The organism is Mesorhizobium captivum, from assembly GCF_033977165.1.
Classification (GTDB): domain Bacteria; phylum Pseudomonadota; class Alphaproteobacteria; order Rhizobiales; family Rhizobiaceae; genus Mesorhizobium; species Mesorhizobium captivum.
The window spans coordinates 1-186,171 of record NZ_JAVIJB010000007.1; the positions used below are offsets into that span (position 1 = coordinate 1).

Consider the following 186,171-nt stretch of genomic DNA (forward strand, 5'->3'; position numbering starts at 1 on the left):
CGAGTTCGCAAATGCAACTTGACACCTCAGATAGTCGCTCATTGCCCTGCCGGGCATTTCTCCCCGTTAACGTGGAGAAAGAAGCTGGCCGCGATGCCGGCTCTCTTCTTTGAAACGTTGGTGATTGGCGAAATCCTTGGCGCCAGCGCCCTTCTCCCGCTCTACGGGGAGAAGATGGCGGCAGCCAGATGAGGGCAGCGCCGGCGTTCGACAGGCAAGGAGCAAGATGAACTTCAAGCCCAGCGACGATTGCCTGGGCCCTCCCCCGGCTCTCACTGGGCGCCGAAACCCAGAACGTCGCGCATGTCGTATTCGCCAGGCGGCTGTCCGGCGACCCACAGTGCCGCGGCGATGGCGCCGCGGGCGAACATCGAGCGGTCGCCGGCCGCGTGCGAAAGCGTGAGCCTCTCGCCTTCGCTGAGGAAGCTCACGCTATGCTCGCCGACAACGCTGCCGCCACGCAGCACTGCGAAACCGATCTCGCCGGCAGGGCGCGGGCCGGTGAGGCCATCGCGGGCGCGTCTGGCGACATCGTCCAGGCTGACGGCCCGCCCGCGCGCCGCTGCCTCGCCCAGCATCAGCGCCGTGCCAGACGGCGCATCGACCTTGAGGCGGTGATGCGCTTCCAGAATCTCGATGTCGCAGTCGTCGGCACTGAGCGCCCGCGCTGCCTGCTCGACCAGCCCGGTCAACATGTTGAGCCCCAGCGAATAGCTGCCGGAGCGTACGACGGCGATTTTCTCGGCGGCCTTGGCGATCGTCTCCAGTTCCGCGGCATCGAAGCCGGTCGAGCCGATGACCAACGCCGGGCCGCCGCGCGCCGCGCACGCTCTTGCCAGCTCCGCCGAAGCCGCCGGCGTGGTGAAATCGATGACCACATCGGCAAGCGCCAGCGCCTCGTCGCGCTCGTCCAGCCCCTCGCCCGTGCTGCCCGGCCGGTGGAAGCGGGCGACGAGTTCCAGCCGCGGATCGGCGGGGATGGTCTCGGCCATCTGCCGGCCCATACGGCCGAGCGCGCCGGCGATGGCTATCTTGAGCGGCCGTGGCATGGTTGTCCCCGTTGAAAGGCGAATCGGAACAAGCGTCTAGCACGCCGCTTTGCCAAATTGATTCAGCCGGCGCCGTTCGTCTTCAGCATCATGCCGGCGATCTCCTTGACCAGCTTTGCGGCGACGAGCGCCGTCACGTTGGAGAGGTCCTGGCGCGGATTGTATTCGACGACATCGGCAGCGACTATTCGTTGATCGATCGACTGGATCAGGCCGATCACCTGGCGGGTGGTGAAGCCGCCCGGTTCACGATGGGAGATACCCGGAGCGAAGGCCGGATCGAGCGCGTCGAGATCCATCGAGATATAGACGGGCGTCTCGAGGTTGAGCCGCAGCCCTTCGTTGAAATGCCGCATCTCCACTGCCTCGACGCCGAAGCGCGCGAACTGCTCGCGGTGGTGATCGTTGACGGTGCGCAAGCCGATCTGGATCAGCCGGTCGGCGAGCTGCTCCTCCATGATGCGAGCGAAGGGCGAGGTGTGCGAGCGCGGATTGTCGCCGTAGGAATGATAGATGTCCGGATGCGCGTCGACGTGGACGATCGTCAGGTTCGGATGGCGCTTGCGCACAGCGCGCAATACCGGCCAGGAAATGGCATGGTCGCCGCCGAGCGAGATCAGCGGGTGACCTGCATCCAGCGCGCGGCCGACCTCGCTCTCGATCCGCTGCCACGGATCGCCGGGTTGCGTGAAATCGATGTCGCCGTAATCGACGAAGCGGTCGGTCAGATCGAAACCGGTTTCCGACCATGAGGTGTAGGCGTCGCTGGCGAGTTCGCGCCGGATCAGCGGCGGCGCCTCGGCCGGCCCGCGCAGATAGGACGAGTTCTCGTCATGCGGAATGCCCAGAAGCGAGACCTTGGCCATGACATTCTTCCTCGTTACGGAGACAAGGTGCCTCTATAGACGGCGGAGCTGGCGGGTGCGACCGAAGGCGCTTGGACCAGATCGCAAAACACGCCGTTTAGATCCGCGCGCGAATGTGAAGCGCTACACTCATCATGGCTCGCGCGATGTGCTAATTTGGCTCCGCTGTCCGGCCGCGACGCACCGCCCGGACCGGGTCCGCGGGGGGGAAGCTCATGTTACGGCCAGTGCATGTCCTGGTTCTTTCCTGCCTCGCGCTCGCACCACTCGCCGGCGGGGCATTCGCCGCCCAGGCATCTTCCGACAAATCCGACGATGCGGCAAAGAAGGCCGCGCTCGCTGAGGCGATCAGCACCTGCGACCGGGGTGCCTCCGTGCCGCTCGACCCCGAAGCCAAGGCGCCGCCGGTCCAGTATGGCGAGCTCTTCCCGCTGGATATGAACCTCAGCAAGCTCAAAGACCTGGCCGACAAATGCCAGGCGGCGATGCTCGGCGCGCCGCGGGAAAAGCGGCTAACGCTGCAATGGCTGAGGGTCGAAGTGGCGCTCGACCAGCCGGGACTGACCTGGCTCATCCCGCAGATCAAGCCGCTGGCCGACGGCGGTAGCCCTGAAGCGAATTTCCTCCTCTACGAGTTCTACTCGGTGCATCGGCGCGACAGCGCGGATGCCGGTGCGCCGTCGGTAACCCGCGAAATGGCGCTCGACGCCCTGCAGAAAGCTGGCGCCGCCGGTCATCTGACAGCCCTGATGACGCTGCTTCGTCAGTATAACGAGGGGCCGCTGCTGCGCCGCGACGCGCGCAAGCTGGTCGAGGCCGCGCAGCACATCATCGACGCACCGGTCCAGGGCCAGTCGCCCGGCGAATGGGACAGCCAGGTCCGTAAGGACATGCCGCTGCTGATCGCGCAGACGACGCTGGAGAAGGATGGCTTCACCGGCGACGAGCAGCAAAAGGCCTTTCATGCTGTCGAGGCTGATTCCCAGGCCGGGACCAATGACTTGGTACGATCCGCGCTCGCCTACATCACGGCGCTGCGGCTGGGCCGGGGGACGCCGCAGGATGCAGCAAAGGCCAGGCAGCTGCTGGAAGCGCGCGCCGGTCACGACGATTACGCCATCCCGATGCTGGCCGACATGCTGGCCAAGGGCGAAGGCGGCCCGGCGGATGGCAAGCGCGCCATCGCCATGCTGCGCGTCGCAACCAAGAATGTGGCCGAGGCCGGGCTGATGCTCGCCGGCCTGCTGCTGGACGGCAAGTTCGTCGGCCGCCAGCCGCGGGCGGCGGTCCAACTGTTCAACGCCTCATGGGACCTCGATGCCTGCATCAGGCTTGCGGGCTCGCTCCTCGACTATGACGGCGTGCAGGTCGACTATCCCGATCTGCTGGTCGAGCGCCTGAGCGACGGCGCCGATGCCGGCGAGCCCGGCGCGGCGCTGGCTCTGGCGCGGCTCGAGCTTTCGGACAATCAGCAGTTCAAGAACGAGAACCGGGCGCGCGCCATGCTGAAGCCACTGGCGGACGCCGGCGACCGCGACGCGCTCTGGCTCTATGCCTCGACGCAATACGCCAATCTCGATTCGACCAGCTATCGACCCTCGCGCCGCGACGGCGGCCTGAGTGACGATGATCTGAAAACGCTGATCGATGAGGGCGAAGGCAAGAAGGAACCGCAGGCCTATCTGCTTCATGCCAAACTGCTGCGGCGGGGCTTGGTCTATCCGCAGGACGACGTCAGGGCGACCGCGATGCTGATCAACGCCGCCAATCTCGGCAGCGTCGAAGCCATGGTGCTGCTCGGCGACGCCTATGACAACGGTCTCGGCATCGACAAGAACCCGCGCGAGCGGCTGCACGCGTGGCGCGAGGCGGCCCGGCTCGGTTCGCTCAAGGCAAGGGGCAAGCTTGCCGATGCCTTCACCTTCGACAGTTTCGACCGGCTGATGACGCTGCGCGAAGGCATCACCAACCGCATTGCCCTCTACAATGACGGCATCGGCAGGATGGGCGCCGGGGTGTTCGGCGGCGATGCCGGCATCGAACTAAGCGGCCTCTTTTCCGGGCCGGCCTCCAGCGCCGGAACGGCCGCGGTCGCCGCCGCGGTGATGGACGCGTTTCGCGAAGCGCCAGCCGGCCTCGACGAGGAAAACCTGGTCAGCGTCGGCAAAGCCCTGCCCGACGAAATCCGCATCGCGATCGAGACGACGCTTAAGAGCGAAGGTTTTTACGCGGGCGAGCCGAAGGGTTATTTTGGTCCGGACGCGCGCAAGGCACTGGCCGCGTGGGTCGATGCGAAAGGCCCGCTCACCGATGCTCCGAGCCCGCAAACGGCAGTCGGGACACAGCAGGCGGCACCGGCTTCAGACATGCTCGCGGGCGAAATCCTCGACCGCGTCCGCGACAAGGTCTTCACCCAGGCGCAGGCCGCCAAGACCGACAAGCAGAAGCAGGCCGCCATCAAGCAGCTCGACATGCTCGCCCGCTATGGCGACCTCCCCTCGCGCTGGGCGCTGGTGCGCAACTATCACCAAGCAAGGGTCGTGCGCGCGGTCGTCACGCCCGACGAAGTCACACGCTATGCGCTGGATATTCTGGTGTCGAAGCCCGACGGCGTCGACAAGGCGGAGTTCGAGTTCATCTTCGACCTGACGCAGATCGCGCAGGACCGGAAATCGCGCGCGGTCGGCAACGCCACCCTTCAGGCGATCCGCGACGATCCGCGCCTGCAGGACCCGCTGACGCTCGGCGCCATCATGGGCCAGTTCGCCTTCGCGCCGGAGGCCTGCGACTCCGTGCTCACTGCTGCCCGCAAAGCCGGCGTCGACGGCGTCGGTGAAGATGGATGCGACGAGCAAACACGCACCGCCCTCATCGCCTTCGCCAAGGACAAGGGTGCAACCGGCATCGATGCTACGGCCCGCAAGGCTGCCGCGGAAGAGATCAAGACGCTGGACGCACAGACGGCGAAGTAGTCAAGCAGCTTACGCAATTCCGGACGGAAAACCGCTGCGCACTTTTCCTGGAATTGCTTTAAAGCGCCCTGAGCCACACCTTGTTATCGTGGAAGGCAGCACCCCCATACGGCGCCGGCGTGTCGGCGCCGGTCAGCACGTTGATGCCCTCGCCGCGCTCATGCGCGCTGTTCGGCCAGATGCCTTCGGCCACCACGACGCCGCGCTTCACCCCGTCGAAGAGTTTTGCATGCAGCACGAGGTCGCCGCGCCGGTTGCCGACCTCGACGCGACCGCCATCCTCGATGCCGAGCGCTGCCGCGTCCTCGGGATGCAAGAGCAGTTCCGGCCTGCCTTCCTTGGCCTTCGACACCGGCGTCTCGGCAAAGGTCGAGTTCAGAAAATTGCGCGCCGGCGAAGTGGTCAGGCGGAACGGATGCTCCTCGTCCGCCACCTCGATCAGGTCGACATGGTCGGGGAACTCAGGCAGTCGCTCGACCGGCCCGAACAGGCCCATGCTCTTCGGCGGCCGGTTGGGCGCCGATTGTCCCGTCCAGTTGGCCCGGAAGTGGAACTTTTTGTCGGCATGGCCGAAGCCGCTGATGAAATGCGCGTCGTCGAAATCGGGCTGCAGGTCGACCCATTTCTGTTCCTTCAGGCTGTCGAAGCTGCCGATCCCGCGCTTGCCGAGGATGATGTCGATATGCTCCCGCTCGGTCAGGCCGAAGCCCGGCCGGTCCCCGACGCCCAGCCGCTTGCCCAACTCCTCATTGACGTAGTGGTTGGTGCGCGGCCCTTCGGGCGGCTCGATCAGCTTGGGACCGAGTGTGATATGCTGGTTGCCGCCGCCCTTGTAGATGTCGTCATGCTCCAGAAACATCGTTGCCGGCAGCACGACGTCGGCGAGCTTCGCCGTATCGGTCATGAACTGCTCGTGCACGCAGGTGAACAGGTCCTCGCGCAAGAAACCCTGCTTCACCAGGCGCTGCTCCGGCGCGACATTCGCCGGATTGGTGTTCTGGATCAGCATCGCCGTCACCGGCGGGCCGCCATAGAGCGCGTCCGCGGCTCCGGTCAGCACCGGGCCGATGCGCGAATGGTCGAGATAGCGGATGTTCGGGTCGCGCATCGCGGTGCCTTCCAGCACATCCTGGTTCAGCTTGAAGATACCGGAGTTGGAGTGGAAGGCGCCGCCGCCCTCGTATTGCCAGGCGCCGGTGACGGCGGCGATGCAGGAGGCGGCATGCATGTTGGCCGAGCCGTTGCGCTGGCGGGCGAAGCCGTAGCCAAGGCGAAAGTAAGTCTTCTTCGTCGTGCCGACGAGATGCGCGAAGGCTTCGATCTCGGTGACTGTCAGCCCCGTGATGGCCGCCGCCCATTCGGGCGTGCGCGTTTTCAGATGCTCTTCCAGTCCGCGCGGATCATCCGTGTATTTTTCGAGATAGGCGCGGTCGGCCATGCCGTCGCGGAACAGTACATGCATGACCGCGCAGGCGAGCGCGCCATCCGTGCCGGGCTTGAGCACCAGGCCGAGATCGGCCTGCTTCATGGTGGCGTTGTCATAGATGTCGACGACGACGATCTTGGCGCCGCGTTCCTTGCGCGCCCTTGTGGCGTGGCTCATGACATTGACCTGCGTGACCACGGCATTCGTGCCCCAGATCACCACGCAGTCGGACTTTGCCATCTCACGCGGATCGGGACCGCGGAGCGCACCCGCTCCCATCATCCAGCCGGTCCAGGCAAGATTGGTGCAGATCGAGCCGAAGAAGCCCGAATATTTCTTGGCATGCCGCAGCCGCTCGATGCCATCACGCTGCACCAGCCCCATCGTGCCCGCATAGAAATATGGCCAGACCGTTTCCGAGCCGTATTTCGCTTCGGCCACGATGAATTTTTCGGCGACGAGATCGAGCGCCGCTTCCCAGCTGGATTCCTTCCAGGCGCCCTCGCCCTTGCCGCCTGAGCGCACCAGCGGCTTCAGCAGGCGGTCCGGATGGTGCACCCGGTCGGCATAGCGGGCAACCTTGGCGCAGACAACGCCGGCCGTGTAGCTGTTGGTCTTGGCGCCATGGATGCGGCCGATGCGGTTTTGGTCGATGAGCTCGACCTCGAGCGCGCAGGTGGACGGGCAATCATGCGGACAGGCCGAATGGCCGATCCTGAGCTTGGCGTGCTGGTTCATGCGGGGGTATGTAGCGGGTTTTGAGGGCGGCGTGTAGGGCCAGATGGGGCTTCCCCTTCTCCCCTTGTGGGAGAAGGTGGCCGAGCGAAGCTCGGTCGGATGAGGGGTGTTGGAAGGATCGCTACGACAAAGAAATGGGCGCTTGAAGCATCCTGTTTTTCAGCGCCTCACTCCGTCCAACACCCCTCATCCGTCTCGGCGCTGCGCGCCGATCCACCTTCTCCCACAAGGGGCGAAGGGGAAGCCGCCCTACTCCGCGATCCCTTCCTCATACTCAGCCGACATCGTCAGCCATTTGTCCTCGTTCACGGCAAGCGTCTGCGCCAGCTGCGAGCGCTCCTTGGCCAGCCGCGTCGCGGTCGAAGGGTCCTTCTCGTAGATCGCCGGGTTGGCGAGCTCGTCCTCGATCAGGTCCATGCGCTTGCGGATGCGGTCCATAAGCGCCTCGGTGGCGCGGATTTCCTTGGCAAGCGGCTCGAACGCCGAGCGCCGAGCGGCCGCTTCGCGGCGGCGGTCGGCCTTGGAGGCCTTGTCAGCTTCCTTCTGCTCCCGGCGGTTGGAGGAAACGCCGGTGACCAGCGTCTTATAGTCCTCAAGGTCGCCGTCAAAGGGATTGACCGCGCCGTCCTTGACCAGCCACAGCCGGTCGGCCGTCGCTTCTAGCAAATGCCGGTCGTGCGAGATCAGGATCACCGCGCCGGAGAAATCGTTGAGCGCATGGATCAGCGATTCACGGCTGTCGATGTCGAGGTGGTTGGTCGGCTCGTCGAGGATGAAGAGGTTCGGCCCTTCGAAGGCCGAAAGACCCATCAAAAGACGCGCCTTCTCGCCGCCGGACAGATCCTTCGCCGCGGTGTTCATCTTCTCGGTCGACAGCCCGAACTGGGCGACGCGAGCGCGCACCTTGGCTTCCGGCGCATCGGGCATCAGCCGGCGCACATGCTCGTAGGCGCTTTCCTCGGGACGCAAATCGTCGAGCTGGTGCTGGGCGAAGATCGCCACCTTCAGGCCCGGCGCAATCGTCATGGTGCCGGTTTCCCCTTTCAGGCGGCCGGCGAGCAGCTTGGCGAAGGTCGACTTGCCGTTGCCGTTGGCGCCGAGCAGCGCGATGCGGTCGTCGGCATCGATGCGCAGCGTCATCTTCTTCAAGACCGGGTTGCCCTCAGTGTAGCCGACATTGACGGCGTTCAGCGCCACGATCGGCGAAGCCACCGTCTTGACTGGCTCCGGGAAGGAGAACGGCCTCACCGTATCGTTCACCACCGCCGCGATCGGCTTCAGCTTCTCCAGCGCCTTTAGGCGCGACTGCGCCTGCCTGGCCTTCGAAGCCTTGGCGCGGAAGCGCTCGACGAAGGACTCCATGTGCTTGCGCTGCGCTTCCTGCTTGACGCGGCTCTTTTCCTGCAATTCGCGCTGCTCGGTGAGCTGGCGCTCGAACTGGTCGTAGCCGCCGCGCCAAAAGGTCAGCTTCTTCTGGTCGAGATGGACGATCGAGTTGACGGCGCGATTGAGCAGGTCGCGGTCGTGCGAGATCAAGAGCACCGTGTGCGGGTACTTGGAGACATAGTTCTCCAGCCACAGCGTGCCTTCGAGGTCGAGATAGTTGGTCGGCTCGTCGAGCAGCAGAAGATCTGGCTCGGAGAAAAGCACTGCCGCAAGAGCCACGCGCATGCGCCAGCCGCCGGAGAAAGACGAGGCGGGCCGCTTCTGCGCGGCGTCGTCGAAGCCGAGGCCGGCGAGGATGGTGGCTGCGCGGGATTCGGCCGAATGCGCGTCGATGTCGGCGAGCCGCGTATGGATTTCGGCGATGCGATGCGGATCGGTGGCGGTCTTCTCCTCCTCCAGCAGCGCCGCACGCTCGACATCGGCCTTGAGCACGATGTCGATCAGCGGCTCCTCGGTGCCCGGCGCTTCCTGCGCCACCTGGCCGATACGGGTGTTTTTCGGCAGGCTGATCGAGCCGGTCTCGGAGGGGAAATCGCCGGTGATCGCCTTGAACAGCGTCGTCTTGCCGGTGCCATTGCGGCCGACGAGACCGGCCTTGGTGCCGGCCGGCAAGGTCAGCGAGGCATGGTCGAGAAGCAAGCGCCCCGCCATGCGCAGCGAGAGGTCGTTGATGATAAGCATGGGCGGGCTTTTGCACGGGACGCCGGCGCTTCGCAAGAGCCAGGGCCGGGATCAGGGCTCGCTGTGTCCGGCCGCCGGTCATTCAACCAAGGCCGATCACGGAACCAGTTGCCGGCCGGAGCGTTTTGAGGCCCGTGATCCGTTATTTCGCCCTCGCCTTCATCTTCTTCCAGGTCGCCACAACAGCAGCGCTGGCGACGCAGGTGGTTCTGTTTGAGCACGAGACGGCTGCAGTGCTCTCCCCCGTCGAACCCGTGAACGGGGCGCAGGCACAGCCGATCTCCCCCCAAGTGGGGGAGATGGCCGGCAGGCCAGAGGGGGGCCCGCCGGAACACCTGCTGATCCAGATTGATTCCGGAAAATAGTCTCAAGCGTCGCCTATGAATGATTGAGAGGCTGGCGGAACAGCGCCCCCTTGTGCCCTGCCCGTCCTCCGCAGCAGCTGCGCTGCAGCTACAGAGGATGGACCGGACATCTCCTTTACTTGTTTACTTGGGGAGATTGCGGGCTCCTCTGCTTTCGCTGATCACCGCCGGTCACACTTTGCTTGCCATGTCACCGATTTGACGTTGATCGCTGCTATCGGCTCAACCTATGCTGGCGCGAGCGGCGGGCTTTGCGGACATCATGAGGTGATCCAATGAAGCGACTGTTCTGCGCCGCCGGTCTCGCCCTGCTTGTCACCACGCCCGCGGCCCTTGCGGCAGCGCCAGACTGCGCGGCGGCGAAGACGCAGGCCGACCTTGCCACCTGCACCGCCAAGGACGCGGCGTCGGCCGACGCGGCGCTCAACGCGGTCTACAAGGTGCTGTCGGAGCGCCTCGCTCCCACCGATCAGCAACGCCTGCGTGACGCGCAGCGCGCCTGGATCCCGTTCCGCGACAAAGAATGCGCCTTCCGCACCCAGCCCTATGCCGATGGCTCGGTGTATTCGAGCCTGGTCGAAACTTGTAAGACGGATTTGACCAAGGCGCGGCTGGCGCAGTTGCAGCACCAACTGCAATGCCCGGAAGGCGACCTCTCCTGTGTGCCGCAAACCGCCGCCGTCAAACCGGCGACGGCCGCCCCTGCAAGCCAGAACGACAGGCGGCCATGCGTGCAATCGGCCGGCAAGGCGAAGTCGGACCAATATGTCTCGCAATGCATCCAGGTGTCGCCGGCGACCAATCCGCCCTGCAACGGTGAGAACGCGTGCAGCATGATGATCGACGAGATCAAAAGAGGCTGCGCCATGATCGGCAACAACGACCCGCCGGCCTTCTGTTCCGCCTACAAGGACTGAGCGGCACGGCGGGCCTGGCCATTCGGCCCGGCTCGCCCGCCGTCAATCGGGGGCTATGACCATCTCCTGCGGAGATCGTGCCAGCCGGCCAAGACAACCGCAAGTTTCACTTTGCCTTATATTAGTGCAACCGGTATCGATACCACCAAAAAAGTGCTGAAATCTTTTTGGTCAGACGTGATGCTTATCGAAAATTTGATTTCAGTTTTGCCTCGATCCTGCGAACTTACCAATGCGTCGTGAGTCGCGCATAGGCGCCAACAACAAAAAACAATAAAACAATAACTTGATTGTGTCAGGAGCTCACGATGGGCGAGGCAGCCAACGATCTGCGCATGTTGAGATATGTCGCGGAGATCACGCGTAAGTTGGCGAAGATGCTTTCACGCACGCGCTACCAGATGCTTGTCTATTTTCTGGAGATGACCGCGATCGAGGCCGACAACCTTGCAACGGCGCAGGATCCCGAAGCCAAGGCTGTCGGGGCGTCAAGGCCACCCAAATCCTGCGATTGAACGCGCGCGATGACGCGATCGACGGCGCCAAGGCATCTCAGCCGTCGTGCCTCGACGATCAGGCGATCGTCATGCTCGACGATGGCGCGCTCGAAATCGTCGAGCGCGTCGAGCGCAGCGCGCAGATCGACGGCCGGCATGCTTGCCGAGAACAAGGCGCGGCGCGCCTTGACCCCCTCGCCGGCATCGACGGAAGACTGCTTGGCCACTCTGCTACGCAGGGCGTCGAGCATGGCCAAGCGGTCGGCCGGCGGCGTGGCGTCGTCCGTTGCAGGCAACATGGCCGCCGGCCTCAGGCCTTGGTTTTGCGTTTGCCCTTGGCGGCATCCGCGGCCGGCTTGCGGCCCAGGCCGGAAGACTTGGCGAGCGCCGAACGGGTGGCCGAATAGCTGGGCGCCACCATCGGATAGTCTGCCGGCAGACCCCATTTGGCGCGGTACTCGTCCGGCGTCAGCCCATGGTCGGTCGACAGGTGCCGCTTCAGCGACTTGAACTTCTTTCCGTCCTCTAGGCAGACGATGTGATCGGGGAACACCGAGCGCTTCGGATTGACGGCCGGCGTCAGCGGCGCGCTCTCCTTGACGGCCGCGGCGCCGGCGAGCTTGCGCACCGATGCGCTGACGCTGGCGATCAGATCAGGCAGGCCGGAAGCCGGAAGCGGATTGTTGCCTACATAGGCCGAAACAATGTCGGCGGTCAGCTCGATTGCAGTCTTGTCGTCGATATTGGACAATTTTTTCACCCTCTGCTGGCTCTCAAAATGACCAGCCGTTTTTAAGACTTTGGTCTAGGTATCGTATTGGACCTGTCCCCCAACGGACCGTCCAGAGTCAGTAAACGCACGAGACTCAATACCGAAGGTATGTTTTCACTGTAGGGTCGCTACCGCGCAAGTTAGGAATTCTAATACCTATAACAAACACTTTACAGCATCGAAGCCGGCACGGACGCGTAATAACGCTTCAGCACTTCAATTTTTGCGAGCAACTCCTGCAAAAATCGAGGCTCGGGGCCGAACGCTGGTACTGGCGAGCAATGCTGGCGCCGGATGACCGATTGTGACCGATCATGCCCGATTCGTTACCGCGAGTCGCTTATTTCACGGCAGCGCCGCGCCGCAATTCCACGGGTCCGCTGTCGGCCAGGATCTCCAGCACGCGTTTCCAGCGCGCGCAGCGGCCGAAATCCCTCTGCTCGATGGCCTTCTCGGCCTTCATGGCGGCATAGAGCGGCGCCTCGGCGCCGAATTCCCGCACCAGCCAGTGCGCCTCCTGTCTGGCGCGGCGTTCTTCATCGTCAAGCATGATTCCTGGCATGATGTTCAGGCCTCCGGACGTTCGATGCCGACAGCGATGCAACTGCCGATGACGAGGACGGCGCCGGCGACGGCCGTCATCGACAGGCTTTCGCCCGACAGCGCCAGCAAAAGCGTGGAAGCGATCGGCGTGAGATACGCAACGACCGCGAGCCGCCCACCCTGGTCGAGGCTCAGCGCGCGCGACCAGAAATAATAGCCGAGCCCCATCGGCCCGGCGCCGAGATAAAGGCCGAACAGCAAGTACATGCCGCCCAGGCCGGCGACGCCGTCATGCAGGCACCAGGCGAAGGTTAGCGTGACGCCGATCAGCGCCGAGGGCAGCAAAAGCCGATCCGGCGGCACGACAAGGCGGCCAATGGCGAGCGAATAGAAGGTCATGCAAAGTGCTGAGCCGAAGGCGGCGCAATAACCGACGAGGCTGCCTTCGAGCCAGGCGTGCGCGCGCCCGCCGGAGATGACCAGCGCCACGCCGGCGAAGCCGAGCGCGGCGGTGAGCCCAAGCAGCAGCGGACGCTTCGGGCGGCCGAACAGGATAATCGCGGCGGCGACCATCAGCGGCCAGGTATACGCGACGAGATTGGCCTCGATGACCGGCATCGAAGCAAAGGCGGTGTATTGCAGCACCATGGTGCCGACCAGGCCGATGAAGCCGACGGCGTAGGCCAGAGTCGACCTCCCCTTCTCCCCTTGTGGGAGAAGGTGGATCGGCGCGCAGCGCCGAGACGGATGCGGGGTGTTGGAAGAAACTCCAGCGTCGGCGATCCTTCCAGCACCCCTCATCCGACCTCGCTTCGCGAGGCCGCGTTCTCCCATAAGGGGAGAAGGAGAGGCGCCCGCCAGCCTGATCAGCGCAAAGACCAGCGCGGCGCCGCAGAACTGCAGGAACTGCACATGCGATACCGGGCGGTTGGCAAGCAGCGTCTTGCCGACCAGGGCATTGGTCGCCCACAGCGCCACCGCGCCGAAGGCAAACGCCAGCCCCGCCGTCGAAGCGGCGCCGGACCGGCATGGCTCGCTTTCGGCCATGACCGGAGCCAGGCTCGGCGACGCCGAAGGCAGCCGAGTTGGGTCATCGTTCACTACCACGACTCTCTTGCTCCGCCCGAGACGGGCTCTGCGGCCGGCTTCGGCACGGGATGCTCTTCGGCATGGCGGCGATAGGCGGGCAGCTGGTTCGTCCAGACATCGTCAGCGAGCTCGTTCACCCAGGCGCGATCGTGGTCGTTGTCGGCGGCGAGGTAGAACATCCGGTTGTCGTCGACATAGGGCTTCGTCGCCGAACGCTGGTTGAGCACCAGGGTGACGCGCGAGCCGAGCTGGATGGGCGCGGTGCGATGGAGCACGCCGAGGAACTGGCCGAGCGTGGCGTAGTTCATCTTGTGATCGATGCGCATGACCTTGTTGCGCGGCAGGTCGCGGCCGGATTCGAGCAGGGCGCGGCCGGTCTCGGAATCGTCGCAATAGATTTCAAGATGGCCGCCGATCAGAGGGTCGCTGATCGAGAGCGGAATGAGCTCCGTCACCGGGACGCCGTCGCAGTGCCATTCGACTGCGCCGTCCTTGGGGTTCATGAAGGTGACGGTCGAGCCGACGATCGACAGCGGATAGGGTTCGAGCTTGGTGCCCATCATATCGGACAGCCGTTCCAGGCGAAGCTTGTCGTTGAGCAGTTCCTTGATCTCCGGAATGTAGCGGTCGGCGCCGGTGATGAAGGTGAGGTCGAGATGCTTGTGCACGGCATGGCTGGCCTTGAGCTTGAGCGCCGCCTCCTCGATCGCGGCGAGCAGCGCGGGGTCGTAGCCATGCAGATACTGGGCGACGCCGAAGCTCGACACTTTCCACGCCGTATCATGGCCGATGATGGCTTCACGGCTCATCGCATAGCGCAGTTCGGGGATTGTATGGGCGTTCATTCTACTTCTCCAAGGTGGGGGCAACACTTGGTAAACAGTCGATTAAGCCACCCGCCCCTGTAAATTTAGGAATGCTGGTGCTACTTTAAGCCCAGCTAAAGGTCGAAACCCCGTGCGTCTGCTCAGTCAGGTCAACCTAAACTCGCTGAAAATCGTCGAGAGCGCCGCCAGGCACAAGAACTTCACGCGCGCCGGCGAGGAGCAGTTCATCACCGCTTCCGCCGTCAGCCAGCGGGTGAAGAGCCTTGAGGACCAGCTGCGATTCAAGATCTTCCAGCGCGGCGGCAATGCGGTGTCGCTGACGCCGGAGGGAGAGACCTATGTGGCGCGCGTGCGCGAGGCGCTGGAGCGGATCGTGGCGGCCAGCATGGAGGCCACCGGCCAGTCGCAGGCGCATGTGCTCAGGATCTGCGTTTTGCCGACCTTCGCGGCGCGCTGGCTGTTTCCGCGCCTCTCCACTTTCCAGCGGCAATATCCCGACATCGAGATGCGGGTCTCGACCTCCTACGCGACGCATGAATTCTCGACCTCCGAGTACGACCTCGAGATCCGCTACGGCGACGGCAATTTTCCGGGCCTCAATTCCCAGTTGCTGTTCAAGGAGGATTTGACGCCGGTGTGCAGCCGCAAGCTGTTCCACGAGGTGCTTGGCGACAAGCCGCTGTCCAAGGTGACGCCCGAGGATCTGCGGCATTTCACCCTGCTTCACTCCGACACCTGCACCCAGAACTGGCAGTCCTGGCTGGGTTTTGCCGGCGCAAGCTTCGTGCTCGGCGAGACCAAAAGCATCTATTTCGATTCCTGCATGATGTCCTACGAGGCGGCCAATGCCGGCATGGGCTTTGCCGTCGCCAACCGAGCCTATATGGCGAGCGACATCCGCGCCGAGCGGCTGGTGGCGCCTTTTGCGGTGCATCATCCCAACACCGCCGGCTGGTATTTCGTCAGTCCAATCAAGGCGCTCGGCGCGCGCAAGGTGGAGTTGTTCAAGCAGTGGATCACGGCCGAGGCCGCGTTGACGCAGCGTCAGCTAGACCTCGAGATCGCCGACATGCCGGTGAAGCGGTTGGCGATGGCCTGAGGGCCACCTGACGACACAACGCTTTCCGAGATTTCTCGGTTCGATCCTCGAAAGATGCAAAAAGATTTTCGACAGTTACGGCTACCTCTAGCCGGCTAGCGCGATCACGCCATGACGCGGCGCAGAGACTCAGCTATCTTTGACCGTGCGGCGGGCCTGATTTCCCGCTTGGCCGGCGCTAACCACCTTCCTCCCAAGCAGCGCCGGCCTTCTTCTGTGGCGGCGCCGCTTCATTTCCCGACTAACATCGCCGGTGATTATTGCTTCGGCGGCGTACCCGGCTGATCGCCACCGGTGGTCGATTTCGGCACCGGGTTCTTGTCGAGTTGCGGGTTTTGGTCGACGGGCGCCTTGGTCGGCGGCACGCTGTTGTCGCAGGCAGCGAGCGCGAGCCCTGCCGCAAGGGCCAGCAGCACAGGAAGCTTCTTCATGACGACCTCCTCTCGTTCGCCCCTTTCTCTGAGGCAAACGAGGCCGCCGCGGTTTGGTTGCGTGGGCCGGCGGGAACCAACCGGCCTGAGTCCGGTTGAACTTTCAATCGAACTGCGTGAGGAACTGGTCATGATCCGTCTGCTGCTTGTCGGCCTGTTCGCCTATGCGACCTACCGCGTCACGATGAGGATCATCGAGGAAGTGCCCGGCGACGTCGCCCCGCTGGACATGCCGGGCGATGAACGGCGTGCGCTGCGGCGCCAGTCGGCGGCGATGGGGGTCGAGCCGAAAAGGTAGTCTGCCCCTCCTCGAGGGGAGATCCCCGTTGCGAACAAAGCGGAAACGATGCTTGATGGGCGATGAACATCGCCGCTCGTGATTCGTCCTTCGAAGCTCCCGACTATCTTGCCCGGCTGAACGACGAGCAGCGGCTGGCGGTGGTGCATGGCGACGGCAAGGTCGCCGCACCGCTGCTGGTGATCGCCGGCGCCGGCTCAGGCAAGACCAACACGCTGGCGCATCGCGTCGCCCATCTCATCGTCAAGGGCGCCGATCCGCGCCGTATCCTTCTGATGACGTTTTCGCGCCGTGCCGCAGCCGAAATGGCAAAGCGCGTCGAGCGCATCGCCGGCGAGGTGCTGGGGCGCGACGCCGCGATCACCACTGATGCGCTCGCCTGGGCCGGCACTTTCCACGGCATCGGCGCCAGGCTGCTGCGCGACTATGCCGAGCAGATCGGCCTCGACCCGGCCTTCACCATCCATGACCGCGAGGATTCCGCCGACCTGATGAACCTCGCGCGCCACGAGCTCGGCTTTTCCAAGACAGAAAGCCGCTTTCCGACCAAGGGCACGTGTCTTCAAATCTACTCCCGCGCGGTCAATGCGCAGACGCCGCTCGGCGAAGTGCTGGGCTCGGCCTTCCCCTGGTGCGCGGCATGGGCGGAGCAGCTCAAAGAGCTGTTCGCGGCTTACGTCGAGGCCAAGCAGGCACAGAACGTGCTCGATTACGACGACCTGCTGCTCTACTGGGCGCAGATGGCGGCGGAGCCGGAGATCGCCGCTCACCTTGGCTCGCGCTTCGACCATGTGCTGGTCGACGAATACCAGGATACCAACCGGCTGCAGGCCTCGATCCTTCTGGCATTGAAGCCGGACGGCGCGGGGCTCACCGTGGTGGGCGACGACGCGCAGTCGATCTATTCCTTCCGCGCGGCGGAAGTGCGCAACATCCTCGATTTCCCAAAGCAGTTCGCGCAAGGCGCCGAGATCGTCATGCTGGAGCGCAATTACCGGTCGACCGAGACGATCCTTGCCGCCGCCAACAAGGTGATCGGCGAGGCGAGCGAGCGCTTCACCAAGAACCTGTGGACCGAGCGCAGATCCTCGCACAAGCCGCAACTGGTGAGCGTGCGCGACGAAGCCGAGCAGGCCAACTATGTCTGCCAGGCGATCCTGGCCGAGCGCGAGGCCGGCACGGCGCTGAAGGCGCAAGCCGTGCTCTTCCGCGCCTCGCATCACAGCGGCCCGCTGGAGGTGGAGCTGACGCGCCGCAACATCCCTTTCGTGAAATTCGGCGGCCTGAAGTTCCTCGACGCCGCCCATGTCAAGGACATGCTGGCTATGCTGCGCTTTGCCGAGAACCCGCGCGACCGCGTCGCCGGTTTTCGCGTGCTGCAGCTCATGCCCGGCATCGGCCCTTCGGCCGCCGCGCAGATCGTCGAGGCGATGGCGACGTCGCTGGATGAGACGCTGGGCCTTGCCCGCTTCCGGCCGCCGCAGCGCGCGGCTGAAGACTGGCCGGTCTTCCTCGACATCTACAGCGGGCTGCGCGCCGGCCCGAAATGGCCGGCCGACCTGGAGCGGGTCAGGCTCTGGTACGAGCCGCATATGGAGCGCGTCCATGAAGACGCAGCCACACGCCGGGCCGACCTTTTGCAGCTCGAACAGATCGCGTCGGGCTATCCCTCGCGCGAGCGTTTCCTGACCGAGCTGACGCTCGATCCGCCCGACGCCACCAGCGACCAGGCCGGGCCGCCGCATCGCGACGAGGATTACCTCATCCTGTCGACCATCCATTCGGCCAAGGGCCAGGAATGGAAGAACGTCTTCGTGCTCAATACCGTCGACGGCTGCATCCCGGCCGATCTCGGCGTCGGCACCAAGGAGGACATCGAGGAGGAGCGCCGGCTGCTCTATGTGGCGATGACGCGGGCCAAGGACAGCCTGCATCTCGTGGTGCCGCAGCGCTTTTATCCGCACAACCAGCCGGCGCGCGGTGATCGCCACGTCTATGCCTCGCGCACCCGCTTCATCCCGGCCTCGATGCTTTCGGCCTTCGAGCAGTCGTCCTGGGCAAGTGCGACGATCAAGGACGACCCGCGCCAAAGGCCGGGCGTGAAGATCGATCTCGGCGCGCGCATGCGCGGCATGTGGAAATAGCGCGCGCCCGGAAAACATCACTGGACGGCCTCCGCACCAACTCGCGAAGCCACCGCGACCGGCGGCCCGCGGCCGTCGCCATGGAACTTTTCACCCGATAACGGATTTCCGTTAGTAAAATCTAATGCAAGGAGGCAGTTATGAAGAATCTCATTCTCGCCGCCATCCTGGGCCTGGCTAGCTTGGCGCCAATGACGGGTCCGACACAGGCTGCACGCCTGACCATCACCACCGATGACGGCATGGGCAGGTATAATGACGGCTACTATTGGCGCCGTCATCATATGCGCGACGACAACTGGCGCTACAGAGGCCGATATGAGATGCGCGACTGGCGCAGCCATCGCCACAATCGCGACTGCATGGTCAGGGTGCATAAGCGCTGGCATCATCATCGCTTGGTCGTGAAGAGGGTCTGGAGTTGCGGCCTCCACAGAGGCTGGTGAGGGCAAGCTCGGAGCGCAGTCGCCAAGCGTGACGCGGGCCTCGAAACGCCCATGAGAAGAGGTGGAAAATGCGCTTGATCCCATCGGCGATGAGTTGGCGGCAACGGCTCGGCGAGCTGGCCGGCCAGCTCTTCGTCAATATTGTCGCGGCATTGATCGCAGGGGTCGCGATCCTTCTGCTGGTGCTGTCGGCGCACTACCAGATCCCGCAACCTCCGACGGAAGTGACAATCACAGCCGGCTCCGGCCCATAACGTCTGTCCTCCTGGAGGCAGGCGGAAAAGATCTCCAACGACGGAACCTCCCGCAGCAAGGCGCGTTGTGTGGCGTCCTACCCCAAGACCGAGGGTGGCAGCCGCTGTCCTCTGCTCCAATTCGAGAGGTCGAAATGCACGACAGGATGTTCTTCACCCCGGTCGCGGTCAGTGTCGGCGCCGGCCACAAGCGCATGATCGCCTCGCTGTCCGGCATGCACGAATTCCTGACCGAATTCCCGCCGTCGCGCCGGCGGCTGAGCTACGGCGCCGCGGCGAAGGCTTGCGAAGCCGCGCGGGCCGGAGACATCTCCGCCGAATCGGCGCGCGACGCGCTGATCACCTTCGCGGTGACCGCCGGCATCCTGTGGCCGGCGGACCAGCCGATCGTCTCGGTGAAACCAGCCGCGCGCGGCCATAGCGGCTTCGCAGGCTGAAATCAGCCGGCCGGCACGGCCGACAGAGGCCCTGACAAAACCCGCCTGGGACGACTCTCGGGCGGGTTTTGTCGTTCAACCTGACTTACCGACTGCATGCCGCTGCCTCGGCCGGAACTTTTCCGGCGCTGCGTGAAACATCGCATGGAACAGGCCGCTACGTGAAACATCGCACAGAACAGCCCGTTGCGTGAAACATCGCACAGAACATTCGCGCTCCCCATGCAGGTTTGCGGACATGCTGCGGGGGGTGAATGTTTCTCGATCGCGACCAGTTCAAGCCAGCGGCGGAAATGAGGCTCGCCCGGGACAAAACGTCGATCCGCGTCGCGATCACGGACCAGAAGGCGTGCGAGTTCAGCGAGGCCGTCTATGCCTGGATCACCGCCGACGGCAAGCCGGTCAGGATCGGCACCTGCGGCTCATCGGGGGCAAGCGCCTGCTCTCCTATCCAGGTTACATCAACCGGAGCCTGGCCGGACGCGACGGCACAACGCCGAAATGGGAAGCGTTGAAGTGGCTGGGCCTGCTGACCGCGCATGGCATGCTGACGGCAGTCGTGCATCAGCCTGAGCCGACATTGACGGCAACCGGCTTGATCTGGCCGTATATCGAGGTCGAGCGCCAGCTGATCCGCCGGTACAGGCCGCTTCTCAACCGCAACCACCGGTGATGCCGGCCAGGTCTCTGCCGCGAGGAGCCGATCAATGGAACGTGCCGGCGACGTCGTCCGACAGCACGCCACGCGGGTTTTCGAAGCTCACCTGGTCGCGTCCGTTCGACTTCGCCTTGTAGAGATGCCTGTCGGCGACCTTGAACATGTCGTGATAGGTGGTGGGCCCGCTGAAGGCGATGCCGCCGATGCTGACCGAGAGCGGGCATGACTGCCCGCCGGGCGCGAACTCGGCCTCGCGGATGCGCAGCCTGATCGTCTCCGCGACCAGGAAGGAGCGCGTCGCGTCGGCGCCCGGGAGAAAGACCGCGAATTCCTCGCCGCCGATGCGTCCGACGATGTCGGCGCCGTGGAGCTGGCCCTGGATCGTGCTGGCGATCAGCTTCAGCGCCTGGTCGCCGCAATCGTGGCCAAGACGGTCGTTGATCGACTTGAAATGATCGGCGTCGACGATCAGCAGCGCGCCGGCATCGGCGACTACATGGCTGCGGGCCTGCTCGAGATAGGCCTCGACCAGCATCGAGAAGGCGCCGCGGTTGAAGACCGCCGTCAGGCTGTCGGTCGCGGCAACAATGCTGAGCTCCTTCTGGGCGATCGCCAGCTGGCGCATCTTCCACATCAGGAAGAACAGGAAGGAGCCGCCAAGCACAAGCGGCAGGAACAGGTCGGTGAGCTTGGCCCAAAGCAGGGCATCGGGCGACAGCGAGGGAAAGTTGAAGGAATCGACAAAGAAGGCAGCCGCAATGAAGAAAGCCGTGCCGGCGACGGTGACCAGCGCGACCCTGCCCCAACTGGTGGCAGACAAATCGATGCGCATGTCATTGCTCCCACTGCAACTCACTCATTGTGCAGCGCGAGCACAAACGAAGTCCTAATACATTAGCTTCAATGCAGGCTTGGTTAACCAGCAGCCAAGCACCGGAGGCGTGGCGGTCGAGAAAGCCCGCCGGCGGCTTTCTCGACTCCGAACCTTCTGGCTCTGTTCAGGTGCTTCCTTAAATTGCTTTATTGGCCGGCGCCGAGGCCATCCACTCTACCAAACAAGGCATCGGGACCGGTGGTGGCGCCCATGGAGCCGCCAACCGAAGCGCCCGTGCCGGCGTTGAAGTCGCCAGAGCCGCCCACGGTGGCACCGCCGACGCCGCCCGTCGCACCGAACGAAGTGCCGGTGCCCGTGGTGCCGCCAATCGAGGTCCCTGCGCCGGTGTTCAAGCCGCTGGAGCTACCCAAACCGACGCCGCCGATATCGATGCCAAAGCCGATGTCTAGACCGGTTGAACCGCCGATCGAGGTTCCCGCGCCGGTGTTCAAACCGCCTGAGCTACCCACGCCGACACCACCGATATTGCCCAAGGCCGGTGCCGAGACCGGTCGAACCGCCAAGACCGGTGCTGATGCCGCCGCCCGTGGATGCGCCGACACCAATTCCAGCAGCATTCGCCGGTACGGCGAGAATGGCGATGCCGCCGACCAATGTGCCGGCGATTTTCTCTGCGATACCATTCATGGCATTCTCCTTCGTTGCCATACTTTTCCGCACCGCATCGCCGGAGCACTGTGTCCGTGCGCAAGCCTGTGCGAGGGGAACGAGGGAATACGAATGGAACCGGTCAGGGTTCCCTATTTTCCAGGGAAAAATTCGTTGTTCTAAAATGCAATACGACTTTTCCTTAATGTTTGAGTTTGATTAACAGTAGCTGAGGCGAGGCGCGACCAGCATCGCCGCGGCGCAACCTCAGGCGTAGGCGCGGCCTTCCTCGGCGCGCTGGAACAGCATCAGGTCGAGCGGCACGGAAGGCCGGCCTAGCACGGTGAGGCACATATGCGCCTGGCCGCGGTGATGGGTCTGATGATTGAAGAAATGGCTGAGCGCCGGCGCCAGCCGCTGCGAGACGGTGCGCATGTCGGAAAGCGTCATGTATGAGAAACGGCCGGCGAGCGCCTTCTCGCTCATGCCGCCGACCCAGTCCATGATCCGCTTGTCCTCCGCCTCGCGCGCGGTGTGCAAAGGTTGCAACGCCTTGTAAAGAATGGCGTCAAGGGACGACGGTGCGTGTCCCTCGCCAGTGAAACGCTTCATCCAGATACGGTCGGCGGTCAGGATATGGTTGAGCGTTCCCATCATAGAGCCGAAGAAGGCGCCGGTATCGCGGTTGAATTCCTCGTCGCTGAGATCGGCAGCGGCATCGTAGATGCGCGCATTGGCCCATTGATTGTAGGCCGCAAACATCATGAAATGCTGTTTCATTCTTCCATCCGGTTCGCAACGAATCCCGGCTCTTCGTAACCCGCAGGAACGACAATGACCATTCTGTTCTATGACCTCGTCGGCCACGACGCCCAGCGCCCGTTCAGTCCGCATTGCTGGAAGACCAAGATGGCGCTGGCCCACAAGGGGCTCGACGCCACCAAGGTGCCGACGCGCTTCCTGGAAGTGCCCGAGGTGGAAGGCGGCGTGTCGAAGACTGTGCCGGTGATCCGCGACGGCGACCGCGTGGTGGTGGATTCCTTCGCCATCGCGCTCTATCTCGACGAGGCCTATCCCGAGCGGCCGACACTGTTTTCCGGCGAAGGCGGCAAGGCGACGGCGCGCTTCATCGAGCGCTGGTCCCAGCTCACCATCCACCCTTACATCGCCACGGTGGCGCTCACCGATCTCAACGCCATGCAGGATGAGACGAACGCTGCCTATTTCCGCGAAAACCGCGAACAGCGCTACGGCAAGCGGCTGGAAGAGGTGGTGGCCAGCCGCGACGGAGGGCTCGCCGGCTTCCGCGCCTCACTGGAGCCGCTGCGCTCGATGTTCAGCTACCAGCCCTTCATCGGGGGAGTCTCGCCGCTGTTTGCCGATTACATCGTGTTCGGCGCGCTGCAATGGGCTCGCGTCGCCTCGCCCTACCGGCTGCTCGACGACAGCGACAGCGTGTCCCAGTGGTTCGAGCGCTGCCTCGACCTGCATGGCGGGATCGGCCGGCAGGTTGCGGCGGCGGCGTGACGGAAGTCTTTGCTTTTGATGCATGTCGTTCTCCCAAAACCGCTACGCACTTTTGGGCGCCATACAGAAGTCTTTGCTTTTGATGCATGTCGTTCTCCCAAAACCGCTACGCACTTTTGGGCGACATGCATCAGGAGGCCGCGAGCGGCAGGATCGTCATGCTGCGTTATGAGATGCAGGCCGAGATCTGGGTCTATCCCGGCAAGGGCGGCTGGCATTTCGTGACGCTGCCGCCCGAGTTCGCGGCGCGGATCAAGGCGGCGATGGCGGGGTTGGCGCGGCCCTGGGGCTCGCTCGGCGTGACGGCCGTCATCGGCAAGACAAGATGGAGCACATCGCTCTTTCCCGACAAGGCGTCCGGCAGCCTGCTTCTACCGGTCAAAGCCTCGGTGCGGCAGCGTGAAGGGCTGAAAGCTGGCGACATAGCGGCATTGACCATAGAGGTCGAGCTTTAGCATCTATCTTGGCGCATCCTTGTTTGGCGTATCGTTGTCGACAAGCCTGACGCAGATCGGATCGCCCTGCTCCATCTGCGTGCACTGCCATTCCGGGCCGAAACCGAAATTCTCGCTCCGCTTAAGGCCGCGAAAAAGCAGCAGCAGAATGACGACGATACCAACAAGGACGACCACGAACAGAACGCCGGTGATGTCACCTGGTCTGAGATGAGGCCAATTCATTGCATGCCTCCGGGTCCCTGGCGGGATCGCTTTTGGCTTGCGCGTGCAAGCGCTGCATTGTCGCGCAACGAGCAGGCTTTGGCCAGAGCAGGCGAGGCAAGCCGCCTCCCCTTGGCAAGCCGCCAAGCGGCTTGTATAGAGCCCGCCACTCCAATTTCCATTCCCAGAACAAGGACGACCCAATGGCGATCGAACGCACCTTCTCTATGATCAAGCCCGACGCGACCAAGCGCAATCTGACCGGCGCCATCACCAAGATGCTGGAGGACGCGGGCCTGCGCGTCGTGGCGTCGCGCCGCGTGTGGATGAGCCGCCGCGAGGCCGAAGGCTTCTACGCCGTCCACAAGGATCGCCCGTTCTTCGGCGAGCTCGTCGAGTTCATGTCGTCGGGCCCGACAATCGTGCAGGTGCTGGAGGGCGAAAACGCCATTGCCAAGAACCGCGATGTGATGGGCGCCACCAACCCGGCCAACGCCGCCGAGGGCACCATCCGCAAGGTGCATGCGCTGTCGATCGGCGAGAATTCGGTGCACGGTTCGGACGCGCCGGAAACAGCCGCGCAGGAGATCCGCTACTGGTTCTCCGATACCGAGATCGTCGGCTGAGCCGGAAGTTTCGGCTTTGTAATGAAGGCGGCCCAGGGCGGCCTTTTTTGTCGCAATGGGCTGGGCGGGCAGGCAAAGGCGCCCTACGTGAAGCTGATCGGCGACAGATGACAAGGGCGTCGCCGGCTGTGAGCGACCATCGCGCTTCCGCCCGTGAGTAGGAGGGAAGCATGACCAGTCACCATGTTTCCAAAAGCGGCGTCGCGTATCCGGACGATCTCGTCTTGTTGAAGCGTATCTATGACCAGGTCTGCGAAGAGCGGGGCATTATCCCCGGCACCCCGGAGGCATCGGAGCTGGCGGTCCAGGCCATGAGGCTGTTTTCGGCCGGTATTTTCGACGAAGACACGATTGGTCGCCGTCTTCGCCATGGCTGATGGAATGGTCAGTCGGGTTCAATCCCCGTCGCCGTAGCGGATAACCTCGACCTTCTCCCTGGTGATCAGGCAGCTGTTGGTCAGCGCCTTGATCTGAGGGATCAGCGCATCGATCTTCTCCGGCGCATCGACGATCTCGACGACGATGGGCAGGTCCTGCGACAGCCGCAGGATCTTGGCGGTATGGAGCACGCTCGAACGGCCGAAGCCGAGCGGCCCCCTGAGCACGGTCGCGCCCGCCATGCCGGTTTCACGTGCCTTGATGACGATCGCCTCGTGCAGCGGCGTGCCGTCGGCCGCCCTGTCGTCCTCACCAAAGAAGATCCTGAGCAGTACGCATTGGCTGGGAAGTTCCATGTTCTCCTCCCTGATCACCTGGTGATCGGCAAGCGGTTGAACCTGGCCGCCACGAGATAGCCGAGCCAGGCCGAAGCAAGCGACAGCACCACCACACTGACAAGATAGGTCGTGGCGAGGCCGAGGTCGCCCTCGAAAAGCAGGATGAAGGTGTCGAGGCTCATGGCCGAAAAGGTGGTGAGGCCGCCGCAGAAGCCGCCGGTGACGAACTGGCGGCCGGCCGGGCCGACCATCAGGCGTCCGTCCGGCCGGGTCAGCGTGGCGAAGAACATGATGACCCAGGAGCCGACGACATTGACGAAGGCGGTTGCGTAAAGCGCGCTCAAGCCCAGCAGCGAGACGATGACATAGCCGGACAGGAAGCGCGCCAGCGAACCGATGGCCGCGCCGCAGCCGACTGCCAGATAAAGCCGCAGGGCCGTCTGTCTGTCGTTTCCGGACATGACGCCCTACCCTGCCATCCGCACGACAGCCCAAAAGCCGAGCGTGACGGCAAGCACGCAGAGCGCCGCCGAGGCGACGGTGTTGAAGACGGCGAGCCGCCGCTCGCCGTCGAGCGCCAGGTTCAGCGTCTGCAGGCAGAAGGACGAAACCGTGGTGTAGCCGCCGAACAGGCCGACCACGATCAGGTCACGCACGAGTTCGGCGGAAAAGAAGCCGCCGACCGCCCGCGCCGCGCCGGCGAACGCGCCGATAGCCAGCGCGCCAGTGACATTGATCACGAGCGTGCCCCAGGGAAAAGTCTCGCCGACGCTGCGGCCGACAAGGCCCGACAGGAAGAAGCGGGAAATGCCGCCGAGGAAACCGCCGATCAGGACCAAGGCGCAGGCCGCAAGGGTCATCGCTTCATGCCTTTCCAAATGCGACCCCGTCGCGGGAATCGCGTCACCAAGGAGGCATGATGCGAGCAGAAAAAACAAATCCTGCCGCGCGAATGCACGCCTGGCAGGAGTCATCAGCCCAAAGGGCGGTTTCGGGGGAACCCCATCCCCATTTTGGCATCGGCAAATTAGGTTCTTCCAAAATTCCGGTCAATCGGCTGGAGGGAATTGGCGGGCGGATCGAAACGGCAATGCCATGAATTCGCAACGGAGTTACCAAGGACTCGCCTCGCCACACGCTCACGAGAAGGCTCGCAGTTTGATTCCGGCCATCGCTTCATCGCCTTGTTTGCTTGTGATTTTTCGCATCTGCAAGCTTGTGCTAATATGGAAGGGCGTTAGCCCATCCATCACGAAGGTCAGTTCGAATGGCTGCCAACCGGGGAATCGCGTCCGCGATCGAGGATTGCTACGACGCCGTCTTCGAATTCGGGCGGTGGCCGCGGGCCTTGCAAAACCTGGCCGATTCCCTGGGCGTGACGAGTTGCGCTATCCGCACTCACGATAACACGCATCCGTTCCGCAGCGATCAACGCAAGCGAACCAGACCAACGCCGGACTCACTGGAACACGCTGAATTCACGGAGCTCTGGGTCGAGAACGCCCGAGACGCGCCCGACCCGCATCCGGAAAGGGAGCCGCGGCTGCCGAAACCGGCGCCCTACTTCACCGTCGAAGACGAAATCTCCACGCCGGAGGAAAGAAGGCTCCTGCCCTATTATCAGGAGATAGCCCGTCCGGGGCATCGCGAGTTGTGGGCCGCCGTAGTTTTCCCGGTCAAGCGACGCAAATGGGTGCTGTCGATGTACCGCGATGCCAAAAAGGGGTGTCCTTTTGACATGTCCGAGGCCGATCAGTTCCTGCGCGTGGCGCCGGACCTGGCCCGCATCATCAGTCTGGCCGAGAAGATCTGGCATGTTTCGCTCGACCCGGCACTGGCCGTGCTCGACCAGTTTAATTGCGCTGCGACGCTGCTCGACTGCCGCGGCCGCGTGACGCGCTCCAACGGCCATGCAGATGCCCTGTTCGGGTCCGGCCTGATGATCCGCCACAGCTGCATCCATGCAGCCGACCGGGAGAGCGATTCCCGCCTGCAGCGCATGATTGGCGCGGCCGTTTCGAGCGCGCGTGACGAAGCGTTCCAGACCGAGCCGGCTGTCGTCACCCGTAACGGATCGTTCTGGCTGCTGGCCGAGGTCGTGCCGATGACGTCATTCGTGCGCGATCTGTTCAACGGGGGCGACTTTCTGCTCTGCTTCACTGATCTTGTCAGCGAATGGGCGCCGCCGGCATCGTTGCTCCGGCATGCTTTCCAACTGACCGCGGCTGAAGCGCGACTGGCTTCCAGCCTCGCCACTGGCGACGGGATCGCGGCGGCGAGCGAGCGATTGGCGGTCGGCCGCGAAACCGCCCGAACCCAGCTCAGGGCCATCCTCGTCAAAACGGGAACGCATCGCCAGGCCGAGCTCGCGGCGCTGCTGTCGCGCTTGCGAGTGCCTTCAAGACCCTGACTGATGCCCCTCACCCGTTCGGGTGAAGCGCGCTTTCGTCTACCAGCGCAGATTTCCTTTTTGGATTGCCGAAACCGCAAGACGCCGCGCCACGTCGGATGGCAGCAATGCTTGGCTGGAAGAATAGACGCGCCCCGCCCGAGAGATCGGGGCCGGCAGGACCATCATGTCTCTTGGCACTGGCGCTCCTCGCCAGCAGCCCCTGCTCGCCAATAGCAGCCGGCGGGCTCCGAAAACCGGGCGTCGACCTCGAACTGGTCCTCGCCGTCGACGTCTCTTCCTCGATGAGTCTCGCCGAGCAGCGGGTTCAACGCGACGGTTATGTCAGCGCATTCCGCCACCCCGACATCGCAAAGGCGATTGGATCGGGCGCGAACGGTGCGATCGCGGTTTCTTACCTTGAATGGGCTGGGCCGAGGCATCAGACCGTCCTCATGCCGTGGACAATCGTCGGCAGTCCGGAGGAAGCCAAGCGCTTCGCCGACACCCTCGCCACGAAGCCGATTGTCGCGGAGGCCGGCACGTCGATTTCCGGCGGGCTCCTGGCGGCGGCCGGCCTTTTGGCGCACAGCCAAGCGGCGGCTGAGCGCCGAGTGATCGACATATCGGGCGATGGCCCGAACAATGCCGGTCCGCCGGTCGGGCCGATGCGGGATATGCTGACAGGCCTGGGTATCACCATCAACGGTCTGCCGGTATCGCTGCCGTATGGCGGCGCCAACGGCTTTCAATCCTTTGGCGGGCAGTATCTCTCGCTCTACTACGAGCATTGCGTGATAGGCGGGCCGGACGCATTCGTGATCGGAATCAACGATCTCGCCATGTTCGAAGTCGCGATCCGCCGAAAGCTGCTTCTCGAGATCGCCGGCCAGCCCGCGCGGCCCAGGCTCGCTTCCTATGCTAGACCGGGGACCCTGACGTTCGACTGCTCGACGCCCGGAACCGCTCCCCGCTAATGCATGTCGCCCAAAAGTGCGCAGCGGTTTTTGGGGGAACGACATGCATCAAAACAAAGACTTAAAGCGCGTCGCCTGAATCCGTTTCCACACGCGTTAGCGCTGCAGTTTCAGTGGATGAGCGGTGTGTCCCACAGCTCGCCCAGCAGTCTCCTCAGCGCATGAAAGCGAAACCCGCCGCCCCTCGCGGCGGGCCGATGTTACTTCGCTTGGCGCTCTTTCACATTCGCATGATCGTTCGCCGCGTCGGTGTCCGTGGCCGGCGTCTTGGTCTCCTCGCCGGTGAACGGACTGCCCTGCCCGGGCGCGAGGTCGCCGCTATGGCCCGCCTTGTTGGTCTGGTAGGGCTGGCTGTCGAGGCTGAGGCCATGCTCGGTGGCATTGAACAGATGATCGTCCGCCCTGGCAAAGCCGGCGAAGGCAATCAGCGATACACCGGCGGCGGCAAGGATGAGCGCGTGTGTTTTCATATCTGGTCTCCTTTGAGTGGCCAGATCGAGCCGCGCATTCGGTCTGGCGGCTTCAGTGAAGGGACATCGTCCCTTTTGCCTGCCCGCCTTATGGGAAAGTCAACGCCTCTGCGGTGCGGATTATTCCCGGTGCCGACGCGAGATGCTGCGTCGCGATCCTTCGCGCAGGCGCCTCAAGCGTCCGTCGCGACCTCAGCTCGCGGCGTTGAAGCGCAGGATCACGCGGTCGTCCTTGTCGGCGATGAGGAGCTTGCCGGCGTCGACATGGTATGACGCCGCCTTGCCGAGCGCGTCGAACAGCGCCTTCTCCTGCGCCATCACATCCGGCGCGCAGGCCATCTTGGTCGAGCCGATGTCGCCGATGGCGATCTTGTCGCCATCGACCTTGGCGGTAGCAAAGTAGCTGTTGCAAGGTCCCTTGCCGCCCGCCTTGCCGGCTTCGCTGACGCGGAACGTCGCCTGCGGTTCGGCGATGACACCGATGCCGTCGATATACTCTATGAGCCAGCTTTGGCCGTAGAGCGCCGCGGTATCTGGTTCGGTGGCGGGCGCGGCCATCTTCAGCACGAGGATTTGCGGCTTGCCATCCAGCGGATCGACCTGATGGCGCGTGTCGGTGATGAACAGCAGCCGGCCGTCGACGGTGATGCGGGCCTGCAGCGCATAGGTCCTGCCGGGCAGAACCGCCTTGGGATCGAAGCCGATCTCGAACTTGATCGGCACCTGGCCGGCCGGCACGATCTTGTGCTGGCCGATGATCGTCGCCGGCGCGTCGGCCAGCGAGACGTCGGCGAGCTCGACCGAAAGCACGGCATTGGGCGGCAGCGCAATGCGCTCGCGATAGGTCACTTCGCCGGCAATCGTCTTTTCGGCGGCACTGGTGAGCTCCGGCACGGCAAGCACGCCGACCACCAGCGGCACCAGGCCGAAGATGAAGAATTCCGCTATCCTGTCCAGCATGACCCTGCTCCGCCAAGCAAATCAAACCGATTTGCAAGCTCGGGAAGGATTGCGGTCAATCAATGACCACGACCGGAATTTACCGGTCTGATGCCTTCCAGCGGTCGGCTGCCTCGTCGTCGGCCTCCTTGGCCTCGACCCAGCCGCCCTCGGAGCCGTCGGCGCGATGCTCCTTCTTCCAGAAGGGGGCGCGCGACTTCAGGTAGTCCATCAGGAAATTCGCCGCCTCGAAGGCCGCCTGCCGGTGCGCGGAGGCGGCCGCAACCAGCACGATGTTCTCGCCGGGCGCGATCTTGCCATGGCGGTGGATGACGGCGAGTCCCTGCAATGGCCAGCGCTCGGTCGCCTCGGCGGCGATGCGGCCGATCTCAGCCTCGGCCATGCCGGGATAATGCTCGAGTTCGAGGGCCGCGAGCGCGCCCTCCTCGTCGCGGCAGAGGCCGGAGAAGGTGACTACGGCGCCGATGTCGGCGCGGCCCTTCGTCAGGGCGGCGATCTCGGCGGCGACGTCGAAATCCTCGCGCTGGACGCGGATGGCCGGCACGACGGCGTCCGCCATCTCAGCCCCCGGTCATCGGCGGAAACAGCGCGATCTCCCTCGCGCCCGCGATTTTTTCGCGATGGCCAACATGTTCCTGGTTGATGGCGACGCGGATGACGTCCGGATATTGCAGCGCGTTTTCGTATTCCGCGCCGCGCGACTTCAGCCAGCGCAAAAGGTCGGCGACCGTCTCGATGCCGGCCGGCAGCTCGACATCCTCTTCCGGCTTGCCGATCCGCTCGCGCACCCAGGCGAAATAAATGAGTTTCGTCGACATCCGCCTGCCCTCACTCGTCCATGATATGCTTCAGGCCGGCGCGGAAATAATCGTAGCCGGTGTAGAGGGTGACGAGCGCCGCGATCCACAGCAGCACCAGGCCGATCTGGGTGGTCAGCGGGAAGATCTTGTCGCCGGCCGGACCGACGAGCAGGAAGGCGATGGCGACCATCTGGATGGTGGTCTTCCATTTGGCGAGCTGCGTCACCGGCACTGACACTTTCAGCGCGGCCAGATATTCGCGCAGGCCCGAGACCAGGATCTCGCGGCACAGGATGATGATCGCCGCCCAGAGCGACCAGCCGGCGATGCCTGCGTGGCGGTCGGTATCGGCGGCAAGCAAAAGCAGGCAGGTCGCGACCAGGAGCTTGTCGGCGATCGGGTCCAGCATCTTGCCGATGTTGGAGGTCTGCTGCCAGGCGCGCGCGAAATAGCCGTCGAAATAGTCGGTGATGGAGGCGAGCAGGAAAATGACCAGCGCCGACCAGCGGGCGAAGTCGGACGACTTAAGATGGCCTTCGAGGAAAAAGCACAGCACCACCAGCGGCACCGCGACGATGCGGGCGTAGGTGAGGATGTTCGGCAGGTTGAAAGCGCGCTGGGCCATGTCTGATCGGGAACTCTTCTCCGCCTGCGTACTCAAATCAGAAGCCAATGTGGGGGGTCAACAGGCGAGATTCGATTGGTCGCCTGAAAATAGGCGCAAGAATGGTCAGCTGTCATGAAAATGGTTGTAGACCAGCTTCGCCACATGCTCGGAAATGCCGTCGACCTTGACCAGGTCCTCGACCGCGGCGCGGCTGACCGCCTTGGCGGTGCCGAAATGGTGGAGTAGCGCTCGCTTGCGGCCGGGGCCGATGCCGGCGATCTCATCGAGCGGACTCTTGACCATCTCCTTCTTGCGGCGGGCGCGATGTGAGCCGATGGCGAAGCGGTGCACCTCGTCGCGCAGGCGCTGGACGAAATAGAGCACAGGGTCGCGCACCGGTAGCATGAAGGAGTCCCTGCCCTTGACGAAGAAGCGCTCGCGCCCGGCGTCGCGGTCGGGACCCTTGGCGATGCCGATGGCGACGACACGGTCCTCGATGCCGAGATCGGACAGGATCTTGCGCACCGCCGTCATCTGGCCCTGGCCGCCGTCGATGAGGATGACATCCGGCCAAGCCGGGAAGCTGCCATTGCCTTCGACAAGGTCCTCGCTCGCATCGTCCTCGGCCTCCGCGACCGCCGCGCCTGACGATTTGGTGTCGCCGTGCTCCCTGAGCAACCGTGAGAAGCGCCGCTCCATCACCTCGCGCATCATGCCGAAATCGTCGCCCGGAGTGATCTCGGTCGAGCGGATATTGAACTTGCGGTACTGGTTCTTCACGAAACCTTCCGGCCCGGCGACGACCATGGCGCCGACCGCGTTGGTGCCCATGATGTGCGAGTTGTCGTAGACCTCGATGCGCACCGGCGGCTTTTCCAGGCCGAAGGTCTCGGCAAAGCCGGTGAGCAGCCGCGCCTGCGTCGAGGTTTCCGCCAGCCTGCGGCCGAGCGCCTCGCGGGCGTTCTGCAGTGCGTGGTCGGTCAGATCTTTCTTCTCGCCGCGCTGCGGCACCGAGATCGCTACCCTGCGGCCGGCGCGGGTGGAGAGCGCCTCGGCGAGCAGCTCCTGCTCCTGCACGGCTTGAGAGAGAAGCAGCGTCCGTGCCGGCAGCTTGTCATCGTAGAACTGCGCCAGGAACGAGCCCAGCACCTCGGCCGGCTCCAGCGCCGGATCGGCCTTGGGGAAATAGGCGCGGTTGCCCCAGTTCTGGCCGGTGCGGAAGAAGAAGACCTGGATGCAGGTCTGGCCGCCTTCCTGGTGGATGGCGAAAACGTCCGCCTCCTCGACCGTCTGCGGGTTGATGCCCTGATGCGCCTGCACATGCGAAAGCGCCGCGAGACGATCGCGGTAGATGGCGGCGCGCTCGAAATCGAGCTCTTCCGAGGCCTGCTGCATGGCGGCCGAAATCTCGGTCTTCACCTTCTGGCTGCGGCCCGAGAGAAAATCCTTCGCCTCGGCGACCAGCTCGGCATAGCCCTGGTGCGAGATCTCGCCGGTGCAAGGACCGGAGCAGCGCTTGATCTGGTAGAGCAGGCAGGGCCGAGTGCGGTTCTCGTAGAAGGAGTCCGTGCAGCTCCGCAGCAGGAAGGCGCGCTGCAGCGAATTGATGGTGCGGCCGACCGCGCCGGCGGAAGCGAAGGGACCGAAATAGTCGCCCTTGCGCGAGCGCGCGCCGCGATGCTTGTAGATGCCGGGCGAGACATGGTCGCCGGTAAGCAGGATGTAAGGGAACGACTTGTCGTCCCGCATCAAGACGTTGAAGCGGGGCCTGAGCCGCTTAATGAGGTTCGCCTCGAGCAGCAGCGCCTCGATCTCGGTGCGGGTGACGACGAATTCCATCGTCGCTGTCTCGCGCACCATGCGGCCGATGCGCGCGGTGTGGAAGCGCCCTTGCGCATAGTTGGTGACGCGCTTCTTCAGGCTGCGCGCCTTGCCGACATAGAGCACGTCGCCGGCAGCGTTCATCATACGGTAGACGCCCGGCTGATTTGGCAGCCGCTTAACGACGGTCTGGATCACCTCGGCGCCGACCATGCCGTCGGCGTCGCCGGCATGCGGCGTCCAGTCGATCGCGGTGAAGGCGACATCGGGACCGCTGGGAGCGGCTTCCGGCTCGACGATCTCCTCCGCCGCCTCGTCCTCGATGTCTATATCGGGGTCGACATCGGGCGGCAGATCGTCGGCGGCGCCGTTTCTTTTGGCTGTGGGACTCATTCCACCATGCCTGTCACATCGGGCGTCTGCCATGCAAGATGCTGGCCGCCGTCGAGCGCGATCATCTGGCCGGTCACCGAGCGCGCTTCCCAGAGATAGCGGATGGTGGCGCCGAATTCCGGCAATTGCGGTCCGCGCTTCAGGATCAGGCCTTCGACCTGCTTGCCGAAATCATCGTCGTCCTGGCGCTTGTTCTTCAGCGTCGGGCCGGGGCCGATGGCGTTGACGCGGATGCGGGGCCCCAGCGCCTGCGCCAGCATCTGGGTCTGCGTCCACAGCGCCGACTTCGACAGCGCATAGGAGAAATAGCGCGGCGTCGGCCGCCAGACACGCTGATCGATGATGTTGACGATCAGTCCGTCGGCGCCTTCCGGCAAGGCACGGGCAAAATTCTGCGCCAGCAGAGCCGGCGTCTTCACATGGATGGCGAAGTGGCGGTCCCAGGCCTGCCAGTCGAAATCCTCGACCCGGTCGTCAACGAACAAAGAGGCATTGTTGACGAGCAGCGTGACCGGGCCAAGGGCGGCCTCGGAACGGCCGACGAGATCCCCGACCGCGTCCATGTCGGTGAGGTCGGCGGCAACCACGGCGGCGCGGCCGCCCTTCTCTCTGATGCGGCTGGCCAGTGTCTCGGCCTCGGCTCCGGAACGGTTGGCGTGGATGGCGACGGCAAAGCCGTGCGCGGCCAGATCCTCGACGATCGCCTTGCCGATCCTTCTCGCTCCACCCGTCACCACCGCCACGCCAGCGGCTTCATTCATGTTGTCAATCCTCAATCGGCTTTCAAGATTCCGGGAAGCCGGCACAATATGACGGGCCAAGCGTTAAATGCCATTTCCACCTGGGGCGGGAATGTGGCGAAGCGGCCCGTGCGCACGCTTGCCGGTCCGGATTCGGGGCTTCTCACAGTGTAATATATGTCGCTGGACCCCTTGAACCAAGCGGTGTGCAGCGCAACATGATTAGCCTGCTGACATTCGCTGTTGCGGAGATGCAACGTCACCTTTCAGCCTTATTCGCGCCAGGGAATGACCCAAGTTCAGGTTCGCTTCAGCCGTATTTCAGCACGACATTTGGAACCGTTGAGCGCCAGGCCCGTTTATCCCCCCGGACGGGCCGGGGCATTCATGAACATAAAAAGCCTAGTGTCTTGTGGCTTAAGGAGTAAACAACAATGCAAGCCAATCTCAAGTTTGCGCGGCCGCTGGCGGTTGCGCTCGGGCTCTTCGCCCTCGGCGGTACCGCCTATGCCGCGGACGTCGTTTCGGAAGAGCCGCCGGCCCCCGCCCCGGTTGCCGAACTTCCCGTAGCCTCCTGGGCCGGCCCCTATGCCGGTATCAGCCTCGGCTACGGCTTCAGCGGCCATGCCGACGCCCGCGACGCCGGCGTCAACGTGAAGACGAAGGGCTTTATCGGCGGAGTCTTCGGCGGCTATCAGTGGCAGCAGGAGAACTTCGTCTACGGCGCTGAAGCCGATATCGGCTACAATGGCGTCAAGGGCGACAGCGCCGGCATCGAGGCCAAAGGCGGCCTCGAAGGCTCGCTGCGCGCTCGTCTCGGTTATTCCGTGACCCCCGAGATCCTGCTCTATGGCACCGGCGGTCTCGCCGCCAAGAACCAGAAGATCACGGATAGCGTCACCGCTACCGACGAAAGCAAGGCGATGCTCGGCTGGACGGCCGGTGTCGGCACCGACATCAAGATTACGGACAATGTGTTCGGCCGTGTCGAGTACCGCTACACCGACTACGGCGACAAGGATTTTGGCGCCCTCGGCAACGTCAAGTCGAAGGACAACCGCGTCACCTTCGGCGTCGGTATGAAGTTCTAAGTCGTCCAAGCCACGACACGGAAAAGCCGGGCCTCGCGCCCGGCTTTTTTTTGTGCCTTCGCGCCAACGCGGCAACTGCCACCGACTAGCCAGAACCTCTCCGCAGAGGCTAGTCCGCCGGATTCTGCTGGAAACCCTCATGGACCGGGATCGACTGCAACCGGTTGAGCCATTTCGCCCGCGAGCATATGAAGACTTGCGCGTGCGGCTGGTATTCGTCCGGGTCGGTCAGCGTGGCAGCATGGACATGGACCTCGTGGGGCCATTTGTCGGAGCGGAAGTAGAGCCTCGTGCCGCAGGATGAGCAGAACCCGCGAAACGCGTTCGGGCTGCTTTCATAGTGTCTGATGTCACCGGTCCATCTCAGTTGCTCCGGCCTCATGCCCAGGAAGGCCGTGAAGGGAGCGGATGTCGCCCGCTGACAGTCGGCACAGTTACAGACCAGGTTGCGGGTGACATCGCCCGAATAGGTCCAGGTCACGGCCCCGCACATGCAATGTCCATCGAGTACCATTGCTTCCCCCCTGGCCGTGCGTTCCTCAAGCCAGTTCAACAAATACTGACATATCACGGTCCAGAAAGTGGTGAGCCAGCGGCTTACGCGCGCTTCTTTGCGACCTTGGCGGATTTGACCTTCGGCGGCAAAGTCTCGACGAAAGCCAGCGCGCGGTCGAGCCAGCCCCGGAGATCGGCATCCGTCGCGGTGCCCTCCGGCGCGACATGGACATAGCCTTCCATCGAGCGCCCGCCCATTTCCATCGGCCGCGCGTGCGGACGGGCGGCGGCCTCGCCATGCGCCTCCTTGCCGACGCGCACCAGCAAGCCTCGCTTCGAGGTGCCGATCAGCATGTTGCCGTTGATCATGAAGCAGGTGCCGCCGAACATTTTTTGTTCCGTGAAGGCGCGCGAGCCAAGCGCCGCGCGCAGGCGCTCGACCATGGAGTCGACGGCGCTGGTTTTGGTGACTGACTTCGCCATGCTCACAGCCTCCGCGACTGCGGGAGACAGGCAAGCACGGAAGCGGGTGGCGGTTCAAGCCCGCCTCCCCTTCTCGCCTTGTGGGAGAAGGTGGCCGAGCGAAGCTCGGACGGATGAGGGGTGCTCCAGCTTGACACATACCTTCGTCAGCATTCCGCCGCGATGTCAGGTTCGCCGATGCCTCACTCCGGCCAACACCCCTCATCCGTCTCGGCGCTAGCGCGCCGATCCACCTTCTCCCACAAGGGGAGAAGGAAGAGGCGCCTTCACCCCGGCACGCATCCCTTCAGCTCCGGAAACTTCTCGTCGAAGCGGGCGGCCCAACGGGTCAGCCGGCCGCGGCCCTTCTCCCACTGCCCGCCGAAGCGCAGTGCGAGATAGCCGAGGGCGGCGCGCAACGCCATCTGGCCGGCGGTGATCTTCTTCGGCAGTTTCGGCGGATTGGCGTTGAGAAGGTCGAGCGCGGTGGTGATCTTCGCCCACTGACGGTCGAGCCAGGGCTGATAGACCATGGTGTCAGGGCGCGTGCGCCTTTCATAGACCATCGACAGCGCGCAGTCGCAGATGCCGTCGGCCAGCGCCTCCAGCACTTCGGCCTCGAGCCGCTTGTCCGGATTGCGCGGGAAGAGCGCATTCTTCGACAGCCGGTTGAGATGCTGGGTGATGGCACGGCTGTCGTGGATCGAGCGGCCGTCCTCCAGCACCAGCACCGGGATCTTGCCCAGCGGATTGGCCGATATCAGCTCAGACGGCTTGTCCTCGGTCTTGACCGGCACGAGGTCGACGGCGATGCCGGCATAGGCGGCCGCCATGCGGACCTTCGAGCTGTAGGGTGACGTAGAGGCGTAGAGCAGCTTCGGCATGAACGGTTTCCCAGTTGTGTGCGCGCACTGTTGACCGAATGCCCTAGCCACGGCAAAGGCCAGCACCGCCAAACCTTGCCGCCAGCCCGACAGAAGCTTGGCCAAGCAGGCACGTCCCGCTGCCGCTACCTCAGGGATCGCTCCATGATGATGGTTCGTTCGTCGCCATGGAAGCTGTCGCGGACCGCTCGAAAACCGAGCTTGGAATAAAACGGTTCGGCGGTGACCGAGGAAGGCACCGTCAGGACTTTCACGCCGTCGGCCCACGCTGCTTCCTCAACCTCCGCCATCAGCCGCCTGCCGATGCCACGGCTTTGAAATGCAGGATCGACGAACACGGAGCGGACCGTCGCTCCGTCCAGACTCGCGGTTCCTACGACCTGGTTGCCGACGATGGCGACGACGACCTGACGTTTCCTGAAGAACTGCAGCATCGCCGACGGGCTGAAGCTTTGTTCCACACGGGCAATGATGTCCGGCGCGTAATCCCTGGCGTTGGTTTCCCGCAGAGCGGCCACGATCACCCGGCTCACCGCGTCCGCCTCGTCGTCGCTAGCCCGACGAACTGCAAGCTCCAGAGCCATGAGCAATCGCCTCTTCCTTTGGTTGTCGCGGATTCGACGTGGCGCAGCGAAAACAGGAACCTCGCCCGGCAATCGGAACGATCGTGTCGATCTGCTCTTGCCGCCGCAACAAAAAAGCTCCCGGAAGTTTGCCGGATGGCAAAATTCCAGGAGCTTCAGGAGCGTGCGCCCCAACCTCGCCCGCCATCACGCCGAACTGGCGAGAGGGGCACCTCAATGGCACCCGCCCTCACCTGTCGGTTCGCGCGCGAAGCTACGCGATTACTTCTTGGCAGGCGCCTTCTTTGCCGGCGCTTTCTTCACAGCTGCCGTCGACTTGGCGGCGGCGGCTTTCATCGGAGCCTTGGCGGCGGGCTTTGCCGCTGCCTTCGCGGCAGGCTTGGCGGCAGGCTTGGCGGCCGGCTTCTTGGCCGGAGCCTTGGCTACTGCCTTGGCGGCGGGCTTCGTCGCGACCTTGGCGGCCGGCTTCTTGGCGGCGGGTTTTGCCGCGGCCTTGGCCGGAGCCTTGGCGGCTGCCTTGGGTGCTGCTGCCTTCTTCACTGCAGGTTTCGTGGCAGCCTTAGCTGCCGGCTTCTTTGCCGGCGCTTTCGCCGCCGGCGCCTTGGTTGTCGTCTTTGCCATGCGATGCCCCTTGCGTTTTGCCGATGGTCGTGAGTGACCCGGCGTGCTCATGCATATCTGACTCGCGGCTATCTAGCCAGCGAAGCAACACAATGATTTTCAGTTATTGAATTTTGGTTACGCAAGGCGCGCTGACAAGGGTAATGACGCAAAAAACGACAGCGAATCTTTGTCTGTCGAAGTGAAACTGCATCCACGAGCATTCCCGACGCTCTCTATCGCCCGATCATCCAGACATGTTCGCGCTGGGCAGAGAGTTGAATGTGAGCGCACTGCTCATAATGTAGAAGAAGTTGTGCGAGGACGGTTTCATCTTGTCCAGCACAAAGATCTACAGGTCAGGTTGCAACAGAACCGAGCCAGAGCCGTGACAAATTTTGTCGGCTCGAAAATGAGCTTATTGCTCGCATTCTTGTAACCGTCGCATCAAGCATCGAGCGGCCCTGGCTCGCAGTGGAGGCGACGCGAAGGCTCCACCTGATGCAGATGGACGGCATAGGTGTCCCAAGGCGGCGTGACCGCGATAGCGGCAAGCATCCGGCCGATCTCACCGCGGTGATAGCTGCCGTGCAGGACGACATGGGTCAGCATCTCCTGCCTGGTCATGCAACCCTTGTCGCCGTCGGTGAAAGTAAAGGCGACCGGTTCCGCAAGCTGTTGCTCCGAAACGGTTTCGAGATAGTCGAGATACCAGCGGTCGCTTTCCGCCATGGCGGCGCGCAGCTCAGCCGGCTCCGGCGTCTCCTCGGTGTTGTCGCTCGCATAGCCGTGCGCAACGCCCGTGAGGTGCGCGGCAAATATCCGCGACACGACATGGATGTGGTTCATCAGCCTCAACGCGGCGCGGTGTTCCACCCCATTGCGGCGCGGGTCGAGACGACCGGCGAGTTTTTCCAAGAGCTCGTCATTGGCCCAGGTCTGGTAGGCGAGCAGGCTGCGCAGCAGCGTCGCGGCACTCATCTTTGGGCTCCGTTTGCAGTCGAGATAAATGTGAGTATCTTGCTTATATTCTCGGGAGACCCGGTCCGGATGTCTACTCGCATCGCAAAGCCAGCTCCACGCATGCGCAAGGAGCCGCGCCAGGCGCGCTCGGTCGCCACCGTCGAGGCGATCATTGAAGCAGGTGCTCGCGTTCTGAGCGAGATCGGCTGGGCGGGCTTCAGCACCAACAAGGTGGCCGAGGCCGCGGGCGTGAGCATCGGCTCGCTCTATCAGTATTTCCCCGACAAGCTCGCTCTGATCGATGCGATCCGGCGCCGCCACTTCGACCATGTGCTGTCGGTCATCCGCGAAGCCGCGGCCGAGAAGAAGCCGCTCAGGCAGTTCGCGCGCGAGCTGGTGCGCGGCATGATCGCCGCGCACAGCATCCACCCGACGCTGCATCAGGTGCTGCTCGACGAGGCGCCGGGCGACCGCGGCTCGCGCGCCGCGCACGCCTCGTTCCAGGCCCGCTACCTCGAGCATTATGCGGCGGCCGTCGCGCAATATCGCCGGCGCCTGAAGGACACCGAGACCGTGGCGCGGGTGCTCTCCTCCGCCGTCGAGGGCGTGATCCACAATGCGGCGCGCCGCAACATGCTCGATGCGCCGGAACTGCACAAGCAACTCGGCGAGCTGATCTGTGCCTATCTTTCCGGCCAGGGCGCGCGGACTTGATGATGGCACGATCCCGCAGCCGACGCCGTCACGACTGATAGCCGAGGCAGATCGCGCCGAGCGCAACGACGGCGCAGGCTCCGATACGTCGGGGTGTCAACGCTTCGCCGAGGAAGAACCGGCCGATGAAGGCAGCGAAGACGACGCTGGTCTCGCGCAGCGCGGCGATCGGCCCCGCCGGTCCCAGCGCGAAGGCAGCGAGCACCGCGCCATAGGCCAGGAGCGCCAACAGCCCGCCGCCCAATGCCTTCCAGGCTTCGGGTGCGCGAAGGTCGACATCGAGCCTGCCGCGCAGAGCAAGAAAGGTCGCTGATAGCAAGACGCTATAGATCAGCAGCACCCAGGCGGTATAGGCGACGCTGTTGCCGGCGGCTCGCACGCCGATGGCATCGACGGTCGCGTAAGCCGCGATGATCGCGCCGGTGGCGAGCGCGTAGAGGATCGACGTCGCTGAGGCCCTGCCGCGCCCGAGCGACAGGCCCATGATGCCGCAGGCGACTAGCGCGACGCCGACGAGCTCCGGCGTGGTCAGTTGCTGACCGGCGAGCAGGAAGCCGCCAAGCGCGACCAGCAGCGGTACGCTGCCGCGCACGATCGGATAGACCTGCCCCAGTTCGCCATAGCGGTAGGCGGCGACCAGGAATACGCTGTAGCCAACCTGAAGGCTGGCCGAGAGCACGACATAAGGCCAGGCGGCTGCCGCCGGCAGCGAATGGAAAAGCGCCAATGGAACGGCCGCGGCAGCGCTCGAAAAGCTCATGACGGTAATCGTCCATAGCCGATCGGCTCCGGTCCGCAGAAAGGCGTTCCAGCTGGCATGCAGGATGGCCGCGAACAGCGCGAGCCCGACGACGGTCGCGTTCATTTCGGCACCCGCGCGCCGGCGAGGATGGCGGAAGCCGCCCTGCGGGCGTTGGCGATGGCGGTGGCCGCCTCTCCCATCTGGGCCATCAGCGTCGCGCCCTCGATCAGCATCAGCAACGCCGCCGCGGCTTCCTCGGCCCGCTCCGGCGGCAGCTCCTTTCCAGGATAAAGCGCCAAGACGACGATGTACCGCCATTTCCCAGCGAAGGACCAGTTGATCGTCGCGGTGCTGGAGCATCGCGCGGCGCGTTTCGAACGCCAGCTCGACCGGCTGGCGGCGACGGTGGACACGGCGGCGGCGAAGATCGCGACGATCCTGGACTGGCACGAACGCTGGTTTCGCGATGCGGATTTCCACGGCTGCCTGTTCGCGCACGCGCTCGCCGAGTTCGGCGATCCCGACCATCCGGTGTTCAAGGCCGCCGTCCGTCAGAAGAACGGCTTGCGGGCGCGCATGCGATGCCAGCCTCGGCGATGATGCGGTCGACGCCGGTGGCATGGAAGCCGTCACGCTTGAACAGCGAATAGGCGGTATCGACGACATGCTGGCGTTTGCGCGACAATGATGAGGACGTCATGCCATCACCGTGATGAGACAGGTCTGTCTCTTTTAGGAGGCTTTCCTATTTGTCAATTCAGGGGCTCGCTGCATCCGCGTCGGAGCCTGAGGTGCCGAGGCTGACCCAGGTGCCCTTCGCATCAGCGGCGGATCGGCCTTAATTTTTCGCGGCGCCGTCGATTCCACCGGGCCTCGCTCGTCGTAGGATCGAAGCAACCCAACCGAAAGGAAGATACCCATGCGCTTCATGATGCTGATGATCCCCGGCGGCTATGCAACCGCGGCTCCTGACGTAATGCCCAGCGCCAAGGCGGTGGAGGAGATGATGAAATACAATGAGGCGCTGAAGCGAGCCGGCGTGCTGCTCGCGCTCGACGGGCTACATCCGCCGTCCGCGGGCGCGCGGGTCAGCTTCAAGGGCGGCAAGCCGGCCGTCACCGACGGCCCCTTCGCGGAGGTCAAGGAAGTGCTCGGCGGCTACTGGATGATCGACGTGCGCTCGCGCGAGGAGGCCATCGAATGGGCGCGCCGCTGCCCCGCCGGGGAAAATGACGTCATCGAGATCCGCCGCGTCCAGGAAATGAGCGATTTCCCCGAGGACGTCCAGAAGGCGGCCGAAGGCTTCAGCGGGCTGAAGGGTTGACCGCAACCGTCGAAGCAGTCTGGCGGATCGAGCAGCCGAAGCTCGCCGCCAGGCTCACTCGCTATCTGCGCGATGTCGGGCTGGCCGAGGAGGTGGTGCAGGATGCCTTCCTGCAGGCGCTGGAGCGCTGGCCGCGGGACGGCATCCCGCGCAACCCGGCCGCCTGGCTGACGCGGGTCGCCACCAACCGGGCGCTCGACCGGCTGCGCCGCACCGTGATGCTCGACGGCAAGCACCGCGAGCTCGCGATCGACCTCTCCGAGTTGGAGCGCGAGGTGCCCGACATCGAGGCGGCGCTCGACGAGGACATCGACGACGACCTGTTGCGGCTGATCTTCACCGCCTGCCATCCGCTGCTGCCGGCCGAGCAGCGCGCGGCGCTTGCCCTGCGAATGTTGGGCGGGCTGTCGACGCCGGAGATCGCCCGCGCCTTCCTAGTGCCCGAAACCACCGTCGCCCAGCGCATCGTGCGCGCCAAGCGGGCGCTGCGCGATGCCGGCATTGCGTTCGAGACACCGCGCGGAGAAGAACGGCGCGAGCGTCTCGCCGCCGTGTTGGAAGTGGTCTACCTGATCTTCAACGAAGGCTATGTGGCCTCGGCGGGCTTGGACTGGCTGCGCGCCGATCTCTGCAGCGAGGCGTTACGCCTCGGCCGCTCGCTGGCGGCGCTGATGCCGGAAGAGCCGGAGGCGCTCGGGTTGGTCGCCTTGATGGAGTTCAACGCCTCGCGCTTTGCCGCCCGCACCGACAGAGCGGGCAATCCGATCCTTTTGCTCGACCAGGACCGCAGCCGCTGGAACTGGTCGCTGATCCGGCGCGGTCTCGACGGCCTCAATCGCGCGATGGCGCTCACGCCGACACCCGGCCCTTATCTGCTGCAGGCGATGATCGCCGCCTGCCATGGCCGAGCGGTTAGCATGGCCGACACCGACTGGATCGCGATCGCCGCCTATTACCAGGCCCTTGCGCTGGCGGCGCCCTCGCCCATCGTCGAAGTCAACCGCGCGGTGGCGGTCGGCATGGCGTTCGGTCCGGCCCAGGGCCTCGCCGTCGCCGACGCGCTGCAAGACGAGCCGCGGCTCAGGGACTCGCATCTGTTGCCGACGGTGCGCGGCGATCTCTTGGAAAAGCTCGGACGAACAGAGGAAGCCATGGCCGAATTCCACCGCGCCGCCGAACTGACAGGCAATGAGAGGGAGCGCGCCCTGCTGCTTGCGCGGGCCGCTGGCGGAGACGTTTGAGAGCAAGAACGAAGGATAGGTCGGCGGGACAGCGCCCCCCTCTGCCCTGCCGGGCATCTCCCCCACAAGGGGGGAGATCAGATGTCACGCGGGCTTTCGCCAATCTCGAACGTCGGAAGGAAGGCGGGTCCGGCGAAGCTGCTAATCTCCCCTCGTGGGGAGATGCCGGCAGGCCAGAGGGGGGCGCCGTAGAGCGCCTACTTCAACTGTCTGCCGGCCAGAAAAATATTACCGCAGAACGCGGCAGCGGCCGTTATAGACCATCCAGCGGTCGAAGCCCGAGACGCAGAACTCCACATTGTCACCGATCGAGGCAAAGCCCTGGCCTTCCTCGATCAGGTACCAGATGGTGCGGTCGCGGCCATCGGACAGGCTGACGGTGGCGCCGCAATAGCGGCGGCCGATCGGCCATTCGTCGCTCGCCGGCAAGTAGCGGTGCTGGTGGATGTTGTGAAAATCGGTGATCGCGACATCGGGAAGGTGCGGAACGTGATGCACCTGGTAGGTGAAGCGGTCGGTGATCTTGCTCAGCACCCAGCTTTCGCCGCAGACGCTGCCGTCATCCTCGGTATAGACGGAAAGGTCGGCGGCGTGCGCCGCCTGGCTGAAACCAAGGGGCGTAAAAAGGGAAATCAGCGCGGCAAGGGCGGAATGAGCGAAGCGGGTCATGACAGCCTCTCAAGGTCGGTTGCGCGCACTGTGCGGATTCGCTTGGCGGCGGTCAAGCGGTTGTGAAGGCAATGGTTTCTCAAAAGCTCGTTCCGGATGCCGCCCGGTGTCAGACCGTTCCAGACACCAGCAATCCGCCGATGACGGCCAGGTTGATAAGGAAGGCATTGCGCAGCACCTGCCGCTCCTGCTCCTCGGAGGCCCAGAAGCGCAGCAGCATGACGTTGGTCGCCAGCGTGAACACGATGAGCGCGCCGGCGGCGAAAGGCACCGCGATGCCCAGCGCGAGCATCAGGCCGGCGACGATCTCGAGCGCCGAGCCGGCGGCCAGCATGAGGGTGGGAGCCGGAAATTTCCGGCTCGCCAGATAGTCGCGCATCGCTTTGAATTTCAGGAAGTGCTCGATGCCGGCGAAGACGAACACGCCGCCGATGAGAAGCGCGCCTATCGCCTGGATGGTATCGATGGGCATGTCGCTCTCCTGCGAGCTTTTTGCTCAATCCTTGGGGATGAAAGCGGGGTTGTAGACGACTTCCCAAAGATGATCGTCCGGGTCCTGGAAATAGCCGGCATAGCCGCCCCAGAAGGTTTTCTGCGCCGGCTTGACCACGCGCGCGCCGGCCTTGACAGCCTCGGTCATCGCCGCATCGACCTCGGCTTCGCTCGCCACATTGTGGCCGATGGTGAGTTCGGTCGGGCTGCGGCCGCTTTGCGGCACCGTGGCGTCGTGGGCGATGCTCGATCGCTCGAAGATGGCGAACTTCAAGCCGCCGGCAAGCTCGAAAAAGGCGACGGCGCCGTGCTCGAACTCGCGGCCGATGATGCCTTCGGTCGGCAGGCCCAGGCCGTCGCGGTAGAATTTGAGCGATGCTTCGAGATCGTCGACGCCAAGCGTGAGGACGGTGATGCGAGCTTTCATTTCTCTCACTCCTTTCTATATTCGTGACCACGTCCGGGGAACGAATGCGGTCTGACGGAAGCGCCTGAAGCGCCGTGAAGTTGCACTCGTTTTGCCACGGATGAAGCGGCCGGCATTGAAGATTTCGGCCAAAATGGCCGACGCGTCGATCCGCCGCCGGAGCAGATCGGAGAAAGCATGGAAGCGGTACTGGCCCAGTCCACCGGCTTCTTTCGGGAACGGCCCGCCGCCGCGGGCCTGGCCAGCGCCTTTTCCGCCGTCTGGGTCCATCGCATGGCTGAGCAGGACGTCCCGCCGATCGTCATCACGCCGGACGCGACCATCGACCTGCAATGGATCGACGGCCGGTTCCGCATCGCCGGACCGGACAAGGAGCCGCAGATCGAGAGGCCGCCGGCCGGGTCGGTGATCGTCGGCTTCCGCTTCCGACCGGGAGCTTCCGCCGGCTGGCTCGGGGTGCCGGCCGGCGAGATCGTCGGCGGGCGGCTCGACCTCGGCGAGATATGGGGCACGCGGGTCCGAGAGCTGTTGGACCGCGTCAGGGCCGCGCCCGACCTAGCCGCCATGGTGCGGCAACTGGAAAATGTCGTCGGCGCGCATACAGAAGGGCGCGATGCGTTCGATCCGCTGATGGGCAGAGCCTTCGACGTCATCGATGAGGGCTTGCCGCCGGAAACGCCGCTGGTTCCGTTCCTGCAGCGCCATCTGCATTTGAGCGAACGGACGCTGCGACGCCGCTTCAAGGACGCCTTCGGCTATGGCCCGAAGACGCTCGACCGCATCCTGCGCTTTCACCGCTACCGGCGCCTGCGCGAGAAGACTGGCGACGCCTCGACCGCGGTCCTGGCGATCGAGGCCGGCTATGCCGACCAGGCGCATCTGATACGCGAGAGCCGGCGGCTGACCGGCATCACACCGAGGGCGCTGGCATAGCTTTAATCTTCGCGCGGCCGCGGTTTATTCGCCGGCCAGCCAATCGACCGTCCAACGCGAGGGCTGCTCGACGGCAAGTACCCTATGCAAGGCCGGCAACAACACCCGCAATTCGCCTTCCAGCGTGAAGGGCGGGTTGACCACCACCAGGCCGCTGCCGTCGAGGCTGGGCTCGCTCGAGGCCGGCCGGATCTCGAAGCCGATATCGAGCAGTTTCGGAATGCCCGTCTCCTGCAGCGCCGCGCGGAAGGCGGCGACCGCCTTGCGGTCCTTGATCGGGTACCAGAGCGCGTAGATGCCGCCCGGCCAGCGGCGATGCGCCCGCCGCAGGTTCTCGACCAGACGCGAAAACTCGCCCTCCTCCTCGAAGGGCGGGTCGACGAGGACCAGGCCGCGCTTCTCCTTCGGCGGCAGATGCGAGCCAAGCGCCAGCCAGCCATCGAGCTCGATCACCCTCGTCTGGAAATCGCCGGCAAAGACGGCTTTGAGCCGCGCAGCGTCCTCTTGGTGCAATTCGATCGCCGTCAGCCGGTCCTGCTTGCGCAGGAGGCGCCTGACGACCAGCGGCGAGCCGGGATAGCGGCGGAGGCCGCCGTCGGGATTTTCGGCGCGCACCGCTTGCAGATAGGGCTGAAGGAGCGTCGCCGCTTGAGGCTCGAGCGTGGCCTCGAACAGCCGGCCGACGCCGCCCTGCCACTCTCCGGTCTTACCGGCCTCCACCGAGGCCAGGTCGTAGCGGCCGATGCCGGCGTGGGTGTCGATGACGCGGAAGGCCTTGTCCTTCTGCTTGAGATATTCGACCAGGCGGCAGAGCACGGTGTGCTTGACGACGTCGGCGAAATTGCCGGCGTGATAGGCGTGGCGATAATTCATGCCGCCCTCACCTCTGCGAACCGCCGCGACCCCAGCGCGGCGGTGGCGGCTGCAAGTTGGGATTCTGCGGCGGCTTGCCACCACGCCCGAAGACCAGAGAGAGCACCAGCCCGACCAGGCCGACGCCCATCAGCGCATAGCCGGCCGGCCGCGCCCGTTCGTCGATCGAGCCGGTTCCTGCGCGCAAGATCAGATCGACGACGCGCATGTCGATGCCGTCGGCATCGCCGGGACCGATGGTGAAGACGTAAGGTCCCGACGTGATGGTTTCGATCACACCAGCCTCGTCGCGAAAGATCTTGTCGGGCAGTTGCGGGCTCACCTGGCGCGGATTGTCGGTGTGGTTGAAGGAGAGCGTCGAAGCGAGCGCGGTGCGGCCGCCGCTTGCCGCGGTCAGCGTCAACACCGTGCGCTGCTGCGAAGCTACGCGTTCAGCCCGCGCGGTGAGGTCGACCAGCACCCGGACCGGTGCGTCGCTGGCCGCGAGCCGCACCGTCGCCGGCCGGAAGCGGCCGCCTTCATAGACGCGATAAGTGCCGATCGCGTGGCCGGAGAAATTGCTCATCGCCCAAGGATAGAAGACGCCGATGGCAGCGCCGGCGATGAGAATAAGTACCGAGAGGAAGCGCATCGAAAGTCCTGGTTATTTCTTCGTCCGACCGCGATCGCCGCTACCTTGCGCGGTTTCGCTTCCGGCGGCTTCGTGGACCCGCTCCATCTCGTCCAGAAACATCTCCAGGCCAAGCTCAAAAGTCTTGTCGAAGCCGGCTGCGCCAAAATAGGCGCCGGCGGCCACGACGCTGGGATAGTCGCGCGCCAGATCCTCGTCGTTGACGGTGGTGACCGCCGAAGGCCCCTTGGCGTAGCCGGCGGTCTCATCGAGGATCGCGCCCATCAGATAGTAGCCGGCGGCGCGGAACAGGCGGGCGCTGAGCTCCGGTCCGAAACCGCCATCCTCGAACAGGCCGATGATCGCATTCAGCTTGGCAAGGCAGGGCGGCGAGTTCATCCGGTAGACCACGATGAACGGCGCGAATGCCGGATGCTCGGTCGCCACACGCCGGAACTCCTGCATGCCGATGCGAGCCCGCTCGCGCCAGGGCAGGTTGCGGTCGGGGATCACGAGCCCGCTCATCTGGCGGTCGACCAGCGCCTCGTAGAGATGAGCCTGCGAGGGGAAGTGATGGTAGATGCTCATCGCCTCGCAGCCGAGCCTGGCGGCGAGCTTGCGCATCGAAAAGCCGGATAGCCCTTCCCCTTCGATCACCTCGAAGGCGGCGTCCTCAATCATCTCGCGGGACAGCTTTCCGCGGGTTCGTATTTTTTTGCTTGGTGAGTCCATGGCGCCGCTTGACAACTTACGCTGTAAGGTTCATTTTCCACTTCACCTTACACCGTAAGGCCAACAAAAACCAGAGGAGAACATCGTGGTAGTCTTTCGCATCGTCTCAAATGTGCATTCCTGCCTGCGTTCCGCATCTCTGCTCGCCGCCATCGCGCTCACCGCGACCTTGAGCGCGGCCCCCGCCAGCGCCGACGACTACGACGCCGCCATCAAGGACATCCAATCGACCATAGGCGGCGTGCCCGGCTTCCTGAAACAGTTCCCGAAAGCCGGTCTGCCCGGCGCGTGGGCCGAGGTCAAGGCCATCGAACTCAGCGATAAGACTGCGCTGTCGCCTAAGGTGAAGTCGCTGATCTCGCTCGCTGTCGCGGCGCAAATCCCCTGCAGCTACTGCATCTGGTCGGACACCGAGAATGCAAAACGCGCCGGCGCCACCGACGAAGAGATCCAGGAGGCCGTCGCCATGGCCGCCTTGACCCGCCACTGGAGCACCATCTTCAACGGCATGCAGGTCGATCTCGCCCAGTTCAAGAAGGAGATGGGCGGAGAGTGAACTCCGCCACGGCATATGCTTGAAACCGAACGCATGGCCTGCAGCTTCGCAGGCCTTGCGTTTATCGCGAGCGCGACGATCTTCAGCCATTCCTCCTGACAACCGGCGGATGTGAATGGCCCACCCGCGCCCCTTCGGCACTCCCGCCGAGCAATTAAAATCCAACCACCCGTCAAACAGCTATCGCTAAATTAACCAAGTTTGCCATAATGTGCACAGGGTGGGTTGCTAGCCAGCGATTCGGATACAAGGGGCCCGATACGCCTAAGAGGATTTTTGATACTCATGGCTCACGAGAAACAAACCGCGCATTCAACTGGCAAATTTTTTTTCGTTTCAAGCAAAATTTTTTATAGTTCCTTGATTTTCGGCACGGTTCTAGCGGTTTCCGGCTGCCAATATTTCAATCTCGGACAACCGACCGCATTCGGCGCGTCGCAGAGCGGCAGCGCTGCCTTGGTCAACTTGAAACCAAATCGAGTTGCGCAGACAAGAACAGTTCCTGCCCCGATTACCAGCGTGAGCGTCAATCCCTATTTCGGAAACGCCGCGCATATCTGCAGCCCAAGCGGCTTCGGACAGCAGTCCCATTGCTTCCTCAGAGGTCCTGGACCGCTTTCGGTGCAGAACATCTGACATTCGGTCCAGTCATCCGAATAAAACCGAACGCGCGGGGCGCCTGCCCTTAATCTCCTTTTCACGCTATGCTTGGAGATGCCGGCGGCACCCGCAAGAGTCCCTGCCGCTGACGCTGGCAGGCCGGTTCGGCGAGTCGTTTCATTACCCGGCCCCCGCCAACACGATCACAGTACTTTTGGACCGGCGGCAGTTCCGGTCCCCAGCCGTATGATTAACCAATCGCTAACAAGCAAGGTTAACCAAACGCTAATTTAGTTGACTACGCCGTCCACAGGTATATTTTTATATGCGTTGGGTGTGCAATTTGGGCGAGCAGTCCGCGGTGGTGGCAACCATATTCGTGGATCGCGACTTAGGGGCGAAGGGACGCTGAGCGGCAGCAAATAAGCCGCACGGCAAGAGCTCCGCGAACTCAGACAAACACTTCGGTCGAGGCGGTTCCGCGCATGCGGAACGCCGCCATGATTTCACCTGGTCGGGCAACGCTGTTGTCCTGGCCGGAGCGATAGTGTGCGTGCGTGAGGGAAGCCATGAGTAGGGTTGCCAAGGTCTTGAAGCTGGACGGCGGGCCAGGTCGCAGGGGGTTCGATCGTGGTCGCGCTCTGGTCGCCGGCGGAGCGGGTTTCCTGGGCTCGCATTTGTGCGAAAGGCTGCTCGCCGACGGCTATGAAGTCATCGCGCTGGACAATTTTCATACCGGCAAAAGATACAATCTTGCAGGCATAGCGCGCGACGCCTCCTTCACCTGCGTCAAGCACGACATCGTCGACGAACTGCCGGCGGACTTCACGGTCAACGAGATCTACAACCTCGCCTGCCCCGCCTCTCCGCCTCACTACCAGGCCGATCCGATCCACACCTTCAAGACGAGTGTGTTCGGCTCCATCAATCTTTTGGAACTCGCCAGGCGCCATAACGCCAAGATCTTCCAAGCCTCGACCTCGGAAGTCTATGGCGATCCGCTGGTGCATCCGCAGCCGGAAGGGTACTTCGGCAACGTCAACACGCACGGCCCGCGCTCGTGCTACGATGAAGGCAAGCGCTCGGCCGAGACGCTGTTCTTCGATTACTCGAGGACATACGGCATCGATGTCCGCGTCGCGCGCATCTTCAATACCTATGGCCCGCGCATGCAGCCCGACGACGGCCGCGTGGTGTCGAACTTCATCGTCCAGGCGCTGCGCGGCGACGACATCACCGTCTATGGCAGCGGCACACAGACGCGCTCCTTCTGCTTCGTCAACGACCTGATCGAAGGCTTCGTGCGCCTGATGAACGCCCCGGTGGCGCCGCCGCACCCGGTCAATCTCGGCAACCCCGTCGAGTTTACCATCATGGAATTGGCCGAGTTGGTCATCGACTATACGAATTCACGCTCGCACATCGTGCACAGGCCGCTGCCGGTCGACGACCCCAGACAGCGCAAGCCCGATATCTCCTTTGCCCGGCAACACCTCGGCTGGGAACCGAAGGTTGCGCTGAGCGAAGGGCTCGCTCATACCACGGCCTATTTCGACGCGTTGCTGGGCTGCCGCCGGTTCGTCCCGCAAGCCGTCCAGGCGTCCTCTGTCAGGGAGGCAACGGCATGACGACCCGCCGCCCCGTTCTGGTGACGGGTGGCGCCGGCTTCATCGGCAGCCATACTTGCAAGCTGCTCGCGGCGGCGGGCTACCTGCCCGTGGTCTACGACAATTTAGGCCGCGGCAACCGGAAGGCCGTCGCCTGGGGTCCGCTGGTCGTCGGCGACATCCGCGACAGCGAAGCGCTGCAGCGGGCGATCGGCACTTACAAGCCGCTGGCGATCGTCCACTTCGCCGCCCTTGCCTATGTCGGCGAGTCGGTCAGCGAGCCGGCGGAGTATTACGCGACCAATGTCGGCGGCACGATCGCGGTGCTGGACGCGGCGCGGGCAAACGGCATCGACAAGGTGATTTTTTCCTCGAGCTGCGCGACCTACGGCGTGCCGGAGGCGCTGCCGGTCAACGAGACTTCGCCGCAGAAGCCGATCAGCCCCTATGGTCGCAGCAAGCTGATGGGCGAAGAGATCATCAGGGACTATGCCGCAGCCTATGGGATGAAATACGCGATCCTCCGCTACTTCAACGCCTGCGGCGCCGACCCCGAGGGCGAGCTCGGCGAGTGGCATACGCCCGAAACCCATCTCATTCCCCGTGTGCTGATGGCGGCGTCCGGCATGATCACGGCGATCGAGGTCTTCGGCGACGATTACGAGACGGCGGACGGCACCTGCGTGCGCGACTACATCCATGTCAGCGATCTCGCCCGCGCGCATCTCAAGGCATTGATGCATCTCGAGGCCGGCGGCGACAGCCTGTCCGTCAATCTCGGCACCGGCAAAGGCATCTCGATCAAAGAAATCCTCGAGGCGGTCGGGCGCATCACGTCGCGCCCGGTGCCGGTTGCTTACAAGCCGCGCCGGCCCGGCGACCCGGCCGGGCTTTTCGCCGATCCCAGCCTGGCGCGCGAGCGACTGGGCTTCATGGCGGAGAATTCCGACATCGACACCATCGTCAGGACGGCCGCGCCCTTCTTCGGGCTTGTCCCGGCCTCGATGCCGAAAGCTTTTGGTGCAACCTCCACCGTTTCACGCGTAAAGCGCGCGTCGAGCGGCGCGGAGACAACGAAAAAACGCCAGCCCGCAAGGCTGGCAGTCGTCCCTGTGAGTACTGTGTCGGGGCGCGGGCTCGCTGAGCTTGGTTGAGGGCTTGTCTCAGCGAGCCTCTTCTATTCGGGCGGAAGGCTGTTGGAGCGGTTCAGCTTTCAATGGAATGGCTGACCCGCTCCAGCTCTCTTTCTTTAGGCACTTCCGAACGCAGAAACGCCACACGGCTTCCGTCCGGAAGTACCCAAGTCCGTCCTGCCTAGCTCTTGCTGTCGACCAGCTTGCGGGTCTCGTCGAACTGTGCGCCCTTGGTGTTGCCGGCTTCGAATTTCTTATGCTCGTCGGCGGGATCGTCCTTGGCGTGCTTGAAATCGTACCACTCGCCGTCCGGGTCCTTGCGCTGCTCGATGTTGCCGCTCTCGATGCGGTGGCTGTAGCAGGTGCGTTGCGGCTTGGTGGTGTAGGTCTTGGACCTCCAGGCAAGCTCCATGCACATCTTGCCGGTGTCGGTCACCAGCCACCGACCCTCTGCCACGGCGGGCTTGTCCTGTCCGGCCGTCCAGGCCTGCAGGCGCCTGTCCAGCCCGAAATAGGCAGCACCATTCTTCCAGTTCCAGGTGCGGTCGGAATAGAGAAGCTGCAACTCGAACGCCGTCGGCGCGGCTTCGGGCTTGGCGGCGGCCTCGACAGCCGCGCTGTTCTTCGCCGCGGCGGCATCGGCAGCGCCTGCGAACGCAAGCTGGCCGCAGGCCATGAGGAGCGGCACGAGCCAGCGGCGCGCCGCACGCCGGCGGACACTCATGCCGGGTTTAGATGGAAAAGCAGTCTGGTCTGTCGTGTCGATGAGCAAGCGCATGTCGATAGCCCCCACCTCGACCCTGTCACGGTCGGGTCGAGGAACCATGGTTTGGAAGATTTTCTTCGGGGCTTTTCGCGTTCCGTCGCAAGCCCGAGCCCGTCGGCCCGGCGCGGCGCGATCAGCGCCCTTGAAACCATTAACAGCCGCGTGAGGCGCCATGTCAACCGAGTCCAAGTCTAAGCATCGCTACAAGCTGTTATTTAACCACGGCTATTACAATCTTGTGATACTCTGACAGTGTTTGGTAATTGCGCTGCGCCAGAGTAGCTTGGGTGGGAAGGGGCGGCTCCAGATGACAGGCGACACGGAAACGGCCGACGTCCAAGGCTTGGCCTTGCCTCGCCGGCGGGCCGCGGCTCTCATCCGTATCGACTTCAATACCTTGATTTTGCTGGCTATCCTGCTGGTGGCGGCAATCGCCCGGTTTCACAACATCACCCAGCCGCTTGTCGACTCTTTCAGCTGGCGCGAGACCAGCACAGCCATGATGGCCGATAATTTCCAGCAGCGCAGCTGGAACATCTTCTTTCCCGAAGTGAGCTGGACCGGCCCCGGGCCGAGTTATCAGGGGCGGGAATTCCAGATCGTCAGCTATCTCACCGCCCTGCTCTATCAGCTTTTCGGCTGGCACGACTGGTTCGGCCGGATGATCGCGGCGGCGTTCGGCATGGTGACGGTGTTTTCCCTGCACCGGTTGACCGCGCTCTGCTGGGACGAGGCGCATGCCCACGCGGCGGCGCTCGCCTATGCGCTGATGCCCGGCCCGGCTATGATCGACAGCTCGTTCCTGCCCGACCCCTCGATGCTGGCGCTGGTGACGCTTGGCGTCTGGCTGTTCGCGAAATACTGGGTCGGCGGCAAGGCATGGCTATTGCCGCTGGCCACCCTCTCTTTCACGCTGGGCGCGCTCGCGAAGCCGCCCGGGCTCGCCGCCGGCGCGGTCATCTTCTACCTGATGGTCTGCTGGATCGTTGCCGGGAAAACAAGGCATGCGGCCAGGGTGTTCGCGGCTGGGCTGCTGAGCCTCGCCATCATCGCCGCTTATTTCAGCTGGGCGATCTATCTCGGCCGCTCCTACCCGCCCTATCATGTGGCGGGCAGCGGCTATATCTGGGATTCCGGCTTCTCAACATTCTTCAAGAACAGTTTCTATCTGAAGTCCGTCTGGAACACCTCGATCTGGTGGTTCTACGGCTATCCGTTCATGGCGCTGATCGCCGTCGGATTCTGGATGCCGCCGAAGCCTGCCGAGACCAGCGAGCGAGCTCTTTCGGCCATTCCCTATGTATGGCTCGCGGCGGCAGCGGTCGTCTATATCGCCGCGGCGCGCGAGATCACCAGCAATCCATGGAATTACCACATCTTCAATATACCGTTGGCGATGTTCTGCGGGCGCGGCGCGCTGGTGCTGGCGACGCTCGGCACCGGAACGGCGCTCACCCCCGCCGTCATGCTGCGCTCGGCCTTCATCGCGGCGCTGGCCCTGGCGCTTTCGACCGTTCCTCTGCTCAAGACGATGAAGGCGCCGATCGCCGTGAACGGCAAGCTGCTCGGTGAGGAATTGGCGCGCTTCGTCCAGCCCGGCGAGCTTGTCGTCGCCATCGCGCCGGAGGCCGGCGACCCCGTCGCGATCTATTACAGCCGGGTCCGCGGCTGGGTATTCCCGCCCGGCGGCGGCGATGTCGAATGGTCGAAATTCGCCGAGGACGATGCCATCGCGATCGCCCAGCTCGAGGGGCTGCGCACCCAGGGCGCGGACTATTTCGGCACCGCCAAGAACGCCGCCGACAAACGGGACCGTCTGTTCGTCGAACATCATGACGGGGTGGTCGACTACCTCGACAAGACCGCAACCAAGCTTGTGGATTCGGACAAGCTGCTGGTCTATAGGATCACCCGCCCGTGAGGGAGCCGCGCCTGTTGTGGCCGGGCCGTGGCCTTTCGGCGGCAGTCGGCGGACGGCCGCGTACCGATGAACGTTGCGTCCGCAGCCGCTGACGCGGCAACGGAAGCCGGCGGAGACCTGGTTGAAAAAAGCATTCTCGATAATCGTCACCCTGGCGCTGCTGGCATGGCTTGCCGGCGACTCGCGCTGGAAGATGGTGGGCGACGCCTTCGCCAGCGTCACGCCGGGCGCCTTCGCGGCGGTGACGCTTTCGCTATTCGTCACCTATGTGCTGCGCGCGCTGCGCGTCTGCGACGAATTCCGCGACGAGGTGAACGGCCGCTTTGGCGCCTGCCTGCGCGTCATCCTGATCCACAACGCCATGATCAACGTGGTGCCATTCCGCGGCGGCGAGACCGCCTTCCCGCTGCTTCTGCGCCAGGTGTTCGGCATCTCGATCGTGCGCGCCAGCGCTTCGCTTCTGTGGTTCAGGCTGCAGGATGCCTTCGTCGTCGGCGTGCTTGCCTGCCTGGTGTGGCCGGGCCTTCATCCGGCGCTCAGGCCCGCGGGTATCGCGGCATTGATTGCGGTTGCCTGGTATCTGCCGCGCTGGGCGCGCGAGCCGCATGACTGGGCCGGACGCGGCAAGATCGTTTCGAAACTCGGCAAGCTGCGCGACATCTTCACCGAGGCGACCGGGCGCTCCCGCTACGGCTGGTGGTGGACGGTCGCCAACTGGACGCTGAAGCTTGCCGTGCAGGGATGGCTGCTCGCCATGCTGCTCGGCACCACCTTCCAGACCGCCTTTCCCGGCGCTGTCGGAGCCGAGGCCGCCGCCATCCTGCCGGTGCAGGGCGTCGCCGGTTTCGGCACCTATGAGGCGGGCGCCGCGGCGGCGCTGCTCTATTCCGACATCGCCATGAAGGACGGCCTGCAGGCGGCGCTGGCGCTGCATCTCTTCATCCTCTGCTCGGCCGTCGCCACCGGTGCGATCGCCTGGCTGTTTCCCTCGAAATCGACGCTGCCGGAGACCCCGGCCGCGGGGCCCGCAAGGAAATGACCGCCATGGACCTGCTTCCTATCCCCCAAACGGGACTGCCCGCCGGCGCCGTCATGCCCGAGCACAAGCTGTCCATCGTCATTCCCATGTACAATGAGGCCGACAATGTCGAGCCGCTGGTCGTGCGCATCCACCAGGCGATGGAGAACTACAGCCAGCCCTGGGAAGTCGTGCTGGTGGACGACGGCAGCACCGACGCCACGCCGAACGAAATCCGCAGGCTCGCGGCCGAGTATGGTCCGCATGTGCATGGCGTGGAACTGGTGCGCAACTTCAAGCAGACCGCGGCCATGCAGGCCGGCCTCGACGCCGCCCGCGGCGACGTCATCGCGACGCTCGACGGCGACCTGCAGAACGACCCGTTCGACATTCCGCGCATGGTCTATCGCCTGCTGACCGAGGATCTCGACCTCGTCGCCGGCTGGCGCAAGAACCGCCAGGAAGGTTTCTGGATGCGCAGGCTGCCGTCGCGCATCGCCAATTCGCTGATCGCGCGCGTCACCGGCGTCAAGCTGAAGGACTATGGCTGCAGCCTGAAGGTTTTCCGTGGCAGCGTCATCCGCAGCGTCCGGCTCTACGGCGAAATGCACCGCTTTATCCCGGCCTGGCTGGCGACGGTGACGACGCCGCGTCGCATCGCCCAGGAAGTGGTGACGCACCACGCTCGCATCCACGGCCAATCCAAATACGGCATCTCGCGCACCTTCCGCGTGGTGCTCGACCTCGTCTTCATGTTCTTCTTTATGCGCTATCGCACCAGGCCCGGCCATTTCTTCGGCGGCATCGGCATCGTGCTCGGCGTGCTGGGCTCCCTGGTCCTGACCTATCTGTTTGGCCTGAAGGTGTTTTTCGGACAGGACATCGGAACGCGCCCGATGCTATTTACCGGCTTCTTCCTGGTCATCGCCGGCCTGCAGATGGTGACGTCGGGCGTGCTCGCCGAAATGCTGTCGCGCGTCTATCTCGAAGCAAATGTCTCCCTCGCCTATGTGGCACGGCCGCAGCCCGCGCATGGCGAAGGCGATGGCTGGCACTCACCGAGCCCGCCGGCAAGCAACAAGACCAGGTCACGCCGGAAATGATCCAGGCCGCCCTGTTCTCGCCCGAGGTCCCTGCATGACCATCCTGGTGACAGGAGCCGCCGGCTTCATCGGCAGCCATGTCTGCCAGCGCCTGCTCGCGCGCGGCGACGCCGTTGTCGGCGTCGACAGCATGAACGCCTATTACGACCCGGCGCTGAAGGCGGCGCGGCTCGCCAGGCTTTCCGGCAACAAAGGATTTTCGTTCCATCAGCTCGACATCGCCGAGCCCAGCGTGCTGGCAGCGAAGCTGAAGGGCCAAAAGGTAAGCGGCATCGCTCATCTCGGCGCCCAGGCGGGCGTGCGCTACTCGCTCGAAAATCCGCGCGCTTACATCCACGCCAACATCGCCGGTCATCTGGAGGTGCTGGAGCTGTGCCGCGCGTCGCCCGAGATCAAGCATCTCGTCTATGCCTCCTCGAGCTCGGTCTATGGCGGCAATACCAAGGTGCCGTTCGCGGAAACCGACCGCGTCGACAATCCGGTGTCGATCTACGCGGCGACCAAGAAAGCCGACGAGCTGATCAGCTCGACCTATTCGCATCTCTACGGCCTGCCGCAGACCGGCCTGCGCTTCTTCACGGTCTACGGTCCCTGGGGACGCCCGGATATGGCGGCCTGGATCTTCACCGAGGCGATGCTGGCCGGCAAGCCGATCCGCGTCTTCAATCATGGCGAGATGTGGCGCGACTTCACCTATGTCGACGACATCGTCGACGGCGTGCTCGCCGTGCTCGACCGGCCGCCGCCAGCCGACGGTCCAAGGCATCTGATCTACAATATCGGCAACAGCCAGCCGGTGCATCTCGGCCGTTTCATCGAGACGCTGGAAAGGCTGCTCGGCATCAAGGCGATCCGCGACAACCTGCCCATGCAGCCCGGCGAGGTCGAGAAGACCTATGCCGACACCAGCGCGCTGGAGCGCGACTTCGGCTTCAAGCCGAAAGTGTCGATCGAGGAAGGGCTGGCGAAATTCGTCGACTGGTACCGGCAGGAATGGCGGCCGGAGGGCAAGAGGTAGCGCGCGGTCGGCGCCAATCCTCTCGCCCCCGGCTCTCGCCCCCCGGCGACGGTTCAGCCAGCGCGGCGGGCCGAACGCTGATGTTTGTTCAGCGCGCGGCAGGCCGAGCGCAGATGTTGGTTCAACGTGCCCGGCAAGCCGAGCGCTGGCCAAAGCCGCTCGGACCGCAAATCCAGGGCGAATGGCCGAGCAGCGGGCCAGCACTGCCCAGGCTGTAGGAAACCCTGGTCGGCGCCGACGTGCGGATGCGCTGCGGCCGCACGAAGGCGGCATAGGCTTCTTCCCTCACGCGCGTCACGCTGGTCATCTGCGTCAGATGCTTGCGATGGACCCGATAGAGTTGCTTCTTATTGACGTAATGGACCTTGTTGGCGAGCGCCTTCACCGCGGGCTCGTTGCCGCCGATCGAGCTGGTCTTGGCCGTATCCATGGTCTGACAACCAGACACCATCGATACCAATGCAATAGCGGCAAAGGCGTGGGCATATTTTCTGCCGACCGCCGCCGCGCGTTCCATGAATTTCTTCATTGCCGTCCCCTGCCGTGAAATATAATTCACCATGGCGCGAAGATATATTTCGCTCTGCTTTCTTTCGCACCCAGCGTGAGCGGCCTTTCGCAGCTCACATCATGGCTTAATATTAGAGGAGACTTATTAAGATTCGTACAAACGACATGATGAGCGCCATCTCTCGACGCTCGATCGACTCTTACTAAAATTTGAACTTTTGGCAGAGGGCTGATAGCCGGGCAGCAAGCGGAACTTCAGGTCAGACCGGCTGTGTTCGAAGGCCACTTTCGACCTCAGCGCGGCGCGTCCCAGCCGGGGTCGAAGTAGAAATTGCGTGCGCCGATGTCGCCCATGCCGGCACCGGAAACCACATAGGCGATCCTGACGATGCGGAAGCCGCCGGCACCCTGCTGAAGGCCATAGATGCCTTCCAGTCCGCGATCGTAGAAGCCGGCGACCGGTACGCCGAGCGCGAGCAGCGCCAGGCAGGCGTGCAAGGCGAATTTGCCGGCATTGGCGCGCAGCGAGATCCTGTTTTCGGCAATGTGCTTGGCAATGATCACCACAACCAGCAGGCCGTAGAGGAAAGCATTGAAGGCGGCGAACCAATAGAAGCCGGTGGCATCGAAGGGATGCCTGACGGTGAGCACAGGCAGGGCAGCGCCGATCGCCAAGCCAACGTAGGGCACGAATACCCGCGCGGGCAAAAGGTGCTTCGGGCCGCTGCCTTTCGGCGTGACACGGAAATCGACGAAGGATTTCGTCATATAATCGCGGACCGCCGACAGCGTCCCCCACAGCACCCAGGGCCAACGCGCGAAGAACAGGAACAGCGTGCCTTCCCAACTCAACGTCTTCGCGGTCAGGGGTCGCGACAGGCCGAACGCCTTCAGCATCATCACCAGCCCGACCAGCGCTAACGAGTTGGGCAGGTAATAGAAGACGAAATCGGCATACATGACGTTGGCGAAGTTGCGCCCTGTGTAGAGCGCATAGATCGGCATGACGTACATCATCAGCGCGAAGAGCGCGAACAGCGGGTACCAGAGCTGGCAGAACAGGAACTGGAACTTCAGCCGCGACGTCAGCTTGTGGAAGTATTGCGGCGTGTATTCGAGAAGGATCGTCACCAGGCTGCGCGACCACTGGAATTCCTGCGTGACGAGATCGGCGAAGGTCCGCGGACCGTCGCCATGGGCAATCGCGTCGATGGCGTGAACGCCGCGCCAGCCGGCGGCATTGACCAGCATCGAGGTGGAATGATCTTCGGCTAGTTCCGGACCAAGCCCGCCGGCCTCACGCAGGGCCTTCGTCCTGACCGCGTAGTGCGAGCCGATGCAGAGCGGCGCGCCGCCGCCGGTGTGGCCGGACTGCAAGGGGCCGTGGAACATGCCTTCCGGGAACAAGCGGCCGCGCGCCGCCCAGCTTTCGCCGGCATTGTTGTCGCAGATGCTGGGCGCCGAGACGTAGCCGACGGCCGGATCGGCGAAGGGATAAAGGATTTCCCTCAGATAGGTCGGCGTCGGCACGTGGTCCGCATCCATCTGGGCGACGAAGTCGTAGCGCTCATAGCCATAGTGATCGTAGAAGAAGGCGAGATTGCCTTCCTTGCAGCGCGTCCTGCGCGGCCAGGTCTTGCGGTGATAGTCCTCGCGGCCGCGCCGTGTCGAAATCATTACGCCATGCGCATCGCACCAGCGGACCGTCTCCTCCGACGGATCCTCGTCGGCCAGCCAGGTGTCGTGCGGATAGTCCTGCGCCAGCATCGCCTCCAGCGTGCGCTGGACGACGGCGAACGGCTCGGATGGCGCCTTGGTGACCACCATGGCGGCGCGCGAGCGCTTCGGGATGGCATGCAGCTTCGAGGATTTTCGCGAGGCGTGGACGTTGAGCAGGAAGTACATCGGCATCAGCGTCAGCCAGGCCAGTACGACGGTGGCGAAGGCATATGGCCCGATATGCTCGACGTGTTCCGGCCGCAACCACCAGGACCAGAAGAAGATGAGCGTGACAAACCAGAAGGCGAGGCCGAGCCGAAGGATCAACTGCTGCCGGGGCGACAGAACCGGCACGAGATAAGGGCCCTTGGGGCCAACGCCGACACGAGCCCTGCCGCGCCGGCTCGCACGCCCCTCTTTGCCGCCGACAACGCCGGCATCCAACGAAACACTCATTCTACCCGCCGCCACTTACGCTCCCGCCCTTGCGGCCGGAAGCGTTCACATCCCATGGTAGAATCAGCGCCTGCTAATGCTGAGAGTCAACAGAATTAAGCTTGCCTTAACCAAGCTTCTTCAGAACTGGTTAACCTCATGCCTTGGCCGGACAGCTCTTTGCGGCCGTGGCGCGCCCGTCGGAGGGATTTCCGACGAGCGCGAAGTCCGGCGAACGGGGCCCCGTTGCAACCGCCGCGTTAACCATGTCCGCCCAGGTAGGGTTAAGTAACGGTTAATTGCTCTTGACTCTGGGCAAGCATAGGCTCTTATATCAGTAAGGGTTAATATCGTAATGTTGACGCGAATTTGTGAGTATCGCGGCGACAGTCTCCCGGGGATTCCAAGGTATAGGCACCCGAGGGATTACTCTGATGGACGGCCTCGCGCCAAAGCTGTGCCCGTCCCAGTCGCTCAGAACACCCGCAGTTCACGTCGGCAGACCGATTGTCTGGGTTTGCGTGCCGATCCTCATCGGCACGCTGTGGCGAGCTTCAACATCCTTCGTTGAGGCTATAGGAGGTTGGGCATGAAATACTCCACAGCAACGGCAGTTGTGTCGGCGTTCATCGTCGGCGGCTGCCTTGTCCTGCCGGCGTCGGCGGGATCGCCTGCGGGAACGGATCCGGTGCAGACGAATTCGGCCGCGTCGGCATTCGGCTCCTATGATCCCTATGGCGACTTCAGCAACGACAAATCGGCCACCATCGAGGAGCTCTTTCTGCCTTGGGAAGACGTCGATCTCTCGACGCTGCCGCTGGCTGACGCCTACGCTCTGCAGCGCGGCCGCTCGCTGCTGATCACCATCGAGCCATGGACCTGGTCGAAGGATTGGCGCATCACGCCGCCGGAGCTGCGCAACGGCATCTTGAGCGGCAGATACGACGCCAACATGCAGGCGATCTGCAACCTGGCTGGACAGATGAAAAGCCCGGTGACGATCCGCTGGGCGCAGGAAATGGAAGACACCAACGGCCGCTTCACCTGGGCCAACTGGGCGCCGAAGGACTGGATCGCCGCCTACAAGCGCGAGGTCGATGTCTGCCGCAAGGCGGCGCCCGCGGCCAAATACATGTGGTCTCCCAAGGGAATGGACGGCCTCGAGAAATACTACCCGGGTGACGACTATGTCGACGTCATCGGCCTGTCGGTGTTCGGCCTGCAGAAGAGGGACAATGACGAAACCGGCCGCGACCGCACCTTCGCCGAGACGCTGAAGCCCGGCTACGACCGTGTCGCGAAATTCAACAAGCCGGTGGTCGTGGCCGAGCTCGGCTATGTCGGAAAGCAGGACTATGTGACGAAGTGGGCGGAAGAAACCCGCAAGTCCTATGCGGAGTTTCCGGCCCTGACCTCGGTCGTCTACTTCAACCAGAAGGAAACGTGGCCGTGGCTGAACGGCTACGGGCTGCCCGACTGGCGGGTGACCCAGCACGTCCTGCCGTAAGACCGCGGAGATCAGCCCGTCCCGGCATCCGGGACGGGCTCCAGCTTCAAGTTCAAAATGACAAGCTCCAAAGCCCGGCTTTGGAGACGGGTGTAGGCGTGGCGTAAATCAGTGGGTGGAGCAAAGTGGTGAAACGGGTATTGGGGAAATTTGTCGGAGCAGTGCTTGGCTGCTCCATTTTTGTTGTCGGCCTGCAGGCCCCTGCGATGGCCAAGACCGTGAACAAGGTCGACGACCAGGCGTCAACAGCGGCGGTCCTCTCCGACGAGGGCGTCTACCAGCTTTATCAAAACCATTCGTGGCTGTGGGGCAAGAACGGCACCGCCTTCTTCGCGGTGAAGCAGCGGCAGTTCGACGCCTGGACCTCGGACAAGGGCAAGCCCGGCTACGGCGACGGCATGTGGTTCATCCCTGGCGGCGGCAAGGTCTGCTACCGGGTGACATGGCGTGGCGGGTGGGGGTCGAAGAAATCCATGACCTGCTTCGAGCATCGTCAGGCCGGCAAGGTGATCTATCAACGCAAGCTGCCCGATGGCGACTGGTATGCGTTCAAGGACAGGCATGGCAAATCTAAGCTGCGCTATGGCGACTATGCCAGCGGCAAGATGAAGCGCATCAAGGCGAAGCTGTAGTCCAGCGGAGCACCCGCAAACGGGCAGCGTTCAGGCCGCGGCGCGCCAAGCGCCGGGCGACAGGCCCTTGATCGTCTTGAACACCCGGGTGAGATGGCTCTGGTCGGCGAAGCCGGTCGCAACAGCGATCTCGGCCAGCGGCATTTCGGTCTTCATCAGCGCCGAGGCGGCGCGGATGCGACGGTCGCGCAGATATTGGCCCGGCGTCATGCCGGCGGCGCGATGGAAGTCGCGGATGACCTGGAAGCGGGTGACCCTGGCCGCCGCCGCCAGATGCGCAAGGTCGAAGCCGGACGAAAGATCGGCGGCGATCAGCTCGCCGTAGAGGCGGAAGTGCCTTGCTGTCTCGCCGGCTTCCGAAGCACGGTCGCGGACCTTGCCATCGCCGAAGCGCTTGGCGAGTTTGCTGAGCACCACCAACATCGCCGCTTCCTGATCGAGCTTTCCGGCGAGGCGATGAGCACGCACGAAGGATCGCGCCAGTTCCGGCGCCTGCACGATGCCCTCGCTGAACATCGGCAGCCCGCGCAGCTCCAGATCCTCGGCGATCTCGGCCATCAAGGCGGCGTCCGGATAGCAGGTGCGATAGGCCCAGCCGTCGGGTGCACCCTTCTCGCCGTCATGCGGCTCTTCGGGATTGACGATGATGATCGAACCCGCCGGGGCCAGATGCTGGCGGCGGCCAATGCGCAGCTTCTCGACGCCGGCCACGACGACGCCGAAGACCCAGGTCGGGTGCGTGTGCAGCGCATAAGCGTGGTCGCGATAGCGGGCGGCGAGCATTTCGAGGCCACCGAGGCCCTCATGCCGCGTCAGCTTCGCTGCTTCGCGTTCTCTTTGCTCGCTGGCGTCACTCATCAGGACAAGCCTTCTTCAAACCGCCCTGCCCGTCAATCCCGTTCAAGACGCGAGCCAGGAACATCGGCAACATCGCCGCAAACGAAGCGGAGATAAGACGATGCGGGAAAACGACAGGATAGCGGCGATCGTGCCCGAAGTGATCGGCTGGCGGCAGGCGATCCACGCCAATCCGGAGCTCGGCTTTGCCGAGCATGAGACGGCGGCTTTCGTCGCGGCGAAGCTGAAGGAATTCGGCCTGACTGTCCACACCGACGTCAGCGCCACGGCGGTGATTGCAACGCTGATCAAGGGCACGAGCGGCAAAGCGATCGCTTTGCGCGCCGAGCTCGACGCACTGCCGATCAAGGAAGTGGCCGATGTTGCCTATGCCTCGCGCAAGGATGGCGTGATGCATGCCTGCGGCCATGACGGTCACACCGCGATGCTGCTTGGCGCTGCAAAACTGCTCGCCGAAAGCGAGAGCTTCGACGGGCGAGTGGTGTTCGTCTTCCAGCCAGCCGAGGAAGTGCTGGGCGGCGGCAAAAAGATGATCGAGGACGGATTGCTGAAGCGCTTTCCGGTCGAGCAGGTGTTTGCCGTCCACAACTGGCCGGGTTTTCCGGAAGGCCATATCGGCGTGCGCGCCGGACCGCAAATGGCGGCGGTCGACGATTTCGAGATCGTCTTTCGCGGCAGCGGCTGCCACGCGGCGATGCCGCATCTGGGCGACGATCCGCTGCTGGCCGCGGCAAGCTTCGTGAGCGCGATCCAGCGGCTGGTTTCCCGCAGCATTGATCCGCTGTCGCCGGCCGTGCTGTCGGTGACGCAGATCCACGGCGGCCGCTTCAACAATTTCGTGCCGGGCGAGGTGAAGGTCGAAGGCACCTGCCGCTTCTACGACCGCGCGCTTTCCGACCATTGCGCGGCCGAGATCGAGCGCGTGGCGCAGGCCACCGCCACGATGCACGGCGCCAGCGCCGAACTCACCTACAAGCGCGGCTACCCGCCGGTGGTGAATCCGGCAAGCGGCGCGGCGCTCGCGGCACAGGCCGGCGCCGATACGGTGGGCACGGAACGCGTCGCGACCGAGTTCCAGCCCAGCATGGGCTGCGAGGATTTTGCTTTCCTGCTGCAGCGTGTCGGCGACGGCGCTTATGTCTGGCTCGGCGCCGGCGATGTCGGCCCCGGCGCCGGGCTGCATGGCGACCGTTTCGTCTTCAACGACGCCATCGTCCCGATCGGCATCCGCTTCTTCCTCAATGTCGTGCAGCGCGCGCTGCCGGTTGGCGGAAAGTAGCGCAATTGCCAAGCAAGGAGTTTTCGCGCAACGGTTCGAGCGATCGAAACGACTGCGAGACCTGATGCCGGGGGCTGACAAGACCGTGCTCATCACCGGGGCGCGCGCGCCGGTGGCGCTGCATCTGGCGCGCCTGCTCGACGGCGCCGGGTGCCGGGTGATCCTGGCCGACACGCCGGCGCGCCCGATCGCCGCCGCGAGCAAGGCCTGCGCGCGCTATCATCGCCTGCCGCCGCCGCGCTTCGAGCCGGAGGCTTACGCCGAGGCGGTCGAGACGTTGGTGCGGGCGGAAGGCATAGAGCTGGTCATCCCGACCTGCGAGGAGGTCTTTTATCTCGCGCTGGCCTGGCACGGACGCGCCAAGCCGGCGGCACTGTTCGCGCCCGGCATCGATCTGCTGGCGGAAGTCCACAACAAGCACGCCTTCATCCGGCTGTCCGAGAGCCTCGGGCTGGCGGTGCCGGAGACCACGCTGCTCAGTTCACCTGACGATCTGGAAACGGTACGCAGCCGCTCGCGCGAATGGGTGTTCAAACCGGTCTGGTCGCGCTTCGCCAGTCATGTGTTTCTGCGTCCGACGCCGGATTTTCTTGAGGCCATCACCCCCTCGCCCGCCATGCCTTGGGTCGCGCAGCGTTTCATCGATGGCGACGAGATCAGCGCCTATGCGGTGGCGCGCGCGGGCAAGCTGAAGGCGCTGGCGCTCTATCGTTCGCTCTATCGCGCCGGCAAGGGCGCCGGCATCTTCTTCGAACGGGTCGAGGATCGAGCGGTGCGCCAACTGGTCGAGCGCATCGTCACCGGCACGTCATGGACCGGGCAGATCTCTTTCGACCTGATGCGTGAGCCAGATGGGCGGGTGCTGCCGCTGGAGTGCAATCCGCGCGCCGTGAGCGGCCTGCATTTCTTCCGCGATCCTGGTCGATTTGCGGATGCTGTGCTGGGAGACGGGCCGGAAGTCAGACCCGATGTCACCGCACCGCAAACGGTGCGGCTCGCCATGTGGATTTGCGGGCTGCCGGCGGCCTTGCGTTCAGGCGGCCTTGACCGCTTTCGAAAGGCGATGCGCGAAGGCCAGGAATTGCTCGACTGGCCGGGCGACCCGGCGCCGGTGAAGGCGCAATGGCCGGTGCTTACCGAGATCGCCGGCGTGGCCTGGCGCCAGCGCATCAGCCTGCAGGCGGCGTCGACGCGGGACATCGAATGGAATGGGCCGGGCGACCGTTCTTGAAGTGCGATCTTCGAGACCTCGGCGGGACAGCGCCTCCCGCTGTCCTGCCGGACATCTCCCCCACTTGGGGGGAGATCAGCAGCTTCGGCGTCGGCGCCCTCTTGCAACGCTGGCAATTGGCGAAAGCCGGCGCGACGGCCAATCTCCCCACCTGTGGGGGAGATGTCCGGCAGGACAGAGGGGGGCGCGAAGGAACTCCACGCATCCTACTTGTCCGCCAACCATCACAACTCGATCTGATGCACCCTCGGCTCAGCCGCGGCCGGCGGCAGCTTATCTTCCATGATTGCCGCAATATCGCGGCGCAGGAAATCGAGCGGGCCGATTACCGGCAGCGCCTGTGGGGCGAAACGGGCGTTGTCGCTCGCCGATTTCAGCACGCGGCGGTCCTGGTGCAGCGCGATATTGAACAGTGGCTTGAAGGCGATCGCCTTCAGCTCACCACGCAAGCCCTGGCGCCGCCCGATCAGCCAGCCGACGCCTTCGACGGTGCGTTCGTCGGCCTGACGCAGATGAAAGGTGGTGGCGAGCACCAGCCCGTCCCTGCCCCAATATTCCAGTTCGGCGATGCTGGGATGGCGGAAGCGGCCGATGGTTTTGCTGCGTTCGCCCTCCAGCAACCGGCTGATCAGGCCCTGCTGGCGATCCTCGCCGGTGTAGCAGGCTTCGACCCAGCCCGCGCCGCCCGTCACCTCGACCCGCACCAGATGACGCTTCGAGGTCAGGCCGCGCAGCAGGCCCTTGTGGGTGAAATGGGTGTGGGTGGCATCGAGGATGTTTTCGGCCGCATCGATCACCGTCGACTGCGTCGAACTGCGCACCCGCCGCGCGATGATGTCCTTGCCCTGCATGCAATGGAGATAGGGTTCGCCCTGCGGCACGCCGGAGGAGACGAAGACGACGCCGTCGCGCTCGATGGCGGCGAAGCGGCGCACCCGGTAATGCGGCATCTCGCCGACATGACCGGGAATAGCCGTGCAGCGGCCTTCGCCGTCATAGCGCCAGCCATGGTAGGGGCATTCGATCTCGCCGCCGGTCACCTTGCCGGTCGAAAGTTCCACCAGACGGTGCGGGCAGCGGTCGAACAGCGCGGCGATGCCTTGCGCCGAGCGGAACAGCACCAGTGGCGCGCCATCGAACAGGATGCGCTTCGGCCGCTTGCCGATGTCGGCCGAGAGCGCCACCGCCTGCCAAAAATCCTTCCCGTGGTCGCGGCGCTCGCTCACAGTTCGAACCTCCTGAGCAAAGGGATGCCGACCAGCGCCAGCACGGTTTCCATGGCGCGGATCGCCATTCGCCGGCGGCGCGGAAGATGGCCGGCGTAGACGGCGTTGTATTCGATCGCGGCAATAGCGCCGCGCCGGCGTTTGAAGCCGGCGGCGCCGGCGCTCATGTTGAAGAACATGCCGCGCGCCGTGGCATGGTCCTGCCCCATCGCCATCACCATGCGGTAGAGCCCCTCGCCGAGCGGCAGGCCGGTGTCGTAGCCGACGATCGGCTGCGTGAGCGTGCCGCCGTTCTCGAACAGGCCGGTGACGGCGACGAGTTCGCCGCCGGGACGGCGCAGGCCAGCAAGGCTGATGATGCCGCGCCGATGCATCTCGGCGATGTAACGCGCCGTGTAGTGCGGATTGAGCGGCGTGTATTTTTCCAGATAGAGCATGTTGTAGAGCGCTTCGGCGCGCGCATAGTCGGCCTCGGTGAAGTCCGCATCGCCGACCCGCTCGAAATGCGTGGCGCCGAGTTGCTTGCGGTCGACCTTCATATTCTTGGTCATGGCGGGCGCGGCGCTGCGGTCGGCGAAGATGTAGATCTGCCGCGCCGCCAGCATGCGAAAGCCCTCCGCCTTCAGCGCGGCAATGGTCGCAGGATCGGCGATCTCGTTCAGCGAGCGGAAGAGGATGGCACGATCGGGAAAGCGCGCGACCAGCGCGGCGCGGAGCGCCGCGACCGTCTGCCGGTCGAGCAGCGGCATAGGATTGGTGGAATAGAGCCAGTTGTTGACCTGCACCTGATGATCGAGGCCGCTCGCCCTGACCCGCGGCGCGCAGGCACCGATCAATGCCTGAAGCACGCGGCGCAGCAAAGCATGGGCGGCGAAGTTGCGCGTCTCGTCTATCGCGTAGTCGATATAGGCGCTGGAGGGGCAGCAGATGTAGCAGTTCGGTGCATCCCCCGCATCGTTGAGCGTCAGCGGGAAGGTTCGGCCGACGACCTCGAGAGTCTCGACTTTGGTCGTCAGGTTTGCAACGAGGTTGCCTACCGGCATCTCATTGAAAAGCCGGACGAATGCCTCAACCTTGGCCGGCTTGTTTTCGACCCGGTCGGCTTGCTGCGCCGGCCTTGCCGCGATGGCCACCCGGCTCATGGAACCTGCTCCAGCCGGCATTCGACGCGGCGCAATTTGCGGCTTGTCTCCAGCGGCAGCGGCGCACGCACCAGCGTGACGATTGCGGTAGTACCTCGTCCCTCAAGCAGCGAGCGCACTGCCTGAAGCGCCGCTGCCGCAGCATCGTCGGCAAGGCTGGGTGGGAGTCTCAGTTCGATCGCGTCCGGCGCGATCTGGACGAGCCGAAAATCGTCGATGCGGCGGTCGGCCTTGAGCACGGCATTGCGCAGCACATCCGGCGTGACGAGGATTGGACCGCTTGCGGAATCGAGCCGGAAGACATCGTCCTTCCGCCCGACGATCTCGTCGACGCAGCGCAGCGGCGAACCACACCGGCAAGGCTGTTCAGAGAGCCGCAGCAGGTCATTCATGCGGTAGCGCGCCATGATCTGGGTCTGGCGGCGGAAGGCGGTGACCAGTGGCGTCACCAGCCCCTCGCCCGCCGACTCGAATTCGAAGAAGACGGAGTCCTCGGCAAGATGCAGCATGCCCTGCCGGCAGGTCACGGCGAGCAAACCTTCGGTCGCCATGTAGATCTGCTCGAGCCGCAGCCGGAAGAAGGCCTCGATCACCGGGCGGTCGACGGGATCGAGTGTCTCGGCGGCGCAGAAAATACGCTTCGGCGCGAGCCGGAAGCACTCGACCGCGAAATACCTGACCATCTTCGGCGGCGCGATGATCACCGTCGGATTGAACGTTTCGAGCGCCTTGCGCCAGCGCTCCGGCCCGAGCGTCAGGTCGAAGAAGGCGAGCTTGACCAGCCTCGACCTGCGGGCGCCTTCGTATAGCCCGGTGTTCTGCGGCAGGATGACGGCGACACGCATGCCGCGCCACAGAAGATCGGGCGCCGCCTTGGCGAGGATCGCGCCCAGCCAGCGGTATTTTTCCGCCTCGGAAATCACGAACAGGCCGCGATTGCCCGACGTGCCGGTGCTCGCGCCGACCGTGAGTGAACCGGCGCGGCCATCGCGGGCCAAGGCTGCCCAAGCCTCGGCGGCGGTGATGCCATGAACATTGAAATCTTCGAAGCGCGCCATCAACAGCGCCTTGTCGGTGACCGGCAGATCGGTGAGACGGGGTGGTGCCTTGCCGTAAAAAGACGCGCGCGGCAGGTCACGGTCGAGGAAGCGCCGCAACGCGGCCGCCTGCCAGCGCTCGAAGTCCGCGCGGTTCTTGCGCGAGACCCAGCGCGTCAAGGCAAACGAGCCGACCGCTTCCGCCAGAGCGTTCATCCGGCCTCCGGATCGCTCAATGCCAGATCGTAGGCCGTCGGCGCAGGATCGTGGCAGAGCATCACCTCGCCACCCATGGCGAGGAAGCGGCGTAGCATGTGGCTGGTGGGCTCTATCGCCGCGGCATCCTCGGCAATCAGCGTGGCCGGGAAGCCTGGCGTGCGGCATTCGCTCAAGGCTTTGAGCAGCCATTGCACGTCGACGGCATAGAGCAGCGGCCGCTCGATCCCGGCAAAGAGCAGGCCGAACTGGCCATCGGCATGTCCAGGCAGATCGAGCGCGATCACGCTGCCGTCGCCGAAGATATCCACGCCGCCGGGAACGCCACCGCTCGCCTCTACACGCGGCTTGGAGCATAGGCCGCCCAAACGCGTCTCGAAGTCGGTCGGAAAGAGCTCGGTGAAGACGCCGTGGCGCAAGTTCTGTCGCGGCGTGCGCGCCTTGACCCGCGCCCAGGCGGCGTCGCTGGCGATGAAGCGAGCGTTGCGAAACAGCGACAGGCCGGAAATGTGATCGGCATGGAAATGCGTGACGATGACGGTACGTATGTCGTCCGGCGACAAGCCGAAATGCTGCAGCACCGGCAAGACCTGTTCGGCGGCGTTGAGCTCGGGTTTCAGCAGCGCGCTGTAGAGGCGCAGCATCCGGCCCCGTCGCTCTCCGGAAAGCGCTTCCGGCGTATAGCCGGTATCGACCAGCACTGGCCCGGCAGCGGGATGAAAGATCAGCCCGTAGCGGACGCGCAGCCTGACACTTTGCCAGCTGCCGCCGCGCAGGATGAGCCGCTCGGCGGCGCTGACCCAGGCGCTGTTGGCGAAGACGATCTTCATGCGACACCTGTGGCGAAGGTGCGGTCGAGCCCCTCTTCGAAAGGGATTTTGGGCGTCCAGCCGAGCACGCGTTTCGCCTTGGATAAATCCAGGCTCTGGGCATAGGCGAAGAGGCCGAGCCCGTAGCGGGTGATCGGTGGCTCGGGCTGGCCGGGCAGCCTGAGCGCCACCGTTTCCATCAGGCCCGCCGCGAGCATGGCCGGCAGCAGCGGCATCGGCCGCCAGCGCGCCTTGAGCCCGGCGCGGACGCAGGCCTCGTCGGCGATGCGGCGCACCGGCAGCACCTCGCCGCCGGAGATGTTGAAGATCTGACCCTCGGCCTCCTTGCGCACCGCAAGCGCCGCCATGACCGCATCGACGACGTCGTCGACATGGGTGAGATCGATTGCCGCCCGGCCGCCGCGAAACAGCGGCAGCGGCCGGCCCTTCGCCGCCTCGATCAGGCGCGGCAGCAAAGCGCGGTCACCGGTGCCGTAAATGCCGCGCGGCCGCAGCACCACAGGATGGATTTCGGGAGCGCCCCGCACGATCCGCTCCGCCTCTCGCTTGGTGCGGGCATAGTGATTGACGGGGTCGGGCAAGGCCATGTCCTCGGTCAGGCCGAGTTGGTCGCGAAAGGCAAAGCAGATGGACGGGCTGGAGATGTGGACGAAGCGGCTGACGCCCTGGCGCTTGGCGAAATCGACGAGGTTCTGCGTCGCCGTGACATTGGCTGCCATGAAATCCTGCAGCCGGCCGAAAGGCGACGAGAGTGCCGCGCAATGGATGATCCGCTCGACCCCGCCAAGCCTCGGATCGAGCGCGCCATCGAGCGGCTGTGCAAGGTCATGGCGAATGATGCGATGACCGGCGGCCCCCAGCGTGGCGCAGCGTTCCGCATCACGGCCAAGGCCTAACGCCAGCGTGCCCGAAGCCGCCAGCCGCGCCAGCACATGAGAGCCGAGAAAACCGCTGGCGCCGGTGACGAGCACGACCATCGTCAGGTTTCCAGCGCCATGCCGCCGAAGGACACACCGGCGGACGTGCCGAGGAAGAGCAGCTTCATGCCAGGCGCCACGCGACCGTCGCGGCGGGCGATGTCGAGCGCGAAGGGCATGGAGGCCGCGATCTGGTTGCCGAAGCGGGCCGCGATGTCTACGAGCTTTTCCGGCGCGAAACCCGTCTGGCGCGCCATGTGTGCCAACGCGAATGGGCTGGCCTGATGCGGCACGACGAGATCGACATCTTGATGCCGCCAGCCGGCGCGCTCCAGCAGGGCGGCGACGAAGCTGTTGAAATGGCGCGTGGTCAGCCGGAACAATTCCTTGCCGTCCATGTGGAAAAGGCTGTGGCGGGCGAACTCCTCCGGCTCCTTGCGGAAATCGAAACGTGTGCCGCCGGCGCCGATGCCGCAGGCTTCCCAGGCCGACGGGTAGGTGCGCATCAGGCTCGCCGCCACGCTGCCCTCGCCCGGCTTGGCCCTGCGCAGCACGGCAGCCGCAGCGCCATCGCCGAAGAGTGCCGCGACCTCCGGCGCGTCCTGCCACGGCAGCGCGCGCGAGGCGACCTCGGCGGAAAACACCAGCGCCGTCTCGCACTGCCCGGCCTCGATCATGCGGCCGGCGGTTTCGAAGGCGGTGAGGAAGCCAAGGCAGGTGCTGTTGACGTCGAAAGCGGCGGCCGTACCGTCGGTGAGGCCAAGGCGCTGCATGACCAGAGGCGCGGTGGCCGGCAGCGGCTGATAAGGCACGCCGCAGCCGCCGATGATCAGGTCGAGAGCGGCGGGACCGAGCCCGGCGTCATCTAGCGCGAGATGCGCGGCGGCGCAGGCGAGATCGATCTGCGATTCGGCTTCGCAAACATAGCGTTGGACCACACCGGTGGCGGCTTGGAGCGCGCCCTGTCCAAGGCCCAGCCTCCCCTCCAGCGCGCTCGTGGTGATGCACTTTGCCGGCACCGCCCTGCCGGTTCCGACGATCTTGATCCGCATCCTCCCCCCATGCGTGCACTCGCGTCTATCTAAACCAAAATGCGGCCGATAGCGATGTTCACGAGGCTAGCGCGGCTGAGTTCGGGTCAGTCCGCCTGGAAGAAGCGCATGGCTGCATTCATGAATTCCGCCGGGCGCTCGACATTGAGCAGATGAACGCCGGGAAGCAGCACAAGCTCGGCGCCGGGGATTGCCGCCGCGATCGCCTCGCTGTGGCTTGCCAGCGTCACCTTGTCGTCCTCGCCGCCGATGACCAATGTCGACGCGGTGATCAGCGAAATCGGGCGGCGCAGGTCGGCGTCGCGCACCGCGGCAAAGCATCCGGCGAGACCCTGCGGCGACATGGGCAGGATCGCGCTGCGGAATTCCTCGACCGTCTCGTTCCGGTCGGCAAGCATCGAAGGCGGGAACCAGTTGCGCATGAACATGTCCGCGGTGGCCGACAGGTCACTGGCTGACAGCACGTTGCGGATCTGCTCGTCGAAATAGGACGCCGGCCCGAGATGCGACGAGGTGTTGGAGAGGATCAGCCGCTCGATGCGCTCCGGCGCATGGACGCCCAGCCACTGGCCGACGAAGCCGCCGAGCGACAGGCCGAGGAAATGCACGCGGGCAAGCTCGAGGAAATCGAGCAGTTCGAGCACATCGCGACCCAGCCGGTCGAGCGAATAAGCGCCGGCCGGCGCATCGGAGCCGCCATGGCCGCGAAAATCATAGCGCAGCACGCGGAAGGATTTGGCGAGCTCAGCAACTTGACCATCCCACATGTGGAAGGTCGTGGCGATCGAATTGGACAGCACAAGTACCGGCCGGCCTTCCGGGCCGTCGAGCCTATAGGCGATGCGGGCGCCGTCGCCGGCCGTGAAATGAAGCGTTTCGGTCATTTTGATCCTCATCTCGATCAGGCGGGAGGTCATCCCGCGTCGTTTCGATGAGGACGTTAGGTCTGGTTACTATCGAAGAAAATTACTATGATTTGACGATCTCTGTAGGCAATTACGACAATGCATGATTTGAAGCTCCAGATCTGAGGTGCTTCGACGCTGTGGCGAGCGAGGGCAGTTTTCAGGCCGCCGCGCTTGTCCTGAGCCGGACGCATCCTTCCGTCTTCGCCGCGGTCGCACGACTTGAAGAGCAGCTCGGCCTCGTCCTGCTCGACCGCAGCGGCTATCGCGTGAGCCTGACGGAGGAAGGCCGCCTGTTCCACAGCCGCGCCCGGCTGGCGCTGCGCGAACTCGAACATCTCCAGAGCTACGCAGGCCAGTTGGCAAGCGGCGAGGAAACCGTTCTGCGCGTCGTCATGGGCGATATCTGTCCGAGGCCCAGAATCCTCGGCCTGCTCAGCCGCTTCTTTGCCGGACGGACCCGTACGCGCCTGCATTTGGAATATGAGGCAATCAGCGGGCCGGTCGAGCGGTTGATGGACGCCGAAGCGGACCTCATCTTCCACCGCGCCAATCCGCCCGATCCGCGTCTCGAGCGGATCGATCTTTACGAGGTGAACTTCGTGCCGGTTGTGGCGCCCGGCTTCCTTCCCTTTCATGACATCCGCGAAATCACGCCGGAGGCGATGCGGCCCTTCACGCAATGCGTGATCCGCGACACGGCGCGGCGCTCCTCGCCCGAAAATTTCTTCGTCATCGACGGGGCGCATTCCTGCTCGGTGCCGGATCACATCATGAAGAAGGAGTTGATCCTGCACGGGTTGGCTTGGGGCCACCTGCCTGAATGGCTGATCGAGGACGAACTCCGCAATGGACGGCTGATCTCGATCGCCGGCAGGCAAATTCCCGGCCGCACAGAAACCGTCGCAGCGGTGCGTCGGCGCGACCGGCCGCATGGGCCGGTGGCCGAGGCGCTGTGGACTTATCTTGAGACGCAGGAGCGGGATGCGCCTTGAAGGATAGACGTGACGATTCTCAGGCTTTGCGTTCCCACCGCCGGTCCGGCGTCTGCTGCCAGTAAGTCACGGCGTGGCCGGCTTCCTTCAAGGCCTTCCACTGCACCCGCGCGCCTTCCAATTGCGCCGCGTCATGGCCATCGAACAGGAAGACGGCACGCTCGTAGCCGGAAAGCTCGGGCAGGTTGGCGCCATCGACGAGGAAGCGGATCTGCGCAGCATTGGGGTTGCCCTCGCCCGTGGTGACCAGGATCGGCTGCTCGGCCGGATAGGCTTCGCGGTCGGTGGCATGCGCGAGGAAGGAGTCGTCGCGAAACGTCCACAGATGCTGGTCGAGCGCATCGCGCCGTTCCTCGGTGCCGGTCTGCACGACTGCGCGCCAGCCGCGCTCGACGCTGCGCTCGAGGAGGCCCGGCAGCGCCTCCTCGAGCGTCGATTCCGTCAGGTGGTAGAACAGGATGTCGGCCACCTTGAAAGCCTTACCCCTCGTAATGGTCGCGCACCAGCCTGTCGAGCAGCCTGACGCCGAAGCCGGAACCCCAGGACTGGTTGATCTCGCTCGCCGGTCCGCCCATCGCGGTGCCGGCAATGTCGAGATGCGCCCATGGCGTGTCCTTGACGAAACGCTGCAGGAACTGGGCGGCGATGATGGCGCCGCCATAGCGGCCGCCGATGTTCTTCATGTCGGCGTTCTTGGAATCGATCAGCTTGTCGTATTCGGCGCCGAGCGGCATGCGCCACAGCCGCTCCTGCGTCGCCTGGCCGGCGCCGGTCAGCTGGCCGGCCAGTTCGTCATTGTTGGAGAACAGGCCGGCATAATGCTGGCCGAGCGCGACCATGATAGCGCCGGTCAGGGTCGCCAGATTGACCATGAATTTCGGCTTGAAGCGGTCGTTGGTGTACCAGAGCGCATCGGCGAGCACGAGGCGCCCTTCAGCGTCGGTGTTGAGCACCTCGATGGTCTGTCCGGACATCGAGGTGACGATATCGCCCGGTCGCTGCGCGTGGCCGTCGACCGCGTTCTCGACCAGGCCGATGACGCCGACGACATTGGCCTTGGCCTTGCGGGCGGCCAGCGCGCTGATCAGCCCGGTGACGGCGGCCGCACCGCCCATGTCGCCCTTCATGTCCTCCATGCCGGAGGCCGGCTTCATCGAATTGCCGCCGGTATCGAAGGTGACGCCCTTGCCGACGAAGGCGATCGGCGCGTCCTTGGCCTTGCCGCCCTTCCATTGCATGACGGCCATGCGGGCGCCGCGCGGCGAGCCTTGCGCGACGCCAAGCAGCGAACCCATGCCGAGCTTCTTCATTTCCTTCTCGGTGAGGATCTCGACCGAGACGCCGAGGGCTTCCAATTCCCCGGCGCGGGCGGCGAACTCGACCGGCCCAAGCGCATTGGCCGGCTCGTTGACGAGGTCGCGCGCCAAAAGCACGCCGTCGATCACCGCCTCTTCCTCCGCGAAGGCTTTTTTCGCGGCGGACGGGTCGGCGCAGTGGATGGTTATCTTGACGGGCTTCGCCGTGTCGGCCTTTTTGGCCCCCGCCCCCTTGGCGTCGGCCGCTTTGGCCTCAGATTGGCCCTCTTCCTTGTCCTTCCTGGTCTTGTACTTGTCGAAGCCATAGCTGCGCAGGAGGATGCCGGCGGCAAGGTTCGCCGCCTGCCTGCCGTCCGGCTGGAGCTCCGGTAGGTCGAGGATCACGGCGGCTTCGGTCGCCTTGCGCAGCGAAGCGGCAACGGCGCCGCCGAGCTTCAGCCAGGCGTAGTCGTCGAGGTTCGCAACCTTGCCGGCGCCGATCGCGACCAGCCGGTCCACCGAGGTCCCCTCGGGCGCCAGCACCTCGGCCGAGCTCGCGAACCTGCCGGAGAAATCGGCGACCGGAAAGGCGCGCGCCAATGCGCCAGCCGGGTCGCACGCCTTCGCGGCCTCGCCAAGGCCGCCGCCGTCGGCCGCGAGCACGAAGACGCTGCCTTTTCTCGGCGCGGCGAATTTAGCTAAGGCAATCGAGGGTCTCGAAGTCATCAGATCCTGCTTTCGGGGTGAGGCGCCGCGAACCGGCTTTCAAGCGTGCGCGACATTTGGTCGTTTTCGGGCATTTGGCAAGACTTTGGCCGAAATCACTGTCTATATCGGCGTCGAAACCAACGAAGGATTCGTCGCGGCAAGAGGTAAGCTTCCTACCGCAACCTATTGTTAACCATCAATGTTTTGCATTTCTTATCCATTGACGCGGACACTCCGCCGCGCCGGGGCGCGTGGCGTGGGAGCGACAAACCAGATGAGCCGCCTATGGACCCGGTTGTGCGGGCGTCACCGGATGACTACCTTGTCGGCGGGCATGATGCCGTTCGGCACAATCGAGAAAAGCCTTCATGAAGGTCGTTGAACGCTACATCATGCGTCGCACCGCTGCGATGTTCCTGGCGGCGCTGGTCTGGACGCTGGCGATCGTGTGGACGACTCAGGTGCTCGCCAAGATCGACCTCGTCACCGACAGCGGCCAGTCGGCACTGACCTTCTTCGAAGTCGCGGCCCTGATCATCCCTTCGATCATTCCGATCGTGGTGCCGTTCGCGTTGGTGGTCGCGGTGGCGCAGACGCTAAGCGCCATGAATACGGATTCGGAACTGGCGGTGATCAACGCGGCCGGCGCCTCGCGCTGGACGATCGCGCGGCCGATCCTCCTGTTGGCGCTGGCGGCAAGCGTCTTTTCCTTCGCCGTCGACAACGGCGTCGACCCCTATGCCAGGCAGAAGAACCGCCAGCTGGTGGCAGCCTCGCGCGCCGACCTCTTGTCACTGATCATCCAGGAAGGCACGTTCCGCAAGATCGACGACGGCTTGTTCCTGCAGATCGGCGAACGGCTCCCAGACAACAAGCTCGGCGGCATCTTCGTCGCCGATTCGCGCGAGGAAGGCGCCAACCTCACCTACTACGCCAAGACCGGCAGCATCGTCGAAAAAGGCGACGAGAAGGTGCTGATGATGAATGACGGCGTCATCAACCGCAAATCGGTGACTGGCGACCTCTCCGTCATCCGCTTCACCTCCTACGCCTTCGACCTGTCGGCCTTCATGTCGGCGGCGAACGAAATCACGCTGCTGCCCAAGGACCGGACGACGCAATATCTGCTCAATCCGGATCCCAACGACAGGATGTTCCAGCGCCAACCCGGCAGCTACACGGCCGAGCTCGACCAGCGTTTCTCCGAGTGGTCCTATTCGCTGGTGTTCGCGCTGATCGCGCTCGCCGTGGCCGTCGACGCACGCTCGCACCGCGAGGCGCGCATCCATCCGCTGATCACGGCGATCGCCATCGCCCTTTTCGTGCGCTGGCTGGGTTTCTTCGCCGCGGGCAAGGCCGACAAGGTCTGGTACTACGCCTATATGGTCTATGCCGTGCCGATCGTGGCATCGGCAATCTCCGTCTGGTTCATCGTCTCCTCGCGAAGCATGGAATTGCCGTCCGCCTGGGCCGACTGGATGACGAATCTCGCCGGCCGCGCCAGTGAGGGCTGGACCGCGCTCAGGCTGTGGTTCGCCCGGCGCGGCACCTCCGGCCAGGGAGCCTGACGATGGGCTGGACGCTGGGCCGCTATTTCTTCTTTCGCTATGTGACGATCACCGTCTGGTTCTTTCTCGGCCTGCTGGCGCTGGTGTTCCTGATCGATTTCACCGAGCTTTCGGGCCGCACGACCGGGCTGCCGGGCTTCACCTACGGCACCGCCTTCGCCATTTCGGCGCTGAGGATGCCGATGATCATGCTGCAGACGGTGCCTTTCGTCGGGCTGTTCTCGGCGATGGCGACGCTGGTGTCGCTCAACCGCCGCTACGAGTTGGTCATCGCGCGCTCGGCCGGCGTTTCGGCCTGGCAGTTCCTGTTCCCGTGCTGCGTCGGGGCGCTGATGTTCGGCGGGCTGTCGGTCGGGGTGCTCAATCCGATCGCCGCGCATGGCTTTTCATGGTCCGAGCAGATGGAAAACCAGCTGCGGGCCGGCAAGTCGAACGCCGTCCCGCAGGACACGACGCCGTGGCTGAGGCAAAAGACCAGCTCCGGTGACACCATCATCGGCGCCCGCGCCATCCTCAACCAGGGCCTGGAGATGGCCGACGCGGTGTTCTTCGTCCTCGACCAGCAGGGCAACATCGTCGAGCGCAAGGATGCCGCGCGCGCCTTCCTGCGCGACGGCTACTGGGAATTGCAGGACGTCAAGCTGTTCAAGGACGGCAATATCCGTCCCGAGGCTTCCGACCGCGTGCCGACCAATCTCAAGCCGGAATTCGTGCAGGAGCGCCTGGCGCGCCCGGAAACCATCCCGTTCTACGAGCTGCCCAGCAAGATCGAGGTTGCCCGCTCCTTCGGGCTCAAGGCAAATGCCTTCGCCATGCAGTTTGATTCGCTGGTGGCGCTGCCGTTCCTCCTCGTCGCCATGACGCTGATTGCGGCAACGGTTTCAATGAGATTTGCGCGAATGGGGCAGTCGGCGACGATGATTCTGGGTGGCGTCCTGGCCGGCTTTCTGCTTTATGTCGTTTCGGTACTGGTCAAGGCATTCGGGGTCGCCGGATTCGTGCCTACAATGGTGGCTGCATGGGTTCCGGTTGTCGTGGCTATGTTCTTTGGGGTGACATTTCTGCTATACAAGGAAGACGGCTAGTGAGGGATGCTGGTTTGCGCAGCCATAGGCAGGCCGGTTTGGCACGCCTTTATGGGGCGACAGCCTTGGCATGTCTGTCCGCCTGCGTGGTACCGACGGTGCCGGCGCTGGCGCAGACTATCACGGCGAATCCCGTTCCCTCCGGCACGCAGATGCTGCTGGCCGCCGATACGCTGGTCTATAACAACGACAACCACACCGTGACCGCCGTCGGCAGCGTGCAGATCGACTATGGCGGCAACAAGCTCGTCGCCCAGCGCGTGGAGTACAACCGCGACACCAAGCGACTTGTCGCCAGCGGCGCCGTCGAGCTGATCAACAGCGACGGCACCAAAATCAACACCGACCATATCGACATCACCGACGACTTCGCCGACGGCTTCGTCAACGCCTTGCGCGTCCAGACGGTCAACGATGCCTATTTCGCTTCCGAGAGCGCCGAACGTATGGGCGGCGTGCTGACGACGTTCCACAACGGCGTCTACACCGCCTGCGAGCCTTGCGAGGACAAGCCCGATTCGGCGCCGACATGGCGCGTCAAGGCGCGCAAGATCATCTGGAACGGCGAGAAGAAGACGGTTCGCTTCGAGAACGCGAATTTCGAGTTCTTCGGCTTTCCGCTCGCCTATCTGCCGGCCTTCGAGATCGCCGACCCGACGGTCAAGCGCAAGAGCGGCTTCCTGATCCCGGGCATCGTCTACAACACCCATCTCGGCGTCGGCGTCAAAGTCCCCTATTATTTCGCGCTCTCGCCGACCTACGACCTCACCGCCACCGGAACCGGCTATACCAAGCAGGGCTTCCTCGGCGAGGCCGAATGGCGCCAGCGCTTCAACAATGGCGAATACAGCCTGAAGATCGCCGGCATCCAGCAGCAGGATCCCGACGCGTTCATAGGCACGGGCAATCGTCATACTGTCGATTCGGGAGATTTCAACGATCCCAACAAGTTCCGCGGCATGATGGGCACCAAGGGCCAGTTCGCCATCAACGAGCGCTGGAACTTCGGCTGGGACGTGCTGCTCCAGACCGACAAGAATTTCTCGCGCACCTATAACATCGACGGCTACAACGGCCTCGTCCACCAGTCGTCGATTTATCTGACGGGCCTGAGCGACCGCAATTATTTCGACGTCAGGGCCATGCGCTTCGAGGTGCAGGAAGACACCCTCTCCAGCGATCCGACGGCGCGCGCTGCCAAGCAGCCCTGGGTCCTGCCGTCATTCGACTACGCCTATATCCCCGACATGTCGGTAGCCGGCGGCCAACTGTCGCTCAACGTCAATGCGCGCGTCATCAGCCGTGACCGGCTGGACGCTGTCCTGGCTGATCAAACCGATGAAAACTCCATCAACAATGTGCGCGGGCTGGAAGGCCAGTCCAGCCGGCTGTCGGCGGAGGCCGAATGGAAGCGCACCTTCACCACCGATGGCGGACTACAGCTGACGCCGTTGCTCGCCTTCCGTGGCGATGCCGGCTACGTGTCGACCACATCCGAATCGCTGGCCGCGGTCAACCAGATGGCGACGAATCTCGGCGAGGACGTCGACATGCGCTCGTCGCTCGCCCGCTACATGGCCACGCTGGGCCTGGAGATGCGCTGGCCGCTCCTGTTCTCGATGTCGAACTCCAGCCATGTCCTGGAGCCGACGGCACAGATCTTCGTGCGCCCGAACGAGCAATATGTCGGGGGTCTGGCCATTCCGAACGAGGACGCGCAGAGCTTCGTCTTCGACGCCACCACGCTGTTCGAGCGCGACAAGTTCTCCGGCTACGATCGCATCGAAGGCGGCACGCGCGCCAATGTCGGCTTCCGCTATTCGGGCGCCTATGAAAATGGCTGGGGCACCAACGCCATCTTCGGCCAATCCTATCAGCTGGGCGGCGAGAACTCGTTCGACGCGCCGGACCTCGTCAATGTCGGCGCCTATTCGGGACTGCAGACCGCGAAATCCGACTATGTCGGCCTTGTCGGCTTCAACAGCCCGAGCGGCTTCTCCGGCTCGCTCAGCGGCCGTTTCGACGAGCAGACCTTCGAGGTGAGGCGCGCGGAGGTCAAGGCCGCCTATTCCGGCCTGCCGGTTTCGCTCAGCGCCAAATATGCCTTCATCCAGGCGCAGCCGCTCTACGGCTTCGCCACGGACCGCCACGAGGTGACGCTCGGCGCCTCGACGCATCTGGCCGAGAGCTGGCGGGTCTTCGGCACCGGCACCTACGATCTGGAGACAAGCGTCCTTGTCAAGGACGGCGTCGGCTTCGCCTACAACGACTCCTGCTTCACCTATGTGATGACGTTCTCGCAGACGCGCGACACGGTCACCAAGGAGGTGTCGCAGAATATCGGCTTCAACCTGTCGTTCCGCACCCTCGGCGATTTCGGCACGTCGACCAGCGCCGTGGACACGATCCAGTAAGCGGGGGAACCGGTAAGCGGCGGCAGGCACAGGCCGCGGCGTTGCGCATCGCTTCGGGCGCAGATGATCGCGTGGACCTTGATTTGGCGCGCGAAGCTTCGAAAATGGGGCCGATTCTCGGGGACATGTGCCGGCGACATTGTTTCGCCGCATAGGACGGGCATGGGGTCGACCACATAGCGCATACGTTCGGAGGACGTGCGGCGCCGTGATGGCGGGTAAGATTGGGCGGGTAAGAATTGGGAAGGTGAGATGAGGAAATACCTGTTTTCGGCAGGATTCGCGCTGCTGGTGGCGGCGACCTCGATTTCGATCGCGGCGATGACGCCGCCGGCGTTCGCCAGCCAGATCAAATATGTCGTCAACAACATACCGATCACCACCGGCGACATCGCGCATCGCGCCGCATTCTTCAAGCTGCAGCGCAAGAAAGGCGATGCCGCGCAAGAGATGATCGACCAGACGCTGCGCCTCGCCGAGGCCAGGCGGCTCGGCATCCGCATCACCGATCAGCAGGTCGATGCCGCCTATCAGCGGTTTGCCTCCAACAACAAGATGCCGCTGGCGAAGCTCGACGCCGTCATGTCGCAATCGGGCGTCACCAAGGAGCACTTCAAGGAATTCATCCGCGCGCAGATGGCATGGAACCAGGCGCTTGGCGCGCGCTACCGCTCCGGCGAGGGCGGTTCGGTGACCGAGCAGGATGCGGTCCGCCGCATGCTCGACAAGGGCGGCTCCAAGCCGACCGCCATGGAATATATGCTGCAGCAGGTGATCTTCGTGGTGCCGGCTTCCGAGCGCTCTGCCACGCTCGCCAAGCGCAAGCGCGAGGCCGATGCCATGCGCGCCCGCTTCAATGGTTGCGCCACCACGCGCGAATTCGCCAAGGGGCTGCTCGACGTCACGGTGCGCGATCTCGGCCGCGTGCTGGCGCCGCAATTGCCGTCGGACTGGGCCGAGCAGATCAAGGCGACCAAGGTCGGCGGCGCGACGCCGACGCGCGAGACCGAACGCGGCGTCGAATTCATCGGCATCTGCTCCTCGCGCGAGGTTTCCGACGACAAGGCCGCGCAGATGGTGTTCCAGGCCGAAGGCGGCAGCAACGACAAGGACGCCGACGAGCTCAGCAAAAAATATGTCGAGGAACTGCGCAAGAAGGCCACCATCGTCGAGCGCTAGGCCGTTTCGGCGAATGACAAAACAAGGCTCGAGCCCCCCGCCCTGCGCCAAGGCAGGCGCGGCACCCCGCAGGACGCCATGAGCATGCGCAGGACCGATGCCCTGCTGGCGCTCAGCGTCGGTGATCCCTCCGGCGTCGGACCCGAGATCGCCATCGCCGCCTGGCAGGCGGGCGACAGTGCCGGCGTGCCGCCTTTCTACCTGCTCGCCGATCCGGCCCTGATCGAGGCCCGTGCGCGCGAAATCGGCGCTCCCGTGGCGATCATGGAGACCATGCCGGGGCAAGCGGCGCATCATTTTCCCCGCGCGCTGCCCATCGTTCCGCTCTACGCCCGCCACTTGGACAGCCCCGGAAAGCCTAATCCGGCCAATGCCGCGGGCACCATCGAAGCGATCGACCGCGCCGTCGCCGACTGCCTCGCCGGTCACGCCGCCGCTGTGGTCACCTGCCCCATAGCCAAGAAGCCGCTTTACGACGCCGGCTTCCGCTTTCCCGGCCACACCGAATACCTGGCGCATCTGGCGTCACGCCACACCGGCACCGAGGTGATCCCCGTGATGCTGCTTGCCGGACCCGAGCTGCGCACCGTTCCGGTCACCATCCACATCGCGCTCGCCGAGGTGCCGAAGGTTCTGACGACGGAACTGATCGTCACCACCGCCCGCATCACCGCCGCCGACCTCAAAAGCCGCTTCGGCATCGCGCGGCCGCGGCTTGCCATTGCCGGGCTCAATCCGCATGCCGGCGAAGGCGGCGCGATGGGCTCGGAGGACCTTTCTATCGTCCTTCCGGCCGTCGAGACGCTTCAAGCCGAAGGCATCGATGTGGTCGGACCGCTGCCTGCCGACACCATGTTCCACCCGCGGGCACGCGCCGGCTATGACGCTGCACTTTGCATGTACCACGACCAGGCGCTGATCCCGGCCAAGACGCTGGCTTTCGACGAGGCGGTCAACGTGACGCTCGGCCTGCCCTTCATCCGCACGTCGCCGGACCATGGCACGGCCTTCGACATTGCCGGCAAGGGGATTGCGCGCGCCGACAGCCTGATCGCGGCGCTGAGGCTGGCGCGCCGGCTGGCCGACAGCGGCCGCCATGCCGCGGCCGCATGAGACTCGATTTGAGCGGGGCGCGCGTGACCATCGACGGATTGCCGCCGCTGCGCGAGGTGATCGAACGCCACGGCCTGCAGGCGAAGAAGGCGCTCGGCCAGAATTTTCTGCTCGACCTCAACCTGACAACCAAGATCGCGCGCGCTGCCGGGGACCTCGCCGAAGCGACGGTGATCGAAGTCGGCCCAGGCCCCGGGGGGCTGACCCGGGCGCTGCTCTTCAACGGCGCCAAGCGCGTGATCGCCATCGAGCGCGACGAGCGCTGCCTGGAGGCGCTGGCCGAGGTGTCCAGCCACTATCCCGGCCGGCTCGAGGTCATTCCCGGCGACGCGCTGAAGACGGATTTCGCCGCGCTTGCAGGCACGGCGAACGGTGGGCCGGTGAAGATCGTTGCCAACCTGCCTTACAATATCGGCACCGAGCTTCTGATCCGCTGGCTGACGGTGGCGGACTGGCCGCCCTTCTATCAATCGATGACGCTGATGTTCCAGCGCGAGGTGGCCGAGCGCATCACCGCCAGTCCGGGCAGCGACGCCTATGGCCGGCTCGGCGTGCTTGCCGGCTGGCGCGCGGAAGCAAAAATCGCCTTCGACGTGCCGCCGCAGGCTTTTACGCCGCCGCCCAAGGTGACCTCCTCGGTGGTGCATCTGGTGCCGCGCGCATCGCCCCTTCCCGCCGACGGCAAGAGGCTCGGCCGCGTCACCGAAGCCGCCTTCGGCCAGCGCCGCAAGATGCTGAGGCAAAGCGTGAAAAGCCTCGGCGGTGAAGCCCTGCTCACCCGCGCCGGCATCGACCCGACGCGCCGCGCCGAGACGCTCAGCGTGGAAGAATTCGTGAGGCTGACGAACGCGGTGTAGCTCATTCTCCCTTCTCCCCTTGTGGGAGAAGGTGGATCGGCGCGCAGCGCCGAGACGGATGTGGGGATCTGGAAGAAACTCGGCGTCAAATATTGAAGGATTCTAGACGCTTACATCACCAATGTAGCGATCCTGCCAACACCCCTCATCCGACCGAGCTTCGCTCGGCCGCCTTCTCCCACAAGGGGAGAAGGAGGGGCGCCGCGCCTCACTCCGTCTTCTCGTCCAACAACCCGGAAATGAAGTCGAACAGGCCCGGCCGCCTGTCGCGCCGAAGCCGCTCCGCCGTGACGATGGCGCGGACCTCGGCGAAGGCGCGGTCGAGATCGTCGTTGACGATGACGAAGTCGTATTCCTTCCAGTGCTCGATCTCGACGCGGGCATTCTTCAGCCTGGTCTCGATGACCTGCTCCTGGTCCTCGGCGCGGCGCTTCAGGCGCGCCTTCAATTCCTTCATCGAGGGCGGCAGGATGAAGATCGAGACGATGTCGGCGCGCATCTTCTCCTTGAGCTGCTGGGCGCCCTGCCAGTCGATGTCGAACAGCATGTCGCGGCCTTCGGCCAGCGCGATCTCCGCCGGCTCGCGCGGCGTCGCATAGAAATTGCCGTGCACCTCGGCCCATTCCAGCAGCGCGTCGGAATCGCGCAGCCACTCGAACTCGCGCATGGTGCGGAAATGATAGTGGACGCCTTCGATCTCCGAGCCTCTGCGCGGCCTGGTGGTGACGGAGACCGACAGTTCCAGGCTCGAATCGCTTTCCAGAAGATTGCGCGCGATCGTCGACTTGCCGGCGCCCGACGGCGACGACAGCACCAGCATCAGCCCGCGGCGGCGGATGCGGGATCCCAGATCCCTGGCGGCCGTCGGTTCCTTGGCAACCATCCCCGTCACTCCAGATTCTGAACCTGTTCGCGAAACTGGTCGACCACCGCCTTGAGCTCCAGCCCGATCGCGGTGACCGCGGCGGCGTTCGACTTGGAGCACAAGGTATTCGATTCGCGATTGAATTCCTGCGCCAGAAAATCGAGCTTGCGGCCCACGGCGCCCCCGCCGGAAAGCAGCGCACGCGCGGAAACGACATGCGTCTTCAGCCGGTCGATCTCCTCGCGGATGTCGGCCTTGGTGGCGAGGAAGGCTGCTTCCTGATGCAGGCGGACCGCGTCGAGATTGGCTGACGCATCCATCAGCAGCCGGACCTGCTCGGCCATACGCTCGCGGATCGCCGCCGGCTCGCGCGACGGGTCGGCCTCGGCCTTCAGCGTCAGCATCTCCATGGTGTCGATGTGACCCGACAACAACGTGCGCAGCGCGGCGCCCTCGCTCTGCCTCGCCTGCTCCAACCCGGCAAGCGCCAGGTCCAGCGCCGACAGAATCGCGGCGTCGAGAGCGGCCCGCTCCTCCTCGGTCTCGACAGCTTCCGGAATGTCGAGCACACCGCGCAGCCCAAGCAGCCCGTCGGCGGTGGCGGGCTGGGTGCCGAACTGTTCCTGCAAGCGCCTGGCCAGGCCCGCCAGGTCCCTCAGGAACGCCTCGTTGACCACCGGCTGCACCTGCTGCGCGGCGGCGCGGCCAACGGTCAGCGTCGCCTGGAAATTGCCGCGCGCGAAGCGCTTCTGCACGGTCTGCCGTACAGCGGTTTCCAGCCGGTCGAAACCTTGCGGCAGCCTCAGCCTCACCTCCACGCTCTTGCCGTTGACCGATTTCACTTCCCAGGCGACCGACGTGCCGTTGCACTCGGCAATGGCACGCGCGAAACCGGTCATGCTCTGCACGGTCATGATGCCGTCACCCCCTGTCGCAGGTCCGGGCGCGATTGCCCGAACATGCGCACCCTTGCAAGACGCCCGACCTTCGACCGGGCGTCGGATATTCCCTCAAAACATGAATACGGCCCGGCGTCAAAGGAGGCGTGACAGATCCGGTAACCGGCGCCTACTGGGCCGCGTCGCCGCCCGCGTCGCCATTCTCGCCGCCGTCGCCGCCATCGGGAGCGGCCGGTGCCGTCGTCTGGCCAGGGGCCTTGGCGGCCGCATCAGCTTGCTTCTTCTGCAGCACCCGATAGCGGGCGACGTTCTGGTTGTGCTCTTCCAGCGTAGCGGCAAAGACATGACCGCCATTGCCGTCGGCGACGAAATAAAGGTCGTCGGTCTTCGACGGATTGGCCACTGCCTCCAGCGCCGCGCGGCCGGGATTGGCGATCGGCGTCGGCGGCAGGCCCTTGATCAGATAGGTGTTATAGGGCGTCTGCTTCTCTATGTCGGACTGATAGATCGGCCGGTCGGCCGGTTTGCCCTTGCCGCCGAACAGGCCGTAGATGATGGTCGGGTCGGACTGCAGCCGCATGCCCTTGGCCAGCCGGTTGAGGAAGACAGCGGCCACGCGCGAGCGCTCGTCGCCCCTGCCCGTCTCCTTCTCGACGATCGAGGCCAGGATGACGAAGTCCTCCATGTTGGCGATCGGCAAGTCGGGCGCGCGATGCTCCCAGACGTCATCGACCAGCTTCTTCTGATCGGCGATCAGCTTGTCGATCATCTGCTGCCTTGTGGCGCCGCGGGTGAAGCGCAGCGTGTCGGTCGCGATGCTGCCTTCCGGCGGCATGGCCCCCGGCATGTCGCCGGTCAGCGCCTCCTGGTCAGCCACACGCTGCAGGGCCTGCTCGACCGTCAGTCCCTCGGGGATGGTCAGCGAATACATCACCGACTTGCCGCTCTTGAGCAGTTCCATGATGTCGCGCATCGAGGCGCGCGGCTTGATGGCGTATTCGCCGGCCTTCAGCGCGGAGTCGTTGCCGGTGGCGCGCACGCCCAGCCTGAAGACGCGCGCGTCGCTGACCAGGCCGCGACGCTCCAGTTGGTCGGCGATCTCCTGCACGCCGGTGTTCGGCTTGACCAGGAAGGTATCGCCATTGGCGGACGGGCCCGGCTCAACGAAAGCCTGCATGCCGAAATAGAGCGCAGCACCAGCGGCGAGCACGACCAGGATGACCAGCGAAAGGAAGAAATTCAGGAACACGACGACTTGGCTGCGCGAGGCGCGCGAGCGTTTCGACGGCGGCGGCGTGCCGGCCTCGGGGCGAAGCGCCTCGGCCGCTGTCTTGGGCACGATCGGGCCTTGCGTCTGACGCTGTCCGAATTCCCCGCCGCCGCCCGGATTTGTGTTCATGGCGCCCTACCGTCTGATCTTGCAACGAATCCCCTAGCCGAAGCGTAGGGGCAAATTTGGCAAAAATGACGGCAGGTGGCGGACCTGCCGGCTAGCTATCTGTTTGTGAGCAATCCCGGGCGGAAATCCGCTGCGTACTTTTCCTGGGATTGCTCCGGCTGACTGCTCAGCCATCGTAACGTTGGAAGACGAGCGAGGCGTTGGTGCCGCCGAAGCCGAAGGAGTTCGACAGCGCTACATCGATCTGGCGCTGGCGCGGCTTGTTCGGCACGAGATCGATCGCCGTCTCGCGTTCCGGATTGTCGAGGTTGATGGTGGCGGGGGCGATGTTGTCGCGGATTGCGAGGATCGAGAAGATCGCTTCCGCGGCGCCCGCGGCACCGAGCAGATGGCCGATCGAGGACTTGGTCGACGACATCGAAATCTTGGAGGCGGCATTGCCGACCAGCCGCTCGACGGCGCCGAGCTCGAGCGTGTCGGCCATGGTCGAGGTGCCGTGCGCGTTGATGTAGTCGACGTCGGCGGGCGAGAGCTTGGCCCGGTTCAGCGCGGCCGTCATGCAGCGGAACGCGCCGTCGCCGTCCTCGGCTGGAGCGGTGATGTGATAGGCGTCGCCCGTCAGGCCGTAGCCGGTGACCTCGGCATAGATCTTGGCGCCGCGCGCCTTGGCGTGCTCGAGCTCTTCCAGGACGACGACACCGGCGCCCTCGCCCATGACGAAGCCGTCGCGGTCGCGGTCATAGGGGCGCGACGCTGTCTCGGGCGTATCGTTGCGCTCGGTGGAGAGCGCGCGGCACGCCGCGAAACCTGCCATGGAAAGCCGCGTGATCGGCGCCTCGGCGCCGCCGGCCACCATGACGTCGGCATCACCCCATATGATCAGCCGCGCGGCATCGCCAATGGCGTGCGCGCCGGTCGAGCAGGCGGTGACGACCGCATGGTTCGGGCCTTTCAGCCCATGCCGGATGGAAACCTGGCCGGAGACCAGATTGATGATCTGTCCGGGGATGAAGAAGGGGCTGATGCGGCGCGGACCGCGCTCCTTCAGGATTATCGCGTTCTCGGCGATGCCGTCGATGCCGCCGATGCCGGAACCGATCAGCACGCCGGTGGCGCACTGGTCCTCATGCGCCTCGGGCTTCCAGCCGGAATCGGCCAGCGCCTCGTCGGCGGCCGCGATGCCGTAGAGGATGAAATCGCCGATCTTGCGCAGCTCCTTCGGCTCGAGCACGGCCTCGGGATTGAAGGTGCCGTTGGAGCCGTCGCCGCGCGGAACGATGTGGGCGATCTTGCAGGCAAGGTCGTCCACTTCGAATTCGGTGACGCGGCGGGCGGCGCTGCGGCCGGACAGCAATTCCTTCCAGCTATGCTCGAAGCCCATGCCGAACGGTGAAAGCAGGCCAAGGCCCGTGACGACGACTCGCCTCATCGCAGGTCCTCCCCGGTGATGCCCGCGGAAAGCCTCAGGCCGAGGCCTTGTCGATGTACTTCACGGCATCGCCGACAGTCAGGATTGTCTCGGCGGCGTCGTCCGGAATTTCGACGCCGAACTCTTCTTCGAACGCCATGACGAGTTCGACCGTATCGAGGCTGTCCGCGCCCAGATCGTCGATGAAGCTCGCCTGCTCCGTCACTTTGTCGGCATCGACGCCGAGATGCTCGATGACGATCTTCTTGACGCGCTCTGCGGTGTCACTCATTTGGGGCCTCGTCTTACGTTGTGTTGTCTTCGTTAGCGGGCGGAATGCCGCTAATCAAGCTGAAAGATGGTCTTGTGGGAAACGCAACGCCACAGGACCGGTTTTTGCCCGAACCGCCGGGTTGCCGGCCGCATTACACGAAAATGGGCGGGCGTCCAAGCCGAAATGGCTGTTTTCACAGCCGGACCTTGGTCGGTCAGATCATCGCCATGCCGCCATTGACGTGGATGGTCTGGCCGGTGACGTAGGCGGCTTCGTCAGAGGCGAGATAGGCGACCGCCGAGGCGACCTCGGCGCTGGTGCCCATGCGCCTGGTCGGAATCGCCGCCATGATGGTCTCTTTCTGCTTGTCATTGAGCTTGTCGGTCATGGCCGATTCGATGAAGCCAGGGGCGACGCAGTTGACGGTGATGTTGCGGGTAGCGATCTCCTGCGCCAGCGACTTGGAAAAGCCGATCATGCCGGCCTTGGAGGCGCAGTAATTGGTCTGGCCGGGATTGCCGGTGACACCGACCACGGAGGTGATATTGATGATGCGGCCGTGGCGGCGGCGCATCATCGGATGGGTGAGCTCGCGCGTGAGCCGGAACACCGCGGTGAGGTTCACTTCCAGCACCTGGTCCCAGTCGGCATCTGACATGCGCACGAAAAGGCCGTCCTTGGTGATGCCGGCATTGTTGACCAGGATGTCGACGCCTTCGAGGTCGGCCTCCGCCTTCTGGCCGAGCGCCTTGACCGCGTCGCGGTTGGTCAGGTCCGCCGGGAACAGTTTTACCCGATCGCCGAGATCGCCGGCGAGCGCTTCCAGCTTCTCCACACGGGTGCCGTGCAGGCCGACGATCGCGCCCTGGCTGTGCAGCACCCTGGCGATCGCCTCGCCGATGCCTCCCGATGCGCCGGTGACGAGCGCCTTGCGGCCGGTCAGTTCGAACATTTTTTCAACCTCGTTTTTCCGAATGCGCCGCAGGCGAACGCCGTTCCGTATACGTCAAATCGTCCAAACCATGCCAGAAATCTTCGGCGTTCAGGACATCCTCTTCGCCCCGCCGGATCCGCTCCACAACCTCGGATGCGAGGCGATAGTCCTCAACCGTGTCGGAATCGCGCAAGCGCTGGGCCTTGCTCCTGCCGGTCTTCGATGTGGGCATGCCGCACCTGTCGTTCGAACTCTTCCTCACCCAAGCGCCGCCAGCGCCGTCTCGACCTCCACCGCCGTGCCTATGGCGCCGGTGGCGATGTCGCGGTTGATGCGGCGCGCCAGGCCCGACAGCACCTTGCCGGCGCCGACTTCGTAAAGCGTCGCGATGCCGTTCTGGCCGAACCATTCCACCGTCTCGCGCCAGCGCACGCGCGCGACCACCTGCTCGACCAGGCGTAGGGCGATCTCGTCCGGATCGCTGGTGGGGGTGACGGTGACGTTGGAGACGATAGGAACCACCGGAGCGGCTTTCGCCACGCCGGCCAGCGCGTCGCGCATGACGTCTGCGGCAGGCATCATCATCGCTGAATGGAAAGGTGCCGAAACCTGCAGCATCAGCGCACGCTTGGCGCCCTTTTCGGTGCAGAGTTTCGCCGCCAGCTCGACGGCCGCCCTGGCGCCGGAAATGACCAGCTGGCCGCCGCCATTGTCGTTGGCGATCTGGCAGACGGAGCCTTGTCCCGCTTCCGCGCAGGCGGCTTCGACATCGGCCTGTTCGAGCCCGATGATGGCGGCCATGGCGCCCTCGCCCGCCGGCACCGCCGCCTGCATGGCATTGCCGCGAATGCGCAGCAGCCGCGCGGCATCGGCGACCGAAACGAAGCCCGCCGCAGCAAGGGCTGAATATTCGCCGAGCGAATGGCCGGCGACATAAGACACCTTGTCCTTCAGCGAAAAGCCGCGCGATTCCAGCGCCCTCAGCGCCGCCAACGACACCGCCATCAGTGCCGGCTGGGCGTTGGCGGTCAGCGTCAGCGTCTCTTCCGGCCCTTCCCAGATCAGCTTCGACAGCTTTTCGCCGAGCGCCTCGTCGACTTCTTGGAAGACGCGGCGCGCCTCGGGAAAGGCATCTGCGAGGTGCTTGCCCATGCCGACGGCCTGGCTGCCCTGTCCCGGAAAGGTGAATGCGACGGCCATTTCAAGGTCTCCAGCAACTGGTTTTTCCCTGCCTCTGGCGCAAGGCGGACGGCCAAGTCAAGCCCGCGGGCGCCCGTTCCGCGCCCATTTCGGCCGGAAAACCGGTCCGAGTCCCTGTTCCGAAAGGCTTTTTGACGATCACACCTGATGAAAACCGCTCACGAATCGTTTGCTGGCTCTTCTTATTTCCGCCACAGGCGCTAGCTTTGCGTGACATTTCGATGACAGTGGCGTGACGCGTGTGGAAGACGCGTAACATGGGCCGGGGAAGCGACGTGGCAAGGATCAGGAAAGGCGCGGCCAAACCCGCGCCGCAATTTTTGGAAGACGATCCGTCCACCGGCTACCTGCCGGGGCGACCCTGGCCGACCCTACGCTACGGGCTCACAACCCTGCTTACCGCCGCGCTTCTGGTGTTCGCCATAGAATGGATCGTGCGCGGCGACTTCTTCGGCACGGTGGACTTCTTCCTGCAGCCCTTCAAGCCGGGCTGGACCACGATCATCATCTTCGCGCTGGTGCTGATCGGGCTGGATGCCATACTTGGCCGCAGCCATCAGAGCCTGATGATCGTGGCGCCACTGACGCTGGCGCTGGCCTTCGTCGGCCACCAGAAGTCGCATTATCTCGGCGATCCGCTCTATCCGGCGGATTTCCTCTATGCCCGCCAGATCATGGCGCTGATGCCGCTTCTGGTGCGCGAGCGGCCCGGGACGGCCGTGCTGCTTGCAGCGGCGATCGTCGCCAGCCTGGCGCTGCTCGTCTATGGCTGGCGGCTCTGGCGCCGGCGCGTGCCGATCCTCAGCCGCAAGGGCCGGCTGGCGCGGCTGTCGCTGGCCGTGCCGCTCCTCGCCTTCTTCGTCTCGATCATGGACTACGCCACCTTCTCGTGGACGCGCGACAGGCTGCAGATCATCCCGATCATGTGGGACCAGAAGGAGAACTACGCTTCCAACGGCTTCGCGCTCGCCTTCGCGCTCAACGTGCCGATGGCGCATGTCTCTGCGCCGCCCGGCTATTCCGAAAAGACGATGGACGCGATCGCGCGTCCCGAGGTTGCAGCCTCGGTGCCCGATCAGAAGCCCGACATAGTCGTGGTGATGAGCGAATCCTTCTGGGATCCGACGGAGCTTCCCGGCGTCAGCATCAAGCCCGACCCGATCCCGACGGTGCGCGCGCTGCGCTCGGGCTCGATGTTCTCGCCGGAATTCGGCGGCATGACCGCCAATATAGAGTTCGAGGCGCTGACCGGCTTCTCCAATGCCTTCCTGCCGGCAGGCTCGATCCCCTACCAGCAATATGTGCGCACGCCGACCCCGTCGCTGGCGACCTTCCTGAAGAGCAAAGGTTATAGGGCGCGCGCCATCCATCCCGGCACCAACTGGTTCTGGAACCGGGGCGCCGTCTATGCCGATTTCGGCTTCAACGACTTCCGCTCGGAAGAAACGCTGCCGCCGATGGAAAAGCGCGGACCGCTGGCGTCCGACGCGGCGATGACCGACGAGATCATCCGCGAGGCCGATGCCAGCGAGCAGCCGGTGTTCCTGTTCGCGGTCAGCCTGCAGAACCACGGTCCCTACGAGCCCTACCGCTATTACAATCCGACCCATAAGGTCGAGGCGCCGATCAGCACCTGGGCGCGGGAATCGCTGCTCTCTTACGCCGAAGGCTCGGCCGATGCCGATCGCGGCCTGCAACGGCTGATCGACTGGGCAAAGAAGCGCGAGCGGCCGACCGTCATCGCCTTCTTCGGCGACCATCTGCCGCCGCTCGGCCCCGTCTATGTCGAGACCGGCTTCCTCAAGGACAATGTCGCGCCGCGCAGGGAGCCGACCCCCGAAGCCGCGCTCGATCACCACGACACGCCGCTGATCATCTGGTCGAACCGCTCCGGTCCGGTGGAGAACCTGGGCTCGGTGAGCCCGGCCTTCCTGCCCTACCATATCCTCACTACCGCGGGGATCACGCATCCCTACTATACCGGCTTCCTCGGCGCGCTGCGCGAACGCTATCGGGTGGTCGACCGCAACCTTCTGCTGTCGCCCTCCGGCGCGGCGACGCCCGACTGGGCGAGGCAGAAGAAGATCGATCCGGCGATCAACGATTTCCGGTTGATCCAGTACGACATGATGTTCGGCAAGCGCCACACCGCGCCCGACTTCTTCCCCGAAACGATCGCCCCGCTGGTCGCGCATACGAGCTGAGCCGGCGGCGATACGTTTTGCCTGGCGACGTTGCGGGCCCACGCGGCGATGCTATCCGTCAGGGCCTTCCAAGGTCCGCATTCACACCCGCACGGCGCCGAAGGCGTTCGGCTGCGAAATCCACGAACGCGCGCACCCGAGCCGAGACCATGCGCCCTTCGGCGTGCACGACATGTATCGGCACCGGATCGCGCTCGTAGTCGGAAAGCACGACCTTGAGCTGGCCGGCCTGGATGTCCGGCGCCACCTGGTAAGACTGGAATCGAGATAACCCCCAACCAGCCACGGCTGCGCCAATGGCGGCGTCGTTGGTATTGCAGACAAGGCGCGCGCTGATTGGAACGCGAATGCTGCTGTCGCGGCCGAAAAGCCATTCCGAATCGCCGAAAAGACCATCGCGTCCGATCATGCGGTGACGAGCAAGGTCCAGTGGGCTAAGGGGCTCGCCAAAGCGGGCGAAATAATCTGGCGAGCCGCACAGTACCTGCCTGACCGAACCGACGCGCCGGGCAATGAGGCCGGAGGGGGGAAGCGCCGCAATGCGTACCGCCACATCCAACCCTTCGTCGACAAGATTGGTCACCCGGTCGACGAACACGGTCTTCACCTGCATGGCAGGATAGAGATCGAGGAAATCGAGAATGATGGGAAGCACGTGTAGGCGCCCGAAAAGGGCGGGCGCCGTCACCGTGAGCGACCCCGCTGGGTGAGTGAAACTGCCCGCCGCATTGGCCTCCGCCTCGGCAATTTCCGCAAGAATACGCCGGCAATCGGCCACATAACCTTCGCCCGCCGCGGTCAGTTTCAGAGACCGGGTCGTGCGAACCAGGAGCCTTGTACCGATCTGATCCTCTAATTTCGCAACAGCCCGAGTCACCGATGGCGGGCTCATATGCAGCGCTTTGGCGGCAGGCGCAAACCCACTGCTTTCCACAACCTGCACGAAAATCCGCATCGCCTGCCAGCGATCCATCGGATCCAAACTTCCGCGATTATTGCATATTGTGAAACGGTCTAGTGCCTTCTTCGGCTCTTATCAACTCTGCGCATAACAATCACCTTCTGGTCTTCTTCTGCAGGAGACAGATATGAAGCTCTATTATCACCCACTGTCAGGCCATTCGCACCGCGCCAGGCTCTTTCTCTCGCTGCTCGCAATCGAGCATGAGCTCGTGCCCATCGACCTTGCCAACAAGGAGCACAAAGAGGCGCGGTTCCTCAGGCTCAACCCTTTCGGCCAGCTTCCGGTACTCGATGACGGCGGCACGATCATCTGCGATTCGAACGCCATTCTCGTCTACCTCGCAAAGAAGACAGAGCGCACGGACTGGCTGCCGGAAGACCCCAAGGGCGCTGCCGTCATCCAACGCTGGCTTTCAGTCGCCGCAGGCCAGATTGCCCATGGTCCGGCGCAGGCGCGCCTGATCAACGTGTTCAAGGCGCCCTATCGGCCGGAAGAGGTCATTGCTCGTTCCCATGCGATCCTCACGTTGATCGAGGCCGCCCTGGAGGACAGGACCTGGATTGCTGCCGCCCACCCGACCATCGCCGACGTCGCGCTCTACAGCTATGTGGCACGGGCGCCTGAGGGCGATGTGAACATTGAGCAATATTCGAACATCCGCCTCTGGCTGAACCGCGTCGAGACGCTGCCGGGTTTTGTCGATTTCCAGAAAACCCCGGTGGGCTTGGCGGCCTGAGGAGCATTGTCATGGAAGGCGCCGTCCTGTCTCCCTCACCCTGGCATGAGGGCGAGATTGCCCTGCAGAGGCGAATGGGTGTGGAAGCACGCATGAGCGAGGTCGGGCGTCGGGTGGTGCGCGATCATCTGATCGACCAACACCGGGAGTTCTACTCGCTGCTGCCGATGGTGGTTCTGGGGGCGGTGGACCAGCGCGGCGACGCCTGGGCGACGCTGAGGGCGGGACGCCCCGGCTTTCTCCATGCGCCCGACGCTCACAGACTAACTGTCGAGCTCGCCAGGGAATCGGCGGATCCCGCCGAGGCGGGCATGGAAGACGGCGCCTCGCTCGCCCTCCTCGGCATCGATCTTGGCACGCGCCGCCGCAACCGACTGAACGGCACGCTACGCCGCCACGCGCGAGGCTTCGATCTCGCCGCGGACCAGAGTTTTGGCAACTGTCCGAAATATATCCAACTTCGACAGGCCCGCTTCGTCAGGGATCCGTCGGAGCAAACTGCGGCGCCCGTCAGTCCCAGCTCCGGGCTAGACGACGCCGCTCGTGCCCTGGTGAGGCAGGCCGACACCTTTTTCGTCACTACCTATGCCGACCCGCACGGCAGCGGGCAGCTGGACGTCTCACATCGCGGCGGTCGCGCGGGATTCGTGCATGTCGCCGAAGACGGTTGGCTGACGATCCCCGATTTCGCCGGCAACCGCTTCTTCAACACGCTCGGCAACATCGCGCTCAATCCACACGCCGGACTTGTCTTCCCGGACTTTTCGACTGGCGGTCTCCTGCAGATGACCGGCGAGGCCGAACTCTTGTTCGAGCAACCCGGTGGCGAGCCTCTCGAAGGGGCCGAAAGCTACTGGCGTTTCCGTCCGCGACACATCGTCTGGCGCCCCGACGCGCTGCCGATCCGCTACGATTTTGCCGAATGGTCGCCGTTCGCACTGAACACCGGCATCTGGCCGTAGGCCGTTCGGCGCCGATTAAGCTAAGTTTCGCAGGAAAGGCAGCACCGCCATGATGGTCAAGGCCCGACTGCCCCAATTTGCTGAGTTGACGTTTCTCCCCCTGCGAGACCGTGGGCCGTCGATTGTGCCTCCCACCCTTGCCTTCCTCAGGAATTGCTGTATAGACGCGCCCAATCTGCCGGTCCTTGCTGGGGGCTGAACGGAGGGCCGTGGCTTTCGAAGGCCACGTCATGAAGCCATAAGCGCTTTTGGCCTCCCGTGTCTCCGCTCTCGACCGTCTCGCGATGCTCCTTTCTTCCCCGCTCTTTGAAGACCGGGTCAGACAAGTTGCAGAGGCTTAGCCGCGAGGGCCGGTGAGAGAAACGAAGAAAGGCAGTAGAACATAATGGCTCTTTACGAACATGTGTTTCTTGCCCGGCAGGACCTGTCGCAGCAGCAGGTTGATGCGCTTGTCGAACAGTACAAGGGCGTCATCACCGCCAATGGCGGATCGGTCGGCCGGATCGAGAACTGGGGACTGAAGTCCCTCACCTACCGGGTCAAGAAGAACCGGAAGGCTTACTACACGCTGATGGACATCACCTGCCCGCCGGCCGCGCTCAACGAAATGGAGCGCCAGATGGGCCTGTCGGAAGACGTGCTGCGCTTCCTCACCATCAAGGTCGAGGCGCATGAGGAAGGCGCCTCGGCGATGATGCAGAAGCGCGAAGAGCGCTCCGAGCGCGGCGGCTTCGGCGACCGCGACCGTGGCCCGCGTTCGTTCGGCGACCGCGACCGCGGCGACCGCGGCCCGCGTTCGTTCGGCGACCGTGATGGCGGCGACCGTGGTCCGCGCCGTCCGCGCGAAAACGTTGAAGGGGGTGCAGAATAATGGTCGACATCAACCAGATCCCGACCCGGCGCCCGTTCCATCGCCGCCGCAAGACCTGCCCGTTCTCCGGCGCCAACGCCCCGAAGATCGACTACAAGGACGTGCGTCTGCTGCAGCGCTACATTTCCGAGCGCGGCAAGATCGTGCCGTCGCGCATCACCGCCGTCAGCCAGAAGAAGCAGCGCGAGCTCGCCAAGGCGATCAAGCGCGCCCGCTTCCTCGGCCTGCTGCCCTACGTGGTTCGCTAAGCTGAAAGTATTGATGCGGGCGGCTTGCCGCCCGCTTCGACCCCACGGCGACGGGCGCCGCAAAGGGTAGGTTCAAATCCCGAGTTGAGGCCATAAGCCTCTAACTGCCAGACAGGCAGGACAGCGACACCGGCGGTAACGCCCCTTTTGCTTCCTGACCTGTTCCAAAAGAATCCGACGTCATCCCGGATGACGCCAAACCGAAGGAACGAAACCATGGAAGTCATTCTTCTCGAGCGCATTTCCCGCCTCGGCCAGATGGGCGACACCGTCAAGGTGAGGGACGGGTTCGCCCGCAACTTCCTGCTGCCGCAGGGCAAGGCGCTGCGCGCCAACGAAGCCAACAAGAAGAAGTTCGAGGGCCAGCGCGCCCAGCTCGAAGCCCGCAACCTCGAGCGCAAGTCGGAGGCCAGCCAGGTCGCCGAGAAGCTCGACGGCAAGAGCTTCATCGTCGTGCGTTCGGCCGGCGAGACCGGCCAGCTCTACGGCTCGGTGTCGACCCGCGACATCGCCGAGCTTTTGACCGCCGAAGGCTTCAGCGTCAACCGCAACCAGATCGAGCTGAACCAGCCGATCAAGACCATCGGCCTCACCAATGTGGCGATCGCGCTGCATCCGGAAGTCGAGGTCACCGTCACGCTCAACGTCGCGCGCTCGTCGGAAGAGGCGGAGCGCCAGGCCAAGGGCGAAATGCTGACGACGGCCGAAGCCATCTATGGCGAGGACATCAACGACAACGCCCGGCCGGAGAACTTCTTCGACCCGAACGCCGAATTCGAAGGCGGCGAAGACAACGCCTGATCGACGGGGCCGGAGCGCTGCTCCGGCCTCTTCGGCGTCCAGCAATGACTGGACCAACGCCCGGGTCTACGACCCGGGCTTTTTTGTGCCAAACGGAACTTTTCCAACCCCTATATCTTGTTGCAGATTACAACGTGGCGCGTCGATTGGACGCGGGCGATGCGCTGTGGCACTTTCGATTTGGCGTTCCGGTCCGATAGCCGGATGGTCCGTCTGAGGGGACATTTGGTCATGAATATTCTGTTGAAGCGCATTCTCGAGCGCCTGGTGCGCACAGGCAATCTCAAGGTCACCGGGCCGAAGGGCTCGACAGTTACCTTCGGCGACGGCAGCGGCGAGCCTGTGCATATGCACATCAAAACCACGCATGCCGAGCGCGCCATCAGCTTCGATCCGATGCTGGCCGTACCCGAGGCTTATATGGACGGCGAGCTCGACATCCTCGAGGGTGGAGTGCTGGGCGTGATGCGCATCGCCTTCCAGAACATGGGCAGCGGCGGCATCGACGCGACATGGTCGAAGGCAATCGAGGGCCTGCGCCACGCGTTCCGCCGCCTGCAGCAGATCAACACCGCCGCACGTGCGCGCCGCAACGTGCAGCGGCATTACGATCTCTCCGGCGATCTCTACAAGCTCTTCCTCGACGAGGACATGCAGTATTCCTGCGCCTATTTCGAACAGCCCGACATGACGCTGGACGAAGCGCAGGTCGCCAAGAAGCGCCATATCGCCGCCAAGCTGAGGCTGAAGCCCGGACAGACCGTGCTCGACATCGGCTCCGGCTGGGGCGGCCTCGGCCTCTATCTCGCCAAGGCTTTCGACGTCGACGTCCAGGGTGTGACGCTATCCACCGAGCAGCATGGCGTCGCCACCGACCGTGCGCATGCGGCGGGCCTGCAGGATCGCGTCCATTTCGACCTCAAGGACTATCGCGCGCTCAACGAACGTTTCGACCGCATCGTCTCGGTCGGCATGTTCGAGCATGTCGGGGTCAACCATTACCGCACCTTCTTCGACAAGTCGGCGACGCTGCTGAAGCCCGACGGCGTGATGCTGCTCCATACCATCGGCCGGTCCGGCGTGCCGTGGGCGACCAGCGCCTTCATCCGCAAATACATCTTCCCGGGCGGCTACGTCCCGGCCCTTTCCGAAGTCATGCCGGCGATCGAGAAGTCCGGGCTGGTTGTCACCGACATCGAGATGCTCAGGCTGCATTATGCCGAGACGCTGAAGCACTGGGGCATGCGCTTTGCCGCCAACCGCGACAAGGCCAAGGCGATCTATGACGAGCGCTTCTGCCGCATGTGGGAATTCTACCTCGCCGCCTCGGAGGCCGCCTTCCGCTGGCAGGACCTGGTCATCTTCCAGATCCAGCTCGCCAGGAAGAACGACACGCTGCCGATTACGCGCGACTACATGGCCAAATGCGAGAAGGCGCTGGAAATGCGCGACATGGGCCACCAGGAGCCTGCGCCTGCCGCTGCCACCCGGCGCAAAAAGGTCGAGTAGTCAGCGCGCATTGCCGCTTGCCATTGCGGCCTGACGCCACGAAAAAGGTCTCGTTCGCGAGGCCTTTTTCATGACCTATCTCATCTACATCGCAGCCGCGCTTGCCGAGATCGCCGGCTGCTTTTCGTTCTGGGCCTGGTGGCGGCTGGAAAAGTCGCCGCTATGGCTCATCCCCGGCCTCGTCTGCCTCGCCCTGTTCGGGTACCTTTTGGCGCTTGTCGAGACGAATGCCGCCGGCCGCGCCTACGCCGCCTATGGCGGCATCTATATCGCCGCCTCGCTAGCGTGGCTGTGGCTGGTGGAAGGGGTGCGGCCCGACCGCTGGGATCTCGGCGGCGCCGCGCTCTGCATCGTCGACGCCTCGGTCATCCTGCTCGCACCAAGGGGAGCCTGAAGTGGAACTGCCACCTCCGCTCCGGCAAGGCGTCGACAGCCTGCTCGACAAGGTGACGCTGCCGGCACTGAAACAGGCCGCGCGCACGCTTTCGGAACGCTACCGCGCCGAGTTGCGCGACGGCCGCCTGCATATGGGTGAAGAGATCGCGGTGAAGGCCTATCTGGCGACCAGGCTGCCCGCCACCTATGCCGCCGTGCGCACCAGCCTGGATGCATTGGCCGAAGCGCGCCCCGACTTCCAGCCGAAGAGCCTGCTCGATATCGGCGCCGGACCTGGCACTATGCTTTGGGCCACGGCTGACGCATATCCGGAACTCGAGCAGGCGGTTCTGGTCGAGGCGAGTGCTGCGGTGCGCAAGATCGGGCAGTCGCTGGCCGCCGACGGGGTCGGCGCCCGGACGAGATGGATCGCCGGCGACGCCACCATCGACCTGGATGGTCTCGAGCCCGCCGACCTCGTCAGCGCCGCCTATGTGCTCGACGAGATCGTGCCTGCCTCGCTGCCGAAACTCGTCGACCGGCTTTGGCGGCTGACAGCCGACACGCTGCTCATCGTCGAGCCCGGCACGCCTGCCGGCTGGCAGCGCATTCTTGCCGCGCGATCGCAGCTTGTCGAAGCCGGCGCACATGTCCTGGCGCCTTGCCCGCACGAGGCGCCCTGCCCGCTCGTTCCGCCCGACTGGTGCCACTTTGCGCGCCGCGTCGCCCGCTCGCGCCTGCATCGGCTGGCCAAGGAGGCCGACGTGCCATGGGAGGACGAGAAATTCATCTACCTCGCCGCCTCGCGGCGACAGACGCCGGCGCGCGCTGCACGGGTAATCGCGCCGCCAAAGACCGGATCCGGCAAGATGCTGCTCAAGCTTTGCCAGCCGGACGGCCAAGCAAGCGAGCGCCTGCTCAGCAAGCGCGACGGCGAGTTGTTCAGGACGGCGCGCCGGGCGGATTGGGGCGATACGCTGGGATAGACCGCCTAGGTCGACGGCACTTGAGAGAGATCGCGGCGTCGATGCGTTTGCAGATCGCCTACGTTGGAGATTGGCCCGAACTTCGTCATCCACGGGCGGAGCGGGAGCGCAGCGGACGCGCAGACCCGAGGATGACGACTTGATCAGCGTTCCGGCTAAATCTCGACTGCTTGCGATATCATTCGCGAACAGACGTAGCGGGTCGGCCATGAGCCTCCCCAACGGCAATCAGCCGTCAAAATTGTTCTTGCTTCGTTCCAGGCTTGCCCGTAAGAATCACAACTTGCCGAGTCAACCGGAATCGGGCCACCGGAATACTGTCCTGTGGATGGTTCTCCGTTCCTGTGAACATTGTGCATCAAGCTGGTTGGACCGAGGAGTGTTGCAGAAAGGTCAGCACCGAATCTTCCCGTTCTGATATCGAGGAGGCGGGATCGAAATCGGGGATATCATGGCAGAGGCGGCACTGAAACTCGGCGTGGCGGAACAACCGCTCTATCGCGAGGCACCGAACAACATCGAGGCCGAGCAGGCGCTGCTTGGCGCCATCCTCGTCAACAACGACGCCTTCTACCGTGTCTCGGATTTCCTGAAGCCCGCGCATTTCTACGAGCCGCTGCACCGCCGGATCTTCGAGGTGGCAGCCGAGCTCATCCGCATGGGCAAGATCGCGACTCCGATCACGCTGAAGACCTTCCTTCCCGCCGAAGAAAAGGTCGGCGACATGACGGTCGCGCAATATGTCGTGCGGCTGGCCGTCGAGGCCGTCACCGTCGTCAACGCCACCGACTATGGCCGCGCCATCTACGACCTCGCAACGCGCCGCGCGCTGATCACCGTCGGCGAGGACATGGTCAACATCGCCTATGACGCGCCGGTCGATATGTCGCCGTCCGACCAGATCGAGGATGCCGAGCGGCGGCTTTTCGAATTGGCGGAAACAGGCCGCTACGACGGCGGCTTCGAAAGCTTCAACGATGCGGTCAAGACCGCCGTCGACATGGCCAACGCCGCCTTCATGCGCGACGGCCACCTGTCGGGCATCGCCACGGGCCTGCGCGACCTCGACCGCCGCATGGGCGGCCTGCAGCCTTCCGACCTGATCGTGCTTGCCGGACGCCCTGGCATGGGCAAGACCTCTTTGGCCACCAACATCGCCTTCAACATCGCCGAGGCCTATGTGCCGGCGCAGCAGGCCGACGGTTCGTTCAAAGCCGCCAATGGCGGCGTCGTCGGCTTCTTCTCGCTGGAAATGTCGTCGGAGCAGCTTGCCACCCGCATCATCTCCGAGCAGACCGAGATCTCGTCATCGAAGATCCGCCGCGGCGAGATCACCGAGATGGACTTCGAGAAGCTGGTCGCCTGCTCGCAGACGATGCAGAAGATCCCGCTGTTCATCGACCAGACAGGCGGCATCTCGATCGCACAGCTCTCCGCCCGCGCGCGGCGGCTGAAGCGCCAGCGCGGCCTCGACCTCATCGTCATCGACTATATCCAGCTGATGCAGGGCTCGAGCGCCAGAGCTTCGCAGAACCGCGTCCAGGAAATCACCGAGATCACCACCGGCCTGAAGGCCTTGGCCAAGGAACTCGGCGTGCCGATCATCGCGCTGTCGCAGCTGTCGCGTCAGGTCGAAAGCCGCGACGACAAGCGCCCGCAGCTCTCGGACCTGCGTGAATCCGGCTCCATCGAGCAGGACGCCGACGTGGTGCTGTTCGTCTATCGCGAGGAGTATTACCTCAAGAACCGCGAGCCGAAGCTCGGCACCGACGAGTACATCAAGTGGGAAAACGAGATGAACGAAGCGCGCGGCAAGGCCGAGTGCATCGTGGCCAAGCAGCGCCACGGACCGACCGGTTCGGTCAGCCTCGCCTTCCACGGCGAGTTCACGCGCTTCTCCGATCTGGCGGAAGAGCATCACCTGCCGGAGAGGTTTGAGTAGCTCTTGGTAAACGCCTCATTCCTTCGCGCCCCCCTCTGTCCTGCCGGACATCTCCCCCTCAAGGGGGGAGATTGGCTATCATTTTGGCTTTCGCCAATCGCCAGCATCGCAAGATGGACGGCAGGGTCGAAACTGCTGATCTCCCCCCTTGAGGGGGAGATGTCCGGCAGGACAGAGGGGGGTGCTGTCCCGCCGACCTATCCAATTGTCGCGGGCCCCAACTAATGGCCAAATCGCGCGTTCAGTTCATCTGCCAGAATTGCGGTTCGGTGCATCAGCGCTGGGCGGGCAAATGCGATGCCTGCGGCGAGTGGAACACGCTGGTCGAGGAGGGCACGGCCGGCGGCATCGGCTCGGGGCCGGCCAACACCCGCAACGCCCGCAAGGGTCGCGCCGTGGTGCTGACCAGCCTGTCGGGCGACATCGAGGACGCGCCGCGCATCGTCTCCGGCATCGGCGAGCTCGACCGCGCCACCGGCGGCGGCTTCGTGCGCGGCTCGGCCCTTCTGGTCGGCGGCGATCCCGGCATCGGCAAGTCGACACTGCTGACGCAAGCGGCGGCCGCGCTTGCCTCGAAAGGCCACCGCATCGTCTATGTCTCCGGCGAGGAGGCGGTCGCGCAGATCAGGCTGAGAGCCCAGCGCCTCGGCGTCGCCTCGACGCCCGTCGAGCTCGCGGCCGAGACCAATGTCGAGGACATCCTCGCAACGATAGCCGACGGCAAGCGGCCCGACCTCGTCATCCTCGATTCCATCCAGACGCTGTGGACCGACCTTGCCGATTCGGCCCCCGGCACCGTCACCCAGGTGCGCGCCGCCGCTCAGGCGATGATCCGCTACGCGAAATCCACAGGCGCGGCGATCGTGCTCGTCGGCCATGTCACCAAGGAAGGCCAGATCGCCGGCCCTCGTGTCGTCGAGCACATGGTCGACGGGGTGCTCTATTTCGAGGGCGAGGGAAATCATCACTTCCGCATCCTGCGCACGGTGAAGAACCGTTTCGGACCGACCGACGAGATCGGCGTCTTCGAGATGTCGGACAAGGGCCTGCGCGAGGTCGCCAATCCATCCGAGCTGTTCCTCGGCGAGCGGCACGCGAAATCGCCGGGCGCCGCGGTTTTCGCGGGCATGGAAGGGACGCGGCCGGTGCTGGTCGAGATCCAGGCGCTGGTGGCGCCCTCCTCGCTCGGCACGCCGCGCCGCGCCGTCGTCGGCTGGGACGGCGCGCGGCTCTCGATGGTGCTGGCGGTGCTGGAAGCGCATTGCGGCGTCCGTTTCGGCCAGCACGATGTCTATCTCAACGTCGCCGGCGGCTACCGCATCTCGGAGCCGGCGGCCGACCTCGCAGTCGCCGCGGCACTTGTTTCGTCGCTCACCGGTCTTGCCCTTCCCGCCGATTGCGTCTATTTCGGCGAAATCAGCCTTTCGGGCGCGGTGAGGCCGGTTGCGCATGCGCAGCAGCGCCTCAAGGAGGCCGAAAAGCTGGGTTTCGGAAGCGCGGTGCTGCCGCTCGGCAGCGAGGAAGTCGTTGGCGGCAATGGGGCCGGGGGAATCGCGGCCGGCGCTTTCCAGCCCACCGAGCTTTCCGACCTCGTGGCGCGTATAGCCGGCTCACGGCGCAGCCGCGCCGACGAGGGGGAGTGATGCGGCTCATGATGTGGGGCGAAAGACATGCCGATTACGCTGCTTGACGGAATTCTCGTCGGCTTCACCCTGGTCTCGGCGATGCTTGCCATGGTGCGCGGCTTTTCCCGCGAGGTGCTGTCGGTGGTTTCCTGGGCAGCGGCGGCGGCGGCGGCCTTCTTCTTCTACAAGCCGGTCCTGCCCTACGTTCAGCCCTATGTCGACAACGACAAGATGGCCATGGCCGCGGCGGCCGGCATCGTCTTCGTCATCGCGCTGATCGTGGTTTCGGTAATCACCATGAAGATCGCCGACTGGATCATCGATTCGCGCATCGGCGCGCTCGACCGCACGCTCGGTTTCCTCTACGGCGCGGCGCGCGGCATCCTGGTGGTTGCGGTGGCGCTTTTGTTCTTCAACTGGCTGGCCGGCGCCAAGGCGCCCGCCTGGGTCGCCAACGCCAAGTCGCGGCCGCTGCTCGAGTCGATCGGCGCCAAGCTCGAAAGCGTGCTGCCCGAGAACACGGAAGAGCTGGTTAACAAATATACGCACAAGGGCACGGCCACGACCGAGGCGCCGGCGACCACCGACCAGCCCGCGGCCGAACCGCCGGCCGCCGGCGAGGACAACGCACCGGCGCCCGACGACAGCGAAGGCGAGGCTCCGGCCGACAACGAGCCGGCCCCTGCCAATCCGGCTCCGGCAAGTCCGGCGCCGGCAAACTGAGAGCAATAGAAGGCCATTCTCACACGGCCTTCGGCCGCGATTGGTCAGGGATCATCGTCCCAGACGCTGTCATCGTTCGCCCAACCCAGAAGTGTCTCTGCTCTCGCCCCTAGCAGGGGGGCTAGCATCGCGGCATCCTCAGGGCGGCCGATCACAACCTCGTCAGGTTCCCGTCCTTCTGGCATTGCCACTGCTGCTTCCTTCCAACGCAATCCGAATTCCCGAACTGCAGCGCGCGGCGTTCTCTCCGGTCCGCAAACCACGTAATCGGTTGGAAGGTCCCCGGAGATCGCCCACCACCCTACCCATCCTGGGTGGGTGATACTCTCGATCGCCCAAATCGCGACATACGGAGACACGTGCCAGGCGGGCCATTCGCCTACTCTCCCATGCTCCAAACCTTCGCGGCTTAGATAGTCAATCACGTACTGGCGTTGCGAATCGCACCACACCTGGTCCTCGGCCTCATTGAGGTCATCAGCTTCGTCCGTCATTTGTAGAGACCTGTCTTGGGAACAACGCTCTCGGATGATTGACAATTCTCGCTGCCGCCACTCTGATTTGCAGGTGGTATTGCCGGCTTGACTGCACTATATGACGCCTTTCCGCAATGAGGCTCAACTGATGGCAGACGCAGACGACGTGCTTTCCGCCGAGGCCGACGACCATTTCCACGACGAATGCGGCGTGTTCGGCATTTTCGGCCGGCAGGACGCCGCGGCCATCGTCACACTCGGGCTCCACGCCCTGCAGCATCGCGGCCAGGAAGCCGCCGGCATCGTCTCCTATGACGGCACCCAGTTCCATGTGGAGCGCCATATCGGCCTGATCGGCGACACCTTCACGAAGCAGCGCGTCATCGACAGTCTGCAAGGAAACCGTGCCATCGGCCACACCCGCTACGCCACCACCGGCGGCTCCGGCCTGCGCAATGTCCAGCCCTTCTTCGCCGAACTCGGCGAAGGCGGCTTCGCTGTCGCCCACAACGGCAATCTCACCAATGCCATGACGGTGCAGCGTGCGCTACAGAAGCAAGGTGCGATCTTCTCCTCCACCTCCGACACCGAGACGCTGCTGCACCTGGTGGCGACCAGTAAGGAACGCGACTTGAATTCCCGCTTCATCGACGCGGTGCGCCAGGTCGAGGGCGCCTTCTCGCTGGTGGCGATGACGGCCAAGAAGATGATCGGCTGCCGCGATCCGCTGGGTATCAGGCCGCTGGTGCTGGGCGATCTCGACGGGGCCTGGATCCTCGCCTCCGAGACCTGCGCGCTCGACATCATCGGCGCCCGTTTCGTGCGCGACATCAAGCCCGGCGAGATGGTGGTCGTCACCTCCAAAGGCATCGAGAGCCTGTTCCCGTTCGAGCCGCAGAAGACCCGCTTCTGCATCTTCGAATATGTCTATTTCGCGCGGCCGGATTCGTCGGTCGAGGGCCGCAACGTCTACGAGGTGCGCAAGCGCATCGGCGCGGAACTCGCGCAAGAAAGCCCGGTCGAGGCCGACATCGTCGTTCCGGTGCCGGATTCCGGCACGCCGGCCGCGATCGGCTTCAGCCAGGCCGCGGGCATTCCCTTCGAGCTCGGCATCATCCGCAACCACTATGTCGGCCGCACCTTCATCCAGCCGGGCGATTCCATCCGCCATATGGGCGTCAAGCTCAAGCACAACGCCAACCGCCGCATGATCGAGGGCAAGCGCGTGGTGCTTGTCGACGATTCCATCGTGCGCGGCACCACCAGCCAGAAGATCGTGCAGATGGTGCGCGACGCCGGCGCCAGGGAAGTGCATATGCGCATCGCCTCGCCGCCGACCAGCGCTTCCTGCTTCTATGGCGTCGACACGCCGGAGAAATCGAAATTGCTGGCATCGCGCATGTCGGTCGAGGAGATGGCAGAATTCATTCGTGTGGATTCGCTCGGCTTCCTGTCGATCGACGGGCTTTACCGCGCCGTCGGCGAAGCGCGCCGCGACAGCGACCAGCCGCAATTCTGCGACGCCTGCTTCACCGGCCAGTACCCGACCCGCCTGCTCGACTTCGAAGGCCACGACAATGTGCGCACGCTGTCGCTGCTGGCGTCCAGTGGGTCGTAGGGCTGCCAGATCACCATTGTATTCGCCAAGCCACCCCCCTCTGTCCTGCCGGACATCTCCCCCTCAAGGGGGGAGATCGGCTGCCGCTTTCGCCAATCGCCGAGGCCGTAGAGCCAACTTCGGTGAAGTCCAATCTCCCCCCTTGAGGGGGAGTTGCCCGGCAGGGCAGAGGGGGGGTGCCTCGCGCCTATCTCACGGAATCTCTCGCATGACCCTCGACCTTTCCGACCGCGTGGCGGTCGTTACCGGCGCCTCGCGCGGCATCGGTTATTTCATCGCCAGGGAACTGGCCGCCGCCGGCGCGCATGTGGTTGCCGTTGCCCGCACTGTAGGCGGGCTGGAAGAGCTCGACGACCAGATCAAGGCCGATGGCCGCGGACAGGCGACGCTGGTGCCCCTCGACCTCACCGACATGGCCGGCATCGACCGGCTGGGCGGCGCGATCCACGAGCGTTGGGGCAAGCTCGACATATTGGTGGCAAATGCCGGCATCCTCGGCGTGATCTCGCCGATCGGCCATGTCGAGGCAAAAACCTTCGAGAAGGTGATGACCATCAACGTCACAGCAACCTGGCGGCTGATCCGCTCGGTCGATCCGCTGCTGAGGCTCTCCGATGCCGGCCGTGCGATCATCATGTCCTCGAACGCGGCGCATTCGGCGCGCGCCTTCTGGGCGCCCTACGCGGCGTCCAAGGCGGCCGCCGAGACGATGATGCGCTCCTGGGCGCATGAGACCGAGAGCCTGCCGCTCAGGGTCAATGCCGCCGATCCGGGCGCCACCCGGACCGCGATGCGCGCGCAGGCGATGCCCGGCGAGGATCCCGAAACGCTGCCGCATCCTTCCGAGATCGCCAGGCGCATCGCGCCGCTGGCGAGCCCGACGCTGAAGGAAACCGGGCTGATCTTCCAGGCCAAGCACAACCGCTTCGTCGCCTACCGGCAGCCGGAATAAACCTCGTCTTTGGTCTGACGCATGTCGTTTTCCCAAAACCGCTAGGCACTTTTGGGCGACATGCGTTGGGGATGAAAAAGGCCTCCGGCTACGTTCTTCGAATGTAAAACATTCGAAACCGGAGGACCGACATGCGCAGACTTCTTCTCGTTGCCGCCACCGTCACTGCCGCCGCACTCGCCGCCACGGCAGGTTCGGCGCTGTCGCAAGACGCCAAGATGAACTTCTTCGTCACCAGCGTCGGCTCCGGCAAGGGTGCCGATCTCGGCGGCCTGAAGGGGGCTGACGCGCATTGCGCCTCACTGGCGGAAGCGGCCGGCGTCACCGGCAAGACCTGGCACGCTTATCTCTCCTCCAGCACCGAGGATGCGCGCGACCGCATCGGCAAGGGCCCGTGGTTCAACGCCAAGGGCGAGAAGATCGCCGACGATGTCGCCTCGCTGCACGGCGACGCCAACGGCATCACCAAGCAGACGGCGCTGACCGAAAAAGGCGAAATGGTCAACGGCCGCGGCGACAAGCCCAACCGGCATGACATGCTGACCGGCTCGAAGCCCGACGGCACGAAGATCGCCGACCAGACCTGCGGCGACTGGACGATGAGCGGCGCCGAAGGGGTGGCGATGATGGGCCATCACGACCGCACCGGGCTGGACGATTCGGCGGCGGCGAAGTCGTGGAATTCTTCCCACGCCTCGCGCGGCGGCTGCAGCCAGGAGGCGCTGAAAGGCACCGGCGGCGACGGCCTGTTCTACTGCTTCGCGGTCGAGTGAGCGCGCTAGATCGGTTCGTCGTTTCATCGAAACGACGAACCGATCTATCTTCATGTTTTGACGCAATTCCTGACCGGAAAATCGTCTCAAACTTTTTCTGGAGTGGCTTTAGGCGAAGGCCCCATTCACGGGTCTGTGAACGGTGCGGCGGAAGCGTGTTCCGCCGCCCTGCTTTCGCCATCTGAGGGGAGTTGCTAGGATCGATCCGACTCCCACATCCAGCAAAGAGGAATTTCCATGGCTGCCACTCCCAGCGTAGCGTTGGTCTGGTATCTGGTGATCGCCGGCCCGCAAGGCGGCATGGTGGTGCTGCCCAGCACCTTCGACACCCGCGAACAGTGCACCAACGCCGTCACCGAATATCAGAAGCAGCCGACACCGCAGGGCTGGGCCGTGCAATGCGTGCCGAGCGCTTCGCCGTTCTCCGACGAGGGGGATGCGGAGGAGCCTTCGGCGCAGTAGCGCGAGTTTGATCTCCCCCCTTGAGGGGGAGATGGCCGCGAAGCGGCCAGAGGGGGTCGTCTCACATAGAGCGCCGACCTCCCTTTCGAGAAAAGCGCCGGCGCTTCATGCGCAGCGACCCGCTCTGTCGCCTTCGGCGACATCTCCCCCTCAAGGGGGGAGATTAGCTCGCGCTCACCGTCAACGTGGGCTTGTTGTTGATCGTCTGGAACACCACGCAATAGCGCTCGGTGAGTTTTAGCAGCGAATCGATGCGCTCCTGCGGCTCGTCGGTGTCGAGATTGAACTTCAAGCGGATCTCTCGAAAACCTACCGATGCATCACGGGCGACGCCGAGCGTGCCGCGAAAATCGAGGTCGCCTTCGGCCTCGACTGCAGCATTGCCGAGCTTGAACTCCAGCGCCGTCGCCACCGCCTTCAGCGTCACGCCGGCGCAGGCGACCAGCGCTTCGAGCAGCATGTCGCCCGAGCAAAGCTCAAGCCCCGAGCCGCCGGTGGCCGGATGGAGCCCCGCCACGGCAAGCGCCCTGCCCGTCTCGACCTTGCAGGTGATCGACTGGTCGTCGAGCGTTCCGCGCGCCCTGAGCGTGATCAGCGCCTTGCCGGCATCCTCGCGATAGGCGTCTTTCAGCGGCGTCTGCATGGCCTTGAGCGCGGTTGCATCCATTTTTCTTATTCCCGGTTCGATGGCTTTCCAAAGCTGATAACACTCTCTTCCGCCGGCGCGAAACAACGCTATGCCAGCCGGTGGCGACATGGTGCAAAGAATTCGCTGTCGGATGGGGCGAAACCCGAACGTCCTTCGGTCGTTGTCAGACAGGAAGGAGATCCAGCATGGCCAAGGTGACCTCGCATCTGTGGTTCGAAAAGGACGCGCGGCAGGCGGCGGAATTCTATGTCGCAACCATTCCCAACTCGGCGATCGGCCGTATGACGGACGTGGCGGCGGACAATCCGAGCGGCCCCGCCGGCAGCGTCAAGATCATCGAGTTCGTGCTCGACGACCAGAATTTCATCGCGCTCGAAGCCGGTCCGCTCGACCCGTTCAACCATTCCTTCTCGATCCTGGTCGAACTCGAGAGCCAGGCCGAGATCGACCGCATCTGGAACGCCTTTCTCGACAATGGCGGCAAGCCCGAGCAATGCGGCTGGCTGAAGGACCGCTGGGGCCTGTCGTGGCAGATCGTGCCCAAAATCCTCGGCGACATGGCCGCGCATCCCGACCGCGAGCGCGCCAAACGCGCAACGGAGGCGATGCTTGGGATGGTGAAGATCGATGTGGCTGAGTTGGAGAGGGCGTTTGGGGAGTGAGTTCGCTGGAGATTGGCGAAATGCGGGACACGGCTAATCTCCCCCCTTGCGGGGGAGATGTCCGGCAGGACAGAGGGGGGTATGAAGGATCGCAACGCAGGAGAATTTCTTATCGTCCGCCTTTCCCCCACAGTTTCGGCTGTGAGCGGTTGACAGGACGGCGGGACAGCACCCCCCTCTGCCCTGCCGGGCATCTCCCCCGCAAGGGGGGAGATCAGCAGCTTCCAAGTGGTGCAAAGCTGCTGCCCCTTTGACTTCGCCCGCTCCGGCCATACCTTTGCGAAGATCGTTCGCGCGGAGGTCTCATGCGGTCCAAGTTGAAGCTCGTCTCCTTCATCCTCCTCGCGCTCACAGTCTTCGCGCAGCCAGCCCTCGCCGAAACCCCGGAACGGCCGGCACCGGCCGGCGGCGTGCTGTCGCTTTTGCCGCCGCCGCAGGTGACCGAGCATTCGGTCACGCTCGGCGGGCGCAAGCTCGATTACCAGGCCAAGGCCGGCACGCTGTCGCTGCTGTCCGGCAAGGGCGAGGTCACGGCGGAAATCTTCTACGTCGCCTACACACAGCAGTCGCCCGCCCCGGCGAAGGAGCGGCCCATCACCTTCGTCTTCAACGGCGGGCCGGGCGCGGCGTCGGCCTACCTGCATCTCGGCGCGATCGGCCCGCGCATCGTTGCGACCGCGGCCGACGGCGAATTCCTGCCGCCGCCGCAAAAGCTGATCGACAATCCCGACAGCTGGCTCGACATGACCGATCTCGTCTTCGTCGATCCGGTCGGCACCGGCTACAGCCGCGAGGCGCCGGGCCAGGACACGAAGGCATTCTGGGGCGTCGACCAGGACGCCAGCGCGGTCGGCGCCTTCATCCGGCTCTATCTCGCCCAAAACGGCCGCACCGCTTCACCGCTCTTCCTTGCCGGCGAAAGCTATGGCGGCTTCCGCGCCGCGCTGCTTGCCAGGGCGCTGCAAGAGGACGTCGGCTTGAGCCCCAGCGGCATCGTGCTGATCTCGCCGGCGCTGGAGTTCATGCTGGTGCGGCCGGACCAGTTCGACCAGTTGCACTGGGCGCTGGAACTGCCCTCTTTGGCCGCGGCTCGGCTGAAGGCCGACGGCGTCGGCGGCGAGGCGCTGCGCGACAGGCTGGCCGATGTCGAGCGCTACGCGCTTGGCGATTATCTGACGGCGCTCAACAACGGGCTGGAGCAGGGCGGCAAGCTCGCCAGCGGGCGTGTGGCGGAGATTACCGGCCTGCCGCTCGACCTCGTCGAGCGCAATTTCGCCCGTGTCCCGACCGGCCTGTTCGCCCGCGAGTTCCAGCGCGCCAAGGGTAGAGTGCTCAGCCCCTACGATGCCATGGTCAGTACTGCCGATGTTGCGCCTGAAAGCGCGCGCATCGAGGGGCCCGACCCGGTGCTCGACCGCAGCGTGCCGGTGCTGACCTCGGCCTTCGTCGCCTATGCGCGCGACGAGCTGAACTATCACACAGATGTCAGCTACCGGCTACTCAATGGCGAGATCAGCCACAACTGGGACTACGGCACCTCGGGACAAGGCTATGCCGGAGTGATGGACGACCTGCAGCGCGCGCGCTCGCTCAACCCGTCGCTCGGAGTCGTCATCGTCAATGGCTACACCGACCTCGTCACGCCCTATCTCGCCACGCGCTATCTGGTGAACCAGATTCCCTCGCTCGCCGGCGCCAAGCCGATCCGCCTCGACGTCGTCGAGGGGGGCCACATGATGTATCTGAGGCCGGACGGAAGGCGCGCGCTGAAAGAGGCCGCGTCGGAGCTTTATCAGGCGACGCAGTGAGGTCTTGGCTAGCCCGGCGAAGCTACCGCGGTCTCCGCCGCGGCGCGGCGGCGCGGTCACGAACCGGTTCCACTGCCGGCCGTTGGCGGACGGCGTCCGGAGAGCGCTTCAACCGCGTCTTCTATGCCGACAACCTGCCGCTCGACGTCCTCCAAATACAGTCGCCCGGCCACAATCTGACCGTCGATGATTTCGAACAGCGTGACCCCGCGCACTTCGAAGGGCTGCCCGTCGGAGCGAGTACCTGACCAATGCCATTCGCTCCAGGTCGTGTCACCGTCTTGGACCGAGCGCGTGACCGCCGCGTGGAAATCAGGAATTCCCGCGAACATGGCCTCCCAGTTGGCGCGCATCTGGTCGCGCCCGACGAAGGCTCTGCCCGGGTGCGCCGGCTGCACGCTCCGATAGTTCTGGTGGATGAGAGCGGTGACGGCGTCGAGATGATGCGCGTTCATCGCCGTCACCAATCGATCGATCACTTCAGTCATCGAAAATCCCGGACTTATGCAGCGCACGCATCAGCGCGCCCTCTCCGTAGTCCGCGCCGGGGGGAGCCACGCCGATCAATCCGCGAGCCTCAAAATTACCTGATCGGGCTGTGGCCGTCCAGCATTGCAAGACGCGGAACCTGCGCGTCCGCCTCCTCGCGTAATAGCGTCAGCGACCACTGCCAAGTGGCTGTGCAAGCCCTTTACAAGCATCAGGCGAATGCAGGCTGCCGGCCCCTGCCCCAACGCAAGCCCGAAGCTGGCGCAGCGGCGTGCCGACTGTGCCATGGGATGATGTCCCCCTGCTGACAGCAGGTTGTCAGGACGGCAAGCGTAGTCTGATGACATGACGGATTCTCTCGACAGGCCCGACACGCTCATGCATGGCACGGCCAGCATCGCCGCCGAGCGCTCGCTCGGCATCGTGCTGGTCTCGGCCTCGGCCGTCGCCTTCGCGCTCACCGGCGTGCTGACCAAGTCGATCCATGCCGATCCGCTCACCATCACCTGCTGGCGCGGCTTCTTCGGCTCGATCCTGATCACCCTTTATGTGCTGTGGCGGCGGCGCCGTTCGGACGGGCGCGAGAGCCTGAAACTTGGCTGGCGCGGCTGGCTGCTGGCGGTCGAGGGTGCTGCCGCCAGCATCGCCTTCATCTCGGCCTTCAAGTTCACTTATGTCGCCAATGTCGCGGTCATCTATGCGACATCGCCCTTCATCGCGGCACTGCTCGCCTTCCTGCTGGTGCGGGAAAGGTTCCGGCTGCAGACGATGCTGGCGGCGGCCGTATCGCTTTGCGGCGTCGCCATCATGGTGGGCGGCGGCCTCGGCAGCGGCCACCTGTTCGGCGACGGGCTGGCGCTTTTGATGACCACCGGCAGCGCCCTTTACATGATCATGGTACGCGCCTTCCGCGACTCGCCCGTCGTCTGGGCCGGCGCGGTATCCGCCTTCCTGCTCTTCGTGCTCGGCTGGTTCGTCACTGATCCGCTGGCCGTCTCGACCCGCGACGTGGTGCATCGGCTGCTCCTTCGCGCTGGCCTCGATCCTGTGGACGGAAGGCTCGCGGCTCATCCCTGCCGCCGAATCCGGCCTGCTTGGCTCGGCCGAAGTGCCGTTCGCCATACTGTTTGCCTTGCTGTTCCTCGGCGAGATCCCGCCGATCGCCAGCATCATCGGCGGCGCCATCGTGCTTTGCGCGGTTTTCGCGCATGCCGGACGCGACTGGATGAAGGCGAAATCGGCGCGTTCCTAAATTATTTTCACGGTCACGGAACCATCATCCGACTCAGGCATTGTTAGCTTGACGGGTCACCCCCCAAGTCCCCCCAAACCCCTCGACCCGTCCGACTAGAAGCCGACCTGCAAAAAGGTCGGCTTTTTCTTTGCCTTCGATATTTCGCATGTCCTTGTCCCGAAACCGGTTCCCACTTTCGGGAGACATGCTTAGGACGGCAAAGCCAAGCCGCTGCAGAGAAGCTCAGCCAGGTCCCGCGCGGGTCGGCCGGCCTCGCGACCGAGCCGGATGGCGAAGTCGGCCATCGGCAACGGCGGGAGGTCGAGATCGGGAGACGCCTCGACTATACCGGAATGGGCGAAACGCCGGGTGCGCGGCGTCAGCGCGATGCCGGCATTGACCGCGGTGCGCAGGCCGGCAAGGCTGGCACTGCCGGCGGCGATGCGATAGCGGCGGCCGGCGGCGTCGAGCGCATTGAGCGCAGCCTCCCTGAAGCCGCAATAAGGGTCGAGCAGCGCCAGCGGCACTGCTTCCTGCCGCGTCGCCAACCCTTTTTCCGAGCAGAGCCACAGCATCGGCTCACTGATCAGGGCAGCTTCATCCGGCGATGCGGCATGGCGCATGGTGATCGCGAGGTCCAATTGGCCTGCCTGCAGCGCGGACCCGAGTTCCAGGGAGCGGCCGACGCGCAATTCGATCCGCACACGCGGATGGCTGCCGGCAAAGGCCCTGAGCAGGTCCGGCAGGCCATGATCGGCAAAATCCTGCGTGGTGCCGATGGCGACGCGTCCGCCAGCGCGCGCGCCCTTCAGCGCCAGCCAGGCCTCGGTGTGGACGGCAAGGATGCGCCTGGCATGGCCGACAAGGTCTTCGCCGGCCGGCGTCAGTCCGCGCCCCCTGCCCTGGGGGCTAAGCAGCGGCTCGCCGACGATCTCCTCCAACCGCTGCATCTGCGCGGTGACCGCCGAAGGCGAGCGGCCGACAGCCGACGCCGCCCTGGCCAGCGAGCCGCCGTCGACGAAGGCGAGGAAGGTCTTGAGCAGGTCGGGATCGAGCGTTTCCATACTTCAATGTTATCGAATCGTATGTCAAAAACAATTCGATTTTTCTGACGCATAGATGGTGGCATGGTCCTTTCATCGACGGCGCGAGGCCGTCAAACCGAAGGAGAGAAAAATGCCGATCATCAATGTCAGTGTCACCGGCAAGCCGGATGCCAGGCTGTCCGCCGCAATCGCGAAGGACGTCACCGAGATTACGGCCACGCATTTGCGCAAGGACCCGACCATCACCGCAGTCGCGGTCTCCTACATCGACCCGCAGCACTGGTTCGCCGGCGGCAGGTCGCTGGCCGAGCATGGAACCAACAGCTTCTGGCTGGACATCAAGGTCGTCGACGGCACCAACACCAAGCTCGAGCTCGAAGCCTATCTCAAGGCGATCTTCGAGGTCTTCGGCCGCCTGCTCGGCGGCGTGCATGAGGAAAGCTATGCCCTCGTGCACGAGGTGCCGGCCGCAGCGTATGGCTTCGGCGGCAAGAGCCAAGAGTTCCGGTTCATCAGCGGAAGGTTGAAGGCGGCGTAGCGCCGGCGATCCCACATTGACCTTGCCTTCCATTCCGCTACCCTCTGCCACCGAAGCGGCCGCCAAGAGCCGCGCCCTGGAGGACGTTGGGAGAGAGCGGCATGATGCTGACCTTGGCGCTGCTTGCCGGCCTTGTCTTTGCCTGGCTGCTGATCGCGGTGATCGAAACATTCCGGCTCGACCTGCGCTTCACCCAGGCGCTGCTCTATGTGCCGTTCAAGCTTGCCTACCGCGTTGCCGACAACCGCATCCGCATTGCACGCAACGCACGGACGCCGGTCATCTATGTCGTCTCGCATCAGTCACGCATCGAGCCGGCGCTGATGCTGTCGCTGCTCCCGGACGACACGCTGCACATCCTGGACGAGGCCTCCGCGCGCTCGCCCTGGCTGGAGCCGTGGCGCGAGCTTGGCCGCACCATCGCCTTCAACGCCGAGCATGTCTTCGTCAGCCGCCGTCTGGTGCGCGTGCTGAAAGGCAAGGGCAGGCTTGCCGTCTATCTGCCCGACACGGTCGAGCCCGACGTCAAGTCGTTCCGGCTGTTCCGCGCCATCACCCGCATCGCCATGCAGGCGGACGCGCGCATCGTGCCGATCTTCGTCGCCGGCGCGCGCGACCTGCCGGTGTCGCTGACGCCGGCCGACAAGGCGCCGCGCCACTGGTTCCCGCGCCTGTCGCTGAGCGTGCTGGAGCCGATGACGATCGCCGAACTGGCGGCGCGCAATCCTGATCAGGCCTCCAACACCAACGCGCTGTTCGATCGCTTCGCCGAAGCGCGGCTCTATGGCAGCAATCTCGATCGCGGCCTGTTCCTGGCGATGCGCGATGCGGCGGACCGGGCCGGCGCCTCGCATCCGATCATCGAGGACGTGATCTCGGGCGCCCTCTCCTATCGCAGGATGTTCATCGGCGCGCGCGTGCTCGGCCGCCGCTTCGAGGCGGTGACGGCGCCCGGCGAGGCGGTCGGGCTGCTTTTGCCCAACGCCAATGGCGTGGTGCTGTCCTTCGTCGGCCTGATTTCGGCGGCCAGAGTGGCGGCGATGATCAACTACACCGCGGGCCCGGCGAGCGTGACCGCCGCGATCCGCACCGCCGTTATCAGGACGGTCGTTTCCTCCCGCGCGTTCATCGAGAAGGCCGGCATCGACGACATCGTCGCAGCTGTCGAGGCAGGCGGCGCGAAGATGCTCTGGCTGGAGGATGTGCGCGAAAGCGTGACGACATTGGACAAGGTCGCGGCGGCGCTGTTCTGGCGCTTCCCGCTGCAGCGGCAGCAGGCGGACAAGCCGGCGGTGATCCTGTTCACCTCGGGCTCGGAAGGCACACCGAAAGCGGTGGTGCTGTCGCATCGCAACCTTTACGCCAACGCCATGCAGGCCGAGGCGCGCGTCACGATCTCGCCGGCCGACACCCTGCTCAACGTGCTGCCGGTATTCCATTCCTTCGGCCTGACCGGCGGCACCATCCTGCCGCTGGTGACAGGCGTAAAACTGTTCCTCTACCCCTCACCACTGCACTACAAGATCATCCCCGAGATCGCCCGCAAGGTGAAGCCGACGGTGATGTTCGGCACCGACACCTTCCTTGCCAACTATGCCCGCACCGCCAAGGACGGCGACTTCTCCAGCCTGCGCTTCGTGGTCGCCGGCGCCGAGGCGGTGAAGCCTGAGACGCGCCGCACCTACCGCGACCGCTTCCAGGCATCGATCATCGAAGGTTTCGGGCTGACCGAGGCGGCGCCCGTGGTGGCGGTGAACACCGCCATCCATAACCGCGACGGCACGGTCGGCCGGCTGCTGCCGGCGATCCGCATGAAGCTCGAGCCGGTCGAGGGCATCACCGATGCCGGCCGGCTGTGGCTCGACGGGCCGAACATGATGATGGGCTACATGACCGCCGACCGTCCGGGCGAATTGCAGCCGCTCGAAGGCTGGCATGACACGGGCGACATCGTCTCGGTCGACCGCGACGGCTTCATCACCATTCGCGGGCGGGCCAAACGCTTCGCCAAGATCGCCGGCGAGATGGTGTCGCTGGGCGCGGTCGAGATGCTGGTCCAGTCGCTGTGGCCGGAAGAACGCCACGCTGCGGTGGCGGTGCCCGACAAGAGGCGCGGCGAGCGCATCGTGCTGGTGACCACCGCCGACGACGCCAGCGCCGAGGAGTTGCGCCAGTTCGGCAAGAAGGCGGGCGCGGCGGAGCTGATGGTGCCGAACGACATCGTCAAGGTGGAAGAAATCCCGGTGCTGGGCTCCGGCAAGACCGATTACGTGTCGGCGCGCAAGCTGGCGATCGACCGGCTGGGGCTGAGTGCGGCGGCTTAGGTGGGTTTAGCCAATATCCGAAGGCGGCACCTTCTCGCCTTCGCGCATGGCCCGCTTCGAATAGGCGCGCACGGAGAACGGCAGGAAGAGCAGATAGCCCGCGACCGAAGCGGTCAGCGTGTACCAGGGATAGGTCATCAACAGCAGGATGTAGAGCACGACGCCAAGGATGACCGGCAGCACCCTGTCGCCCGGCACCTTGACGCTCTTGCCCGAATAGACCGGCAGCCGGCTGACCAGGAGGAAGGCAACCAGCACGGTGAAGCCGGTGGCGACGAAGGCGGCGGGCCGGCTGGGCTCAAGCCCGAGCCGCAGGAAATAGAGATAGAGCGGCAGCATGACGAGCACCGCGCCCGCCGGCGCCGGCACGCCGACGAAATATTCGGTCTGCCAGGCGGGCTGATCGGTGTCGTCCGCCAGCACGTTGAAGCGGGCAAGCCGCATGCCGCAGGCGATGGTGAAGAGAAGCGCCGCGATCCAGCCCGGCGAGCCGGCGCGGTCGAGCAGGAAGGCATAGAGCACCAGCGCGGGCGCGACGCCGAAATTGACGATGTCGGCCAGCGAATCCATCTGCGCGCCGAATTTCGAGGTCGCCTTCAGCATGCGCGCCAGGCGGCCGTCGATGCCGTCGAGGAACGCGGCGAGCAGCACCATGACGACGGCCGGCTCAAAACGGTCCTCGAAGGCGAAGCGGATGCCGGACAGGCCGGCGCAGATGGCGAGCACAGTGACCAGATTGGGCAGCACCATGCGCATCGGGATCTCACGGATGCGCGGGCCGCCGCTGGCGTGCGCCTCGAATTTCTTGAAGGGCGCGCCCACCGCTCAGGAAATCCTGACCAGCGGGGCGACGGCCGCGCCGCCGAACTCCGCAAGCACCGTCTCGCCGCCCACCGCCGTCTGGCCGACGGCGACGCGAGGCACCGCGTTCGCCGGCAGGAACACGTCGACGCGCGAGCCGAAGCGGATCAGCCCAAAACGCTCGCCGATCCCGATCGAGCCGCCCGCCTCGGCCCAGCAGACGATACGACGTGCCACCAGGCCGGCGATCTGCACGGCGGCGATCGTGCCGTTGGGGCTGTCGATGACAAGGCCGTTGCGCTCGTTCTCGGAGCTTGCCTTGTCGAGCTCGGCGTTGAGGAACTTGCCCGGACGATGCTCGATCCGCGTGATCCTGCCGCGCACCGGCGCGCGGTTGATGTGGCAGGAAAAGACATTCATGAACACCGAGATGCGGGTCATCTCGCCTGCGCCCAGGCCAAGCTCGCGCGGCGGCACGGCGGGGCCGACGGCGGAAATCACGCCATCGGCCGGGCTCACCACCAGCCGGTCGTCGACCGGCGTGACGCGCTCGGGATCGCGATAGAAATAGATGCACCAGGCAGTCAGGATCAGCCCGACCCAGAACAGGATCGAGGAGAAATAGCCGAGGAACAGCGTTGCCGCGCCAAAGGCGGCGATGAAGGGATAGCCTTCGCGATGGATCGGAACGAATGTATTCTTGATCGTATCGAGAAGCGTCATAGGGCTGGGGCGGTCCCGGTTTCAGGTCCGGCCTCAATAGCCGAAAGCCCCCCTCCCCGCAACGCAACAATGGGGGAGGACTATTCCCACTATCCTGAGCATTGTTGACGCTGGCGGGACAGCGCCCCCCCTCTGTCCTGCCGGACATCTCCCCCTCTTGGGGGGAGATCGACCGTCAGCAGCGATTTCGCCAATCCGTCGACGTGGCAGCACAGCGCGGGGCATCGACGCTGCCAATCTCCCCCCTTGTGGGGGAGATGTCCGGCAGGACAGAGGGGGGCGCGAAGGAACGCTACCGTTCCCAAACGACTTTTCCGCGCCGACTGTCGGAAAGCAGCCCACTCGCCCGTCCTTGGCAGGACAGTCCAGCAACGGAGCCAGCCGATGCCGTCGCCGAAATCCGCCATCCGGAAAGCCCAGGTCATCACAAAGGGTCTCGCCTTTGGCGAATCCCCGCGCTGGCATGACGGGCGGCTCTGGCTCTGCAACTGGGGCACCGGCGAGATCGTCGTCGTAAATGAGGACGGCAGGAGCGATGTCATGCTCACCGTGCCGGCCGTGCTTCCCTATTCGATCGACTGGCTGCCGGACGGGCGGCTGTTGGTGGTCTCCGGCCGGGAGGGCCTGCTGCTGAGGCAGGAAGCGGACGGAACGCTCGTCACTCATGCCGATCTGCGAGAACTGTCGAAGAATCCGTGGAACGAGATCGTCGTCGATGGGCGCGGCAGCATCTATGTCAATGGCGGTGGGCCGGCGCCGGCGGCAGGCGAGCATTTCGGACCTGACACTGTTGTGCTGATCAAGCCGGACGGCGCGGTCCTGCAGGTGGCCGAGAACATCGCTTTCGCCAACGGCATGGCGGTAACGCCCGACAACAAGACGCTGATCGTCGCTGAATCTCATGCCAGGCGACTGACCACCTTCGATATTGCGGCCGATGGCGGCCTTTTCAACCGCCGCGTCTGGGCCGATCTCGGCAATGACTATCCAGACGGCATCTGCCTCGATGCCGAGGGCTGCGTCTGGTATGCCGACGTGCCCAACCGGCACTGTGTCCGGGTGCGCGAGGGCGGTATAAAACTCGACCGGATCGAGGTCGATCGCGGCTGCTTTGCCTGCATGCTGGGCGGCGCAGACGGCAGGACGCTGTTTATCGCCGCCGCCGAATGGCGCGGCTTCGAGCATATGGTGAGCGACGCCCGCACCGGTCAGGTGCTGAGCGTCGCTGTTTCCGCGCCTGGCGCGGGGTGGCCGTCCTACAGCTCCGGCACGCGCTGATAGTTGGCGATATCGGCCTTGACGCCGAGTCGGTCGATCGTTTCCTGAGGATTGAAGGCGATGCGCTCGTGTGCTGCCTTGACGATCGGCACCACCTTGTCGACGGCTGCCTGGCTTTCCCACTCGACCATGGTGACGATGTTGAATTCGCCCGGGCCGGAGAACTGCTCGAGCAGGAAATCCTGCACGAAGCCTTCTTGCTGGCGTAGCAGTGCATGCGTCATGCGGACCTTGCCGAGTATCTCGTCGCGCGCTTCCGCCGGGACGACGAACTTGTCGACCCGGAAAACGCTGCCATCGCGTTGATTTATCTTGCTCATTTCGATCTGTCTCCGTTCTTGAACGAGGTGCTTAGCAGGGGCTCGAAGACGGTTTGCAAGCTCAAGCATGGTTGAGGTCAAGAGTAATTCTTGCGCAGGCCTTTCCTTCTCCCCTTGTGGGAGAAGGTGGCCGAGCGAAGCTCGGTCGGATGAGGGGTGCTCCAGCGGAGTGAGACGCTGGCGTTCCCTGGAAAACCCCTCAACCGTCTCGGCGCTGCGCGCCGATCCATCTTCTCCCACAAGGGGAGAAGGAAGAGGCGCTAACTCACCTCCGACGTCCTTCTCCGCACAATCACGCCGAACTCGTCGCCCTCGCGGGCGATGCGCAGCCGCTCCTCGGCTTCGGTCGCCTCGCGCTGGCGGTCCCACATCGAGGCGTAGAGGCCCTGCTTGCGCAAGAGCGCGGCATGCGTGCCGCGCTCGGCGATCTGGCCATCTTTCAGCACGATGATCTCGTCGGCCGAGATCACCGTCGACAGCCGGTGGGCGATGACGATGGTGGTGCGGCCCTTGCTGACGACGTCGAGCGCCGCCTGGATCTCCTGCTCGGTCTGAGTGTCGAGCGCCGAGGTCGCCTCGTCCAACATCAGGATCGGCGGCGCCTTGAGGATGGTGCGGGCGATCGCCACGCGCTGCTTCTCGCCGCCCGACAGTTTCAGCCCGCGCTCGCCGACCATCGAGCGGTAGCCCTCGGGCAGCTTGGCGATGAACGGCCCGATCTGGGCGAGCTCGGCCGCCTTGCGCACCTCCTCCTCGCTGGCGCCGACGCGGCCGTAGCGGATGTTGTAGGCGATGGTGTCGTTGAAGAGCACGGTGTCCTGCGGCACCATGCCGAGCACGGCGCGCAGGCTTTCCTGCGTCACATCGCGGATGTCCTGACCGTCGATCAGCACCTGGCCGCCTTGCACATCGTAGAAGCGGAACAAAAGCCGCGAAATGGTCGACTTGCCGGCGCCGGAGGGGCCGACGATCGCCACCGTCTTGCCTGCCGGCACCTCGAAGGACACGCCCTTCAGGATCTTGCGGTTCGGATCGTAGGAAAAATGCACGTCGCGGAACTCGACCTTGCCGGGGCCCACCTTAAGCGGCTTCGCGTCCGCCTTGTCGACGATCTCCTGGGGAACGTCGAGCAGGTCGAACATGTGCTCGATATCGGTCAGGCCTTGGCGGATTTCGCGGTAGATGAAGCCGATGAAGTTGAGCGGCACGGAAAGCTGCATCAGCATGGCGTTGATGAAGACGAAATCGCCGACCGACTGCGTGCCCGCCTGCACCTCCAGCGCCGACATGCACATGACGATGACGGTGCCCAGCCCGAAGATGAAGCCCTGGCCGAAGTTCAGCCAGCCGAGCGAGGTCCAGGTTTTCGTCGCGGCGGTCTCGTAGCGCGCCATCGAGCGGTCGAAGCGCTCGGCCTCCATGCGCTCGTTGGTGAAATATTTGACCGTCTCGAAATTGAGCAACGAGTCGATCGCCTTGGTGTTGGCGTCGGTGTCGCTGTCGTTCATGTCGCGGCGGATCGAGATGCGCCAGTCGCTGGCCTTGACCGTGAACCAGACATAGATCCACACGGTGACCGCCACCACGGCCACGTATTTCCAGCCATAGGTGTAGGCGAAGATGCCGGCGGTCAGCGCGAATTCGAGGATGGTCGGCGCCGTGTTCAGCATGACGAAGCGCACGATCGTCTCGATACCTTTGGTGCCGCGCTCGATGATGCGCGACAGCCCGCCGGTGCGGCGCTCGAGATGGAAGCGCAGCGACAGCTGGTGCATGTGGACGAAGGTGCGGAAGGCGAGCTGGCGCACCGCATATTGGCCGACACGGGCAAACAGCGCGTCGCGCAGCTGGTTGAAGCCTAGCTGCACAAGCCTCAGCACGTTGTAGGCGATGACCAGCATCACCGGCGCCAGCATGAAGGCGGGCAGCGGCGGCGGGCTCTTCGAGGCATGGGCCAGCGCATCGGTCGCCCATTTGAAGAAATAGGGACCGGCGACCAGCGTCACCTTGGCAACGACCAGGAGAAGCGTCGCCCAGGTGACGCGGGCTCTTAAGTCGGCGCGGTCGGCCGGCCACATATAGGGCCACAGGTTCCGCAGTGTGGTGAGGGTGCCGGATTCGGCGGAGACGGTCTTGTCGGCCACTAGTCTTGCCTTTTGGGTGAGAGGGTCAGCGGCAGCAGGAGTTGACGAGCGCGGCGAGCGAGGCGGACACGCCGGCCAGCGCGGCATGGTCGACCGCATAGCGCGAGCGCTGCCGGTCGGGCTCGAAGCGGACCAGCCCGGCCTCGACCAGGATCTTCAGATGCTGCGAAACGGTGGATTGCGCCAGATTGAAATGGTCGACAACCTCGCGGCAGGAACAACAGCGGCTCGCCGAGAGGTGCTTCAGGATCTCGATGCGCGCCGGATGCGAAAGTGCGGCAAACCGCGCGGCGATGGCGCGGCTGTCGGGAGAGCGGTTGTCGGATGGGGATTCGATCATCGTCCATCGGCGATAGACGATGGACGGCGGGAGGGCAAGCTATGCTGGTGGGTAGGCAGTTGATCTCCCCCCTCGAGGGGGGGAGACTACGCGCTCAACCGCCTCGCTGCTACTGTGCCTTCGGCGTAGTCATCTGGTCGCCCATGGCCTTCATGTCGGCCGGCTCGCCTTCCTTCGACTTGCCGGGAACCTTGAAGACCTGGCCGGGCCAGATGCGGTTCGGATCGCGGATCTGGTCCTGGTTGGCGAGATAGATGGTCGAGTAGCGCATGCCATAGCCGTAGACCCTTCGGGAGATGCGCCAGAGCGTATCCTTGCGGCGGATGATGACGGTGCCGTCGGCATGTTCGAGCTTGGGCGCGACCGTCTCCGGCACACCGGCCGACGGCGCCGCTTCCGCGGTCTTGGCCGGAGCCTCGGCAGCCGGAGCCGTCGTGTCGGCGGGCTTGGCTGCTTCCGTGGCCGGCGCCGTTGTCCCGGCGGACTTGTCTTCCGCGGCCTGAGACCCGGCACCCTGGACCTGTGAGAGCTTGGTTTCCGCCGGTTTGGTCTCGTTCGGCGCGACGGCGGCGATCGACTCGCCGGGCTCGCGTTCGAAAGGCACGGCGGCGCGGGCGACGACCTTCACGCCGTCGTCGGCAAGGCCGTCGACATGGATGGTGTAATTGCCGACGGGGATGTCGCGTTTCGCTTCGATCAGGAAATGCCCGTCAGGCGAAGTCTTGGCCTCGCCGAGCAGGAGGTCGTCGGCATAGGCGCGCACCTTGCGGCCGGGATCGGCGGTGCCGGCGACGAAGATCTTGCTGCCGTCGATCTCGACCGCCTCGACGGCGATCTTGGACTCGCCTGCGCCGGCCGGCGCCGGCGTTGCGGGGGCGGCAGCCTGGTCGCCGGCGGCCGGGGCAGTCGCTGCCGGCGCGGCCTCGGTGTTGGACGCCGCCGGAGCGGTTGCGGCAGCGGTCGGCGCCTGAGCGGCAGGCTGGTCAGCGGCGGCCGGTGCGGCCGGCTTGGCTTCCGGCTGCGGCACGGTGAGCAATTCGGACGGCTTGCCCGGCTCCTCGACCATCGCCAGCACCTGGCCGGTCGGGCTCTGCGGCACCGAGATGACGGCGGTCTGCGCCGAGGCGACCGCGACGCCGCCGGCGGTGGCGCGCAGCGTGATGGTGTAGTCGCCCGGCTTCAACGGATCGTCGAGCACGATGGCGAAGCCGCCGTCGGAACCGGCATCGGTCGAGCCGAACACTGTGCCGCCGTTCAGGATCTCGACCTTGGCGTTGGGCGCGGCACTGCCGGCGACGACGATCGACCCGTTGCCTTCGACGCGCACGACATCGAAGGTCGGCAATACCGGACCGGCGTCGGCGGGCGCCTGGGCGGCCGGCGCGGATGCTGCGGGGGCCGTCGCATTGTTGGCCGGTGCCATCGCATTGTTGGCGGGCGCCATCTTATTGGCCGGCGCCGTCGTGTTGTTGGCCGGAGCCATCGTGTTGGCCGGGGCTTGCGGCAGGCGCCCCTCGGTGGACGTGCTTGAGGATTCTGCTGGTTTCGTGTCGGCTTGCGGAAGTGCAGCGACCTGTGCCGGTTTCTGGTCGTCGACGTAAGGGTCGAGCGCGCCCGACCCGTAGGCGACCGCCGCGACGACGGCAACGCCGCCCGCCGCGAACAAAAACGCCTTTGAAGGATTGATAGCCATAATCTTTTCTGCCCCCTTAGCCACCTAACGCCGGTCTAGCGTGTTTTCACCAGTGCCACAAGAAAAAGCCCGTCCATGGGCTTGACCGCGCCAACCGTCCCCATCACCAATCATCCTCATGAACACGATTCGATCCGTTTGCGTCTATTGCGGTTCGTCTCCGGGCCGCGACGAGGCCTATATCAAGGCCGGCCATCTGCTCGGCCGCTCGCTGGCGAAATCCGGTCTGCGCCTGGTCTATGGTGGCGGCACCAAGGGGATCATGGGCGCCGTCGCCGAAGGCGCGCTCAAGGCCGGCGGCAAGGTGACCGGCATCATCCCGCGCTTCCTGATCAACCGTGAAGCGACCGAGAGCGCTCTCGACAAGCTCGACGAGCTGTTGATCACCGACAACATGCACGAGCGCAAGCACAGGATGTTCGAGAAATCCGACGCCTTTGTGGCCCTGCCTGGCGGCATCGGCACGGTCGAGGAGATCGTCGAGATCATGACCTGGGCGCAGCTCGGCCATCACCGCAAGCCGATCGTCTTCGCCAACATCAAAGGCTTCTGGGATCCGATGCTCGCGCTCATCGAGCACATGTCGGACGAAGGCTTCATCCACACCGCACATAGGGTGAAGCCGCTGGTGGTCAACGATCCCGAGGCCATCGTCGCTACCATCATGGTGGCCGGATCGTCGGTGGACGCGCCGACCGAGGGCGTGCAGTCGGTGATCGACAAGATGTAAGGGAGTAGGGCAGTAAGGGAGTATGTTTGGGCACTGGAGAACAGTACTCAAGGAAACGCCCCTACTGCCCTGCTGCCCTCCTCAAATCCGCAATCACCGCGCGCCGATCAGAGCGCCGCCACGCCAGATGGATCGAGACCGTACGTTTGAACCACGGCAGGTCGCGGAAGACTATGCCGGGCGGCGCGGCGCTTGTCAGGCTCGCCTGCACGGTCGCCAGACCAAGCCCGGCACTGGCCAGGCCGAGCGACGTCAAGGGATCGGCCGTCTCATAGGCGATGTCGGGAACGAAACCGGCCTCGACGCAGGCCGCCAGGAACTGCGCGCGGTTGGTGTCGTCGGGCTGGCGCACCACGGTGATCCAGGCGCGGCCGTCGAGATGGCCGGGCCGGATGTCGTCGACACCGGCAAGCGGATCGCCCTCGGGGATCGCCAGCACCAGCGGCTCGCGGCGCACCAGCATGCTCTCGATATCCGGATCACCTTTCGGCGCCTGCGCGTAAACGAAGCCGAGGTCGAGCGCTCGGCTTCGCAGATCCTCGAACTGTGCCGCAGTGCGGCGGCTGCGCAATTGCAGATGGAAATCCGGCCGCTCGCGGCGGAATTCGCGCAGCATGTCGGCGACCAGCCCGGCATGCACCGCGCCCTCGACATAGCCGATGGCGAGGCTGCCGGCGGCGCCGCTGGCAAGATTGCGGCCGAGCTGTTCCAACCGCGCGGCATCGGCAAGCAGCGCCCGGGCTTCGGCAAGGAACGCCCTGCCCTCGGCGTTGAGATGGATGCGCTGCCTGGCGCGCTCGAACAGCGTGACGCCCAGCTGCTCCTCGAGCTGCATGATCTGCCGGCTCAAGGGCGATTGCGAGATATGCAGCTGCTCGGCGGCGCGGCCGACATTGCCGGCCTCGGCGACGGCGACGAAATATCTTATTTGGCGCAGGTCGAGCATTTTTTGCTCCTGTAGTTCAAGTCCTCAAAGGTCTGAACTTTAGCCTAATCAGTCTTGGACAGTCTGACCAGCCGCGCGATATCTGAGGCATCAACCGGCCACAAAGGAGACCGCCATGCAGTTCTTTGCGCTGCTCACCCGCAACACCCAGAAGTTCAGCGACGCCGATTTCGGCCCACTGCTCCCCGGCGAAGCCGAGCAGCGACGCACGCTCTATGCGCAAGGCGCGGTGCGCCAGGTCTGGAACCGCGGCGACATCCCCGGCAGCGGTATGATGTTCGAGGCGGCCGACGAGAAGGAAGTGCGCACCCATCTCGCCACCCTGCCGCTTGTCGAGGCCGGCATGATGGACATCGCGGCAATCGTGCCGCTCAATCCTTATCCAGGTTTCGGACCGAAGCGCTGAGGGCGGAGACAGCCGTTGGTGCTGACGCTCGCTCGGCAGCACCTATGAGCGACCAAAGATGCGACGGAAAAGGCCCGCCCGCGACGCGCCGGTGTAGCGCTCGGGCAATGGGCGGGTTAACAGGAACTGGTCCCGCCCTTCGACGGTCTCGGTGCCGCAATAGCTGCATTGCAGCGACCGGGCAAGTGGAACGATTTCCCTCAGCACCGCCCCAAACCCTTCTCCGTCGATCGGCACGTTCTTTGCCATTCGCAATTCACGGGAAAACGCCTCGAAGCTGAGGAAGCGATAGCCGCGCTTTTCGAGCTCGGCGCACAGCTTTTTCAGTGCAGGCTCCGCGCCCCAGAACTCGAAGCGCGTCGGCCGAATACGGGCGTCCGCGGCGATTTCCAGGTTGAGGTCGCCAATGGCCTCTGCAGGAAGAATGAGCGGCGCCATCTCCGCAAGCGAATGCTGCTCGAGGGCGATCGGAAAGACCAATGCCTCGGCGGCGGTTCGGGCAATCCGCTCGAAGCCGGCGACGTCTTCGGTGGTAAAGTAAAAATCCCTGCGCCCCTCACCATGCTGTTCCGCGATATAGCAGGCTGGGCAACTTGCAGTGGCCAGATCCTCGCAAAGCCTTTCGAGAAAAGCGTAGTTCCGGATCGATCCTTTGGGCGTCAGCAGAGCGTCGCGCGGCGTCAATTCGTTTGCGCGCGGCGTGATCTTCAGGAGCAGGATCGGAAGCGGAGCGGCGGCCCGCAGAAGCTCCATGTTCACCCGCGTATGGATGAACAGCTCGCCGCCATCGGGGCGATAGCGTATCAGGCTGCGACGCGGTTCCGCCTCGCGGATGACCTCTTCCGTCTCATCGTTGGATATCTGTTCGCCGGTGACTGCGAATTGAAGCAAAGTCATTGCCTACCCCCTGCCCCCGGACGCGTCCGGTGGAAGCATCTTGCCAGTTCACGAGGCCGCAGCCCAGTCGTCACGGCCAGGCGCGTTGCATTGCGTCGAGCGACAGCCAGGCGCTCAGCGGCAGCGCCACCAGCAGCGCAAGACGCGTCACTGCGGAGCGCGCCCTATCCATGTGGCCTTGCCGGACCCGTCGCCATGCCTGGAAGGCTGCCGCAAGGGCGAGCAGCACGTAGAGGCTGGCCGCGATCAAGAGAAGCTGCGTTCCAGTTACAGGAATGCCAACCTGATTGAGTTCATAACCGATGGCGGCCCCCGGCACGCCCGCGAAGAAGATTCCCGCGATCGCGAAGAGGAAGCCGATCGTCGCGCCCGCAAAACGTGTCGCCGACAGCGCGACAAGCACTGCCAGCAGGACGAGCGAGACAATGAAGGCGCGCTGGCTCACGGCCGAACTTTTCTCTCATGCTCCGATCGAACGCAGCTTAAAGTAGCAGTCCGGAATTAATGGCGCGTAACGGGAGCGGCCAGCCATTTCGGTTTCAGGCTGCGCCGCCGCCTGGCTTTCGAGGGCTTCCCATCCACATAGCTTAGACCTTAAGCGGCGCCTGGTTTTCTGGCGATGCATTCGCACCGGCAGCGCAGGTAGACGGCGTCGGGCTCCGCTCCCCAGACGTCCCAGGCCGACAATGCCTCGTCGAGCTCGGCTTGTGTCGCCCCGTCCCTTTCGATCAGCCTGACGCCGAGCGAGTTGAGGCTGCGCCTGGCGTCTTCAACCGTCTCCCGGCGGGTCTCTTCGTCGGCGCTGTGGTTGACGTAGCTTGCTCCCGTCCAGACCGGCAAAAAGCCGTGCGCCCTGAGGATCGCACCTTGGCGCCGCCCGAAATTGAGGACATCTGGCTCACCATGCTCGTACCAGCGCTGCCAGAGATCGAGCGCGATGCGCAGGCCCGGCAGGTCGGGATGGAGGATGTTGCCGCCGACATCGGCATCCCGCGTGGCGACCAGGCCGCCGGGCCGCAGCACGCGCATTGCTTCGGCTAGCGTCCTGGTCAATGTCGGCTGATCCTGATGGTAGAGCACGGCGTGGAAGAAGACGGCATCGAAGGCTTCATCGTCGAACGGCAAGGTCGTCATGTCGGCTTCGCGAAACGACAGATTGCCGATCCCTGCCGCCTCGACCAGTTCGTCCGCCGCCGCAATCGAGCGTGGCTGGATGTCGATCCCGACCGCCGCGCCGACATGCGCGGCAAGCGTCGCGGTGATGTTTCCTGGACCGCAACCGATGTCGAGCAGCCGCATATCGGATTTCAGGAACGGCAGGAAAAAAGCTGACGATTCCTGTCCGCGCTTCTGCTGGAAGCTCAGGATGGAGCCATCATACCTGGCCTTCGTCGTTCCAGTCATCGGCGGTCTCGCTCGAATCCGAATCGGTCGCAGATCGTCGGCCGCGGAAATGACCGTGCCGTGACGGACTGCTGCCTTCAGTTGGTCGAGCGTGAGTTGGGCTTCCTCTTGCCGGCGATAAAGGGGGCGCTATTGTCGGCGGCGATTGGAAACAAACGCGATGGGCCTCAAATGAAACTCGGCTTTGTCGGCATAGGCGCACTGAGCTCAGCCATCGTCACGGGGCTGAAATCGTTGCCTGGCGAGGCAACGCCGGTGGTCGTCTCACCGCGCAATGAGGACATCGCCGCGGAACTCGCCGCGCGCTATCCGGATGTGCGCATCGCTGCGGACAACCAGGCTGTGCTCGACCAATGCGACAGGGTCATGCTGGCTGTGCGGCCGCAGATTGCACGGGACGTCCTCAAGGAGCTGCGGTTTCGCGAGGATCATCACGTCGTCAGCCTGATCGCGACGGTATCTCGCGAGGAGATCGCCGCCCTCGTAGCGCCCGCCGGGCGGGTGACAAAGGCGCTGCCCATGCCGATGATCGCTCGTCTCGAGGGTGCGACGATCGTCTGCCCGTCGGATCGCGAGACGGCGGCATTCTTCAGCAGATTGGGGAAAGTGATCGAGGTCGATGACCAGAATGAATTCGACGTATTGACCGTCGTCACTGCGACCTATGCCAGCTATTTCAAATATCTCGACACGATCCATGGCTGGGTGCGCGGCGAAGGCGTTTCGAGCGACAAGGCGCGCGACTACATCACCAGCATTTTCAAGGCCCTGGCGAACGCGCCGGACACAACGCCGGATGCCGATTTCATGCATCTTTCGCAGGACTATGCGACGCGGGGCGGTATCAACGAGCAGGTGCTGCGCGAGCTCACCGAGCGGGGGCTGTTCGATGCCTTCGCCGAAAGCCTGGGCCGTGTGCATCGGCGCATCGCGGGGACCTGAGCTTAGACGCGGAACCTATTCTATCGGCGCAAGCCGCAGCTAGCTGAGCACTTGCATCTCAACAAACCTTAGGTTGGGTGAGTTCGCGCGATCAGGTCGACCGTGGCGAGCGCCTTGCACTTCATCGAGCCACGCGGCACGCTGGCGTGGGCCGGCGAGCCCGCCGGCGACAGATCGATGAGGGTGCAAATTGCGTTCGACTGACTATCTCGGGAGGCTGTTCAGCCTCGAAGGCAGGCATGCTTTCATCACCGGCGCCAGCCGCGGGCTGGGGTTTGTGTTCGCGGAGGCGCTTGCAGGCGCCGGTGCGCGCGTGACACTCGGCGGCCGCAAGGCGGAAGAGTTGAAGGCTGCCGGGGATCGCCTGCGCGCCGAGGGCTACAGCATCGCGGAATCGGTGATCGACGTGACCGACACGCAGTCGATCGACGGCGCCATCGCGGCGGCGGAAGCCGGCACCGGCCCGATCGACATCCTGGTCAACAATGCCGGCATCCAGCGCCGCGCGCCGCTGGAGACGTTCAGCGACGCCGACTGGGACGCGCTGATGGCGACCAATCTCGACGGCGTGTTCAAGGTGAGCCGGGCCGCGGTGAAGGGCATGATCGCGCGGCGTAAGGGCGTAATCATCAACGTCTCATCGGTGCAGAGCGTGCTCGCCCGCCCCTCGATCGCGCCCTACGCGGCGAGCAAAGGCGCGATCACGATGCTGACCAAGTCGATGGCCGGCGAATGGGGTCAGCACGGCGTGCGCGTCAACGCGATCGCGCCTGGCTATTTCAAGACCGAGCTCAACGCGGCCCTCGTCGCCGACGAGACATTCTCCGGCTGGCTCACCGGCCGCACGCCGATGCGGCGCTGGGGCGACGTGGAGGAGCTCGCGGGTGCAGTCGTGTTCCTGGCCTCGGACGCCGCGAGCTTCGTGACGGGACAGACGCTCTTGGTGGATGGCGGGATCACCAGCGTGCTGTGAGGGGTGCCCGTCAACCGGCAGACTCGTCCCGCTCATCGACAGATGCTACTCCACGGGCGCACCAATCTTGGCAGCCTTCACGAAGAGCACCCTGTCCGCCGACAACCCACCTGCGCCGCTGAGCGCCAGGATGAACATGCCGCCGGCAATCGCAAGATCCTTCTCGAAATGCAGCAGCTCGTTCTGGCTGGCGAAGTTGGTGTGGAAGAGGCCTGCCGTCATCAGGCAGAAAAGGCCGAGCGCCACCGCGCCGAGCCGCGCCAGGATGCCGAGCGCCACGGATAAGCCCGCGCCGAGCTGCAACGCAATTGTAGCAAGCAGCAGCGGCGTGCCGACGCCGAGCGCGGCCATCGCCTTCTGAGCGCCCCCGAAACGGGTCGCAAGCTCAAGGCCCTCATGCACGAAGATCAGGGACAGGAGCAGGCGCCCGACAAGCAGGACCGCGTCACGGATATGAAGCTTCTCGGCGGGTTCGGTCGCTGTCATGGGTCGGCTCCAATAAGGTTGGCATCCGCAGAGATTTGGGACGTTTGCCCGAGGCGGTACCCTCACGGGCGCAGGGTAGTCGCCCTTGATGATTTTTCGCCCGGCGCCGGCGCCGCCCGCTGCGCAACACCCTCTCCGCACTTCGTTGCGATGAATGGCGCCCAAAAGCCTTACTTCGTCACCTTGGTATCGATGGCCTGCTTTAGGTCGGAAAGCTCCTCGCAGCCCGCCGGGCAGAGCTTGTGCAGCGAGGCGAGCTGCTCGTTGGCCTTGGCCATGTCGCCGGTCTCGACATAGAGCTCGCCCAGATATTCATGGGCGGCCTTGTGGTCGGGCTTAAGCTCCAGCGCCTTGGCGTAGTAGGTCAGCGAGGTCTGGTAGTCGCCGGTCTTGCGCAGCGTGAAGCCGAGCAGATTGTAGACGTCGGCCTGCTGGGTGTCCTGCGCGAGGTCGCGCAGGTCGGCCAGCGCGCTTTGATAGTCCTTGGCGTCGATCTTGGCCTTCACGGCGGTCAGGTCGGGCGCGTCGGCGCCTTCGATGTCGTCCACGGCATAGGCCGGCACGGCGATCGCGATCGGGGCCGCGGTCAGCACCGCAATGGCGCCGAGCACCGCGAAAAGTGCATGTTTCATTGGCGTTATCGCTTTCTGTTCGGAATTCGATTCATATCCGCGATCCGGATCAGATCTGGGTTGGGGTGAAGGCGTAGGCGCTGCCGTCCTTGACGAAGCTGCCGGTGCCCGGGAACGGGAAGTGCGAGCCGCAGATACGGACATTGTCGGTAATCACCTGGTCGACGAGCTTGTGGCGCGTGGCGATCGCCATCGGCCCGTCCTGGTCGTAGGCGCCCTGCCATTCGGGATGCGGGGCGAGCAGCGCCGGCACGTACATGGTGTCGGCCGAAACGAGGAACTGCTCGGACCCCGCATCGACATGGTAGACGGAGTGGCCGGGCGTGTGGCCGGGCGCGGCCATGATGCGGATGCCGGGCACCGCTTCCGTGCCGTTCTCGACCAGCTTCCAGTTCTTCCATTTCGGGAAGTTTTCGGCGATGCGCTTGCCCGCCGGCTTGCGGCCTTCGGGAAGCTTGGCCAGCCGGCTGGGGTCGGTCCACCAATTGTATTCGGCGGCGTTGACGATGAGCTCGGCATTGGGGAACACCGGCGCGTTGGTGCCCTTCTCCATCAGGCCCCAGACATGGTCCGGGTGGAAATGCGAGATCAGAACAGTGTCGATCGACTTGTAGTCTATGCCGGCGGCCTTCATGTTGGCCGGCAGATGCGTGGCGTTGGCCTGCCACTGGCCGACGCCGGAGCCGGCATCCATCATGATGGTGCGGCCGTTCATCAGCAGAACGACGACGGTGAGCGGGATCGGCATGAAGTCGGTGGTCAGCCCCGCCTTGGCAAGTGCGGCCTTGGTGTCGTCGACAGAGACGTCCTTGATGAAGGCCGGGTCGTGGGGCTTGCGCCAGATGCCGTCATAGACGGCGGTGACCTCGAGCGAGCCCACCTTGTATTTGTAGAAGCCGACCAGCGGCTCGACCGGGGTTTCGGCGTAAGCGGCAGGCGCGAATTCCAGTCTGCCGGCAATGCCGAAGGCGGCCGCGGCGGCGGCGGATCCGAGCACGATGCGGCGTGTCATGTTGAACATCAGAAGTCTCCTCTTGTGGCTGCGTGTATTGGTGTTTTCGTGGAAGTGAGCATTCCTCCGGGGCCGGCGATGCGCGTCTTGGGACGATGGCCTCGCTACACAGCAAGACCCGGAAGGCCCGGGCTTTATTCCCGGGGTGCGGAAGATTTTTTGGGGAAAGCACGCAATCGGAACGGAAACCGCCGGAGCGCCGGCCGTCATCGAACTGTCACACGCAAACGGGGTCGCCCATGCTAGAAACTTCGCCTGGCCGCCCCCGCGACCCCGACCGCATCAACAGCCGGCGAATCCGCCATGAACATCGCTGTCCCCAACGAAGGCACAGACCTCTCGCCCTACTTGCCCGACGAGCACGGGCTGTTCTTCATCTATCATTTCACCGCCGAGGGCGTGCGCGCCAAGGACCCGGCCGAGGCGCACTGGACGTGGCGCAGCTACCAGATCACGGACATGCGCGCCCGCAAGGAGATCGGCGCCGAGCAGGCCCTACCGGCTGCTGTGCGCGAGGCCTTCCTGTCGCCCAGCCATGGCTGCCATATCGATTTCGAGGACGACTTCCTTTACGGCGATCTGCCCGACCTCAGGCACGACTTCGCCGAGGCGCGCGGGCTCACGCATTTCCGCTTCGCCTTCAACGAGACGATGCTGATCGGCGCCCGCAAGCAGCCGCTGGAGTCGGTCGACAAGATCCGCAAGCTGGTCGAGAGCGGCACGCGCAAATTCCGTTCGCCGGCCGAGCTGATCGAGGCGGTGATGGGCCAGTCGCTCGACGGCATGTCGGGCGAGCTCGGCAAGATGGGCGACACGCTCGACGGCATCGAGGATCGCATCGTCTGCGACGCCTGGCATAGCGAACGGCAGGCCCTGGTCGACGCGCGCCGGCAGCTGGTGATCATCCACCGGCAGATGGCGACGCTCAGCAACCTCTTCCGCCATCTCGACCATTCGCACCGCGACGACCTGCCGGACCCGATCAACGACATGGCGACGAGGCTCTCGCACCGGGCGCACACGCTGCATCATGACGGTGAGCAATTGCAGGCGCGAACCAGGCTCCTGCAGGACGAATTGATGGCGAAGCTGACGGAGCAGTCGAACCAGCTGCTCTACATCCTCTCCGTGATGACGGCGGTGCTGTTGCCGATGACCATCATCTCAGGCCTGTTCGGCATGAATGTCGGCGGGCTGCCGCTGGTAGACACGCCGATGGGTTTCTGGGTGGTGACGGCGATATCGGTCGTGATCGCCGGCATCATCTATATGATCGTGCGGCGGCTGGGGCGCGTTTAAAGCGCGTCGCGCTGAAACGGATTCAGGCGACGCGCTTTAAGTCTTTGTTTTGATGCATGTCGTTCTCCCAAAACCGCTGCGCACTTTTGGGCGACATGCATTAAAGGGCGAATGCCCTTACCTTGCCGCGGGGGCCGGCTGTCGGACCTCGCGACCCCTGAACATCGACCAGCTGTACATGGCCAGCGCCGTCCAGATCAGCGCGAAGGCGATGGCCTGGACGGTGCCGAAGGGCTCATCGAAGATCAGCACCGCGATCAGGAACACCATGGTCGGCGCGATATATTGCATGATGCCGATGGTGGAGAGCCGCAAAAGCCTGGCGCCGAAGGCAAAGAGCAGTAGCGGCACCGCGGTGATCGGGCCGCAGCCGATCAGCAGCGCGGTGTCGTTCGCGGTGCTCGAGATGAAATGATCCTGGCCGGTGGCGATCAGGTAGGCGATGTAGCAGAGCGCCGGCACCGAGAGCAGCAGCACTTCGAGCAGAAAACCCTGGCTCGGGCCGATCGGCAGCGTCTTGCGGAAGAAGCCGTATGCGGCGAAGGAGAAGGCGAGCGCCAGCGACACCCAGGGCAACTTGCCGGCTTCGACCGTGAGCACGGCGACCGCGATCGCGGCCAGCACCACCGCGGCGATCTGCAGGCGGTCGAGCCGCTCGCCGAGCAGCACGGCGCCGACGACGACGCTGACCAGCGGGTTGATGTAGTAGCCGAGCGCGGTCTCGACAGTGCGGTCGACCGCGATCGCCCAGACATAGATGCCCCAGTTGATCGAAATCAGCACCGCCGTCAGCGCCGCCATGGCGATGCTGCGGGGCGAGCGGATCGCTGCCTTGAAATCGGCGGTGCGGCCGGCCCAGACCAGCACGCACGCGGCGATCGGCACCGACCAGACCACGCGATTGGCGATCACCTCGGCGAGCGGCAGATGCGCCACCGCCTTCATGTAGAAGGGTAAGAGCCCCCACAGGAAATAGGCGCCAAGCGCCAGCAGGAAGCCGCGGCGGGCCCTGGCGTCTTGATCGAGATCAGCTGTTGTGGTGACCATGGCCCAACGCTATGGCCCAGCCAGCCGTCCAAGACCATCGCAAAATTGTGATGGATCAAAGGACTTTTGGTGATGGTTCAACCTACTCCGCCGCCACCAGCCCCGCCATCTCGCGGTTCTTCATCAGCTTGTAGACGATCGAATCCATCAGCGCCTGGAAGGAGGCGTCGATGATGTTCTCCGACACGCCGACGGTCCACCAGCGGGCGCCGGTGGAATCGTGCGATTCGATCAGAACGCGGGTGATGGCCTCGGTACCGCCATTGAGGATACGCACCTTGAAGTCGGCAAGTTCGAGGTCGACGATCTCGCTCTGGTATTTGCCGAGGTCCTTGCGCAGCGCGATGTCGAGCGCATTGACCGGGCCGTGGCCCTCGGCCACCGACATCTTCTCCTCGCCGTCGACCTCGACCTTCACGATCGCCTCGGAGACGGTCTTCAGATTGCCGTTGGCGTCGAAGCGGCGCTCGACCATGCAGCGGAACGAGGTGACGTTGAAGAACTCCGGGAGGCCGTGCAGCATCTTGCGGGCGAGCAATTCGAAGGAGGCATCGGCGCCCTCGTAGGCGTAGCCCTCGGCCTCGCGCTCCTTGACGACCGCGATAAGCGCATCGAGCCGGTGATCGTCCTTCGGCACATCGATGCCGCGCCGCTGCAGCTCGGCGAGGAAATTGGCTTTGCCGCCCTGGTCGGAGACCATGACGCGGCGGCGGTTGCCGACGGCTTGCGGCTCTACATGCTCGTAGGTCGCCGGCTCCTTGGCGAGCGCCGAGGCGTGGATGCCGGCCTTTGTGGCAAACGCCGAGGAGCCGACATAGGGCGCCTGCGCCTCCGGCGCGCGGTTCAAGAGTTCGTCGAAAGCGCGGGACAGGCGCGAAATACCGGTCAGCGCCTCGGCCGAAATGCCGGTCTCGAAGCGGTCGGCGAAGGCCGGCTTCAGCGCCAGCGTCGGCACAATGGAGATCAAATTGGCATTGCCGCAGCGCTCGCCGATGCCGTTCAGCGTGCCCTGGATCTGGCGCACGCCGGCCTCGACGGCGGCAAGGGAATTCGCCACCGCCTGGCCGGTGTCGTCATGGGCATGGATGCCGAGATGGTCGCCCGGGATGCCGCCGGCGATCACTTTCTCGACGATGGCCCGCACTTCCGAAGGTTGCGTGCCGCCATTGGTGTCGCATAGCACCACCCAGCGCGCGCCGGCATCATAGGCGGTCCTGGCGCAGGCCAGCGCGTATTCCGGATTGGCCTTGAAGCCGTCGAAGAAATGCTCGCAGTCGACCATCGCTTCCTTGCCAGCGGCGACCGCCATCTCGACCGAGACTTTTATCGACTCCAGGTTCTCCTCGTTGGTGCAGCCGAGCGCGACGCGCACGTGATAGTCCCAGCTCTTGGCGACGAAGCAGATGGCATCCGACTTCGACTGGACTAGCGCTGCCAGCCCCGGATCGTTCGAGGCCGAGACCCCTGCCCGCTTGGTCATGCCGAAGGCGACGAATTTCGCGCTTTCCGTCCGCTTCTGCTGGAAGAAGGCGGTGTCGGTCGGATTGGCCCCGGGATAGCCGCCCTCGACATAGTCGATGCCGAAATCGTCGAGCAGCTTGGCGATCGCGATCTTGTCCTCGACGGAAAAGTCGATGCCCGGCGTCTGCTGGCCATCGCGAAGGGTGGTGTCGAACAGATAGAGGCGTTGCTTTGTCATGGCTATTGCTCGAAAGGCCGCGATCCTTCGCGCCCCCCTCTGTCCTGCCGGACGTCTCCCGCACTTGGGGGGAGATCAGCCGTCATTTCTGCTTTCGCCAATCTCCAGCGTTGCAGGAGGAGCGGCAGAGCCGAAGCTGCCAATCTCCCCCCTTGTGGGGGAGATGTCCGGCAGGACAGAGGGGGGCGCCGTAGAGCGCTAACCTGCATCATTATTTCCCCGATTTCCCCGCGAACTCATCCGTCGCCCGGATCAGCCGGTCTAGAATCCCAGGCTCCGAATAAGCATGGCCGGCGCCTTCGATGAGGTGGAAATCCGCCTTCGGCCAGGCCTTGTGCAGCGCCCAGGCATAGCGCGCTGGGCACGGCATGTCGTAGCGGCCGTGGACGATGGTGCCGGGGATGTCCTTCAGCTTCCATGCGTCGCGCAGCAGCTGTCCCTCCTCCAGCCAGCCGGCGTGGACGAAGTAATGGTTCTCGATGCGGGCGAAGGCCACCGCATAGTCGTCCTGGCCGAACGGCGTGCTGGTCTCAGGCTCCGGCAGGAGCGTGATCGTCTCGCCTTCCCAGAGGCTCCAGGCAAGGGCCGCCTCGACCTGTGCCTTGCGGTCGGAGCCGACCAGCCGCTTGCGGTAGGCGGCCATCATGTCGCCGCGCTCCGCCTCCGGGATCGGCGCCAGGAAGCGCTCCCACTTGTCCGGGAACATCTCCGAGACGCCGAACTGGTAGTACCATTCGAGCTCAGCGCGGGTGAGCGTGTAGATGCCGCGCACGACGAGCTCGCTGACGCGCTCGGGATGCGTCTCGGAATAGGCGAGCGCCAGCGTCGAGCCCCAGGAGCCGCCGAACACCAGCCATTTGTCGAAGCCCGTCATCGCGCGCAGCCGTTCGATATCGGCGACGAGGTGCCAGGTGGTGTTGGCTTCGAGCGAAGCGTTGGGCGTCGATTTCCCGCAGCCGCGCTGATCGAACAGGATGACGTCGTACAGTTTCGCGTCGAACAGCCGCCGGTGTTTCGGCGAGATTGTGCCGCCCGGGCCGCCATGCAGGAACACGGCGGGCTTGGCGCCCTTGGTGCCGCAGCGCTCCCAATAAACGGTATGGCCGTCGCCGACATCGAGCATGCCGCTCTCGAACGGCTCGATCTCTGGATAGAGCGTACGCAAGGACCTGCTGTGGATCGTCATAGTTTCAAGCCCTGCTGCGGCCAGTTGGCCGTCTCGTGGTCGGGATGCTGGAAGGAGATGATCTGCTCCTGCCGTCGGTAGTAGTCGGGGTCGTCATGGACCGGCGCTTCGAAGATCTTTTCGACCCAGGGCAGCCGGACCGCGTAATTGACCTGGATCTGCGGCGCCAGATCCGACCGGTCGTCGAAGGCGCCGATGGCAATCTCCAGCGCGCCCGGCTGGCGGTAGGTCAGCGGCGTGCCGCAGCGTCGGCAGAAGCCGCGATCGATGTTGACCGAGGACTGGAAATAGCTTGGCTCCTCATGGGTCCATTCGACGCCGTCCTTCGGCACCGTCACCAGCGCGCCGAAGAAATTGCCGAACTGTTTCTGGCACATGCGGCAATGGCAGATGGACGGGCGTCCGAGCTTGCCCTTGATGCGGAAGCGCACGGCGCCGCACTGGCAGCCGCCTGTTCGAACCTGGTCGGTCATGGTTTTTCCTCCGGCGGCCATTGGTCGGTGTCGTGATCGGGATGCTGATAGGAGACGAGCTCGGCGAGGTAAGGCGCCGAGCCGATATCCGCCATCGTGTCTTCGCCCGGCAATTTCGGGATGCTGTCGACGTAGGGGAGCTTGGCCTCGGTTCCCCACTGGATGGTCGGTGCTATGCCGGCCGGGTCGTCAAAGGTCGCGATCGCCAGGGCGATGCCATCCGGCGCCTCGAAGGTCAGCGGCGTGCCGCATTCGGCGCAGAAGCCGCGCCATGCGGCGCTGGACGAGCGGAAGCGCTTCGGCTCGCCGCGCGTCCAGTCGAGCCTGGCGCCGCGCACCGAGACCAGCGGCAGATAGAAATTGCCGCTCGCCTTCTGGCACATGCGGCAGTGACAGACCGAGGCGTCGCCGAGCGTGCCCTCGACGCGGAAGCGCACCGCGCCGCATTGGCAGCCACCCGTGTAGACCGGCCGGTTGTCGAGGCTCATGACTTACTCCGATTCATGGCTCACTCCGGATCATGGCAGACCGCCTCGACATTGTTGCCGTCGGGATCGAAGACGAAGGCGCCATAGTAGTTGGGGTGATAATGCGGGCGCAGACCCGGCCCGCCATTGTCCCTACCGCCGGCGGCAAGGGCGGCGGCATGGAAGGCGTCGACCTCGGCGCGGCTGCGCGCGGTGAAGGCGACATGCTGGCGGTCCTTCGGCTTCTCCCTGCCGGCGCTCACCCAGAACACCGGCCGGTCGCGGCCATAGCCGCCGACCTTGGCGCCGCCTGTATATTGCTCGGGCACCATGTAGAGCAGCGAAGCGCCGAGCGGCGCCATCGCCTTGTCGTAGAAGGCCTTGGATTTTTCGAAATCGGAAACGCTGATGCCGAGATGGTCGATCATGGAACTGCCTCCCTTGCTGGTTCCGGCACGTCGGCGCCGGCCAGGCCGGCCGCAATCACGATGTGCTGGCAGACATTGTCGATATCGCGGATCACGTCGTCGTTCCAGAAGCACAGGATGGTCCAGCCGAGAGCTTCGAGCTTCGCGGTTCGCTCGGCGTCGGAAGCCGAAACTTCGGCATGAGCGTGCTGAGAGCCATCGATCTCGACGATCAGCTTTTTGTCAGGACATGCAAAGTCAACGATGTAGCCTGCGATAGGCATTTGTCGCCGAAAGGAAAGGCCCATTAGCCTATGCGCCCGGACTTCGTTCCAAAGCTTCAATTCGGCATCTGTCATTGCCTTGCGCATCTTGCGCGCATTGCCGCGATTGTTGGTGGACACTGGATAATGCGTCATCGCGAGGCGCCCCCCTCTGTCCTGCCGGACATCTCCCCCTCTAGGGGGGAGATCGGCAGTTTCGCCGATGGCGCCCCATCTTCAACGTCGGCGATTAGCGAAAGTCGAAGTGACGTCCGATCTCCCCCCTCGAGGGGGAGATGTCCGGCAGGACAGAGGGGGGCGCCTCGCGCCATCCTCTCCAATTTTACTTCGGGAGCCACCCTCACCGCTTGATCTCCCACGTCGTCACGCGTTCGCCTGTGACCGGATCCTTGCCGTCCTTGAGCTGGACGCCTTGCGCCAGGAGCTCCTCGCGGATGCGGTCGGCCTCGGCCCAGTTCTTGGCCGCGATCAGCGCCAGGCGCTTGGCTATCGCCTTGGCGATCGCTTCCTCATCCACCTTGGCTGCGCCGACGTCGAAGCCGAGGAAGGCGAGCGCGGCCTTAAGCGAAGCGGCGGGAACATTCTCACCACTGCCGCTCAATTCGATGGCCTCGCCGGCAAGCTGCGTCAGCCCCTGGAAGGCGGCGTAGGTTGCGAGGTCGTCGGACAAAGCCTCCATCACGTCTGCCGGCAGCTCCTCCGCCGCCGCGGGCGCCAAGTCCGCCGCACGCTTCCATTTGCGCAGCGTGTTCTCCGCCTCTTCCAGCTTGCGCACGGAAAAGTCGATCGGCTCGCGGTAATGCGTCATCAGCATCGCCAGCCGCAGCACCTCGCCCGGCCATGTGCGGCCGCCGAAAGTCTCTGTCTCCAAGAGCTCGTGGATCGAATAGAAGTTGCCGACGCTCTTCGACATCTTCTGGCCCTCGACCTGCAGGAAGCCGTTGTGCATCCACACATTGGCCATCACCTTCGTGCCGTGGGCGCAGCGCGACTGGGCGATCTCGTTCTCGTGGTGCGGGAAGATCAGGTCGAGGCCGCCGCCATGGATGTCGAAGACCTCGCCGAGATAGGCGGCCGACATGGCCGAGCATTCGATATGCCAGCCCGGCCGGCCCCTGCCCCACGGGCTTTCCCAGCCGGGCTCTTCCGGCGTAGACAATTTCCACAGCACGAAATCGCCGGGGTTCTTCTTGTGCGCGTCGACGGCGATGCGGGCACCCGCCTGCTGCTCGTCGAGATTGCGCTTCGACAGCTCGCCATAGTCCGGCATCGAGGCGGTGTCGAACAGCACCTCGCCACCGGCGACATAGGCATGGCCGCGCTCGATCAATTGCCCGATCAGCGACAGCATGTCGGCCTTGCCGTCCGCGCGGGGTGCGACGAACTCCGTGGCGCGCGGCTCGAAGGTCGGCTCCAGGCAGCCGAGCGCCGCGACATCCTTGTGGTACTGGTCGGCGGTCTTTTCTGTGACCTTACGGATGGCGTCGTTCAGCGACAACTTCCCCGCCGCAATCTCGGCGCCGAAATCGCGAAGCGCCCTGGCGTTAATCTTGTCGTCGACGTCCGTGATATTGCGCACGTACGTGATGTGGTTTTCGCCGTAGAGTTGGCGCAAAAGACGGAACAGCACGTCGAAGACGATCGCCGGCCTGGCATTGCCGATATGGGCAAAGTCGTAGACGGTCGGGCCGCAGACATACATGCGCACATTTTTCGGATCGATCGGAACGAAAGGCTCCTTCGCCCGCGTTAGCGTGTTGTAGAGGCTGAGGCCCTTCGATGCGTCAGACATGCGGTCCCGGTCCTTTGGTTCTTTGTTTGAGCATGACCTTATCCGAAAACCGGCTTCCACTTTTCGGGGTCATGCTCGGGCTGGAACCAGGCCTGCGCCAAGGCGCAAATCGGGCTCCAGCCTGCTGGCCGGGGCGTTTGTCCAATCTAGGGAAAGATGAGGCGAAAACGTCCGGACCAGCGCGAGGCTAGTCAATAATGCAAATGCCACAAATGGCGAAAGACGTTTTCATGGGCGGCTTTATCGCGCCCGTAGGTGTTGCCGTCAAGTCGCTCCGTTCGGGAAAGATGTCGTTGGATCACAGGTAAAGACCGGCCGAAACATTTTATTAAACATGTCGGCACAGTGATGAAACATTCGCCGGCTAGACCGCGAAGGTGTCACGATTTGGTCCGAATCGACCATCAAACGCAGACACGGGAATGTTACCAGGGAAGAGAACAATGCCTCGAAGCAAGCAGGAACAAAGCCGACCGCCGCAACAGCCGCTCGCCAAGCACTACCGCGCGATCGGCCCGGCGGCCATCGTCGCAGCCCTTCTTCACACTGCTAAGAAGAAGAAGCCGGCGCAGAAGATCGTTTCGCCGCGCGCCGCCTGAAAAGGCACGACCGGCGCGGTCTCCCATGACGGGGGCGCCGGCGATGAGGGCGATGCAAATGCGCGCCCTGGAGATGAAGGCCTCCGCTAGCCGCCTTCGTTAGCTAGCCTTCGTCAAAATAGGGTCATCTGATTTTCGTCCGCGCCAGGCTTCTGGCGCCTGACCTTTTCGGGCTGCGGCCCGACGATGCCCCGCTCCTGAATCTCCGGCCCGGTGTTGGCGACCTTGTTGACAAGGTCGGAAACCGGAATCGCCTCGAAGAAATCGGCTTCGACCGGGCGCAAGAGATCGAGCACGTCGCGCGGCTCCTGGGTGCGGCAATCCAGCCAGCGGGCGAAGTCGCGCTCCTCGATCACCGCCGGCATGCGGTCGTGGATAGGCGGGCCGGCGAGCGCCATCAGCACGGGCTGCGTCGGGGCGATGTTGTAGCGGGCCGGAAACTCCTCAAGCTCCGCCAGGCCGAGATGGGCGGCGGTCTGGTCCGGCGTGGCGGTCAAGGCAAAACGTCCGCACATGAACTCGGCTCGTCGATTTGATTTCTCGTGAACGTGGCGATGGAACAGCCACGCCGCAACCGCTAAAGCTGGATCCGGCCAATCGGTCCACAACAGGCTGCAGAAACGCATGGAACCAAGCAAGATAATCCCCGCCGTCTCCGTCGCCGTCGTGCGCGGCATGACGGTGCTGCTGGTCAAGCGCGCGCGGCCGCCCTCGCAGGGGCTCTACGCCTATCCCGGCGGCAAGGTGGAGCCTGGCGAGACGCTGGCGCAGGCCGCCGCGCGCGAGCTCAAAGAGGAAACCGGGCTCGAGGCCGGGGATTACCAGCCGCTGCGCGACATCCATATCGACGGCCGTGCAGAGAACCATGCCGTCGACTATCTGCTGACGGTGTTCGGCGCGGCCTATGTTGGCGGCGAGCCGGTGGCCAGCGACGATGCGGAGACGGCCGCCTTCTACACGCTGGCGGAAATGGCGGAGATGCCGCTGGCGGACGAGGTGCTTGAGGTCGCAGGAGAGTTGCTTGGCGATTCGCATAAGTAGCTTCGAACAGCGCGACGCTATGACTTCCAGGCGTCTGCGCTGCCCCTCACCTGCCTGCCCGTCCTCCGCAGCAGCTGCGCTGCAGCTGCGGAGGGTGGACCGGCATCCTCTCCCCTATAGTGACGGGGAAAGGGGCGCTCTCTTCGCTGATTTCGCCAATCGCTGGCGTTGCAAGAAGGGAGCCAGCGCTGCGGCCAGCCCTTTCTCCCCGTCACTATACGGGGAGAAATGCCCAGCAGGGCAATGAGGGGGGCGCGAACCTCGGCAGTTTGGCTGCCAATGAGGGCAGCGCATTCGTTCGACGGCCAATGCCAATAGTCTTCCAAAATCGGCTTGCGAGCGACGAGTTGTTTGGTCACATAGGCCTATGAACCGCGCCTCACCCCTCCTCGCCGCGTGCCTCGCCGTCAGTATGGCCCTCACGGCGCGGCCGGCGCCGGCCGCCGAGGCGCCGTTCGAGCCTGGGCTGATGCGACTCGCCGAGGTGCTGGGATCGCTGCATTTCCTGCGCAACCTCTGCGGAGAGAAGGGCGACCAATGGCGGGTCGAGATGGAAAAGCTGCTCGAGTCTGAGAACCCCGATCCCGACCGGCGCGCCCGCTTCATCGCCTCCTTCAACCGCGGCTACCGCTCCTTCAGCGGCACCTACACACAATGCACGCCTTCGGCCGCCGAGGCCATTGCCCGCTACATGACGGAGGGTGAAACCCTGTCGCGCGACATCGCTTCCCGATACGGGAATTGAGGGACAAGTCGGTCGCGACTACCGGTTTATGCACACTTTCCACAATAGTCGGCCCCAATGTGACGTGGCTTATTGTGTCAGGCCGCGCCTTGGTGCAATCATGTGTGGCACTTGTGCAACTATGTTAATGAAACGTTAGCGCGCAATTGCGGAATTAACTCAAACTGAAGGTTTTGATGCCGCAAGCCGGCCTAATCGGCTAAGGTCGGACTGGATTGAGCGCAGCCTTGCTCGAAATGTAGATTGCGACCGTAAAAATGTCGTATTTACAAATACTTATCCGAGGTTGCGGATGAACTGGCAGGTCAAGCCGGTCCCTTGCCGGACCGTCGCTTGAAAAAGGTGGACATCGCAATGGAACATGGTGTCAGCGACATCGACGCGTTGGTCAGGGAAGAAAAGCGCCTGACTGCCGTGGAAAGCCACAGCGAGGCATGGGCTGAAGGCTTGTCGGCCGGCATCGAGCCCGAAATCATTGCCGAAGCGGCGCTCGAAACCGCGTTTGGCGAGATGCTGCGCGCCAATGGCGAGACGTCCGCGCTGGCCCTCCTCGACCGCATGCGCGAAAAGGTGATCTCCGGCGCCTTCGAGCCGGAGCGGCTCAAGCACTAGCCCGCCCGTTACTTGCGGCTTTTGACGGCAACGCGCCGTTTGGGCATCATACCAAGGTGCCTTAACAGCTCAAAGCGCTGTCCGGAACCAGAGCAATTCAGCGTTTGGTAGAATCGCCGAATTGCTCTAGCCATTGCTTACGCAATTGCGAACGGAAAACCGTTGCACACTTTTCCTGGAATTGCTCTTGCGAGCCCGGAAACCATGGAGAGGCAAGGGTGAGATTTTCATTGGCAGGCTGGTCGCGCGCCTGGACCATCGGCATGTGGATCGCCGCGTCCTGCCTGGCGTTTCCGCTATGCCTCGCCAGCACGCCTTCCTATGCGCTGAGTGAGATCCAACGCCAGGATTTGCCCTCGCCGGTCACGCCGCCTGCCAACAATGACAACACCGCGCCGGGGACCACCCTGCCGATGCCGGACCCGCCCGGCACCAAACCCTCCGACAACGGTCAGCCGGCCGACACGGACAAGAGCGAACCTGAAACGCCTTCCGGCAGCGGCGGCGTCACCAGCCCGCGCGCCGATCCGGACGCGCCGCCTCCCGCTGTCGTCTACGACCTCGACAAGCTTCCCGAACCGGTCAAGCGCATGCACGGCCTGATCATCGATGCCTGCAAGACCGGCGACATCGAAAAACTTCGGTCGCTGATCGGCTCAGGCGATTCCATGACGCAGCTGTCGCTCGGCGACATCGACGGCGATCCGATCACCTTCCTCAAGGGGCTGTCCGGCGACGGCGACGGCCAGGAAATCCTCGCCATTCTGGAAGAGGTGCTCAGCGCCGGCTATGTCCATGTCGACACCGGCACGCCGCAGGAACTCTATGTCTGGCCGTATTTCTTCGCGCTGCCGCTCGACAAGCTCGACCCCAGGCAGCGCGTCGAGCTGTTCAAGCTCGTCACGGCGAGCGACTACGACGACATGAAGCAGTTCGGCGCCTACATCTTCTACCGCGTCGGCATCACGCCCACCGGCCAGTGGCTGTTCTTCGTCGCCGGGGATTGAAGGGCGCCGTTGGCTCGCTGAAGTGCGGCAGAGCGCTTAAGAAATCCAACGTGGCCTAAACCACCAGTGCCTCGGAAAACTCCACCGCCCTGCCCTGGCCGGGTGCGACGATCTCGCCTTCCCACATCACCCTGTTGCCGCGCACGATCGTGCCCACCGGCCAGCCGGTGACTTGCCTGCCGTCATAGGGCGTCCAACCCGCCTTGGAGCCCGCTTGCGCGTTGGTGATGGTCTCGCGGCGCTTCAGGTCGACGATGGTGAAGTCCGCGTCGTAGCCGGCGGCGATGCGGCCCTTCCGCGCCATGCCGAAGATGCGCTGTGGGCCGTGGCTGGAGAGATCGACGAAACGCTGCAGGGTGAGCCGGCCGGCGTTGACATGGTCGAGCATGATCGGCACCAGCGTCTGCACGCCGGTCATGCCGGACGGCGAGGCCGGATAAGACTTTGCCTTCTCGGCCAGCGTGTGCGGCGCATGGTCGGAGCCGAGCACGTCGACGATGCCTTGCGAAATGCCGTGCCAGACGCCGTCGCGGTGGCGCGCTGCCCGCACCGGCGGGTTCATCTGGATCAGCGTGCCCAGCCTCGCATAGTCGTCGGCGGTGAGCGTCAGATGATGCGGCGTCGCCTCGCAGGTGGCGAAATCCTTGTGCTGTTCGAGGAAGACGATCTCCTCGGCTGTCGAGATGTGCAGCACATGAATGCGCGCGCGTGTCTGTCTTGCAATACGCACCAGGCGCTCCGTGCAGCGCAGCGCCGCGATCTCGTCGCGCCAGACGGGATGGGACGAGGGATCGCCTTCGATACGCTCGCCCAGCCGCTCGCGCAGGCGGAACTCGTCCTCCGAATGGAAAGCGGCGCGACGGCGCGTATTCCTCAGGATCGAGGCGACGCCTTCGTCGTCCTCGACCAAGAGGTCGCCGGTCGACGAGCCCATGAACACCTTGATGCCGGCGGCGCCCGGCAGCCGTTCCAGCTCGCCGACGTCGCCGGCGTTGTCGCGCGTGCCGCCGACCCAGAAGGCGAAATCGCAATGCATGCGACCGGTGGCGCGCCGCACTTTGTCGGCAAGGGCCGCCTCAGTTGTCGTCAGCGGGTTGGTGTTGGGCATCTCGAAGACGGCAGTGACGCCGCCCAGCACCGCGGCGCGGGAGCCGGTCTCCAGGTCTTCCTTGTGCTCCAGCCCCGGCTCGCGGAAATGCACCTGGCTGTCGACGACGCCGGGCAGGATATGCAGGCCCCGGCAGTCGATCGTTTCACCGGCGGAGGCTTGGCCTAAATCGCCGATCGCGGCAATGCGCCCTGCCCGCACGCCGACATCGCGCCGGCCCTCGCCGTCATGGTTCACTACCGTACCGCCTGTCAGGATGAGGTCGAAGGTGGTTGCCATGGCAGGTCCAATCTCTTGCGGGGCCAATCTCTTGCGGGGGGAGTGTGGCCGGCTTACGTAATGACCATCATTTTTGCAAGATCAGGCCGCTCATGCCCTTTGCCCTGCTGAAAGACCGTGCGCTCATTTCCGTATCGGGCCCGGATGCCGAGCATTTTTTGCAAAACATCCTCACCACCGATCTCGACACGCTCAGTCCCGGCGAAGCGAAGCCTGGCGCGCTGCTTGCGCCGCAAGGCAAGATCCTGTTCGACTTCCTGATCTCGCGCGCCGGCGAAAACGGCTTACGGCTGGAATGCCGGGCCGACATAGCGGACGATTTCGTGCGCCGGCTGATGCTTTACCGGCTAAGGGCCAAGGCCGAGATTGCCAAGCAGGATCAGCTGTTTGTCACGGTTGCGTGGGGCGATGATTCAACCGCCTCACATTTCGATTCAATTGGGGCTGATTCAACGACGCTTACCGACGCCCGTTTCCGCGATGTGGCGGTCAGGCGTGTCTACAGCGGCGCGGCGGGCGATGGCGACGCCGAGGCATGGCACGCGCTCCGCATCGCCAACGGCATCGCCGAAAGCGGTTCGGACTACCAGCTCGGCGACGCCTTCCCGCACAACGTGCTGCTGGATGAAACCGGCGGCGTCGGCTTCAAGAAAGGTTGCTATGTCGGCCAGGAGGTGGTCTCGCGCATGCAGCATCGCGGCACCGCCAGGCGTCGTGTGCTGATCGCCGTCGCCGCCGGGTCGCTGCCCCCGGCCGGCACGGAGGTGACTGTCAATGGCCGGCCGGTCGGCACCCTGGGTTCGGTGAGCGGCGGACGCGGCCTCGCCATCGCTCGCATCGATCGCGTCAAGGCGGCGCTGGATGCCTGCGATGCGATCATGGCCGGCGAGACAGCAATCGTCCTTGCCATCCCAGCATGGGCAAAATTCACCTTTCCGCAGGACGCAGTCAGCGCGGAGGAGGCCTGATGGCGGCCGACCGCGCCGGGGCGCCGCCGCGCGCCTGGCAACGCATGCTGTCGGGCCGGCGGCTCGACCTGCTCGACCCTTCGCCGCTCGACATTGAGATTGCCGATATCGCGCACGGTCTCGCCCGCGTCGCCCGCTGGAACGGCCAGACCAGCGGCGAGCATGCCTTTTCGGTGGCGCAGCATTCGCTGCTGGTCGAGGCGCTGTATGGCGAGCTGGTGCCGGCGGCTTCGGCCGAGGCACGGCTCGCCGCGCTGCTGCACGATGCGCCCGAATATGTCATCGGCGACATGATCTCGCCATTCAAGTCGGTGATGGGCGGCTCCTACAAGGATTGCGAGCTGCGCTTGCAGCGCGCCATCCATCTGCGCTTCTCGCTGCCGGCCGAGCTCGGCGCCGCCTTGCGCAAGGACATCAAGCGCGCCGACCAGATCGCCGCCTATTACGAGGCCACAATGCTTGCCGGTTTCTCGACGGCGGAAGCGACCGAGTATTTCGGCCGCCCGCGCGGCTTTTCCGCCGACCGCTTCGACTTCACGCCGCGCTCGGTGACCTGGGCGCAGGCGGCATTTCTGAAGCGTTTCGCGGCGCTTGAGTCCAGACGGCAGGCTTTTCTTGCCGCCAATTCAACGGTGTGAAAGAACGCTAAATTAACCGGGGGCCGCGACAGTAACGTGTTCAGTCACGGTCAGCAGGCGCGCTCATGCCCGTCGCTCATGTCAAGGCTGGTTCGGCCGCAGGCAAGCGGAAAGCAACCGGTATTGGCCCCGCTCGACGAATAGCTGAGGAACTCCGCGCGCAGAACGAGCGCTTTTCGGCCGCCGTCGAGAACATGTCGCATGGCCTATGCATGTTCGACGCCGAAGAGCGGATGATCATCTGCAACCGCAACTACATCGACCTCTTCCGCCTCGACGCCAAGGTGATGAAGCCCGGCATCCGCTTCTTCGACATCCTGCAGCACAGCGTCGATATCGGCATCGCTTCGCAAAGCGCTGCGGAACTCTACGCCGTCCGCAAGCCCTATATCGACGGCGCCAAGCCCTCGACCTATGAGGAGACGCTGGCGGATGGACGCATCATCGTCATCTCGCACCGGCCGCTGGCATCCGGCGGATGGGTGTCGATCTATGAGGATGTGACTGAGCAGCGGCGCGCCGAAGATGAGCTGAAAGAGCAGCATCGCCGTTTCGACGCCGCCTTGGGCAACATGTCGCAAGGGCTGCTGATGTACGACGCCGACGGCAAGATGATCGTGCGCAATCAGCGTTTCCTGGAGCTGTACAAGGTCGCCGAGGCGGATTTCCCGTTCGGAACGACGCACCGCGACGCGCTGGAACGATTGCTGGAGCTCGGCATCTACACCAAGATCGACGTCGACAGCGAGGTCGCCAAGACCGAAGCCGCCCTTCGGGCGGGCAAGATGCAGTCGGCTTACCGCTATCTTGCCGACGGCAGGACGTTTCTCGTTGTCCGCCAGCCGATGAGCGGCGGCGGCTGGGTGGTGACTTTCGATGATGTCACCGAGCGGCGCCGCACCGAAGAGCGCATGACGCATCTCGCGCATCACGATACGCTGACCAACCTGCCCAACCGTTCGATGTTCCGCGAGCGGCTCGACCAGGCGCTGAGCGAGCCGAAGGTCGCGCCTCTGGCGATCTTCTCGCTCGACCTCGACCGCTTCAAGGCGGTCAACGACACCTTCGGGCATCCGGCAGGCGACTGGCTGCTGAAATGCGTGGCCGAGCGCCTGCGGCGCTGCTTGCGCAGCGAGAAGGACGTAGTGGCGCGTTTCGGCGGCGACGAATTCGCCATCATCCAGTCCAACGTCAGGGGCGCGGCTGATGCCGAAAGGCTTGCCAAACGCATCGTCGAGGTGATCGGCAAGCCTTATCGCGACAAGGGCCGCGAGATGCATGTCGGGGTCAGCCTCGGCATCGCACTCTACCCCGGCGACGGGCAGGACGCCGACACGCTTTTGACCAATGCCGACATGGCGCTTTACCGGGGCAAGAGCGAGGGGCGCAATATCTACCGCTTCTTCGAGCCCGGAATGGACGCCATGGTGCGGGAGCGCCGGGCGCTGGAAGCCGACCTCGAGGCGGCACTGCCCAGGCGCGAATTCGAGCTGGATTTCCAGCCGATCCTCGACATCGCCTCCGGCGACATCGTCGGCGCCGAAGCGCTGATGCGCTGGCGCTCGCCGTCGCGCGGGCTGGTATCGCCGGAAGACTTCATCGCGGCGGCCGAGGAGACCGGACTGATCGTGCAGCTTGGCGACTGGGCGCTGCGCAAGGCCTGCAGCGCGGCGGCGGGCTGGCCGCGGGACGTGCGCATGGCGGTCAACGTTTCGGCAGCCCAGATCAAGAGCGGCGGCTTTGCCCGCAGCGTGATCTCGGCGCTCGCCTTTTCCGGCCTGCCGGCCAGCCGGCTCGAGCTCGAAATCACCGAAACGGTGATGATGGACGAAAGCGATACGGTGCTGAGAACGCTCCGCCAGTTGCGCGGGCTCGGCGTGCGCATCGCGCTCGACGATTTCGGCACCGGCTATTCCTCGCTCGGCTATCTGCGGCGCTTCCCGGTCGACAAGATCAAGATCGACCGCTCCTTCATCCGCGACCTCGACAAGCGCGACACGGCGGCGATCGTGCGCACGGTGATCGGACTCGGCACCGAGCTCGGCATCACCGTCACTGCCGAAGGCGTCGAGACCGAAGCGCAGCTCGACATGCTGCGCAAGGCCAGCTGCGGCGAGGCGCAAGGTTTTCTGATCGGCGTACCGGCCAAGGCATCCGAGATGAGTCGGCTGCTGCGCTCGCAGGAAAAGCTGCGCCAATCCGGCTGACAGCCAAACCATTCAGCCCGTCAGCGCAGCGTCTCGATGTATTTCTCGTGGAAGCTTACATAACCGGGCTCGACCACTTTGAGATGCCGCTCGATCAGCTGATGGAATGCCGGCAATTGATGGAACGGCACGCCGGGATAGGCGTGGTGCTCGGCATGGTAGGGCATGTTCCAGGCGAGCTTGCGGACGAACCAGTTGGTCAACGTCGTCCTGCTGTTTTCGAGCATGTTGGCGACGAAGGGGCAGCGGCCATGCTCGGCCAGCAGGTAGAGCCTCAGGAAGGGCTGCCCGAGCAGCGCCGGCACGATCCAGACATAAAGCAGCACCGTCGCCTTGAACCAGGCGGCTAGCGCCAGCACGACGACATAGAAAATGATCATCGCCCGTGCCTCGGCCTGCACCTTCCGCAAGCCCTTTGGCGGCACATAGCTGTCCCGGCAACGACCAATCGCATTGATGTAGAGGGTTTTGAGGTGGCCCCACCACACCGGCAGGCCCGAGACATGGACGATGAATTGCCGCAAGGTCTCCGGCTTCGGGAAGGCCAGTTCCGGATCGTTCTCCGGGTCCTGGGTGAAGCGGTGATGGGCGAAATGAAAATAGCGGAACCAGTCGGTGGGCAGCGCGAGCGCCAAGCTGCACAGCCGCGCGACGGCATCGTTCAGCCACTGCGTCTCGAACGCCGTCCTGTGCACCGTCTCGTGCAGCAGCGTGAACAGGAACACGATCAATATGCCCTGCGGCAGCATCAGCAGCGGCCAAAACGGCACCCTGGCCGCGATCAGCGCGCCGAGAACGACTATGGCGCCGAGATGGAGGGCGAACTGGAGAAGGCCCGGCCAATCCGACTTGCCGGTCAGCCGGCTGCGCTCCTCATTGCTCAGCGAGGCGATGACATCGCGATGGTCGGCGGATTCGCTGCGGTCGATGGCGTTCATGGAACTACCGTACCGCAGAAAGAAACCTTTCGAAAAATGAGGAATTCTGCAAAATAGATAAGCTGAACTTATCTTACTGGTTGCCATGGTCGCACTTCCATCGCTGCGGGGACTTCAGGCCTTCGAGGCTGCGGCTCGCACCGGCAGCTTCGCCGCGGCCGCGGAGGAGCTGTCGGTTTCGGCGGCAGCCGTCAGCCAGCTCATCCGCACCGTCGAGGAGCAGTTGGGCCGCAAGCTGTTCCACCGCGTCAACCGCCGCGTCGTGCTCACCGAGGCCGGCGTCGAGATGCTGCCGAGGCTCACCATGGCCTTCCAGGAAATCGGCAGCGTCGCGCGCGATGTCGGCGATGCGTTCCGGCCAAGGCTCGTCATCTCGGTGCCGCCTTCGATGGCGATGGGCTGGCTTTCCGAGCGCCTTGCCGGCTTTGTCGCAAGCCACGGCGCCGCGGATATTTCGTTGAGAGGCGACGACGACCCGGTGCCGTTCGACCATGAGCTGATCGACATCCGGCTTTCCTACGGTCCACATTATCGCGAGCATCCGACCGAGGACATCGTCCGGGACGCCGTCTATCCCGTCTGCGCGCCGAGCCTTGCCGGCGCAATCAAGTCCGAAAACCTCGCCGGCCTGCCGCTGATCCACACCGACTGGGGACCGACCGGCGCCTCCTTTCCATCCTGGCGCAACTGGTTCGAGGCGGCGGGCATCGAGCCAGGCCGGGCGGCACGGCGCGGCCTCTCCGCCAACTCGTCGCGGGCAGCACTCGACCTTGCCATATCGGGGCTGGGCGTAGCGCTGGTGCAAGGGATCTACTGTGCCCAGGCGCTGGAGGACAGCCGGCTGCTCCGGCCCGTCGCCCGAGCACTGGAACTGCGCCAGCCCTATTGCCTGACCATCCCCGAACGCAGCGCAAGGCGCGATGTGGTGACTGCGTTCCGCGAATGGCTGATCGAGGAGTGCCGGCGCGCCGTCAAATCGCCGGCACTGATCGCCGCATCATTCTGACGACAGCGTGTGGGCGCTTGCTCAAAGATGCCCGGCCAGCGCCGCGACCATGTCCTTGCTTGTGGCAACGGGGACGATCTCGAACTCCACCAGGTCCGCCCATTCGACGACCCAGCGCTGCAGCAGCGTGACGTCGTCGGCCTCCACCAGGAGGAAGCAGCGGCTCATGTCGCCGGCGATCCAGCTGTGGTGCACGACAAGCTCGTCGGGCTTCAGCCGGCCCCGGTCGCGGAAGCGGCGGTAGATCTCCTTGCGGTCGCAGCCGGCGAAATCCTCGATCACGAAAAACAGCATCTTTGTCCCCCAAAATGGATGCTGGAGCGGTTCACCGTTTCGTGGAAACGCCGAACCGCTCCATCTCTTTGTTTCACGCAATTCCGGACGGAAAACCGTTACACACTTTTCCTGGAATTGCTCTAACGGCCCGGGCGCTCGAGGCGCTCCAGGAACCATTGCGTCAGCCGCACCCAGAGCTCGTCCTTCTCGCCGGAATCCTCCCAGCCGTGGTCGAGATTGGGGTTGTCGTTTACTTCGATGACGAAGACGCCGTCCTTGGTCTCCTTTAGGTCGACGCCGTAGAGCCCGTCGCCGATGCAGCGCGCGGCTTTCACCGCCGTTTCGACGACGTGCGGCGGCGTCTCCTTCAAGGTGAAGGTCTTGATGCCGCCCTGGTCCGGTTTGCCGTTGGCCTTGTGGTTGACGATCTGCCAGTGCTTCTTCGCCATCAGGTAGTGGACGGCAAACAACGGCTGGCCGCCGAGCACGCCGACGCGCCAGTCATATTCGGTCGGGATGAATTTCTGCGCGATGAGGAGATCGGAATCCTCCAGCCACTCGGTCGCGAGCTTAGTCAGCTCGGCAAGGTTCTCGCATTTCTTGACGCCGCGCGAGAAGGAGGAATCCGGAATCTTCAGCACCAGTGGGAAGCCAAGCGTCTGCGCGGCGAGCTCAAAATCAGAGGTGCCGGCGATCATCACCGTCGGCGGCACCGGCACTTTGTTGTAGGTCATCAACTCGTTGAGATAGACCTTGTTGGTGCAGCGGATCATCGACAGCGGGTCGTCGATCACCGGCATGCCTTCCTGCTGGGCGCGGCGCGCGAAACGGTAGGTGTGATTGGAGATGGACGTCGTCTCGCGGATGAACAGCGCGTCGTAATTGGCGAGCTTGGCCAGGTCCTTCCTAGTGATCGGCTCGACTTCGACGCCCATCTTCTCGGCGATCCGCGCCCAGTAGCGCAGCGACGAAATCTCCGACGGCGGCAACTCCTCATGCGGATCGACCAGCGTCGCGAAAGTATAGCGGGCCGGCGTGCGACCCTTGGTGTCGCGCCATTCGCGGTTGGTGTAGTTCTCCAGGCACTGCAGGAAGGACGCTTCCTCTTCGTCGGTCATGCGGGCGAGCGGCAGGAAGCCGATCTTGCGGATCGAGGCCCATTCGGCGCTGTCCTTGATGTGGACCTCCAGCGCCGGCGCGCGGAACCAGTCGAACAACAGCTTGGTGAACTTGTCCCAGACTTTCGACGGTCCGATGCCGAAGAAGACCGCGACTTTCGACGGGAAGGTGCCGCCGAGATCCTTGCGGCATTTGTTGAGCGCCAGCTCGAGCTCCGGCAGCGCGTGCTCGTAGAGCTTGCGCTCCGACAGGTCGATCATGGTCTCGACGGTCGGGATCACCTTGTGGCCGCGGGAGCCTGCAAGCAGCGAGGCGTAATAGCCGCGGCTCTGGTACCCGTAATTGTTCGACAAGTTGATGACCTTCGGCCGCTGGCCGCGAAACAGCGCCGGATGCGCGAGATAGTCGCGGTTGGTGATGATCTTGTGCGGCGTCGCCACCTGGTCGAGATCGTTCTGCCTGCCTGTAAGGATGACCCAGGTCATTGTTTCAGCGTTTTCCCAGAGTGATGGCGGCGCGCAATTCATCGCGGCCGAACTGAGCCATATTCATGAAGATGCCGTAGGGCACTGGAATGTTGGCGGCGTCGAGGATCGTTTCCTGCCTTTCGTCCTCGACCCAAGGATCATGGATCAGGATATGGTCGCCGTCATCGCCGATGGCGAGCACCCAATGCGGCACCTTCTTGCCGAACATCAGGAAGCCGCTGATCAGCACCAGCACCAGCTTGCCCTCGGCGAGGGCCGAACGAACGTCGTCGATGCCGAACGAACGGTAATTCACCGGGATACCGTAAAGTTCCGCGCGGCGGCGGAAGTCGACCTGGGCGAGCTCCATGACTCGGCGCTTGTCTTCGCTGCGCACCGACTGCAGGAACAGCGCGCCGTGGAAGGACACGAAGATCTCAGCGGCAAGCCCGCTTTCATAGCCAGCGACCGCCAGGCCGAAAGGCTCGCAGCCGCCCGGCCCCGACATCATGAACACGGTGGTCGCCTCGCGCCACAGACGGATTTCCATGACCGGATCGGGCACGAAGCCGCGGTCGAAATTGGCCATCGCCATCATCAGGCAGCAGGGGCCGCAGGTGAACTCGCAGGTCTGCTGGTAGAACGGCACCCGGGTAGCGGTCGGGACATCGCCGCGCAGCGTCTTTTCGTAACGCAGCGCGGTGGCGCCGTCCTCGTAATAGTCGGGCTCGCGGCCTATTTTGCGGTAGCCGGCCTGCTCGTAGATGCGGATGGCGCGCTGATTGTCCTCGCGCACCTCGAGCCGCAGCATCATGCGGTCGTGCTCATACGCCGCCTCCTCGGCCGCCGCCAGCAGCTGGCGGCCGATGCCGAGGCTGCCGAAGAAGGGACCGACGGCGATGGAATAGAGCCGGGCCACGCCGCTGCCCTTGCGAAACAGCACCACCGCATAGCCGGCGACATGGCTGTCATTCTCGGCCACCAGCATCTCGGCGGTCTCACGCTCGATGAACTGGCGGAAGGACCGGCGGGAAAGCCGATCGCCCGAGAAGACAGCCTTCTCGATGGCGGCGAGGTCATCGACGTCTGACGCGCGGGCCTTGCGGATCTCGGCAGGCATGCGGGCTTGGAAGAACCTCGATTGGGTTTACGGAAAAGGCCCCGGTCAAAAAAGCAACACCAGCCGAAGCGCCGGTATTCATCAAGCCGCTATCGCTCCTTGATTTGGGCTGAATTGTGACACTTTCGGCGGTGGCAAGGAAGCGCGAAGTGTTTGAACAAGATCGCTGTTTGGAAGCGCTGCCGGCTGCGGAAAACGCAGCCGGTTCAACTCGAAATACCGGCGAGAAGCTGGCCATAGGCGCTCTTGGCGACCTCCGACAGGCGCTCTCGCGGCAGCGAGCCGACAACGGCGCAGCCATAGCCTTTGTCGAGCCAATAGACCGCCTCGGGTCCGTCGGCCTCGGCCGCATAAGTGCCCTTGGCGGTCGCGGACGATTCGGCGGTGACGAAGAGCGAGATGCGCTCGCCCTTGGCGTCCTCGTAGAGCAGCATCGCGGCCTTGCCGTGCTCGCCCGCCGGCAGCAGCCGGCCGCCGACGAGATCGAAACCCTCGGCCGCGAGGTCTGGCGCCACCAGCTTCAGCCCCACCCGGTTGGAGAGCCAGGTCTGCAGATGGTCCTTGTCGCTCGCCGGCACCTCGACCGCATGTCGCTTCTCGGCGGCGTAGATGACATGGGCGGCGATCGCCTGCTCGGCGAGTTGGTCGTCCGCTCCGTCCTCCCGCCCGATGCCGCCGATGCCGGCCATGTAACCACCGAAGCCGCCGACCATCAGCACGGCGGCGGCCGCCGCCGAAAGCCACCAGCGCGAACGCCAGGCAGGCGTCCGCGCCGGCGCTTCACCAAGCACCGCCTGCCTCAGTCTTGCCGGCACCGGCTCGTCCATGACGCCGGCCAAAGCGGCCCGCAGCGCCGCACGGTCGGCTATATAGCGAGCGCTCTTTGCCCGCATCTCGGGATTGGCTTCGAGCCAGGCGTCATAGGCCATGCGCTCCTCGCCCGGCAATTCGCCATCGAGGGCCATGTGGATATCGCGTTCGGAGAAATCGCGCCGGGTCATCGCTCGACGATCCTTATCGAACGGCGGCGCGAGGAGTCGTCGAGCAGGCCGCGCAGTTCCTCGCGGCCGCGCGCGATGCGCGACATCAGCGTGCCGGCCGGCACGCCGAGGATGTTGGCGGCCTCGGCGTAGGAAAAGCCTTCGATGGCGACCATGACCAATGCCGCCCGGCGATCGGGGCTGATCGCCTGCAGGGCATCGATGATCTCGCGCGAGGCGATACTTTCGACCTGATCGGCGGGCGCGGACTGGGCTTCGCCGGCTTCGAGAGGCAGCATCGCAGCCTCGCCGCGCCGGTTAACCTTGCGCATCTGGTCGATGAACAAATGATGCATGATCGTAAACAGCCACCTCCTGGGGCTTTCTCCAGTTTGCCAGTTGTCGAGCCGCACAAGCGCGCGCTCCAGGCAGTCCTGGACGAGATCGTCGGCGGAATCGCGATCGCGCAGCAGCGAGCGCGCATAGCGCCGCAGACGAGGTATTTCGCTCAGGATCGCTGCCTTCTTATCGTCCATGACCGCTTGTTTCGAGGTCGTTTTCCATTCGATTGAACGCGCGTTTCCGGCGCGGCGCAAGCAGCCAGCGCGAAGCGGCCTACCCGCTCCGGTACCCAAGCACCTTAACAACGCCGGCGAATGCCGGTTTATTCCCAGCCCAAATGACGATGGTTTTGTTTGTTTAATTACGTAAGATGGGTATAATAGGTATACTACGTATATTAGGTATGAGGTGACCGATGAAGCAATTCACCTTTTCAGACATGAACCGCGCATCCGGCGAAATCCTCGAAACGGCGATGATCGAGCCTGTCGCCCTTACAAAACGCGGCAAGGAGAAGCTGATCATCCTGTCGGCCGTCCAATACCGGAAACTTGTTGGTTCGACCCCTGCCGTCGCTTACACGCTCGAAGATGCGCCGGATGAGGTCCACGATGAACTGGTGTCGGGATTGGAGGCCATCATAACCGGCGGCAAGCCGGATGCTTAAGCCCGGCGATCTGGTTCGATATTACTATCTATGGGCACGGCAGGCCGACGCCGGCGAAGAATCCGGCCGCAAAGCGCGGCCGGTCTGTATTGTGGTCAGAACGCCGACCACGCCCACAGCGCTATTCCTGTTTCCGCTCACCTCGCAAAAGCCCGATCAGTCCCGCACGCATATTGCCATCAGTGAAATCGAGTGCCGCAGGGGCGGCCTCGATTTTCCGTCATGGCTGATCCTCGACGAATATAATCGCGTACGGATGGACCAAGCTTATGATCTCGTCACGACGAAGCCGATCGGTTCTTTCAGCCCGGCATTTGTCCGCAAGATTGCAGGCCTCATCAAAGAGGCTGCCGAACAGCGCCGTCTGCGCGGAATAGCCCGAAAATAGCAGGGTGTCACCGCTCTCTCGCAGCCCTTGTGAGCAGCCGCTGATAGAAAAGCCCGATGCCGATCAGCACAGCGCCGAGGCCGATGAAGGACAAGGCGCGCAGCACGCCTTCCAGCTCCGACATGTCGAAGAGGAAGACTTTCAGCACCGCCACCGCGATCAGCACGGCCGACGCGATGCGCAGCACCTGCGACCTCAGCCAGACGCCGGCGGTGAGCAGCGCGACGCCGATGACCAGCCAGAGCGCCGAATAGGTGTAGGTCTCGAGCTGGCCAAGGCCGCTCCACAGGCCGATGAACTCGCCCTTGAACAGGCGCCGCACCGAGAGCGTCGCATAGGCGAAGGCAAGCAGCGAGGCGACCAACGCCAGCATCGCCGCATACCATCTCGGACGCTTGTCGCGGACATAGAGCGCCAATGCCCCTGCGGCGATCGCCGGCAGCAGATAGGCGAGGAACAACAGGTTGAAGAACGGAATGGTGCCGGTCGATTCGTCCGTCACCAGCGGGTTCAGCACCATGAAATGCTGGATGACGATCAAGCCCGCCGAGACCACGCCGGCGGCCATCGAGCCATAGCGCAGCACCGAGCTCGGCGAGCGCATGTCGATGGCGACGAGGATCGCGCCCGCGCCGAGCGCGATCAGCGTGTAGATCGCCTGTTCGCCGAGCGTGACGGGGCCGGTGTCGATGACGCCGCCATGCATGGAGTGGCGCACCAGCATGGCGATGGTGAGCAGCGCGAACAGGGCCGAGGCCGCCTCCATGGCAAGGCGCGGCCGGCCGTTGGTGGTGCGCGCCAGCTGCCAGGCGGCGAAGCCGAAGGCGAACGCGGGCACGCCATAACCCAGGAGCAGCCAGTTGAAGACCGGCGTTCTCGACAGTGCCGCCGCGCCGACGATGGTCGGGTCGAAGGCGACGCGGCCGAGCACGGCGACCGCCGCGCCGACCGCGATCCAGCCCAGCACCGGATAGGAGCGCCAGCGGGTCGCCAGCGCCGGCACGATTGCGGCGGCGCCGAGCAGAACGGTGGTCCAGCCGGAGCTGAAGGCCATGTGCAGCATCAGCAGCCCGGCGACGCCGGCGCCTCCTAGCGCGAAGGAGACAGCCGGGCCGCCGGCGAGCGGCGGCTCCTCGCTGCGTGCGATCCATTCGCCGCCGCCGGCAAAGACCAGCACCAGGAGCAGCCCCGGCAGCGCGTAGCCTAGGTCACGGTCGATATCGCCGAAAGTGAGCCACAGCGCCGTCAGCACCAACAGTGGCGCAATCACGGCCCACGCCGCCCACGAGGCTGAGCGAACCGGCGCGGAAGCCGCGAAGCGGCGCGCGTCCCAGAAGCCGGCTCCTACGAAGACAAGGGCGAGCGCGATGCCAACGCGGAAGGTCATCGCGTCGGATGCCGCCAACGGCTCAGCGCCTAGGCCGACATCCAGAGCATCGGCGCCGATCGTGGCGGGTGGGATGATGCCGAGATAGATCAGCACCGTCGCCAGACCGGCGGCGAACAGGAGCGGCAAGGCGCGCGGCCGGTAGAGCGCCACCGCCACAAGCGCCGCGAGCAGCACCGCGCCATGCAAGGCATAACCGGCCTTGGCGAAGACAGGATCGACCGACAGTTCGAGCGCGGTCAGCGCAACGAACAAGCCGGGCACAATCGACGGCCAGTCGAAGCCTGGCTCCGCTTCGTCGCGGCCAGCAATCAAGAAAAGGGCGAGCCAGACGAAGGCGAGCACGGCGAGCGTCGCCAGGCTGATGAACAGCACCGCGGCAAGGTTCACGTCCGGCGCATCGACCAGGTAGAGAATGGTCCAGATGCCGGTGCCGGCGAAGGCCGCGGCGACAAGCGCCTTCCAGTCGCGGATGCGGGCGATTGCCGCCGTGGCGGCAAGGACGATCGCGAGATAGACGAACAGCGCCCAGGGGTTGGGGGCCTGCGAGGCGACGAGCGCGGGCGTGACCATGGCGCCGAGGAGGCCGATGCCGGCCAGCGCCAGGCCGTGGATCAGCGAGGCCGCGATGGCCGCGATGCCGATGGCACCGAGAAGCGTGAAGGCCGGCGCCGGGCTGATGAAGCCGTAGATGCCATGCGCAGCATAAACGGTGCCGAACAGGATGAAGGCGCCGGCCGCCGTCAGGATCGACGGGATATAGGCGCCGGCAGCACCTTGCACCGGCACCCTGAAGCCGGTGCGGCGGACGAACTCGGCCCCGGCGATCAGCACCAAGCCGAGAATGCCGGCCATGGTGAGGCGCACGCCGGGACCGAAAATGCCGGCCTCGATCGTGTAGCGGATCAGGAACAGCCCACCCAGCGCCAGCGCGATGCCGCCGACCCAGACCGCCCAGCGCGTGCCGAGCGCCGTCTCGACATCGGTCTGGCGCGCTGCCACCGGCGCCGCAGCCTGGGCCGGCGCGGCAGGTTGCGCCGCTTCGGCCGGCCCCGTGGGTTCAGCCGAAGCGCCCTCGCCCGCTTGGGTCGGCGCTTCTGCTTTAGGTTCGTCGGGCGTCGCGGCAGCGGCTTGGGGGGCGGCTTCACTTGCCGGCCGCGCGGTCGTCGCGGCGGGAGCTTCGCTTGGCGCGCCTTCCGTGGCCGTGCCAGCCTTGGGCGCGGGCTGCGGGACACCCGAAAGCACCAGGCTGCGCAGCGCGCCAAGCTCGCGCTCGATCAGGCCGATGCGGGTTTGCTGGCGTGAAATGATGACGAATAAAGCGATGACCGCGGCAATGGCAATCAGGCTGAAAAACATGGCGGTTTCCCCTCAAAACCGTACCAATCGTGACCGACAAATGCGGCAATGAGACGGCTATTGAAATCAGCGCCTTGCCGGCCTCACAAGATCGAGCATGTTTCCGCGCCGATTGCCAGCAACTTGCAGGCTTTATCCAGTGCCGACCCAGCCGAAATTGGGAGATTGTCCGTCGGCAGCCGCAAAATACCCATGCTATTCTCGGATGCTCGCGGGAGCCGAGGATAATCATATGCCGCAACGAAGCGCTGGCCTGCTGATCTACAGGCGAACCGCCGGTGTGTTCGAATTTCTGCTCGTCCACCCCGGCGGACCGTTCTGGGTGAGGAAGGATGAGGCGGCATGGTCGATCCCGAAGGGCCTCATCGACGACAACGAGGATGAACTCCAAGCTGCCCGGCGCGAGGCCGAAGAGGAGCTCGGCGTCGCCATCGACGGCGACTTCCAGCCTGTCGGCAGCTACAAGCAGCCGGGCGGCAAGATCGTGATCGCCTGGAGCGTCGAAGCGGACATCGATGCGGATGCCGTCAGGAGCAACATGTTCACCATGGAATGGCCGCCGAAGTCGGGTGCCCTGAAGGAATTTCCCGAGGTGGACAAAGCCGGCTGGTTTTCACTTCCTGAAGCCGGGCGCAAGATCCTGAAGGGCCAGCGCGCCATGCTCGACGATTTTCTGGAGCGGCGGGGAGACTAATAGGCGCTCGACCTACTGCCCGGCGATCGCCTTCACCGCCGCCTGATGCCGGCGCAGCGCAGCCAGGAAGCCGGCGCGGGCGTCGGGCGGCTCGAGGCCGCGCGGCTCATAGACATGGCGGGTGAAGAAGAAGCCGGTCAGCCGGAAGGCGTCCTCCAGCGCTTCCTGATCGGCGCGCAGGCCGGCACCGCGCTGCAGGAAGGCGGGCAGCGCCAGCATCTTGTCGCGCCAGGGCTCGCCGGCAGCGCGCGAGACGGCGCGCCCGGATTTCGGCGAGACATAGGCGAGGTCCTGCCGCGTGCCGGTCGCCGCGCATTGGCTGAGGTCGAGGCCGAAGCCGAGCTCGTCCAGAATGAGCAGCTCGAAGCGCGCCACCAGCTCGCCCGCGGCATCGGCATCGTCGAGATGAGAAATCATCACCGCCAGCGCCTCGTAGAGCCCGCCATGGGCGTCGCGCTCGGGCAGAAGCCGGAGATGCGCGGCCATGGTCTGGAGGCCGTAGACGGCGACCGCGCTGTCCATCAGCCGGGCGGCGTTCATCTCGATCGCCTCGGCCTGGAAGATGCCGAGATGCTCGTCGAGGCGGGCCCGCCACAGAAGGTCGACGCGGTTGCCGGGCTGCAGCACCGGCTGCTGCTTGCGCGAGCGGCCGCCGCGCACGAGACCGAGATGCCGGCCATGCGCGCGCGTCATCACCTCGAGGATGGCGCTGGTTTCGCCATGCTTGCGGGTGCCAAGAATGATTCCCTCGTCGCGCCATTCCATGGGTCGAGCTTTTCACCTGTTGCGCGGCGAAATCAAGATTGGCGCGCGTCCTACCTGACACAGAGGAACGGGCCATGCCCAACCAGGCAGCGAACGAGCCGGGCGCTTCGACATCCGGACACGGCATCGGGGCACACGGCGGCATCTCGTTTTCGGAACCGAGGGAACGGCCCGCGGTTATGACTAATCGTGCTCTGTCGCGAAAGGGCAGCAAGCGATACAGCGCGCCAATATACGAGCCGATCATGGCGACAAGAGGGATCAGCGAGCCGGCAATGACAATACGACCTCTCCGCTACTCGAACGCTGTCGTTCCGCACATCTATATCCAGGGCGCGGCCAAAGCCGTGGCCTTCTACGCCAAGGCGTTCGGCGCCGAAGAGGTGTTACGCATCGCAGCGCCGGATGGACGGATCGTGCACTGCGAGCTTGCTATCTGCAATGCAACGGTAATGTTGGGCGATCCGACCAGTGAGCTATACGATGAGCCACGGCAGGTCGGGGCATGCACGGCGGGCCTGCATCTGATGGTGGACGACAATGCAGTGGTTCTGGCCCGTGCGGTAGCGGCAGGGTGCGAGCAGGTCCAGCCGCCAACGGAGATGTTCTACGGCGCGAACTCGGCCAGCGTGCGCGACCCGTTCGGCCATGTCTGGGTACTGCTGACATGGAAGGAGGATTTGTCGCCGGCCGAAATCGAGCGCCGCGGCCGAGCCGCCTTGGATGGCGGGGATCCCAAGGCTCGGTCATAACAGCAGTGACGTGCCGGTATTCGCCTTCCCGCCGTCGATCCATCTTAGACGGACCAACGCCGCGGTAACCATCCGCCAGCTCTTGGCCAACCCGGCAACGATCGGCGGCAAAGTTCGTTATGACACCTGAGCGCGTCGCCAAGGAGGGACGAAAATGCGCCGCGCTCAACGAAGGTATCAACTTCCACTTCGGCAGGTTCGCCCTAGATGAACGGCACCAATGCGAAGACGCGGCTGCCTGCGATTTTGCAAGAATGTCCGAGCCGGCGCCGGCAGCACGCGCCCCGATCCATATTTTCCGCCTGGGCCAGCAATGCGAACTCTAATTTCTCTGTTGTTGTTTCTACTGCTCTGCGGCGCACCAAGCTTCGCCCAGCCGGCCGTACAACAAGGGGGTTCCAAGCCCGGCGAGCCGAACGCGGACGTCGAAGCGCTCATCACCATCCTGGAGAATGATCAGGCGCGGCACCGCCTGATCGACAAGCTGCGCGCCGCGGCCGCGGAAGGCCGCCAGCCGGCCGCCGAGGCAGCGCCTGAAACGACGATTGCACAGGAAGTCGCCGCGTATACGAGGGACGCGGCAGAGAGCGCTTCCGGCCTGATCAAGACGATCGCCGCCCTCGTCGAGAGAATTGCCGGCGTCTTTTCCGGAGGCGTCTCGATCGATGTGCAGAGCCTTTGGAACGCCGTGCGCAACAGCGCCCTTGTCGTGGTCCTCACCTTCGCCGTCTACCTCGCGTTGCGGCTGGCCTTTGGACGGTTCCAGCGCGCATTCGCCAATGCCGCGACACGTGGCGGCAGGTTCGAGCGGTTCGGCTTCATCGGGTTGTCCGCGCTGGCCGACGCGCTCACCGTGCTCGCGGCCTGGGCAATCGGTTCGGTGTCTTCGCTCTCCGCATTCGTTATCGACCAGGCGGGCCAGGCGGAGATGAACCGTGCGCTGTTCCTAAACGCCTTTCTGGTCATCGAGTTCATCAAGGTCCTTGCGCGCACACTGCTTGCCCCGAGATGGCCCGCGCTGCGGATCTGGACGTTGAGCGATACAACGGCAGCATACTGGTATTTCTGGCTGAGCCGCTTCGTCAGCGTGGTCGGCTACACCACGTTCTTCCTCGCGCCGATCGTTGCGATCAACGTCTCGGAAGACGCCGCGCAAGTGGTCCGCGTGGTCGTGATGTTTGCCGCGCTAGTGCTCGCCCTGATCATCATCCTGCAGAACCGCGATCAGGTACGGCGATTGCTGCTGCGCCGCAGCGAGACCCGCCGAACCGACATTCTGGGCAGGTTCCTGGCCAGCCTCGCCAGGCTTTGGCACGTCGTGGCGATCGGATACCTGGTCCTCGTCTTTGTTCTGTGGCTCGCGGCTCCCGCAATGGCCCTGCCGTTCGTTCTTGCGGCCACCGTCCAGTCGATCGTCGCGGTGGCCATAGGCGTGCTGCTGACAGGCGTGATCGCGCGGGTCGCCGGAGCCGGGATAAACCTGCCCGCCGAAGTCAGCGAGCGGCTTCCGTTGCTCGAGCGGCGCCTCAATGCCTTTGTTCCCAACGTGCTCAGGATGGTTCGCATCCTGGTCGCCGCGGTTGTGTTGCTGGTCATCGCCCAATTCTGGCGAGCGGCAGACGTTGTCGGGTGGCTGTCGAGCGAAGTCGGCCAGCGCTTCGCCGTGTCAATCGTTTCCGCGATCCTGATAATGCTGGTCGGCGGCCTGATCTATCTCGCCGTCCAGTCGTGGGTGGAATATCGCCTCAATCCGAATTACGGCCATGTCCCCTCCCCACGCGAACGGACGCTTCTCTCCCTGTTCCGCAACGCCTTTGTGGTTGCGCTGGGCGTCCTCATCGTCATGCTGGTCCTGTCCGAATTCGGCGTAAACATCGGCCCACTGCTTGCCGGCGCCGGCGTTGTCGGCCTTGCGGTCGGCTTCGGCGCGCAAAAACTCGTGCAGGACATCATCACCGGCGCCTTCATACAGTTCGAGAACGCGATGAATGAAGGCGATGTGGTGACCGCAGGAGGGGTCACCGGCACCGTTGAGCGACTGACAATTCGTTCCGTGTCGCTGCGCACCCTCGACGGCGCCTATCACCTTATACCGTTCTCTTCCGTCGATGCCGTGACGAACTTCATGAAGAACTTCAGCTATCACGTCGCGTCGATCGGCGTGGACTACGAGGCCAGCATACCTGAGGTGAAGCAGGCGATGCACGACGCCTTCGACAAACTGAAGGAGGCCGGGTTCGCGGGCGACATCATCGGCGGCCTCGAGATGCATGGCGTGACCGAGTTCGCCGACTCCGCCATTCTGGTCAGGGCCCGCATCAAGACCAAGCCCGGAAAGCATTTTGCCCTGGGTCGCGCCTATAACGAGATCATCAAGGAGGTCTTCGACGAGCGCGGCATCGAGATACCTTTCCCCCATGTCACGTTCTACATGGGCGGCGAAGACAAGGCGGGCAAGTCACCACTGCCGCGCATCAAGCGGCAGCGTCCCGGGCCGACGACGGGAAAGCCCAAGCGCGGCGCGGCGACAAACGCGGCGTCGGCCAAGTCGCCCAAACGCCAGCGCAAGACCTCGGTTACCCAGGACGGTCCGCCCGATGAAGGGCGCGATGCGCCCGACCAGACCGAGGTTTCCTAGCAAGGACCGCTCAGGAATTGGCCCAAGAGGTTCCGGCCCGACTTCGGCTTCTTGACCAAGCCGACGTCCGTCTTCCACGACGCGAAAGGGCAGCTTCGCGCCCATTGGCAGTCATTCCTACTGTCCCGTCGATTCACCAAAAGCGGACATCGCCAATGCACTGGACCCATGCAGCTTTTGGGCCAATTCCGGTCGTCTGCGGTTATGGCGAACAAGGTCGCATGCATATGCGCAAGCCGACTTTCAGCCCTTGCAGCATTTTGGGAGCTCACTCGACGACCGAAAATTCAAATTGTTCCCAACGGTATACGCTCTTGTATTCGTCCTGACGCCTAGGCGTTCTGAATGAATTGCGAAAAATCGCCCCACAGCTTGTCTGTTCTCTGGGGAAGGCGTTGCACAAGAAATTGCCTTGCACCCACGAGGTTCCTGTGCGGGTTCTCCGGCCAACGGTTTCGCTGACGGCGCCGTCGACCGAGGTTGTGCGCTGCATCGGCAGGAACGTGGGGTTTACCAATTTTCCGCGCGTTTCGTGGCCGAACATGAGAGACCTTATTTCCGCCCCTGTGAGCCGGTCCTTCGGATTCATGCCTGCCTTTGCCAATGCCGGCAGCTCGGGCACACCTGCCTTGGTCAGCCCGGCCAAAAGGCGTTCGATATCGGCCGTATTCTTGAACACCATGTAATCCTGGGTGATCAACTGGCTCAGCTCCCATTCCATTCTCCGCGCAACAACCTTCCTAAGCGTTTCCAAAGCGGGCGCGGCCTGGTCTGTGCGCCCAAGATGCCCATAAGCCGAAATAAGGACCTGCAGGGCGTAGAAATTCGCCCGTGAATCGGGTGATTTAAGGTCCATCTTCTCGATAGAGCGAACCGAGTCCTCAAACTTCTCCTGGCCGAACTCGGCCAGTCCGGCTTGGTAGCGCCTGTAGTCCATCCACGAGTTTGGGTCGACGCGCGTAGCCGCATCGAGATAGCTCTGCACTTCCTTCGGCCTGCCGTTGAAATTCAGGGCATTGGCCAGCGAGAGATAGTTCCAAGTATCGCTGGGATCGAGCGCCACCGACTTCAGAAGAACGGTGACTGCGTCGTCCGAGTCGTGCTCGCGGACCATCAACTCAGCGACGAGCTGATAGTAGCCCGGCGAAGGATACCTGGCCGCCGCTTTCAGGGTTTCATAGATCTTGTCATGGGCCTCGTCCTCCGTAAGCCCCATTACTACGGCCCGAGTGACATCCGCGTCCCAATAGGCCCAGGCGAGCTGGGCGTACGCCGCGCCGAAATCGGGGTCGAGTTGCAGCGCTTGCTGGAAATGCTTCACAGCCTGCGCAAACTCCTCGGGCGTGTTGATACGGTTGTAGATGTCCATCCCCTTGAGATAGGCCTCATAGGCCTCGGGATTACTTGTGCCTCCCGCCCGGGCGGACGGCGCGCCGCCCACCAGGCGGAGCTGGAGCGCGCCCGCGATGCTGCTGACAACCCTGTCCTGCAGCGCGAATACGTCCGCCCATTGGCCGTCGAAACGCTCCGCCCAGAGATGCCTGGATGTCGAGCCATCGATCAGCTGCGCATTGATGCGCATGTCGTCGCCGACGCGGCGAATCGAGCCTTTCAGCAGGTACCGGACGCCCAATGCCGCCGCAATCTCCTCCGGCTTCGGGTCCTTGTCCTTGTAAACGGAGGCCGCGTTGGGGGAGAAGACGAAAAGACCCGGCACACGCGCCAGTGCGGTCGTCAGATCCTCGGTGAAGCCGTTTGCGAGATATTCTTGTTCCTTGTCGTCGCTGAGATTGTCGAAAGGCAGGACGACTAGCGAGGGCCGGATGTCGGCTGCCACGCTGACGGTCGGAACGACAGCCTGTGCAGGTCTCTCCCACGGCTGCCACCATGCTGCTGCAAGGCCGAGAGCCAGGATGAGAACACCCGCTGCGACTGGAAAACGCCAGGCGCGCGGCTGGCGACGAGCATGGAGGGTCTTGCCCGCTGCCGCTGGGTCAAGCAGTACGCGATACGCCCGAACCGGTTCGGTGATGTTCTTAACCCTCTGTTCGCCCATTGACTCAAATGTGAACGCCAGCTTCCTCTCGACCTCCTTGGCCACTTTTCCCGAGACGCAGATGCCGCCCGGTTCCGCTAACTGCTGAAGTCTGGCCGCGATGTTGACCCCATCGCCATACCGGTCGTTGCCGTCAACGATCACCTCGCCGAGGTTGATACCGATCCGCACCAGGATTTGTTCCGCCTCGGGAAGCGAGGCGTTGCGCTCGGACAGGCCGCGCTGCAGCGACACTGCACATTCGACGGCATCGACGACACTGCCGAATTCGGCCAGCATCCCATCGCCCATCAGCTTGAAGATATGGCCGTGGTGGCGAGCAATTTCGGGTTCGAACAGTTCTTTGCGTCCGGCACGAAGGCGCTCGAACGTACCGGCCTCGTCGCGCTCCATCAGAGACGAATAGCCCACTACATCTGCGGCAAGAATCGCGGAAAGCTTGCGGTCCATTGTTGGCCTGACCCCGGCGGATCATACTATCGGTTGCTCTGAAAGGAAACCGAGCCCACCAGCACTAGGTAGCAAATCCCCTCTTTCCGCGTGTTTCATCGACGGCTCATACGGCGAGGTGTCACCAATGCCGTATTTTGCCACATTCAAGACAGTCGAGCTTGCCTGCGAGAATGGCTCGATTGGGTCAACTCAGGACATCGGATCCTTAGATTTAACGTCCGCTATCGTTCTTCCCCGCACCACAAGCGAACCATCTGCCTTCGGCCCCTATTGCGGTCATTCGAGTACTGGCGACGGATGACCGCTTCGCGCATTTCCGGTCGTCCATCCCCTTGACGCCACCATTTTGCCCATCACGCCCAACGCTTGTGGTCGGCAAGCACCTCGCCGATCACGCGCCAGGCTTTCCCGATCTCGGCCTGGTTGGCGTCATGTCCGGCGACCGTGATCAGCGCCTTCCACAGCGTCCAGCCGCGGCCGCGCGCCCAGGTCGCCCGATCGACGGCGATGCGGGTGCGAAACGCCTCGCGGCTTTCACCCTCGAAGAACGTCCAGGCGATCGCCAGGTCGCAGGACGGGTCGCCGACGCCGGAGGTGCCGAAATCGATGACCGCGCTCAAGCGGCCGTCCTCGACCAAGAGATTGCCCCAGGCGACATCGCCATGGAACCAGACGGGCGAGCCGTGCCATGCGGCAGCAAGGGCCGCTTCCCAGACGATGGTAGCGGCCTGGGTATCGATCTCGCCTTCGAGCGCGGCGACGGCCCGCCTCGCCTCCCCGTCATAGACGGTCAGCGGTCCGCCGCGATAGAAATTGTGCTGGCCTGGCCCCGGCCCGCCGGTCGGATCGATCCGCTTCAGGGCCACGAGGAACTCGGCGAGCCTGACCGCGAACTCTCGAAGGTCGGCGATGCGCCCGGTCTTTGCCGTCTCGCCTTCGATCCAGCGGTAAACGGACCAGTGCCACGGATAGCCATCCGCCGGCTCGCCCATGGCGAGCGGCACCGGGATCGGCAGAGGCAGAAGCGGCGCGAGCTGCGGCAGCCAGCGATGCTCCTTCTCGACCTGCAGCGAATAAGGAGCCGCACTTGGCAGCCTGACCGTCATTTCGTCGCCGAGATGGAAGGTGCGATTGTCCCAGCCGCCAAAGACGACAGGGCTGACCGCCAGATGCCGCCATTGAGGAAACTGCGCGCCGACCAGCCGGCGCACCAGCTCCGCATCGATGTCGACTTCTGAGTTTTGCATGTCGTTATCCCAAAACCGCGTCGCACTTTTGGGCGACTTGCATCAGTTGGGAAACTCCAATCCCATCTCGCGGTAGCGCTCGGGGTCGTCGCCCCAGTTCTCGCGCACCTTCACGAACAGGAAGAGGTGCACCTTCTGCTCGAGGATGTCGGCGATCTCCGCCCGCGCGGCCTGGCCGATGGCGCGGATCGTCTCGCCCTTGTGGCCGAGCACGATCTTCTTCTGGCTGTCGCGCTCGACATAGATGACCTGCTCGATGCGCACCGAGCCGTCCTTCTTCTCTTCCCATTTCTCGGTTTCGATATGGGAGGAATAGGGAAGCTCCTGATGCAGCCGCAGATAAAGTTTCTCTCGCGTAATCTCGGCCGCGAGCTGGCGCATCGGCAGGTCGGAGATCTGGTCTTCCGGATAGTACCAGGGCCCAACGGGAAGCGTCCCGGCGAGATAGTCGAGCAGATCCTTGCAGCCGGAGCCGGTGAGGGCCGAGACCATGAAGGTGCGCTTGAACGGCACACGCTCGTTCGCTGTCGCCGCCAGCGAAAGAAGCGTCTCCGGCTTGACGCGGTCGACCTTGTTGAGGACGAGCAGCATCGGCTGCCTGACGTCCTTCAGCCGGTCGAGAATGGCATCCGCATCGCCCCTGATGCCGCGCTCAGCATCGATCAGAAGCACCACGACGTCCGCGTCCTTGGCGCCGCCCCAGGCGGTGGTGACCATCGCCGTGTCCAGCCGCCGCTTCGGCTTGAAGATACCGGGCGTGTCGACGAAGACGATCTGCGCATTCTCATGCGTGGCGATGCCGCGCACGATCGCGCGCGTCGTCTGCACCTTGTGGGTGACGATCGAGACCTTGGCGCCGACCAGCTGGTTGACCAGCGTCGACTTGCCGGCATTGGGCGCGCCGATCAGCGCGACGAAGCCGGAGCGCGTGGCGGGTGCTTCAGGAGCTTCGGTGCCGGTCATGCAGCGCTCCATACGCCTTCGCGCAGCAACAGGGCCGCGGCCGCGGCCTGTTCGGCCTCGCGCTTGGAACGGCCGCTGCCGATTGCCGGCGCAAAGTGGCCAACCTTGACGCTGACGGTGAACAGCGGATCGTGATCAGGTCCCTCGCGAGCATCCACCCGGTAGGCCGGGACGGCGCCCGACGCCGCCTGATGCGCCCATTCCTGCAATTCTGTCTTGGCGTCGCGGCGGGCAGCACCGATCGCTTGCGAGCGCGGCTGCCAATAGCGGTGGATGAACGCGCGGGCAGTCTCAAAGCCACCATCCAGGTAAAGCACGGCAATCAGCGATTCCAGCGCGTCGGCACGCAGATTGGTGCGCTTGCGGCCCTCAAGGTTGCGCAAATCGGAGCCGGCGCGGACCAGTTCCGGCAGGCCGATCTCTTCGGCGATCTCGGACAGCGCCTCGGCATTGACCAGCGCGTTGAGGCGCAGCGACAACTCGCCCTCGGCCGCGTCGGGGAAGGCAGCGAGCAGCATATCGGCCACGACAAGGCCGAGAACGCGGTCGCCCAGGAATTCGAAGCGTTCGTAGTCGACGCCGGCACGGGTCGAGCGCGCGCTGGCGTGGGTCAGCGCGCGCTGCAGGCGCTGGCGATCGGCGAAGGCGTGGCCGGTGCGCTCGACAAGCGCTTCGGCAAGGGCATCGGCGGTCAAACGCTTGGTGGCCGCCATCGCTCTAGTGGACGAAATGGAACAGGCGCCCGACGCGCATCAGCGACGGCCACTTCCAGACTTCCAACGGGCTCGCGCCGTCGGCGATCGAGAAGAAGATGACGTTGGCGCGGCCGACAAGGTTCTCGGCTGGCACGAAGCCGACGGTGAAGCGGCTGTCGGAGGAATTGTCGCGGTTGTCGCCCATCATGAAATAGTGGCCGGGCGGCACATCGAACTCGCGCGTGTTGTCGCCGATCGAATTGGGCGTCAGATCGAGCGTGTCATAGGTGACGCCGTTGGGCAGCGTCTCGCGATAGACGTCGACGGGACGGTCGACCTCGGTGATGTCGGGATTGTCGATCTGGCCAACCTTTTCGCGCGGCACGGCGACGCCGTTGATGGAGAGCTGGCCGTCCTTGACCTGGATCTTGTCGCCGGGCAGGCCGACGACGCGCTTGATGTAGTCGACGGACGGATCCGGCGGGAACTTGAACACGACCACGTCGCCGCGCTTGGGCTCGGAGCCCCAGATGCGGCCGGAGAACACGTTCGGGCCGAAGGGCAGCGAATAGCGCGAATAGCCGTAGGCCCATTTGGTGACGAAGAGATAGTCGCCTTCGAGCAGCGTCGGCCGCATCGAGCCGGACGGGATGGAGAAGGGCTGGAACAGCAGCGTGCGGATCACGAGCGCGAGCAGCAGAGCCTGGATGATGACGGAGAAGGTTTCGCCAAGCCCGCCGGATTTCTTCTGCGATTTTTCAGCCACGCTCATGTCGTCCTCGATTGTGCGTTGGTTGGTATAGAGTCTCGGCGCGCGCTGGGCAACGTCATGCCGCCCGTGGTCAGATGGAATCAATGTGGCGCTTGTTCGGCGGGCACTGCCTCGATGATCACAAAGGCTTGAGCAAGCGGAAAATCGTCGGTGATGGTGAGGTGGATCAGCGCACGGTGGCCCTTGGGCAGGATTTTCTCCAGCCTGGCGGCGGCGCCACCGGTCAGCGCCATGGTCGGCGCGCCGCTGGGCAAATTGACCACGCCCATGTCGCGCCAGAAGACGCCCTCGGCCATGCCGGTGCCAAGCGCCTTGGCGCAAGCCTCCTTGGCGGCGAAGCGCTTGGCGTAGGAGGCGGCACGCGCCGCGCGCTTTTCCGATTTTGCCTGCTCGACCTCGGTGTAGATGCGCTGGATGAAGCGCCGGCCGTGCCGCTCCAGCGACTTCTCGATACGTCTGATGTCGATCAGGTCGCTGCCGATGCCGATGATCATTCCGCGGGCACTTCCCGCCCGCCAGCGCGCTTGGCCTTCTCGGCTCGTTCGGCCATGCGTTTCTTCCGCTGCTCGCGAAACACGGTCATGCCCCAGCGTGTGACACCGTAAAAGACAAGCCCGAAGATCAGCCCGAGCGGCACGGCGCCGAGAAGCATAGGCTCGAGAATCGGATGCCACAGCTTGGCGAAGGAAAGCGTGTGCATCATTTCGCCCAGATGCTCGGGCGGCCCATGCTTGGGCAGGCGTTCATGCAGGATGAGCTTGCCGGTCTCCCAGGAGGCGCCCCAGAGCAGCGGGAAGGTCAGCGGATTGCCGAAGAACACCGTGCCGAGCGCCGCCGCCACCAGATTGCCGGCGATGATCCAGCATAGCACGGCGGCAATGACGAAGTGGAAGCCAAGCGGGAAGAAGGAGGCGAAGACGCCCGCCGCGACGCCGGCCGCCACGGAATGAGGCGTCGCCTTCAGCCGCAGGATGCGCTTGGAGAAATATTGCACAGAGCGCGAGAACGAGCGGCGCGGCCAAAGATAAGTACGCACCCGCTCCACAAGGCCATCAGGCTCTCGGCGTCGAAAAAGCACTCTGTTTCAGTTCCCGGTCCAACACACGCTCCCCTGCCACCCGGGTCGCGACAACATATCTTGCGCTTCGAGGGCGCAGGAAGGCAACAAAACTTTGATATAGCGACGGTTGGGCCGCGGAACAATGAAACGCGCCCGCGATGGTCTGCCGCAGACGGTAACAAGAGCGCCATTCTGGCGAAACTGAGGAAAAGCACCGGAATGAAGCCGATGATCACCATTCGACCGGCGCGGGCCGGCGACGCCGATGTATTGCCCGATATCGAGCAGTCCGCCGGGCTGGCGTTCCGCGCTATCCCGGAGCTGGCCTGGCTTGCCGATGGCGACAATGTGAGCGCCGAGCGGCAGCGCGCGCTGATCGCCGAAGGCGCGTGCTGGGTCGCCGCCGATGACCAGGACCGACCGGTGGGCTTCCTGAGCGCCGGGCTCGAAGGCTTTGCGCTGCACATCTGGGAGCTCGACGTGCGCCTCGACCGGCAGGGTTCGGGCATCGGCAGCGCCTTGCTTGAACGGGCAATCAAGGACGCCAGGCGGCGCGGACTGGCGGTGCTGATGCTGACCACGTTTCGCGACGTCGCCTGGAACGCGCCATTCTACCGGAAGTTCGGCTTCCGCATTCTGGAGGGGGCAGAGGTCGACGAGCGGCTCTCCGGCCTGCTCAGCAGCGAGGCCGAGCACGGCATGCCGCTGGACCGTCGCTGCGCGATGAAGCTCGATCTCGGTTGAGCGGACCTGCAGCTATTCCAGATACTCGCTGACCTCGACCAGATTGTCGTCTGGATCGCGGAAATAGACCGACATCATCCTGCCACGGGCGCCGGTGCGCTCGACTGGGCCGACTTCGATCGCCACCCCATTGGCCTCGAGGCTGGCGCGGATATCGGCAAGAGGCACTGCCGCGACGAGACAGAAATCGCCGGAGCCCGGCGTCGGCGTCTTTGCCTTCGGCTCGAAAGTACGGCCGACCTCGTGCAGGTTGATCTTTTGCGATCCAAAGAGAAGCGCGGTCGGCCGGCTCGGCTCGTCCAGCCGCCGCATACCCAGAACGCGCTGGTAGAAATCGCAGGCCGCTTCCACCGAGCGGACCGTCAGCACGAAGTGGTCGATGCCGGCGATCATCGCGATCTCGACGCGCATCGCTGGCAAAGAGATTCAAACAGTGCGCTCAAGTGCTTGTTTTCACACATCGCGACTTCAGATGTTGCGGCTGCCGGGCTTGACGGCCGGGATGGCGGCAAGCTCCGGCGGCAGGCGGTCCGGCGGATAGGCCGGCACCTCATATTCGGCGAGCGCGACCAGCGGCACGCCAACATCGGTCTTTCCGGCCGAGCGGTCGATGATGCAGGCGGCCGCCACCACTTCGGCGCCGAGCTCGCGCAGGCATTCGATGGTCTCGCGGATCGAGAGGCCGGTGGTGACGATGTCCTCGACGATGATGACGCGCGATCCCTTGGCGATCTCGAAGCGGCGGAGCCTGAACTCGCCGCCTTCCCGCTCGACCCAGATCGCCGGAATGCCGAGATGGCGCGACGTCTCGTAGGCCGGGATCAGGCCGCCGATCGCGGGGCCGACGACATAGTCGATCCGGCCCGGCACACCTTTTCGGATCTTCTCGGCCAGCGCCTTGCACAGGCGCTCGGTCTTGTCGGCATGCATGAAGACACGCGCCTTCTGCAGAAAGATCGGACTGCGCAGGCCCGACGTCAGGATGAAATGGCCTTCGAGAACCGCGCCGGCCTCGCGGAAAATGCCCAGCACTTCGTCAGTGTTCATTGTTCGCTCCATGCCTTGGCGAGTGGCGAGTGGTGAATGGTGAATGGTGAATGGTGAATGGTAGTGAGAGCACCTTCTATTTCACTATTCACTATTCACTATTCACCCATTCACGCGCCGTGCGTCGCTGACGCTCGAATTGTCCTTGAGCTGCGACAACAGCCGGTTGAGGTGCTTCAGGTCCCAGACTTCGAGGTCAATCAGCATCTCGGTGAAATCAGGCGCGGTGCGCACCATCGACAGCGTGTGGATGTTGGCGTCGTTGGACGCGACGACCTGCGCTATGTCGGCGAGCGATCCGGGCGCATTGATGGCGGTGACCGAGATGCGCGCGGGGAAGCGCTCCTTGGTGCTCTCGTCGATGTCCCAGCGCACGTCGATCCAGCGCTCCGGCTGGTCGTCGAACGCCTGCAGCGCCGGCGACTGGATCGGATAGATGGTGATGCCGGTTCCCGGCTGGATGATGCCGACGATACGGTCGCCGGGCACCGCCCCTTCCGGCGCGAAGCGCACCGGCAGATCGCCGCGCACGCCGCGGATCGGCACCGCGCCGTCGCGCTGCTGGTCCTTGTCCTTGCGCGGGGCGCGTCCCGGCATCTGGAACAGCATGCCGGCGGCGTTGCGGATTTTCGACCAACCTTCCTCGCGCTGCTTGGGCGCCGCGACCGTGACGCGCTCGTCCTTATAGTCGGGAAACACCGCCTTCATGACGTCGGCGGATGCAAGCTCTCCGCGCCCAACGGAGGCCAGCACGTCCTCGATGTCCTTGCGCGCCAGCCGGTGCAGCACCGGCTTCAGATTCTCCTTGGCGAAGCTCTTGCCGGCGCGCTCGAAGGCGCGCTCCAGGATGCGAGCGCCGAGCCCGGAATATTGCTTGCGGATGGCGTTCTTGGTGGCGCGGCGGATGGCGGCGCGCGCCTTGCCGGTGACGACGACCGATTCCCAGGCGGCGGGCGGTACCTGCGCCTTGGAGCGGATGATCTCGACCTCGTCGCCGTTCTTCAACTCCGTCATCAGCGGCATGATGCGGCCATTGACCTTGGCGCCGACGCAGGTGTCGCCGACATCGGTGTGGACGGCATAGGCGAAGTCGATTGGGGTAGCGCCGCGCGGCAATGCAATCAGCATGCCCTTGGGCGTGAAGCAGAACACCTGATCCTGGAACAGCTCCAGCTTGGTGTTTTCCAGGAAGTCCTCAGGATTGTCGCCTTCAGCCAGCTGCTCGATGGTGCGGCGCAGCCAGGCATAGGCGTTGGTCTCCTTGGAGATCGCGTGCGCAGCGCCATTCGCCTTGCCGCCTGTGTCCTTGTAGATCGAGTGCGCGGCGACGCCGTATTCGGCGATCTTGTTCATCTCGCGGGTGCGGATCTGCAGTTCGACGCGCTGGCGTGACGGGCCGACGATGGTGGTATGGATCGACCGGTAGTCGTTCTGCTTTGGCGTCGAAATGTAGTCCTTGAAGCGGCCGGGCACCATCGACCAGGCGGTGTGGATGGCGCCGAGCGCGCGATAGCAGTCCTCGACCGTATCGACGACGACGCGGAAACCGAAGATGTCGGAGAGCTGCTCGAAGGACAGCGCCTTGGCCTCCATCTTGCGGAAGACCGACCACGGCTTCTTCTGCCGGCTTTTGACGATGGCCTTGATCGCATGCTTTTCGAACAGGCCCGACAGCGCCTTCTCGATCTCGTCCAGCACGCCCTTGTTGCGCTCGAAGATCTCGGCGAGCCGCGCGGTGACCGCACGATAGGCTTCCGGATTGATGTAGCGGAAGGCGATCTCTTCCAGTTCCTCGCGCATGCCTTGCATGCCCATGCGCCCGGCGAGCGGCGCATAGATGTCCATCGTCTCCTCGGCGATGCGCAGGCGCTTGGACTCGGGCATATGGTCGAGCGTGCGCATGTTGTGCAGGCGGTCGGCGAGCTTGACCAGGAGAACGCGAATGTCCTCGGAGATCGCAAGCAGCAGCTTGCGCAGGTTCTCGGCCTGCTCGGCCTTCTTGGAGACCAGATCGAGCTTCTTCAGCTTGGTCAGGCCTTCGACCAGCTTGCCCATTTCGGGGCCGAACAGCTCGTCGATCTCGGCCCTGGTCGCGGTCGTGTCCTCGATCGTGTCGTGCAAAAGGGCAACGGCGATCGTCGCCTCGTCCATGTGCATTTCGGTGAGAATGGCCGCGACTTCCAGCGGATGCGAGAAATAGGGATCGCCCGAGGCACGCTTCTGATGGCCATGCTTCTGCATGGCATAGACATAGGCCTTGTTGAGCAGCGCCTCGTTTACGTCTGGCTTGTAGCGCTGCACGCGCTCGACAAGCTCATACTGACGCATCATGGGCGGGATCTCGCGGTGCTGAAATGATTGATGCGCCGCACCGGCGTGCGACGCATCCCATAGATAGCCACGAAACTGACGATACGGAAGTGCCGGATGCTTGATCCAGGCAACCTCCGGAGCTTTTCAGAATCCGCTCAACTATCGGCTGAGCGGAATTATCAAAAGCTCTTAGTAGTCGTCGCTCTTTTCCGGCGGCACCAGACCCTCGATGCCGGCGAGCAGGTCTTCCTCGCTCATCCGGTCGAAGGCGATATTCTCTTCGGCATCGTCGGTGTCGGCAGCAGCGGTGGCGGCGCCGGTCTGGTCGGCAATCGCCTCGCCGTCGGCCTCCGGCTCGTCCACCTCGACATGCTTCTGCAGCGAATGGATCAGGTCTTCCTTGAGGTCGTCGGGCGACAGCGTCTCCTCGGCGATCTCGCGCAGCGCGATGACCGGGTTCTTGTCATTGTCGCGAGGAACGGTGATCTGCGCGCCCTGGCTGATCTGGCGGGCACGGTGGCCAGCGAGCAGCACGAGCTCGAAACGGTTATCGACCTTGTCGATGCAATCTTCAACGGTTACGCGGGCCATGGACTGCCCCTTTCATGCGTGGATTTGATGGAAAACTGGCGGGCTCCATAACAAGGACGCCGCCGAAATACAAGCATTATGGCGGCAGCGACAGCCACGAACCCCTTGCCCGGCTCAACAACCGGACATCGTCCCGCCGTTCACATAGTGCCGATCACAATTGCTTGCAATCCGCGTCCGCGCCCTTGGATATCCATAAATCTGGCGTTATCTCGAATGGGACGGCAAAGAGGGACCATTATCGGCCTGCCCGTCACGCGCATTTAGACGACAGCAATTTTCGAAAAAGGGATGTTTTTCAATGTTCGATCCCCGTGAAAAGATCGCTCTTTTCATCGACGGCGCCAATCTTTACGCCACGTCGCGGGCGCTGGGCTTCGACATCGACTACCGCAAGCTTCTCGCGAGTTTCCAGAAGCGCGGCTATCTGCTCCGGGCCTACTACTACACCGCGCTGGTCGAGGATCAGGAATATTCCTCGATCCGGCCGCTGATCGACTGGCTGGACTACAACGGCTTCAAGGTGGTGACGAAGCCCGCCAAGGAGTTCACCGACTCGACCGGCCGGCGCAAGATAAAAGGCAATATGGACATCGAGCTCACCGTCGATGCGCTGGAGCTCGCCGACGTCGTCGACCACTATGTCATCTTCTCCGGCGACGGCGATTTCCGTACGCTGGTCGAGGCGCTGCAGCGGCGCGGCCGCAAAGTGTCGATCATCTCGACCATGGCCTCGCAGCCGCCGATGATCTCCGACGATTTGCGCCGCCAGGCCGACCATTTCATCGACCTGATGACATTGAAGAACGAGGTCGGCCGCGACCCGTCGGAACGGCCGGTACGCCGGCCAGAGCCGGCTGAAGCCGACGAGGACGACTATTGAGAGCGGCGGCCTTGAACGCCGCGGCTTCCCCCGAACCCGATCGCGATTGCCCGCTCTGCCCGCGGTTGCACGACTTCATCGCCACCTTGCGCGAGCGCGAGCCGAGCTGGTTCAACGCGCCGGTGCCGACCTTCATGCCGCCGGAGGGCGAGGACTCGGTCAGGCTTCTCATCGTCGGGCTGGCGCCCGGCCTGCGCGGCGCCAACCGCACCGGGCGTCCCTTCACCGGCGACTATGCTGGCGACCTGCTCTACGGCACGCTCATCGCGCATGGCTTGGCGCGCGGCGAATTTAAGGCGAGGCCCGATGACGGGCTAGAGCTCGTCGGCACGGCGATCACCAATGCCGTGCGCTGCGTGCCGCCGGAGAACAAGCCGGCGGGCGAGGAGATCGCCACCTGCCGGAGATTCCTGGTGCCGACGATCGCCAGGTTTCCGAATCTGCGTGCCGTTCTGGCATTGGGCTCGATCGCGCATCAGTCGACGGTCAGGGCGCTGGGCGGACGTGTCGCCGCGCTTCCGTTCCGCCACGGCGGACGGCAGGAGGCCGGCGGCATCACGCTGTTTTCCAGCTACCACTGCTCGCGCTACAACACCAATACCGGCGTGCTGACGGAAGCGATGTTCGTCAATGTCTTCAGCGAGATAGAAGCGTTTCTGAGGGGCTAGAACCTGGTGGCGCTGCAAAAAGCTCCGCAAGCCTCGCCGGTCCGCCCTGGAGAACATTCAGGTCGACGTCGCCGTTGATGCCGTCGACGCGACCTCGGTTGTGATACTGCCAGTAGATCCAGCCGTCGCGGTCCGGCTCCTGCAGCAACGAGCGAAGCCAGAGCGGGCGCGTGGCTATCTGCCGGGCATAGGCCGCCGCAGCGTCGTCGGTCAGGTAGACGATCGCCTTCTTGCCGAAGGCGGCCTCGACCGGACCGAGGAATGCCGCAAGCTCGGCGTCGAGTTGCTCGGGCGTCGGCCGCTGCGGACAATTGCCGCCGAATTCGATGTCAACAACCGGCGGCAGTAAGGGCTCTCCGCGCGGCACGACGGCGATGAAATTCTTCGCCTGGTCGGCGCCGGGCCGGCAGAAGGTGAAGAAATGATAGGCGCCGACGGCAAGGCCGGCGGCGCGGGCTTCGCGCAGGTTGGCGGCGAAGGCGTCATCGACATGATCGCCGCCTTCGGTTGCCTTGATGACGGCAAATGCGACATCGTCGGCGGCAACGCGCCGCCAGTCGATCTTGCCCTGATGGTGCGAGACGTCGATGCCCCTCAGCGGAAACCGGATGCGGTCCGGCGAGTAGGTGCGGAAATAGAAAACGCCTCCCGCAACGACGAGGCCCGCAAGGACCAGGCTTGCCACGCCCCAGAGGATCAACCGGTTCTTCAACTCAGCGGCTCTCCCCTGTCGTACCGCACTATCGCCGCCAGCGCCTCAACCCGACCGGGCGTTTCTCACCCACGTTCCTTCAATAGCCGCCCCTTCTCGCGCGACCAGTCGCGTTGCTTCTCGGTCTCGCGCTTGTCGTGCAGCTTCTTGCCGCGTGCGATGGCGAGCAGGAGTTTGGCGCGGCCGCGATCGTTGAAATAGATTTTCAGCGGCACCAGCGTCATGCCCTCACGCTCGACGCTTTGCGCAAGCTTGGCCATCTCGCGCTTGCTGACGAGCAGCTTGCGACGCCGGCGCGGCTCATGATTGAAGCGGTTGGCCTGCAGATATTCCGGCAGATAGGAATTGATCAGCCAAATCTCGCCGCCCTCGGCCGAGGCGTAGCTTTCCTGGATGTTGGCCTGGCCCTGACGCAGCGACTTGACCTCGGTGCCGGTCAGCACCAAGCCGGTCTCGATCGTGTCGAGCACCTCGTAGGAGAAGCGCGCCTTGCGGTTTTCGGCGACCGTCCGGTTGTTGGGGTCGGCTTTCTTGACTTGATTCATAATGCGGAGAGGTGGCGCCTCATCCCTAGTTAATCAAGCCGGCATGCTTCATGGCCGCGTCGAGCTTCTCCGCGGTCGAGGCTTCGACCGTCACCAGCGGCGAGCGGACCACGTTCTCGACCTTGCCCAGCTTCGACAGCGCGTATTTGGCGCCGGACACGCCAGGCTCCATGAAGATCGCCTTGTGCAGCGGCAGGAGCCGATCCTGCAGCTCGAGCGCCTTGGCGCTGTCGCCGGAGAGCGTCGCTTCCTGGAATTCGGCGCAAAGGCGCGGGGCGACATTGGAGGTCACCGAGATGCAGCCGACGCCGCCATGGGCATTGAAGCCAAGCGCGGAAGCATCCTCGCCGGAAAGCTGGATGAAATCCTTGCCGCAGGTCATGCGCTGCTCGGAGACCCGCTCGACCTTGCCGGTCGCATCCTTCACGCCGGCGATGTTCTTGAAGTCGTGACGCAGTCTGCCCATCGTCTCCGGCGTCATGTCGATCACCGAACGCGGCGGGATGTTGTAGATGATGATCGGCAGCCTGGTTGCCTTCGCGACAGCAGCGAAATGCTCGTAGAGGCCGCGCTGCGTCGGCTTGTTGTAGTAAGGCGTGACGACCAGCGCTGCATCGGCGCCGGCCTTTTCGGCGTATTGCACCAGGCCGACGGCTTCCTCGGTGTTGTTGGAGCCGGCCCCGGCGACAACCGGCACCCTGCCCTTGGCCACCTCGATGCAGACCTTCACGACATGGCGGTGCTCGTCATGCGACAGCGTCGGCGACTCGCCGGTGGTGCCGACCGGAACGAGGCCCTTGGTGCCCTCGGCGATCTGCCATTCGACAAACGCGCGAAAGGCTTTCTCGTCGAAACGCCCGCTCTTTTCGAACGGTGTAACGAGCGCAGTCAGCGAGCCTCTCAGCATGTCGTCCAAACTCCTTGGAACTTTGTTGGTTTATGCATGTCGTTGTCCCAAAACCGGTACCCACTTTTGGGCGACATGCATCTGTGTTTGTCGATCGGTATATTTGCGCGCCTTCTACCCGAAAGCGAAGCCGCGCACCATAGTCTCGACATGGTTCAGCGGCAAGCATCGCAATAATGCCAGCAGGGGGAATTCGAACGGCCTCCATAACCTTTTGTTTACGCGCCTTTGACGACCTGAGTTTAGGCTGCGGGACCAGACCTTCAGCGTCCCTGCCTGCCGACAATGTGCTAGGATAGAATAATGCCGACGGGGCGGCCTCATCTCTTCGCGCTTCTCAGCGCGGCCATCGCGCTGATGCCGGGGATGGCGATCGGCGGCAGCGTCGATGCGCGCGCGACGGCGGCGATCCCCGCTCCCGAAGCGCCGCAGGTTCCGGGTCAGGCGCAGCCGGCTCAGGCCCCGGCCGAAATTGCCCAGTTGAAGAGCGGCCTCGACGCGCTCGCCGCCAATGACATCGCCCGCTCGCGCAATGCGCGCGACACGCTGCCCGCCACCTCGCTCGATCGGCACATACTGGCCTGGGCGATCGCGCTCTATGGCGGCGACCAGGTGCCGAGCGGCGAGATCGCCGACGCGGCAAAAATGCTGCCTGGATGGCCGGGCACGATAGCGCTGCGCAAGAACAGCGAGCGCGCGCTCTGTCGCGAGAACCCGACGCCGCAAGTGGTGGTGCAGGCCTTCGGCCGCAGCCAGCCGCTGACGCCGGAAGGCGTGATGATCCTTGCCCGTTCGCAGGTGGCGCTTGGCAATGCCGCGGCGGCGCGCGCGGTGCTGGTGCCTTTCTGGCGCACGGAGAAGCTGGAAGCGAAGGACGAGGCCGCTTTCATCAAGGAGTTCGGCACGCTGATCCCCGCAGCCGACCACCGCTATCGGATGGAACGCATGTTCTATGCCGATCGGCCGTCCTCGGCGCTGCGTGTCGCAGGCCTCGCCGGGGCGCAACAACTGGCGGACGCATGGGCAGCGGCCGACAAGGGGGACAAGAACGCGGCGAAGCTGCTCAAAGCCGTGCCGGCGCCGCAACGTTCTGCCGGCTATTTCTTTGCCCAGGCCGAATATCTGCGCAGGCAGCAGAAGTTTGCCGACGCCGCTGCCATTGTGATGAAGGCGCCGACCGACCGCGAAGCGCTGGTCGACCCTGACGCCTGGTGGGTGGAGCGCCGCGTTCTTTCGCGCGAACTGGTCGACCAGGGCGACATGAAGACCGCCTACAAAATTGTCTCCATGCATGCGGCCGAGAGCCCGGCCAGCGCCGCCGAAGCCGAGTTCCATGCCGGCTGGTATGCGCTGCGCGGCCTGAACGACCCGGCGACGGCCGCCGCGCATTTTTCTCGCATCGCCGACCTCGCCCAGGGGCCGGTGTCGCTGTCGCGCGCCTATTACTGGCTCGGCCGTGCCGCGGAAGTCGGCGGTCCGGGCAGCGCGAAGGACTACTTCACCCGCGCGGCCGCCTATGGCACGACCTTCTATGGCCAGCTCGCCGGCGAGCGCGTGGGCCTCAGGACCCTCAACATCGTCTATCCGAAGCCGAGCGCGGCCGACCGCCAGAGTTTTGAGGGCCGCGAGGCGGTGAGCGCGATCAAGCGGCTGCAGGAGGCAGGCTATGACCGCTATGCCGAAACGCTCTATCGCGACCTTGCCGGGCAGCTGACCAGCCCGGGCGAGTTGGCGCTGCTGGCGGTGCTGGCCGAAAAGCAGGGCAACCATTTCATGGCGCTGAAAGTCGGCAAGATCGCAGCGGCGCGCGGGATCGATGTCGGCGCGCTGTCGCATCCGCTGGGCGTCATTCCGGATTCGGCCAACATTTCCGGCTCCGGCAAGGCGCTGGCCTACGCCATTGCTCGCCAGGAGAGCGAGTTCAACATCGGCGCGATTTCCAGCGCCGGCGCGCGCGGCCTTTTGCAACTGATGCCGGGCACCGCCAAGCAATTGGCGAAAAAAGCCGGCATGAGCTTTTCGCAAGCGCGGCTGACGACCGATGCCGGCTACAATGCGACGCTGGGTTCCGCCTTCCTGGGCGAGCAGCTCGACCGCTTCGACGGCTCGTATGTACTGACCTTCGCCGGCTACAATGCCGGCCCCAACCGCGCCGCCCAATGGATGACGAAATACGGCGACCCACGCGGCAGGGACGTCGACGCCGTCGTCGACTGGATCGAGCGGATTCCCTACACGGAAACAAGAAGTTACGTGCAGCGCGTGATGGAGAATTACGAAGTCTACAAGATGCGTATTTCAGGCAAGTACGACATCGTCGGCGATCTGGTGAACGGGCGGAGTTGAGGTTTTTCCCTTCTCCCCTTGTGGGGGTGGATCGGCGCGCAGCGCCGAGACGGATGAGCGGTGTTGGACGGAGTGAGGCGCCGGAGATTGTCACCATGCATCCTTGGTGACGAAAGTCCTTGCCAAGCTGGAGCACCCCTCATCCGACCGAGCTTCGCTCGGCCACCTTCTCCCACAAGGGGAGAAGGGGGAGCTTCAGCCATTTGACCATTCCAGCGCTCGCCTGTAGCTGTCGGGCATCCCAGAGAGGAGCAGCATTCCGATGGCGAGCGACGGCTTTTCCGACTTCTTCTACGCCGCGCCCGATGGTCTGAAGCTCCATGCCCGAATCTATGGCGCGGCGAACACCGGTGTCTGGCCGGTCGCTTGCCTGCCCGGCCTCACGCGCAATGCCCGCGACTTCCATGAGCTCGCGCTCTACCTTTCCAGCGAGGCGAAGCGCCCGCGCAAGATCATCGCCTTCGACTATCGCGGACGCGGCCAATCCGACTACGATCCCGATATCGGTCACTATAATGTCGGTGTCGAAGCCGGCGATGTGCTCACCGGCTTATCGGAACTCGGCATCGAAGAGGCTGCCTTCATCGGCACCTCGCGCGGCGGCCTGATCATCCATGTGCTCGGCGCGTTGAAGCCGGCCGTGCTGAGGACGATCGTCCTCAACGACATCGGCCCGGTGATCGAGGCGCAAGGCCTCGCCCATATCCGCTCCTACCTCGATCGCGCGCCGAAACCGAAGACATTCGCCGAGGCGGTCGAAGCGCAGCGGCAGGTGCATGGCGCCGATTTTCCGGTGCTCACAGAGGCCGACTGGGCGGGCATGGTGACTGCCATCTACCGTGTTGCGGGGGCCGGGCTGATGCCGGATTTCGACCCGGCCCTGATCGACACGCTGGCCGGCGTCGACTTCAGCAAGCCGCTGCCGGATCTGTGGCCGCAATTCGAGGCGCTCGCCGCCGTGCCGATGCTCGCGATTCGCGGCGGCAATTCGAAGCTTCTGTCTGCGGCCACCCTCGAGGAGATGGAAAAGCGCCATCCCGGCATGGAGGCGATCACGGTGGTCGGCCAAGGCCATGCGCCCTTCCTGGAAACCGGCACCCTGCCGGAAGAGATTGCTGGGTTTCTGGATAGGGCCGAGGGGGTAGATCAGACCGAAGTAAAACCCAGGACAAGAATTGGCTCAAGAGCTGCCAAGACAGTATAGAAAAGCTCTGCGGAGCAAAGATAACACTTCCAGCAACGACCCAATCGCTGGCTCCCCCTTCTCCCCTTTGTTTGGACCGGGGACATCGCGAACAGGTGTGCGAGGACATCGCGAACAGTTTTGCGCGTTTTGCGC

General features: G+C 64.3%; 198 protein-coding genes, 2 pseudogenes and 1 riboswitch. Of the genes and pseudogenes, 89 read left to right on the forward strand and 111 right to left on the reverse strand.

What is annotated here, in order from left to right:
- On the forward strand, positions 1-192 hold a 192-nt coding region (locus RFM40_RS08230), incomplete at its 5' end, for a hypothetical protein (RefSeq protein ID WP_320277370.1).
- 80 nt (positions 193-272) lie between these two features.
- Here RFM40_RS08230 and dapB read toward each other — a convergent pair.
- Together dapB and speB are read right to left on the reverse strand one after the other, a co-directional pair.
- Positions 273-1,049: a 4-hydroxy-tetrahydrodipicolinate reductase gene (gene dapB, locus RFM40_RS08235; protein WP_320228870.1), complete on the reverse strand. Its 777-nt coding sequence runs from the start codon at positions 1,047-1,049 to the stop codon at positions 273-275.
- Between the two features lie 62 nt (positions 1,050-1,111).
- Positions 1,112-1,915 carry an agmatinase gene (speB, locus tag RFM40_RS08240; RefSeq protein WP_320228869.1) on the reverse strand — a complete coding sequence of 268 codons (804 nt, stop codon included), beginning with the start codon at positions 1,913-1,915 and terminating at the stop codon, positions 1,112-1,114.
- Between the two features lie 215 nt (positions 1,916-2,130).
- Here speB and RFM40_RS08245 point away from each other — a divergent pair, with 215 nt between their 5' ends.
- Positions 2,131-4,887 carry a tetratricopeptide repeat protein gene (locus tag RFM40_RS08245; RefSeq protein WP_320277371.1) on the forward strand — a complete coding sequence of 919 codons (2,757 nt, stop codon included), beginning with the start codon at positions 2,131-2,133 and terminating at the stop codon, positions 4,885-4,887.
- A gap of 58 nt (positions 4,888-4,945) precedes the next feature.
- Here the strand turns inward: RFM40_RS08245 and RFM40_RS08250 are convergent, their stop codons facing one another.
- Positions 4,946-7,051 carry a molybdopterin oxidoreductase family protein gene (locus tag RFM40_RS08250; protein WP_320228867.1) on the reverse strand — a complete coding sequence of 702 codons (2,106 nt, stop codon included), beginning with the start codon at positions 7,049-7,051 and terminating at the stop codon, positions 4,946-4,948.
- Between the two features lie 249 nt (positions 7,052-7,300).
- Positions 7,301-9,178, reverse strand: coding sequence for an ABC-F family ATP-binding cassette domain-containing protein (locus tag RFM40_RS08255; protein WP_320228866.1), 1,878 nt, complete (start codon positions 9,176-9,178; stop codon positions 7,301-7,303).
- A gap of 134 nt (positions 9,179-9,312) precedes the next feature.
- Here RFM40_RS08255 and RFM40_RS08260 point away from each other — a divergent pair, with 134 nt between their 5' ends.
- Together RFM40_RS08260 and RFM40_RS08265 are read left to right on the forward strand one after the other, a co-directional pair.
- Entirely contained in the window at positions 9,313-9,543 is a 231-nt protein-coding gene (locus RFM40_RS08260; RefSeq protein ID WP_320228865.1) for a hypothetical protein, read from the forward strand.
- Between the two features lie 275 nt (positions 9,544-9,818).
- A complete protein-coding gene (locus RFM40_RS08265; RefSeq protein WP_320228864.1) occupies positions 9,819-10,460 on the forward strand; it encodes a lysozyme inhibitor LprI family protein in 642 nt (213 codons plus the stop codon).
- 409 nt (positions 10,461-10,869) lie between these two features.
- Here RFM40_RS08265 and RFM40_RS08270 read toward each other — a convergent pair whose 3' ends face one another.
- The 5 genes from RFM40_RS08270 to RFM40_RS08290 all read right to left on the reverse strand — a co-directional run bounded on the left by RFM40_RS08270 (position 10,870) and on the right by RFM40_RS08290 (position 14,206).
- On the reverse strand, positions 10,870-11,256 hold the full coding sequence (locus RFM40_RS08270; RefSeq protein WP_320228863.1) for a hypothetical protein: 387 nt from the start codon (positions 11,254-11,256) through the stop codon (positions 10,870-10,872).
- An 11-nt stretch (positions 11,257-11,267) separates the two neighbouring features.
- Positions 11,268-11,708 (reverse strand): Ros/MucR family transcriptional regulator, encoded by a 441-nt coding sequence (locus tag RFM40_RS08275; protein WP_320221462.1) that lies wholly within the window; start codon positions 11,706-11,708, stop codon positions 11,268-11,270.
- 361 nt (positions 11,709-12,069) lie between these two features.
- Positions 12,070-12,279, reverse strand: coding sequence for a hypothetical protein (locus tag RFM40_RS08280; protein ID WP_320228862.1), 210 nt, complete (start codon positions 12,277-12,279; stop codon positions 12,070-12,072).
- A 17-nt stretch (positions 12,280-12,296) separates the two neighbouring features.
- Entirely contained in the window at positions 12,297-13,319 is a 1,023-nt protein-coding gene (locus RFM40_RS08285) for a DMT family transporter (RefSeq protein ID WP_320228874.1), read from the reverse strand.
- Positions 13,320-13,372: 53 nt separating this feature from the next.
- Positions 13,373-14,206, reverse strand: a complete 834-nt coding sequence (locus RFM40_RS08290; RefSeq protein WP_292300270.1) for a hypothetical protein — start codon at positions 14,204-14,206, stop codon at positions 13,373-13,375.
- Between the two features lie 112 nt (positions 14,207-14,318).
- Between RFM40_RS08290 and RFM40_RS08295 the strand changes: the two genes are divergently transcribed.
- Positions 14,319-15,287 (forward strand): LysR substrate-binding domain-containing protein, encoded by a 969-nt coding sequence (locus RFM40_RS08295; RefSeq protein WP_320277372.1) that lies wholly within the window; start codon positions 14,319-14,321, stop codon positions 15,285-15,287.
- Positions 15,288-15,544: 257 nt separating this feature from the next.
- On the opposite strand, the gene RFM40_RS08300 is transcribed toward RFM40_RS08295, so the two are convergent.
- Positions 15,545-15,718, reverse strand: coding sequence for a hypothetical protein (locus RFM40_RS08300; protein ID WP_320228860.1), 174 nt, complete (start codon positions 15,716-15,718; stop codon positions 15,545-15,547).
- A gap of 130 nt (positions 15,719-15,848) precedes the next feature.
- On the opposite strand from RFM40_RS08300, the gene RFM40_RS08305 reads away from it, so the two are divergent.
- The 7 genes from RFM40_RS08305 (at position 15,849) to RFM40_RS08335 (ending at position 19,970) form a co-directional block, all read left to right on the forward strand.
- Positions 15,849-16,016 (forward strand): hypothetical protein, encoded by a 168-nt coding sequence (locus tag RFM40_RS08305; RefSeq protein WP_189521292.1) that lies wholly within the window; start codon positions 15,849-15,851, stop codon positions 16,014-16,016.
- Between the two features lie 62 nt (positions 16,017-16,078).
- Complete coding sequence (locus RFM40_RS08310) at positions 16,079-18,160, forward strand: ATP-dependent helicase (protein ID WP_320228859.1); 2,082 nt, start codon at positions 16,079-16,081, stop codon at positions 18,158-18,160.
- 140 nt (positions 18,161-18,300) lie between these two features.
- Positions 18,301-18,606, forward strand: a complete 306-nt coding sequence (locus RFM40_RS08315; RefSeq protein WP_320228858.1) for a hypothetical protein — start codon at positions 18,301-18,303, stop codon at positions 18,604-18,606.
- Positions 18,607-18,674: 68 nt separating this feature from the next.
- Positions 18,675-18,860 carry a hypothetical protein gene (locus RFM40_RS08320; RefSeq protein ID WP_320228857.1) on the forward strand — a complete coding sequence of 62 codons (186 nt, stop codon included), beginning with the start codon at positions 18,675-18,677 and terminating at the stop codon, positions 18,858-18,860.
- 134 nt (positions 18,861-18,994) lie between these two features.
- On the forward strand, positions 18,995-19,297 hold the full coding sequence (locus tag RFM40_RS08325; RefSeq protein WP_320228856.1) for a DUF982 domain-containing protein: 303 nt from the start codon (positions 18,995-18,997) through the stop codon (positions 19,295-19,297).
- A 254-nt stretch (positions 19,298-19,551) separates the two neighbouring features.
- The gene (locus RFM40_RS08330) at positions 19,552-19,812 is read left to right on the forward strand and encodes a hypothetical protein (RefSeq protein ID WP_320228855.1); all 261 of its coding nucleotides are present in this window, start codon (positions 19,552-19,554) and stop codon (positions 19,810-19,812) included.
- Positions 19,809-19,970 carry a cupredoxin domain-containing protein gene (locus RFM40_RS08335; RefSeq protein ID WP_320228854.1) on the forward strand — a complete coding sequence of 54 codons (162 nt, stop codon included), beginning with the start codon at positions 19,809-19,811 and terminating at the stop codon, positions 19,968-19,970. The genes RFM40_RS08330 and RFM40_RS08335 overlap by 4 nt, the downstream gene beginning before the upstream one ends.
- A 31-nt stretch (positions 19,971-20,001) precedes the next feature.
- On the opposite strand, the gene RFM40_RS08340 is transcribed toward RFM40_RS08335, so the two are convergent.
- The 4 genes from RFM40_RS08340 to RFM40_RS08355 all read right to left on the reverse strand — a co-directional run bounded on the left by RFM40_RS08340 (position 20,002) and on the right by RFM40_RS08355 (position 22,218).
- Positions 20,002-20,787 carry a GGDEF domain-containing protein gene (locus tag RFM40_RS08340; protein ID WP_320228853.1) on the reverse strand — a complete coding sequence of 262 codons (786 nt, stop codon included), beginning with the start codon at positions 20,785-20,787 and terminating at the stop codon, positions 20,002-20,004.
- 188 nt (positions 20,788-20,975) lie between these two features.
- The gene (locus RFM40_RS08345; RefSeq protein ID WP_320277373.1) at positions 20,976-21,323 is read right to left on the reverse strand and encodes a hypothetical protein; all 348 of its coding nucleotides are present in this window, start codon (positions 21,321-21,323) and stop codon (positions 20,976-20,978) included.
- A complete protein-coding gene (locus tag RFM40_RS08350; RefSeq protein WP_320277374.1) occupies positions 21,292-21,477 on the reverse strand; it encodes a hypothetical protein in 186 nt (61 codons plus the stop codon). The genes RFM40_RS08345 and RFM40_RS08350 overlap by 32 nt, the downstream gene beginning before the upstream one ends.
- A 228-nt stretch (positions 21,478-21,705) precedes the next feature.
- Complete coding sequence (locus RFM40_RS08355; protein WP_320221450.1) at positions 21,706-22,218, reverse strand: DinB family protein; 513 nt, start codon at positions 22,216-22,218, stop codon at positions 21,706-21,708.
- A gap of 54 nt (positions 22,219-22,272) precedes the next feature.
- Between RFM40_RS08355 and RFM40_RS08360 the strand changes: the two genes are divergently transcribed.
- Positions 22,273-22,965, forward strand: coding sequence for a glutathione S-transferase family protein (locus tag RFM40_RS08360; protein ID WP_320228850.1), 693 nt, complete (start codon positions 22,273-22,275; stop codon positions 22,963-22,965).
- Between the two features lie 86 nt (positions 22,966-23,051).
- The gene (locus tag RFM40_RS08365) at positions 23,052-23,420 is read left to right on the forward strand and encodes a DUF1905 domain-containing protein (protein WP_292300250.1); all 369 of its coding nucleotides are present in this window, start codon (positions 23,052-23,054) and stop codon (positions 23,418-23,420) included.
- 3 nt (positions 23,421-23,423) lie between these two features.
- Here RFM40_RS08365 and RFM40_RS08370 read toward each other — a convergent pair whose 3' ends face one another.
- Positions 23,424-23,645, reverse strand: a complete 222-nt coding sequence (locus RFM40_RS08370) for a hypothetical protein (protein ID WP_320228848.1) — start codon at positions 23,643-23,645, stop codon at positions 23,424-23,426.
- A 182-nt stretch (positions 23,646-23,827) separates the two neighbouring features.
- Between RFM40_RS08370 and ndk the strand changes: the two genes are divergently transcribed.
- Both ndk and RFM40_RS08380 read left to right on the forward strand, forming a co-directional pair.
- Positions 23,828-24,250 (forward strand): nucleoside-diphosphate kinase, encoded by a 423-nt coding sequence (ndk, locus tag RFM40_RS08375; protein ID WP_320228847.1) that lies wholly within the window; start codon positions 23,828-23,830, stop codon positions 24,248-24,250.
- 170 nt (positions 24,251-24,420) lie between these two features.
- Positions 24,421-24,627 (forward strand): hypothetical protein, encoded by a 207-nt coding sequence (locus RFM40_RS08380; RefSeq protein WP_320228846.1) that lies wholly within the window; start codon positions 24,421-24,423, stop codon positions 24,625-24,627.
- 18 nt (positions 24,628-24,645) lie between these two features.
- Here the strand turns inward: RFM40_RS08380 and RFM40_RS08385 are convergent, their stop codons facing one another.
- From RFM40_RS08385 to crcB (RFM40_RS08395), 3 genes are read right to left on the reverse strand one after another with little or no spacing between them, the layout of a single operon-like run.
- Positions 24,646-24,984, reverse strand: coding sequence for a DUF190 domain-containing protein (locus RFM40_RS08385; protein ID WP_126101079.1), 339 nt, complete (start codon positions 24,982-24,984; stop codon positions 24,646-24,648).
- A 14-nt stretch (positions 24,985-24,998) separates the two neighbouring features.
- Complete coding sequence (crcB, locus tag RFM40_RS08390) at positions 24,999-25,427, reverse strand: fluoride efflux transporter CrcB (RefSeq protein WP_320277375.1); 429 nt, start codon at positions 25,425-25,427, stop codon at positions 24,999-25,001.
- Between the two features lie 6 nt (positions 25,428-25,433).
- Complete coding sequence (gene crcB / locus RFM40_RS08395; RefSeq protein WP_320277376.1) at positions 25,434-25,826, reverse strand: fluoride efflux transporter CrcB; 393 nt, start codon at positions 25,824-25,826, stop codon at positions 25,434-25,436.
- 97 nt (positions 25,827-25,923) lie between these two features.
- Positions 25,924-25,985: riboswitch (Fluoride riboswitch) on the reverse strand.
- Between the two features lie 248 nt (positions 25,986-26,233).
- Here crcB (RFM40_RS08395) and RFM40_RS08400 point away from each other — a divergent pair.
- Positions 26,234-27,376, forward strand: coding sequence for a helix-turn-helix transcriptional regulator (locus RFM40_RS08400; protein ID WP_320228843.1), 1,143 nt, complete (start codon positions 26,234-26,236; stop codon positions 27,374-27,376).
- Between the two features lie 173 nt (positions 27,377-27,549).
- A complete protein-coding gene (locus tag RFM40_RS08405; RefSeq protein WP_320228842.1) occupies positions 27,550-28,332 on the forward strand; it encodes a DUF1194 domain-containing protein in 783 nt (260 codons plus the stop codon).
- 200 nt (positions 28,333-28,532) lie between these two features.
- Here RFM40_RS08405 and RFM40_RS08410 read toward each other — a convergent pair whose 3' ends face one another.
- The 7 genes from RFM40_RS08410 to RFM40_RS08440 form a co-directional block, all read right to left on the reverse strand.
- Positions 28,533-28,802: a hypothetical protein gene (locus tag RFM40_RS08410; RefSeq protein WP_320228841.1), complete on the reverse strand. Its 270-nt coding sequence runs from the start codon at positions 28,800-28,802 to the stop codon at positions 28,533-28,535.
- A 192-nt stretch (positions 28,803-28,994) separates the two neighbouring features.
- Complete coding sequence (locus RFM40_RS08415) at positions 28,995-29,762, reverse strand: YbaY family lipoprotein (RefSeq protein ID WP_320228840.1); 768 nt, start codon at positions 29,760-29,762, stop codon at positions 28,995-28,997.
- 79 nt (positions 29,763-29,841) lie between these two features.
- Positions 29,842-30,321, reverse strand: a complete 480-nt coding sequence (locus tag RFM40_RS08420; RefSeq protein ID WP_320228839.1) for a molybdenum cofactor biosynthesis protein MoaE — start codon at positions 30,319-30,321, stop codon at positions 29,842-29,844.
- Position 30,322: 1 nt separating this feature from the next.
- On the reverse strand, positions 30,323-30,580 hold the full coding sequence (moaD, locus tag RFM40_RS08425; RefSeq protein WP_126101087.1) for a molybdopterin converting factor subunit 1: 258 nt from the start codon (positions 30,578-30,580) through the stop codon (positions 30,323-30,325).
- Positions 30,581-30,590: 10 nt separating this feature from the next.
- Positions 30,591-31,187 carry a CDP-diacylglycerol--glycerol-3-phosphate 3-phosphatidyltransferase gene (pgsA, locus tag RFM40_RS08430; protein ID WP_126095484.1) on the reverse strand — a complete coding sequence of 199 codons (597 nt, stop codon included), beginning with the start codon at positions 31,185-31,187 and terminating at the stop codon, positions 30,591-30,593.
- Between the two features lie 105 nt (positions 31,188-31,292).
- A complete protein-coding gene (gene uvrC / locus RFM40_RS08435; protein ID WP_320277377.1) occupies positions 31,293-33,383 on the reverse strand; it encodes an excinuclease ABC subunit UvrC in 2,091 nt (696 codons plus the stop codon).
- Complete coding sequence (locus RFM40_RS08440; protein WP_320277378.1) at positions 33,380-34,144, reverse strand: SDR family oxidoreductase; 765 nt, start codon at positions 34,142-34,144, stop codon at positions 33,380-33,382. Before RFM40_RS08440 ends, uvrC begins: the two co-directional genes overlap by 4 nt.
- A gap of 413 nt (positions 34,145-34,557) precedes the next feature.
- Between RFM40_RS08440 and RFM40_RS08445 the strand changes: the two genes are divergently transcribed.
- Complete coding sequence (locus tag RFM40_RS08445; protein ID WP_320228836.1) at positions 34,558-35,214, forward strand: outer membrane protein; 657 nt, start codon at positions 34,558-34,560, stop codon at positions 35,212-35,214.
- Positions 35,215-35,323: 109 nt separating this feature from the next.
- On the opposite strand, the gene RFM40_RS08450 is transcribed toward RFM40_RS08445, so the two are convergent.
- The 6 genes from RFM40_RS08450 to RFM40_RS08475 all read right to left on the reverse strand — a co-directional run bounded on the left by RFM40_RS08450 (position 35,324) and on the right by RFM40_RS08475 (position 39,220).
- On the reverse strand, positions 35,324-35,728 hold the full coding sequence (locus RFM40_RS08450) for a GFA family protein (RefSeq protein ID WP_488259956.1): 405 nt from the start codon (positions 35,726-35,728) through the stop codon (positions 35,324-35,326).
- Between the two features lie 83 nt (positions 35,729-35,811).
- Positions 35,812-36,192 (reverse strand): TfoX/Sxy family protein, encoded by a 381-nt coding sequence (locus tag RFM40_RS08455; protein WP_320228834.1) that lies wholly within the window; start codon positions 36,190-36,192, stop codon positions 35,812-35,814.
- A gap of 266 nt (positions 36,193-36,458) precedes the next feature.
- Positions 36,459-37,055 carry a glutathione S-transferase gene (locus RFM40_RS08460; protein WP_320228833.1) on the reverse strand — a complete coding sequence of 199 codons (597 nt, stop codon included), beginning with the start codon at positions 37,053-37,055 and terminating at the stop codon, positions 36,459-36,461.
- A gap of 125 nt (positions 37,056-37,180) precedes the next feature.
- Positions 37,181-37,639, reverse strand: a complete 459-nt coding sequence (locus tag RFM40_RS08465) for a GNAT family N-acetyltransferase (protein WP_320228832.1) — start codon at positions 37,637-37,639, stop codon at positions 37,181-37,183.
- A 261-nt stretch (positions 37,640-37,900) separates the two neighbouring features.
- A complete protein-coding gene (locus RFM40_RS08470; RefSeq protein ID WP_320228831.1) occupies positions 37,901-38,260 on the reverse strand; it encodes a hypothetical protein in 360 nt (119 codons plus the stop codon).
- Between the two features lie 426 nt (positions 38,261-38,686).
- Entirely contained in the window at positions 38,687-39,220 is a 534-nt protein-coding gene (locus tag RFM40_RS08475) for a DinB family protein (protein ID WP_320228830.1), read from the reverse strand.
- 69 nt (positions 39,221-39,289) lie between these two features.
- Here RFM40_RS08475 and RFM40_RS08480 point away from each other — a divergent pair, with 69 nt between their 5' ends.
- On the forward strand, positions 39,290-39,916 hold the full coding sequence (locus RFM40_RS08480) for a TetR/AcrR family transcriptional regulator (RefSeq protein WP_320228829.1): 627 nt from the start codon (positions 39,290-39,292) through the stop codon (positions 39,914-39,916).
- 28 nt (positions 39,917-39,944) lie between these two features.
- On the opposite strand, the gene RFM40_RS08485 is transcribed toward RFM40_RS08480, so the two are convergent.
- The gene (locus RFM40_RS08485; RefSeq protein WP_320228828.1) at positions 39,945-40,781 is read right to left on the reverse strand and encodes a DMT family transporter; all 837 of its coding nucleotides are present in this window, start codon (positions 40,779-40,781) and stop codon (positions 39,945-39,947) included.
- The gene (locus RFM40_RS08490) at positions 40,778-40,957 is read right to left on the reverse strand and encodes a hypothetical protein (RefSeq protein ID WP_320228827.1); all 180 of its coding nucleotides are present in this window, start codon (positions 40,955-40,957) and stop codon (positions 40,778-40,780) included. The genes RFM40_RS08485 and RFM40_RS08490 overlap by 4 nt, the downstream gene beginning before the upstream one ends.
- On the opposite strand from RFM40_RS08490, the pseudogene RFM40_RS08495 reads away from it, so the two are divergent.
- A pseudogene (locus RFM40_RS08495) lies at positions 40,953-41,240 on the forward strand (TetR/AcrR family transcriptional regulator); the annotation flags it as partial. The gene RFM40_RS08490 and the pseudogene RFM40_RS08495 overlap by 5 nt on opposite strands.
- Here RFM40_RS08495 and RFM40_RS08500 read toward each other — a convergent pair.
- The gene (locus RFM40_RS08500) at positions 41,194-41,358 is read right to left on the reverse strand and encodes a TetR/AcrR family transcriptional regulator (RefSeq protein WP_430691651.1); all 165 of its coding nucleotides are present in this window, start codon (positions 41,356-41,358) and stop codon (positions 41,194-41,196) included. The pseudogene RFM40_RS08495 and the gene RFM40_RS08500 sit on opposite strands and share 47 nt — an antisense overlap.
- 219 nt (positions 41,359-41,577) lie before the next feature.
- Here RFM40_RS08500 and RFM40_RS08505 point away from each other — a divergent pair, with 219 nt between their 5' ends.
- Both RFM40_RS08505 and RFM40_RS08510 read left to right on the forward strand, forming a co-directional pair.
- Entirely contained in the window at positions 41,578-41,982 is a 405-nt protein-coding gene (locus RFM40_RS08505) for a YciI family protein (protein WP_320228825.1), read from the forward strand.
- Complete coding sequence (locus tag RFM40_RS08510; RefSeq protein ID WP_320277381.1) at positions 41,979-43,223, forward strand: RNA polymerase sigma factor; 1,245 nt, start codon at positions 41,979-41,981, stop codon at positions 43,221-43,223. Before RFM40_RS08505 ends, RFM40_RS08510 begins: the two co-directional genes overlap by 4 nt.
- Positions 43,224-43,451: 228 nt before the next feature.
- Here RFM40_RS08510 and RFM40_RS08515 read toward each other — a convergent pair whose 3' ends face one another.
- The 3 genes from RFM40_RS08515 to RFM40_RS08525 all read right to left on the reverse strand — a co-directional run bounded on the left by RFM40_RS08515 (position 43,452) and on the right by RFM40_RS08525 (position 44,811).
- Entirely contained in the window at positions 43,452-43,892 is a 441-nt protein-coding gene (locus tag RFM40_RS08515; RefSeq protein ID WP_320228823.1) for a hypothetical protein, read from the reverse strand.
- A 109-nt stretch (positions 43,893-44,001) separates the two neighbouring features.
- Complete coding sequence (locus RFM40_RS08520; protein WP_320277382.1) at positions 44,002-44,364, reverse strand: DoxX family protein; 363 nt, start codon at positions 44,362-44,364, stop codon at positions 44,002-44,004.
- Positions 44,365-44,388: 24 nt separating this feature from the next.
- The gene (locus RFM40_RS08525; protein WP_320228821.1) at positions 44,389-44,811 is read right to left on the reverse strand and encodes a VOC family protein; all 423 of its coding nucleotides are present in this window, start codon (positions 44,809-44,811) and stop codon (positions 44,389-44,391) included.
- 177 nt (positions 44,812-44,988) lie between these two features.
- Here RFM40_RS08525 and RFM40_RS08530 point away from each other — a divergent pair, with 177 nt between their 5' ends.
- A complete protein-coding gene (locus tag RFM40_RS08530; protein WP_320277383.1) occupies positions 44,989-45,744 on the forward strand; it encodes an AraC family transcriptional regulator in 756 nt (251 codons plus the stop codon).
- A gap of 24 nt (positions 45,745-45,768) precedes the next feature.
- On the opposite strand, the gene RFM40_RS08535 is transcribed toward RFM40_RS08530, so the two are convergent.
- The 3 genes from RFM40_RS08535 to RFM40_RS08545 are packed head-to-tail and all read right to left on the reverse strand — an operon-like array spanning position 45,769 to position 47,908.
- Positions 45,769-46,617, reverse strand: coding sequence for a 23S rRNA (adenine(2030)-N(6))-methyltransferase RlmJ (locus tag RFM40_RS08535; RefSeq protein WP_320277384.1), 849 nt, complete (start codon positions 46,615-46,617; stop codon positions 45,769-45,771).
- A 7-nt stretch (positions 46,618-46,624) separates the two neighbouring features.
- Entirely contained in the window at positions 46,625-47,248 is a 624-nt protein-coding gene (locus RFM40_RS08540; RefSeq protein WP_320228818.1) for a hypothetical protein, read from the reverse strand.
- 12 nt (positions 47,249-47,260) lie between these two features.
- A complete protein-coding gene (locus RFM40_RS08545) occupies positions 47,261-47,908 on the reverse strand; it encodes a TetR/AcrR family transcriptional regulator (RefSeq protein WP_320228817.1) in 648 nt (215 codons plus the stop codon).
- 136 nt (positions 47,909-48,044) lie between these two features.
- Between RFM40_RS08545 and RFM40_RS08550 the strand changes: the two genes are divergently transcribed.
- The 4 genes from RFM40_RS08550 to galE all read left to right on the forward strand — a co-directional run bounded on the left by RFM40_RS08550 (position 48,045) and on the right by galE (position 51,876).
- Positions 48,045-48,515 (forward strand): carboxymuconolactone decarboxylase family protein, encoded by a 471-nt coding sequence (locus RFM40_RS08550; RefSeq protein WP_320277385.1) that lies wholly within the window; start codon positions 48,045-48,047, stop codon positions 48,513-48,515.
- Between the two features lie 285 nt (positions 48,516-48,800).
- A complete protein-coding gene (locus tag RFM40_RS08555) occupies positions 48,801-49,151 on the forward strand; it encodes a hypothetical protein (protein WP_320277386.1) in 351 nt (116 codons plus the stop codon).
- Between the two features lie 533 nt (positions 49,152-49,684).
- Positions 49,685-50,743, forward strand: coding sequence for a UDP-glucuronic acid decarboxylase family protein (locus RFM40_RS08560; protein WP_320228814.1), 1,059 nt, complete (start codon positions 49,685-49,687; stop codon positions 50,741-50,743).
- Positions 50,740-51,876: a UDP-glucose 4-epimerase GalE gene (galE, locus tag RFM40_RS08565; RefSeq protein ID WP_320277387.1), complete on the forward strand. Its 1,137-nt coding sequence runs from the start codon at positions 50,740-50,742 to the stop codon at positions 51,874-51,876. The genes RFM40_RS08560 and galE overlap by 4 nt, the downstream gene beginning before the upstream one ends.
- Before the next feature lie 160 nt (positions 51,877-52,036).
- Here galE and RFM40_RS08570 read toward each other — a convergent pair whose 3' ends face one another.
- Positions 52,037-52,633, reverse strand: a complete 597-nt coding sequence (locus tag RFM40_RS08570) for a DUF995 domain-containing protein (RefSeq protein WP_320228812.1) — start codon at positions 52,631-52,633, stop codon at positions 52,037-52,039.
- Between the two features lie 295 nt (positions 52,634-52,928).
- Between RFM40_RS08570 and RFM40_RS08575 the strand changes: the two genes are divergently transcribed.
- The 4 genes from RFM40_RS08575 to RFM40_RS08590 all read left to right on the forward strand — a co-directional run bounded on the left by RFM40_RS08575 (position 52,929) and on the right by RFM40_RS08590 (position 57,681).
- Positions 52,929-54,542: an ArnT family glycosyltransferase gene (locus RFM40_RS08575; protein WP_320277388.1), complete on the forward strand. Its 1,614-nt coding sequence runs from the start codon at positions 52,929-52,931 to the stop codon at positions 54,540-54,542.
- 121 nt (positions 54,543-54,663) lie between these two features.
- The gene (locus RFM40_RS08580; protein ID WP_320277389.1) at positions 54,664-55,581 is read left to right on the forward strand and encodes a lysylphosphatidylglycerol synthase domain-containing protein; all 918 of its coding nucleotides are present in this window, start codon (positions 54,664-54,666) and stop codon (positions 55,579-55,581) included.
- Between the two features lie 5 nt (positions 55,582-55,586).
- Positions 55,587-56,663 carry a glycosyltransferase family 2 protein gene (locus RFM40_RS08585; protein WP_320228809.1) on the forward strand — a complete coding sequence of 359 codons (1,077 nt, stop codon included), beginning with the start codon at positions 55,587-55,589 and terminating at the stop codon, positions 56,661-56,663.
- A gap of 34 nt (positions 56,664-56,697) precedes the next feature.
- A complete protein-coding gene (locus RFM40_RS08590; protein ID WP_320228808.1) occupies positions 56,698-57,681 on the forward strand; it encodes an NAD-dependent epimerase/dehydratase family protein in 984 nt (327 codons plus the stop codon).
- Positions 57,682-57,802: 121 nt separating this feature from the next.
- Here the strand turns inward: RFM40_RS08590 and RFM40_RS08595 are convergent, their stop codons facing one another.
- Positions 57,803-58,210, reverse strand: coding sequence for a hypothetical protein (locus RFM40_RS08595; protein WP_320228807.1), 408 nt, complete (start codon positions 58,208-58,210; stop codon positions 57,803-57,805).
- Positions 58,211-58,485: 275 nt separating this feature from the next.
- Positions 58,486-60,366, reverse strand: a complete 1,881-nt coding sequence (locus tag RFM40_RS08600; protein ID WP_320277390.1) for a glycosyltransferase family 2 protein — start codon at positions 60,364-60,366, stop codon at positions 58,486-58,488.
- Between the two features lie 568 nt (positions 60,367-60,934).
- On the opposite strand from RFM40_RS08600, the gene RFM40_RS08605 reads away from it, so the two are divergent.
- Positions 60,935-61,852: a glycoside hydrolase family 26 protein gene (locus tag RFM40_RS08605; protein ID WP_320228805.1), complete on the forward strand. Its 918-nt coding sequence runs from the start codon at positions 60,935-60,937 to the stop codon at positions 61,850-61,852.
- A gap of 206 nt (positions 61,853-62,058) precedes the next feature.
- Complete coding sequence (locus tag RFM40_RS08610) at positions 62,059-62,484, forward strand: DUF995 domain-containing protein (protein WP_320277391.1); 426 nt, start codon at positions 62,059-62,061, stop codon at positions 62,482-62,484.
- Between the two features lie 30 nt (positions 62,485-62,514).
- On the opposite strand, the gene RFM40_RS08615 is transcribed toward RFM40_RS08610, so the two are convergent.
- Positions 62,515-63,342: an AraC family transcriptional regulator gene (locus RFM40_RS08615; protein ID WP_320277392.1), complete on the reverse strand. Its 828-nt coding sequence runs from the start codon at positions 63,340-63,342 to the stop codon at positions 62,515-62,517.
- A gap of 100 nt (positions 63,343-63,442) precedes the next feature.
- Between RFM40_RS08615 and RFM40_RS08620 the strand changes: the two genes are divergently transcribed.
- Both RFM40_RS08620 and RFM40_RS08625 read left to right on the forward strand, forming a co-directional pair.
- Positions 63,443-64,621, forward strand: a complete 1,179-nt coding sequence (locus tag RFM40_RS08620) for an amidohydrolase (RefSeq protein ID WP_320277393.1) — start codon at positions 63,443-63,445, stop codon at positions 64,619-64,621.
- A gap of 64 nt (positions 64,622-64,685) precedes the next feature.
- Entirely contained in the window at positions 64,686-65,852 is a 1,167-nt protein-coding gene (locus RFM40_RS08625) for an ATP-grasp domain-containing protein (RefSeq protein ID WP_320277394.1), read from the forward strand.
- 224 nt (positions 65,853-66,076) lie between these two features.
- Here the strand turns inward: RFM40_RS08625 and RFM40_RS08630 are convergent, their stop codons facing one another.
- From RFM40_RS08630 to RFM40_RS08660, 7 genes are all read right to left on the reverse strand, one after another.
- Complete coding sequence (locus RFM40_RS08630) at positions 66,077-67,078, reverse strand: Rieske (2Fe-2S) protein (protein ID WP_320277395.1); 1,002 nt, start codon at positions 67,076-67,078, stop codon at positions 66,077-66,079.
- Complete coding sequence (locus tag RFM40_RS08635) at positions 67,075-68,220, reverse strand: GNAT family N-acetyltransferase (RefSeq protein WP_320277396.1); 1,146 nt, start codon at positions 68,218-68,220, stop codon at positions 67,075-67,077. Before RFM40_RS08635 ends, RFM40_RS08630 begins: the two co-directional genes overlap by 4 nt.
- Positions 68,217-69,473, reverse strand: a complete 1,257-nt coding sequence (locus tag RFM40_RS08640; RefSeq protein ID WP_320277397.1) for a F390 synthetase-related protein — start codon at positions 69,471-69,473, stop codon at positions 68,217-68,219. Before RFM40_RS08640 ends, RFM40_RS08635 begins: the two co-directional genes overlap by 4 nt.
- Entirely contained in the window at positions 69,470-70,303 is an 834-nt protein-coding gene (locus RFM40_RS08645; RefSeq protein WP_320228797.1) for an MBL fold metallo-hydrolase, read from the reverse strand. The genes RFM40_RS08640 and RFM40_RS08645 overlap by 4 nt, the downstream gene beginning before the upstream one ends.
- Positions 70,300-71,280, reverse strand: coding sequence for an NAD-dependent epimerase/dehydratase family protein (locus RFM40_RS08650; protein ID WP_320228796.1), 981 nt, complete (start codon positions 71,278-71,280; stop codon positions 70,300-70,302). Before RFM40_RS08650 ends, RFM40_RS08645 begins: the two co-directional genes overlap by 4 nt.
- A 2-nt stretch (positions 71,281-71,282) precedes the next feature.
- Positions 71,283-72,272, reverse strand: coding sequence for a 3-oxoacyl-ACP synthase III family protein (locus tag RFM40_RS08655; protein ID WP_320228795.1), 990 nt, complete (start codon positions 72,270-72,272; stop codon positions 71,283-71,285).
- An 86-nt stretch (positions 72,273-72,358) separates the two neighbouring features.
- Positions 72,359-73,156 (reverse strand): alpha/beta fold hydrolase, encoded by a 798-nt coding sequence (locus RFM40_RS08660; protein ID WP_320228794.1) that lies wholly within the window; start codon positions 73,154-73,156, stop codon positions 72,359-72,361.
- 143 nt (positions 73,157-73,299) lie between these two features.
- Between RFM40_RS08660 and RFM40_RS08665 the strand changes: the two genes are divergently transcribed.
- Positions 73,300-74,172, forward strand: coding sequence for a LysR family transcriptional regulator (locus RFM40_RS08665; RefSeq protein WP_320277441.1), 873 nt, complete (start codon positions 73,300-73,302; stop codon positions 74,170-74,172).
- 19 nt (positions 74,173-74,191) lie between these two features.
- Here the strand turns inward: RFM40_RS08665 and RFM40_RS08670 are convergent, their stop codons facing one another.
- Together RFM40_RS08670 and RFM40_RS08675 are read right to left on the reverse strand one after the other, a co-directional pair.
- Positions 74,192-74,641 (reverse strand): DNA polymerase III subunit chi, encoded by a 450-nt coding sequence (locus RFM40_RS08670; protein WP_320228792.1) that lies wholly within the window; start codon positions 74,639-74,641, stop codon positions 74,192-74,194.
- A gap of 10 nt (positions 74,642-74,651) precedes the next feature.
- Complete coding sequence (locus RFM40_RS08675; RefSeq protein ID WP_320228791.1) at positions 74,652-76,193, reverse strand: leucyl aminopeptidase; 1,542 nt, start codon at positions 76,191-76,193, stop codon at positions 74,652-74,654.
- A gap of 350 nt (positions 76,194-76,543) precedes the next feature.
- Between RFM40_RS08675 and lptF the strand changes: the two genes are divergently transcribed.
- From lptF to rsmA, 6 genes are all read left to right on the forward strand, one after another.
- On the forward strand, positions 76,544-77,743 hold the full coding sequence (gene lptF / locus RFM40_RS08680; RefSeq protein WP_320228790.1) for an LPS export ABC transporter permease LptF: 1,200 nt from the start codon (positions 76,544-76,546) through the stop codon (positions 77,741-77,743).
- Between the two features lie 2 nt (positions 77,744-77,745).
- The gene (gene lptG / locus RFM40_RS08685; protein WP_320228789.1) at positions 77,746-78,828 is read left to right on the forward strand and encodes an LPS export ABC transporter permease LptG; all 1,083 of its coding nucleotides are present in this window, start codon (positions 77,746-77,748) and stop codon (positions 78,826-78,828) included.
- On the forward strand, positions 78,828-81,242 hold the full coding sequence (locus tag RFM40_RS08690; protein WP_320277398.1) for an LPS-assembly protein LptD: 2,415 nt from the start codon (positions 78,828-78,830) through the stop codon (positions 81,240-81,242). The genes lptG and RFM40_RS08690 overlap by 1 nt, the downstream gene beginning before the upstream one ends.
- Positions 81,243-81,494: 252 nt before the next feature.
- Positions 81,495-82,421: a peptidylprolyl isomerase gene (locus tag RFM40_RS08695; RefSeq protein ID WP_320228787.1), complete on the forward strand. Its 927-nt coding sequence runs from the start codon at positions 81,495-81,497 to the stop codon at positions 82,419-82,421.
- Between the two features lie 84 nt (positions 82,422-82,505).
- Positions 82,506-83,534 carry a 4-hydroxythreonine-4-phosphate dehydrogenase PdxA gene (gene pdxA / locus RFM40_RS08700; protein WP_320228873.1) on the forward strand — a complete coding sequence of 343 codons (1,029 nt, stop codon included), beginning with the start codon at positions 82,506-82,508 and terminating at the stop codon, positions 83,532-83,534.
- A 23-nt stretch (positions 83,535-83,557) separates the two neighbouring features.
- Positions 83,558-84,391: a 16S rRNA (adenine(1518)-N(6)/adenine(1519)-N(6))-dimethyltransferase RsmA gene (rsmA, locus tag RFM40_RS08705; protein ID WP_320228872.1), complete on the forward strand. Its 834-nt coding sequence runs from the start codon at positions 83,558-83,560 to the stop codon at positions 84,389-84,391.
- A gap of 208 nt (positions 84,392-84,599) precedes the next feature.
- Here rsmA and gmk read toward each other — a convergent pair whose 3' ends face one another.
- The 8 genes from gmk to fabD form a co-directional block, all read right to left on the reverse strand.
- On the reverse strand, positions 84,600-85,274 hold the full coding sequence (gmk, locus tag RFM40_RS08710) for a guanylate kinase (protein WP_320228364.1): 675 nt from the start codon (positions 85,272-85,274) through the stop codon (positions 84,600-84,602).
- A gap of 5 nt (positions 85,275-85,279) precedes the next feature.
- Positions 85,280-86,170 carry a YicC/YloC family endoribonuclease gene (locus tag RFM40_RS08715; RefSeq protein WP_320277399.1) on the reverse strand — a complete coding sequence of 297 codons (891 nt, stop codon included), beginning with the start codon at positions 86,168-86,170 and terminating at the stop codon, positions 85,280-85,282.
- Between the two features lie 154 nt (positions 86,171-86,324).
- Positions 86,325-87,554 (reverse strand): endolytic transglycosylase MltG, encoded by a 1,230-nt coding sequence (gene mltG, locus RFM40_RS08720; RefSeq protein ID WP_320228362.1) that lies wholly within the window; start codon positions 87,552-87,554, stop codon positions 86,325-86,327.
- A gap of 166 nt (positions 87,555-87,720) precedes the next feature.
- The gene (fabF, locus tag RFM40_RS08725) at positions 87,721-88,983 is read right to left on the reverse strand and encodes a beta-ketoacyl-ACP synthase II (protein ID WP_320228361.1); all 1,263 of its coding nucleotides are present in this window, start codon (positions 88,981-88,983) and stop codon (positions 87,721-87,723) included.
- 34 nt (positions 88,984-89,017) lie between these two features.
- Complete coding sequence (locus RFM40_RS08730) at positions 89,018-89,254, reverse strand: acyl carrier protein (protein WP_006203723.1); 237 nt, start codon at positions 89,252-89,254, stop codon at positions 89,018-89,020.
- Positions 89,255-89,450: 196 nt separating this feature from the next.
- Entirely contained in the window at positions 89,451-90,188 is a 738-nt protein-coding gene (gene fabG, locus RFM40_RS08735) for a 3-oxoacyl-[acyl-carrier-protein] reductase (RefSeq protein ID WP_320228360.1), read from the reverse strand.
- Between the two features lie 4 nt (positions 90,189-90,192).
- Positions 90,193-90,363 (reverse strand): hypothetical protein, encoded by a 171-nt coding sequence (locus RFM40_RS08740; protein ID WP_320277400.1) that lies wholly within the window; start codon positions 90,361-90,363, stop codon positions 90,193-90,195.
- A gap of 65 nt (positions 90,364-90,428) precedes the next feature.
- Positions 90,429-91,370 (reverse strand): ACP S-malonyltransferase, encoded by a 942-nt coding sequence (fabD, locus tag RFM40_RS08745; RefSeq protein WP_320277401.1) that lies wholly within the window; start codon positions 91,368-91,370, stop codon positions 90,429-90,431.
- A 257-nt stretch (positions 91,371-91,627) separates the two neighbouring features.
- Between fabD and RFM40_RS08750 the strand changes: the two genes are divergently transcribed.
- The gene (locus RFM40_RS08750; RefSeq protein ID WP_320228357.1) at positions 91,628-93,574 is read left to right on the forward strand and encodes an LTA synthase family protein; all 1,947 of its coding nucleotides are present in this window, start codon (positions 91,628-91,630) and stop codon (positions 93,572-93,574) included.
- Positions 93,575-93,632: 58 nt separating this feature from the next.
- Here RFM40_RS08750 and RFM40_RS08755 read toward each other — a convergent pair whose 3' ends face one another.
- Complete coding sequence (locus RFM40_RS08755) at positions 93,633-94,547, reverse strand: LysR family transcriptional regulator (RefSeq protein ID WP_320277402.1); 915 nt, start codon at positions 94,545-94,547, stop codon at positions 93,633-93,635.
- Between the two features lie 115 nt (positions 94,548-94,662).
- Here RFM40_RS08755 and RFM40_RS08760 point away from each other — a divergent pair, with 115 nt between their 5' ends.
- The 11 genes from RFM40_RS08760 (at position 94,663) to RFM40_RS08810 (ending at position 105,316) form a co-directional block, all read left to right on the forward strand.
- Positions 94,663-95,274: a glutathione S-transferase family protein gene (locus RFM40_RS08760; protein ID WP_320228355.1), complete on the forward strand. Its 612-nt coding sequence runs from the start codon at positions 94,663-94,665 to the stop codon at positions 95,272-95,274.
- A gap of 11 nt (positions 95,275-95,285) precedes the next feature.
- Positions 95,286-96,236 (forward strand): pyridoxamine 5'-phosphate oxidase family protein, encoded by a 951-nt coding sequence (locus RFM40_RS08765; RefSeq protein WP_320277403.1) that lies wholly within the window; start codon positions 95,286-95,288, stop codon positions 96,234-96,236.
- 385 nt (positions 96,237-96,621) lie between these two features.
- Positions 96,622-97,107: a 30S ribosomal protein S6 gene (gene rpsF / locus RFM40_RS08770; protein ID WP_292577317.1), complete on the forward strand. Its 486-nt coding sequence runs from the start codon at positions 96,622-96,624 to the stop codon at positions 97,105-97,107.
- Positions 97,107-97,355 carry a 30S ribosomal protein S18 gene (gene rpsR / locus RFM40_RS08775; RefSeq protein ID WP_006203718.1) on the forward strand — a complete coding sequence of 83 codons (249 nt, stop codon included), beginning with the start codon at positions 97,107-97,109 and terminating at the stop codon, positions 97,353-97,355. The genes rpsF and rpsR overlap by 1 nt, the downstream gene beginning before the upstream one ends.
- Before the next feature lie 216 nt (positions 97,356-97,571).
- Positions 97,572-98,156, forward strand: a complete 585-nt coding sequence (gene rplI, locus RFM40_RS08780) for a 50S ribosomal protein L9 (protein ID WP_320228353.1) — start codon at positions 97,572-97,574, stop codon at positions 98,154-98,156.
- A gap of 231 nt (positions 98,157-98,387) precedes the next feature.
- Entirely contained in the window at positions 98,388-99,665 is a 1,278-nt protein-coding gene (locus RFM40_RS08785; RefSeq protein WP_320228352.1) for a cyclopropane fatty acid synthase, read from the forward strand.
- 70 nt (positions 99,666-99,735) lie between these two features.
- Positions 99,736-100,059 carry a YnfA family protein gene (locus RFM40_RS08790; protein WP_320277404.1) on the forward strand — a complete coding sequence of 108 codons (324 nt, stop codon included), beginning with the start codon at positions 99,736-99,738 and terminating at the stop codon, positions 100,057-100,059.
- 1 nt (position 100,060) lies between these two features.
- Positions 100,061-101,026: a small ribosomal subunit Rsm22 family protein gene (locus RFM40_RS08795; RefSeq protein WP_320277405.1), complete on the forward strand. Its 966-nt coding sequence runs from the start codon at positions 100,061-100,063 to the stop codon at positions 101,024-101,026.
- A 451-nt stretch (positions 101,027-101,477) separates the two neighbouring features.
- The gene (locus RFM40_RS08800; protein WP_320221375.1) at positions 101,478-102,968 is read left to right on the forward strand and encodes a replicative DNA helicase; all 1,491 of its coding nucleotides are present in this window, start codon (positions 101,478-101,480) and stop codon (positions 102,966-102,968) included.
- Positions 102,969-103,192: 224 nt separating this feature from the next.
- On the forward strand, positions 103,193-104,611 hold the full coding sequence (gene radA / locus RFM40_RS08805) for a DNA repair protein RadA (protein ID WP_126101149.1): 1,419 nt from the start codon (positions 103,193-103,195) through the stop codon (positions 104,609-104,611).
- Between the two features lie 27 nt (positions 104,612-104,638).
- A complete protein-coding gene (locus tag RFM40_RS08810) occupies positions 104,639-105,316 on the forward strand; it encodes a CvpA family protein (protein WP_320274803.1) in 678 nt (225 codons plus the stop codon).
- Between the two features lie 44 nt (positions 105,317-105,360).
- On the opposite strand, the gene RFM40_RS33700 is transcribed toward RFM40_RS08810, so the two are convergent.
- The gene (locus RFM40_RS33700) at positions 105,361-105,810 is read right to left on the reverse strand and encodes a DUF4826 family protein (protein ID WP_430691652.1); all 450 of its coding nucleotides are present in this window, start codon (positions 105,808-105,810) and stop codon (positions 105,361-105,363) included.
- 130 nt (positions 105,811-105,940) lie between these two features.
- Between RFM40_RS33700 and purF the strand changes: the two genes are divergently transcribed.
- From purF to RFM40_RS08830, 4 genes are all read left to right on the forward strand, one after another.
- A complete protein-coding gene (gene purF / locus RFM40_RS08815) occupies positions 105,941-107,410 on the forward strand; it encodes an amidophosphoribosyltransferase (protein ID WP_320221372.1) in 1,470 nt (489 codons plus the stop codon).
- 208 nt (positions 107,411-107,618) lie between these two features.
- On the forward strand, positions 107,619-108,362 hold the full coding sequence (locus RFM40_RS08820; protein ID WP_320228347.1) for an SDR family NAD(P)-dependent oxidoreductase: 744 nt from the start codon (positions 107,619-107,621) through the stop codon (positions 108,360-108,362).
- A 131-nt stretch (positions 108,363-108,493) separates the two neighbouring features.
- Positions 108,494-109,135 carry a hypothetical protein gene (locus RFM40_RS08825; RefSeq protein WP_320228346.1) on the forward strand — a complete coding sequence of 214 codons (642 nt, stop codon included), beginning with the start codon at positions 108,494-108,496 and terminating at the stop codon, positions 109,133-109,135.
- Between the two features lie 237 nt (positions 109,136-109,372).
- A complete protein-coding gene (locus tag RFM40_RS08830) occupies positions 109,373-109,597 on the forward strand; it encodes a hypothetical protein (RefSeq protein ID WP_320221369.1) in 225 nt (74 codons plus the stop codon).
- A 163-nt stretch (positions 109,598-109,760) separates the two neighbouring features.
- Here RFM40_RS08830 and RFM40_RS08835 read toward each other — a convergent pair whose 3' ends face one another.
- On the reverse strand, positions 109,761-110,264 hold the full coding sequence (locus RFM40_RS08835) for an OsmC family protein (protein WP_320228345.1): 504 nt from the start codon (positions 110,262-110,264) through the stop codon (positions 109,761-109,763).
- A gap of 167 nt (positions 110,265-110,431) precedes the next feature.
- Here RFM40_RS08835 and RFM40_RS08840 point away from each other — a divergent pair, with 167 nt between their 5' ends.
- Together RFM40_RS08840 and RFM40_RS08845 are read left to right on the forward strand one after the other, a co-directional pair.
- On the forward strand, positions 110,432-110,908 hold the full coding sequence (locus tag RFM40_RS08840; RefSeq protein WP_320228344.1) for a VOC family protein: 477 nt from the start codon (positions 110,432-110,434) through the stop codon (positions 110,906-110,908).
- 305 nt (positions 110,909-111,213) lie between these two features.
- Positions 111,214-112,716, forward strand: a complete 1,503-nt coding sequence (locus RFM40_RS08845) for a S10 family peptidase (protein ID WP_320228343.1) — start codon at positions 111,214-111,216, stop codon at positions 112,714-112,716.
- Positions 112,717-112,772: 56 nt separating this feature from the next.
- Here the strand turns inward: RFM40_RS08845 and RFM40_RS08850 are convergent, their stop codons facing one another.
- Positions 112,773-113,204, reverse strand: a complete 432-nt coding sequence (locus tag RFM40_RS08850; protein ID WP_320228342.1) for a nuclear transport factor 2 family protein — start codon at positions 113,202-113,204, stop codon at positions 112,773-112,775.
- Positions 113,205-113,583: 379 nt separating this feature from the next.
- Here RFM40_RS08850 and RFM40_RS08855 point away from each other — a divergent pair.
- Positions 113,584-114,457 (forward strand): annotated as a pseudogene (locus tag RFM40_RS08855) (DMT family transporter).
- Positions 114,458-114,648: 191 nt separating this feature from the next.
- Here the strand turns inward: RFM40_RS08855 and RFM40_RS08860 are convergent.
- Positions 114,649-115,503 carry a LysR substrate-binding domain-containing protein gene (locus RFM40_RS08860; protein WP_320228341.1) on the reverse strand — a complete coding sequence of 285 codons (855 nt, stop codon included), beginning with the start codon at positions 115,501-115,503 and terminating at the stop codon, positions 114,649-114,651.
- A 112-nt stretch (positions 115,504-115,615) separates the two neighbouring features.
- Between RFM40_RS08860 and RFM40_RS08865 the strand changes: the two genes are divergently transcribed.
- A complete protein-coding gene (locus RFM40_RS08865; protein WP_320228340.1) occupies positions 115,616-116,023 on the forward strand; it encodes a tautomerase family protein in 408 nt (135 codons plus the stop codon).
- A 101-nt stretch (positions 116,024-116,124) separates the two neighbouring features.
- Complete coding sequence (locus RFM40_RS08870) at positions 116,125-118,347, forward strand: AMP-binding protein (protein ID WP_320277406.1); 2,223 nt, start codon at positions 116,125-116,127, stop codon at positions 118,345-118,347.
- Positions 118,348-118,353: 6 nt separating this feature from the next.
- Here the strand turns inward: RFM40_RS08870 and RFM40_RS08875 are convergent, their stop codons facing one another.
- Positions 118,354-119,169, reverse strand: coding sequence for a CDP-alcohol phosphatidyltransferase family protein (locus tag RFM40_RS08875; RefSeq protein WP_126101164.1), 816 nt, complete (start codon positions 119,167-119,169; stop codon positions 118,354-118,356).
- A gap of 3 nt (positions 119,170-119,172) precedes the next feature.
- Complete coding sequence (locus RFM40_RS08880; RefSeq protein WP_320277407.1) at positions 119,173-119,871, reverse strand: phosphatidylserine decarboxylase; 699 nt, start codon at positions 119,869-119,871, stop codon at positions 119,173-119,175.
- A gap of 384 nt (positions 119,872-120,255) precedes the next feature.
- On the opposite strand from RFM40_RS08880, the gene RFM40_RS08885 reads away from it, so the two are divergent.
- On the forward strand, positions 120,256-121,149 hold the full coding sequence (locus RFM40_RS08885) for an SMP-30/gluconolactonase/LRE family protein (RefSeq protein WP_320277408.1): 894 nt from the start codon (positions 120,256-120,258) through the stop codon (positions 121,147-121,149).
- Here the strand turns inward: RFM40_RS08885 and RFM40_RS08890 are convergent.
- From RFM40_RS08890 to RFM40_RS08905, 4 genes are all read right to left on the reverse strand, one after another.
- Entirely contained in the window at positions 121,128-121,469 is a 342-nt protein-coding gene (locus RFM40_RS08890) for an antibiotic biosynthesis monooxygenase family protein (RefSeq protein ID WP_320277409.1), read from the reverse strand. The genes RFM40_RS08885 and RFM40_RS08890 overlap by 22 nt on opposite strands.
- Positions 121,470-121,729: 260 nt before the next feature.
- On the reverse strand, positions 121,730-123,613 hold the full coding sequence (locus RFM40_RS08895) for an ABCB family ABC transporter ATP-binding protein/permease (protein WP_320228336.1): 1,884 nt from the start codon (positions 123,611-123,613) through the stop codon (positions 121,730-121,732).
- Between the two features lie 25 nt (positions 123,614-123,638).
- Positions 123,639-123,953: an ArsR/SmtB family transcription factor gene (locus RFM40_RS08900; RefSeq protein ID WP_320277410.1), complete on the reverse strand. Its 315-nt coding sequence runs from the start codon at positions 123,951-123,953 to the stop codon at positions 123,639-123,641.
- A gap of 109 nt (positions 123,954-124,062) precedes the next feature.
- Positions 124,063-125,646 carry a LysM peptidoglycan-binding domain-containing protein gene (locus RFM40_RS08905; protein ID WP_320277411.1) on the reverse strand — a complete coding sequence of 528 codons (1,584 nt, stop codon included), beginning with the start codon at positions 125,644-125,646 and terminating at the stop codon, positions 124,063-124,065.
- A 118-nt stretch (positions 125,647-125,764) separates the two neighbouring features.
- Between RFM40_RS08905 and RFM40_RS08910 the strand changes: the two genes are divergently transcribed.
- Positions 125,765-126,376, forward strand: coding sequence for an LOG family protein (locus RFM40_RS08910; protein WP_320221355.1), 612 nt, complete (start codon positions 125,765-125,767; stop codon positions 126,374-126,376).
- Between the two features lie 61 nt (positions 126,377-126,437).
- Here the strand turns inward: RFM40_RS08910 and RFM40_RS08915 are convergent, their stop codons facing one another.
- Positions 126,438-127,322, reverse strand: a complete 885-nt coding sequence (locus tag RFM40_RS08915; RefSeq protein ID WP_320228333.1) for a LysR family transcriptional regulator — start codon at positions 127,320-127,322, stop codon at positions 126,438-126,440.
- Positions 127,323-127,437: 115 nt separating this feature from the next.
- Here RFM40_RS08915 and RFM40_RS08920 point away from each other — a divergent pair, with 115 nt between their 5' ends.
- The gene (locus RFM40_RS08920; protein WP_320228332.1) at positions 127,438-127,728 is read left to right on the forward strand and encodes a muconolactone Delta-isomerase family protein; all 291 of its coding nucleotides are present in this window, start codon (positions 127,438-127,440) and stop codon (positions 127,726-127,728) included.
- 42 nt (positions 127,729-127,770) lie between these two features.
- Here RFM40_RS08920 and RFM40_RS08925 read toward each other — a convergent pair whose 3' ends face one another.
- From RFM40_RS08925 to RFM40_RS08935, 3 genes are all read right to left on the reverse strand, one after another.
- Positions 127,771-128,625 carry a hypothetical protein gene (locus tag RFM40_RS08925; RefSeq protein ID WP_320228331.1) on the reverse strand — a complete coding sequence of 285 codons (855 nt, stop codon included), beginning with the start codon at positions 128,623-128,625 and terminating at the stop codon, positions 127,771-127,773.
- 70 nt (positions 128,626-128,695) lie between these two features.
- Positions 128,696-129,070: a hypothetical protein gene (locus RFM40_RS08930; protein WP_320228330.1), complete on the reverse strand. Its 375-nt coding sequence runs from the start codon at positions 129,068-129,070 to the stop codon at positions 128,696-128,698.
- 149 nt (positions 129,071-129,219) lie between these two features.
- The gene (locus RFM40_RS08935; RefSeq protein WP_320277412.1) at positions 129,220-130,029 is read right to left on the reverse strand and encodes a class I SAM-dependent methyltransferase; all 810 of its coding nucleotides are present in this window, start codon (positions 130,027-130,029) and stop codon (positions 129,220-129,222) included.
- Positions 130,030-130,200: 171 nt separating this feature from the next.
- Between RFM40_RS08935 and RFM40_RS08940 the strand changes: the two genes are divergently transcribed.
- Together RFM40_RS08940 and RFM40_RS08945 are read left to right on the forward strand one after the other, a co-directional pair.
- Positions 130,201-130,971, forward strand: coding sequence for a pyrroline-5-carboxylate reductase (locus RFM40_RS08940; RefSeq protein WP_320228328.1), 771 nt, complete (start codon positions 130,201-130,203; stop codon positions 130,969-130,971).
- A 190-nt stretch (positions 130,972-131,161) separates the two neighbouring features.
- Positions 131,162-131,944, forward strand: coding sequence for a glucose 1-dehydrogenase (locus RFM40_RS08945; RefSeq protein ID WP_320277413.1), 783 nt, complete (start codon positions 131,162-131,164; stop codon positions 131,942-131,944).
- 45 nt (positions 131,945-131,989) lie between these two features.
- Here the strand turns inward: RFM40_RS08945 and RFM40_RS08950 are convergent, their stop codons facing one another.
- From RFM40_RS08950 to RFM40_RS08960, 3 genes are all read right to left on the reverse strand, one after another.
- Positions 131,990-132,430 carry a DoxX family protein gene (locus RFM40_RS08950; protein ID WP_320277414.1) on the reverse strand — a complete coding sequence of 147 codons (441 nt, stop codon included), beginning with the start codon at positions 132,428-132,430 and terminating at the stop codon, positions 131,990-131,992.
- A gap of 170 nt (positions 132,431-132,600) precedes the next feature.
- Positions 132,601-133,062, reverse strand: coding sequence for a tetratricopeptide repeat protein (locus RFM40_RS08955; RefSeq protein ID WP_320277415.1), 462 nt, complete (start codon positions 133,060-133,062; stop codon positions 132,601-132,603).
- 49 nt (positions 133,063-133,111) lie between these two features.
- Positions 133,112-134,083 carry an MBL fold metallo-hydrolase gene (locus RFM40_RS08960; protein WP_320277416.1) on the reverse strand — a complete coding sequence of 324 codons (972 nt, stop codon included), beginning with the start codon at positions 134,081-134,083 and terminating at the stop codon, positions 133,112-133,114.
- Positions 134,084-134,377: 294 nt separating this feature from the next.
- On the opposite strand from RFM40_RS08960, the gene RFM40_RS08965 reads away from it, so the two are divergent.
- Positions 134,378-135,373 (forward strand): transporter, encoded by a 996-nt coding sequence (locus RFM40_RS08965; protein ID WP_320277417.1) that lies wholly within the window; start codon positions 134,378-134,380, stop codon positions 135,371-135,373.
- A 117-nt stretch (positions 135,374-135,490) separates the two neighbouring features.
- On the opposite strand, the gene rarD is transcribed toward RFM40_RS08965, so the two are convergent.
- From rarD to cysS, 8 genes are all read right to left on the reverse strand, one after another.
- Positions 135,491-136,420 (reverse strand): EamA family transporter RarD, encoded by a 930-nt coding sequence (gene rarD, locus RFM40_RS08970; protein ID WP_320274831.1) that lies wholly within the window; start codon positions 136,418-136,420, stop codon positions 135,491-135,493.
- 82 nt (positions 136,421-136,502) lie between these two features.
- Positions 136,503-138,119 (reverse strand): citramalate synthase, encoded by a 1,617-nt coding sequence (gene cimA / locus RFM40_RS08975; protein WP_320277418.1) that lies wholly within the window; start codon positions 138,117-138,119, stop codon positions 136,503-136,505.
- A gap of 211 nt (positions 138,120-138,330) precedes the next feature.
- Positions 138,331-139,305 carry a prolyl aminopeptidase gene (gene pip / locus RFM40_RS08980; protein WP_320228320.1) on the reverse strand — a complete coding sequence of 325 codons (975 nt, stop codon included), beginning with the start codon at positions 139,303-139,305 and terminating at the stop codon, positions 138,331-138,333.
- Positions 139,302-139,778 (reverse strand): GFA family protein, encoded by a 477-nt coding sequence (locus RFM40_RS08985; RefSeq protein ID WP_128089003.1) that lies wholly within the window; start codon positions 139,776-139,778, stop codon positions 139,302-139,304. The genes pip and RFM40_RS08985 overlap by 4 nt, the downstream gene beginning before the upstream one ends.
- Positions 139,775-140,266, reverse strand: coding sequence for a GFA family protein (locus RFM40_RS08990; RefSeq protein ID WP_320228319.1), 492 nt, complete (start codon positions 140,264-140,266; stop codon positions 139,775-139,777). The genes RFM40_RS08985 and RFM40_RS08990 overlap by 4 nt, the downstream gene beginning before the upstream one ends.
- A gap of 20 nt (positions 140,267-140,286) precedes the next feature.
- Positions 140,287-140,673, reverse strand: coding sequence for a VOC family protein (locus RFM40_RS08995; RefSeq protein ID WP_320228318.1), 387 nt, complete (start codon positions 140,671-140,673; stop codon positions 140,287-140,289).
- Positions 140,670-141,071 carry an endonuclease domain-containing protein gene (locus RFM40_RS09000; protein ID WP_430691653.1) on the reverse strand — a complete coding sequence of 134 codons (402 nt, stop codon included), beginning with the start codon at positions 141,069-141,071 and terminating at the stop codon, positions 140,670-140,672. The genes RFM40_RS08995 and RFM40_RS09000 overlap by 4 nt, the downstream gene beginning before the upstream one ends.
- Positions 141,072-141,276: 205 nt before the next feature.
- Complete coding sequence (gene cysS / locus RFM40_RS09005) at positions 141,277-142,728, reverse strand: cysteine--tRNA ligase (protein WP_320274835.1); 1,452 nt, start codon at positions 142,726-142,728, stop codon at positions 141,277-141,279.
- A 443-nt stretch (positions 142,729-143,171) separates the two neighbouring features.
- Here cysS and RFM40_RS09010 point away from each other — a divergent pair, with 443 nt between their 5' ends.
- Positions 143,172-143,327, forward strand: a complete 156-nt coding sequence (locus RFM40_RS09010) for a hypothetical protein (protein WP_320221338.1) — start codon at positions 143,172-143,174, stop codon at positions 143,325-143,327.
- Between the two features lie 113 nt (positions 143,328-143,440).
- Here the strand turns inward: RFM40_RS09010 and RFM40_RS09015 are convergent, their stop codons facing one another.
- Entirely contained in the window at positions 143,441-143,842 is a 402-nt protein-coding gene (locus RFM40_RS09015; protein WP_320277420.1) for an SOS response-associated peptidase family protein, read from the reverse strand.
- A 109-nt stretch (positions 143,843-143,951) separates the two neighbouring features.
- On the opposite strand from RFM40_RS09015, the gene RFM40_RS09020 reads away from it, so the two are divergent.
- The 4 genes from RFM40_RS09020 to RFM40_RS09035 all read left to right on the forward strand — a co-directional run bounded on the left by RFM40_RS09020 (position 143,952) and on the right by RFM40_RS09035 (position 146,732).
- Complete coding sequence (locus RFM40_RS09020) at positions 143,952-144,368, forward strand: NUDIX hydrolase (protein ID WP_320228314.1); 417 nt, start codon at positions 143,952-143,954, stop codon at positions 144,366-144,368.
- Positions 144,369-144,735: 367 nt separating this feature from the next.
- Positions 144,736-145,113 carry a TIGR02301 family protein gene (locus RFM40_RS09025; protein ID WP_320228313.1) on the forward strand — a complete coding sequence of 126 codons (378 nt, stop codon included), beginning with the start codon at positions 144,736-144,738 and terminating at the stop codon, positions 145,111-145,113.
- A 354-nt stretch (positions 145,114-145,467) separates the two neighbouring features.
- A complete protein-coding gene (locus RFM40_RS09030) occupies positions 145,468-145,725 on the forward strand; it encodes a hypothetical protein (RefSeq protein WP_040972051.1) in 258 nt (85 codons plus the stop codon).
- Between the two features lie 263 nt (positions 145,726-145,988).
- Positions 145,989-146,732, forward strand: coding sequence for a hypothetical protein (locus tag RFM40_RS09035; protein ID WP_320228367.1), 744 nt, complete (start codon positions 145,989-145,991; stop codon positions 146,730-146,732).
- A 55-nt stretch (positions 146,733-146,787) separates the two neighbouring features.
- Here the strand turns inward: RFM40_RS09035 and RFM40_RS09040 are convergent, their stop codons facing one another.
- A complete protein-coding gene (locus tag RFM40_RS09040; RefSeq protein WP_320277421.1) occupies positions 146,788-148,119 on the reverse strand; it encodes a dihydroorotase in 1,332 nt (443 codons plus the stop codon).
- A 92-nt stretch (positions 148,120-148,211) separates the two neighbouring features.
- On the opposite strand from RFM40_RS09040, the gene ygfZ reads away from it, so the two are divergent.
- The 3 genes from ygfZ to RFM40_RS09055 all read left to right on the forward strand — a co-directional run bounded on the left by ygfZ (position 148,212) and on the right by RFM40_RS09055 (position 151,932).
- Positions 148,212-149,087 (forward strand): CAF17-like 4Fe-4S cluster assembly/insertion protein YgfZ, encoded by an 876-nt coding sequence (gene ygfZ, locus RFM40_RS09045; protein WP_320277422.1) that lies wholly within the window; start codon positions 148,212-148,214, stop codon positions 149,085-149,087.
- Positions 149,087-149,725, forward strand: coding sequence for an HD family hydrolase (locus RFM40_RS09050; RefSeq protein WP_320228310.1), 639 nt, complete (start codon positions 149,087-149,089; stop codon positions 149,723-149,725). The genes ygfZ and RFM40_RS09050 overlap by 1 nt, the downstream gene beginning before the upstream one ends.
- Before the next feature lie 65 nt (positions 149,726-149,790).
- Positions 149,791-151,932: a putative bifunctional diguanylate cyclase/phosphodiesterase gene (locus RFM40_RS09055; RefSeq protein ID WP_320277423.1), complete on the forward strand. Its 2,142-nt coding sequence runs from the start codon at positions 149,791-149,793 to the stop codon at positions 151,930-151,932.
- Between the two features lie 20 nt (positions 151,933-151,952).
- On the opposite strand, the gene RFM40_RS09060 is transcribed toward RFM40_RS09055, so the two are convergent.
- Positions 151,953-152,870 carry a fatty acid desaturase family protein gene (locus RFM40_RS09060; protein ID WP_320277424.1) on the reverse strand — a complete coding sequence of 306 codons (918 nt, stop codon included), beginning with the start codon at positions 152,868-152,870 and terminating at the stop codon, positions 151,953-151,955.
- 85 nt (positions 152,871-152,955) lie between these two features.
- Between RFM40_RS09060 and RFM40_RS09065 the strand changes: the two genes are divergently transcribed.
- Complete coding sequence (locus RFM40_RS09065; protein ID WP_320277425.1) at positions 152,956-153,876, forward strand: LysR substrate-binding domain-containing protein; 921 nt, start codon at positions 152,956-152,958, stop codon at positions 153,874-153,876.
- A gap of 21 nt (positions 153,877-153,897) precedes the next feature.
- Here the strand turns inward: RFM40_RS09065 and RFM40_RS09070 are convergent, their stop codons facing one another.
- The 5 genes from RFM40_RS09070 to RFM40_RS09090 all read right to left on the reverse strand — a co-directional run bounded on the left by RFM40_RS09070 (position 153,898) and on the right by RFM40_RS09090 (position 158,374).
- Positions 153,898-154,170, reverse strand: coding sequence for a DUF3303 domain-containing protein (locus RFM40_RS09070; protein WP_320221326.1), 273 nt, complete (start codon positions 154,168-154,170; stop codon positions 153,898-153,900).
- Between the two features lie 122 nt (positions 154,171-154,292).
- Entirely contained in the window at positions 154,293-155,756 is a 1,464-nt protein-coding gene (locus RFM40_RS09075; RefSeq protein WP_320228306.1) for a RimK family ATP-grasp domain-containing protein, read from the reverse strand.
- A gap of 4 nt (positions 155,757-155,760) precedes the next feature.
- Positions 155,761-156,858, reverse strand: a complete 1,098-nt coding sequence (locus tag RFM40_RS09080) for a peptidase C39 family protein (protein ID WP_320221324.1) — start codon at positions 156,856-156,858, stop codon at positions 155,761-155,763.
- Positions 156,859-157,064: 206 nt separating this feature from the next.
- Positions 157,065-157,859: an anti-sigma factor family protein gene (locus RFM40_RS09085; protein WP_320277426.1), complete on the reverse strand. Its 795-nt coding sequence runs from the start codon at positions 157,857-157,859 to the stop codon at positions 157,065-157,067.
- Positions 157,856-158,374 (reverse strand): RNA polymerase sigma factor, encoded by a 519-nt coding sequence (locus RFM40_RS09090; RefSeq protein WP_320228303.1) that lies wholly within the window; start codon positions 158,372-158,374, stop codon positions 157,856-157,858. Before RFM40_RS09090 ends, RFM40_RS09085 begins: the two co-directional genes overlap by 4 nt.
- A gap of 221 nt (positions 158,375-158,595) precedes the next feature.
- Between RFM40_RS09090 and RFM40_RS09095 the strand changes: the two genes are divergently transcribed.
- Together RFM40_RS09095 and RFM40_RS09100 are read left to right on the forward strand one after the other, a co-directional pair.
- Positions 158,596-158,847, forward strand: a complete 252-nt coding sequence (locus RFM40_RS09095; protein WP_320277427.1) for a prevent-host-death protein — start codon at positions 158,596-158,598, stop codon at positions 158,845-158,847.
- On the forward strand, positions 158,840-159,235 hold the full coding sequence (locus RFM40_RS09100; RefSeq protein ID WP_320277428.1) for a hypothetical protein: 396 nt from the start codon (positions 158,840-158,842) through the stop codon (positions 159,233-159,235). The genes RFM40_RS09095 and RFM40_RS09100 overlap by 8 nt, the downstream gene beginning before the upstream one ends.
- Before the next feature lie 7 nt (positions 159,236-159,242).
- Here the strand turns inward: RFM40_RS09100 and RFM40_RS09105 are convergent, their stop codons facing one another.
- Entirely contained in the window at positions 159,243-161,981 is a 2,739-nt protein-coding gene (locus tag RFM40_RS09105) for a DUF2339 domain-containing protein (protein WP_320277429.1), read from the reverse strand.
- Between the two features lie 232 nt (positions 161,982-162,213).
- Here RFM40_RS09105 and RFM40_RS09110 point away from each other — a divergent pair, with 232 nt between their 5' ends.
- On the forward strand, positions 162,214-162,675 hold the full coding sequence (locus tag RFM40_RS09110; protein ID WP_320277430.1) for an NUDIX hydrolase: 462 nt from the start codon (positions 162,214-162,216) through the stop codon (positions 162,673-162,675).
- A 12-nt stretch (positions 162,676-162,687) separates the two neighbouring features.
- On the opposite strand, the gene recO is transcribed toward RFM40_RS09110, so the two are convergent.
- A complete protein-coding gene (gene recO / locus RFM40_RS09115) occupies positions 162,688-163,440 on the reverse strand; it encodes a DNA repair protein RecO (RefSeq protein WP_320277431.1) in 753 nt (250 codons plus the stop codon).
- Positions 163,441-163,514: 74 nt separating this feature from the next.
- Here recO and RFM40_RS09120 point away from each other — a divergent pair, with 74 nt between their 5' ends.
- Positions 163,515-164,192, forward strand: a complete 678-nt coding sequence (locus RFM40_RS09120) for a VOC family protein (RefSeq protein ID WP_320274857.1) — start codon at positions 163,515-163,517, stop codon at positions 164,190-164,192.
- 334 nt (positions 164,193-164,526) lie between these two features.
- The gene (locus tag RFM40_RS09125) at positions 164,527-166,830 is read left to right on the forward strand and encodes a mechanosensitive ion channel domain-containing protein (RefSeq protein WP_320277432.1); all 2,304 of its coding nucleotides are present in this window, start codon (positions 164,527-164,529) and stop codon (positions 166,828-166,830) included.
- Between the two features lie 268 nt (positions 166,831-167,098).
- Here the strand turns inward: RFM40_RS09125 and RFM40_RS09130 are convergent, their stop codons facing one another.
- From RFM40_RS09130 to RFM40_RS09160, 7 genes are all read right to left on the reverse strand, one after another.
- Complete coding sequence (locus RFM40_RS09130; RefSeq protein WP_320277433.1) at positions 167,099-169,336, reverse strand: adenylate/guanylate cyclase domain-containing protein; 2,238 nt, start codon at positions 169,334-169,336, stop codon at positions 167,099-167,101.
- Between the two features lie 356 nt (positions 169,337-169,692).
- Complete coding sequence (locus RFM40_RS09135; RefSeq protein WP_320228295.1) at positions 169,693-170,586, reverse strand: aminoglycoside phosphotransferase family protein; 894 nt, start codon at positions 170,584-170,586, stop codon at positions 169,693-169,695.
- Positions 170,587-170,628: 42 nt separating this feature from the next.
- A complete protein-coding gene (gene era / locus RFM40_RS09140) occupies positions 170,629-171,561 on the reverse strand; it encodes a GTPase Era (RefSeq protein ID WP_430691654.1) in 933 nt (310 codons plus the stop codon).
- The gene (rnc, locus tag RFM40_RS09145) at positions 171,546-172,280 is read right to left on the reverse strand and encodes a ribonuclease III (RefSeq protein ID WP_430691656.1); all 735 of its coding nucleotides are present in this window, start codon (positions 172,278-172,280) and stop codon (positions 171,546-171,548) included. Before rnc ends, era begins: the two co-directional genes overlap by 16 nt.
- Positions 172,267-173,016: a signal peptidase I gene (gene lepB, locus RFM40_RS09150; protein ID WP_320228292.1), complete on the reverse strand. Its 750-nt coding sequence runs from the start codon at positions 173,014-173,016 to the stop codon at positions 172,267-172,269. Before lepB ends, rnc begins: the two co-directional genes overlap by 14 nt.
- Positions 173,017-173,096: 80 nt before the next feature.
- Entirely contained in the window at positions 173,097-173,510 is a 414-nt protein-coding gene (gene acpS / locus RFM40_RS09155) for a holo-ACP synthase (RefSeq protein ID WP_059189099.1), read from the reverse strand.
- The gene (locus tag RFM40_RS09160; RefSeq protein WP_320277436.1) at positions 173,507-174,094 is read right to left on the reverse strand and encodes a DUF2062 domain-containing protein; all 588 of its coding nucleotides are present in this window, start codon (positions 174,092-174,094) and stop codon (positions 173,507-173,509) included. The genes acpS and RFM40_RS09160 overlap by 4 nt, the downstream gene beginning before the upstream one ends.
- A gap of 201 nt (positions 174,095-174,295) precedes the next feature.
- Between RFM40_RS09160 and RFM40_RS09165 the strand changes: the two genes are divergently transcribed.
- Entirely contained in the window at positions 174,296-174,820 is a 525-nt protein-coding gene (locus tag RFM40_RS09165; RefSeq protein ID WP_320277437.1) for a GNAT family N-acetyltransferase, read from the forward strand.
- A 12-nt stretch (positions 174,821-174,832) separates the two neighbouring features.
- Here RFM40_RS09165 and RFM40_RS09170 read toward each other — a convergent pair whose 3' ends face one another.
- From RFM40_RS09170 to rpoZ, 4 genes are all read right to left on the reverse strand, one after another.
- On the reverse strand, positions 174,833-175,213 hold the full coding sequence (locus tag RFM40_RS09170) for a VOC family protein (protein ID WP_320228365.1): 381 nt from the start codon (positions 175,211-175,213) through the stop codon (positions 174,833-174,835).
- Between the two features lie 75 nt (positions 175,214-175,288).
- Positions 175,289-175,867, reverse strand: a complete 579-nt coding sequence (gene pyrE / locus RFM40_RS09175) for an orotate phosphoribosyltransferase (RefSeq protein ID WP_320228288.1) — start codon at positions 175,865-175,867, stop codon at positions 175,289-175,291.
- A 102-nt stretch (positions 175,868-175,969) separates the two neighbouring features.
- Entirely contained in the window at positions 175,970-178,198 is a 2,229-nt protein-coding gene (locus tag RFM40_RS09180; protein WP_320277438.1) for a RelA/SpoT family protein, read from the reverse strand.
- A gap of 171 nt (positions 178,199-178,369) precedes the next feature.
- The gene (rpoZ, locus tag RFM40_RS09185) at positions 178,370-178,771 is read right to left on the reverse strand and encodes a DNA-directed RNA polymerase subunit omega (RefSeq protein WP_040972027.1); all 402 of its coding nucleotides are present in this window, start codon (positions 178,769-178,771) and stop codon (positions 178,370-178,372) included.
- A gap of 301 nt (positions 178,772-179,072) precedes the next feature.
- On the opposite strand from rpoZ, the gene RFM40_RS09190 reads away from it, so the two are divergent.
- Positions 179,073-179,654: a LabA-like NYN domain-containing protein gene (locus RFM40_RS09190; protein ID WP_128372149.1), complete on the forward strand. Its 582-nt coding sequence runs from the start codon at positions 179,073-179,075 to the stop codon at positions 179,652-179,654.
- Positions 179,651-180,322, forward strand: a complete 672-nt coding sequence (locus RFM40_RS09195; protein WP_430691655.1) for a uracil-DNA glycosylase — start codon at positions 179,651-179,653, stop codon at positions 180,320-180,322. The genes RFM40_RS09190 and RFM40_RS09195 overlap by 4 nt, the downstream gene beginning before the upstream one ends.
- Here RFM40_RS09195 and RFM40_RS09200 read toward each other — a convergent pair.
- The 3 genes from RFM40_RS09200 to dapA all read right to left on the reverse strand — a co-directional run bounded on the left by RFM40_RS09200 (position 180,291) and on the right by dapA (position 182,486).
- On the reverse strand, positions 180,291-181,034 hold the full coding sequence (locus RFM40_RS09200) for a glycoside hydrolase family 25 protein (protein ID WP_320228285.1): 744 nt from the start codon (positions 181,032-181,034) through the stop codon (positions 180,291-180,293). The genes RFM40_RS09195 and RFM40_RS09200 overlap by 32 nt on opposite strands.
- Positions 181,035-181,099: 65 nt before the next feature.
- A complete protein-coding gene (smpB, locus tag RFM40_RS09205; RefSeq protein ID WP_067321086.1) occupies positions 181,100-181,579 on the reverse strand; it encodes an SsrA-binding protein SmpB in 480 nt (159 codons plus the stop codon).
- Positions 181,580-181,604: 25 nt separating this feature from the next.
- Entirely contained in the window at positions 181,605-182,486 is an 882-nt protein-coding gene (dapA, locus tag RFM40_RS09210) for a 4-hydroxy-tetrahydrodipicolinate synthase (RefSeq protein WP_320228284.1), read from the reverse strand.
- Between the two features lie 303 nt (positions 182,487-182,789).
- On the opposite strand from dapA, the gene RFM40_RS09215 reads away from it, so the two are divergent.
- A complete protein-coding gene (locus RFM40_RS09215; protein WP_320277439.1) occupies positions 182,790-184,832 on the forward strand; it encodes a lytic transglycosylase domain-containing protein in 2,043 nt (680 codons plus the stop codon).
- A gap of 262 nt (positions 184,833-185,094) precedes the next feature.
- Positions 185,095-186,036, forward strand: coding sequence for an alpha/beta fold hydrolase (locus tag RFM40_RS09220; RefSeq protein WP_320277440.1), 942 nt, complete (start codon positions 185,095-185,097; stop codon positions 186,034-186,036).
- Positions 186,037-186,171: the final 135 nt, after the last annotated feature.

Coding starts and splice junctions, on each gene's coding strand:
- dapB (WP_320228870.1), bottom strand. CDS start 1,049: ATGCCACGGCCGCTCAAGATAGCCATCGCCGGCGCGCTCGGCCGTATG.
- speB (WP_320228869.1), bottom strand. CDS start 1,915: ATGGCCAAGGTCTCGCTTCTGGGCATTCCGCATGACGAGAACTCGTCC.
- RFM40_RS08245 (WP_320277371.1), top strand. CDS start 2,131: ATGTTACGGCCAGTGCATGTCCTGGTTCTTTCCTGCCTCGCGCTCGCA.
- RFM40_RS08250 (WP_320228867.1), bottom strand. CDS start 7,051: ATGAACCAGCACGCCAAGCTCAGGATCGGCCATTCGGCCTGTCCGCAT.
- RFM40_RS08255 (WP_320228866.1), bottom strand. CDS start 9,178: ATGCTTATCATCAACGACCTCTCGCTGCGCATGGCGGGGCGCTTGCTT.
- RFM40_RS08265 (WP_320228864.1), top strand. CDS start 9,819: ATGAAGCGACTGTTCTGCGCCGCCGGTCTCGCCCTGCTTGTCACCACG.
- RFM40_RS08270 (WP_320228863.1), bottom strand. CDS start 11,256: ATGTTGCCTGCAACGGACGACGCCACGCCGCCGGCCGACCGCTTGGCC.
- RFM40_RS08280 (WP_320228862.1), bottom strand. CDS start 12,279: ATGCTTGACGATGAAGAACGCCGCGCCAGACAGGAGGCGCACTGGCTG.
- RFM40_RS08285 (WP_320228874.1), bottom strand. CDS start 13,319: ATGGCCGAAAGCGAGCCATGCCGGTCCGGCGCCGCTTCGACGGCGGGG.
- RFM40_RS08290 (WP_292300270.1), bottom strand. CDS start 14,206: ATGAACGCCCATACAATCCCCGAACTGCGCTATGCGATGAGCCGTGAA.
- RFM40_RS08300 (WP_320228860.1), bottom strand. CDS start 15,718: ATGAAGAAGCTTCCTGTGCTGCTGGCCCTTGCGGCAGGGCTCGCGCTC.
- RFM40_RS08305 (WP_189521292.1), top strand. CDS start 15,849: ATGATCCGTCTGCTGCTTGTCGGCCTGTTCGCCTATGCGACCTACCGC.
- RFM40_RS08310 (WP_320228859.1), top strand. CDS start 16,079: ATGAACATCGCCGCTCGTGATTCGTCCTTCGAAGCTCCCGACTATCTT.
- RFM40_RS08315 (WP_320228858.1), top strand. CDS start 18,301: ATGAAGAATCTCATTCTCGCCGCCATCCTGGGCCTGGCTAGCTTGGCG.
- RFM40_RS08320 (WP_320228857.1), top strand. CDS start 18,675: ATGCGCTTGATCCCATCGGCGATGAGTTGGCGGCAACGGCTCGGCGAG.
- RFM40_RS08325 (WP_320228856.1), top strand. CDS start 18,995: ATGCACGACAGGATGTTCTTCACCCCGGTCGCGGTCAGTGTCGGCGCC.
- RFM40_RS08330 (WP_320228855.1), top strand. CDS start 19,552: ATGTTTCTCGATCGCGACCAGTTCAAGCCAGCGGCGGAAATGAGGCTC.
- RFM40_RS08340 (WP_320228853.1), bottom strand. CDS start 20,787: ATGCGCATCGATTTGTCTGCCACCAGTTGGGGCAGGGTCGCGCTGGTC.
- RFM40_RS08350 (WP_320277374.1), bottom strand. CDS start 21,477: ATGAATGGTATCGCAGAGAAAATCGCCGGCACATTGGTCGGCGGCATC.
- RFM40_RS08355 (WP_320221450.1), bottom strand. CDS start 22,218: ATGAAACAGCATTTCATGATGTTTGCGGCCTACAATCAATGGGCCAAT.
- RFM40_RS08360 (WP_320228850.1), top strand. CDS start 22,273: ATGACCATTCTGTTCTATGACCTCGTCGGCCACGACGCCCAGCGCCCG.
- RFM40_RS08365 (WP_292300250.1), top strand. CDS start 23,052: ATGTCGTTCTCCCAAAACCGCTACGCACTTTTGGGCGACATGCATCAG.
- RFM40_RS08370 (WP_320228848.1), bottom strand. CDS start 23,645: ATGAATTGGCCTCATCTCAGACCAGGTGACATCACCGGCGTTCTGTTC.
- ndk (WP_320228847.1), top strand. CDS start 23,828: ATGGCGATCGAACGCACCTTCTCTATGATCAAGCCCGACGCGACCAAG.
- RFM40_RS08380 (WP_320228846.1), top strand. CDS start 24,421: ATGACCAGTCACCATGTTTCCAAAAGCGGCGTCGCGTATCCGGACGAT.
- RFM40_RS08385 (WP_126101079.1), bottom strand. CDS start 24,984: ATGGAACTTCCCAGCCAATGCGTACTGCTCAGGATCTTCTTTGGTGAG.
- crcB (WP_320277375.1), bottom strand. CDS start 25,427: ATGTCCGGAAACGACAGACAGACGGCCCTGCGGCTTTATCTGGCAGTC.
- crcB (WP_320277376.1), bottom strand. CDS start 25,826: ATGACCCTTGCGGCCTGCGCCTTGGTCCTGATCGGCGGTTTCCTCGGC.
- RFM40_RS08400 (WP_320228843.1), top strand. CDS start 26,234: ATGGCTGCCAACCGGGGAATCGCGTCCGCGATCGAGGATTGCTACGAC.
- RFM40_RS08410 (WP_320228841.1), bottom strand. CDS start 28,802: ATGAAAACACACGCGCTCATCCTTGCCGCCGCCGGTGTATCGCTGATT.
- RFM40_RS08415 (WP_320228840.1), bottom strand. CDS start 29,762: ATGCTGGACAGGATAGCGGAATTCTTCATCTTCGGCCTGGTGCCGCTG.
- RFM40_RS08420 (WP_320228839.1), bottom strand. CDS start 30,321: ATGGCGGACGCCGTCGTGCCGGCCATCCGCGTCCAGCGCGAGGATTTC.
- moaD (WP_126101087.1), bottom strand. CDS start 30,580: ATGTCGACGAAACTCATTTATTTCGCCTGGGTGCGCGAGCGGATCGGC.
- pgsA (WP_126095484.1), bottom strand. CDS start 31,187: ATGGCCCAGCGCGCTTTCAACCTGCCGAACATCCTCACCTACGCCCGC.
- uvrC (WP_320277377.1), bottom strand. CDS start 33,383: ATGAGTCCCACAGCCAAAAGAAACGGCGCCGCCGACGATCTGCCGCCC.
- RFM40_RS08440 (WP_320277378.1), bottom strand. CDS start 34,144: ATGAATGAAGCCGCTGGCGTGGCGGTGGTGACGGGTGGAGCGAGAAGG.
- RFM40_RS08445 (WP_320228836.1), top strand. CDS start 34,558: ATGCAAGCCAATCTCAAGTTTGCGCGGCCGCTGGCGGTTGCGCTCGGG.
- RFM40_RS08450 (WP_488259956.1), bottom strand. CDS start 35,728: ATGGTACTCGATGGACATTGCATGTGCGGGGCCGTGACCTGGACCTAT.
- RFM40_RS08455 (WP_320228834.1), bottom strand. CDS start 36,192: ATGGCGAAGTCAGTCACCAAAACCAGCGCCGTCGACTCCATGGTCGAG.
- RFM40_RS08460 (WP_320228833.1), bottom strand. CDS start 37,055: ATGCCGAAGCTGCTCTACGCCTCTACGTCACCCTACAGCTCGAAGGTC.
- RFM40_RS08465 (WP_320228832.1), bottom strand. CDS start 37,639: ATGGCTCTGGAGCTTGCAGTTCGTCGGGCTAGCGACGACGAGGCGGAC.
- RFM40_RS08470 (WP_320228831.1), bottom strand. CDS start 38,260: ATGGCAAAGACGACAACCAAGGCGCCGGCGGCGAAAGCGCCGGCAAAG.
- RFM40_RS08475 (WP_320228830.1), bottom strand. CDS start 39,220: ATGAGTGCCGCGACGCTGCTGCGCAGCCTGCTCGCCTACCAGACCTGG.
- RFM40_RS08480 (WP_320228829.1), top strand. CDS start 39,290: ATGTCTACTCGCATCGCAAAGCCAGCTCCACGCATGCGCAAGGAGCCG.
- RFM40_RS08485 (WP_320228828.1), bottom strand. CDS start 40,781: ATGAACGCGACCGTCGTCGGGCTCGCGCTGTTCGCGGCCATCCTGCAT.
- RFM40_RS08500 (WP_430691651.1), bottom strand. CDS start 41,358: ATGACGTCCTCATCATTGTCGCGCAAACGCCAGCATGTCGTCGATACC.
- RFM40_RS08505 (WP_320228825.1), top strand. CDS start 41,578: ATGCGCTTCATGATGCTGATGATCCCCGGCGGCTATGCAACCGCGGCT.
- RFM40_RS08515 (WP_320228823.1), bottom strand. CDS start 43,892: ATGACCCGCTTCGCTCATTCCGCCCTTGCCGCGCTGATTTCCCTTTTT.
- RFM40_RS08520 (WP_320277382.1), bottom strand. CDS start 44,364: ATGCCCATCGATACCATCCAGGCGATAGGCGCGCTTCTCATCGGCGGC.
- RFM40_RS08525 (WP_320228821.1), bottom strand. CDS start 44,811: ATGAAAGCTCGCATCACCGTCCTCACGCTTGGCGTCGACGATCTCGAA.
- RFM40_RS08530 (WP_320277383.1), top strand. CDS start 44,989: ATGGAAGCGGTACTGGCCCAGTCCACCGGCTTCTTTCGGGAACGGCCC.
- RFM40_RS08535 (WP_320277384.1), bottom strand. CDS start 46,617: ATGAATTATCGCCACGCCTATCACGCCGGCAATTTCGCCGACGTCGTC.
- RFM40_RS08540 (WP_320228818.1), bottom strand. CDS start 47,248: ATGCGCTTCCTCTCGGTACTTATTCTCATCGCCGGCGCTGCCATCGGC.
- RFM40_RS08545 (WP_320228817.1), bottom strand. CDS start 47,908: ATGATTGAGGACGCCGCCTTCGAGGTGATCGAAGGGGAAGGGCTATCC.
- RFM40_RS08555 (WP_320277386.1), top strand. CDS start 48,801: ATGGCTCACGAGAAACAAACCGCGCATTCAACTGGCAAATTTTTTTTC.
- RFM40_RS08560 (WP_320228814.1), top strand. CDS start 49,685: ATGAGTAGGGTTGCCAAGGTCTTGAAGCTGGACGGCGGGCCAGGTCGC.
- galE (WP_320277387.1), top strand. CDS start 50,740: ATGACGACCCGCCGCCCCGTTCTGGTGACGGGTGGCGCCGGCTTCATC.
- RFM40_RS08570 (WP_320228812.1), bottom strand. CDS start 52,633: ATGCGCTTGCTCATCGACACGACAGACCAGACTGCTTTTCCATCTAAA.
- RFM40_RS08575 (WP_320277388.1), top strand. CDS start 52,929: ATGACAGGCGACACGGAAACGGCCGACGTCCAAGGCTTGGCCTTGCCT.
- RFM40_RS08585 (WP_320228809.1), top strand. CDS start 55,587: ATGGACCTGCTTCCTATCCCCCAAACGGGACTGCCCGCCGGCGCCGTC.
- RFM40_RS08590 (WP_320228808.1), top strand. CDS start 56,698: ATGACCATCCTGGTGACAGGAGCCGCCGGCTTCATCGGCAGCCATGTC.
- RFM40_RS08595 (WP_320228807.1), bottom strand. CDS start 58,210: ATGAAGAAATTCATGGAACGCGCGGCGGCGGTCGGCAGAAAATATGCC.
- RFM40_RS08600 (WP_320277390.1), bottom strand. CDS start 60,366: ATGAGTGTTTCGTTGGATGCCGGCGTTGTCGGCGGCAAAGAGGGGCGT.
- RFM40_RS08605 (WP_320228805.1), top strand. CDS start 60,935: ATGAAATACTCCACAGCAACGGCAGTTGTGTCGGCGTTCATCGTCGGC.
- RFM40_RS08610 (WP_320277391.1), top strand. CDS start 62,059: ATGGCCAAGACCGTGAACAAGGTCGACGACCAGGCGTCAACAGCGGCG.
- RFM40_RS08615 (WP_320277392.1), bottom strand. CDS start 63,342: ATGAGTGACGCCAGCGAGCAAAGAGAACGCGAAGCAGCGAAGCTGACG.
- RFM40_RS08620 (WP_320277393.1), top strand. CDS start 63,443: ATGCGGGAAAACGACAGGATAGCGGCGATCGTGCCCGAAGTGATCGGC.
- RFM40_RS08625 (WP_320277394.1), top strand. CDS start 64,686: ATGCCGGGGGCTGACAAGACCGTGCTCATCACCGGGGCGCGCGCGCCG.
- RFM40_RS08635 (WP_320277396.1), bottom strand. CDS start 68,220: ATGAGCCGGGTGGCCATCGCGGCAAGGCCGGCGCAGCAAGCCGACCGG.
- RFM40_RS08640 (WP_320277397.1), bottom strand. CDS start 69,473: ATGAACGCTCTGGCGGAAGCGGTCGGCTCGTTTGCCTTGACGCGCTGG.
- RFM40_RS08645 (WP_320228797.1), bottom strand. CDS start 70,303: ATGAAGATCGTCTTCGCCAACAGCGCCTGGGTCAGCGCCGCCGAGCGG.
- RFM40_RS08650 (WP_320228796.1), bottom strand. CDS start 71,280: ATGGTCGTGCTCGTCACCGGCGCCAGCGGTTTTCTCGGCTCTCATGTG.
- RFM40_RS08655 (WP_320228795.1), bottom strand. CDS start 72,272: ATGCGGATCAAGATCGTCGGAACCGGCAGGGCGGTGCCGGCAAAGTGC.
- RFM40_RS08660 (WP_320228794.1), bottom strand. CDS start 73,156: ATGACCGAAACGCTTCATTTCACGGCCGGCGACGGCGCCCGCATCGCC.
- RFM40_RS08675 (WP_320228791.1), bottom strand. CDS start 76,193: ATGACTTCGAGACCCTCGATTGCCTTAGCTAAATTCGCCGCGCCGAGA.
- lptF (WP_320228790.1), top strand. CDS start 76,544: ATGAAGGTCGTTGAACGCTACATCATGCGTCGCACCGCTGCGATGTTC.
- lptG (WP_320228789.1), top strand. CDS start 77,746: ATGGGCTGGACGCTGGGCCGCTATTTCTTCTTTCGCTATGTGACGATC.
- RFM40_RS08695 (WP_320228787.1), top strand. CDS start 81,495: ATGAGGAAATACCTGTTTTCGGCAGGATTCGCGCTGCTGGTGGCGGCG.
- pdxA (WP_320228873.1), top strand. CDS start 82,506: ATGCGCAGGACCGATGCCCTGCTGGCGCTCAGCGTCGGTGATCCCTCC.
- gmk (WP_320228364.1), bottom strand. CDS start 85,274: ATGGTTGCCAAGGAACCGACGGCCGCCAGGGATCTGGGATCCCGCATC.
- RFM40_RS08715 (WP_320277399.1), bottom strand. CDS start 86,170: ATGACCGTGCAGAGCATGACCGGTTTCGCGCGTGCCATTGCCGAGTGC.
- mltG (WP_320228362.1), bottom strand. CDS start 87,554: ATGAACACAAATCCGGGCGGCGGCGGGGAATTCGGACAGCGTCAGACG.
- fabF (WP_320228361.1), bottom strand. CDS start 88,983: ATGAGGCGAGTCGTCGTCACGGGCCTTGGCCTGCTTTCACCGTTCGGC.
- RFM40_RS08730 (WP_006203723.1), bottom strand. CDS start 89,254: ATGAGTGACACCGCAGAGCGCGTCAAGAAGATCGTCATCGAGCATCTC.
- fabG (WP_320228360.1), bottom strand. CDS start 90,188: ATGTTCGAACTGACCGGCCGCAAGGCGCTCGTCACCGGCGCATCGGGA.
- fabD (WP_320277401.1), bottom strand. CDS start 91,370: ATGGCCGTCGCATTCACCTTTCCGGGACAGGGCAGCCAGGCCGTCGGC.
- RFM40_RS08750 (WP_320228357.1), top strand. CDS start 91,628: ATGGGCCGGGGAAGCGACGTGGCAAGGATCAGGAAAGGCGCGGCCAAA.
- RFM40_RS08755 (WP_320277402.1), bottom strand. CDS start 94,547: ATGGATCGCTGGCAGGCGATGCGGATTTTCGTGCAGGTTGTGGAAAGC.
- RFM40_RS08760 (WP_320228355.1), top strand. CDS start 94,663: ATGAAGCTCTATTATCACCCACTGTCAGGCCATTCGCACCGCGCCAGG.
- RFM40_RS08765 (WP_320277403.1), top strand. CDS start 95,286: ATGGAAGGCGCCGTCCTGTCTCCCTCACCCTGGCATGAGGGCGAGATT.
- rpsF (WP_292577317.1), top strand. CDS start 96,622: ATGGCTCTTTACGAACATGTGTTTCTTGCCCGGCAGGACCTGTCGCAG.
- rpsR (WP_006203718.1), top strand. CDS start 97,107: ATGGTCGACATCAACCAGATCCCGACCCGGCGCCCGTTCCATCGCCGC.
- rplI (WP_320228353.1), top strand. CDS start 97,572: ATGGAAGTCATTCTTCTCGAGCGCATTTCCCGCCTCGGCCAGATGGGC.
- RFM40_RS08785 (WP_320228352.1), top strand. CDS start 98,388: ATGAATATTCTGTTGAAGCGCATTCTCGAGCGCCTGGTGCGCACAGGC.
- RFM40_RS08790 (WP_320277404.1), top strand. CDS start 99,736: ATGACCTATCTCATCTACATCGCAGCCGCGCTTGCCGAGATCGCCGGC.
- RFM40_RS08800 (WP_320221375.1), top strand. CDS start 101,478: ATGGCAGAGGCGGCACTGAAACTCGGCGTGGCGGAACAACCGCTCTAT.
- radA (WP_126101149.1), top strand. CDS start 103,193: ATGGCCAAATCGCGCGTTCAGTTCATCTGCCAGAATTGCGGTTCGGTG.
- RFM40_RS08810 (WP_320274803.1), top strand. CDS start 104,639: ATGCCGATTACGCTGCTTGACGGAATTCTCGTCGGCTTCACCCTGGTC.
- RFM40_RS33700 (WP_430691652.1), bottom strand. CDS start 105,810: ATGACGGACGAAGCTGATGACCTCAATGAGGCCGAGGACCAGGTGTGG.
- purF (WP_320221372.1), top strand. CDS start 105,941: ATGGCAGACGCAGACGACGTGCTTTCCGCCGAGGCCGACGACCATTTC.
- RFM40_RS08820 (WP_320228347.1), top strand. CDS start 107,619: ATGACCCTCGACCTTTCCGACCGCGTGGCGGTCGTTACCGGCGCCTCG.
- RFM40_RS08825 (WP_320228346.1), top strand. CDS start 108,494: ATGCGCAGACTTCTTCTCGTTGCCGCCACCGTCACTGCCGCCGCACTC.
- RFM40_RS08830 (WP_320221369.1), top strand. CDS start 109,373: ATGGCTGCCACTCCCAGCGTAGCGTTGGTCTGGTATCTGGTGATCGCC.
- RFM40_RS08835 (WP_320228345.1), bottom strand. CDS start 110,264: ATGGATGCAACCGCGCTCAAGGCCATGCAGACGCCGCTGAAAGACGCC.
- RFM40_RS08840 (WP_320228344.1), top strand. CDS start 110,432: ATGGCCAAGGTGACCTCGCATCTGTGGTTCGAAAAGGACGCGCGGCAG.
- RFM40_RS08845 (WP_320228343.1), top strand. CDS start 111,214: ATGCGGTCCAAGTTGAAGCTCGTCTCCTTCATCCTCCTCGCGCTCACA.
- RFM40_RS08850 (WP_320228342.1), bottom strand. CDS start 113,204: ATGACTGAAGTGATCGATCGATTGGTGACGGCGATGAACGCGCATCAT.
- RFM40_RS08860 (WP_320228341.1), bottom strand. CDS start 115,503: ATGGAAACGCTCGATCCCGACCTGCTCAAGACCTTCCTCGCCTTCGTC.
- RFM40_RS08865 (WP_320228340.1), top strand. CDS start 115,616: ATGCCGATCATCAATGTCAGTGTCACCGGCAAGCCGGATGCCAGGCTG.
- RFM40_RS08870 (WP_320277406.1), top strand. CDS start 116,125: ATGATGCTGACCTTGGCGCTGCTTGCCGGCCTTGTCTTTGCCTGGCTG.
- RFM40_RS08880 (WP_320277407.1), bottom strand. CDS start 119,871: ATGACGCTTCTCGATACGATCAAGAATACATTCGTTCCGATCCATCGC.
- RFM40_RS08885 (WP_320277408.1), top strand. CDS start 120,256: ATGCCGTCGCCGAAATCCGCCATCCGGAAAGCCCAGGTCATCACAAAG.
- RFM40_RS08890 (WP_320277409.1), bottom strand. CDS start 121,469: ATGAGCAAGATAAATCAACGCGATGGCAGCGTTTTCCGGGTCGACAAG.
- RFM40_RS08900 (WP_320277410.1), bottom strand. CDS start 123,953: ATGATCGAATCCCCATCCGACAACCGCTCTCCCGACAGCCGCGCCATC.
- RFM40_RS08905 (WP_320277411.1), bottom strand. CDS start 125,646: ATGGCTATCAATCCTTCAAAGGCGTTTTTGTTCGCGGCGGGCGGCGTT.
- RFM40_RS08910 (WP_320221355.1), top strand. CDS start 125,765: ATGAACACGATTCGATCCGTTTGCGTCTATTGCGGTTCGTCTCCGGGC.
- RFM40_RS08915 (WP_320228333.1), bottom strand. CDS start 127,322: ATGCTCGACCTGCGCCAAATAAGATATTTCGTCGCCGTCGCCGAGGCC.
- RFM40_RS08920 (WP_320228332.1), top strand. CDS start 127,438: ATGCAGTTCTTTGCGCTGCTCACCCGCAACACCCAGAAGTTCAGCGAC.
- RFM40_RS08925 (WP_320228331.1), bottom strand. CDS start 128,625: ATGACTTTGCTTCAATTCGCAGTCACCGGCGAACAGATATCCAACGAT.
- RFM40_RS08935 (WP_320277412.1), bottom strand. CDS start 130,029: ATGACTGGAACGACGAAGGCCAGGTATGATGGCTCCATCCTGAGCTTC.
- RFM40_RS08940 (WP_320228328.1), top strand. CDS start 130,201: ATGAAACTCGGCTTTGTCGGCATAGGCGCACTGAGCTCAGCCATCGTC.
- RFM40_RS08950 (WP_320277414.1), bottom strand. CDS start 132,430: ATGACAGCGACCGAACCCGCCGAGAAGCTTCATATCCGTGACGCGGTC.
- RFM40_RS08955 (WP_320277415.1), bottom strand. CDS start 133,062: ATGAAACATGCACTTTTCGCGGTGCTCGGCGCCATTGCGGTGCTGACC.
- RFM40_RS08960 (WP_320277416.1), bottom strand. CDS start 134,083: ATGTTCAACATGACACGCCGCATCGTGCTCGGATCCGCCGCCGCCGCG.
- RFM40_RS08965 (WP_320277417.1), top strand. CDS start 134,378: ATGAACATCGCTGTCCCCAACGAAGGCACAGACCTCTCGCCCTACTTG.
- rarD (WP_320274831.1), bottom strand. CDS start 136,420: ATGGTCACCACAACAGCTGATCTCGATCAAGACGCCAGGGCCCGCCGC.
- cimA (WP_320277418.1), bottom strand. CDS start 138,119: ATGACAAAGCAACGCCTCTATCTGTTCGACACCACCCTTCGCGATGGC.
- pip (WP_320228320.1), bottom strand. CDS start 139,305: ATGACGATCCACAGCAGGTCCTTGCGTACGCTCTATCCAGAGATCGAG.
- RFM40_RS08985 (WP_128089003.1), bottom strand. CDS start 139,778: ATGACCGACCAGGTTCGAACAGGCGGCTGCCAGTGCGGCGCCGTGCGC.
- RFM40_RS08990 (WP_320228319.1), bottom strand. CDS start 140,266: ATGAGCCTCGACAACCGGCCGGTCTACACGGGTGGCTGCCAATGCGGC.
- RFM40_RS08995 (WP_320228318.1), bottom strand. CDS start 140,673: ATGATCGACCATCTCGGCATCAGCGTTTCCGATTTCGAAAAATCCAAG.
- RFM40_RS09000 (WP_430691653.1), bottom strand. CDS start 141,071: ATGACGCATTATCCAGTGTCCACCAACAATCGCGGCAATGCGCGCAAG.
- cysS (WP_320274835.1), bottom strand. CDS start 142,728: ATGTCTGACGCATCGAAGGGCCTCAGCCTCTACAACACGCTAACGCGG.
- RFM40_RS09010 (WP_320221338.1), top strand. CDS start 143,172: ATGCCTCGAAGCAAGCAGGAACAAAGCCGACCGCCGCAACAGCCGCTC.
- RFM40_RS09015 (WP_320277420.1), bottom strand. CDS start 143,842: ATGTGCGGACGTTTTGCCTTGACCGCCACGCCGGACCAGACCGCCGCC.
- RFM40_RS09020 (WP_320228314.1), top strand. CDS start 143,952: ATGGAACCAAGCAAGATAATCCCCGCCGTCTCCGTCGCCGTCGTGCGC.
- RFM40_RS09025 (WP_320228313.1), top strand. CDS start 144,736: ATGAACCGCGCCTCACCCCTCCTCGCCGCGTGCCTCGCCGTCAGTATG.
- RFM40_RS09030 (WP_040972051.1), top strand. CDS start 145,468: ATGGAACATGGTGTCAGCGACATCGACGCGTTGGTCAGGGAAGAAAAG.
- RFM40_RS09035 (WP_320228367.1), top strand. CDS start 145,989: ATGTGGATCGCCGCGTCCTGCCTGGCGTTTCCGCTATGCCTCGCCAGC.
- RFM40_RS09040 (WP_320277421.1), bottom strand. CDS start 148,119: ATGGCAACCACCTTCGACCTCATCCTGACAGGCGGTACGGTAGTGAAC.
- ygfZ (WP_320277422.1), top strand. CDS start 148,212: ATGCCCTTTGCCCTGCTGAAAGACCGTGCGCTCATTTCCGTATCGGGC.
- RFM40_RS09050 (WP_320228310.1), top strand. CDS start 149,087: ATGGCGGCCGACCGCGCCGGGGCGCCGCCGCGCGCCTGGCAACGCATG.
- RFM40_RS09055 (WP_320277423.1), top strand. CDS start 149,791: ATGCCCGTCGCTCATGTCAAGGCTGGTTCGGCCGCAGGCAAGCGGAAA.
- RFM40_RS09060 (WP_320277424.1), bottom strand. CDS start 152,870: ATGAACGCCATCGACCGCAGCGAATCCGCCGACCATCGCGATGTCATC.
- RFM40_RS09065 (WP_320277425.1), top strand. CDS start 152,956: ATGGTCGCACTTCCATCGCTGCGGGGACTTCAGGCCTTCGAGGCTGCG.
- RFM40_RS09070 (WP_320221326.1), bottom strand. CDS start 154,170: ATGCTGTTTTTCGTGATCGAGGATTTCGCCGGCTGCGACCGCAAGGAG.
- RFM40_RS09075 (WP_320228306.1), bottom strand. CDS start 155,756: ATGACCTGGGTCATCCTTACAGGCAGGCAGAACGATCTCGACCAGGTG.
- RFM40_RS09080 (WP_320221324.1), bottom strand. CDS start 156,858: ATGCCTGCCGAGATCCGCAAGGCCCGCGCGTCAGACGTCGATGACCTC.
- RFM40_RS09085 (WP_320277426.1), bottom strand. CDS start 157,859: ATGACCCGGCGCGATTTCTCCGAACGCGATATCCACATGGCCCTCGAT.
- RFM40_RS09090 (WP_320228303.1), bottom strand. CDS start 158,374: ATGGACGATAAGAAGGCAGCGATCCTGAGCGAAATACCTCGTCTGCGG.
- RFM40_RS09095 (WP_320277427.1), top strand. CDS start 158,596: ATGAAGCAATTCACCTTTTCAGACATGAACCGCGCATCCGGCGAAATC.
- RFM40_RS09100 (WP_320277428.1), top strand. CDS start 158,840: ATGCTTAAGCCCGGCGATCTGGTTCGATATTACTATCTATGGGCACGG.
- RFM40_RS09105 (WP_320277429.1), bottom strand. CDS start 161,981: ATGTTTTTCAGCCTGATTGCCATTGCCGCGGTCATCGCTTTATTCGTC.
- RFM40_RS09110 (WP_320277430.1), top strand. CDS start 162,214: ATGCCGCAACGAAGCGCTGGCCTGCTGATCTACAGGCGAACCGCCGGT.
- recO (WP_320277431.1), bottom strand. CDS start 163,440: ATGGAATGGCGCGACGAGGGAATCATTCTTGGCACCCGCAAGCATGGC.
- RFM40_RS09120 (WP_320274857.1), top strand. CDS start 163,515: ATGCCCAACCAGGCAGCGAACGAGCCGGGCGCTTCGACATCCGGACAC.
- RFM40_RS09130 (WP_320277433.1), bottom strand. CDS start 169,336: ATGGACCGCAAGCTTTCCGCGATTCTTGCCGCAGATGTAGTGGGCTAT.
- RFM40_RS09135 (WP_320228295.1), bottom strand. CDS start 170,586: ATGCAAAACTCAGAAGTCGACATCGATGCGGAGCTGGTGCGCCGGCTG.
- era (WP_430691654.1), bottom strand. CDS start 171,561: ATGGAGCGCTGCATGACCGGCACCGAAGCTCCTGAAGCACCCGCCACG.
- lepB (WP_320228292.1), bottom strand. CDS start 173,016: ATGAGCGTGGCTGAAAAATCGCAGAAGAAATCCGGCGGGCTTGGCGAA.
- acpS (WP_059189099.1), bottom strand. CDS start 173,510: ATGATCATCGGCATCGGCAGCGACCTGATCGACATCAGACGTATCGAG.
- RFM40_RS09165 (WP_320277437.1), top strand. CDS start 174,296: ATGAAGCCGATGATCACCATTCGACCGGCGCGGGCCGGCGACGCCGAT.
- RFM40_RS09170 (WP_320228365.1), bottom strand. CDS start 175,213: ATGATCGCCGGCATCGACCACTTCGTGCTGACGGTCCGCTCGGTGGAA.
- pyrE (WP_320228288.1), bottom strand. CDS start 175,867: ATGAACACTGACGAAGTGCTGGGCATTTTCCGCGAGGCCGGCGCGGTT.
- RFM40_RS09180 (WP_320277438.1), bottom strand. CDS start 178,198: ATGATGCGTCAGTATGAGCTTGTCGAGCGCGTGCAGCGCTACAAGCCA.
- rpoZ (WP_040972027.1), bottom strand. CDS start 178,771: ATGGCCCGCGTAACCGTTGAAGATTGCATCGACAAGGTCGATAACCGT.
- RFM40_RS09190 (WP_128372149.1), top strand. CDS start 179,073: ATGTTCGATCCCCGTGAAAAGATCGCTCTTTTCATCGACGGCGCCAAT.
- smpB (WP_067321086.1), bottom strand. CDS start 181,579: ATGAATCAAGTCAAGAAAGCCGACCCCAACAACCGGACGGTCGCCGAA.
- dapA (WP_320228284.1), bottom strand. CDS start 182,486: ATGCTGAGAGGCTCGCTGACTGCGCTCGTTACACCGTTCGAAAAGAGC.
- RFM40_RS09215 (WP_320277439.1), top strand. CDS start 182,790: ATGCCGACGGGGCGGCCTCATCTCTTCGCGCTTCTCAGCGCGGCCATC.
- RFM40_RS09220 (WP_320277440.1), top strand. CDS start 185,095: ATGGCGAGCGACGGCTTTTCCGACTTCTTCTACGCCGCGCCCGATGGT.